General features: G+C 50.5%; 209 protein-coding genes, 4 tRNA genes, 1 other RNA gene and 2 pseudogenes (2 of these 216 cut by a window edge). 129 read left to right on the top strand and 87 right to left on the bottom strand.

Annotation, left to right across the window (positions count from 1 at the left end; translation table 11 throughout):
* The 4 genes from DES37_RS02200 to DES37_RS02185 form a co-directional block, all read right to left on the bottom strand.
* Nucleotides 1-590, bottom strand: the 5' portion of a protein-coding gene (locus DES37_RS02200; protein WP_110024670.1) for a hypothetical protein. It extends 100 nt beyond the left edge of the window; 590 of the gene's 690 nt are visible here — the first part of the coding sequence; it begins with the start codon at nt 588-590; the stop codon falls past the left edge of the window.
* A 202-nt stretch (nt 591-792) separates the two neighbouring features.
* On the bottom strand, nt 793-1,962 hold the full coding sequence (locus DES37_RS02195) for a phosphorylase family protein (protein WP_110024669.1): 1,170 nt from the start codon (nt 1,960-1,962) through the stop codon (nt 793-795).
* Nucleotides 1,962-2,411, bottom strand: coding sequence for a DNA-binding transcriptional response regulator (locus DES37_RS02190; protein WP_110024668.1), 450 nt, complete (start codon nt 2,409-2,411; stop codon nt 1,962-1,964). Before DES37_RS02190 ends, DES37_RS02195 begins: the two co-directional genes overlap by 1 nt.
* Nucleotides 2,395-5,367 carry a hypothetical protein gene (locus DES37_RS02185; protein ID WP_110024667.1) on the bottom strand — a complete coding sequence of 991 codons (2,973 nt, stop codon included), beginning with the start codon at nt 5,365-5,367 and terminating at the stop codon, nt 2,395-2,397. The genes DES37_RS02190 and DES37_RS02185 overlap by 17 nt, the downstream gene beginning before the upstream one ends.
* Nucleotides 5,368-5,820: 453 nt before the next feature.
* Between DES37_RS02185 and DES37_RS02180 the strand changes: the two genes are divergently transcribed.
* Together DES37_RS02180 and DES37_RS02175 are read left to right on the top strand one after the other, a co-directional pair.
* Nucleotides 5,821-6,732 carry a helix-turn-helix transcriptional regulator gene (locus tag DES37_RS02180; RefSeq protein WP_110024666.1) on the top strand — a complete coding sequence of 304 codons (912 nt, stop codon included), beginning with the start codon at nt 5,821-5,823 and terminating at the stop codon, nt 6,730-6,732.
* Nucleotides 6,725-7,159, top strand: coding sequence for a hypothetical protein (locus tag DES37_RS02175; protein WP_110024665.1), 435 nt, complete (start codon nt 6,725-6,727; stop codon nt 7,157-7,159). Before DES37_RS02180 ends, DES37_RS02175 begins: the two co-directional genes overlap by 8 nt.
* Before the next feature lie 63 nt (nt 7,160-7,222).
* Here the strand turns inward: DES37_RS02175 and DES37_RS02170 are convergent, their stop codons facing one another.
* From DES37_RS02170 to DES37_RS02115, 11 genes and pseudogenes are all read right to left on the bottom strand, one after another.
* Entirely contained in the window at nt 7,223-7,615 is a 393-nt protein-coding gene (locus DES37_RS02170; RefSeq protein WP_110024664.1) for a hypothetical protein, read from the bottom strand.
* Between the two features lie 64 nt (nt 7,616-7,679).
* Nucleotides 7,680-8,006 (bottom strand): hypothetical protein, encoded by a 327-nt coding sequence (locus tag DES37_RS02165; RefSeq protein WP_032718569.1) that lies wholly within the window; start codon nt 8,004-8,006, stop codon nt 7,680-7,682.
* Between the two features lie 95 nt (nt 8,007-8,101).
* A complete protein-coding gene (locus DES37_RS26020; protein WP_275376167.1) occupies nt 8,102-8,320 on the bottom strand; it encodes a DeoR family transcriptional regulator in 219 nt (72 codons plus the stop codon).
* Nucleotides 8,320-8,811, bottom strand: a complete 492-nt coding sequence (locus DES37_RS02155; RefSeq protein WP_245929940.1) for a lecithin retinol acyltransferase family protein — start codon at nt 8,809-8,811, stop codon at nt 8,320-8,322. Before DES37_RS02155 ends, DES37_RS26020 begins: the two co-directional genes overlap by 1 nt.
* A gap of 9 nt (nt 8,812-8,820) precedes the next feature.
* Nucleotides 8,821-9,255: a DUF2787 family protein gene (locus tag DES37_RS02150; protein ID WP_245929938.1), complete on the bottom strand. Its 435-nt coding sequence runs from the start codon at nt 9,253-9,255 to the stop codon at nt 8,821-8,823.
* 92 nt (nt 9,256-9,347) lie between these two features.
* Nucleotides 9,348-9,668, bottom strand: coding sequence for a hypothetical protein (locus DES37_RS02145; protein ID WP_245929936.1), 321 nt, complete (start codon nt 9,666-9,668; stop codon nt 9,348-9,350).
* Between the two features lie 76 nt (nt 9,669-9,744).
* A pseudogene (locus tag DES37_RS25825) lies at nt 9,745-10,041 on the bottom strand (integrase core domain-containing protein); the annotation flags it as partial.
* A gap of 16 nt (nt 10,042-10,057) precedes the next feature.
* On the bottom strand, nt 10,058-11,140 hold the full coding sequence (locus DES37_RS02135) for an IS110 family RNA-guided transposase (protein WP_020803817.1): 1,083 nt from the start codon (nt 11,138-11,140) through the stop codon (nt 10,058-10,060).
* Between the two features lie 280 nt (nt 11,141-11,420).
* Nucleotides 11,421-11,954, bottom strand: a complete 534-nt coding sequence (locus tag DES37_RS02125) for an IS3 family transposase (RefSeq protein WP_245929956.1) — start codon at nt 11,952-11,954, stop codon at nt 11,421-11,423.
* A gap of 20 nt (nt 11,955-11,974) precedes the next feature.
* A complete protein-coding gene (locus tag DES37_RS02120) occupies nt 11,975-12,286 on the bottom strand; it encodes a transposase (RefSeq protein WP_110024660.1) in 312 nt (103 codons plus the stop codon).
* 723 nt (nt 12,287-13,009) lie between these two features.
* Complete coding sequence (locus DES37_RS02115; protein ID WP_110024659.1) at nt 13,010-14,473, bottom strand: hypothetical protein; 1,464 nt, start codon at nt 14,471-14,473, stop codon at nt 13,010-13,012.
* A gap of 130 nt (nt 14,474-14,603) precedes the next feature.
* Here DES37_RS02115 and DES37_RS02110 point away from each other — a divergent pair, with 130 nt between their 5' ends.
* Nucleotides 14,604-14,921, top strand: a complete 318-nt coding sequence (locus DES37_RS02110) for a hypothetical protein (protein WP_110024658.1) — start codon at nt 14,604-14,606, stop codon at nt 14,919-14,921.
* Nucleotides 14,922-15,305: 384 nt separating this feature from the next.
* Here the strand turns inward: DES37_RS02110 and DES37_RS02105 are convergent.
* A tRNA-Phe gene (locus tag DES37_RS02105) sits at nt 15,306-15,381 on the bottom strand.
* Between the two features lie 465 nt (nt 15,382-15,846).
* Here DES37_RS02105 and DES37_RS02100 point away from each other — a divergent pair.
* Nucleotides 15,847-17,994: an ornithine decarboxylase gene (locus DES37_RS02100; protein WP_110024657.1), complete on the top strand. Its 2,148-nt coding sequence runs from the start codon at nt 15,847-15,849 to the stop codon at nt 17,992-17,994.
* A gap of 188 nt (nt 17,995-18,182) precedes the next feature.
* Here the strand turns inward: DES37_RS02100 and mltC are convergent, their stop codons facing one another.
* Genes mltC through mutY form a run of 3 tightly spaced genes read right to left on the bottom strand, consistent with a single transcriptional unit; the run spans nt 18,183 to nt 20,658 of the window.
* On the bottom strand, nt 18,183-19,265 hold the full coding sequence (gene mltC / locus DES37_RS02095) for a membrane-bound lytic murein transglycosylase MltC (RefSeq protein ID WP_036102878.1): 1,083 nt from the start codon (nt 19,263-19,265) through the stop codon (nt 18,183-18,185).
* A gap of 38 nt (nt 19,266-19,303) precedes the next feature.
* Nucleotides 19,304-19,579, bottom strand: coding sequence for an oxidative damage protection protein (locus tag DES37_RS02090; RefSeq protein WP_036102877.1), 276 nt, complete (start codon nt 19,577-19,579; stop codon nt 19,304-19,306).
* 26 nt (nt 19,580-19,605) lie between these two features.
* Nucleotides 19,606-20,658, bottom strand: coding sequence for an A/G-specific adenine glycosylase (gene mutY / locus DES37_RS02085; RefSeq protein ID WP_170123713.1), 1,053 nt, complete (start codon nt 20,656-20,658; stop codon nt 19,606-19,608).
* Nucleotides 20,659-20,812: 154 nt separating this feature from the next.
* On the opposite strand from mutY, the gene trmB reads away from it, so the two are divergent.
* From trmB to DES37_RS02070, 3 genes are read left to right on the top strand one after another with little or no spacing between them, the layout of a single operon-like run.
* Nucleotides 20,813-21,532: a tRNA (guanosine(46)-N7)-methyltransferase TrmB gene (gene trmB / locus DES37_RS02080; RefSeq protein WP_110024655.1), complete on the top strand. Its 720-nt coding sequence runs from the start codon at nt 20,813-20,815 to the stop codon at nt 21,530-21,532.
* Nucleotides 21,532-21,858, top strand: coding sequence for a YggL family protein (locus tag DES37_RS02075; RefSeq protein WP_110024654.1), 327 nt, complete (start codon nt 21,532-21,534; stop codon nt 21,856-21,858). Before trmB ends, DES37_RS02075 begins: the two co-directional genes overlap by 1 nt.
* Nucleotides 21,859-21,917: 59 nt before the next feature.
* Entirely contained in the window at nt 21,918-22,640 is a 723-nt protein-coding gene (locus tag DES37_RS02070; RefSeq protein WP_110024653.1) for a DUF2884 family protein, read from the top strand.
* 200 nt (nt 22,641-22,840) lie between these two features.
* Here the strand turns inward: DES37_RS02070 and hemW are convergent, their stop codons facing one another.
* Genes hemW through DES37_RS02045 form a run of 5 tightly spaced genes read right to left on the bottom strand, consistent with a single transcriptional unit; the run spans nt 22,841 to nt 26,152 of the window.
* A complete protein-coding gene (hemW, locus tag DES37_RS02065) occupies nt 22,841-23,980 on the bottom strand; it encodes a radical SAM family heme chaperone HemW (protein ID WP_110024652.1) in 1,140 nt (379 codons plus the stop codon).
* Nucleotides 23,973-24,566 carry an XTP/dITP diphosphatase gene (locus tag DES37_RS02060; RefSeq protein WP_110024651.1) on the bottom strand — a complete coding sequence of 198 codons (594 nt, stop codon included), beginning with the start codon at nt 24,564-24,566 and terminating at the stop codon, nt 23,973-23,975. The genes hemW and DES37_RS02060 overlap by 8 nt, the downstream gene beginning before the upstream one ends.
* A gap of 15 nt (nt 24,567-24,581) precedes the next feature.
* Nucleotides 24,582-24,872, bottom strand: a complete 291-nt coding sequence (gene yggU / locus DES37_RS02055; protein WP_036102868.1) for a DUF167 family protein YggU — start codon at nt 24,870-24,872, stop codon at nt 24,582-24,584.
* On the bottom strand, nt 24,869-25,423 hold the full coding sequence (locus tag DES37_RS02050; RefSeq protein ID WP_036102866.1) for a YggT family protein: 555 nt from the start codon (nt 25,421-25,423) through the stop codon (nt 24,869-24,871). The genes yggU and DES37_RS02050 overlap by 4 nt, the downstream gene beginning before the upstream one ends.
* Nucleotides 25,424-25,438: 15 nt before the next feature.
* Nucleotides 25,439-26,152 (bottom strand): YggS family pyridoxal phosphate-dependent enzyme, encoded by a 714-nt coding sequence (locus DES37_RS02045; protein WP_036102864.1) that lies wholly within the window; start codon nt 26,150-26,152, stop codon nt 25,439-25,441.
* Nucleotides 26,153-26,172: 20 nt separating this feature from the next.
* Between DES37_RS02045 and DES37_RS02040 the strand changes: the two genes are divergently transcribed.
* Nucleotides 26,173-27,150 (top strand): type IV pilus twitching motility protein PilT, encoded by a 978-nt coding sequence (locus DES37_RS02040; RefSeq protein WP_110024650.1) that lies wholly within the window; start codon nt 26,173-26,175, stop codon nt 27,148-27,150.
* 347 nt (nt 27,151-27,497) lie between these two features.
* On the opposite strand, the gene DES37_RS02035 is transcribed toward DES37_RS02040, so the two are convergent.
* The 9 genes from DES37_RS02035 to metK all read right to left on the bottom strand — a co-directional run bounded on the left by DES37_RS02035 (nt 27,498) and on the right by metK (nt 35,641).
* A complete protein-coding gene (locus DES37_RS02035) occupies nt 27,498-27,710 on the bottom strand; it encodes a YdgH/BhsA/McbA-like domain containing protein (protein WP_036102860.1) in 213 nt (70 codons plus the stop codon).
* 403 nt (nt 27,711-28,113) lie between these two features.
* The gene (ruvX, locus tag DES37_RS02030) at nt 28,114-28,533 is read right to left on the bottom strand and encodes a Holliday junction resolvase RuvX (protein ID WP_110024649.1); all 420 of its coding nucleotides are present in this window, start codon (nt 28,531-28,533) and stop codon (nt 28,114-28,116) included.
* Entirely contained in the window at nt 28,533-29,096 is a 564-nt protein-coding gene (locus DES37_RS02025; protein WP_036102913.1) for a YqgE/AlgH family protein, read from the bottom strand. Before DES37_RS02025 ends, ruvX begins: the two co-directional genes overlap by 1 nt.
* Before the next feature lie 112 nt (nt 29,097-29,208).
* A complete protein-coding gene (gene gshB / locus DES37_RS02020) occupies nt 29,209-30,156 on the bottom strand; it encodes a glutathione synthase (RefSeq protein WP_110024648.1) in 948 nt (315 codons plus the stop codon).
* An 11-nt stretch (nt 30,157-30,167) separates the two neighbouring features.
* Nucleotides 30,168-30,899 carry a 16S rRNA (uracil(1498)-N(3))-methyltransferase gene (gene rsmE, locus DES37_RS02015; protein ID WP_110024647.1) on the bottom strand — a complete coding sequence of 244 codons (732 nt, stop codon included), beginning with the start codon at nt 30,897-30,899 and terminating at the stop codon, nt 30,168-30,170.
* Between the two features lie 146 nt (nt 30,900-31,045).
* Nucleotides 31,046-31,756 carry a deoxyribonuclease I gene (gene endA, locus DES37_RS02010; RefSeq protein ID WP_110024646.1) on the bottom strand — a complete coding sequence of 237 codons (711 nt, stop codon included), beginning with the start codon at nt 31,754-31,756 and terminating at the stop codon, nt 31,046-31,048.
* Between the two features lie 96 nt (nt 31,757-31,852).
* On the bottom strand, nt 31,853-32,362 hold the full coding sequence (locus tag DES37_RS02005) for a SprT family zinc-dependent metalloprotease (protein ID WP_110024645.1): 510 nt from the start codon (nt 32,360-32,362) through the stop codon (nt 31,853-31,855).
* Nucleotides 32,363-32,445: 83 nt separating this feature from the next.
* Nucleotides 32,446-33,837 (bottom strand): sugar porter family MFS transporter, encoded by a 1,392-nt coding sequence (locus DES37_RS02000; protein ID WP_110024644.1) that lies wholly within the window; start codon nt 33,835-33,837, stop codon nt 32,446-32,448.
* A 652-nt stretch (nt 33,838-34,489) separates the two neighbouring features.
* Nucleotides 34,490-35,641, bottom strand: coding sequence for a methionine adenosyltransferase (metK, locus tag DES37_RS01995; protein ID WP_036102912.1), 1,152 nt, complete (start codon nt 35,639-35,641; stop codon nt 34,490-34,492).
* A gap of 457 nt (nt 35,642-36,098) precedes the next feature.
* On the opposite strand from metK, the gene DES37_RS26140 reads away from it, so the two are divergent.
* The 10 genes from DES37_RS26140 to DES37_RS01945 all read left to right on the top strand — a co-directional run bounded on the left by DES37_RS26140 (nt 36,099) and on the right by DES37_RS01945 (nt 47,356).
* Nucleotides 36,099-36,260 (top strand): hypothetical protein, encoded by a 162-nt coding sequence (locus tag DES37_RS26140; RefSeq protein ID WP_425451674.1) that lies wholly within the window; start codon nt 36,099-36,101, stop codon nt 36,258-36,260.
* Nucleotides 36,200-36,493 carry an acid stress response protein YqgB gene (gene yqgB, locus DES37_RS26135; RefSeq protein ID WP_369792545.1) on the top strand — a complete coding sequence of 98 codons (294 nt, stop codon included), beginning with the start codon at nt 36,200-36,202 and terminating at the stop codon, nt 36,491-36,493. The genes DES37_RS26140 and yqgB overlap by 61 nt, the downstream gene beginning before the upstream one ends.
* On the top strand, nt 36,486-38,462 hold the full coding sequence (gene speA / locus DES37_RS01980) for a biosynthetic arginine decarboxylase (RefSeq protein WP_036102843.1): 1,977 nt from the start codon (nt 36,486-36,488) through the stop codon (nt 38,460-38,462). The genes yqgB and speA overlap by 8 nt, the downstream gene beginning before the upstream one ends.
* Before the next feature lie 434 nt (nt 38,463-38,896).
* Nucleotides 38,897-40,888, top strand: coding sequence for a transketolase (tkt, locus tag DES37_RS01975; RefSeq protein ID WP_110024643.1), 1,992 nt, complete (start codon nt 38,897-38,899; stop codon nt 40,886-40,888).
* Nucleotides 40,889-41,245: 357 nt separating this feature from the next.
* On the top strand, nt 41,246-42,274 hold the full coding sequence (gene epd / locus DES37_RS01970; protein ID WP_036102839.1) for an erythrose-4-phosphate dehydrogenase: 1,029 nt from the start codon (nt 41,246-41,248) through the stop codon (nt 42,272-42,274).
* 42 nt (nt 42,275-42,316) lie between these two features.
* Nucleotides 42,317-43,480, top strand: coding sequence for a phosphoglycerate kinase (gene pgk / locus DES37_RS01965; RefSeq protein ID WP_036102837.1), 1,164 nt, complete (start codon nt 42,317-42,319; stop codon nt 43,478-43,480).
* A gap of 97 nt (nt 43,481-43,577) precedes the next feature.
* Nucleotides 43,578-44,654 (top strand): class II fructose-bisphosphate aldolase, encoded by a 1,077-nt coding sequence (gene fbaA, locus DES37_RS01960; RefSeq protein ID WP_036102835.1) that lies wholly within the window; start codon nt 43,578-43,580, stop codon nt 44,652-44,654.
* A 178-nt stretch (nt 44,655-44,832) separates the two neighbouring features.
* Nucleotides 44,833-45,684, top strand: coding sequence for a small-conductance mechanosensitive channel MscS (gene mscS / locus DES37_RS01955; protein WP_036102833.1), 852 nt, complete (start codon nt 44,833-44,835; stop codon nt 45,682-45,684).
* A gap of 199 nt (nt 45,685-45,883) precedes the next feature.
* Nucleotides 45,884-46,516: an arginine exporter ArgO gene (argO, locus tag DES37_RS01950; protein ID WP_036102831.1), complete on the top strand. Its 633-nt coding sequence runs from the start codon at nt 45,884-45,886 to the stop codon at nt 46,514-46,516.
* 114 nt (nt 46,517-46,630) lie between these two features.
* On the top strand, nt 46,631-47,356 hold the full coding sequence (locus DES37_RS01945; RefSeq protein WP_036102829.1) for an oxidative stress defense protein: 726 nt from the start codon (nt 46,631-46,633) through the stop codon (nt 47,354-47,356).
* Nucleotides 47,357-47,426: 70 nt separating this feature from the next.
* Here the strand turns inward: DES37_RS01945 and DES37_RS01940 are convergent, their stop codons facing one another.
* A complete protein-coding gene (locus DES37_RS01940; protein ID WP_036102826.1) occupies nt 47,427-47,879 on the bottom strand; it encodes a hypothetical protein in 453 nt (150 codons plus the stop codon).
* A 150-nt stretch (nt 47,880-48,029) separates the two neighbouring features.
* The gene (gene argP, locus DES37_RS01935) at nt 48,030-48,923 is read right to left on the bottom strand and encodes a DNA-binding transcriptional regulator ArgP (protein ID WP_036102824.1); all 894 of its coding nucleotides are present in this window, start codon (nt 48,921-48,923) and stop codon (nt 48,030-48,032) included.
* A 198-nt stretch (nt 48,924-49,121) separates the two neighbouring features.
* Between argP and rpiA the strand changes: the two genes are divergently transcribed.
* Both rpiA and serA read left to right on the top strand, forming a co-directional pair.
* On the top strand, nt 49,122-49,781 hold the full coding sequence (gene rpiA, locus DES37_RS01930) for a ribose-5-phosphate isomerase RpiA (protein ID WP_064601209.1): 660 nt from the start codon (nt 49,122-49,124) through the stop codon (nt 49,779-49,781).
* 281 nt (nt 49,782-50,062) lie between these two features.
* Nucleotides 50,063-51,301: a phosphoglycerate dehydrogenase gene (serA, locus tag DES37_RS01925; RefSeq protein WP_036102911.1), complete on the top strand. Its 1,239-nt coding sequence runs from the start codon at nt 50,063-50,065 to the stop codon at nt 51,299-51,301.
* A gap of 61 nt (nt 51,302-51,362) precedes the next feature.
* On the opposite strand, the gene DES37_RS01920 is transcribed toward serA, so the two are convergent.
* The 3 genes from DES37_RS01920 to zapA all read right to left on the bottom strand — a co-directional run bounded on the left by DES37_RS01920 (nt 51,363) and on the right by zapA (nt 52,541).
* Nucleotides 51,363-51,959, bottom strand: a complete 597-nt coding sequence (locus tag DES37_RS01920; protein ID WP_110024642.1) for a 5-formyltetrahydrofolate cyclo-ligase — start codon at nt 51,957-51,959, stop codon at nt 51,363-51,365.
* Between the two features lie 27 nt (nt 51,960-51,986).
* Nucleotides 51,987-52,170, bottom strand: a non-coding RNA gene (gene ssrS, locus DES37_RS01915) — 6S RNA.
* Nucleotides 52,171-52,211: 41 nt separating this feature from the next.
* Nucleotides 52,212-52,541 carry a cell division protein ZapA gene (gene zapA / locus DES37_RS01910; RefSeq protein WP_036102818.1) on the bottom strand — a complete coding sequence of 110 codons (330 nt, stop codon included), beginning with the start codon at nt 52,539-52,541 and terminating at the stop codon, nt 52,212-52,214.
* A 165-nt stretch (nt 52,542-52,706) separates the two neighbouring features.
* Between zapA and DES37_RS01900 the strand changes: the two genes are divergently transcribed.
* The 8 genes from DES37_RS01900 (at nt 52,707) to DES37_RS01865 (ending at nt 62,707) form a co-directional block, all read left to right on the top strand.
* Nucleotides 52,707-53,288 (top strand): YecA/YgfB family protein, encoded by a 582-nt coding sequence (locus DES37_RS01900; RefSeq protein ID WP_146211485.1) that lies wholly within the window; start codon nt 52,707-52,709, stop codon nt 53,286-53,288.
* A 32-nt stretch (nt 53,289-53,320) separates the two neighbouring features.
* Nucleotides 53,321-54,634 (top strand): Xaa-Pro aminopeptidase, encoded by a 1,314-nt coding sequence (pepP, locus tag DES37_RS01895; RefSeq protein WP_110024641.1) that lies wholly within the window; start codon nt 53,321-53,323, stop codon nt 54,632-54,634.
* Nucleotides 54,631-55,809, top strand: coding sequence for a 2-octaprenyl-6-methoxyphenyl hydroxylase (gene ubiH / locus DES37_RS01890; RefSeq protein WP_110024640.1), 1,179 nt, complete (start codon nt 54,631-54,633; stop codon nt 55,807-55,809). Before pepP ends, ubiH begins: the two co-directional genes overlap by 4 nt.
* An 8-nt stretch (nt 55,810-55,817) precedes the next feature.
* Nucleotides 55,818-57,026: an FAD-dependent 2-octaprenylphenol hydroxylase gene (gene ubiI / locus DES37_RS01885; protein WP_110024639.1), complete on the top strand. Its 1,209-nt coding sequence runs from the start codon at nt 55,818-55,820 to the stop codon at nt 57,024-57,026.
* Between the two features lie 405 nt (nt 57,027-57,431).
* Nucleotides 57,432-58,529 (top strand): glycine cleavage system aminomethyltransferase GcvT, encoded by a 1,098-nt coding sequence (gene gcvT / locus DES37_RS01880; RefSeq protein WP_110024638.1) that lies wholly within the window; start codon nt 57,432-57,434, stop codon nt 58,527-58,529.
* Between the two features lie 20 nt (nt 58,530-58,549).
* The gene (gene gcvH, locus DES37_RS01875) at nt 58,550-58,939 is read left to right on the top strand and encodes a glycine cleavage system protein GcvH (RefSeq protein ID WP_036102807.1); all 390 of its coding nucleotides are present in this window, start codon (nt 58,550-58,552) and stop codon (nt 58,937-58,939) included.
* Between the two features lie 74 nt (nt 58,940-59,013).
* On the top strand, nt 59,014-61,890 hold the full coding sequence (gcvP, locus tag DES37_RS01870; RefSeq protein WP_110024637.1) for an aminomethyl-transferring glycine dehydrogenase: 2,877 nt from the start codon (nt 59,014-59,016) through the stop codon (nt 61,888-61,890).
* Nucleotides 61,891-61,963: 73 nt separating this feature from the next.
* Nucleotides 61,964-62,707, top strand: a complete 744-nt coding sequence (locus tag DES37_RS01865; RefSeq protein ID WP_110024636.1) for an SDR family oxidoreductase — start codon at nt 61,964-61,966, stop codon at nt 62,705-62,707.
* 109 nt (nt 62,708-62,816) lie between these two features.
* Here DES37_RS01865 and DES37_RS01860 read toward each other — a convergent pair whose 3' ends face one another.
* The 3 genes from DES37_RS01860 to DES37_RS01850 all read right to left on the bottom strand — a co-directional run bounded on the left by DES37_RS01860 (nt 62,817) and on the right by DES37_RS01850 (nt 65,802).
* Entirely contained in the window at nt 62,817-64,250 is a 1,434-nt protein-coding gene (locus DES37_RS01860) for a 6-phospho-beta-glucosidase (RefSeq protein ID WP_110024635.1), read from the bottom strand.
* A gap of 181 nt (nt 64,251-64,431) precedes the next feature.
* Nucleotides 64,432-65,166, bottom strand: coding sequence for a MurR/RpiR family transcriptional regulator (locus DES37_RS01855; RefSeq protein WP_036102799.1), 735 nt, complete (start codon nt 65,164-65,166; stop codon nt 64,432-64,434).
* Nucleotides 65,167-65,199: 33 nt separating this feature from the next.
* Nucleotides 65,200-65,802, bottom strand: coding sequence for an HD domain-containing protein (locus tag DES37_RS01850; RefSeq protein ID WP_036102797.1), 603 nt, complete (start codon nt 65,800-65,802; stop codon nt 65,200-65,202).
* Between the two features lie 174 nt (nt 65,803-65,976).
* On the opposite strand from DES37_RS01850, the gene trhA reads away from it, so the two are divergent.
* Nucleotides 65,977-66,630, top strand: coding sequence for a PAQR family membrane homeostasis protein TrhA (gene trhA, locus DES37_RS01845; RefSeq protein ID WP_110024634.1), 654 nt, complete (start codon nt 65,977-65,979; stop codon nt 66,628-66,630).
* Nucleotides 66,631-66,742: 112 nt separating this feature from the next.
* On the opposite strand, the gene ygfZ is transcribed toward trhA, so the two are convergent.
* Nucleotides 66,743-67,732 carry a tRNA-modifying protein YgfZ gene (gene ygfZ / locus DES37_RS01840; protein WP_110024633.1) on the bottom strand — a complete coding sequence of 330 codons (990 nt, stop codon included), beginning with the start codon at nt 67,730-67,732 and terminating at the stop codon, nt 66,743-66,745.
* Between the two features lie 242 nt (nt 67,733-67,974).
* On the opposite strand from ygfZ, the gene sdhE reads away from it, so the two are divergent.
* Together sdhE and DES37_RS01830 are read left to right on the top strand one after the other, a co-directional pair.
* Nucleotides 67,975-68,241, top strand: a complete 267-nt coding sequence (sdhE, locus tag DES37_RS01835; protein ID WP_036102791.1) for an FAD assembly factor SdhE — start codon at nt 67,975-67,977, stop codon at nt 68,239-68,241.
* Nucleotides 68,222-68,629 (top strand): protein YgfX, encoded by a 408-nt coding sequence (locus DES37_RS01830; protein WP_036102789.1) that lies wholly within the window; start codon nt 68,222-68,224, stop codon nt 68,627-68,629. The genes sdhE and DES37_RS01830 overlap by 20 nt, the downstream gene beginning before the upstream one ends.
* A 16-nt stretch (nt 68,630-68,645) precedes the next feature.
* Here DES37_RS01830 and fldB read toward each other — a convergent pair whose 3' ends face one another.
* Complete coding sequence (gene fldB / locus DES37_RS01825) at nt 68,646-69,167, bottom strand: flavodoxin FldB (protein WP_036102910.1); 522 nt, start codon at nt 69,165-69,167, stop codon at nt 68,646-68,648.
* Between the two features lie 98 nt (nt 69,168-69,265).
* Between fldB and xerD the strand changes: the two genes are divergently transcribed.
* From xerD to DES37_RS01790, 7 genes are all read left to right on the top strand, one after another.
* Entirely contained in the window at nt 69,266-70,162 is an 897-nt protein-coding gene (xerD, locus tag DES37_RS01820; RefSeq protein ID WP_036102786.1) for a site-specific tyrosine recombinase XerD, read from the top strand.
* A gap of 23 nt (nt 70,163-70,185) precedes the next feature.
* Complete coding sequence (gene dsbC, locus DES37_RS01815) at nt 70,186-70,884, top strand: bifunctional protein-disulfide isomerase/oxidoreductase DsbC (RefSeq protein ID WP_036102785.1); 699 nt, start codon at nt 70,186-70,188, stop codon at nt 70,882-70,884.
* Between the two features lie 27 nt (nt 70,885-70,911).
* A complete protein-coding gene (gene recJ, locus DES37_RS01810) occupies nt 70,912-72,642 on the top strand; it encodes a single-stranded-DNA-specific exonuclease RecJ (protein WP_110024632.1) in 1,731 nt (576 codons plus the stop codon).
* 160 nt (nt 72,643-72,802) lie between these two features.
* Nucleotides 72,803-73,901, top strand: a protein-coding gene (gene prfB / locus DES37_RS01805; RefSeq protein WP_110024631.1) for a peptide chain release factor 2 whose coding sequence is annotated in 2 segments (ribosomal slippage) — nt 72,803-72,877 and nt 72,879-73,901 — 1,098 coding nt in all. Because the reading frame shifts where the segments join, the coding sequence is not laid out codon by codon here.
* Between the two features lie 9 nt (nt 73,902-73,910).
* Complete coding sequence (lysS, locus tag DES37_RS01800) at nt 73,911-75,422, top strand: lysine--tRNA ligase (protein ID WP_036102781.1); 1,512 nt, start codon at nt 73,911-73,913, stop codon at nt 75,420-75,422.
* A gap of 108 nt (nt 75,423-75,530) precedes the next feature.
* The gene (actS, locus tag DES37_RS01795; RefSeq protein ID WP_110024630.1) at nt 75,531-76,295 is read left to right on the top strand and encodes an amidase activator ActS; all 765 of its coding nucleotides are present in this window, start codon (nt 75,531-75,533) and stop codon (nt 76,293-76,295) included.
* Nucleotides 76,296-76,385: 90 nt separating this feature from the next.
* Nucleotides 76,386-76,459: transfer RNA gene (locus DES37_RS01790), tRNA-Gly, on the top strand.
* Nucleotides 76,460-76,509: 50 nt separating this feature from the next.
* Here the strand turns inward: DES37_RS01790 and DES37_RS01785 are convergent.
* Entirely contained in the window at nt 76,510-77,322 is an 813-nt protein-coding gene (locus DES37_RS01785) for a GNAT family N-acetyltransferase (RefSeq protein ID WP_170123712.1), read from the bottom strand.
* A gap of 153 nt (nt 77,323-77,475) precedes the next feature.
* Nucleotides 77,476-77,868: a hypothetical protein gene (locus DES37_RS01780; protein ID WP_110024628.1), complete on the bottom strand. Its 393-nt coding sequence runs from the start codon at nt 77,866-77,868 to the stop codon at nt 77,476-77,478.
* 99 nt (nt 77,869-77,967) lie between these two features.
* On the opposite strand from DES37_RS01780, the gene DES37_RS01775 reads away from it, so the two are divergent.
* From DES37_RS01775 to DES37_RS01765, 3 genes are all read left to right on the top strand, one after another.
* Nucleotides 77,968-78,705 (top strand): helix-turn-helix domain-containing protein, encoded by a 738-nt coding sequence (locus tag DES37_RS01775; RefSeq protein ID WP_110024627.1) that lies wholly within the window; start codon nt 77,968-77,970, stop codon nt 78,703-78,705.
* A gap of 178 nt (nt 78,706-78,883) precedes the next feature.
* A complete protein-coding gene (locus DES37_RS01770; RefSeq protein ID WP_036102766.1) occupies nt 78,884-79,753 on the top strand; it encodes an aldo/keto reductase in 870 nt (289 codons plus the stop codon).
* A 741-nt stretch (nt 79,754-80,494) separates the two neighbouring features.
* The gene (locus DES37_RS01765; RefSeq protein ID WP_146211484.1) at nt 80,495-81,109 is read left to right on the top strand and encodes a hemagglutinin; all 615 of its coding nucleotides are present in this window, start codon (nt 80,495-80,497) and stop codon (nt 81,107-81,109) included.
* Between the two features lie 89 nt (nt 81,110-81,198).
* On the opposite strand, the gene DES37_RS01760 is transcribed toward DES37_RS01765, so the two are convergent.
* A complete protein-coding gene (locus tag DES37_RS01760) occupies nt 81,199-82,371 on the bottom strand; it encodes an NAD(P)-dependent alcohol dehydrogenase (protein ID WP_036102762.1) in 1,173 nt (390 codons plus the stop codon).
* Between the two features lie 210 nt (nt 82,372-82,581).
* Here DES37_RS01760 and DES37_RS01755 point away from each other — a divergent pair, with 210 nt between their 5' ends.
* Nucleotides 82,582-83,565 carry an AraC family transcriptional regulator gene (locus DES37_RS01755; protein WP_245929934.1) on the top strand — a complete coding sequence of 328 codons (984 nt, stop codon included), beginning with the start codon at nt 82,582-82,584 and terminating at the stop codon, nt 83,563-83,565.
* Nucleotides 83,566-83,620: 55 nt separating this feature from the next.
* Here the strand turns inward: DES37_RS01755 and DES37_RS01750 are convergent, their stop codons facing one another.
* The 4 genes from DES37_RS01750 to poxB form a co-directional block, all read right to left on the bottom strand.
* Nucleotides 83,621-84,520 (bottom strand): LysR family transcriptional regulator, encoded by a 900-nt coding sequence (locus tag DES37_RS01750; protein ID WP_110024625.1) that lies wholly within the window; start codon nt 84,518-84,520, stop codon nt 83,621-83,623.
* 136 nt (nt 84,521-84,656) lie between these two features.
* Nucleotides 84,657-85,829, bottom strand: coding sequence for a MalY/PatB family protein (locus DES37_RS01745; protein WP_110024624.1), 1,173 nt, complete (start codon nt 85,827-85,829; stop codon nt 84,657-84,659).
* A 2-nt stretch (nt 85,830-85,831) separates the two neighbouring features.
* Complete coding sequence (locus DES37_RS01740) at nt 85,832-86,689, bottom strand: DUF3737 family protein (protein ID WP_211320527.1); 858 nt, start codon at nt 86,687-86,689, stop codon at nt 85,832-85,834.
* Nucleotides 86,690-87,090: 401 nt separating this feature from the next.
* The gene (gene poxB / locus DES37_RS01735; RefSeq protein WP_110024623.1) at nt 87,091-88,815 is read right to left on the bottom strand and encodes a ubiquinone-dependent pyruvate dehydrogenase; all 1,725 of its coding nucleotides are present in this window, start codon (nt 88,813-88,815) and stop codon (nt 87,091-87,093) included.
* 561 nt (nt 88,816-89,376) lie between these two features.
* Between poxB and DES37_RS01730 the strand changes: the two genes are divergently transcribed.
* From DES37_RS01730 to entH, 12 genes are all read left to right on the top strand, one after another.
* Nucleotides 89,377-90,768 carry an NAD-dependent succinate-semialdehyde dehydrogenase gene (locus DES37_RS01730; protein ID WP_110024622.1) on the top strand — a complete coding sequence of 464 codons (1,392 nt, stop codon included), beginning with the start codon at nt 89,377-89,379 and terminating at the stop codon, nt 90,766-90,768.
* Between the two features lie 137 nt (nt 90,769-90,905).
* On the top strand, nt 90,906-92,033 hold the full coding sequence (locus tag DES37_RS01725) for a ribosomal protein uL16 3-hydroxylase (RefSeq protein ID WP_110024621.1): 1,128 nt from the start codon (nt 90,906-90,908) through the stop codon (nt 92,031-92,033).
* Between the two features lie 305 nt (nt 92,034-92,338).
* Nucleotides 92,339-92,548, top strand: a complete 210-nt coding sequence (locus tag DES37_RS01720) for a YdgH/BhsA/McbA family protein (RefSeq protein WP_036102751.1) — start codon at nt 92,339-92,341, stop codon at nt 92,546-92,548.
* A gap of 302 nt (nt 92,549-92,850) precedes the next feature.
* Nucleotides 92,851-94,062, top strand: coding sequence for an enterochelin esterase (gene fes, locus DES37_RS01715; RefSeq protein ID WP_110024620.1), 1,212 nt, complete (start codon nt 92,851-92,853; stop codon nt 94,060-94,062).
* A gap of 30 nt (nt 94,063-94,092) precedes the next feature.
* Nucleotides 94,093-94,314: an MbtH family protein gene (locus tag DES37_RS01710; RefSeq protein ID WP_036102747.1), complete on the top strand. Its 222-nt coding sequence runs from the start codon at nt 94,093-94,095 to the stop codon at nt 94,312-94,314.
* Complete coding sequence (locus DES37_RS01705) at nt 94,311-98,201, top strand: enterobactin synthase subunit F (RefSeq protein WP_110024619.1); 3,891 nt, start codon at nt 94,311-94,313, stop codon at nt 98,199-98,201. The genes DES37_RS01710 and DES37_RS01705 overlap by 4 nt, the downstream gene beginning before the upstream one ends.
* Complete coding sequence (gene entS / locus DES37_RS01700) at nt 98,198-99,460, top strand: enterobactin transporter EntS (protein WP_110024618.1); 1,263 nt, start codon at nt 98,198-98,200, stop codon at nt 99,458-99,460. Before DES37_RS01705 ends, entS begins: the two co-directional genes overlap by 4 nt.
* Before the next feature lie 330 nt (nt 99,461-99,790).
* Complete coding sequence (locus DES37_RS01695; RefSeq protein ID WP_110024617.1) at nt 99,791-100,930, top strand: isochorismate synthase; 1,140 nt, start codon at nt 99,791-99,793, stop codon at nt 100,928-100,930.
* Between the two features lie 17 nt (nt 100,931-100,947).
* Nucleotides 100,948-102,558, top strand: a complete 1,611-nt coding sequence (locus tag DES37_RS01690) for a (2,3-dihydroxybenzoyl)adenylate synthase (protein WP_110024616.1) — start codon at nt 100,948-100,950, stop codon at nt 102,556-102,558.
* Between the two features lie 11 nt (nt 102,559-102,569).
* Nucleotides 102,570-103,424 (top strand): isochorismatase family protein, encoded by an 855-nt coding sequence (locus tag DES37_RS01685; protein WP_110024615.1) that lies wholly within the window; start codon nt 102,570-102,572, stop codon nt 103,422-103,424.
* Nucleotides 103,421-104,173, top strand: coding sequence for a 2,3-dihydro-2,3-dihydroxybenzoate dehydrogenase EntA (gene entA / locus DES37_RS01680; protein WP_110024614.1), 753 nt, complete (start codon nt 103,421-103,423; stop codon nt 104,171-104,173). Before DES37_RS01685 ends, entA begins: the two co-directional genes overlap by 4 nt.
* Before the next feature lie 3 nt (nt 104,174-104,176).
* Nucleotides 104,177-104,587, top strand: coding sequence for a proofreading thioesterase EntH (gene entH, locus DES37_RS01675; RefSeq protein ID WP_036102733.1), 411 nt, complete (start codon nt 104,177-104,179; stop codon nt 104,585-104,587).
* 179 nt (nt 104,588-104,766) lie between these two features.
* Here entH and yncE read toward each other — a convergent pair whose 3' ends face one another.
* A complete protein-coding gene (yncE, locus tag DES37_RS01670; protein WP_110024613.1) occupies nt 104,767-105,852 on the bottom strand; it encodes a 7-bladed beta-propeller protein YncE in 1,086 nt (361 codons plus the stop codon).
* Nucleotides 105,853-106,038: 186 nt separating this feature from the next.
* Nucleotides 106,039-106,974, bottom strand: coding sequence for a LysR family transcriptional regulator (locus DES37_RS01665; RefSeq protein ID WP_110024612.1), 936 nt, complete (start codon nt 106,972-106,974; stop codon nt 106,039-106,041).
* A gap of 151 nt (nt 106,975-107,125) precedes the next feature.
* On the opposite strand from DES37_RS01665, the gene DES37_RS01660 reads away from it, so the two are divergent.
* The 4 genes from DES37_RS01660 (at nt 107,126) to DES37_RS01645 (ending at nt 114,386) form a co-directional block, all read left to right on the top strand.
* Nucleotides 107,126-108,127 (top strand): zinc-binding alcohol dehydrogenase family protein, encoded by a 1,002-nt coding sequence (locus DES37_RS01660; protein ID WP_110024611.1) that lies wholly within the window; start codon nt 107,126-107,128, stop codon nt 108,125-108,127.
* Between the two features lie 641 nt (nt 108,128-108,768).
* Nucleotides 108,769-109,890, top strand: a complete 1,122-nt coding sequence (locus tag DES37_RS01655) for an efflux RND transporter periplasmic adaptor subunit (RefSeq protein ID WP_110024610.1) — start codon at nt 108,769-108,771, stop codon at nt 109,888-109,890.
* The gene (locus DES37_RS01650; RefSeq protein WP_110024609.1) at nt 109,890-112,997 is read left to right on the top strand and encodes an efflux RND transporter permease subunit; all 3,108 of its coding nucleotides are present in this window, start codon (nt 109,890-109,892) and stop codon (nt 112,995-112,997) included. The genes DES37_RS01655 and DES37_RS01650 overlap by 1 nt, the downstream gene beginning before the upstream one ends.
* A 3-nt stretch (nt 112,998-113,000) precedes the next feature.
* Nucleotides 113,001-114,386, top strand: coding sequence for an efflux transporter outer membrane subunit (locus DES37_RS01645; RefSeq protein WP_036102720.1), 1,386 nt, complete (start codon nt 113,001-113,003; stop codon nt 114,384-114,386).
* Between the two features lie 80 nt (nt 114,387-114,466).
* On the opposite strand, the gene DES37_RS01640 is transcribed toward DES37_RS01645, so the two are convergent.
* Nucleotides 114,467-114,949 carry a pyridoxamine 5'-phosphate oxidase family protein gene (locus DES37_RS01640; protein WP_110024747.1) on the bottom strand — a complete coding sequence of 161 codons (483 nt, stop codon included), beginning with the start codon at nt 114,947-114,949 and terminating at the stop codon, nt 114,467-114,469.
* A gap of 285 nt (nt 114,950-115,234) precedes the next feature.
* Here DES37_RS01640 and DES37_RS01630 point away from each other — a divergent pair, with 285 nt between their 5' ends.
* Nucleotides 115,235-116,410 carry an acetyl-CoA C-acetyltransferase gene (locus tag DES37_RS01630; protein ID WP_110024608.1) on the top strand — a complete coding sequence of 392 codons (1,176 nt, stop codon included), beginning with the start codon at nt 115,235-115,237 and terminating at the stop codon, nt 116,408-116,410.
* A gap of 648 nt (nt 116,411-117,058) precedes the next feature.
* Nucleotides 117,059-117,742 (top strand): oligogalacturonate-specific porin KdgM family protein, encoded by a 684-nt coding sequence (locus DES37_RS01625; RefSeq protein WP_036102714.1) that lies wholly within the window; start codon nt 117,059-117,061, stop codon nt 117,740-117,742.
* Nucleotides 117,743-118,315: 573 nt separating this feature from the next.
* Here DES37_RS01625 and DES37_RS01620 read toward each other — a convergent pair.
* Nucleotides 118,316-119,491 carry an oligogalacturonate lyase family protein gene (locus DES37_RS01620; RefSeq protein ID WP_110024607.1) on the bottom strand — a complete coding sequence of 392 codons (1,176 nt, stop codon included), beginning with the start codon at nt 119,489-119,491 and terminating at the stop codon, nt 118,316-118,318.
* A 541-nt stretch (nt 119,492-120,032) separates the two neighbouring features.
* Here DES37_RS01620 and kduD point away from each other — a divergent pair.
* Nucleotides 120,033-120,794 carry a 2-dehydro-3-deoxy-D-gluconate 5-dehydrogenase KduD gene (gene kduD / locus DES37_RS01615; RefSeq protein ID WP_036102710.1) on the top strand — a complete coding sequence of 254 codons (762 nt, stop codon included), beginning with the start codon at nt 120,033-120,035 and terminating at the stop codon, nt 120,792-120,794.
* Between the two features lie 100 nt (nt 120,795-120,894).
* On the opposite strand, the gene DES37_RS01610 is transcribed toward kduD, so the two are convergent.
* The 5 genes from DES37_RS01610 to DES37_RS01590 all read right to left on the bottom strand — a co-directional run bounded on the left by DES37_RS01610 (nt 120,895) and on the right by DES37_RS01590 (nt 126,397).
* Nucleotides 120,895-122,025: an oligogalacturonate lyase family protein gene (locus tag DES37_RS01610; protein WP_110024606.1), complete on the bottom strand. Its 1,131-nt coding sequence runs from the start codon at nt 122,023-122,025 to the stop codon at nt 120,895-120,897.
* A gap of 136 nt (nt 122,026-122,161) precedes the next feature.
* A complete protein-coding gene (locus DES37_RS01605) occupies nt 122,162-123,448 on the bottom strand; it encodes an ABC transporter substrate-binding protein (protein ID WP_036102705.1) in 1,287 nt (428 codons plus the stop codon).
* A 14-nt stretch (nt 123,449-123,462) separates the two neighbouring features.
* On the bottom strand, nt 123,463-124,590 hold the full coding sequence (locus tag DES37_RS01600; RefSeq protein WP_036102703.1) for an ABC transporter ATP-binding protein: 1,128 nt from the start codon (nt 124,588-124,590) through the stop codon (nt 123,463-123,465).
* Nucleotides 124,591-124,602: 12 nt separating this feature from the next.
* Nucleotides 124,603-125,514 carry a carbohydrate ABC transporter permease gene (locus DES37_RS01595; RefSeq protein ID WP_036102700.1) on the bottom strand — a complete coding sequence of 304 codons (912 nt, stop codon included), beginning with the start codon at nt 125,512-125,514 and terminating at the stop codon, nt 124,603-124,605.
* On the bottom strand, nt 125,507-126,397 hold the full coding sequence (locus DES37_RS01590) for a carbohydrate ABC transporter permease (protein WP_036102900.1): 891 nt from the start codon (nt 126,395-126,397) through the stop codon (nt 125,507-125,509). The genes DES37_RS01595 and DES37_RS01590 overlap by 8 nt, the downstream gene beginning before the upstream one ends.
* Nucleotides 126,398-126,908: 511 nt before the next feature.
* On the opposite strand from DES37_RS01590, the gene wzz(fepE) reads away from it, so the two are divergent.
* The gene (gene wzz(fepE) / locus DES37_RS01585; protein ID WP_110024605.1) at nt 126,909-128,069 is read left to right on the top strand and encodes an LPS O-antigen length regulator Wzz(fepE); all 1,161 of its coding nucleotides are present in this window, start codon (nt 126,909-126,911) and stop codon (nt 128,067-128,069) included.
* 52 nt (nt 128,070-128,121) lie between these two features.
* Here the strand turns inward: wzz(fepE) and DES37_RS01580 are convergent, their stop codons facing one another.
* Nucleotides 128,122-128,445, bottom strand: a complete 324-nt coding sequence (locus DES37_RS01580; RefSeq protein ID WP_036102698.1) for a cupin domain-containing protein — start codon at nt 128,443-128,445, stop codon at nt 128,122-128,124.
* A 150-nt stretch (nt 128,446-128,595) separates the two neighbouring features.
* Between DES37_RS01580 and DES37_RS01575 the strand changes: the two genes are divergently transcribed.
* The gene (locus tag DES37_RS01575; RefSeq protein ID WP_110024604.1) at nt 128,596-129,300 is read left to right on the top strand and encodes an amino acid racemase; all 705 of its coding nucleotides are present in this window, start codon (nt 128,596-128,598) and stop codon (nt 129,298-129,300) included.
* Here the strand turns inward: DES37_RS01575 and DES37_RS01570 are convergent.
* A complete protein-coding gene (locus DES37_RS01570; RefSeq protein WP_110024603.1) occupies nt 129,275-130,213 on the bottom strand; it encodes a LysR family transcriptional regulator in 939 nt (312 codons plus the stop codon). The two genes, DES37_RS01575 and DES37_RS01570, sit on opposite strands and share 26 nt — an antisense overlap.
* A 122-nt stretch (nt 130,214-130,335) precedes the next feature.
* Between DES37_RS01570 and lysA the strand changes: the two genes are divergently transcribed.
* Nucleotides 130,336-131,598, top strand: coding sequence for a diaminopimelate decarboxylase (gene lysA / locus DES37_RS01565; RefSeq protein ID WP_110024602.1), 1,263 nt, complete (start codon nt 130,336-130,338; stop codon nt 131,596-131,598).
* Nucleotides 131,599-131,622: 24 nt separating this feature from the next.
* Here lysA and DES37_RS01560 read toward each other — a convergent pair whose 3' ends face one another.
* On the bottom strand, nt 131,623-131,946 hold the full coding sequence (locus tag DES37_RS01560) for a PTS lactose/cellobiose transporter subunit IIA (RefSeq protein ID WP_110024601.1): 324 nt from the start codon (nt 131,944-131,946) through the stop codon (nt 131,623-131,625).
* Between the two features lie 179 nt (nt 131,947-132,125).
* On the opposite strand from DES37_RS01560, the gene DES37_RS01555 reads away from it, so the two are divergent.
* The 5 genes from DES37_RS01555 to DES37_RS01535 all read left to right on the top strand — a co-directional run bounded on the left by DES37_RS01555 (nt 132,126) and on the right by DES37_RS01535 (nt 136,519).
* Nucleotides 132,126-133,457, top strand: a complete 1,332-nt coding sequence (locus tag DES37_RS01555) for a PTS sugar transporter subunit IIC (protein WP_036102687.1) — start codon at nt 132,126-132,128, stop codon at nt 133,455-133,457.
* An 8-nt stretch (nt 133,458-133,465) separates the two neighbouring features.
* Nucleotides 133,466-134,893, top strand: a complete 1,428-nt coding sequence (locus DES37_RS01550) for a glycoside hydrolase family 1 protein (RefSeq protein WP_110024746.1) — start codon at nt 133,466-133,468, stop codon at nt 134,891-134,893.
* 9 nt (nt 134,894-134,902) lie between these two features.
* On the top strand, nt 134,903-135,220 hold the full coding sequence (locus DES37_RS01545; RefSeq protein WP_036102681.1) for a PTS sugar transporter subunit IIB: 318 nt from the start codon (nt 134,903-134,905) through the stop codon (nt 135,218-135,220).
* A gap of 79 nt (nt 135,221-135,299) precedes the next feature.
* Nucleotides 135,300-136,073, top strand: coding sequence for an FCD domain-containing protein (locus DES37_RS01540; protein WP_036102897.1), 774 nt, complete (start codon nt 135,300-135,302; stop codon nt 136,071-136,073).
* Entirely contained in the window at nt 136,070-136,519 is a 450-nt protein-coding gene (locus tag DES37_RS01535) for a GNAT family N-acetyltransferase (protein WP_110024600.1), read from the top strand. Before DES37_RS01540 ends, DES37_RS01535 begins: the two co-directional genes overlap by 4 nt.
* Here DES37_RS01535 and galR read toward each other — a convergent pair.
* Nucleotides 136,507-137,523 carry an HTH-type transcriptional regulator GalR gene (gene galR / locus DES37_RS01530; protein WP_110024599.1) on the bottom strand — a complete coding sequence of 339 codons (1,017 nt, stop codon included), beginning with the start codon at nt 137,521-137,523 and terminating at the stop codon, nt 136,507-136,509. The two genes, DES37_RS01535 and galR, sit on opposite strands and share 13 nt — an antisense overlap.
* A gap of 626 nt (nt 137,524-138,149) precedes the next feature.
* Between galR and aas the strand changes: the two genes are divergently transcribed.
* Together aas and lplT are read left to right on the top strand one after the other, a co-directional pair.
* A complete protein-coding gene (gene aas, locus DES37_RS01520) occupies nt 138,150-140,309 on the top strand; it encodes a bifunctional acyl-ACP--phospholipid O-acyltransferase/long-chain-fatty-acid--ACP ligase (RefSeq protein ID WP_110024597.1) in 2,160 nt (719 codons plus the stop codon).
* Nucleotides 140,302-141,525: a lysophospholipid transporter LplT gene (gene lplT, locus DES37_RS01515; RefSeq protein WP_170123711.1), complete on the top strand. Its 1,224-nt coding sequence runs from the start codon at nt 140,302-140,304 to the stop codon at nt 141,523-141,525. The genes aas and lplT overlap by 8 nt, the downstream gene beginning before the upstream one ends.
* Nucleotides 141,526-141,567: 42 nt before the next feature.
* Here lplT and DES37_RS01510 read toward each other — a convergent pair whose 3' ends face one another.
* The 5 genes from DES37_RS01510 to DES37_RS26095 all read right to left on the bottom strand — a co-directional run bounded on the left by DES37_RS01510 (nt 141,568) and on the right by DES37_RS26095 (nt 144,988).
* Complete coding sequence (locus tag DES37_RS01510; protein WP_110024596.1) at nt 141,568-142,608, bottom strand: NADP(H)-dependent aldo-keto reductase; 1,041 nt, start codon at nt 142,606-142,608, stop codon at nt 141,568-141,570.
* A 238-nt stretch (nt 142,609-142,846) separates the two neighbouring features.
* A complete protein-coding gene (locus DES37_RS01505; RefSeq protein ID WP_036102670.1) occupies nt 142,847-143,065 on the bottom strand; it encodes a YgdI/YgdR family lipoprotein in 219 nt (72 codons plus the stop codon).
* Nucleotides 143,066-143,185: 120 nt separating this feature from the next.
* Nucleotides 143,186-143,899 carry a TerC family protein gene (locus DES37_RS01500; protein ID WP_036102668.1) on the bottom strand — a complete coding sequence of 238 codons (714 nt, stop codon included), beginning with the start codon at nt 143,897-143,899 and terminating at the stop codon, nt 143,186-143,188.
* Nucleotides 143,900-144,056: 157 nt separating this feature from the next.
* Nucleotides 144,057-144,743, bottom strand: a complete 687-nt coding sequence (gene mutH / locus DES37_RS01495; protein WP_110024595.1) for a DNA mismatch repair endonuclease MutH — start codon at nt 144,741-144,743, stop codon at nt 144,057-144,059.
* 113 nt (nt 144,744-144,856) lie between these two features.
* The gene (locus DES37_RS26095; RefSeq protein WP_342768386.1) at nt 144,857-144,988 is read right to left on the bottom strand and encodes a hypothetical protein; all 132 of its coding nucleotides are present in this window, start codon (nt 144,986-144,988) and stop codon (nt 144,857-144,859) included.
* 442 nt (nt 144,989-145,430) lie between these two features.
* On the opposite strand from DES37_RS26095, the gene rppH reads away from it, so the two are divergent.
* The 12 genes from rppH to recD all read left to right on the top strand — a co-directional run bounded on the left by rppH (nt 145,431) and on the right by recD (nt 163,849).
* The gene (gene rppH / locus DES37_RS01490) at nt 145,431-145,967 is read left to right on the top strand and encodes an RNA pyrophosphohydrolase (RefSeq protein ID WP_036102664.1); all 537 of its coding nucleotides are present in this window, start codon (nt 145,431-145,433) and stop codon (nt 145,965-145,967) included.
* Nucleotides 145,968-145,979: 12 nt separating this feature from the next.
* A complete protein-coding gene (gene ptsP, locus DES37_RS01485; protein ID WP_110024594.1) occupies nt 145,980-148,226 on the top strand; it encodes a phosphoenolpyruvate--protein phosphotransferase in 2,247 nt (748 codons plus the stop codon).
* A gap of 151 nt (nt 148,227-148,377) precedes the next feature.
* Complete coding sequence (gene lgt, locus DES37_RS01480) at nt 148,378-149,253, top strand: prolipoprotein diacylglyceryl transferase (RefSeq protein ID WP_110024744.1); 876 nt, start codon at nt 148,378-148,380, stop codon at nt 149,251-149,253.
* 6 nt (nt 149,254-149,259) lie between these two features.
* Nucleotides 149,260-150,054 carry a thymidylate synthase gene (gene thyA / locus DES37_RS01475; protein ID WP_110024593.1) on the top strand — a complete coding sequence of 265 codons (795 nt, stop codon included), beginning with the start codon at nt 149,260-149,262 and terminating at the stop codon, nt 150,052-150,054.
* Between the two features lie 249 nt (nt 150,055-150,303).
* Entirely contained in the window at nt 150,304-150,777 is a 474-nt protein-coding gene (locus tag DES37_RS01470; RefSeq protein ID WP_036102653.1) for a prepilin peptidase-dependent protein, read from the top strand.
* On the top strand, nt 150,768-151,325 hold the full coding sequence (locus DES37_RS01465; protein WP_170123710.1) for a prepilin peptidase-dependent protein: 558 nt from the start codon (nt 150,768-150,770) through the stop codon (nt 151,323-151,325). The genes DES37_RS01470 and DES37_RS01465 overlap by 10 nt, the downstream gene beginning before the upstream one ends.
* On the top strand, nt 151,322-151,759 hold the full coding sequence (locus DES37_RS01460) for a DUF2509 family protein (protein ID WP_110024591.1): 438 nt from the start codon (nt 151,322-151,324) through the stop codon (nt 151,757-151,759). The genes DES37_RS01465 and DES37_RS01460 overlap by 4 nt, the downstream gene beginning before the upstream one ends.
* Nucleotides 151,744-152,070 carry a prepilin-type N-terminal cleavage/methylation domain-containing protein gene (locus tag DES37_RS01455; protein WP_110024590.1) on the top strand — a complete coding sequence of 109 codons (327 nt, stop codon included), beginning with the start codon at nt 151,744-151,746 and terminating at the stop codon, nt 152,068-152,070. Before DES37_RS01460 ends, DES37_RS01455 begins: the two co-directional genes overlap by 16 nt.
* 12 nt (nt 152,071-152,082) lie before the next feature.
* Complete coding sequence (gene recC / locus DES37_RS01450; protein ID WP_110024589.1) at nt 152,083-155,460, top strand: exodeoxyribonuclease V subunit gamma; 3,378 nt, start codon at nt 152,083-152,085, stop codon at nt 155,458-155,460.
* Between the two features lie 102 nt (nt 155,461-155,562).
* Complete coding sequence (ptrA, locus tag DES37_RS01445) at nt 155,563-158,451, top strand: pitrilysin (RefSeq protein ID WP_110024588.1); 2,889 nt, start codon at nt 155,563-155,565, stop codon at nt 158,449-158,451.
* Nucleotides 158,451-162,005, top strand: a complete 3,555-nt coding sequence (gene recB / locus DES37_RS01440; RefSeq protein ID WP_110024587.1) for an exodeoxyribonuclease V subunit beta — start codon at nt 158,451-158,453, stop codon at nt 162,003-162,005. The genes ptrA and recB overlap by 1 nt, the downstream gene beginning before the upstream one ends.
* Nucleotides 162,002-163,849: an exodeoxyribonuclease V subunit alpha gene (gene recD / locus DES37_RS01435; RefSeq protein ID WP_110024586.1), complete on the top strand. Its 1,848-nt coding sequence runs from the start codon at nt 162,002-162,004 to the stop codon at nt 163,847-163,849. Before recB ends, recD begins: the two co-directional genes overlap by 4 nt.
* Before the next feature lie 62 nt (nt 163,850-163,911).
* Here the strand turns inward: recD and argA are convergent, their stop codons facing one another.
* Nucleotides 163,912-165,243 (bottom strand): amino-acid N-acetyltransferase, encoded by a 1,332-nt coding sequence (gene argA, locus DES37_RS01430; protein WP_036102636.1) that lies wholly within the window; start codon nt 165,241-165,243, stop codon nt 163,912-163,914.
* 247 nt (nt 165,244-165,490) lie between these two features.
* Between argA and amiC the strand changes: the two genes are divergently transcribed.
* Nucleotides 165,491-166,744 (top strand): N-acetylmuramoyl-L-alanine amidase AmiC, encoded by a 1,254-nt coding sequence (amiC, locus tag DES37_RS01425; protein ID WP_110024585.1) that lies wholly within the window; start codon nt 165,491-165,493, stop codon nt 166,742-166,744.
* Nucleotides 166,745-166,941: 197 nt separating this feature from the next.
* Here amiC and DES37_RS01420 read toward each other — a convergent pair.
* Together DES37_RS01420 and DES37_RS01415 are read right to left on the bottom strand one after the other, a co-directional pair.
* Nucleotides 166,942-167,018, bottom strand: a tRNA-Met gene (locus tag DES37_RS01420).
* A 61-nt stretch (nt 167,019-167,079) separates the two neighbouring features.
* Nucleotides 167,080-167,156, bottom strand: a tRNA-Met gene (locus DES37_RS01415).
* Nucleotides 167,157-167,362: 206 nt separating this feature from the next.
* Here DES37_RS01415 and mltA point away from each other — a divergent pair.
* Nucleotides 167,363-168,457 (top strand): murein transglycosylase A, encoded by a 1,095-nt coding sequence (mltA, locus tag DES37_RS01410; RefSeq protein ID WP_110024743.1) that lies wholly within the window; start codon nt 167,363-167,365, stop codon nt 168,455-168,457.
* A gap of 62 nt (nt 168,458-168,519) precedes the next feature.
* Entirely contained in the window at nt 168,520-169,332 is an 813-nt protein-coding gene (gene tcdA / locus DES37_RS01405) for a tRNA cyclic N6-threonylcarbamoyladenosine(37) synthase TcdA (protein WP_036102627.1), read from the top strand.
* Here the strand turns inward: tcdA and csdE are convergent.
* Both csdE and csdA read right to left on the bottom strand, forming a co-directional pair.
* A complete protein-coding gene (gene csdE / locus DES37_RS01400) occupies nt 169,323-169,763 on the bottom strand; it encodes a cysteine desulfurase sulfur acceptor subunit CsdE (protein ID WP_110024584.1) in 441 nt (146 codons plus the stop codon). The genes tcdA and csdE overlap by 10 nt on opposite strands.
* Before the next feature lie 5 nt (nt 169,764-169,768).
* Nucleotides 169,769-170,974, bottom strand: a complete 1,206-nt coding sequence (csdA, locus tag DES37_RS01395; protein ID WP_110024583.1) for a cysteine desulfurase CsdA — start codon at nt 170,972-170,974, stop codon at nt 169,769-169,771.
* 190 nt (nt 170,975-171,164) lie between these two features.
* Here csdA and DES37_RS01390 point away from each other — a divergent pair, with 190 nt between their 5' ends.
* From DES37_RS01390 to rlmM, 4 genes are all read left to right on the top strand, one after another.
* Nucleotides 171,165-171,392 carry a YgdI/YgdR family lipoprotein gene (locus tag DES37_RS01390; protein ID WP_036102621.1) on the top strand — a complete coding sequence of 76 codons (228 nt, stop codon included), beginning with the start codon at nt 171,165-171,167 and terminating at the stop codon, nt 171,390-171,392.
* Between the two features lie 352 nt (nt 171,393-171,744).
* Nucleotides 171,745-172,662 (top strand): glycine cleavage system transcriptional regulator GcvA, encoded by a 918-nt coding sequence (gene gcvA / locus DES37_RS01385; RefSeq protein ID WP_036102614.1) that lies wholly within the window; start codon nt 171,745-171,747, stop codon nt 172,660-172,662.
* Between the two features lie 39 nt (nt 172,663-172,701).
* Complete coding sequence (locus tag DES37_RS01380) at nt 172,702-173,097, top strand: DUF423 domain-containing protein (protein ID WP_064601079.1); 396 nt, start codon at nt 172,702-172,704, stop codon at nt 173,095-173,097.
* Nucleotides 173,090-174,190, top strand: a complete 1,101-nt coding sequence (gene rlmM, locus DES37_RS01375; RefSeq protein ID WP_036102607.1) for a 23S rRNA (cytidine(2498)-2'-O)-methyltransferase RlmM — start codon at nt 173,090-173,092, stop codon at nt 174,188-174,190. Before DES37_RS01380 ends, rlmM begins: the two co-directional genes overlap by 8 nt.
* A gap of 40 nt (nt 174,191-174,230) precedes the next feature.
* Here rlmM and xni read toward each other — a convergent pair whose 3' ends face one another.
* From xni to queF, 3 genes are all read right to left on the bottom strand, one after another.
* Nucleotides 174,231-174,989 (bottom strand): flap endonuclease Xni, encoded by a 759-nt coding sequence (gene xni, locus DES37_RS01370; protein ID WP_110024742.1) that lies wholly within the window; start codon nt 174,987-174,989, stop codon nt 174,231-174,233.
* A gap of 161 nt (nt 174,990-175,150) precedes the next feature.
* Nucleotides 175,151-176,515, bottom strand: coding sequence for a nucleotide 5'-monophosphate nucleosidase PpnN (gene ppnN / locus DES37_RS01365; protein WP_036102604.1), 1,365 nt, complete (start codon nt 176,513-176,515; stop codon nt 175,151-175,153).
* A gap of 171 nt (nt 176,516-176,686) precedes the next feature.
* Nucleotides 176,687-177,535, bottom strand: coding sequence for an NADPH-dependent 7-cyano-7-deazaguanine reductase QueF (gene queF / locus DES37_RS01360; protein WP_110024582.1), 849 nt, complete (start codon nt 177,533-177,535; stop codon nt 176,687-176,689).
* A gap of 176 nt (nt 177,536-177,711) precedes the next feature.
* On the opposite strand from queF, the gene syd reads away from it, so the two are divergent.
* From syd to DES37_RS01320, 8 genes are all read left to right on the top strand, one after another.
* On the top strand, nt 177,712-178,260 hold the full coding sequence (gene syd / locus DES37_RS01355) for a SecY-interacting protein (protein ID WP_110024581.1): 549 nt from the start codon (nt 177,712-177,714) through the stop codon (nt 178,258-178,260).
* Nucleotides 178,261-178,903: 643 nt separating this feature from the next.
* The gene (locus DES37_RS01350; protein ID WP_036102594.1) at nt 178,904-179,233 is read left to right on the top strand and encodes a YqcC family protein; all 330 of its coding nucleotides are present in this window, start codon (nt 178,904-178,906) and stop codon (nt 179,231-179,233) included.
* Nucleotides 179,230-180,027 carry a tRNA pseudouridine(65) synthase TruC gene (gene truC / locus DES37_RS01345; RefSeq protein ID WP_110024580.1) on the top strand — a complete coding sequence of 266 codons (798 nt, stop codon included), beginning with the start codon at nt 179,230-179,232 and terminating at the stop codon, nt 180,025-180,027. The genes DES37_RS01350 and truC overlap by 4 nt, the downstream gene beginning before the upstream one ends.
* Nucleotides 180,028-180,031: 4 nt before the next feature.
* Entirely contained in the window at nt 180,032-180,475 is a 444-nt protein-coding gene (locus DES37_RS01340) for a flavodoxin (protein ID WP_036102887.1), read from the top strand.
* Nucleotides 180,476-180,866: 391 nt separating this feature from the next.
* Nucleotides 180,867-182,243 (top strand): MFS transporter, encoded by a 1,377-nt coding sequence (locus tag DES37_RS01335; RefSeq protein WP_110024579.1) that lies wholly within the window; start codon nt 180,867-180,869, stop codon nt 182,241-182,243.
* Nucleotides 182,227-183,588 carry an enolase C-terminal domain-like protein gene (locus DES37_RS01330; RefSeq protein WP_110024578.1) on the top strand — a complete coding sequence of 454 codons (1,362 nt, stop codon included), beginning with the start codon at nt 182,227-182,229 and terminating at the stop codon, nt 183,586-183,588. The genes DES37_RS01335 and DES37_RS01330 overlap by 17 nt, the downstream gene beginning before the upstream one ends.
* Nucleotides 183,588-184,928, top strand: a complete 1,341-nt coding sequence (gene gudD / locus DES37_RS01325) for a glucarate dehydratase (protein WP_110024577.1) — start codon at nt 183,588-183,590, stop codon at nt 184,926-184,928. Before DES37_RS01330 ends, gudD begins: the two co-directional genes overlap by 1 nt.
* A gap of 102 nt (nt 184,929-185,030) precedes the next feature.
* Nucleotides 185,031-186,176 (top strand): glycerate kinase, encoded by a 1,146-nt coding sequence (locus DES37_RS01320; RefSeq protein ID WP_110024576.1) that lies wholly within the window; start codon nt 185,031-185,033, stop codon nt 186,174-186,176.
* 54 nt (nt 186,177-186,230) lie between these two features.
* On the opposite strand, the gene barA is transcribed toward DES37_RS01320, so the two are convergent.
* On the bottom strand, nt 186,231-188,996 hold the full coding sequence (gene barA, locus DES37_RS01315) for a two-component sensor histidine kinase BarA (protein WP_110024575.1): 2,766 nt from the start codon (nt 188,994-188,996) through the stop codon (nt 186,231-186,233).
* 54 nt (nt 188,997-189,050) lie between these two features.
* On the opposite strand from barA, the gene rlmD reads away from it, so the two are divergent.
* The 6 genes from rlmD (at nt 189,051) to queE (ending at nt 197,737) form a co-directional block, all read left to right on the top strand.
* Entirely contained in the window at nt 189,051-190,355 is a 1,305-nt protein-coding gene (gene rlmD, locus DES37_RS01310; protein ID WP_110024574.1) for a 23S rRNA (uracil(1939)-C(5))-methyltransferase RlmD, read from the top strand.
* A gap of 44 nt (nt 190,356-190,399) precedes the next feature.
* A complete protein-coding gene (gene relA / locus DES37_RS01305; RefSeq protein ID WP_110024573.1) occupies nt 190,400-192,634 on the top strand; it encodes a GTP diphosphokinase in 2,235 nt (744 codons plus the stop codon).
* 141 nt (nt 192,635-192,775) lie between these two features.
* A complete protein-coding gene (mazG, locus tag DES37_RS01300) occupies nt 192,776-193,567 on the top strand; it encodes a nucleoside triphosphate pyrophosphohydrolase (protein ID WP_110024572.1) in 792 nt (263 codons plus the stop codon).
* A 226-nt stretch (nt 193,568-193,793) separates the two neighbouring features.
* Nucleotides 193,794-195,431: a glutamine hydrolyzing CTP synthase gene (gene pyrG / locus DES37_RS01295; protein ID WP_036102562.1), complete on the top strand. Its 1,638-nt coding sequence runs from the start codon at nt 193,794-193,796 to the stop codon at nt 195,429-195,431.
* A gap of 190 nt (nt 195,432-195,621) precedes the next feature.
* Nucleotides 195,622-196,920, top strand: coding sequence for a phosphopyruvate hydratase (gene eno / locus DES37_RS01290; RefSeq protein WP_036102559.1), 1,299 nt, complete (start codon nt 195,622-195,624; stop codon nt 196,918-196,920).
* Between the two features lie 145 nt (nt 196,921-197,065).
* Nucleotides 197,066-197,737 carry a 7-carboxy-7-deazaguanine synthase QueE gene (gene queE, locus DES37_RS01285; protein ID WP_110024571.1) on the top strand — a complete coding sequence of 224 codons (672 nt, stop codon included), beginning with the start codon at nt 197,066-197,068 and terminating at the stop codon, nt 197,735-197,737.
* 41 nt (nt 197,738-197,778) lie between these two features.
* Here queE and queD read toward each other — a convergent pair whose 3' ends face one another.
* Nucleotides 197,779-198,144 (bottom strand): 6-carboxytetrahydropterin synthase QueD, encoded by a 366-nt coding sequence (gene queD, locus DES37_RS01280; protein WP_110024570.1) that lies wholly within the window; start codon nt 198,142-198,144, stop codon nt 197,779-197,781.
* 518 nt (nt 198,145-198,662) lie between these two features.
* On the opposite strand from queD, the gene cysJ reads away from it, so the two are divergent.
* The 5 genes from cysJ to DES37_RS01255 all read left to right on the top strand — a co-directional run bounded on the left by cysJ (nt 198,663) and on the right by DES37_RS01255 (nt 204,779).
* On the top strand, nt 198,663-200,471 hold the full coding sequence (gene cysJ, locus DES37_RS01275) for an NADPH-dependent assimilatory sulfite reductase flavoprotein subunit (RefSeq protein WP_110024569.1): 1,809 nt from the start codon (nt 198,663-198,665) through the stop codon (nt 200,469-200,471).
* Nucleotides 200,471-202,183, top strand: a complete 1,713-nt coding sequence (cysI, locus tag DES37_RS01270; RefSeq protein ID WP_110024568.1) for an assimilatory sulfite reductase (NADPH) hemoprotein subunit — start codon at nt 200,471-200,473, stop codon at nt 202,181-202,183. Before cysJ ends, cysI begins: the two co-directional genes overlap by 1 nt.
* Nucleotides 202,184-202,196: 13 nt before the next feature.
* Nucleotides 202,197-202,931, top strand: coding sequence for a phosphoadenosine phosphosulfate reductase (cysH, locus tag DES37_RS01265; RefSeq protein ID WP_036102549.1), 735 nt, complete (start codon nt 202,197-202,199; stop codon nt 202,929-202,931).
* A gap of 263 nt (nt 202,932-203,194) precedes the next feature.
* The gene (locus DES37_RS01260; RefSeq protein ID WP_245929932.1) at nt 203,195-203,974 is read left to right on the top strand and encodes an SDR family NAD(P)-dependent oxidoreductase; all 780 of its coding nucleotides are present in this window, start codon (nt 203,195-203,197) and stop codon (nt 203,972-203,974) included.
* 109 nt (nt 203,975-204,083) lie between these two features.
* On the top strand, nt 204,084-204,779 hold the full coding sequence (locus tag DES37_RS01255) for a FadR/GntR family transcriptional regulator (RefSeq protein ID WP_036102544.1): 696 nt from the start codon (nt 204,084-204,086) through the stop codon (nt 204,777-204,779).
* 53 nt (nt 204,780-204,832) lie between these two features.
* On the opposite strand, the gene DES37_RS01250 is transcribed toward DES37_RS01255, so the two are convergent.
* Together DES37_RS01250 and DES37_RS01245 are read right to left on the bottom strand one after the other, a co-directional pair.
* Nucleotides 204,833-206,938 (bottom strand): heparinase II/III domain-containing protein, encoded by a 2,106-nt coding sequence (locus tag DES37_RS01250; RefSeq protein WP_110024566.1) that lies wholly within the window; start codon nt 206,936-206,938, stop codon nt 204,833-204,835.
* Nucleotides 206,939-207,047: 109 nt separating this feature from the next.
* On the bottom strand, nt 207,048-208,115 hold the full coding sequence (locus tag DES37_RS01245; RefSeq protein WP_110024565.1) for an aminopeptidase: 1,068 nt from the start codon (nt 208,113-208,115) through the stop codon (nt 207,048-207,050).
* 442 nt (nt 208,116-208,557) lie between these two features.
* Here DES37_RS01245 and cysD point away from each other — a divergent pair, with 442 nt between their 5' ends.
* From cysD to DES37_RS01195, 10 genes are all read left to right on the top strand, one after another.
* The gene (gene cysD, locus DES37_RS01240; protein ID WP_036102540.1) at nt 208,558-209,466 is read left to right on the top strand and encodes a sulfate adenylyltransferase subunit CysD; all 909 of its coding nucleotides are present in this window, start codon (nt 208,558-208,560) and stop codon (nt 209,464-209,466) included.
* 9 nt (nt 209,467-209,475) lie between these two features.
* Nucleotides 209,476-210,900: a sulfate adenylyltransferase subunit CysN gene (gene cysN, locus DES37_RS01235; protein ID WP_110024564.1), complete on the top strand. Its 1,425-nt coding sequence runs from the start codon at nt 209,476-209,478 to the stop codon at nt 210,898-210,900.
* Nucleotides 210,900-211,505 carry an adenylyl-sulfate kinase gene (cysC, locus tag DES37_RS01230; RefSeq protein ID WP_036102534.1) on the top strand — a complete coding sequence of 202 codons (606 nt, stop codon included), beginning with the start codon at nt 210,900-210,902 and terminating at the stop codon, nt 211,503-211,505. Before cysN ends, cysC begins: the two co-directional genes overlap by 1 nt.
* Before the next feature lie 57 nt (nt 211,506-211,562).
* Nucleotides 211,563-211,895, top strand: a complete 333-nt coding sequence (locus DES37_RS01225) for a DUF3561 family protein (protein WP_110024563.1) — start codon at nt 211,563-211,565, stop codon at nt 211,893-211,895.
* Between the two features lie 164 nt (nt 211,896-212,059).
* Entirely contained in the window at nt 212,060-212,374 is a 315-nt protein-coding gene (gene ftsB, locus DES37_RS01220) for a cell division protein FtsB (RefSeq protein WP_036102529.1), read from the top strand.
* A gap of 20 nt (nt 212,375-212,394) precedes the next feature.
* Nucleotides 212,395-213,105 carry a 2-C-methyl-D-erythritol 4-phosphate cytidylyltransferase gene (gene ispD / locus DES37_RS01215; RefSeq protein ID WP_036102526.1) on the top strand — a complete coding sequence of 237 codons (711 nt, stop codon included), beginning with the start codon at nt 212,395-212,397 and terminating at the stop codon, nt 213,103-213,105.
* The gene (gene ispF, locus DES37_RS01210) at nt 213,105-213,584 is read left to right on the top strand and encodes a 2-C-methyl-D-erythritol 2,4-cyclodiphosphate synthase (protein ID WP_110024562.1); all 480 of its coding nucleotides are present in this window, start codon (nt 213,105-213,107) and stop codon (nt 213,582-213,584) included. The genes ispD and ispF overlap by 1 nt, the downstream gene beginning before the upstream one ends.
* Before the next feature lie 8 nt (nt 213,585-213,592).
* Nucleotides 213,593-214,633: a tRNA pseudouridine(13) synthase TruD gene (gene truD, locus DES37_RS01205; protein WP_110024741.1), complete on the top strand. Its 1,041-nt coding sequence runs from the start codon at nt 213,593-213,595 to the stop codon at nt 214,631-214,633.
* A complete protein-coding gene (gene surE / locus DES37_RS01200; RefSeq protein ID WP_110024561.1) occupies nt 214,614-215,375 on the top strand; it encodes a 5'/3'-nucleotidase SurE in 762 nt (253 codons plus the stop codon). The genes truD and surE overlap by 20 nt, the downstream gene beginning before the upstream one ends.
* Complete coding sequence (locus DES37_RS01195; protein ID WP_036102516.1) at nt 215,369-215,995, top strand: protein-L-isoaspartate(D-aspartate) O-methyltransferase; 627 nt, start codon at nt 215,369-215,371, stop codon at nt 215,993-215,995. The genes surE and DES37_RS01195 overlap by 7 nt, the downstream gene beginning before the upstream one ends.
* 71 nt (nt 215,996-216,066) lie before the next feature.
* On the opposite strand, the gene DES37_RS25820 is transcribed toward DES37_RS01195, so the two are convergent.
* Entirely contained in the window at nt 216,067-216,261 is a 195-nt protein-coding gene (locus DES37_RS25820; protein ID WP_369792544.1) for a hypothetical protein, read from the bottom strand.
* Here DES37_RS25820 and nlpD point away from each other — a divergent pair.
* Together nlpD and rpoS are read left to right on the top strand one after the other, a co-directional pair.
* Nucleotides 216,170-217,243 carry a murein hydrolase activator NlpD gene (gene nlpD, locus DES37_RS01190; RefSeq protein WP_245929953.1) on the top strand — a complete coding sequence of 358 codons (1,074 nt, stop codon included), beginning with the start codon at nt 216,170-216,172 and terminating at the stop codon, nt 217,241-217,243. The genes DES37_RS25820 and nlpD overlap by 92 nt on opposite strands.
* A 62-nt stretch (nt 217,244-217,305) precedes the next feature.
* Nucleotides 217,306-218,298, top strand: a complete 993-nt coding sequence (gene rpoS / locus DES37_RS01185) for an RNA polymerase sigma factor RpoS (RefSeq protein ID WP_036102511.1) — start codon at nt 217,306-217,308, stop codon at nt 218,296-218,298.
* A 42-nt stretch (nt 218,299-218,340) separates the two neighbouring features.
* Here the strand turns inward: rpoS and DES37_RS01180 are convergent, their stop codons facing one another.
* Entirely contained in the window at nt 218,341-218,766 is a 426-nt protein-coding gene (locus tag DES37_RS01180) for a MarR family winged helix-turn-helix transcriptional regulator (protein WP_110024740.1), read from the bottom strand.
* A 196-nt stretch (nt 218,767-218,962) separates the two neighbouring features.
* Here DES37_RS01180 and DES37_RS01175 point away from each other — a divergent pair, with 196 nt between their 5' ends.
* The 3 genes from DES37_RS01175 to DES37_RS01165 are packed head-to-tail and all read left to right on the top strand — an operon-like array spanning nt 218,963 to nt 221,241.
* Nucleotides 218,963-219,544, top strand: coding sequence for a non-oxidative hydroxyarylic acid decarboxylases subunit B (locus DES37_RS01175; RefSeq protein WP_110024559.1), 582 nt, complete (start codon nt 218,963-218,965; stop codon nt 219,542-219,544).
* A gap of 21 nt (nt 219,545-219,565) precedes the next feature.
* Nucleotides 219,566-220,993, top strand: a complete 1,428-nt coding sequence (locus DES37_RS01170) for a non-oxidative hydroxyarylic acid decarboxylases subunit C (RefSeq protein WP_110024558.1) — start codon at nt 219,566-219,568, stop codon at nt 220,991-220,993.
* Nucleotides 220,994-221,004: 11 nt separating this feature from the next.
* The gene (locus DES37_RS01165; protein WP_036102500.1) at nt 221,005-221,241 is read left to right on the top strand and encodes a non-oxidative hydroxyarylic acid decarboxylases subunit D; all 237 of its coding nucleotides are present in this window, start codon (nt 221,005-221,007) and stop codon (nt 221,239-221,241) included.
* Nucleotides 221,242-221,459: 218 nt separating this feature from the next.
* Here the strand turns inward: DES37_RS01165 and mutS are convergent, their stop codons facing one another.
* Nucleotides 221,460-224,021 carry a DNA mismatch repair protein MutS gene (mutS, locus tag DES37_RS01160; protein WP_110024557.1) on the bottom strand — a complete coding sequence of 854 codons (2,562 nt, stop codon included), beginning with the start codon at nt 224,019-224,021 and terminating at the stop codon, nt 221,460-221,462.
* A gap of 811 nt (nt 224,022-224,832) precedes the next feature.
* Here mutS and DES37_RS01150 point away from each other — a divergent pair.
* Genes DES37_RS01150 through DES37_RS01135 form a run of 4 tightly spaced genes read left to right on the top strand, consistent with a single transcriptional unit; the run spans nt 224,833 to nt 227,915 of the window.
* Complete coding sequence (locus tag DES37_RS01150; protein ID WP_110024555.1) at nt 224,833-225,663, top strand: ABC transporter substrate-binding protein; 831 nt, start codon at nt 224,833-224,835, stop codon at nt 225,661-225,663.
* Nucleotide 225,664: 1 nt separating this feature from the next.
* Nucleotides 225,665-226,483 carry an amino acid ABC transporter ATP-binding protein gene (locus tag DES37_RS01145; RefSeq protein WP_110024554.1) on the top strand — a complete coding sequence of 273 codons (819 nt, stop codon included), beginning with the start codon at nt 225,665-225,667 and terminating at the stop codon, nt 226,481-226,483.
* Nucleotides 226,483-227,229, top strand: a complete 747-nt coding sequence (locus DES37_RS01140) for an amino acid ABC transporter permease (protein WP_110024553.1) — start codon at nt 226,483-226,485, stop codon at nt 227,227-227,229. The genes DES37_RS01145 and DES37_RS01140 overlap by 1 nt, the downstream gene beginning before the upstream one ends.
* Complete coding sequence (locus DES37_RS01135; protein WP_110024552.1) at nt 227,226-227,915, top strand: amino acid ABC transporter permease; 690 nt, start codon at nt 227,226-227,228, stop codon at nt 227,913-227,915. Before DES37_RS01140 ends, DES37_RS01135 begins: the two co-directional genes overlap by 4 nt.
* A gap of 78 nt (nt 227,916-227,993) precedes the next feature.
* Here DES37_RS01135 and DES37_RS25815 read toward each other — a convergent pair.
* Nucleotides 227,994-228,165, bottom strand: a pseudogene (locus DES37_RS25815) (Fic family protein); the annotation flags it as partial.
* A 20-nt stretch (nt 228,166-228,185) separates the two neighbouring features.
* Nucleotides 228,186-228,452, bottom strand: coding sequence for a DksA/TraR family C4-type zinc finger protein (locus tag DES37_RS01125; protein ID WP_110024551.1), 267 nt, complete (start codon nt 228,450-228,452; stop codon nt 228,186-228,188).
* A 448-nt stretch (nt 228,453-228,900) separates the two neighbouring features.
* Here DES37_RS01125 and DES37_RS01115 point away from each other — a divergent pair, with 448 nt between their 5' ends.
* Nucleotides 228,901-229,449, top strand: coding sequence for an NAD(P)H-dependent oxidoreductase (locus tag DES37_RS01115; RefSeq protein ID WP_211320526.1), 549 nt, complete (start codon nt 228,901-228,903; stop codon nt 229,447-229,449).
* A 60-nt stretch (nt 229,450-229,509) separates the two neighbouring features.
* On the opposite strand, the gene DES37_RS01110 is transcribed toward DES37_RS01115, so the two are convergent.
* Both DES37_RS01110 and DES37_RS01105 read right to left on the bottom strand, forming a co-directional pair.
* A complete protein-coding gene (locus DES37_RS01110) occupies nt 229,510-230,247 on the bottom strand; it encodes a 3'-5' exonuclease (RefSeq protein WP_110024549.1) in 738 nt (245 codons plus the stop codon).
* Between the two features lie 31 nt (nt 230,248-230,278).
* Nucleotides 230,279-230,686, bottom strand: the 3' end of a protein-coding gene (locus DES37_RS01105) for a DUF294 nucleotidyltransferase-like domain-containing protein (RefSeq protein WP_110024548.1). The gene runs 1,476 nt beyond the window's last position; only the last 408 of its 1,884 coding nucleotides appear in the window; its start codon lies beyond the right edge, outside the window — the gene reads right to left on this strand; it ends in the stop codon at nt 230,279-230,281.

Below are 230,686 nucleotides of genomic sequence, written 5' to 3'. Positions count from 1 at the left end.
AACTCATCAAAATCATCCAAGTCAGTAAATTGAACTAACGAGCGATTTGCCAGATCATACATAATTGCTCTGAAATGGCTTCGCTCAAATGTTGTGGAAAAATGTTGCTCGGTAGTTATTAGTACCTCCTCAAGACTATGATGCTTAGCATATGTTTCAGCATGCTCATTTATAAATGATAGGATATTAATATGTGAAACAGTCAACTCGTCTATATATCGGAGGTACTGAAAAATAATTTCTTCTGAAGGTAAACGTAACGACACTGTCGAGATCAGAGCATTTCGTAGAGCTTCAGTTTTTTCCTGCTGATGATTTAAGATAGCAATGTGTGTTGACTGATAAAGGAATGAGATAAAGCTCTCATTAGCTGCTAACGTTTCAGGAAGTATTTTTTGACTCTCTCTTATCTCCTCTACAACTTTGGCTATAGTTCTTGCCCATTTATCTTTACGGGCTTCGAAAGGGTCAATTAATCCTGTAAGTTCAGTTGCTACTGAACCTACGAACGGTATCGAACCTAACGCTCCTTTAATTAGAGCCATTGTTACTTCAAGTTTTTTATCATTCGGGGGAGCTAGATCTGACATGTTATACCTTTACGCCAATATCGGATTAAAAATTATATCAATATTGATTTCTAAGAAGTTGAAATTACTCATTCTCAGCATTGCATATATTTTGCTTGTTTTAAAATTAATTAAAAATCCTATAAAATAGAGTTGAGAGATATTTGGGGTGCTAGAGTTATTGGAAGATATACAAGGTGTTGATGTTTTCTTTGCTCAAGATTTAGCTATGATTTTTCAGTTTTTTAAGTTGCTCCTTAAGCATTAAGGTAATGTATCTTGCAGAAATAATACACCCGTCTTCCTGATAATCGTCATTCTTATCAACGCCACCCAAGTCAACAACTGCCTTAGCACCAAAAACCAAAGGGCTGCTCAACGATTGAGCCGCAGATTCATAAAGTGAATACATCTCCATTTCCAATCCTGCCATTTTTCTGTGCTGCATACCAATTTTTTTCATCATTTCACTATCGGCTATAACTGCCGAACCAGAAGAGAGTGGCGCAATTCTTATTTTCATGCTTTTTAATGCTGAGTTGTATAAGTTGTTTCTGAGGTGATTTATTGTTTCTAGATCCTCGCTAGATTGTTCAAGGTCTACTTGAAGACTTCGGGATAATTCTGCATAATAAGGCTCTTGCTCAAAGTTTCCATCTTTCCATTTTCCGGTTTGATACTCCCAACAAGTTTTCCCAACTATGATATCAAGAAAGTTCGATTCTCCTTGGACACCTGCACATATACCGCTCATTGCAACTATCTTTGGCTGAAAAAGTTCAATGGCTTTGGAGGAAATGATGGCCATATTCACAAGCCCCATTCCTCGGGGAGTAATGATGAACCCCCTTGAACCATCAATTTCTACTTCCTGACAGTTCATCCCATAAATATTTTTTTTATTTCCTAACGTGCAATTCGTTTCTTGGTATGCACCGCGTTCACTACTTAATGCACAAAATATTAGAAAGTCACAGCGAACCTTTTGAGATGCTCTGTTTATTTTTTGTTTTAGTGCCAGTTTCCAATTAAGGTCTTCTGCATAATGAACGACAGTTATACCTGATAGATTAAATAATTGAATGTCTTCAATTTCACTTATGACAAATTGAGTTAATGCGATTGCTTCAGTTTGGTAGTTCTTGCTGATTGAAAACTCTTGAATTAACTCTGATGAGCAATCTCGTTCGTTAGTCGAAGAACTGTTTTCTGGAAGAAACATATCAAATATAACTAGATCATAAAGTGTGGTGCAAATGTATCTCTTTGCCTGAGCTAAGTCTGATGCTATTGATATAGAAGGGGTAATTGAACGTTCGCTCAGTTCTTCTGTGATAGTTTCCTTTATAGATTGTAACTTTTGGTGGTTGTCTTCAATAATAAGTATATTCATCAATTCCTCAGGAATTCAGTTGTTACATTAATCCATTTTGCATTCTTTTTGCTTTCGTAATAACAGGCTTGTATATTTTTGAAGCCGTACATCTCTTTTAAAGTTTCCGCAGATTCATCAATAGGATAAGGCTCACCTTCAATTTCAATTTCTGGATATTGAGTTAAAATTAGAATGGGAATGTGCATTATTTTTTTCATCTTCAATTCAAACAAAACTTCAATGCCACCTGTCGGCATTGGCACTGGAGTTCCCTGCCCAGGTAGCGCCTTATGGCTAGGTAATGACATATCTAGTACAATTTTTAGAGGAGTATTATGCACGAGATACCGGACAACATCTTTTACATTATCAACAATGGTACGTCCATCAATATCATATTCTAACGCAACACATATATCGCTTATTTGCGATGATTTGTGTGCATCATCTTCAACTATCAATATCATCGTATATACCTCTATGGTCAAGATGAAAGTCAAATTCGAAACATAGCAAAAGCTCTTTTTCATTAGAGTAGAAATTGAAATTACTTATGCTTCCTTCCTTCTCAAGCCTTTTTAGTTTTTTCATTCCACTATTTCCTTCAATGATGTGAGCGTCATCTATGAAATTAGAATCCTTATCTGCTGATTCTATAAATAGTCTTATTTGTGATTCGGATTTCAAGATATCCTGAAGACATCCTAACTCTGTCGAAAGAGATAGTCTTATTGTATTACGTGCCGAAGAAGGTAAAACATTAAAGTGAATGGTGCCATCCAGCTTTCCATGCTTAGCAGCGTTATGAATTAGTACATAAAGTGCATCATATAAGATGTAATAAGTGCCGCCATCAATAGTAAATGTTTTTTCACCTATATCTATAGTAGGTTCAAAACCAATCATTCTCTCTTTAACTTCTGAAATTACAGCATTGAATAGTAAATAGATATCAGCACTTGGGGAAGCATAGCTAGGTTTGTTGAACCAAGAAGCCATTAGTCCGAATTTTTGACCTGTCAATGAGTTCACTTCTTGTGTGAATTTGGAAAATGTTCTTTTTAAATAAGGGCTTTGATTTTTAGGTGTATAAGAAAAAACACCATGTGAAGATTTTTTTTGACTTAATAGTCTTTTAGTCTTAGCAAGATCTTGCTCAACTAAACGCCAACAATAATCAATAATTAGATTAGGTAGTCTGATCACGCCAGTTCGTTTAGGATAAAGAGATAAAATATCAAAAACAAGTTGATTTGCAATTACTGTTTTAGCAGGAGTGTCTATTTCGGTGGTGATCAAACCTGCTGGTTTTCTCTTGCTTTTTATCTGAAGGTGATTTTTTACTAAATCTTCAATCATATATTCGTATTGGAGAAGCCATTCATCAAGCCTCCGTTTGAAGTCCTTGTCCTCGAATATACTATGATATTCTTGCTCGTTAGGAAGCTTTTGAATCTCTGTAATAGCTGTTCCTTTAAATGTTCCATGCCTTATTCTACGCCCAAGATATGATGCTATGCCGAATACCTTGTTTTCACAGAATTCTTTATAACATGCCAACAAGGATTCAATTAGTTCTTCTCCGTTACTGACTGAGCTGCCTTTGCTGGTCCAATCAAGTTTGAATGATGAGTCATTACTAATCATAAGATTATCTAAAATCATGGTTAACTTACTGACCATGTTATCTTCGAACCATTGCTGAAAATTCAATGGGTCAACATAAATTCTGGAGTCATCAATAGTACCTTTTTCTTTATTAATCTGTATATCTATCCTCAGCGTCTTAGCTCTATCTTTAAATCGTTCATCTTTTGTAATTTCACCATACCAAAATAGCATGTCGGCACGCAAATTGAGTGCATCAATTGGTTTGTCTGTTAAATGGAATAATGTACTAAGGAATGTTTCGTTTGAGATGGTTATTATATGTTCAGTAACTGCAGGTGAAACTTGGTGAAGATATTTTAACAATTCTAAAAGGTTACTATTGAATTCACTAATACAAAAATCTTGAATCGTAGCTCTTAACTGATGTTCTGTGTATTGACTTTTCCTATTTATAGTTATTAAGCATTGAGCTACAATCTTTAAAAGATAATCCTTAGCATCATCAGCAATTCTTTCTAAAAAATCAGGAGGGCATATTTCTCCGATATCACGTGTGTAGGACATAAGTTTTACAAATAAATACTGTTCATGCTGGTCGAGATATCCTTCTTTTTTAGTTAGAAGGTATATTAATGCCGATGAGTTCTCTAACATGCTACATGTGTTATTATTGTATTTATGCCAGTTTATTTCAACATCGACCATTTTCTCACAGCGTAATTGGTTTAGATTTTTTAAATTCTCAAAGTAGCGGTTTATTAATGGCCTTGAAAATTGATTTATTCTTTTGTTTGAAACATAGGGGGTGTAGTAGCTTCCATGTATTAGTAGGTAATTTAACGCCTTTTCTTGTTCAATGAAAAGAAAGCACTCTCTTAGATAATAGTGGCTTGTGTCTTCATCAACTTCATCGTAGATAAGATTAGGATCGAATTCTATTGAGCAAAATTCTTGATGGATTAGTGTTAAATCCGAATTTATTAGATGGGGGGGGATGAAAGGTAATTTAAATTTTGATATATTTTGATAATATAGGAAAGCATCAAATAATGAAAATGAGTAATAGGCATTTAATGTTTTTAGGAAAACATCATAATTGTTTGGTATTGGGTTGATGAATGATTTTGCAATCAGGCCTTTTTCAAAATCAGTTGACAACTCATTTATACGTTTGCAAATAGCTAAATGTGATGTACGTAAGTTACTTAATTGTGAGACTGCTTCAGAGATAAAGTTATTGTTCGAAATTTTTATGGACTGCTTCAATTTGTCAATTTTGTTAAGTAACTCTTTATCTTCTAAGGAGAATAACTGATATCTATTGGTTATGAATGATATTACCCTTAATAAATATATAGAAACACCCTTGTTTTTAACGAGGTCATCGCATGCCTCTAATGCTTTGAGAAATTCGTTTTTACTTAGATGACTCGATATACTATATGCACATTCTGTTAAAAGGCAAAGTTCATTTGTATAATTGCCTATTTCTTTAAGGATTTCGGAGAGCGTGTATTCATGTGGTTGCTTTATGCCTTTTGGACAAAAATCATTAAATAGTTGCCCAACATCAGTTTTTTCAAAAAAAGTGTGTGTACGTACATATAAAAGTGAGTTTTTATAATCTGTGCGTGTGCAATTTAATTTTATTTTTTCAAGTGCGGTTTTTGTACTTTTATAACTATCTGAATCAATTCCTCTGAGTAAATTCCTCGCTTTTTTTGTTTTTATATTATGAATTTGTATACTGTTTGGAGACGTCTTTTGTGAAGTAAAGAATCTTATAGGATTTAAATCAAATTCGTTTGACATCTCATTGTCCTTAATTGGTGAGAAGGAATTAATATTTGATTTCACAAATGTATAAGCGATGAGGCTGGAATCGTTAAAGTTCAAAATTAATTATTCGATAACCAAGTACTATAAGCGCTAAACACGCTACCGCCCTCAGAACGTTTGTTCTGCATGCTGGATAAATGCTTTTGTTTGATGCTAATGATTTCTTCATTAAAATCAAGGGAATTGAGGGAATAATTTTTTTGCCTCTCACAAAGTTGGGTTGGGTTTACAATCGTGGTCGACAATTTAGTGGGCATGGATGTAGACAGGTTATGATCAATAAGAATTGCAACTGAAATTATTGTTGCATGTTATTGATTTTAATGGACTAAAATATGCATGTATTCATCAATATGCATGGACTTAACCTGTCCCTTCTCCTTCTGATAATCCCATTCCTTGCTTTTCAGCAACCGGGATGCCGGAATGGACCGACACGACAAACTTGGGTACCGACTTGGCCTGATACTGACACGCCTCAATAATGGGGAGTCACTGACCGTCAGGGGCCTTGCTGACGAATTTAACGTCTGCGAAAAAACTATACGGCGTGATCTGACTGAGCGCCTTGCTTACCAGAACCTGCTCCGACAGGGTAAACACTATCGGTTGCCTAAAGGGATTCTTGGACAGCGCAACAATACGGATTTGCGTCGTTTTACCCGCATTCTTGGCATTGAAGGACTATTTCCGCGCTGGGAAGACCGCCTGCTGAACGTATTGCTGGGTGATACAGAAAACAATCCCTTCCTGATTAAGCAACGCCCTTACGAGAATTGTGGTGCCTTCATGTCCACCCTTAATGCTATTTCCGGGGCGATTCAGGCATCCCGGAAGATTGCGTTTACATATAAGGACAAGACGTTTTCGGCCACTGAACCTTATCGTGTCGTGAATGACAGAGGGCTCTGGTATCTAGCCGCCCGGCACGAAGGATCGTTGAAGAGTTTTGCAGTTTCCACGATGACCCATGTGCAGGTCAGTAATATGCGATTCAACCCCGATCCGGTTGTGAGTCAGCAGGTGGAACATGCGGAAAGCATCTGGTATGGCGATAAACTGACCGAAGTGCTGATTTCTGTTTCTGTCCGTGCGGCGTCTTACTTCACCCGGCGCAATCTTTATCCCGGTCAGGAAATTATCCATACAACGCCAGCGGGTGATTTGCTCATTATTTCGCGTGTGGCGCACCCACGGCAGATTATTCCGCTTATCAAATACTGGTTGCCTGAGGTGGAAGTTATTAAGCCTGCGTCCATCCGCAATCAGATTATTGACGACATGCGCAGTGCGCTCACCCGATATGATGAAATGAATGGAGAAACATCAGATGAATAACGAAACGACTTTATACGACGATAATGACGCGGAAAACGCTTTTGAAGCGCTCGCAGTGGATTTACTCAGTGGGTTACTGGGGGTGCATGATAATGCGCAAAATGCCGAGCTGAAAGACTGGCTGGACAGTCCTTTCCCCGTTCAGCCAGAGGTTTTACTCAAACATGCCGAATTTATCTGTGAGCGATTTCAGGCGGGGGACGACAGCCACCTGCTGATGCACGGCATTGATGAACAACTGGCGGCAATGACGCTTTCCCGTAAGGAACGTTTCAGCCCTATGAATAAAGGAATGGTGGGATATTCTGCTCCTCGTGACCTGGAGAAAGTGAATGCGCTGCTGAAGGTCATTATCACCTGGTATGAGTGCGAAATCGTCCGGCTGAAGATGAAGTATGGCGAGATTACGCCACCAGGGAAAAAATAAACCGCACCAGTAAGTCAGTGAGAAGGGAGAGCACAACGCTCTCCCTTCTGTTATGTATTCACGTCACAATTTTACGATGCCACTTTTTAGCGCCAGTCGGACACACTTGTTGGCCTCCTGCATAATGACATCGTGCGGATACATATTCATTGCACGATACCCGTCTGATTTCGCCATCTTTCCTTCCATGCCTGCATTATCCAGAATGGCTTTCCATGCATCACGTATTTTCTTTGAGTCCTTTTCGCCCACACCGCCGGAGAGCGTGCCAAACAGCTCCTTGTTGTTGTCGCCAATATTTTTGTATTCCTTTGCATCCGGGTCCAGCAGCATGGCCATTTGTGTTGACTGACGGGTGGCTTCATAGCAACGGCCTGCTGTTTCCAGTGAGATTTGAGCGGCGGATGCTGAAGCAGATGCTGCCAGAATGCATGTGGTGAGAATGATGTTTTTCATTAATTTAACCTGTGAAAAATGAAGAGGTTTGAATTCAGCTATTGATAGCGCTAGCGTTAATGGGCTATTCATCGCCTTTGCGGTTGGCGGAGGAGCTGTAATAGCTGACGCATTTATCGGCGAAAGCTGCCTTCTGGTAAGCCCGGGGAAGCTCATTTTCCAGAGCATCAGAGTTTTCATTAATGGATTCCTGATCAACGCCGTGGCGGGCCAGCTCGTTGTGCAGCCAGCTTTTGGTAAAGGCGATGTCACTTCCACTGGACTTCATAAGCCCTTCATTGCCGTCCAGTGCCAGATAACAGCTCACCCGGTTTTCAACCTGAACCAGTCCGGCATGAGCGCTGACAAGCGGGATGAGCGAAATAAACAGTGCAGTAAAAATCTTGTTCATGATGTTTTTTTCCTTAAATAACAGGCCATGCGGGATACCGCAGAATGAGCATATCGGGTGGGTGGGACAGGTTATGACCACAGGGGAAAGAATTTTCAGTGATGGATGAAGGCGCGTCGAAGTGGTGCAGAGAGTCGCCAGCATCCGGGTGAGGCGGGCTCCATGATGCAGCCCATACGGGCAAGGTCACGGCGGGCCGTGCGGGGTGAAATTCCGAATAGCTGTGTCAGCACACGAACTGACAACGTCTTTCCCTGACAGAGCAAAATGACGCAGTGGCAGAGGCGTTCAGCAAGTTTTTCAGCGCGGGCCATCAGTCCTCCCATACGCGCCAGGTATTCCCGCGTTGCAGTCGTTTAAGCTGGCGATGCAGGACCACGGCATTATCCGGTCTTCCGGTCAGGCACTCCGCAGTGAAGCTGTGGCAGTTTTCCTTCAGCAGGTGATACTGACGTCTGGAGCCCAGCGCCCGTAATGCCCGACCGGCTGCGGCGATATTTCCCACGGGCAACCGTCCCTGACAATCGGTATAGACCGACATGGCAGGATTCAGACCATTTAGTCTGGCCATAAATCCTTTGCGGTCGCTGCAAAGCACCTCACCATCACCGGACAAATGCACAATACGGTTATTGCCGGTGTAGATACCGCTGTGGGTGACATAGCCGCCTGCCAGTTCGCACCAGACGATACCGCCTCTTGCCGGTTCGTCCACCGTGTCACGAATAACATTATCGGTGAAGCTTTCCGCCAGACTGAACAGAGGCCGGTATATCACCAGCCTGGAAATAAGCGTGAACAGCATAAAACTTCCTCAGCAGTCCGGGGAAACGGTGACGGTGAAGACATCCATCGCGCAGTACGCCACAAAATTATCCCGCCAGAGCGCCCAGAACTCGCTCAGCTCATGGTTTAGCGACAACTCTCCGATTAGGCAGTGCCAGGCATAGCGTTGAGACCAGCTGATATCGAACTCCTTTGCCAGTTCGGGCCAGGCGCGGCCCTGCCAGCTAAAGTCGGTGAGGTAATCGAGCTGCCATATTTCAGGTTGCTCGCTGCGGATAAGGCGAATTTCTACCGGGTGCCAGCCACCGTTTTCGGCGCTGTACTCCGGGTCACGAAAGTTCAGCACGACGCCCTGACATGTGTTAGGCAGTGCCGCGAGGTGAGTGGTTATCAGTGCGATAAACTCGCCACTCAGGGGAAGGTCAAGCGTGGGCTGATGCAGTATGGATGAACAAGGGGTCACAGATAAGCTCCTTATAGCAATATAAATTGGGTTGTCTTCGGCAGTGCAAACGTCATGAGGGGGGGGGGTAAGGGCAAGGGGGATAAAGGGGGTCAGGCAGAAGGGGAAATTGTCAGCAGTTTTTCCAGTCGCTTTTCCCAGTCGGGGTAACAGCGATGGCTGAACGCTCCGCCGGAACCCTCTTCGGTGAGACAGATATCAGCACAGCGAAGAATGGCGGCGAGGAAACCCGCATTATTGCGGCTGGCGCTGGTAAACAACGGGCGCAGAGCCATGGAGGTGAAATCACCGGCTTCATGGGCTTTCAGAACGCCAGATATAGCACTCAGGGCAATCCATTCCCGGGAGAACAGACCACCACTGTCGTTGGCGGTAATGCGCAACCCCCGTTCCCCGTCCAGATTTTCAGTCATCTCCCAGTGCAGCAGGCCAGTGGAATGCGGATTAATTTTCTCGGCCTCACCAGTAAGAACACAGAGGTTGTAGTGGTCAACTATTTCCGGACAGTTTGTTGAGCCGTTTTTCCATATAATCAGGTGTAAAGCCTGCATTATGGCTATGCGGTCGTTGTTGATTGTAATAACTCATCAGGTAGTAACTGATATCTCGCTGAGCTTCATCTAAATCACTGTAACCTCGTTTTGGCATCCATTCGCTTTTATAACTGCGAAATAGTCGTTCCATCGGTGCATTATCCCAGCAATTCCCCCGGCGGCTCATACTTTGATTAAAGCGTTTACGCCACATCTGTTGTTGATAGGCCAGACTGCTGTACTGGCAACCCTGGATGCCCTTCTAAGTGTCAAGTCGTTATTTGAGTGCTGTTAATCTGCCGATTTTGATTGCGAAGCAGTGTGAAGACCTCGCGTGCGATATAACGTTTCAGGCAGCGCAGCGCTTCCATTTTTGAGTGCCCTTCCGCGACTCTTTTCGCGACATACTCCTGCGTTTTCGTATCTGTACGTAACCGGCCTATAGCGATGATATGCAGGGCGCTATTTGCTGCGCGATCTCCACCACGGTTCAGTCTGTGGCGATTTGTTTTTCCTGATGAGACGGGAACGGGACTGACTCCGCATAAGGCCGCGAAGCCAGGCTCAGACTGCAGCCGTTGAGGGTTATCACCCGCAGTGATCAGCAGCTGAGAAGCGGATTCATAGCCGATAGCGTTACGCTTGATCAGCTCAGGTGCCAGCTCATCAACGATTGACGCGATCATGATATCTAGGTCTGCTATTTCATCGTGAAGTTCAAGATATCGTCGAGCCAGCGATTTCAGGGCAATACGATAAGCATCCTGAACATTACGATACGCCGTCACATCCGGCCGCCATGCGGCCAGGGTTCGAATCAGCTGCATCCGGGTCAGATTACGTAATTGATCACGTAGTTCATCCGGAGATGAAACGATATTCATCTGGATCATTTGCAGCGCAATACGACGTGCTGCAACGGCTGTTTTTCGGCAGACTTTCAGAACGCGGAGTGCTTCAATCATCCCGCTTCGTGTTTTAGGTGTGACAGTGCGTATCAATGAGAAAGCTGCGTGGGCGGCACTTTCAGCATCAATTGTGTCACTTTTTCCACGCCTGCGGCGTTCCATTTTATCCGGAGCAGTCACTTCCAGCACGGTGATGCCGGCATTTTGCAGGTGGCGTAGCAAGCCAGCGCCGTAAGAACCGGTACATTCAACTCCGATGCGTGCAACCGTTCCAAAAGATGCCATCCATGTCAGCATCTGCCGATATCCCTGCCGGGTTGTCGCGAAAAAATCACTGCCTAAAACGCGATTGTTTTCATCAACTACTGCAGCAACGTGTAGGTCCTTATGCGTATCAACGCCGCCCACGACAAACGGTGGGCGAACTGATTTAGTCTTCGCCATAGCCTAATCCTTTCTGGAACTTATCGTCATTTCTCCTGACGATAACCCGGACAGGACAGTAAGGAGACAAGACGTCAGGCCCTTCTTGAGTCACGCGCATCGGTGAGGAGAAGCCTCGCATGAAGTACTTTCCGTCAACCGACGGGTCCAGGGAAAGACACATTTCTGGTCGATCAGAGTGTGAGTCAGGTAGCCGGAAAGTCTTCACTGCATCAGTGATCTCACCGCGCGAACAAAACAGCAAGCATGATGATGAGAACTGACACAGACATTCTTACTGTCAGTGAAACATCACGCCTTTTGGTTGCCCACGCAGGTGGTAAGCCATCTCTAACGCTTTGATTGCTAATGCACTGTCTGGAGAGCGTGATATCGCCCAACCAATAACTTTTCTTGCATATAAATCGATAACGACAGCCAGGTAAACCCATTGAGAATCCGCCCAGATATAGGTGATATCACCACACCACACTTGATTAGGGCCAGCAACGTCGAACTGACGTTGCAGTTTATTTTCTACCGTTGAATGAACCTTTCCATTTGTTTTATATCTGTGTCCACCGGGTTGTTTACTAACGAGCTTTGCTTCTTTCATCAGGGCCGCCACTTTGTAACGGCCCATATTAATTCCCTGCATTGCCAGTTGGGTGACCAACGTTCGTTGACCTGCTGAGCCATTACTTTTGTTGAACAGCCGTGTCACGACAGACCGCTGCTGCAGGCGCTCTGCATCGATGAGGTCTTTCTTTTGTTCCCGTTCGTAATAAGTTGATGGCGCTATATCAAACAGACGACAGAGCGCACGGACTGGCAGGTACGATTTGAAGCGAGTAATCAGCGCTTGTGCCTGAGTTCGTCCGTCATCAAGAGCGCTGTAGCCTTTTTTAGAATGTCTTTCTCCAGTTCAAGACGGTCGATACGTTTACGCAGTTCCTGAATTTCCCGTTGCTCTGGCGTTAGTGCTTGAGCACCTTCGGGTACGAAGCCTTGCTGCTCTTGCCTGAACTGCTTAATCCAGCGGCGTAATGCAGTCGGCCCAATGCCTAACGCATCGCATGCCTGAGTGACGGTGTAGTTCTTATCCAGCACAAGGCTAACGGCTTCAAGTTTGAACTCCGGGGTAAATCGAGAACGGTCGTGATACATGGGCACCTCTGTTAATGGCGCTACTATAGCAACGCCTTTAATTAGTGTCCGGTTTTATTAGACCACTACACCCCGTTTCCCCGTAAAAAATGTGCTATGGTGACTGTTAATGAAAGTGACTGATAGGCGATTGACATAGAGTGATGACTGATAAGTAATAATTCATATTAATAATATATAAATGAAATCGCTTATTACTCCGATAATTATATTGGTTAGTGTGTGTTAGTTATATTAATCCCTAGGTCAAACATTAAACTTGTGGAGTTTTCACGCTTATCTGCTACCATAATATAAGCCATGGAAGATGAATGGCTAATCTGTTGAAAATATTATATGAAAAGATACGCTGTCAGCGTGATATTTTTATCGTTTAAACTATAGCATTTATTCGAGGTGAAATTGTTATTACTTTATAAATATATATTGATAACCGAAGGTAACCTTTTCTGTACACCCTGTGAAAATGAAGCGGGAAAACGGGAGGGGGCGAGCAAAGTGTTGGTATATAAGGAAAGCGTGATTCTCTGTGGAGGGAAAACTACGGGGTAGTTGCGGGAAAGGCTCCGTATTGATTTTTTTGGTTTACGATTATTCATACCGTGAACAGCGTTAATATGTTGAAAATCGTTCGCCAAAAAGTTAAGGCAATAAATACCATATAGCAGCATCCAACCGTACTTCCAGATAGTGTTATGCAATAGCTTATATCTTCAACGGTCATCAACTCCGCGGTGGTAATTTATGCATACCATACTCAAAAACTATTGTGACGTTTTCAATGTTATCCATATTCCCTTGAAGAATGTTCATCACTTTTATTTTCCGCTCGATCTCATCGATGTCAGCGTGAATTTGGCCAAGGTTGTTATTTCTAACATAGTTAAGTACTCTTTTAATTGATTGATTTTCTTTCATATTTTTGATGAAGCTAGTGTGTGTCCCTTGAGAATAACATTCAGCATATTGGGTTCGGTAGTGAGCATACTTAGTATAGATTTCAGGGATATTGGCGCAATCCAATGCGGGAGACTCTAAGATCTCATCTATTGTTTGCGGGTTCTGCTCAGCCATTTGTCGGATCGCAGCCGGAAGGGATGTATCTTTTTTACCGCTTTTAGAGCCTACACTTTCGAATGTTAAACCGTTTAAAGCATCAGCCGCCAATGCATTGGCGTACAAATTGATGAGCTGATCGACATCTTTTTGTGGTATAGAGTTATGTTTATCTAAGTACCAGTACTGTCCTTTCTTGGTCATTGCGGTTTGTAATTTAAATTTCAGACATTGACCCGCTACTAACCTATAATGATTTGCATTTGCTAATCCTTGATTTGCTCGCTCCTCCAACTGGGTAAAAGAGTCATTATTGAACGGTCCTGTTATTTTATCAACCAATAAACTTTGTAAAGCTTGGGTGTGTGTGATAGCCCCAATTTGGTTGTATTTTAGGATTTTGAGACCGGGGCTGTCGATGTCTTCGCTACGTCGATCTAACATTTCAGCAAACATGCCGTCCGAGTATTTCACCATTTTATCAATCAGAAGATCAAGATTTTTGACCACTTTGCGAATGGCTTCAGGTTGATGATAAAGAATGTTGGTGTACAGTTCCGCGAGATATCCACCGTATTCTTCGCTGAATGCAAAGTCTTTACGCGGGTAGAATACTCTCAAATCGGTAGACCATGCATCATTGACCAATGCCAATTGTCGAATGAAGGTGGGGCTTGCTTTATGTAGGTGAGCTAGGAGGTAAAGGCATTTGAGCATATCTTCGTGATGTGGCTTATCGGCATCTGCTTCTTTGCCTTGCTTTAAATAGGTTTTACGCCAATCTTTACCCCGACTGACAACCTTAGTTGTACCCAAAATGGTATTTAAGTGCGTTTTGAGCGCAGAATCACTGAAGTTCTTCCAAAAGTCATGGTGAGTTTTCTCATCATTCAGCGGCCATAGTTCTTTTCGAAGCCCTTTGAGACTCAGTTTTCCCACTTTATCAGCGGTTTTAAGATGATCATAATCTGATAGGGACGCGAAAAATGACTGAGGTTTAGAATGCAATAAGACCTCATATGGTAGGAGATAGATTTCCCCGTTGCTCACCGGTCTATAGTTACCGCAATGTCTGCGACGTAACTCATCTTTGTTCGTAACACACAGCTTTTCTTTGTTCGTTGAGTCCATGAATTTCTCGCTTATTAATTTTTTCTGCTTTTTGGCTCGCAGGTTTGTTCTAGTATCGATACCAGAGCAACGAGCCAGGTCTTGCTAGTTGCTAGAAACAACAAAACTATCTGACAAAGAGGTAAGCAATATGGTTAACATTGTACAGCGTAACTTGCAGCGAAGCTTGGCTAAAACTATCTCAGAAATCGAACAAGAGACAGGGATACCACAAGACCAGTTAGTAGATATTCTTAACGAAGAGTATGGGTATGTATCCCCAGATGACTCAGAGTCAATTGCTAACTTAAACAAGCAAATTGAGTTAGACAAAGCCGCCGATCGTCATGCCAAGGAAAAGAAGGTAAAGGTCAGTAAAAGAGCCGTGGTTAAAACCATCTACGACCGTGAAACGGGTAAATTAGCTAGAGATTTCAAAGAGGATAATGCAGGTAAAGAGCCTAGCTAGCAGGCTTGATATGCAGTGAGCCATTGAATCTGGTCATGCGGTATCGCTGATTTCCTTGGTAATTAGCGAGTACGTCAGCATTGCTTGGTATTAGGGGCATGTCAAAAAGGATTGATGTACTGTTTCTTCAGACCGGACAAAGACCGGATGTCACTTGTGGTTATGGAACCAGTCGAAGGTTGTACATGGTGGGTATAGCGTTTGTTGGCAATTTGAAGCCTAACAGACAACAGCACCGTGACCGGAAGGGCTGGGAGTAGCTAAAGGGAAATGCTTAGGCTGGATGGAAGAGGCCGAGTGATGGTAACTGTGGCTAAGACGACCAGATATCTACCGGAAGCCCGGAAAGCAAAAACCCAGCCATAGGCTGGGTTCTTTAAATAGTGGTGCCCGGACTCGGAATCGAACCAAGGACACGGGGATTTTCAATCCCCTGCTCTACCGACTGAGCTATCCGGGCAACGGGGCGCATTAAACCGTAAAGGCCTGCTGTCGTCAAATCATTTGTTGTGCCCGGTGGTGTGTTTGCCTGATTTGTGTGCATTCTGTTACAGGCAACCGCTTGCACCCCCGCCAGAAAGGTGCCAGAATTGCGCGGATTTTTTCCACGACTACCCTTAACGAGGTCGCTGCAATGTTCGGATTCTCATCGACATTTCTGGCACATCACAGCCATTGCTTAATGGCGTGTTCTCGTTATGTCCGCTATTTATCTATTCAAGTAACTCAAACTTTCACCATGCGGTGAGGGCAGTGCAGGCTCACACCGGAGCATCAGTAAACTCAGGCAGGCCCTGGTTTTACTGATGTCTGGTGGTCGCAGCTGGTTATCAGTTCAGGCCCCTTATCATTTTCGCCGGGAGAATACTCCCTTTTGTTGTGCCTCTGGCACTCACTCATCCTTGACCCCTGGGGATTTGTGCTTATGAAAGCGTTGAAAATTGCCGCAAGCCATGATGTTGTCGCCTGTTTGTCCACGCACCGCGAAGTCGTGACATTGGATAACACTGATTTCACTGATGTGGCCGTTGTGGTGGTTTCGGTTGCCGACAGCCGTAGCGGTATTCTGACTTTGCTTAAACGTACCGGGTTTAATTTACCGGTGTTCCTTTTCAGCCCTGAGCAGGTTGCTCCGCTTCCGGGTACTGAAGGTGTGATTACGGGAAAAGCACAAGATTTTCTTGAGCTCGAAACGGCAGCATGCCGCTATGAAGAAAATCTGTTACCCCCGTTTTTCGACACGCTGAGCCAGTATGTTGAAATGGGCAACAGCACCTTTGCCTGCCCGGGGCATCAGCATGGTGCGTTTTTCCGTAAGCACCCGGCAGGGCGCCAGTTTTATGATTTCTTCGGCGAAAACGTTTTTCGTGCGGATATGTGCAATGCCGATGTCAAACTGGGTGACCTGCTTATCCATGAAGGCTCGGCGAAAGATGCGCAGAAATTCGCAGCCAAAGTGTTCCACGCAGATAAAACCTACTTTGTTCTGAATGGAACGTCTGCAGCAAATAAAGTGGTGACAAATGCGCTGCTGACCCGGGGAGATCTGGTGCTGTTTGACCGCAATAACCACAAATCCAACCACCATGGTGCGTTAATTCAGGCTGGGGCGACCCCGGTTTACCTGGAAGCAGCACGTAACCCTTTTGGGTTTATTGGCGGGGTGGATGCTCACTGCTTTAACGAAGCGTACTTGCGTGAATCCATTCGCGAAGTGGCCCCAGAACGCGCAGACTTGCCGCGCCCATTCCGCCTGGCGATTATCCAGCTAGGTACTTACGATGGCACGGTATATAACGCCCGCCATGTAGTAGACACCATCGGCCACCTGTGTGATTACATTCTGTTTGACTCAGCCTGGGTTGGCTATGAGCAGTTCCTGCCGATGATGGCAGATTGCTCGCCATTGCGACTGGAGCTCAAACCGGAAGACCCGGGTATTTTTGTCACGCAGTCTGTCCACAAGCAACAGGCCGGGTTTTCTCAAACCTCGCAAATCCATAAAAAAGACGATCATATCCGTGGTCAGTCGCGTTTTTGCCCGCATAAACGCCTGAACAATGCTTTCATGTTGCATGCATCAACCAGCCCGTTTTACCCGCTGTTTGCGGCACTGGATGTGAATGCCAAAATTCATGAAGGGGAAAGTGGCCGGCGCTTATGGGCTGAATGTGTGGATATGGGGATTGAAGCGCGCAAACAGATCCTTGCGCAGTGCAAAATGATCCGCCCGTTTATTCCGCCAGAAATCGATGGCCGCCAGTGGCAGGATTACCCCACGGACACCATAGCCCATGACCGGCGTTTCTTCAGCTTTGAGCCAGGAGCAAACTGGCACGGCTTTGAAGGGTATGCCAAAGATGAATACCTGGTGGACCCGTGCAAATTATTGCTGACCACGCCAGGAATTAATGCAGCAACAGGGAAATACAGTGAGTTCGGTGTTCCTGCTGCGATTCTGGCGCACTACCTGCGTGAAAATGGCATCGTACCGGAAAAATCAGATCTCAACTCGATCCTGTTCTTGTTAACGCCTGCCGAAAGCCCGGAGAAGCTGGCTCAACTTGTGGCTATGCTTGCTCAGTTTGAACACCATATTGAAGACAATACGCCGCTGGCAGATGTGTTACCTACCATCTACCAGAAATACCCGGTACGCTACAAAGGCTATACACTGCGCCAACTTTGCCAGGAAATGCACGATCTTTATGTCAGTTTTGACGTGAAAGATCTGCAAAAAGCGATGTTCCGTAAAGACTGCTTCCCTGAAGTGGTGATGAACCCACAGGATGCCAACAGTGCATTTATTCGTGGTGACGTAGAACTGGTGCGCCTGAGTGAAGCCCAGGGGCGGGTCGCTGCCGAAGGCGCATTACCGTACCCGCCTGGTGTGCTGTGTGTTGTACCTGGTGAAATCTGGGGGGGTGCTGCATTGCGTTACTTCCTGGCGCTGGAAGAGGGTGTCAACCTGCTGCCAGGTTTTTCGCCAGAACTCCAGGGGGTTTACAGCGAGACAGACCCGGATGGCATTAAGCGCCTGTATGGCTATGTGGTGAATAATAATCCGGCCTGATGACAAACCTCATGTCCGCACAGAACAAGAGGGTGCCACCCAATAAAAAACCAGGAAAATCAATTTATTGATTTTCGACTGCTAACTAAAAAGAAGGAAAACCACGCTTTTTCCTTCTTTTTCATCAATCGAAGGGAAAAGCATGCTTTTCCCTTTTTTTGTATTGTTGCCCGGTGAGCGTTTAAAACCTAATGCACCCGGCGGTAGCCTTTTTGCGCGGTATTCACTTTATATAAATACCTGCGTGACTCCGATGACGGGTGGCGGGTGGTTAGTGTTTCATAAACATCGTCCGGCGACAGGCTGTTGATAATCGACACCGCCTGGTCTTTGTCACTGGAGAATACACGCAGTACGCTACCAGCACCGCCGTTATACGCGGTAATAACGGCATAACGCCGCGACGTTGGGTTATCAATGCCTGCAAGGTAAACATTGTTCAGCATCGCCAGGTAGGCTGTACCGGTATCAATATTGTTGCTCGGGTCGAAAAGATAGTTTCTGCTGGGAATACCGCTGCGCCCCTGGGAGCGGAACACATCTTTGCCTGCACTGTGTTGCACCACCTGCATTAACCCCAGCGCATCGGCATTACTTACCGCATAAGGGTTAAAACTGGATTCTGTTTGCATGATTGCCAGAATCAGAGACTCATCCACACCGTATTTGTGAGATGCGCTGCGTACCATGCCAAGGTACTTATGCGCACGCTTATCCAGATGGTTTGCCACCAGGTTAATGGTTACGCTGTAGATAATATGCAGCCCGTTGCTGCGGCTTTGCAGGCGGGTTTGCAGCAGGTAGTCCGCAAACTCTTCCGCACGCCATTTCCAGCGAATGGGCTGGCCACGGTTATCCACTACCTGCCCATATAAGAAAGGTTGTTTGGAAAGCGTTACGTCATCGCTGTCGGAGTAGAGATCAATAGAGCCTGGGTCATCGCCCATCAGCAGCGTCGAGACAATCGCCTGGCGCAAGTGAGCAGCCGGGTCTGTACCGGAGATGGTTTCTACGGTAATCGTCCCGTCATCAAAGTTGATGTGGCTACGGGTCTGATACTGGTCCGTATACTTAACATAGTCTTTCGGCCCGGCGATCAGTACCTCGTTATAACCCCACAGGTTCTCAATATTATTGGCAAACTGCCCCATTAAAATATCGAAACCGTTGGTGTCTTTTACCCACTCTTCGTGATAAGCCGAATCCTTTTTACTGGAGCAGGACACCAAAAGTGGTGCAACAAGAACCAGCGCAATAAGTCTCTTCTTCATTGATGTGTGCAGTTTTATCCATTGAAGGGCACGAGCCCTTATTGTTTTTCTTCGGGTGTAAAACCTTCAATGTGTACGTCTTTACCTTCAAACAGAAAGTTCACCATTTCCTGTTCCAGTAATTTGCGGTGTTCCTGGTTCATCATGTTGAGTTTCTTTTCATTGATCAACATGGTCTGTTTGGTTTGCCACAGCGCCCAGGCTTCTTTGGATATTTCATTATAAATACGTTTACCCAGTTCGCCTGGGTACAACTGGAAATCCTGGCCTTCAGCATCGCGCTGCAGGTAAGTACAAAAAATCGTTCTGCTCATGTCTCATCCTCATTATTTGGTGGGCCTTAAGCAACTGACCCGGCACGCAATTGCTGCAACAGGCGCTCTACCGGCGCCGCTAAACCCACAGCAGGTGGCTGCGGTAAGTTATACCAGAGACCGGTATCTTCCTCCATGCGAAGAGGCCATGTTTCTGCCCGGACTAATACTGGCACAATATCCAAATGGAAATGGCTGAATGTATGGCGAAAAGCCGTAAGTTGCTGGCAATTATCTGCTGAAATATCTCTTGCTTCCAGCCACTGATGCAACGCGTTTTGCGTTTCAAATTGTGGGAAGCAATAAAGCCCACCCCACAAACCAACTGGTGGGCGCTGGCTGAGGTAAACTTCGTCACCATGTTGTACCAGCGCAAACCAGCCAGTGCGCTCCGGCAGTGTTTGCTTTGGTTTTTTCCCCGGAAAGCTGGACCAGTTGCCTGCCTGTTTCGCAAGGCAACCCTGGCTGAGAGGGCAAATCTCACATTTGGGCCGTGAACGGGTGCAAACCATAGCCCCCAGATCCATCATGGCCTGGTTGAACTGGCTGACGCCATGCTCTGGTGTAACTTGCTCACTCAGGCGCCATAAGCGCTTTTCGACTTCTTTTTTGCCCGGCCAGCCTTCTACTGCGTAACACCGTGCCAGAACCCGTTTTACATTGCCATCCAGAATGGGGTAATGCTGGCCGCAGGCAAGAGAAAGCACAGCACCCGCGGTAGAGCGCCCAACACCCGGCAGGGCGGCAACGTCTTCGAAACGTTCAGGAAATTTACCGCCATGCTGTTGCACAACGGTTTGTGCTGCTTTATGCAGGTTGCGGGCGCGGGCATAATAGCCAAGGCCAGTCCATAAGTGCAGGACTTCATCCAGTGGAGCAGCCGCCAGGTCGCGGATATCCGGGTACTTTTCCATAAAACGCTGGAAATAGGGGATAACCGTTGCCACCTGGGTTTGTTGTAACATCACCTCAGACAGCCACACTTTATAAGGCGTTTTTGCCAGCTGCCAGGGCAAGGTTTTTCGGCCATACTTTTCATACCAGTCGAGCACCTGGCGAGAGAATTGAAGCGCTTGTATCATTTACGCACAGTATCCGACTCAGTCAATTTAGGTGTCAGATTCCAGCACAGCACGGGCCTGCTGTAAACAGCTGGTGTCCGGCGCTTGCATCGGCGGAGTAACTTTGGATAATGCCCGTTTCCTGAACATTAACTCAAGCAGAGTTTCCACCATGATAAACGACGTGATTTCACCGGAATTTGATGAGAATGGTCGCGCATTACGCCGCATTCGTAGTTTTGTCCGCCGCCAGGGCCGCCTGACTAAAGGGCAACAACATGCGCTGGACCACTACTGGCCGGTGATGGGCGTTGAATTTGATGGTCAGCCCATCGATTTTGCTGCGCTGTTTGGGCGGGAAGCGCCTGTTACTCTGGAAATTGGGTTCGGGATGGGCGCATCGCTGGTGGCAATGGCCGCGGCCAATCCACACCAGAATTTTCTGGGAATTGAGGTTCATGCACCGGGTGTGGGGGCGTGCCTGAGTGCTGCCCATGAAGCCGGGCTGACTAACCTGCGTGTAATGTGCCATGATGCCATTGAAGTACTGGATATGATGATCCCGGAAAACAGCCTGTCCATGGTGCAACTGTTCTTCCCGGATCCCTGGCATAAAGCGCGCCATAATAAACGCCGAATTGTTCAGGTGCCGTTTGCCGAAAAGGTGAAAGGGAAACTAAAATTGGGCGGTGTTTTCCATATGGCGACAGACTGGGAACCTTATGCAGAACATATGCTCGAAGTAATGTCATCGGTGGACGGTTATCAAAACTTGTCGGAGAGTGGCGATTATGTACCTCGCCCTCAATCCCGTCCGGTCACCAAATTTGAACAACGCGGCCAGCGTCTCGGCCACGGTGTATGGGACTTAATGTTCGAGAGGATCAAATAATGGCAATAAACCGCAGCCGTCGTTTACGCAAAAAAATGCATATCGACGAGTTTCAGGAAGTGGGGTTTTCGGTGGCATGGCGTTTCCCGGAAGGTACTCCGGAAGAACAAATTGATAAAACCGTTGATGACTTAATTAATGAAGTAATTGAGCCAAATGGCCTGGCCTTTGATGGTAGTGGTTACCTTGCCTGGGAAGGGCTGATTTGCATGCAGCAAATTGGCAAATGTACCGAAGAGCATCAGGCGCTGGTAAAAAACTGGCTCGAAGCACGCCAGTTGTCAGAAATTCGCACCAGCGACTTGTTCGACGTCTGGTGGGATTAAGTGCAGGATGTTCAACGGGTCGGTTGCTACCGGCCCGTTTTTTCTTTATGGAGTAGCAAATGCAGAAGTTATCCCTTGCGCTGGCTGCGTTACTGGCTGTCAGCACGGCGGCGAAAGCTGATTACCAGTGCAGTGTCAGCCCCAAAGATGATGTGGTTATCAACCCTCAACAAGTGCAGGTGGTTGGGCAACATGGCGACCTGGTTATTTCACCTCAGGGCGCAGTTCAGTTTAATGGTAAAGCGCAATCGCTTTCTGCCAGCCAGCAACAACAGGCTGTAAATTACCAACAGGCACTGCGTAACGACCTGCCGTGGATTGATAACGGTGCCAGATCACGGGTTGAGAAAGGCCGCGCGGCACTGGACAAAATCATCACCGAACAGGTGGGGGAAAGCAGTAGCATGCACGGGCGGCTGGAAAAGCTTGATGCACAGTTAAAAGCGCAGATGAACCGCATTATCGAACACCGTAGTGATGGCCTGGCTTTTCACTACAAAGCTATTGACCAGGTCAGGGCAGATGGCCAGCAACTGGTTAACCAGGCCATGGGTGGCATTCTGCAGGACAGTATCAATGAGATGGGAGCGAAAGCGCTCACTGGTGGGAACAGCAAAGGTGGTTTACAAGGGATACTGGGTAACCTTGGCGGGATGCAAAATGCCATTCAGCAAGAGTGGAATAACCAGCAGGCTGATTTCAAACAGTTTGGCAAAGATGTTTGCTCCCGGGTGATTTCCCTGGAAGACCAGCGCAAGGCACTGGTGAAAGGCCTGAAGTAAGTCAGTTACGAAAAAGAATACCAGGCTCGAGTCTGATGACAAACCTCATGTTCGCACAGAACGAGAGGATGTCACCCAATAAAAAGCCAGGGAAATCAATTCATTGATTTTCGGCTGCTAACTAAAAAGAAGGGAAAACCACGCTTTTCCCTTCTTTTTCATCAATCTGAGGCTCCCCTTTTATTGCCGGGGAGCCTGTTTCAGTCATCCACCAAAAACAGCCCCAGTAGCGAGTTCAGAAACAGTTTCCCGTGCTGAGTAATTTGCCACTCTGATGCCGTTTCGGTGAGGTAGCCCTGGGCAATGGCTTCATCCAGTTGCGGGCGGACCACTGTTTCGCCAAGGCCGGTTAGTTGCAGGAAATCGTTCCGGGGAACGGGTTCTAACAGCCGGAAGCGGTTCATAAAGAATTCAAATGGCTTATCTGCCACTGCCACTTCATGCTCTCTGTCGAGGTATTTTCCGGCCATATAACCGCGTGGGTGGCGAGTTTTTGCCCGGCGAACAATCCGGTTATCCGGCCAGGTGATTTTGCCGTGTGCACCGCAACCAATTCCCAGGTAGTCACCAAAGCGCCAGTAGTTGAGATTATGCTGGCACTGGTAGCCTGGTTTGGCATAAGCGGATGTTTCGTATTGCTGGTAACCCGCCGCACTCAGCAGTTTATCGCCCTGCTCGAAAATGTCCCATAAGGTATCGTCGTCGGGCAGCACTGGTGGGCGTGAGCCGAATAGCGTATTGGGTTCGATAGTAAGCTGGTACCAGGACAAATGTGGCGGGTTCAGTGCTATCGCCTGGCGCAAATCGCCCAGCGCTTCCTCCAGCGACTGGTCAGGCAGCCCGTGCATCAAATCCAGGTTAAAACTCCGCAAGCCAAGCGAGGAGGCCAGTTGCGCGGCGCTTTTTGCTTCATCCGGGCCATGAATACGCCCCAGACGTTGTAGCTTTTCCTGGCTGAAGCTTTGGACACCAATGGAAATGCGGTTAACACCGGCTGCCTGGTAAGCGGCAAAACGGCCGGCCTCAACGGTACCCGGGTTAGCTTCCATGGTGATTTCTGCACCGGTTGCCAGCGGTAAACGTTCGCGTACGCCATCGAGCAGCTTTTGCATCGCTTCGCCAGAAAGCAGGCTTGGTGTTCCACCGCCAATAAATATTGTGCTGACAGCCCGGCCCTGTGCGGCAGGCAGTTCGTTGTCTAAATCTCTCAGCAGGTGGCTGACATATTCATCATGAGGCACATCGCCTTTCAGTGCATGAGAGTTAAAGTCGCAGTAAGGGCATTTCTGCACACACCAGGGAATATGGATGTACAAACTCAGTGGCGGCAAATCAGCCATTGCGCATTGCTTCCAGTAGTAATGCCAGTGCCTGGCCACGGTGTGAAATAGCGCGTTTCTCTTCTTTAGTTAATTCCGCAGCAGTTTTGCCTTCAGAAGCAACGTAGAAAATGGGGTCATAACCAAACCCACCCTGGCCTGCCGGGACGCGGGTGATTTCCCCTTCCCATGAGCCATGGCACACCAGTGGTGTGGGGTCATCAGCATGGCGCATGTACACCAGTACACAGTGAAAACGTGCTTTACGCAGGTTATCTGGCACGGAGTTCATAGTGTGCAATAACTTTTCCAGATTCTGCTGGTCTGTTGCCTCTTCGCCCGCATAGCGTGCGGAATAAATACCCGGAGCACCGCCCAGTGCATCTACTGCCAGGCCTGAATCATCGGCAATGGCTGGCAGCTCGGTGATACGCGCCGCATGGCGGGCTTTGAGAATGGCATTCTCAATAAAGGTGCCACCGGTTTCTTCAGCTGAATCAACGCCCAACTCGGTTTGCGCGACAATATCCAGACCGAAATTTTCCAGCAAGTCAGCCAGTTCGCGAACTTTTCCCGCATTACCGGTCGCCAGTACGACTTTTTGCATAACGAATACCACAGATTAATTAAGACAGGCCGCAACAACCGGCGGAATGGTTTTTGGTGAACTGATTAGCACTGATTTATGACGGCCAAGTTCACCTTTGGTAAGTGACACCTGGCTTTTGGCAACCCGGAATTGTTTTGCCAGAAATTTAACCAGGTGAGCGTTGGCCTGGCCGTCAACCGGCGGCGCGGTGATAGCGATTTTTAACTCATCGCCATGCAGGCCAACAATGGCATCCCGGCTGGCTTTGGGCTGAATAAACAGGTTCAGCGCCAGCCCGGATTCAGTCTGGGTTACTGCACTCAAAGCTGGTACCACAGCCCCGGGAACAGATCCATACCCAGGTAATTGAGCAGATACAGAATAATAATTACGCCCATAGCGGAAAAGTCGATACCGCCCATCGCCGGGATAAAGCGGCGAATGGGTGCCATCAATGGTTCAGTGAGCTGCATCAGTACAAACTCCATCGGGCTACGCCCCTGGCTTACCCAGCTCATAATGGAGCGCACAATGATGACCCAGAATACCAGTGAGCCGGCACTTTTAAGTAACGACAGCAGGCCAACCAACAAGTTAACCGGGCCAATCGCCAGCACTCCTGCCTGAATCAGTAGCAGAAGTGGGAATTTAAGCGTGGTAAGAATAAACGCGACCAGCAAAGAAGCGGTATCCACCGGGCCAATTGACGGAATGATCCGGCGCAACGGGCCAATGATGGGTTGGGTAATCTTCACAATAAATTGTGAAAGCGGGTTATAAAAATCACAACGTGACCACTGCATCCAGATACGGAGCAGTAATACCATCACATACAATTCAATGATGGTTTTGGCCAGGAAAGTCAACGTCAGCATGGCATTCCTCTGTAGTTATTGTCCCTGGTGCGCGGAGTAATCCCGTGCGCCAAAAATAGCTGTACCAATTCGAACCATGGTGGAACCTGCGGCAATGGCTGCTTCCATATCATCCGTCATGCCCAGCGAAAGTGTATCAATGCCAGAATAGCGGCTTTGTAGCGCGTTAAATGCTACAGCCATTTGTTGGCAGACAGCAAATTGCCTGGCGTAATCCTGTTCTGGCGCAGGAATCGCCATCAGCCCGCGTAAGCGTAACCCCGGTAAACTGCTTACCAGGTCTGCAAGGGCGTCTACTTCAGCTAATGCGATACCCGATTTACTGGTTTCATCGCTGATATTAACCTGAATCAGCACATTCAATGGCGCTAATTCGCCTGGGCGCTGTTCACTGAGCCGCGTGGCGATTTTTTGCCGGTCAATGGTATGGCACCAGTCAAAGTTTTCGGCAACCAGGCGGCTTTTATTGGACTGTAAAGGGCCAATAAAGTGCCAGGTCAGGCCGGTAACCCCTTGCTCACGAAACAGGGCAATTTTATCGGCACCTTCCTGAACATAGTTTTCACCAAACTCCCGTTGCCCGGCGGCAATGGCTTGTGCGATATCACTCGCAGGTTTGGTTTTACTGACTGCAAGAAGGGAAACTTCTTTTGGAGCACGGCCGCAACGTTCTGCAGCCGCTGAGATTCTCTGCTGAACCTGCGCTAAGTTGTGGGCAATGTCGTTCATGAGTTTCAGGATAAGCCAAAATGGAAGAAATCGTGGCCCTTAGTGTAAAGCATAATGTCTCTGATCTACACCTGTGTAGCAGTGGGCATTTTTACTGGCGTAAAGATGGCGTAATGGAACCAGCCCCATGTGCTTTGCCCAATATATCCGCATTGCTGGATTTGTGGCTAACACCAGAACAGCACAGCCAGTTTAAACACCATGGCCAACTTGATTTCGCCGTGGAACTGGCAAATGGCCAGCGGTTAAGGGCTAATGCTTTCCTTCAGGTGGCAGGGGTGTCACTGGCGTTGCGTATTTTACCGCAGGTATGCCCTGAGTTAACCGCATTACAGGTTCCAGAAGCATTAATGGCATTGTTACAGGAGCAGTCAGGGCTGGTATTGGTGTGTGGCGCTACGGGCAGCGGTAAGTCCACTACACTGGCGGCCATGGTTGGTGAGCTGAACCGGCAAACGCAGGCACATATTATTACCCTTGAAGACCCGGTTGAGTTCGTTCACAAACCTCCTCAGGGTGTAATCCAGCAGCGTGAAGTCGGCCTGCACTGTGCTTCTTTTGCGGCCGGGCTGAAGGGCGCTTTACGCCAGGATCCGGATGTTATTTTGCTGGGTGAACTACGAGACAGCGAAACGATACGCCTCGCCCTGACAGCGGCTGAAACAGGGCACCTGGTACTGGCAACACTGCATACTCGTGGGGCTGCACAAGCTGTAGAACGGCTGGTGGATGTCTTCCCGGCGGAAGAGAAAAGTATGGTCCGCACTCAACTTGCTGGCAGCCTTAAAGGTGTTGTGGCTCAACAACTGGCTGTGCGTAAAGGTGGTGGGCGGGTGGCTTTGTTTGAGCTTTTAGTTGTTACGCCAGCCGTTTCCAGCCTGGTTCGTGAAGGGAAAACACACCAGTTACCTGGTGTATTACAAACAGGCAAGCAGGCTGGCATGCAAACTTTCGAACAAAGCCGCGCCGAACGTGATGCGGCGGGCATGCTTGCATAAGTGCTTTGGGTTGTCTTTTGGTGTGGAACTGCACAAACGGCGCGGTACAAAAGCCTGCATGCAGTGCTGGCCAGAAGGTGCCACTGCTGGGCTATTGCTAAGCAGTGGGTGAGTAATCAATGGATGGGCAAAGAATATAATATTCCATTGATTGCAATAGTAAGTTTGCCTGGTTTTTTGAGTTGAGTTGCCGTGCGAGTGGTTATTAAGAAGAGTGATATAGCACAAGCGACGCTATTTACAGCATTGTGGATATAATTGAGCCCAGTGCAGTGACTAGGCTCAATTTGGCTGTTCAGTACCGGGAGCAGGGGGATAAAAACGCCCCGGTACCAGAACAATTACTCTTATTTGTTCAGTTCAGCAGTCATGTGAACCTGGTTGCCAGAGTATGCTTCAGTGATTTGGTAAGAAGCTGCACCAGCTTGTTTAGCCTGAGCTGCTATCTGTGCTTCTGCACCATCCAGAGTGCTGGCGGTAGCAGTAACGGTTTGTGCAAAGCTTGCAAAAGAAACCAGAGAGAGAGCAGCAGCAGCGAACAGAGTTTTAGCAGATTTCATGGTCTTTTCCTTATTTAATTCAATTTGTTATCGTTAAAGGCGAGTGCCTTTGATGTGGGTTATAATAACGCTTGAAATTATATCTTAGGTAACAAAAAGTGCGATATGGATCACGTTATGCGGCGGAGCTGGCTGGAGATATGGCTTTTGGAAAGGGCGTTTTTTTAGTTAACTTATTGAAATTCTAATATGTTACATACTGGGTAATATCAGGTGTTAATCACTGGCTGGTTACTTATTTTTGGCACAAAAAGCTAAATTGTATTCATCTGGTAGTTCAGGTAGTGTGTGGGTTTATGCAGAAGGGCTGTGCCGGGCAAAAGGTGTTACATAACAAGGGAGACTGTGGGTTGGCTGGTTCAGAAACAAGGGAGGCTGGCTGCAGAGCACAGCCAGTAATGTGTCAAAAGTGTTGCTCAAACCAGCTTTCCAGAATAACAACAGCGGAAGCTGAGTCGACGCTGCCTTTATCCAGTGCTTTGAAACCACCTTGCTGAAATAAACCCGCACGGGCTTCAACTGTGCTCAGGCGTTCATCATGAAGTTCTACAGTAATGCCAAACCGGCCATGCAGGCGGTTAGCGAATTTCTTCGCCCTGGTTGTCAGGGGTTGCTCCGTGCCATCCATATTCAGCGGCAAACCAACAACTAAAAAATCAGGTTGCCACTCTTTGAGAATACGACCAATCTGATCCCAGTCTGGCACGCCATCTTTTGCTTTCAGCGCAGATAAAGGGCGGGCAGTTCCGGTAATTTTCTGCCCAATGGCAACACCAATACTACGGGTACCAAAGTCAAAAGCTAAAATTGTTCCTGTCGCCATTATGCGTGCCCTGCTTCATTAGGCAAATTGTGGATATCAATGCCAATCAGGCGCGCAGCTTCCCGCCAGCGCTCACCAATCAGGGTGTGGAACAGAATCTGATTATTAGCTGGCGCTGTAAGCCATGCATTATCCAGGATCTCTTGTTCCAGTTGGCCCTTATCCCAGGAAGAATAACCCAGCGCAACCAGAACATCTGGTGGTTGGTTTGGCGTGCCTAATGTTTCCAGAACATCTTTGGACGTTGTAATGATGGTGTTCTCAGCGATACGGATACTGGAGCTGAACATCTCTGGTGGAGTATGCAAAATAAAGCCCCGGTCTTCCGCGAGCGGCCCACCGACAAATACCGGTTTATCCAGGCGAATCGCCGGGTCACGTGGCTCTGGTGTAATCTTTAATTTCTCAAGCACGTCGGCAACTTTCAGGTTATCAAGAGGCTTATTAATAATAATCCCCATTGCGCCTTCATCGTTGTGCTCGCAGATATACACGACAGAACGCCTGAACAGCGGATCCTGTAACCCTGGCATGGCAATAAGAAAGTGATGCTGTAAATTCATTGTCAGAGGTCTGTTCCCGGTTGAGTCTTTGGCAGTTGGTAAGCCTGCCTGATAAGGAATGTGTTCTACCGGCATTCCCGAGAGGCTGGCGGGATCCTTCCCGCCATGGTCGCTATTTTGCCAGACGCTTCTCAATAGCGTCCATTAGCATTCCCGTAATTGATACCGGGAACTGTGCTTCAATTTCACGCACACAGGTTGGGCTGGTGACGTTAATTTCAGTGAGCTTATCACCGATAATATCGAGCCCAACAAATATCAGGCCTTTTTCTTTTAACGCCGGCGCAATACGGCGGGCAATGGCCCAGTCACTTTCAGTTAACGGGCGAGGCTCACCACGGCCGCCAGCTGCCAGGTTACCACGGGTTTCCCCATTTGGTGGGATGCGTGCCAGGCAGTAAGGCACCGGTTCACCGTCTACCACCAGTACGCGTTTATCACCATCTTTAATCTCTGGCAGGTAATTTTGTGCCATGCAATAGCGGTTGCCCAGTTCCGTCAGCGTTTCGGTAATAACGGATAAGTTAGGGTCGCCCGCTTTCACACGGAAAATCGATGTCCCGCCCATGCCGTCCAGTGGTTTCAGAATAATATCGCCGTGTTTTTCCCAAAACGCTTTTAGTTGTGCCTTATTACGGGTGACCAGTGTATCTGGCGTTAAATCGGCAAACCATGCGGTAAAAAGTTTCTCATTGCAGTCACGCAGACTCTGGGGTTTGTTAACAATCAATGTACCCTGTTCTTCAGCCCGTTCCAGAATATAGGTAGCATAGATAAACTCAGTATCAAACGGTGGGTCTTTACGCATTAAAATGACATCAAGGTCTGACAGCGGAATATCCTGTTCGCTGTCGAAGTTGTACCATTTCTCGTAGTTATACTCGACGCTGAGGGTACGCGTGCGTGCGCGGGCTTCACCATTCGTCAGGTATAAATCTGCCATTTCCATATAATGTAACTGGTAACCACGTTTTTGTGCTTCCAGTAGCATCGCAAAACTGGTGTCTTTTTTCAGGTTAATTGACGCGATGGGATCCATCACGATGCCGAGCTTGATCATTCTTGTCTCCTTTAGCCCAAATCACCAAAACGCACCTGCAGTGCGGTGATTGCAGTAAGGGCAGTGGTTTCTGTACGCAGCACACGCGGTCCTAACAGAATATCAGTAAACTGATAACGCGCAGTCATGGCAATCTCTTCTGCCGATAATCCCCCTTCAGGGCCAATAAGCAACCGCACCCGTTCAACTGGCAGTGGGAGCGTATTGATACTGGCGCTGGCGCGTGGGTGAAGGTTGAGCTTAAGGGCATCATCCTGTTCCTGGCACCAGGTTTCCAGGTTCATTACAGGGCGTATTTCAGGGATCTGGTTGCGCCCACACTGTTCACAGGCGCCAATCGCAATTTTTTGCCATTGCTGCAGTTTTTTATTCAGGCGTTCTGCATCCAGTTTCACTCCACAACGTTCTGAGAACAGGGGGGTAATAACATTGACGCCCAGCTCAATGGATTTCTGGATAGTAAATTCCATTTTTTCGCCACGAGACATCACCTGGCCCAGATGTAAAAACAGTGGGGACTCACGGTTATCTGTGTCACTACCCAGCAACCTGACCTGAACCTGTTTTTTATCTGCCTGAACGATTTCTGCAGAAAAAACCTGGTTGGAGCCATCAAATAACTCCAGCGCCTGCCCGGCAGACATGCGCAGAACACGGCCAACATGCCCTGCCGCGTCATCACTTAACGCAATAGTCTGGCCAACAACAAGTGGCGCAGGGTGATAAATGCGAGGAATACGCATCGTTTATATCATCCATAAAAAGGTGTGATGGTGGTTATAACAAATTCTTCGCTAAGAGCAGAGTGCAGAAGTTGCCGTCATTATTGTGCCTCCGCTAATGGAGGCACCGGCGCATCACAGAGTTAATTATTGCTGGGTAGTGTAGGTTAGCCTTTTCGCGCCATGCAAGCCCGCTGTACATAAGGGTTATGATTTCCCTGTATTTTGGCTATGCGTTCATCGCGGGTGCATTCCCACTGAGTTACCGGGTACGTTTTATCCCAGGCTTCAAATAGCTGAGTTTGTTGGCGTGAGAGCGGCAACTGGTACTGATCGCGCATATAAAAATATGTTCGGGCAATGGCCCCCCGGGCGCGAGCGGGCGGTTCTGCGCGCTTGCTGGAAAAATCGACTTTCATTGCACACTGACCATACTGGCTTTCACCGCCATTCCACTGGCTGTACATAAAGTTACCGCGATCGGCGTTGACTTCACCCACTGCTGGTTCCAGGTTGTGCATATCGCTTTCAATTTTGCGGTACCCCGGATCTTTGGCACAGTTTTTACGCCCACCTTCTTGCCAGCACTGGCGCAGGTGCCCGAACTGCCATGCGGGCATGACATGTTCCCACTCAATACGGTTGGCCCGAACTTGATTTTTTCTGACGTGGTAACCGCATGAATTCAGGTCCGGAATGCCTTTTTTCCCTTCCCAGGTGATTTTACAACCACAATAAAAACTGCCGGGAGCATCGGCATTCACCTTTACGCCAGCCGTCTTTGCTTGAGAAAAACTGTGAATACCTGTGGCTTGTGCGCCGGCACTTAACAAAAAGGCCAGCATGGAGATAGTGGTAGAAGATATTTTGCGGGACATATCGAAATTCTCTGTCAAAGTATGCCCGCACCCTAACTGATCATTTATCCAGTTTCAATCAGTTGGATTCTAAAGTTTCCAGTTAACTGGCTGTGGTTACAAGGGAGATGTGCCCGGTTTCAGTATTTCACCGCAATGAATACAGCGGTATTCCGCCTGCTTGCGTAATACCCGGTTATGGCGGCGTACCGTCAACTGATGTTGCTGGCAACGGCAATAATAAGGGAAGGTATTGGAACGCACGGCGCTGAGTTCGAATTGGTGAGTACGCTGAGCCGGAACGCCCAGCACAGTTTCCATCATCCATTTCCACTCTTTGCCATGGGGAGCAACCCGGCCAAAATGCTTCCAGACCAGCAAATGAGCCAGCTCGTGTGGCACAACCTGTTCGGTAAATGCTTGCTGGTTTTCCAACAATAATAATGGGTTAAGCCGGATTTCATAGGATTCTAACCAGGCGGTACCTGCCGATGTTCCGCGTTGTTGCCAGGAGACTTTGGGCTCAGGGTACTGTGTATTCAGGTAGTGATTGGCCCGTACCAGGTTAGTGCGCAGGCTGCGCATTATAGCTTGTTGTATTGCAATGGGGATGCGGCGTGTATTCATAAGCTGGCAGCATAGAGCCTGAAATTGCTGACTGCAAGTATGTGTCGGGGGGCACTGCCGCCCCCCGAATTTTGCCAAATACTTTATTGGGCGCCAATTTCACGCAACGGACGGCCTTTCATCAGGTTACGTTCGATGTGTTCAAGGGAAACATGTTTGGTTTCTGGTACCAGAATTAGCGTCAGAATGATGAAGAACACATTCAGCCCGGCATAAACCCAGAAGGTATTTGCATTCCCCAGACTATTGAGCATTGTCAGGAAGGTTGCGCCGACAATCATATTGGCAATCCAGTTGGTAGCCGTTGAGCAGGTTATGCCGAAATCACGCCCTTTCAGTGGCTGAATTTCAGAACACAGCACCCAGATCAACGGGCCGGCACTCATCGCAAAACCCACAATAAACATCAGTAGCATAGCCACAGCGAAGTATTGTGCATTGCTGGAGTGAATACCTACATGCAGCATAGTGCCGAGAATGCCCATACCAACTGCCATCACAAGAAACCCAAGGATCAGCGTTGGTTTACGCCCCCAACGGTCAACCAGGCCAATTGCAATAAAGGTTGCCAGTACGTTGGTGAGGCCGACGATAACCGTTCCCCACATTTGCTCTGTGGTGTTGGCAAAACCAGCTATTTCAAAAATTTTTGGCGCGTAATACATGATGACGTTCATCCCGGTGAATTGCTGCATTACTTGTAGCAGTACACCAAGGAACACAGCCCGACGGAAATTGCTGTTTTCACGGAACAGTGACCAGCCACTTTGTTTCACCTTCAGGCTGTCACGGATTTCTTCCAGCTCACGTTTGGCTTCTTCACTTGAGTCACGCAGGTACATCAGCACACGTTCAGCATCATGAAAGCGGCGTTTGGCTGCAAACCAGCGTGGGCTGTCTGGTAAAAAGAACACGCCAATTAACAGCAAGGCAGCCGGAATAGTGATAACGCCAAGCATCCAGCGCCATTCACCACTGTAGCTGAAGGCAGTATCTGATAAATAGGCCCCAAGAATGCCGATAGTTATCATTAATTGATACATGGAGATCATACTGCCGCGAATCTTTTCTGGCGCAATTTCAGAAAGGTACAGCGGTGCAGTGTAGGAAGCTATACCCACTGCCAGACCCAGTAACACGCGGGAAATAATCAGAATTTCGGCATTCGGTGCCAGAGCGGAGCACAGTGACCCGGCCACGAACAGTATCGCGCCAATCATCAGGCTGTATTTACGCCCCAGCCGGAAAGAGAGCCAACCGCTCCCTACCGCGCCAACTGCAGCGCCGAACATCATGGAACTCACCACCCATTCTTGTTGGTGTGATGTGATTTGAAACTCATGGGCAATAAAGGGAAGTGCTCCGGCAATAACACCGATATCCAGACCAAACAGCAATCCTGCCAGTGCGGCCAGAAAGCAGACAAAAAATGTCATTGCCTTGTTAGAAAGCCCCGTCTTTTTAGTGTCAGGCATGATGCCCTCCAGTTGGGTTACTAATTATTCAAATGTTAATGGTAGGTTGTGTTCAGGTAAGAAAGTGTGACCCTTATCACGATGATGTAATCGGTTACACTATTCATGTTTTATGATTGTAAAATTTTACGATTTAAATCATTGTGTTATTAACTATCTCATTTTCTTTGATGCTGGTTTATTAGACGAGTCTGATAGTTTATGTAACAAAAATATCAAATTTATGTTTTTTTAAGTGGATTCTGAAAAAGTATATTGCAATATGAAGTGTAATCGTTTCCATTGTCACACGTAGAGGCAAACAAATTGGCAGTAAACAACTGTTTGGGGCGGCACAGGATGATTTAGCGTTATGTAAAATGTGCTGGTTGCAGGCGTCAGAGAAGAGTGTGCGGTCTTACAAAGAGAAAAGTTAGCCAGTAAACAATTGCGAAGAGTCATAAAAAGGGCCAGTGAATACTGGCCCTGAGTTTGATGACGAACCTCATGTCTGCACAGAACGAGAGGATGTCATCCAATAAAAAACCAGGAAAATCAATTTATTGATTTTCGGCTGCTAACTTAAAAGAAGGAAAAACCACGCTTTTTCCTTCTTTTTCATCAATTTGAGGACCAGTGAATACTGGCCCTCAAAGATGCCTGAAGCTGATTATTACAGCCCGGCAGCCGCGCGCAGGTCGGCAGCTTTGTCGGTTTTTTCCCACGGGAAGTGGTCACGGCCAAAGTGACCATAAGCCGCTGTCTCACGGTAGATCGGATGTAACAGATCCAGCATTTTGATAAGGCCATATGGGCGCAGGTCAAAATGTTCGCGAACCAGTGCTGTCAGTAACTCTGGTGCCACTTTTTCGGTGCCAAAGGTTTCTACCATGATGGACGTTGGTTCTGCCACACCGATGGCATAGGACACCTGGATTTCACAGCGATCTGCCAGACCCGCAGCAACGATGTTTTTCGCTACATAACGAGCCGCATAAGCAGCAGAACGGTCCACCTTGGACGGGTCTTTACCGGAGAATGCCCCACCACCATGGCGAGCCATACCGCCGTAGGTATCAACGATAATTTTCCGCCCGGTCAGGCCGCAATCGCCCATTGGGCCACCAATAACAAAACGGCCAGTTGGGTTAATAAAGAACTTGGTGGAAGCACTCAGCCATTCTGCTGGCAGAACAGGCTTGATGATTTCTTCCATTACGGCTTCTTGCAGATCTTTCTGCGTAACTGATTCTGAATGCTGAGTAGACAACACAACTGCATCAATGCCGACAATTTTACCGTCATCATACTGGAAGGTTACCTGGCTTTTCGCATCAGGACGTAACCAGGGCAGTGTGCCATTTTTACGCACTTCAGACTGGCGCTGAACCAGGCGATGAGCATAAGTGATTGGTGCCGGCATCAGCACATCGGTTTCATTGGTGGCATAACCAAACATCAGGCCCTGGTCGCCAGCACCCTGTTCCAGCGGGTCTGCACGGTCAACACCCTGGTTGATATCCGGAGACTGTTTGCCGATGGCGCTCAGAACGGCGCAAGAGTTTGCGTCAAAGCCCATGTCGGAATGAATATAACCAATATCACGCACGGTATTACGGGTAATTTCTTCAATATCAACCCAGGCGCTGGTGGTGATTTCACCACCTACCAGAACCATGCCCGTTTTTACGTAAGTCTCACAGGCAACACGTGCTTTAGGATCCTGTTCCAGAATCGCGTCGAGAACGGCGTCTGAAATCTGGTCTGCGATTTTATCGGGATGCCCTTCGGATACTGACTCGGACGTAAAAAGGTGTTTTGCCATATTATCTTCACCCTGGAGTAAATCGATTATCAGGGACTGCTGATAACCCACATCCTTTATAAGGACTATGCTGACAAACGTCATTTGGGGTGGTAATCAACACCAGCAGTCTTAGTGTTAATCAGTATAGATGGATTAACTTCTGGACGGCTATTCTAGGTTATACCTTAAGCAGATTTCCAGTGGTTTTTTGATCGGGTTCACGATGCTGCTGTTTTGTTACAAAACAGCGGAGGAAAGCACAGGCCAGATAGCGCATTTTTGTTTTGCTTTTTGGTGGTGATGTGGGTATAAAACGGCGCGCGCGGCTTATATCGTCAGGTAATCGGTTTTGCACTGTGTTACTCACTTCCAGCCGGGTTGAGCAAATTCTCAGTAGCGTGGCTTTCGTCTTTGTGACCAGGCCGCGGGCTTTACTTATCGCATGCAGTTGTATGCGTGGAGGTGATAACAAGCAATGACAATGAACCGCCATTTTCAACAAATTCCGTTGTTACGTCGCTCCTCAGGTGTATATACGCACCTCTCCACCTGCTTCTCACTTTTGTTTTCCAGCCGATGTCATACCCATTTCGGCACGTCTCAGGATTCTCGAGCTGGTTTTCGCCACCTGAACTGAGCAAGGGCTCTTCTGGTTTTCCAGAAGGATTTTTCCAGGTTTCGCCGGACTGTCATGTGGCGTTCGGAATCGTGTCTTACAATGTTATGAAAATGAAACCGGTCACGCGGTTAGCGAAGCTTTATGTTCTGCTAACTCCGGGTGTTGCTTATGGGTTGTTATCTCAGGTATGCCCTGCGATAGTAGTCAACTGTTTTACTTTTTCGACAAAAATTGAGGTTCGCAATGTCTGACGACATTTCTTTTGTTCCGGGTTCGTCAGCAGGCGAACAGGGTGTACTCCGTTCCATGCAGGAGGTTGCAATGAACTCCCAGGAAGCCAGCAAAATGCTGCGTACATACAATATTGCCTGGTGGGGCAATAACTATTATGACGTCAACGAACTGGGGCACATTAGTGTTTGCCCGGATCCGGACGTACCGCAAGCTCGGGTTGATCTGGCAAAACTGGTGAAGGAGCGTGAAGCTCAGGGGCAGCGTCTTCCTGCTCTGTTTTGTTTCCCACAAATTCTCCAGCACCGCCTGCGTTCTATTAATGGGGCATTCAAACGCGCCCGTGAATCATACGGCTATAATGGTGACTATTTCCTGGTTTACCCTATCAAGGTCAACCAGCATCGCCGCGTGATTGAGTCACTGATTCACTCTGGTGAACCGCTGGGGCTGGAAGCAGGTTCCAAGGCCGAGTTGATGGCGGTACTGGCTCACGCCGGTATGACCCGCTCAGTGATTGTGTGTAATGGTTACAAAGACCGTGAATACATTCGCCTGGCGATGATCGGTGAAAAGATGGGCCACAAAGTCTATCTGGTCATCGAAAAAATGACGGAAATTAATATCGTTCTGGAAGAAGCTGCTCGCCTGAATGTTGTGCCACGCCTGGGGGTTCGTGCTCGCCTGGCTTCACAAGGGTCTGGCAAATGGCAGTCTTCCGGTGGCGAAAAATCGAAATTTGGCCTTGCAGCAACCCAGGTATTGCAACTGGTTGAAATGTTGCGTGAGGCTAACCGCCTTGACAGCCTGCAACTGCTGCACTTCCACCTGGGTTCGCAGATGGCGAACATCCGCGATATCGCAACTGGTGTTCGTGAGTCTGCGCGTTTCTATGTTGAACTGCATAAACTGGGTGTGAATATTCAGTGCTTTGATGTTGGTGGCGGCCTGGGCGTGGACTATGAAGGGACACGTTCTCAGTCTGACTGCTCGGTGAACTATGGCCTGAACGAATACGCCAATAACATTATTTGGGCCATTGGCGATGCTTGTGAAGAGCATGGTTTGCCACACCCGACGGTTATCACCGAATCTGGCCGCGCAGTGACTGCGCACCACACGGTTCTGGTTTCCAATATTATTGGGGTAGAGCGCAACGAGTTTTCCAACCCAACCCCCCCGGCTGAAGATGCCTCCCGTGCATTGCAAAGCATGTGGGAAACTTGGGAAGAAATGCATGAGCCTGGCAACCGCCGCTCCTTGCGTGAATGGCTGCACGACAGCCAGATGGATTTGCATGATATCCATGTTGGTTACTCATCTGGAACATTCAATCTTCAGGAACGCGCCTGGGCTGAACAACTCTATTTGAGTATGTGCCATGAGGTGCAAAAACAGTTGGATCCGCAAAACCGTGCTCACCGGCCAATTATTGATGAACTGCAGGAACGTATGGCGGATAAACTGTACGTCAACTTCTCGCTGTTCCAGTCCATGCCGGACGCCTGGGGGATAGACCAGTTGTTCCCGGTTTTGCCACTTGAAGGGCTGAACCATGCGCCAGAACGCCGTGCTGTGTTGCTGGATATCACCTGTGACTCAGATGGTGCTATAGACCATTATGTGGATGGCGACGGTATCGCGACGACCATGCCAATGCCGGAATATGATCCTGAAAACCCACCGTTACTCGGCTTCTTTATGGTGGGGGCATACCAGGAAATTTTGGGCAACATGCATAACCTGTTTGGTGATACTGAAGCCGTGGATGTGTTTGTCTTCCCTGATGGCACCGTGGAAGTAGAGCTGTCTGACGAGGGTGATACCGTTGCTGACATGCTGCAATATGTGCAACTGGACCCTAATACACTGCTGACACATTTCCGCGATCAGGTTAAGCAGACTGGCCTGGACTCTGTATTGCAACAGCAATTTATGGAAGAGTTTGAAGCTGGTCTTTACGGCTATACCTACCTCGAAGACGAATAACCCATTATTCGTTTGCTAAAAAACGGCTCGCGGGTTACCTGCGCGCCGTTTTTTTATTGCCTGTTTACCAGCAGAACAGTAAGCAAAAAGTCTTAAAATCCGCTTCCAGGGCGCATAAGTATAAATCCTCAGGCACAGCCTGTGCGATACTCAACTACAGAACCTGAGGGCTGTTTCGCAGATTTATCTGTGGACAAAAGGATGTTCCATGTACATGACAGGCTGCTTAGGTTAAATTGATGGACAACTTTTTGGAGCCCTAACGGCCAGAGATATGTGCCCACTTATTTTGGTGAATCAATAGCCTGAAATTAACACAACCTGAATACAGTTTACTGTAATGGGATGTTTTTGCTTTGGGTTATACGCCATTGGGGCGCAGGCTTGAAACCGTTATTAAGGCCTGGTCTTCAACTATCCGATCTGGAGTCAAAATGTCTTCTCGTAAAGAGCTTGCCAACGCCATTCGTGCGCTCAGCATGGACGCAGTACAAAAAGCCAAATCCGGTCACCCCGGTGCCCCTATGGGGATGGCTGACATTGCTGAGGTCCTGTGGCGTGATTACCTGAATCATAACCCGAAGAACCCGCACTGGGCTGACCGTGACCGCTTTGTCCTGTCTAACGGCCATGGCTCCATGCTGCTTTACAGCCTGCTGCACCTCTCCGGCTACGACCTGCCAATTGAAGAACTGAAAAACTTCCGCCAGCTGCACTCCAAAACCCCGGGCCACCCGGAAGTGGGTTACACCGCTGGTGTGGAAACCACCACTGGCCCGCTGGGGCAGGGGATTGCCAACGCAGTGGGTATGGCGATTGCTGAGAAAACCATGGCCGCGCAGTTTAACCGTCCGGGCCATGAAATCGTTGACCACCACACCTATGCCTTTATGGGCGATGGCTGCATGATGGAAGGGATTTCTCACGAAGTGTGCTCCCTGGCCGGTACCCTGAAACTGGGTAAACTGGTGGCGTTCTACGATGACAACGGCATTTCCATCGACGGTCATGTGGAAGGCTGGTTCACGGATGACACCGCCAAACGCTTTGAAGCTTACGGCTGGCATGTGGTACGCGGTGTTGACGGCCATGATGCTGACTCCATCAAACGCGCCATCGACGAAGCGCGCAGTGTCACAGACAAACCGTCCCTGCTGATGTGCAAAACCATCATCGGTTTCGGTTCGCCAAACAAGGCCGGTACCCATGATTCCCACGGCGCACCGCTGGGTGATGCCGAAGTGGCCGCCACCCGTGAACAGCTTGGCTGGAAATACGAACCTTTTGTTATCCCGCAGGATATCTATGGCCAGTGGGATGCCTCTGAAGCAGGTAAAGCAAAAGAATCCGCATGGGATGAAAAATTTGCAGCCTACAGCAAAGCTTTCCCGCAGGAAGCGGCTGAATTCACCCGCCGTATGAGCGGTGAAATGCCGGCAGACTTTGCCGCAAACTCCCAGGCCTTTATTGAAAAACTGCAGGCCAGCCCGGCTAAAATTGCCAGCCGTAAAGCGTCGCAGAATGCCATTGAAGCCTTTGGCCCGTGGTTACCGGAATTCCTCGGTGGTTCTGCTGACCTGGCTCCGAGCAACCTGACCATCTGGTCCGGCTCCAAATCCATTAACGAAGACACCGCCGGTAACTACATTCACTATGGTGTGCGTGAATTCGGGATGACGGCGATTGCCAACGGTATCGCGTTGCACGGTGGTTTCCTGCCGTACACCTCCACCTTCCTGATGTTTGTGGAATATGCCCGTAACGCAGTGCGTATGGCAGCGCTGATGAAACAGCGCCAGGTGATGGTGTATACCCACGACTCAATTGGTCTGGGCGAAGATGGCCCGACTCACCAGCCTGTGGAGCAACTGGCTTCCCTGCGTGTGACGCCGAACATGAGTACATGGCGCCCGTGCGACCAGGTGGAAAGTGCCATTGCCTGGAAAGCGGCCGTTGAACGCCATGACGGCCCGACCGCGTTGATTCTGTCCCGCCAGAACCTGGCCCAACAGGAGCGCAGTGCCCAACAACTCGCTGATGCAGCGCGTGGTGGCTATGTGCTGAAAGACTGTGAAGGCCAGCCGCAGGTGATTTTCATTGCCACCGGTTCTGAAGTGGAACTGGCGGTTGCCGCGTGGGAACAACTGTCTGGCGAAGGTGTGAAAGCGCGTGTGGTTTCCATGCCGTCAACCGACGTGTTTGAGAAACAGGATGCTGCTTACCGTGAAGCGGTGCTGCCAAAAGCGGTTGCTGCCCGTGTGGCAATTGAAGCAGGCATTGCTGACTACTGGTACAAATACACCGGCCTGAACGGTGCCATTGTGGGCATGACTACGTTCGGTGAATCTGCGCCAGCAGAGTTGCTGTTTAAAGAGTTCGGTTTCACTGTAGAAAACGTAGTGAAACAGGCGAAATCTTTACTGTAATCGTCCCACCAACGTCTGTTTATATAGCCGGGCAATTTGCCCGGCTTTTTTACGCCCATGATATCACCTCAGGCAGTAAATTATTCCATTATTCCTGGCGGTTATTCTTGCACGGATTATCTTCTGGCCAGTGAAAGAGCGAAAAGTGTGACGCAGGTCAGAAGAATGAGTGATAACACAGAGGGAATATTCCCTTTATTCCTTATTTCTAATATGCTGGCTGAAGCGTTTCAGTAGTTTGAAATGTTCGACATTTAACCAAACAGTCGTGATTTATGGCTGGCGAGGATTCCCCTGAGGCGGTGGCTGCATTACCCTGTTTGCCACAACATTGCACAGAATCCTGGCAGGAGAGATATGACCGTACGCATCGCGATAAATGGCTTTGGTCGCATTGGGCGGAACGTGGTTCGGGCGCTTTACGAATCCGGTCGCCGTGCGGAAATCACCGTTGTGGCAATCAACGAGCTGGCTGATGCCGCTGGTATGGCGCATTTGCTTAAATACGATACCAGCCATGGCCGTTTTGCCTGGGAAGTTCGCCATGACCGCGAACAACTCTTCATTGGTGATGACACTATTCGCATTTTGCATCAACGGGATATTGCCTCACTGCCCTGGCGGGCGCTGGATGTGGACATCGTGCTGGATTGCACTGGGGTCTATGGTAGCCGTGAAGATGGTCTGGCTCACATTGAGGCTGGAGCCAAAAAAGTGCTGTTTTCGCACCCCGGCGGTAATACGCTGGATGCCACCGTGGTTTACGGTGTCAATCATGACCAACTCCGCCCGACAGACCGCATTGTTTCCAACGCATCCTGCACGACTAACTGTATTATTCCCGTTATTAAGTTGCTTGATGAAGCCTGGGAAATTGAATCAGGGACGGTCACAACCATTCACTCTGCGATGCATGACCAGCAGGTGATCGATGCTTACCACCCGGACTTGCGCCGCACCCGGGCAGCCAGCCAGTCAATTATTCCGGTCGATACCCGGCTGGCTGCAGGCATCACCCGTATTTTTCCGAAATTTTGTGACCGCTTTGAAGCTATTGCTGTACGCGTTCCGGTCATTAACGTGACTGCGATTGATTTGAGCGTCACTGTGTCACATAAAGTTACTGCGCAAGAGGTTAACCTGTTGCTGCAAAAAGCGGCACAGGGGGCATTTCATGGTATAGTTGACTATACGGAATTACCGTTAGTCTCGACCGATTTTAACCACGATCCACATAGCGCTATTGTGGATGGCACCCAAACCCGGGTAAGTGGTGGGCACCTGATCAAAACATTGGTCTGGTGTGATAATGAGTGGGGCTTCGCCAACCGAATGCTGGATACCACGTTGGCGATGTCTGCAACACAGATATCAGGTAAGGCGTAATTTGCGCCTGCAAAACTTTTAGAATCAACGAGAGGATTCACCATGTCTGTAATTAAGATGTCCGATCTGGATCTGGCTGGTAAACGTGTTCTTATCCGTGCGGATCTGAACGTACCGGTTAAAGAAGGGAAAGTGACTTCTGATGCGCGTATCCGTGCATCTCTGCCGACCATTGAAATCGCCCTGAAACAAGGTGCGAAAGTGATGGTGACTTCCCATCTGGGTCGTCCGACTGAAGGCGAGTACAATGAAGAATTCTCTCTGCTGCCAGTTGTGAATTACCTGAAAGACAAACTCTCTGCGCCAGTTCGTTTAGCAAAAGACTACCTGGATGGCGTTGAAGTGGCTGCTGGTGAACTGGTTGTTCTGGAAAACGTTCGTTTTAACAAAGGCGAGAAGAAAGACGACGAAGCGCTGTCCAAAAAATACGCGGCACTGTGTGATGTTTTCGTAATGGACGCTTTCGGTACCGCTCACCGTGCCCAGGCATCAACTCACGGTGTTGGCAAGTTTGCTGAAATCGCTTGTGCAGGCCCGCTGCTGGCAGCTGAACTGGACGCGCTGGGTAAAGCACTGAAAGAGCCGGCTCGCCCGATGGTTGCTATCGTTGGTGGTTCTAAAGTTTCCACTAAACTGACTGTTCTTGACTCCCTGTCTAAAATCGCTGACCAGTTGATCGTTGGTGGCGGTATCGCTAACACCTTCGTTGCTGCTCAAGGCAATAAAGTTGGAAAATCACTGTATGAGCCAGACCTGGTTGAAGAAGCAAAACGCCTGCTGACTATCTGCGACATCCCGGTTCCGACCGATGTTCGCGTAGCAACCGAGTTCTCTGAAACGGCTCCGGCTACACTGAAGTCTGTAACTGAAGTGAAAGACGAAGAGCAAATCCTGGATATGGGTGATGTTTCCGCTGAGAAACTGGCTGAAATCCTGAAAAACGCTAAAACTATTCTGTGGAATGGCCCGGTTGGCGTGTTCGAGTTCCCGAACTTCCGTAAAGGCACCGAAATTGTTGCTAAAGCCATTGCTGAAAGTGATGCGTTCTCTATCGCTGGCGGCGGCGACACTCTGGCGGCAATTGATCTGTTCGGTATCTCAGACAAAATCTCTTACATCTCCACCGGTGGTGGCGCTTTCCTTGAATTCGTAGAAGGTAAAGTTCTGCCAGCTGTTGCTATGCTCGAAGAGCGTGCTAAGAAGTAATGCATTCGGGCAGGGGTTCCTGCCCGTCGTTTTCTGTGTGTCTGGTTAACCAGGTACGCACCCCTTTTCCAAGGCCGAAGATACAGGACAACGTAATATGTCTAAAATTTTTGATTTCGTGAAACCTGGCGTTATCACTGGTGATGATGTTCAGAAAGTTTTCCAGGTAGCAAAAGAAAATAACTTTGCTTTACCGGCAGTTAACTGCGTCGGTACTGATTCTATTAACGCTGTTCTGGAAACGGCTGCCAAAGTTAAAGCACCGGTAATCGTGCAGTTCTCTAACGGCGGTGCGGCATTTATCGCTGGTAAAGGCTACAAAGGCGAAGGCCAGCAGGCTGCTATTCTGGGTGCTATCTCTGGTGCGCTTCACGTTCATCATATGGCCGAACATTATGGTGTTCCGGTTATTCTGCACACTGACCACTGCGCCAAAAAACTGCTGCCGTGGATTGATGGCCTGCTGGATGCTGGTGAAAAACATTTTGCAGCTACCGGTAAACCGCTGTTCTCTTCTCACATGATCGACCTGTCTGAAGAGTCTCTGGAAGAAAACATCGAGCTCTGCTCTAAATACCTGGCGCGTATGTCCAAAATGGACATGACTCTGGAAATCGAACTGGGTTGTACTGGTGGTGAAGAAGATGGTGTGGATAACAGCCACATGGACGCTTCCGCACTGTACACTCAGCCAGAAGACGTTGATTATGCATACACCAAACTGAATGCAATCAGCCCGCGTTTCACCATCGCTGCTTCCTTCGGTAACGTACACGGTGTTTACAAACCAGGTAACGTTAAGCTGACCCCGACTATTCTGCGCGATTCCCAGGAATATGTGTGCAAGAAACACAACCTGCCGCACAACAGCCTGAACTTCGTATTCCACGGCGGTTCTGGTTCAACTGCCCAGGAAATCAAAGACTCCGTAAGCTACGGTGTTATTAAAATGAACATCGATACCGACACCCAATGGGCAACCTGGGAAGGTATTCTGAACTACTACAAAGAAAACGAAGCTTATCTGCAAGGCCAGTTGGGTAACCCGAAAGGCGAAGACCAGCCGAACAAAAAATACTATGACCCGCGTGTCTGGCTGCGTGCCGGCCAGCAGTCAATGGTAGCTCGTCTGGAGCAGGCGTTCACTGAACTGAACGCGATTGACGTTCTGTAATTAGTTCGCTGCTGTTTCAACTAAAAACCCGCCTCTGAGGCGGGTTTTTTTACGCCTTTTTCTGGGTTTAAAGCATAAAAATGTGAGCTGTCTGGCATAAGGCAGGCTTTTTGTTTACCCTTTAGAAACATCTTTGAGGTGTAAATTTGCTTTTGACTAACGGAGACAAGGAACCCAGATGGAAGACATACATGTTGTGGACAGCATAAATGATGCAGGCACCTGGTTGATGCGCAATCAGGCTTTGCTGGTTGATTACGCCGTTAATATTGTCTCGGCCGTAGTCATTATTATTATTGGCTTTGTGGTAGCCCGGTTAATTTCGAATGCGCTCAACCGTGTTATGCAGGCCCGTAAAATTGATGCCACCGTGGCAGATTTTCTGTCTGCGCTGGTTCGCTATGGCATTATCGCGTTTACTCTGATTGCTGCATTAGGCAGGATTGGGGTGCAGACCGCATCTGTGATTGCCGTATTAGGTGCTGCCGGTTTAGCTGTTGGCCTCGCGTTGCAGGGGTCGTTGTCTAACCTTGCTGCCGGTGTGTTGCTGGTGACATTCCGCCCGTTCCGTAGTGGTGAATATGTGGATCTGGGTGGTGCCGCAGGTACTGTACTGAATGTCCAGATCTTCTCTACTACACTGCGCAGCGTGGATGGCAAAATTGTTGTTGTGCCGAATGGTAAAATTATTGCCGGGAATATTATTAACTTCTCACGTGAGCCTGCGCGGCGTAATGAGTTTATTATTGGCGTGTCCTATGATGCGGATATTGACCAGGTGAAAAAGATCATTTCCGATATTCTGATGGCGGATGATCGCATCATAAAAGAGAAAGGTATTACCGTGCGCCTCAATGAGTTAGGGGCTTCTTCTCTGAATTTTGTCGTGCGGGCCTGGAGTAACAGCGGAGACCTTATTGAAGTGTACTGGGATACACTGGAAAAAATTAAGAAGGCTCTGGATGCTAATGATATTGGCATTCCTTACCCGCAAATGGACGTGCATATGATTCGCGAGCAAGAAAAATAACCTTTTGCTCTCAGGCCATTGTGATGCCTGGGGAAGATGGTTTTTTCTGCATAGTTTCACACACTAATGGCCAGCTTACCCTGGCCATTATTATGTCTGCTATTATTAGATATTCTTATTAATAATTAAAAATATCAATTTCCCCTAATAAAACAAACTACGTAGACTGCGCGCCATTCCCAAAATAAAAGGATGAACTATGTTTAGCTGGTATCTGCAAGGGCTGGCGTTGGGCGCAGCAATGATTTTACCCCTTGGGCCACAGAATGCGTTTGTAATGAATCAGGGGATTCGTCGTCAGTATCACCTGATGATTGCGGCGCTGTGTTCCTTAAGTGATTTAGTGCTGATTTGCGCCGGGATCTTTGGTGGCAGCGCACTGTTGATGCAGTCGCCCTGGCTTCTGGCACTGGTAACCTGGGGGGGCGTGGCGTTTTTGTTGTGGTATGGATGGGGCGCATTCAAAACAGTATTCAGCCGCGATATTACGCTGGATGAAGCACAAATAGCGGGCCAGGGGCGCTGGCGTATTATTACGACGATGCTGGCGGTGACATGGCTCAACCCCCATGTGTATCTGGACACTTTCGTGGTGTTAGGTAGCCTGGGTGGGCAGCTGGCCACCGAGCCGAAACGGTGGTTTGCGTTGGGGACTGTCAGCGCCTCGTTTTTGTGGTTTTTCGGCCTTGCGCTGCTCGCGGCCTGGTTTGCACCACGCCTGCGTACTCAACATGCGCAACGGGTTATCAATTTTGTGGTCGGCAGCGTGATGTGGTTTATTGCGTTAAGACTTGCACAGGAAGGTGTTCACCATCTTCAGGGGTTGTTTTGATAACCGGCTGGCGTAATTATCCTATGGACATCTGGTGATTAATCGTTACTCTTGCTCGCAGGATGTAACGAGAAGTACTTCCTGTCAGGTTAAAAATTGCATGGAGGATAAGAAATGAAGTTTAACGTGTTGTTACTGGCAAGTGTTTTAGGATTGGCCTCTTTTTCTGGTGTCGCTAATGAGTTACCAAACGGCCCTCATATTGTCACATCAGGGAGTGCCAGTGTAGACGCAGTGCCAGATATCGCGACGTTATCTATCGAGGTGAGTGTTACGGCGAAGGATGCAGCCAGCGCGAAACAACAGGCTGATGAGCGTGTTGCGCGTTACTTTTCTTTCCTGCAGGAAAAGGGTGTCGATAAAAAAGATATTGATGCGGCAAACTTACGTACTCAGCCAGAATACGAATATCTGAAAGAAGGCAAGCGCGAACTTAAAGGCTACCGTGCTGTGCGCAACGTGGTTGTTACGGTGCGCAAACTTGATGGTCTCAGCGGGTTGCTTGATGGCGCACTCAAAGCCGGGTTAAATGAAATTCGCTCCGTTTCTCTGGGCGTCTCCAGCCCGGATGCCTATAAAGAACAGGCACGTAAGGCAGCAATCAGCGACGCTATCGCACAGGCAAATTCGCTTGCGCAAGGCTTCCACGCCAAACTGGGCCCGGTATACAGTGTGCGTTATCACGTTGCCAATTATCAGCCATCACCTATGGTGCGTATGATGAAAGCAGACGCTGCTCCTGTTTCAGCCGAAGATACCTACGACCAGCAAACGATTCAGTTTAGTGATCAGGTTGATGTGGTATTCGAAATGAGCCCACAGGCTGCTTCTGCTCAGTGACAGCTGTTCACGGCGGGCACAAGTAAAAAAGGCTTCCACCAGGAAGCCTTTTTCATGAATACGAGTTGGATTAGTACCAAACAGGCTGCCGGCGAGGGAATAAATTTGCCGCGCCAGTGATAACCAGCGCAATAATCGCCGCAGCAACAACATAACCATACACTGAGAAATCACTCAGCGGAACATGGCTTAACCTGTTCGTATTGAGTGGTTCGAAAAAGGTACTCTTCACTTGCAGCAGGGCCATCAGTACCAGCAGGTTACTGGCCGCCAGCCCTAATGTACAAACCAGCGCCTTCAGTAATGACGACATAGCAAAGACGCGCTGCAGAATCACCGTACCGAGAGTCCCGGAAATAGCGAAAACAAGGGTATGCCACATTTGGCATTCTGCCGTCGCTGCCACGCTGGAAATAAACAGTGTCTGGCCGTGAAAGTACATCACCGCGGCCGGAAGATAGAGGCTGTAACCCAATAACCCAAACAGCCCGAGAGAAAAAATCGTGATAAATAACGTTTTCATGCCAGTCTGCAATACCCGCCTGTGCGAATTAACCGCCGCATTGTCTAACATTCCCACGCCGACGGATAATAACCAGTTTTATCTATTTGTTATTAAATCTTACAGAGAACGCTCATTTGGGTTCGGAAAATAAACAGGCAAAAAAGACCGCTATTCCTGGCGTAATACTTTGTGCCCAAACGCCAGCAGTGCATCTGTCACTTTGCGCATCATACGGCTTTCAGGTGCAAATCTGTGCCAGTAAAGCATACGGCGCTGAAACAGCCCTGGCGTTAAATCAATAAGCTCACCACTGTTTAACTCTTTTTCAATTTGCAGGTGTGGAATCATACAGCAGGTTGTTCCCTGGCGTGCAAGCTGAACAAATGCTTCTGATGAGTTCACGATATGGCAGGGCACGCTGCCAGGGGAAAGATCGAAATTCTGCTGCAAAAACGCCTGATGCATATCGTCAAGGTGGTCGAATGCCACGGCAGGAGCCTTAAGCAAAGACGTACGGTTGACGCCATTGGGAAAATAGCGGTCTGCAAAAGCTTTGGAACCAACAAACAGGTAGTCCAGTGCCCCGAGCTTGTCGACCAGGCAACTGGGCAGCGCCTGAGCCTGTATACTCACGGCTCCAACCACTTCACCACGGCGTAAACGTTCCTGAGTGCGGGTTTCGTCTTCCACTTGCAGGTTCAGGCGAATCGGTGAATCAGCCAGTACCGGCGCAAGTGCCGGGAGCAGCCAGGTTGCCAGACTGTCGGCGTTCACCGCCAGTGACAAGAGCAGTGGCGTTGACCCAGTTTGTTCATCGCCCAGCCACTCTTCCTCAAGTAATTCAACCTGGCGCAGCAAAGCCAAAAGTTTCTGCCCTTGTTCAGTAGGGCGAGGTGGTACTGTTCTTACCAGCAGGGGCTGACCGAACAAATTTTCCAACTGTTTGATTCGTTGAGACACCGCAGACTGGGTGATACAAAGCTTCTGTGCTGCACGTTCAAACCCGCGTTCGCGGATAACTGCGTCCAGCGCCTGTAGTGTTTTGTAGTCCGGGCGTTTCATTATTTCGGTATGCTCCTGTTTTTTTGGCTTCTGGCACTATGACATAAAACCAGACATGATCCAGTGAAAATCCTTACGTATGGCACGCTGGTTGCCTTTAGTACGGCGTATTTTGGCCTTAAACACGGTATTTTTATTGGCACTGTTCTATAATGCGTCCCCGGTTTTTTCATCTTTTCTATCACAGGCAAAAACACCATGACGCAGGATGAACTGAAAAAAGCAGTGGGATGGGCGGCTTTACAGTATGTGCAACCCGGAACTATCGTTGGTGTCGGCACAGGGTCTACCGCCGCACATTTTATTGATGCACTGGGCACCGTTAAGCACCAAATCGAAGGCGCGGTATCCAGTTCCGACGCTTCTACTGCCAAACTCAAAGCGCTGGGCATTCCCGTGTTTGACCTTAACAATGTTGATGCGCTTGGTATTTATGTTGATGGCGCAGATGAGATTAACGGGCAGATGCAAATGATTAAAGGTGGTGGTGCTGCCTTAACCCGGGAAAAAATCATTGCTTCTGTAGCAGATAAATTTATCTGTATTGCTGATGCTTCCAAACAGGTTGATATTTTGGGTAATTTCCCACTGCCAGTTGAGGTTATCCCTATGGCCCGCAGTTGCGTCGCGCGCAGCCTGGTCAAGTTAGGTGGGCGCCCGGAGTATCGCCAGGGTGTTCTGACCGATAACGGTAACGTGATTCTGGATGTCTACGGTTTATCCATCATTGATCCGGTTGCCACTGAAAACGCCATTAATGCAATTCCCGGCGTGGTGACCGTTGGGTTGTTCGCCAACCGTGGCGCAGATATAGCGCTTATTGGAACGGCTGATGGCGTTAAAACTATTGTGAAATGATCTGGCTGGGGGGCTTGCCTGCCCTCCAGAAACTGTCGTTCTGAAAAATTTTAAGAAATTTTAAATTTAGTGATAATGTTCACATTTCATTCCTGTTGTGGTTTTTATTCCTGCTTTTTGTAATTTTTTTGGTGTTACTCCCCGGCTTTCCTTCTTACATGCGTTTTGTTCAGCATAAGTGACAAAACATCGTTATTGCCGGAGGCGTAATTTTTGATATGTTGACAGAAGGCTGGCTTATTTCACGCAGCGTATTCTTTCAGATAACACAGGGTCGGGAAATGGCAAAAGTATCACTGGAGAAAGACAAGATTAAGTTCCTGCTGGTGGAAGGTGTGCATCAAAAAGCAATCGATAACCTTCGCGCTGCAGGCTACAACAACATTGAATATCATAAAGGCGCACTGGACACTGAATCGCTCAAAGAGTCCATCCGTGATGCTCATTTTATCGGTTTACGATCCCGTACCCATCTGACTGAAGACGTTTTTGCCGCAGCTGAAAAACTGGTTGCGGTAGGGTGTTTCTGTATCGGCACCAATCAGGTTGACCTGGATGCTGCAGGTAAGCGTGGTATTCCGGTATTTAATGCACCTTTCTCAAATACCCGCTCTGTTGCTGAACTGGTTATTGGTGAGCTGCTGCTGCTGCTGCGTGGGGTACCCGCCGCGAACGCCAAAGCACACCGTGGTGTCTGGCATAAACAGGCAGTGGGTAGCTTTGAAGCTCGCGGTAAAAAACTGGGGATTATTGGTTACGGCCATATCGGTACTCAGTTAGGGATTCTGGCAGAATCGCTGGGCATGCACGTTTATTTCTATGATATTGAAAGCAAACTGCCGCTGGGCAATGCCACTCAGGTTCAGCATTTATCAGATTTACTGAATATGAGTGATGTGGTCAGCCTGCATGTGCCGGAAAATGCATCCACCAAAAACATGATGGGTGCCGAACAGATAGCCATGATGAAGCCGGGCTCACTGTTAATTAACGCATCCCGCGGCACGGTGGTTGACATTGAAGCATTGTGTGACTCGCTGGCAAGCCAGCACCTGGCTGGTGCCGCTATCGACGTCTACCCAACTGAACCGGCAACGAACAGTGATCCTTTCACTTCACCGTTGTGTGAGTTTGATAACGTGCTGCTGACACCGCATATTGGTGGCTCAACACAGGAAGCGCAGGAAAATATTGGTATCGAAGTTGCTGGCAAACTGGTGAAATATTCTGATAACGGTTCAACACTTTCTGCGGTGAATTTCCCGGAAGTGTCCCTGCCTCAGCATACCAGCAGCACCAGCCGTTTGCTGCATATCCACGAGAACCGCCCAGGCATTCTGACCGCAATCAACCATATTTTTGCCGACCAGGGAATCAACATTGCAGCGCAGTACCTGCAAACTTCTCCGCATATGGGGTATGTGGTTATTGATATCAACGCGGCAGAAGATGTCGCTGACGCAGCTCTGCAAAGCATGAAAGCTATTCCAGGGACAGTTCGTGCCCGCCTGCTTTACTAATTAATACATTGCTGCATTGAGCCTTCCTTCGGGAAGGCTTTTTTATGCGCCGGGCAGTGAGTTACCAGACCCAGAGTTTTGACGGTGTCACAATGGTGGGTAAAGGAATATCCCAGCGCTCGGTGGGAAGTACCTCCACTTGCTGGCAGTCATGGGCGTAGCCTACCGGGATAAAACCATGTTCGCGCCAGTTTTGTAGTGTCCGGTCATAAAACCCACCACCCATACCCAGGCGCTGGCCAGTGCTGTCGAACGCAACCAGAGGTGTTACCAGAATATCCAGGTGCTGCAAGGGCAGAATCTGGCGCACATCAAGGCGCGGCTCGGGAATTTTCAGGCGGTTGACTACCAGCTCAGTATCCGGCTCATAACGTACCATAATAAGCCCGCCGGTGCTGAACGGGTGCAGAACCGGAAGGTAGACCGAGCGGTTCATTGCCCACAGGCGTTCAATTAGTGGACGGGTGTCGAGCTCGCCGTCTACAGAGAGGAATAACCCAATATGCTGTGCGCTCGCTGCGGGGTTCCAGGCCAGAAAACGTTCAGCCGCTTCATGAGCGGAAGATTTTTGCTGATGAGAAGTTAAAGCCCGCCGAACCTGGCGAATATGCTGACGAATATGTTGCCGGGAAGCTGATACATCCGGTGAGTGCTGCATAGATAATGAGCTGATGAAAAGAAAGAGGGAATCTCCGAGATGCCGCCGCAGGCTGTAACCCTTGAACCCGTGGTTCAAGGTGAATGTGTCGTCACGACCTTAAGGCTTCCCGGACGGACCGGGCATGCTCACCGGTCGTGGAGCGTCACATTCTGTTTGTTTGAAATATCGGCTCAGGGGACTGGCCCGCTTGCGAACATCTCAGAGAAATTTTTAATTCACGGTTACTGTATCACAGCCAACCCTGAATTGTTATTCAAACTTCGTTTCCGGCCTTTCAGTTATGCGACCTTGTTCAAGTAATGCCTGTTCAATGGTCTGCTGTAACATCCGGATTCGTTGCTCCATACTGGCAGCATAGTCACGGGTTTTCGCTTTTTCTTGTGACAGCTCATAACAGATGTTGAGTGCCGCAATGAAAACCAGTTGCTCTGTATTGGTGACTCTAGTGCGAACTTTCAGATCTTGCAACCGTTGATTTAACTCATCAGCGGCCAGATTCAGCGCATCACGTTGTTCAGGCGGACAATTCACGCGCAGTGAACGACCAAAAATTTGAATGTCGACTGGTTCTGCAGACATGACACCTTCCTGCTGTTTACTCGCCTGCCTTATCGCAGCCCTGGGGCGGCGAAGGGGCGCTACTATAGCTACCCTTATATGAAGATACAAGCCCTTTTCTGGTATCTCCCGGGGCCGAAGTGGTAGCATAACACGAACTTAGCTTCCCAACGACGAAGAATGCGCATGTCTATACAAAATGAGATGCCTGGCTATGCCAGCATAAACCAGTTACTCAACCAACAAAATGTTGGTTTAACGCCGTCGGAAATGCACGGATTGATTAGCGGGATCTTGTGTGGCGGGAACAATGACAGTTCCTGGCAACCGCTTGTCCACGATTTGACTAACGAAGGCCTGGCGTTCAGCCAGAACCTCGCTGACAGCCTGCGTCAGATGCACAGTGCCACCAGTGATGCGCTGGAAGATGAAGGCTTTCAGTTCCAACTGTTCATGCCTGAAGGTGAAGATGTGTCGGTGTTTGACCGTGCAGATGCCCTTTCTGGCTGGGTGAATCACTTCCTGCTGGGGCTGGGAGTGACTCAGCCACGCCTGGATAAAGTGAAAGGTGACCTTGGCGAGGCGATTGCCGATCTGCGTAATATTGCCCAACTGGGTTACGACGAAGACGAAGATATTGAAGAACTGGAAATGTCTTTGGAAGAAATTGTTGAGTATGTGCGTGTTGCTGCATTGCTGTGCTATGAAACATTCAACCGCCAGCAACCAACAGCACCAGAAGTACAACAAAAACCCACGCTGCATTAAGCAAGCCGGGTTCAGTAACGGAAGGAGGGGTGATGATTCAACAGGAATTTCTTCGCCGCCGTCAGGCAATGCTGGCAAAAATGGCGCCAGCCAGTGCGGCACTGTTTTTTGCGGCCCCCGAAGCGCCGCGTAGTGCAGACAGTGAGTATCCCTACCGGCAAAATAGTGATTTTTGGTACTTCACGGGTTTTAACGAGCCTGAAGCATTGCTGGTCTTAATCAAGAGCGATGACACGCACAATCACAGTGTGTTGTTTAACCGTGTGCGGGATAAAACGGCAGAAATCTGGTTTGGCCGCCGGCTGGGTCAGGAAGCTGCGCCGGAAAAACTGGGAGTGGACAGAGCCCTGGCTTTTGATGAAGTGGGTGACAACCTCGCTCAACTGCTTAACGGGCTCGACTGTGTTTACCACGCCCAGGGTCTCTATGACTATGCAGACAGTATTGTTTTTGGCGCGCTGGATAAACTACGTAAAGGCAGCCGGGCGAACCTGAAAGCCCCTTCCACACTGACTGACTGGCGCCCCTGGGTGCATGATATGCGCCTGTTTAAATCACCCGAGGAAATCGCGGTATTACGCCGTGCTGGGGAGATAACCGCATTGGGGCACACCCGGGCGATGGTGCAGTGCCGCCCGGGTATGTATGAATACCAACTGGAAGGTGAAATCCTTCACGAATTCAACCACCATGGTGCACGTTACCCCTCTTACAACACGATTGTTGGTGGCGGTGAGAACGGTTGTATTCTGCATTACACCGAAAATGAGAGCCTGTTACGTGCTGGCGACCTGGTATTAATTGATGCCGGGTGTGAACTGGAAGGGTATGCCGGGGATATTACCCGTACTTTCCCCGTTAACGGGCGCTTCACTCCGGCTCAGCGGGCGGTGTATGACATCGTGCTGGAATCGCTTGAAACGGCTCTTTCTTTATATGGCCCGGGCACAACTATGCAGGAAGTGACAGAAGCTGTTGTGCGCGTAATGGTCACAGGCCTGGTTCGCCTGGATATTTTACAGGGTGATATCGATGCCCTGATAACCCAGAATGCACACCGGCAATTTTTCATGCATGGTCTGAGCCACTGGCTGGGGCTTGATGTCCATGATGTCGGAGAATATGGGCCGGATCGCTCGCGTCCGCTGGAACCTGGCATGGTGCTGACGGTTGAACCCGGTTTGTATATAGCGCCAGATGCAGACGTACCGGAAATCTACCGGGGCATTGGTATTCGTATCGAAGATGACATTGTGATTACTGCCACCGGGAACGAAAACCTGACTGCCAGTGTGGTGAAATCGGCGGACGACATCGAAGCGCTGATGGCGGCATCACACTCATGAGTATTGTGATCGCAGGGGGCGGAATGATCGGCGCAACTCTGGCGCTGGCTATCTCCACCCTGACTCAGGGCAAGTTGCCTGTTCATCTGATAGAGGCCCGTTCCCCGGATGCCAGTCAGCACCCGGGGTTTGATGCCCGGGCTATTGCCCTGGCAAAAGGGACTTCAACACAGTTAGCAAAACTTGGGGTGTGGCAGGCATTGCAAGATTGCGCAACGCCACTGACACAAGTTCAGGTTAGCGACCGTGGTCATGCCGGTTTTGTGACACTGCAGGCTGAAGATTATGGCATTACTGAACTGGGCCATGTTATAGAGCTGCATGATGCCGGGGTTCGCCTGTTTCGGTTATTGCGCAACGCTCCGGGTGTGACGCTGCATTGCCCGGCACGGGTTGAGTCGGTAACCCGCAGTACTGACAGCGTTACAGTGGCGCTGGATAACCAAACAACAGTCGTGGGCAAAGCACTGGTTGCTGCGGATGGCACACTGTCTGCTGTTGGTAAAGCTTGTGGCCTTGCCTGGCAGCAGGATGACTACCAACAAGTCGCTGTTATCGCGAACGTAACCACCGCATGTTCACCAGATGGCCGGGCTTTTGAGCGCTTCACTGCCAATGGGCCACTGGCGATGCTGCCGATGTCTGGTGGCCGCAGTTCACTGGTCTGGTGCCACCCATTGTCACAACAAACGGAGGTGATGAGCTGGAGTGATGAGCAGTTTTGCGCACAACTTCAGCGCGCCTTTGGCTGGCGTCTTGGCCGCATTTGCCATGCCGGTGAGCGCAGCGCATACCCACTTCGCTTAACTACGGCAGTGGCCGCAACTTCACACCGCGTTGTTGCTGTGGGTAATGCCGCACAAACAATGCATCCCATTGCCGGGCAGGGTTTTAATCTGGGCATGCGCGATGTGATGTCGCTGGCTGAAGAATTTGCCAGTGCGTTTAATCAGCATCAGGACCCGGGCTCATGTGTGGTGCTGGCACGCTATAATGCGCGCCGTTCACCTGACAGGGCGGCGACAATTGGCGTCACTGACGGCCTGGTTCACTTGTTTGCCAACCAATGGGGGCCGCTGGTTGTTGGGCGCAACATAGGTTTAATGGCGATGGATATCCTGGCGCCAGTGCGTGAGGCGCTGGCAAAACGCACCCTGGGCTGGGTGATTCGGTAAGGAGCATTATGGTTCAGAGTGTGGATGTCGCCATTATTGGCGGTGGGATGGTTGGGCTGGCCGTAGCCTGCGGTTTGCAAGGCAGTGGGCTGCGGGTTGCTGTGGTGGAAAATCAGCCATGCCAGCCAGTTGATGCGTCTGCGCCTCCAGCGCTGCGTGTTTCGGCAATCAATGCTGCCAGCGAGAAATTACTGCGCCGTCTGGGAGCCTGGGAGCGAATGGCACCACAGCGCACCAGTGAATGGCACGGCATGGAAGTGTGGGAAAAAGACAGTTTTGGGCACATAGCCTTTGATGACCGCACTGCGGGTGAGCATGCGCTGGGTTATATCATCGAGAATAGCGTAATAAACCAGGCGTTGTGGCAACAGGCTGAGCACTCGGCAGATGTATCGCTTTATGCCCCGGCTGAAGTGAATTCAGTTGCCTGGGGTGAAAATGAGGCATTTATTACACTCAAAGATGGCGAGATGCTCACTGCCCGGCTGGTTGTCGGAGCTGATGGCGCACGCTCCTGGTTGCGTAACCAGGCGAATATCCCGCTCACCTTTTGGGATTACCGGCACCATGCCCTGGTTGCCACTATTCGTACTCAGGAGCCGCATAAGTCTGTTGCTCGCCAGGTATTTCATGGCGATGGCATTCTGGCTTTTCTGCCGCTTAACGATCCTCATTTGTGTTCTATTGTTTGGTCGTTGCCGCCCGATAAAGCCCGTGAAATGCAGGATGCGGCCCCTGAACTGTTCAACCGCGAGCTGAGCATTGCATTTGATCTGCGCCTGGGGCGCTGTGAGCTGAGCAGTGACCGCCAGTGTTTCCCTCTTACCGGGCGTTATGCGCGGCAGTTTGCTGCTCACCGGCTGGCTTTGGTAGGCGATGCAGCACACACGATTCACCCACTTGCAGGCCAGGGTGTGAACCTGGGCTTCATGGATGCTGCTGAACTGGTAGGGGAATTACGGCGCTTGCACCAGCAGGGAAAAGATATTGGCCAGTACCTGTACCTGAAACGCTATGAAAGGCAGCGTAAATACAATGCCGCACTGATGCTGGCTGGCATGCAATCCTTCCGTGAATTGTTCGCAGGAACCAACCCGGCACTGAAACTGGTACGTGATGTTGGTCTGAAACTCGCCGACACTTTACCCGGTGTTAAACCCCGCATTATTCGCCAGGCCATGGGGCTTGATAATTTACCCCAATGGTTGCGTGACTGATCATCTGCGCCGTGTTTACGGTTTGTAAATCGGCGCACCTTTCATTTGAAATATTCTAATTTCACTGCTTTTTTCAGATTAGTTTTATTTATCCGAATTTTTTCCTGAATTTCGCGTTTCCCTGAGTATTTGGAGATTAATATCATTAAAATCGGAAACGGGTACGCAAAAGCTGGAGAAAATTTTATGTTTTTGTGGTTAATCCAGTTTAATTAACTGGTGGTCGTGTTGTTAAAAACACTCATAAGATAAAGTGATGACTCATTTTACCTTATGGTTAAGCGTGCTTTTCAGTGGTAAGTTCAGGCAAAAGATAACGTTTGCGTCGGGGCGCATCAGGGCATTGTTTTCCCCTGGCCAGACGTAAATGTTCCGCAATTGCGGGCTATTACTGAAGAGGACAACATGACTCAGCAAACTCCGTTGTTTGAGCAGCATAAGCAGTGCGGCGCGCGCATGGTGGATTTCCATGGCTGGATGATGCCACTGCATTATGGCTCGCAAATTGATGAACACCACGCCGTGCGCACGGATGCCGGGATGTTTGATGTGTCGCATATGACAATTGTCGATCTTCATGGCGAACGTACCCGTGAATTCTTGCGTTATTTACTGGCGAATGATGTCGCGAAGCTGACCCAGCCAGGCAAAGCACTGTATACCGGGATGCTTAACGCCTCAGCGGGTGTCATCGACGATCTGATTGTCTATTTTCTCTCCGACTCCTGGTTCCGCCTGGTCGTCAACTCTGCAACGCGTGAAAAAGATCTCGCCTGGATCCATCAACAGGCAGCCTCTTACAGCATTGATATCAGCGTACGCGATGACTTGTCACTGATTGCCGTACAGGGCCCGAATGCACAGCAGAAAGCGGCAACTTTGTTTACTGCACAACAGCAACAGGCTGTTGCAGGCATGAAACCTTTCTTCGGCGTTCAGTCCGGGGATTTTTTCATTGCAACAACCGGTTATACCGGTGAAGCAGGGTATGAGATTGCACTGCCGGCAGAGCAGGCCGCAGATTTTTGGGAACAACTGGTTAAGGCCGGGGTAAAACCTTGTGGTCTGGGAGCCAGGGATACCCTGCGCCTTGAAGCCGGAATGAATTTATATGGCCAGGAAATGGATGAAAGCGTGTCTCCCCTGGCTGCAAATATGGGCTGGACTATTGCCTGGCAACCTGAAGACCGTGACTTTATCGGGCGCGATGCTCTGGAAGCTCAACGCCAACATGGTACCGAGCAGCTGGTGGGCCTGGTGATGACAGAAAAAGGTGTACTGCGTGGTGGTTTGCCTGTTCGTTTCACCGACACCGAAGGCACTGCTCGCGAAGGTGTTATCACCAGCGGCTCTTTTTCTCCGACCTTAGGCTACAGTATTGCACTGGCACGTGTGCCGGCGGGTATTGGCAGCACAGCGGTTGTTCAGATCCGTAACCGGGAAATGCCGGTGCATGTTACTAAACCGATTTTTGTTCGCGCCGGTAAACCGGTGGCTCAGTAAACTTTTATCAGGAGAGAATTATGAGCAATGTGCCTAATGAGCTGAAATACACTAAAGAGCATGAGTGGCTGCGTAAAGAAGAGGATGGTACTTACACCGTAGGTATTACCGAACACGCGCAAGAGCTGCTGGGCGATATGGTGTTTGTTGATCTGCCGGAAGTGGGTGCCACTGTTGGCGCAGGTGATGACTGCGCCGTTGCTGAATCTGTTAAAGCTGCTTCAGACATCTATGCACCAGTAAGCGGTGAAATTGTTGCTGTTAACGAAGAGCTGAATGACAGCCCGGAGCAGGTCAACAGCGAGCCTTATGGCAATGGCTGGATTTTCAAAATTAAAGCCAGCGATGCCTCTGAGATTGATGCGCTGCTGGATGCAGAAGCCTATGAGGCTCTGCTGGAAGACGAGTAAAACCCGGGGGCTGGTAACCTGCCAGCCCTGTAGCTATCTACTTATCGTAAGTTTCGTTTCAGGAAATACCGCCCATGACCCAGACCTTAAGCCAACTGGAAAACAATGAAGCGTTTATCGGTCGCCATATTGGCCCGTCGCCTGATCAACAGCAGGCCATGCTCGCTGCAGTTGGTGCCGATTCACTGGATGCGCTGACCGGGCAGATTGTGCCCAAAGATATTCAACTGGCACAACCACCTTATATTGGTGAAGCAGCTACCGAAGCGCAGGCGCTGGCTGAATTAAAAGCAATTGCCAGCCGCAACAAGCGTTTCCGTTCGTTTATCGGTATGGGGTATACGGCGGTTCATACTCCACCTGTTATTTTGCGTAACATGCTGGAAAACCCGGGCTGGTATACGGCTTATACTCCGTATCAGCCAGAAGTTTCTCAAGGGCGCCTGGAAGCGTTGCTGAATTTCCAGCAAGTAACTCTCGACCTCACCGGTATGGACATGGCGTCTGCTTCTTTGCTGGATGAAGCGACTGCGGCAGCAGAAGCTATGGCAATGGCGAAACGCGTCAGTAAGCTCAAGAATGCTAACCGCTTTTTTGTCGCCAGTGATGTCCATCCGCAAACACTGGATGTCGTCCGTACTCGCGCAGAAACCTTTGGTTTTGAGGTTGTGGTGGATGACGCAGATAAAGTGCTGGAATTGCCCGGCATCTTTGGTGTGTTACTGCAGCAGGTGGGTACCACTGGAGAAGTGCATAATTACGGCGACTTAATCGCGCAACTGAACCAGCGTAATATCGTGGTGAGCGTTGCGGCGGATATTATGGCGCTGGTCATGCTGACGGCACCAGGTAAACAAGGCGCTGATATTGTCTTCGGTTCCGCGCAACGCTTTGGGGTACCGATGGGCTATGGCGGCCCGCACGCCGCTTTCTTTGCTGCACGCGACGCACATAAACGTGCGATGCCTGGGCGGCTTATTGGCGTATCCCGTGATGCCGCCGGTAACATTGCATTGCGTATGGCAATGCAAACTCGCGAACAACATATTCGCCGTGAAAAGGCGAATTCCAATATTTGTACTTCTCAGGTTTTACTGGCCAATATCGCCAGCCTGTATGCGGTATGGCACGGCCCGGTTGGCCTGAAACGCATTGCCGGGCGGATTCATCGTTTTACCGATATTCTGGCTTGCGGCCTGAAGCAAAAAGGGCTTTCACTGCGTCACCAGCACTGGTTTGACACGCTGTGCGTGGAAGTGAGCGACAAAGCCAGTGTTCTGGCGCGTGCTCAGGCACAGGGTATCAACCTGCGTAGTGATATTCATAATGCAGTGGGCATTACTCTGGATGAAACCACTACCCGGGAAGATGTCCTCAGCTTGTTTAGCGTGCTGGTGGGCGACGACCATGGTCTGGATATCGCCCAACTGGATAAAGAAACCGCACTGGACAGCCGCTCAGTACCGGCAGAAATGCTGCGTGATGATGCTATTTTGACGCATCCGGTTTTCAACCGTTATCACAGTGAAACTGAGATGATGCGCTATATGCACAGCCTGGAGCGTAAAGACCTGGCTCTGAATCAGGCCATGATCCCGCTGGGCTCCTGCACCATGAAGCTCAATGCTGCGGCTGAAATGATCCCCATTACCTGGCCTGAGTTTGCTGAACTGCACCCGTTCTGCCCGGTTGATCAGGCTGAAGGTTATCATTACATGATTAACCAACTGTCTGAGTGGCTGGTGAAACTGACCGGGTATGATGCATTGTGTATGCAGCCTAACTCGGGTGCTCAGGGGGAATATGCCGGTCTGCTGGCGATTCGCCGTTACCACGAAAGCCGCAACCAGGGGCAGCGCGATATCTGTCTTATCCCCAGTTCAGCCCACGGTACCAACCCGGCATCTGCGCAAATGGCGGGTATGCAGGTCGTTGTGGTTGCCTGTGATAAGCAAGGCAATATCGACCTCGATGATTTGCGTGCCAAAGCAGAGGCAGCAGGTGACAAACTCTCCTGCATCATGGTGACATACCCGTCCACCCATGGTGTGTATGAAGAAACTATCCGCTCCGTGTGTGACATCGTCCACCAGGCTGGTGGCCAGGTTTACCTGGATGGCGCGAATATGAATGCCCAGGTTGGCATTACATCACCCGGTTTTATCGGCTCGGATGTATCGCATCTCAACCTGCACAAAACCTTCTGTATTCCTCACGGCGGTGGCGGCCCGGGCATGGGGCCGATTGGTGTTAAATCACACCTGGCTCCGTTTGTTCCAGGCCACAGCGTGGTGCAAATTGAAGAAATGCTGACCCAGCAGGGCGCGGTGTCTGCCGCACCGTTTGGCAGTGCTTCCATTCTGCCTATTAGCTGGATGTACATCCGCATGATGGGTTCACAAGGCTTGAAACAGGCAAGCCAGACGGCAATTCTGAATGCCAACTATATTGCCACACGCCTTAAAGATGCCTACCCGGTGTTGTATACCGGCCAGGATGGCCGCGTGGCTCACGAATGTATTCTGGATATCCGCCCGCTTAAAGAGCAAACCGGTATTAGTGAACTGGATATTGCGAAACGCCTGATTGATTATGGGTTCCATGCTCCAACCATGTCTTTCCCGGTGGCCGGTACTCTGATGGTGGAACCAACGGAGTCGGAAAGCAAAGTTGAACTGGATCGCTTTATTGATGCCATGCTGGCTATCCGTGGTGAAATTGCCAAAGTTGGTGCGGGTGAATGGGCTTTGGGTGATAACCCACTGGTGAATGCACCTCATACACAGCAAGAACTGGCTCAGGCTGACTGGCCGCACAGCTACACTCGTGAACTTGCTGCGTTCCCGGCAGGCTACGGCAATAAATACTGGCCAGCCGTTAAACGCCTGGATGATGTGTACGGTGACCGCAACCTGTTCTGCTCCTGTGTTCCGATGAGTGAATACGACTAGTCAAATTTTGTTTTTTGTTAATTTTATGTTAAGGGTGCTTCGGCACCCTTTTTATTTTGGAGTAAAGCAAAGGATGAAAATAGCACTGGTGACAGGCGCCAGCCGTGGAATCGGGCGGGCAACGGCACAATTATTAGCGCAAAGCGGCTATTCTGTGGTGGTTCACTACCGCGAAAACCAGCAAGCGGCAGATGAAGTGGTTACCGATATTGTTCAGCATGGTGGGCAGGCATGGGCGTATCCGGCTGATATGTCACAGGAAACGGACATCGTAAATTTATTTGACTGGATTGATACGTTGCCGGGCTCACTACATGCACTGGTCAATAATGCTGGTGTGTTATTTCCTCAGTCGGGTATTGAAGGGCTGGATGCTGAGCGAATCAACGCAGTATTACATACCAATGTTACCGGTCCTTTTATTTGCTGCCGGGAAGCGGTAAAACGCATGAGCCAGCACCCAGGTAACCCGGGAGGCGCTATTGTGAATGTTTCTTCTGCGGCGGCCCGTCTTGGGTCACCTGGCGAATATGTTGATTACGCCGCGTCAAAAGGCGCGCTGGATACATTGACCCGGGGGTTATCGCTGGAAGTGGCTGCTCTGGGGATCCGCGTGAATGGTGTCCGGCCTGGGTTTATTTATACCGGGATGCATGCCAGTGGTGGTGAACCCGGTCGGGTAGACAGAATTAAGTCCCGTTTGCCCATGCAACGCGGGGGAGAACCCCATGAAGTGGCTCAGGCAATTGTCTGGTTACTCAGTGACAATGCGTCTTACGTGACAGGCTCATTTATTGATTTGGCTGGTGGGCTGTAAAAATGACTGTAACCCTGCCGCAAGGTGACCTGCACGCAGGTTGGTATCAGCCTGTAAAAGAAAAAGCCCCGCAGTAATGCGGGGCCTGAGAAACCGGCTGGTTTGGTTATCAGAGTTCTTCACCATTGCTGGCAATCACGCCCTGATACCACCAGAAGCTTTTCTTCCGTGAACGTGACATATCACCTGTGCCATCATCGTGTTTATTCACATAAATAAACCCGTAGCGCTTGCTGTATTGCCCGGTAGTGAAAGAGACGCAGTCAATGCAGCCCCATGGCGTATAGCCCATCAGATCCACACCATCATAAGTGACAGCTTTCACCATTTGCTCGACATGTGCGCGCAGGTACTCAATACGGTAGTCATCATTGATACTGCCATCGTCTTCAACTTTGTCGTACGCGCCAAAGCCATTTTCGACAATGAACAGCGGTTTCTGATAGCGTTCATACAGTTCACACAGTGCATAACGCAGGCCTGTCGGGTCAATCTGCCAGCCCCAGTCAGACGCTTTAACATGTGGGTTCGGTACGCTGCCTTCAAAACCGGAAATGGCATCGCCACTACCACCTTCTGCTTTTACCGCATTGGTCATGTAATAGCTGAAGCCCAGGTAATCACAGCACCCTTCACGCAGAATTTGCTCGTCACCTTCTTCCATGTGGATGGTAAAGCCGCGACGTTCCCATTCGTTGAGTACATAAGCCGGGTAGTAACCGCGTAATTGCACATCGGTAAAGACATAACGTTCACGCATGGATTCCTGCGCATACATCACGTCATCCGGGTTACAGGTAAACGGATACAACGGCACCATGGCAAGCATGCAGCCAATTTTCATTTCCGGATTAATTTGGTGGCCGGCTTTAACCGCCATTGCGCTGGCAACAAACTGGTGATGCAGCACCTGGTACATGGTTTCTTCAGGGTTATCATGGTCGGTATACACCACGCCAGAGCAGCAATAACCAAATAACGGCGCGCGCCAGTTACGCTGGTTATTGATTTCGTTGAACGTCATCCAGTATTTCACTTTGGATTTATAACGCTCAAACACCACTTCTGCGAAGCGAACGAAGAAATCGACAACTTTACGGTTAGCCCAGCCGCCGTATTCCTGCACCAGGTGTAAAGGCATTTCAAAATGCGACAGAGTTATGACCGGCTCAATATTGTATTTGAGCATTTCATCAAACATCTCGTCGTAAAATTTCAGGCCTTCTTCATTTGGCTGGGTTTCGTCCCCTTTGGGGAAGATGCGGGTCCAGGCAATGGATGTCCGGAAGCATTTGAAGCCCATTTCAGCAAACAGCTTAATGTCTTCTTTGTAGTGACCATAGAAGTCGACAGCTTCATGGTTAGGGTAGTATTTGCCTGCTTCTGGTTGCTGGGTAATCACGCGTGGCACACCGTGAGCACCACCGGTCAGCACATCACAAATGCTGGGGCCTTTTCCGCCTTTATCCCAGCCGCCTTCAACCTGGTGTGCTGCAACAGCACCACCCCACAAAAAATCCTTTGGCAGTGTGAGTTTTTTCATAACGTCCTCTGAGTGTGCACGCGATATCCTGGTTTTACCGCCCGGAAATTGGGCGTAAAACAGAACGGATATTCAGCAGTTAAAAGTCATGCTTCAGAGTCTGGCAAAAGCAGATGCAAATGTCACGATATAACAAAATCAGTGGGTTGTGACTAGTTACATGCAAAAAACAGGGCGTTTTTTAGGCCAGCTTTCGGGCGAGTTTCCGGCCTAATGTTTCCAGAATATAGACGACAGGTAACTGGCTGGTAATATCGTGATTGCCAGAAATGCGCATTTGGGGAATATGCCAGGAGATATTGAAATCCGCCATGCGGGCCAGTGACGAGTTGTCGTTGCTGGTGATTGACATAACTTTGCAGTGATGCAGGCTGAACTGGCTGGCAAACCGCAAAATTTCTGGCGTTTCCCCGGAAACGGAAAGCACAATTGCCAGCGCGTTTTTCGCCATATCGTTGTTGACCGGGAAATATGGGTCATCAATATGGTTACTGAATTTTCCCATGTTGGAAAAAAAACGTGCGCCGTATTTCGCCATCGAGCCGGATGTGCTGGCCCCCACAAATATAATACGCTCTGAATGGCAGATAATATCCACGGCCTGGTTCAGCAACGTATCAAACTCCGGGTTATTCACACTGTTAAAGAAACTGATGATTTCACCAGTGCCAAAATTGGCGGGCAGTGGTTCAGCCTGGGATAAATAGAGCTTGAAGCGCACACGAAACTCAGAATAACCATCACAACCCAGCTTGCGGCAGAAACGTAAGACCGTGGTTGTTGAAACTCCGGCGGCTTCTGCCAGTTCCCGGATAGTCATGTACATCACGGCATCATGATTCTTGATGGCGTAGTTGTAGACCAGCAATTCCAGGTTGTTCAGCCCGGCGATTGCCGCATGGTTAAATAAGGTCACAGCGGGTATCCTGAGTCATCAAGCCAATGGTTGTTAGCGTAACCAGCCTTTTTCGTGAGCGGCATATAACTGTGTTTTGACATGTTCCCATAAGTCCGGCCAGACATCGCCAACACAGGTATTACGGTTGAGAACTTGCTCAAGCCTGACCTGGTTCTCCTGCCAACTCTGCCCTTCATTATGCAGGTTTTGCAGCACCGGTAACACTCTGTCCAGCGCGCCAGCAAATTGGGCGTCGGGCGTGGTGCCCGCTTCATATTCCTGCCAGAGTGCCAAAAACTGGCTGTTTTGCGGGGCAGGCAGCAGGCCAAACAAACGCTCTGCTGCCTGAGCTTCCTGGCTGGCAATGGCGGCGCGGGCTTCCAGGTCGTACACCAGTACATCACCGGTATCTATTTCGACAACATCATGCAGCAGTGCCATTTTTATTACCCGGTCAATATCCACCTTGCTGCCTGCGAAAGGTGCCATGCTCATTGCGGCTACAGCAAAATGCCAGCTGTGCTCAGCGCTGTTTTCTGCACGCCCTCCGCCTAACAGCCGGGTGCGGCGTTCAACCCGCTTGAGTTTGTCAATTTCCATAAGAAAATTAATGATATCGGTAAATTTACCAAAGCCAGGAGTACTACCGGTCATCGTTCTTATCCTGCTGTTATGCGCCTGCGCAAATTGTAAAACAAATTCCGCTTACCTGCGATCAACCTGGAAATACCTGTACACATATTAAATTTCAGTGAACATGTGTTCACTGAAATCATTCTCAGTTAGGCTATACGTGCGGTGACCTTATTATTTCCAGGAGTTGATCTTATGGCCCGGACAAAACGTTTTGCGCAGGGATATTCTCTGGCAGAGGAGATTGCCAACAGTATCAGCCATGGGATAGGTCTGGTGTTTGGCATCGTTGGGCTGGTGTTATTGCTGATTCAGGCCGTGGATACCCGGGCGGATGCGACAGCCATAACCAGTTACAGCCTGTATGGCGGCAGTATGATATTGCTGTTCCTGGCGTCCACGCTGTACCACGCCATTCCGCATGCGCGAATTAAGCCGCTACTGAAAAAATTTGACCACTGTGCCATCTACCTGTTGATTGCCGGTACTTACACACCATTTTTGCTGGTCGGGCTGCGCTCGCCACTGGCGCATACCTTAATGGTGATTATCTGGAGCCTGGCATTAGCGGGGATCCTGTTTAAGCTCACCATTGCTCACCGGTTTAAAGTACTGTCGCTGGTAACTTACCTTGCTATGGGTTGGCTTTCATTATTGGTGGTGTACCAACTGGCAATGCGTATTGCCCCGGGTGGGGTGACTTTACTGGCAGCGGGTGGGGTAGTTTATTCCCTGGGGGTGATTTTTTATGTCTGTCGCCGTATCCCGTTTAACCACGCTATTTGGCACGGCTTTGTGCTGGGGGGGAGCGTGTGCCATTTCCTGGCGATTTACTTTTATGTTGGGTAAATGTGGGGTAAAGCTGGCAGGAGGATACCAGGGTAAGGTTAAGGCGCATATCTGTTGAAGTACGCCAGGCAGAACGCGTTTGCCCCTTGCCTGGCGCCAGTACGTGGTGGAATCAGGCTTCTTCTTCAAGTGAATAAGGCAGTGGCTCAAGACTGAGTTCGCTGCCTTCGTCGCCCAAAACACGGAATACGGTGCCAGGCTCGATATCGTTATTCATTACGGCCTGAACCAGGGTTCGGCCATCTTCCAGTGATACTGCGGCCAGAACACGCCCGGTACGCCGCCAGTTGTCACCCATTTTCATTTCCAGTGCATCTGCCGCGGCAGGAATATGCCCGGCTTTACCAGATAACAGCCACATTGCGCGCTTATTGGCGCCACGGAATTTTGCCCGTGCCACCATCTCCTGCCCGGTGTAACAGCCTTTTTTAAAGCTGATTCCCCCCAGAGCCTGTAAGTTTGCAGCCTGTGGAATAAATTCATTGGTGTTGGCCAAATCAATAACGGGGTAGCCAGCTTCGATATCCAGAGCCAGCCATTGTTGGCTGTTGTTACGCTGGGCTTCACCTTTTAGTTTATCGGCCACTACCTGAGCCTGAGAGGCGTCAGTTACCAGTAAAAAGCGCTCGGCAGGCAAAGGCAGCCACAGAATCGTGGTATTGCCATCCTGTACGACTGGCTGGCTGGCATCTGGCAAGGTGGTATAAACAGAGGCCAGAGCGGCACGGGCCTGAAAACCGGCCAGACCGAGCAGCACTGCGTTATCATCTGGTGCGATGGTGACTTTGGAAAAAACAGCGTATTTTTTCAGTTCACTCAACTGTGTTTCACACACACTGCGGCGCAGTAACCAGGAGAAACCCTGTTCATTGGGAAATAACCGCAGATTGCTCCACATTTTCCCTTTGGCATCGCAATGTGCTGTCAGCACATGTTCATGTTCCGTTAGCTGAGCAAGATCTGCAGTAAGTTGCCCCTGAAGATATGTTTTACTGTCAGGGCCGCTGATGGTGGCAACGGCCCAGTCGTCCAGTGTCATTAATGTCAAAGGAAGGCGGGCTGCGTTAACCGCCTGGCGAGGCGCAAACGGATTGAAAGACATAGTATTAGTCCCGTTTAAATGAGTGCGATATGCCAACTATGGTAAAAGAGACGCAAGCCATTGCAAGGGCTTTCACCATACCTTTTGTGCCTTTGCGTGCAGGGCTGCAGGCTAATGTAATAGCCTGCAACATTAAGAGTAAAGTTAGAAGGATCAAGGAAAATCGCATATTCCGGTGAAGAGTGGCGATAAAACAAGGTAAACTAGCCAGGTACCCGCTTGTGGATTACAGGAAAGAATGTATGGATATCAATAATAAAGCTCGTATTCATTGGGCATGCCGCCGCGGTATGCGCGAGTTAGACATTTCCATCATGCCTTTTTTCGAGCATGAATATGACACGTTGAGTGACAGCGAGAAACAAGCGTTTGTCAGGTTACTCACCTGCGATGACCCGGATCTCTTTAACTGGCTGATGAACCACGGTTCGCCAGAAGACCCGGAACTGGCCCAAATGGTTGCACTGATTCAGTCACGGAATATGGCTCGTGGTCCTGTGGCACTCTGACCTGCGGGTTTCCTGGCAAACGCAATGGCTTTCACTGCTGCTGCACGGTTTAGTCGCTGCGGCAGTGCTGTTTTTGCCCTGGCCACTGGCCTGGACTCCTGTATGGCTGTTGCTGGTTTCGCTGGTGGTGTTCGACTGCGTAAGAAGCCAGCGGCGTATAAATGCCCGCCATGGTGAATTGCAACTGTTAACCGAAAACCGGGTTAAATGGCAAGAAGCTGAGTGGGCTCTGGCAGGCCAGCCCTGGATGTTGAAGTATGGCGTTTTGCTGTGTTTGCGCCGCCTCCCGGGAGGGCGCAAACACCATTTATGGCTGGCAGCAGACAGCATGGACCAAAAAGCATGGCGTGATTTGCGCCGCTTACTGAACCAACACGGCAGTACATAAGTATTGCCGGGGCTGGTCAGCCGAATGCCTGTGCCATTTCACCAAGAATTTGTTCACACCAGTTTTCCAGCCGTTCGTCACTCAGGTCATACTGGCTGGTCTCATCCAGAGCCAAACCAACAAACAGCTTGCCATCTGCCGTGACGGGTTTCTGGCTGGTAAAGGTATAGCCTTCTGTTGGCCAGTAACCAATAAAGTGAACGCCCAGAGGTTGTAGTTTGCCGTGCAGCATGCCCAGTGCGTCAAGGAACCACTCGCTGTAACCTTCCTGGTCACCCATGCCGTACAGTGCGACAATTTTTCCCTTGAGGTTAAGGTCGCCCAGTTTGTCCCATATGGCTTCCCAGTCTTCCTGGATCTCACCAAAATCCCAGGTCGGTATCCCCATAATCAGCACATCATAGCTTTCCATTAATGTGGGGGAGTCATCTTTCAGGTTGTGCAGCTCCACCAGATCCGGGCCAATGATGTCGCGAATTTTTTCCGCAGCCATTTCGGTGTAGCAGGTGCTGGAGCCATAAAAAAGGCCGATTTTCATCATGTTAACCATTCATTTCTTATACCAACAGGCATAGTGTACCAGATCCCCCGCAGGTTAAGGCATAATGCGCATATCTGGACAAATACGAGGCGAAAATGGACGACAATCTTGCACTGATTGAGCAGTTCCTCGATACGCTGTGGCTTGAGCGCAACCTGGCGGAAAATACGCTCAGTGCGTACCGGCGCGATTTACACATGGCGGTGGAGTGGCTCCACCACCGGCAACAAACCGTGTTATCCGCAACGGGTGACGATTTGCAGGCATTGCTGGCAGAACGGGTTGAAGGCGGATACAAAGCGACCAGTTCCGCACGCTTATTGAGCGCTCTGCGGCGTTTTTTCCAGTATTTGTACAACGAAAAACTGCGTACTGATGACCCATGCGCCAGGCTGGCATCGCCAAAACTCCCTCAACGCTTACCCAAAGACCTGAGCGAAATCCAGGTTGAGCACCTGCTGCAGGCACCGGTGGTGGATATTCCCCTGGAGTTGCGCGATAAAGCCATGCTGGAGGTGCTCTATGCCACCGGGTTGCGTGTGTCGGAATTGGTGGGCCTGAGTATGAGTGATGTCAGCCTGCGCCAGGGGGTGGTACGCGTGATTGGTAAAGGCGATAAAGAGCGCCTGGTGCCACTGGGTGAAGAAGCGGTTTACTGGCTGGAACAATACCTGACATACAGCCGTCCATGGTTACTCAATGGTGTGGCGTCTGATGTGCTTTTCCCCAGCCAGCGGGCAAGGCAGATGACACGCCAGACTTTCTGGCATCGTATTAAACATTACGCTACGCTGGCGGGAATCGACAGTGAGAAGCTGTCACCTCACGTGTTGCGCCACGCTTTTGCCACGCATCTGTTAAACCATGGTGCGGACTTGCGTGTGGTGCAAATGCTGCTGGGGCATAGCTCGCTTTCTACAACGCAAATTTATACACATGTGGCCACGGAACGACTGCGCCAACTTCATCAACAGCACCACCCTCGCGCGTGAGTGCCGAAGCAAAAGGATGTTTTATGAAAAAAGGGTTTGTATTGCTTTCTTTAATGGCAGGGATGTTGCCAGGCCTTGTGCACGCCGATGACGACGCCATCAAAACTTCGCTGGGGAAACTGGGTGTAAGCCAGATGACCATCAAGCCTTCACCTGTACCGGGGATGAAAACAGTGCTGACACCGGCAGGCGTGTTGTATGTCACTGAAGATGGCAAACATGTGATTCAGGGGCCTTTGTATGATGTCAGTGGCGCGCGCCCGGTTAACGTGACTAACGCGCTGTTAGTCAGTTCACTGGAAGCCCTGAAAGGCGAAATGATTGAATACAAAGCCGCTCAGGAAAAACATGTGATTACCGTGTTTACGGACATCACCTGTGGCTATTGCCACAAACTGCATGAGCAGATGCAGGACTATAACAGCCTGGGCATCACTGTGCGTTACCTGGCTTTCCCTCGCCAGGGCCTGCAAAGTGAAACGGCGGTTGCCATGAAAAATATCTGGTGTGCCAAAGACCCTAAAAAAGCCTTCGATAACGCTATGGCTGGTACACAAGCGCCTGCGGCGAATTGCAAGGTTGATATCGCAAAACACTACAACCTGGGGCTGCAGTTTGGTATCCAGGGCACACCGGCCGTGGTGTTGCAAAATGGCAGCGTGATCCCAGGCTACCAGGGGCCTGAAGAAATGAAAAACTTCCTGGATCAACATGACAGTTAAAGTTCAGCAAAGCGTGGTCAGTTTCGGGTGAAAAAACAGTTGCAACTTCGCCGCCGGGTCGTTGATGACCAGGCGGTACTTCCAGAGTCTCTCCCGCCGTTATTACGGCGCATTTATGCCAGCCGTGGGGTACATGGTGAAGAGGATTTAGCGCGCAGTGTCAAAGGGTTGCTTCCCTGGCAGCAACTGAGCGGTATGGACGGCGCGGTGGCTTTTTTATACCTGGCTCTGGTGAACCAGCAGCGCATTGTGGTCGTCGGCGATTTTGATGCCGATGGCGCAACCAGCACAGCATTGAGTGTGCTGGCGTTAAAGCAGTTTGGCGCCAATGTGGATTACCTGGTTCCTAACCGTTTTGAAGATGGCTATGGTCTGAGCCCGGAAGTTGTGGTTCAGGCACACCAGCGTGGTGCTCAGGTTATCATGACTGTTGATAACGGTGTTTCGTCACATGCGGGTGTGGACAAGGCTCATGAGCTTGGGATCCCGGTGCTGGTTACCGATCACCACCTGCCTGGTGAAACATTGCCCGCAGCAGATGCCATGGTTAATCCCAACTTACACGGGTGCGATTTCCCCTCCAAATCACTGGCAGGTGTGGGGGTGGCGTTCTATTTAATGATGGCGCTGCGCAGCCATTTGCGCGCTGTTGGCTGGTTCACTGAAACGGGCAGGGCAGAACCTAACCTTGCGGAGTTTCTGGACCTGGTGGCACTGGGTACAGTGGCAGATGTCGTGGCGCTGGATACCAATAACCGGATACTGGTCTGGCAGGGGTTAAGCCGTATTCGCGCCGGGCGTTGCCGCCCCGGGATCCGTGCACTACTTGAAGTGGCTAACCGCGATGCATCACGCCTGGTGGCGATGGATTTGGGGTTTGCCATTGGCCCGCGCCTGAATGCCGCAGGGCGGCTGGATGATATGTCTGTCGGCGTGGCGCTGTTAATGTGCAATAACCCCGGCGAAGCACGTATGTTAGCCAGTGAGCTGGATGCACTGAACCAGACGCGCAAAGAGATAGAACAGGGCATGCAGCAGGAAGCGCTGGTGTTGTGCGACAAACTGGAGCGCAGCGGTGAAACGTTGCCTTCCGGGCTGGCAATGTACCACCCGGAGTGGCATCAGGGCGTGGTGGGTATACTGGCCTCGCGCATGAAAGAGCGTTTCCATCGCCCGGTAATTGCTTTCGCACCTGCTGGTGACGGCAGCCTGAAAGGTTCCGGGCGCTCTGTTCAGGGTTTCCATATGCGTGATGCGCTGGAACGCCTTGATACGCGTTTCCCCGGGCTGATGCTGAAGTTTGGCGGTCATGCCATGGCTGCCGGGCTGTCTTTAGAAGAAGCGCAGTTTGAAACATTCCGCGAACATTTTGCCGCGCTGGTGGATGAATGGCTGGATCCCGCTATGCTGCAAGGTGAAATTTGGTCGGATGGCCTGCTGGAACCTCAGGAAATGACGTTGAACGTCGCTGAAATGCTGCGTGACGCTGGTCCCTGGGGGCAGATGTTCCCGGAACCCCAGTTTGACGGGCGTTTTCGCTTGTTGCAGCAACGGCTGGTGGGCGAACGCCATTTGAAAGTGATGCTGGAGCCTGTTGGTGGCGGTCCGTTACTGGATGGCATTGCTTTTAATGTGGATACACAATGCTGGCCCGATATGGGCGTAAAAGAAGTCGAACTGGCTTATCGGCTGGATATCAATGAGTTTCGTGGTAACCGCAACTTACAGTTAATTATCGAAAACCTCTGGCCGGTGTAATTACCCAAAATATTCCCGCCAGTTATCCGCCAGAGCGCCCCAGGTGAAATAACCGCCTGGGGCGTAAATTTTTAAGGTATAAAATGTTCAGTAAATCCGGTAGACTTCCCGGTCTGTAACCGCATATGTCTTCTCTTAATTCAACGTAAGATTCGCAACCATGTTTGAAATTAACCCGGTAAAAAACCGCATCCAGGACCTCACCGAGCGCACTGACGTTCTTAGGGGGTATCTTTGACTATGATGCGAAGAAAGAGCGTCTTGAAGAAGTAAACGCCGAGCTGGAACAGCCCGATGTGTGGAACGAACCTGAACGCGCACAGGCGCTGGGTAAAGAACGTTCCTCACTGGAAGCCATTGTTGGCACACTGGACCAAATGCAGCAAGGCCTGGACGATGTCAATGGCCTGTTAGAGCTGGCGGTAGAAGCTGACGACGAAGAAACGTTTAATGAAACGATCGTCGAGCTGGATCAACTGGACGCGAAACTGGGTCAGCTTGAGTTCCGCCGTATGTTCTCTGGCGAATACGACAGCGCAGATTGCTATATCGATATTCAGGCCGGTTCTGGTGGTACTGAAGCGCAGGACTGGGCAAGTATGCTGCTGCGTATGTATCTGCGTTGGGCGGAAGACAAAGGTTTTAAAACCGAAATTATTGAAGAGTCTGAAGGTGAAGTTGCCGGCCTGAAATCCGCCACTGTGAAAGTGATGGGTGATTATGCCTATGGCTGGCTGCGCACTGAAACCGGCGTTCACCGCCTGGTGCGTAAGAGCCCGTTCGACTCAGGTGGCCGTCGCCATACGTCATTCAGTTCCGCATTTGTTTACCCGGAAGTCGATGACGACATTGATATTGAAATTAACCCGGCTGATTTACGTATTGACGTATATCGTGCATCCGGAGCAGGTGGCCAGCACGTAAACCGGACTGAATCTGCGGTTCGTATTACGCACGTTCCTACCGGGCTGGTTACTCAGTGCCAGAATGACCGTTCTCAGCATAAGAACAAAGATCAGGCAATGAAGCAGTTGAAGGCGAAGCTGTATGAGCTGGAAATGCAGAAGAAAAATGCTGAGAAACAGGCAGTAGAAGAAACCAAGTCTGATATTGGTTGGGGCAGCCAGATTCGTTCTTATGTACTGGATGATTCCCGTATCAAAGATTTGCGTACTGGCGTGGAAACACGTAACACGCAAGCGGTACTGGACGGCAGTCTGGATAAATTCATCGAAGCAAGTTTGAAAGCAGGGTTATGAGGAACCAACATGTCTGAACAACAATCACAGGGCACTGAAGTCGATCTTAATAATGAAATGAAAAACCGCCGTGAAAAGCTGTCTGCACTGCGTAAGCAGGGCGTGGCTTTCCCGAACGACTTCCGACGTGATAACACTGCTGACAAACTGCACGCTGAATTTGATGGCAAAGAAAATGAAGAACTGGAAGCGCTGGGCATTGAAGTCAGCGTAGCCGGGCGCATGATGACCCGCCGTATTATGGGGAAAGCCTCTTTCGTTACGTTGCAGGACATGGGCGGCCGTATTCAGCTGTATGTTTCCCGTGACGACTTAGCCGAAGGCATTTATAACGAACAGTTTAAAAAATGGGACCTGGGCGATATCCTCGGCGCTCGCGGTAAACTGTTCAAAACCAAAACCGGTGAATTGACCATCCATTGCACCGAGATGCGTCTGCTGACCAAAGCACTGCGCCCGTTGCCAGATAAATTCCACGGTCTTTCTGACCAGGAAATGCGTTATCGCCAGCGTTATCTCGACCTGATCGCCAACGAAGAATCCCGTCATACTTTCCAGGTACGCTCACGTATTCTGGCTGGTATCCGTAAATTCATGGTAGGCCGCGGGTTTATGGAAGTAGAAACGCCGATGATGCAGGTGATTCCGGGTGGGGCTTCTGCGCGCCCGTTCGTGACACACCACAATGCGCTGGATATCGATATGTATCTGCGTATTGCTCCTGAGCTGTACCTGAAACGTTTGGTCGTGGGTGGTTTTGAACGGGTGTTCGAAATCAACCGTAACTTCCGTAACGAAGGTATCTCTGTGCGCCATAACCCTGAGTTCACCATGATGGAACTCTATATGGCGTATGCAGACTATAAAGACCTGATTGAACTGACCGAATCCCTGTTCCGCACAATGGCGCAGGAAGTTCTGGGCCAGACTCAGGTGCCTTATGGTGATGAAACCTTTGATTTCGGCAAACCTTTTGAAAAACTCACCATGCGTGAAGCTATCAAAAAATATCGCCCGGAAACCGATATGGCGGATCTGGACGATATGGCGAAAGCTGTGGCAATTGCTGAGTCTGTCGGTGTTAAAGTTGAGAAAAGCTGGGGGCTGGGCCGCGTAGTGACCGAGATCTTCGAAGAAGTGGCAGAAAGCCATTTGATCCAGCCTACATTTATTACTGAATACCCGGCAGAAGTGTCTCCACTGGCACGTCGTAATGATCAAAACCCGGAAATTACCGACCGTTTTGAATTCTTTATCGGCGGCCGTGAGATTGGTAATGGTTTCTCCGAGTTGAATGATGCTGAAGATCAGGCTGATCGTTTTGCTCAGCAGGTTGCTGCGAAAGACGCCGGTGATGACGAAGCTATGTTCTACGATGAAGACTATGTCACTGCACTGGAACACGGTCTGCCACCAACTGCAGGTTTGGGTATCGGGATTGACCGTATGGTTATGCTGTTCACCAACAGCCATACCATTCGTGACGTTATCCTGTTCCCGGCTATGCGTCCGGTGAAATAATCCGCTAACGCTCCCCATTTGGGGAGCGTTTTCTCGCTATCGTTCGGCCTGGTTTACCGTCTTGCCATCAGCACCGGAAGCTATCTGAATAGATCCAGAGGAGAGTGCGTGAGTTCGGGAATAACTTTTTCACACTGGCTTCGGCCAATTATCTGTCTGTTTTTAGCCCTGTCTCTGGCCGCCTGTTCCGGGAGTGCATCCCGCAACAATACGCCAATTTCTGGTTCAACTTACACCGTCCAGCGTGGTGATACGCTGTATCGCATCGCACTGCGTTCTGGTAACTCAGTGGGTACGCTGGCACGCCTTAATGGCATTTCATCGCCTTATACCATCCAGGTTGGGCAACGTTTGCGCCTGAGCGGCTCTTCGCCTGGTAAAACAGTGACGCCGAAGGCATCAACCAAAACCACCACAACTGCACGTAACAGCAGCGCGTCGCAACCGGCAAAACTGGCCCCTGCCAACTGGCCTTCCCCCGGCAGTAAGTGCTGGCGCTGGCCGACACAGGGGAAAGTGGTTGATGGCTGGTCCAGTAAAGATGGCGGCAATAAAGGCATTGATATTGCAGGTACTCGTGGGCAACCAATCTATGCGGCGGCTGCCGGGCGTGTGGTCTATGCTGGCGACCAGTTGCGGGGTTACGGCAACCTGATTCTGATTAAGCACGATGAAAACTACATTACTGCTTATGGTCATAATCAGAGCATGCTGGTTACCAATGGCCAGCAGGTGAAGGCCGGGCAGAAGATAGCCACTATGGGCAGCACAGGTACCAACTCAGTAAAACTGCATTTCCAGATCCGCTACAAAGCGACAGCACTGGATCCACTGCGTTACTTGCCCCCTCAAGGGAAATCACCGTCCTGCTAAGCAGGGCGGTTGCTTAAAATGACAGCACTCAGTTCGTACGGCTCTTGTTAATCAATTTCAAATGTCTATAATGCGTTACGCACTTCCAGTGCGGGTGTAGTTCAATGGTAGAACGAGAGCTTCCCAAGCTCTATACGAGGGTTCGATTCCCTTCACCCGCTCCATGATTTCCCATATTCATTTTTATGCTTAAAAAATGCAGAGATTAGCCTCATCATAAGGTTAATACCATTTCGTACTGCTTGATGGGGAGTTCAAAAAAGCCTGCCTGTAAGTACATTCTTTGTAGCTCTCCGGGGATTGCAACGGGAGTGGTAATTCCTGGGTATGCAACAGATATATCGCGTAAAAAGTTGGTAGCAAAACCCTGACGCCTGTACTCTGGGGTAATGAAAATATAGCGTAATTGTTCAGTGCCAGATAAAGTGTCCAGCACAGCCCATCCTTTATTTACATAATTAAGGATTTTACACGGGATAGTATGAAAAGATAATGGGGAGATCAGCCACTGTACTTCAAGGGGCGACTGCCTGCAGATATCCTTCACCAGCTCATCGTATGAACCAGAGATAAATTCCACTTCGCTCTTTTTATTATTACTTTGTGATTTAAATCCTACTAAATCACGGGTGATATTAAACCCAAGTGAGTTATATAGCTCTACGCCGACATGATTTTCCTGAATGACTTCTAAATGGATCTCTTGTATGTTCTTTTCTTTCAGTTTTTGAAAGGAATAATTTAATAGTTTTTTAGCTAAGCCTTTGCCACGATACTCCGGTGCGAGTGCAAAAGCAGCAAGGCGCGCTTTGTTACTTCGCAGGCAGATAATAGTGATTGCAACAATGTTCTCCCCATCTTTCCAGACACAGGAATCATTGAAGCTTATTCCTTCAGATATAAAACGAGAGATAAAATATTCCGGGGTGGTTTTTATAGGAATGACATAGCGCTCAAAACAGGCATTCATTATTTCACTAAGTTCAATGGCAGAGTAACTAATTATTGATTGCGAATTTATTGTCATATGCATTCCTGTTTTATTGGACGTCATTTACCCAGTCAGAGCCTGAACAACATAACTATTGCCGGAGGGAACGGCAATGGTTATGTATGAATGCGTAGCATTGCCAGTACGGGCAGAGCAAAAAACATTAATTTATTGAAATGATTTAACTCTTCAGCGCACACTCCCCAGATATGTATCTTCCGCCTGGCCTTCAATGAGCCGGGTGAGCTCCTGGCAGCCAATAATTAGCCCGTGATCCACAGTGAAGCTGGCAAACACTTCGGTCAGCACATGCCCGCCATTTTTTTTGGATACGTCGACCAGGTGGTGAGTCAGTACCTTGTCCTCTTGTTGCGCGATAGCCAGAATGTTGAGTTCCATCGCCGTGGTGAGTTGCCTCAGTTGTGACAGATGTGCGACAAACTGAGTGTAATCAAGCTCAATACCGTTCACCCTCTGGTGGTAGTTCGGGGCAAAAAAAGTCTCTAATATTTTCTCGTTATATTCGGGGCTGGTAATTACTGCTTCCAGTGCTCCGCTTATCAGTGGGATATGGTTATCCACAGGTGTTACCTCGTGTGATTTACTGTCACCGGAGGATATGCCTTATCTGTTCAGCCAGGGTAACCCTGAGGTGACAATCAATAACGCGAATCGGCCAACATGATAAAAAGCACAGAGCCCCTGAACCATACAGCTAAACACCATACCCCGAGCCACCGTCATTCAACCAGGCAACTGTATTGGGTTACCCGGGGCATTATCATGATTGAGGCTGAACACACGCACTGGGCGGTAACGCCAGGGGTTATAGGGTGGATCCCTGCAGAAATACCACACAGTGCCTGGATGCCTGTTGATGCCCGTGGAGAGATTCTGCACTGTAGCCCCACAGGAACTTTACTACTTCCTTTGTTGCCCTGTATTCGCACCGCTTCCCCTTTTTTGCAGTTGTTATTACAGAAGGTCAGTGAGCGAGTTCCGGCTGGCGTTCATTCACCATACTTAATGCACCTGGAACAGGTTTTGGTGGACGAAATCGAACAGGCCACACCCGCGTTGTCGCAACTCTCTCTTCCTGCAGATGCACGGGCAAAACAGGTTGCGCAGTTTGTATTAGCGGGCACCGGGGATGTGTTATCTCAGTCAGTCATGGCTAAACAGGCTGGGTTAAGTGTGCGGACATTAAGCCGGCTTTTTATGCAGCAGACAGGGTTAACATTCAGTCAGTGGAAGCAAAAGGCGCGGGTATTGCGCTCGTTGGAATTTTTACAGAGTGGTACGCCAGTTTCTCAGGCTGCTTTATTGGTGGGCTATGAGAATGTGAGCGCATTTATTGTGGTTTTCAGGCGGTTTATGGGTATGACCCCGGGGCAGTTTCAGGTTCTGGCGCGTTGCTAAGATTGTTGTTTCTGGCTCCTGGCGGCCTTATTCCTTGTGCAAGCTTTCCCGCTTTGCCCGCAAACAGCGAGTGTCTGATTAATGAGTTCTGCTCACAAGTCATATCTTATTTTGCATATTAATTACATGGATACTTTTATTCTAGAATGATGCCTTGAGATGGCAGAGGAGCTCAACCGTGGAATATTCAGTATTAAGCAACAACCTTAAAATGCCGATGGCAGGTTTTGGTGTGTTTAAGGTAACCGATAAAGAAGAATGTAAACAGTCCGTGTTGAGTGCAATTCGGGCAGGTTATCGCCTTATCGATACCGCAGCCGTTTACGGCAATGAAGATGCTGTTGGTGATGCTGTTCGTGAAGCTATCGCAGAAGGTCTGTGTACCCGCGAGGAATTATTTATCACATCCAAACTGTGGGTGCAGGATATGGCTGACTACGATATGGCGAAAGCCGGTATCGGAGCATCGCTGGAAAAATCGGGGTTAGAATATTTTGACCTCTACTTACTGCATCAGGCAATGGGGGATTACTTCAGTGCGTGGCGCGCTCTGGAAGATGCATATGACACCGGGAAACTGAAAGCAATTGGGGTGTCCAATTTCTATGCGCACGTATTAGCAAATTTCTGCGAAACTGTCAGAATCAAACCCATGGTAAACCAGGTCGAATTGCATCCTTACTTTGCACAACCGGATGCACTTGAAACCATGAAATACTACAACGTTCAGCCTGAAGCCTGGGCTCCGTTAGCGGGGGGGCGGCATAACCCTTATGAAAATGAAATGCTGCAAAGCATTGCCAGCACCCATAACAAAACCATTGCTCAGGTTATTTTGCGCTGGAATCTGCAACGTGGTGTAACGGTTATCCCTAAATCCACGCGCCAGGAACGTATTGAAGAGAACTTTGCTGTCTGGGATTTCTCACTTACGGATGGCGAAATGGCTCAAATCAGTTCGCTGGATGAAGGCTACGTTGGCGAAGCAGTAAAACACTTTAATCCTGAATTCGTTCGTGGCTGCCTTGGTGTGAAAATCCACGACTGACCACCGGGTTCGTCAATACCCGGGCCACTTTCCAGCACAATAAGTGGTGCGGGTATTGCGTTGATTTATTCTGAGTACCAGCAGGTTTTTTGGCCTGGTCTGGGTGATGCCAGACCCGGTTTCGTAGCTGTATTATCTCCAGGGAAAACAGCCCCCGCCTGTCGGCTTTTTACTTTAGACATTTCCTTTAGTTGCACACAAATCATGCCTGGTTTGTGTTTGTCTGGCGTTAAATACTGTTTAAGCTCAGGTAAAACCGTAAATCAGTATCTTTCTTTATCGCTATTCCTGCGATTAGCTGGTGATTAATTTTGGTTAAATCATACAGCCAGACTGTTTTTTCAGCCTGGAAAGAAGGAAATCATAACAAGTACCTGTGAGTGGCAAGGAACCGGCTATCGCTATCAGGTTATAAATACTGCCATAACGTATTTATTATTATTGGGTTTATTTTTGTTGGGTTTGTTGTCCTTTGTTCAATGAAACAGAAGCTGTAACTGGCTATTTCACCTCAGGGTGATTTGCCTTAAGGCTGTGCAATGCATTCCTGCAACGCACATGTGCTAATCCAGTCCGCCAGGCTGTTTCACTTGCGGTTTTGTACCCGGCTTAATGCAAACAATCCTCCCGCACACTGGTTCGTGTTGGTTGCCTGCATTGGCAGGTGCAATATTACATGCCTGAAAGGACTTGCTTCTGGCACTCCTCCGTTCATTCATGAACATATCTGGAGATTTGACAATGGTCTCATCACTATCGGGGTATACGACTTATCCCTTGTCGTATGTTCCTTCAGTCAGTAGTACCAGTAGTGTCCTGGCAACAACTGATGTGTCTGAAGTGCAAAAGGCTACCACGCGCCATTCCGGGAGCGGTGGCATTTACAGCGCACTGGCTAATGCGCTTTCTGAGTCTGGTATTACACTCAGTAGCGCAGATACCACAGCAACAGATACGGATACGTCCAGTACTGCATCAACGGCAGATACTGAACAGGCTGTCGGGCAGTTTATCCAGGTTTTGATGGCTGCCATGCACAGTATGTCCGCACCTGCGGCACAATCAACAGACACAGATGCGCCGCCACCACCGCCAACTGTGGTGGCAGATTCGTCATCAGAAAACCCGATGCAGACCGACCTGAATGCGCTGATTAGCGAGCTGGCTTCTTCTTCCAGTTCAACAACCAGTTCATCATCAGGCACTGAAATCAGTGACCTGCAAAGTGCTTTCAGCTCTATGCTCGCCAGTCTGGGGCAAAGTAGTAGCAATGCCACGCTCAGTTCTGTTTTGCAGAGTTTTGCGTCCACATTGTCGGCGAATCAGGGCAGTAACATGGTTGATGAAGTTGCCTGATATCTGGTTATGAATTAACGGGTTAGTAAAACTATGCCAGAAAGGCACTTCGGTGCCTTTCTTTTCCTGATTAGTCGTTTTTGCGGAACTTATAGTGTTGCCGCATCAATTACATAGCGATAACGTGCTTTTTTATTCACGACGTTTTCCCATGCTTCATTGATTTGTTCTGCTTTAATAATCTGGATCTGCGGCAGAACTTTGTTGTCAGCGCAGTAATCAACGACTTCCTGCGTTTCTTTCATGCCGCCAATCAGCGAGGCATTAAAGTTCACCCGGCTTGCGGCCAGATTCAGCGCATTAAGCGACAACTGGAAACCTACCGGCATACCAACCTGAGTAAAGGTGCCATAAGGTTTAACAACAGAAACATAGGTTGCGACATCATATTGATAAGGGATAGTGGAAATCAGATAGTCCAGTTTGCCCTGATACGGGGCCATTTTGCTGGGGTCATCAACCACAATGGCTTCTTTCGCACCAAAAGCCAGAATATCTTTAACTTTGGAAGGTGAGGTAGTAAAGGCATACACTTCGGCACCTTTGGATACAGCAATTTTTATAGCCATATGACCAAGGCCGCCAATGCCTGCAACACCGACTTTCATGCCTTTAGTTATTTTCGCCTGCATCAGTGGAGAATAAGTGGTAATGCCTGCGCACAGCAACGGAGCTGCTTCCTCAAAACTGATGTTGTCCGGAATATGTACTGCGAAGTGGTCACGCACCACAAGATTTGTCGAATACCCACCCTGAGAAATACCGGTTGGTGAATCTTTTTCCGGGTAACCGTAGGTGAAAATTGTCGCCGGGCTGTATTGTTCGACATTTTCCAAAGTGGCGAGTTTATTACGTGGCAGCGTGCTGTTAACCATGCATCCCACACCCGCCCGGTCTCCCACTTTAAAGCGGGTCACGTTTTTACCTACCGCGGTAACAATACCGACAATTTCGTGTCCAGGAACCTGAGGGTATTTTTGTACACCCCAGTGGCCTTTCATTTGGTGGATATCTGAATGGCAGATACTGGCATACTTAGTTTCGATAAGAATATCGTTGTCGCCTGGTGTGCGGCGTTCAAAGGTCCATGGTGCGAGCTTGCCTGAGGTATCAAAAGCGGCATAACCGCGCGATTTAGTGGTAGCTTCTTTTCCATCTGCAGCCAGTACTCCCAGAGGGCTGCTCATAAGCATACCTGCACCGACCACCGCGCCAGAGCGTACGACAAACTCTCTGCGGCTCAGTTCATTATCTTCACTCATCGTTGTACTCCTTTTAAAATCGATGATCATTGATGTCGAAATTTGGGTGGTTATTGACGGGAGATAGTGGAATATCCTGGCACTACCAAATAAGTTGTTGATATACAGAACCGGCAAATTTCTTGCCTGATCCTCCATCTGGCAGATCTTTTAATCGACAGCGGTCGTAAAGGAATATATTGCTTACCACAGCCAGAATAAGGAGAGACCATGCAAGATAATGCGATGCCAGATAACAGTGAAACAGCCACATTCGAGAGGATAAGAGCCCAAATAGCAGAAAGTGTTGCGCATCGTGTTGGTGGTAATAAAGATTATCCGAGTGTGATTAACGGCCTTAGCTTGTTTCACCGAGACAGGCCTGCGCCCCCCGCGCTTTGCCTGGTTGAAACCAGTATTGTGGTGGCAGTGCAGGGTGAAAAACAGATTCTGGTTGCGGGTGAAGCCTACCCTTATAACACCAGCCGCTTTTTGATTACTTCGCTGGATATTCCTGCTTATTCTCAGGTGCTGGAAGCCAGCCCGGAAAAACCCTGCCTCGGGTTTGCGTTTCGGCTTGATTTACGCATTATGGCTGAGTTGATGGCTCAGGATAGCGTGTTATTCCCCTCTGGGCAGGCCCGAGGGCCAGACTCTGGTATTGGGTTAGGCATGCTAACAACAGCGATACTGGAGCCTTTCAAACGGTTAATTGATTTGTTGGATGAACCCGAATCTGTTGCTGTTTTGGCACCACTTATTGAACGGGAAATCCATTATCGGTTGCTGCGCAGTGACCAGGGGGCACGGCTTGGGCAGATAGCTTCTGTCGGCAGCCAGGGGCATCGGGTTTCCCGTGCCATCACCTGGTTGAAAGAGCACTATGCTCAACCTTTGCGTGTTGATGAGCTGGCATCCTGTGTGCAAATGAGCCCGTCCAGCCTGTATCAGCATTTTCGCCAGTTCACAGCCATGAGCCCTTTACAGTACCAAAAATGGTTAAGGCTGACTGAAGCCCGCCGCCTGATGTTCAGTGAAGGAATGAAAGCAGCCAGTGCGGCTTTCCAGGTGGGTTATGAAAGCCCGTCGCACTTCAGCCGTGAATATAATCAGCTTTTTGGTTTATCGCCAAAGCGGGATATTGAAGGGTTGAGAAAGCAGTTTGGTGGCCAGGGGGCTGAAATATTGCCTGCCGCAGAGGCCCGGCGGCAGTAACAAGTTTTTAGGTAATCCCTACTCTGGTTTCTACAGCAAGAGCAATGTCGCTTGTTTAAGGGTGTTTATAATGCCGTAAAGCATCAACAACTATTTGAAATGCTTTTGAAAGGTTGCGGTTCTCTGGGTAGTAAATATAGTAGCCATCCCAGTATGGGCACCAGTCCTCAAGCACACTGATTAATTCGCCTCTGGCAATATGTTGTTCTGCAATATCTCTTGGTACATGGGCGAGCCCATAGCCATTCAATGCTGCCTGAAGATTTTGGTAGATACGGCTGAATACCAACTGGCCGCTCACCTTTACATTAATGCTTTTGCCTTCCTTTTCAAACTCCCAGACATACAGGTTTCCATGAGTAGGAAACCGCAGGTTGATACAGTTATGGTCAATAAGATCATTGGGATGAGTGGGATGAGGGTTACGGGAAAAATAGCCAGGTGAACCGACAACAGCAAAACGGACATCCGGGCCAATACGCACGGAGATCATGCCGTTAGTAATTTGCTCACCAAGGCGTGTGCCTGCGTCAAAGCGGCCAGAGACAATATCGGTCAATGCATAATCATCTATCAACTCAAGGTTGATGTCAGGGTATTCTTTCAGGAGCGGTTCCAGTTTCGGCCAGATAACCGAACCTATTGCATAATCAGACGTTGAAATACGCACAGTGCCTGATGCTTTGCTATTGAGATCTTTTAGCGACTGCAACCTGTCCTGAATGCCATCAATATATGGCCCCAGGTCTTCAAACATGGTTTGCCCAATATCTGTCAGTGCAATACTGCGTGTGGTTCGCGTCAGTAATTTCATCCCCAGGCGCGATTCCAGAGTGCGCATACTGTGGCTTAATGCTGATTGCGATACGCCCAGAATAGCCGCAGCACGCGTAAAGCTTTTCTCCCGGGCTACAGCAATAAATGCCATGAGATCATTAAGATTTTCTCGTGCCACCAGTACCTCTCAATATTATCCGTGAGTGCAATTGCTACACTGTCTGCCAAAACTAATTACACAGACAGTGTATCTGCTTTCTCTGCCAGGTGCAGGCAACCATGGAAATCATGCGGCAACGAAAAAATTCAGTCTGTTATTTAACCCACCCACCAGTGAAAGCATGCTTTATTTTGTTGAGCCCGGTTATCATGCGTTCTCTTGGACAGGCAATGTTCAGCCGTATAAAATGCTCACCTTCTTCACCATAAAGCGTCCCTTCATTCACCCAGAGCTTTTCATGCAATTTGAGGTGCCTGGTAATATCAGTTGCAGAATGCGCGATGGCTGAACAGTCCACCCATACCAGATAGGTTCCTTCCAGGCGTGTTACCGGGAATGCCGGTAAATGTTCCTCAAAAAAGGCCTTCAGATACTGGTAATTCCCGTGCAGGTAATTATTCAGGTCGTCTAACCATGCTTCGCCATTGTTATATGCGGCAATCAGGGCTTCAACGGCAAATGGGTTAATTTCACATACCTCATGGATATTCAGAGCCTTATCAATTTTTTGGCGCATAGCATCATTTGCTGTATGAATGGCTGCAACTTGTAAACCGGCCAGGTTAAAGGCTTTGCTCGGTGACATACAGGTGATGGCGTTTTGCATAAACTCCGGGTTGATGGAGGCAAAAGGTGTATATCGGAAGCCTGGTTGCACTAAATCACAATGTATTTCATCGGCTACAACGATAACGTTGTGGCGTAAGCAAATTTCGCCTATTCGTGTTAATTCATCGGGTTGCCAAACCCGGCCAGCCGGATTGTGCGGGTTACATAGCAGTAGTAATTTGGCTTGCGGATCAGATGCTTTTTGTTCCAGGTCAGCAAAATCTATAACGTAAGTATCATCCTGGCGGCGAAGCGCATTGGTGACTATTTCGCAGCCCTGGTTACGAATAGAAGAGAAAAAACAGTTATATACAGGTGTCTGGACAATGACTTTATCACCGGGCTGCGTGAGTGCCCGAACAATGGCAGATAAAGCAGGTACTACGCCTGTGGTGTAAAGTAAATGCCCGGGGTTGATGGTAAAGCTGTGCCGCCGGTTAAACCAACTGGCAATGGCCGCATAAAAACGGGAAGGAACCCGCACATAACCGAAGATCCCCTGGCGGGCACGATTTTCCAGGGCCGTAATAACAGCAGGTGCGGTGATGAAGTCCATATCTGCCACCCACATTGGCAGCATATCGTCATCGGGCGCACAATCCCATTTGGTACAATCAGTGCCCCGGCGCTGTGTCATCTGATCAAAGTTGTGGTTCATAATCAGACACCGGCATGAGTGGCGGTTACAATCTCACAGGCTCCAGGATTGATACAGTTTTCATCAATAATGGTTTCCTGAATATGGTTTGCTCTGATATAGCCACCACGCGGGTTTTTCACACTGATGATTTCACTTTGGATGTCTGCCTGTAATGTGCTGTATTCAAAGCAAAGATTGGTATCCGTCATGGTGCAGTTTTCCATCACCAGGTCGGTGGCATAGCACAGTGGCTGCTCGCCGGAGATTTTACAGTTAACCAGGCGCAGGTTTTTCGAATGCCACCCCAGGTATTCGCCATTCAGTACGGAATCATAAACAGTCACATTTTCGGTATTCCAGAATGCATCTTTTGAATCAAGATGGGCATTACGAATCACAACATTATGGGCATCCTGAAACGCGTAGTTGCCTTGCAGACGGAAACCATCAATATTGATGTCTGAGCCATTCATAAACAGGTAGTCACCACCATGAATCTCTACATTATGAAATTCAGCATGGTGGCAATTCCAGCAGCATTCCGCAGCACTGAGCAACTGAGTATTTTCCAGGTAAAAATGAGTGACTTCACGAAACATTTTTGGGGCATCAACAACACAGTTAATCATGCGCAAGTTCTGTGAATACCAGATAGCGGCACGGGCATAAACCGTGAAGCGGCAATTTTCAATCTGCGTATTGTTATTGTGCCAGAAGGGGTATTTCCCCATAAACTCACAGTTACTGGCTTTAATATTCAGGCATTGTTTCAGGGCCGACTCGCCCGGGTAGAATTTTACGTTCTGCACCAACAGATCTTCAGATGCAAAAAGAGGGCGTTCTCCCTCAAAGAAAGTGTTTTCGATTGTTTTCATCATATTATTTCCGCTACAGATGTTGGCTTCGTTGTTACCGAAGCACTGATTCAGAGTGTTTAGTCAGTGCCAGCCCAGAAAGGTAAGGCGATTGGTCTACGCGGAGGTGAGCGAATTTTCCCGGTAAAATCACAATTAATTTGGTGTGTTACGGGTAGTTTTCTGGCGACTGGTGCACATCATGTGCAGAAAATAATAAGTCAGGCGGCTTTTAAAAATAAACAGTCGAAAACAACAATCAGATATGAGCATTCTTCATTAATTAATCACTCATGGGTAAGGCAACATAGTTGCCCGGAAAAGAACAGTGCAGTTGTGATTTTTTGCGGGTAAATAAATTGCCAGAGCGGGGAAATAGCGAACAAAAGCCATGCCGCAGCATGGCTTTTAAGTAAGGCAAGGGGTTATCTGCGCCAGTTGGTTTTGCTCAGCTCAATGATTTCATCCCCACGGCCATTGAGCAGCGCTTTCATCATGTACAGGCTGAAGCCTTTCGCCTGTTCCATTTTAATTTGTGGCGGCATCGCCAGTTCCTGTTTGGCGGTATCCACTTCCAAAACCACCGGGCCCGGGTGTGCCAGGGTCTCTTTCAGCGCGCCTGGCAGGTCCTCTGGCTTACCGACATGAATACCTTTTACACCGCAGGCCTCAGCAATGGCGGCAAAGCTCGGGTTTTCCAGGTTTGTGTCGTCAGAAAGATAACCACCGGCTTTCATTTCCATGGCGACAAAGCCCAAAGAACGGTTATTGAACACTACAATTTTTACCGGGAGTTTCAACTGGTTAAGGGACAACAGATCACCCATTAGCATGGAGAAGCCCCCATCGCCACACAGTGCGACGACCTGGCGCTTTCTGTCGACAGATTGTGCCCCCATTGCCTGTGACAATGCATTAGCCATAGAACCGTGGTTGAATGACCCAATCAACCGGCGTTTACCATTCATTTTCAGGTAACGTGCTGCCCATAATGTCGGAGTACCCACGTCACAAGTAAATACCGCATCATCAGCCGCTTCTTCACTTACCAGGCGAGCTAAATACTGCGGGTGAATCAGGTTATAAGACGTTTTCCCATTAGCCAGCTCATCCAGCCCTTTACGTGCTTCGGTGTAATTTGCCACACACTGCTCCAGGTGCGCAGAGCTGTGGTTACTGTTAACCATTGGTAGCAGAGACTTCAGTGTGGACTTGATGTCACCCAATACACCGAGGTCTATCTGGGTATGGCGGCCCAAAGACGCCGGGTTATTATCGATTTGCAGTATGCTGGCATTTTCTGGGTAGAACGCACGATATGGGAAACTGGTGCCCAGCAGTAAAACTGTATCGGCCTGGCGCATGGCGTGGTAGCCAGATGAAAAACCGATTAAGCCTGTCATCCCCACATCATAAGGGTTGTCATATTCGATATATTCTTTGCCACGCATGGCATGAACAATCGGAGCCTGTAATTTTTCAGCCAGAGCAACAACTTCCTCATGGGATTCAGCACAACCAGCACCACACATTAAGGTGATTTTTGCACTGTTGTTAAGTTTTTCGGCCAGTTCAGCAAGATCTGACTGCTGAGGCTGGTAATAGGCAGGTTTAGGCACATTCCATTTCGGCTCAACCCCTTCAGGAACTGCTTTTAATGCAATATCGCCCGGCAAGACCAATACGCTGACATCACGGTGAAGAATGGCCTGGCGCATAGCCGTTTCCAGCAAATAAGGCATTTGTTCCGGGTTGGAAACTAATTCGCAATAAACACTGCATTCTTTAAAGAGTTCTTGCGGATGAGTTTCCTGAAAATAATTTGTGCCAATTTCTGCGGAAGGAATATGTGCGGCAATAGCCAGTACCGGAACACGGTTACGGTGGCAATCAAATAGACCGTTGATTAAGTGCATATTACCCGGGCCACAAGAACCAGCACATACAGACAATTCGCCTGTGATATGGGCTTCAGCACCTGCGGCAAATGCCGCTGTTTCTTCGTGGCGGGTACCCAGCCACTCAATTGTACCTAATTTTCTCAGGCTGTCGCTGATGCCATTTAATGAATCGCCAGTAACGCCCCAAATACGTTTAACACCCGCTTTATCAAGTGTTTCGGTAATAAAGTTTGCAATACTTTTCGACATAAAAAACTCCCTAAAAAGAGAACGGCAATAACACAAGGTAAATAAAATGTTATCAACTTGAGACTATTATCAACCCATTTTGGTTCCGGGTTCAAGGTTGTTGTGTTATTTGTATTACAAATATTTTATTATATTAATATAAATTTATATTTTATTTTGTAATATGTGAATTTATATTTTATCTATATAAAACATATTGTTGCTGTTTTTGTGTTGATGGAAGGTAGATAAAAAGTGCGCTTTCCCAGGCTGGTTGTGAACTTGGGGCTAAAAATAAAATCAGATGCTAAAGGCAAGAAATAATAAACAAGGGAAACGAATTTGTTGAATATTCAATAATTCTGATTAACACCAACAAAACTACTGTCTTTCTCTTGTGATACACGCTGGTTACTATTTTTACATTATGTGTGGTACCCCCGGTAACGTGCAGTTATCTGTGCCAGACTGATGCAGGACAATTTAACTTTTAGCCCTGGCAGGCATGCGGGGCGGGAAAAGCTCGATGAGATAAAAAAGGGTGCCACATTATGTGGATTATTATTTATAAGGAGAATTTCCATGGCATATGCAACAACGAACCCCTGGACAGGGGAAGTTATTAAGACATTTCCCGACGCAACAGATGCTGAAGTCACCGGCGCTATTGCCAGAGCGCACAATACATTCACTACATGGCGTAATGTTTCATTTTCACAGCGTGGCGAAATCTTACAAAACGCAGCCAACTTGCTGCGTGAGCAGAAAGATGAATTTGCACGCTTACTGACACTGGAAATGGGCAAACTGTATAGTGAAGCGCTGGCTGAAGTAGAGCTGTCCGCCCAGATTTTTGAATATTACGTTAAAAATGCGGAAAAACTACTGGCCCCGGAAATCTTACCAGTAGCTAACCCCCAGGAAGCCACAGCGAAAATTGTTCATGAACCGTTAGGTGTCCTGCTGGCGATCGAACCCTGGAATTTCCCGTACTACCAGATTGCCCGTATCATTGCTCCGCAACTTTCAGCCGGGAATACCATCCTTCTGAAACATGCCTCCAATGTACCGCAAAGTGCCGCTCGTTTTGAAAAACTCATGCATGATGCAGGCCTGCCTGATGGTGGGTTTATCAACCTGTATGCCGCCCGTCACCATATTGAGCAAATCCTGAATGACCCGCGTGTGCAGGGTGTGGCGCTCACCGGTTCTGAAGGTGCCGGGGCAACAGTGGCTGCACAGGCTGCGAAGGCACTGAAAAAATCCACCCTTGAATTAGGTGGGGCTGATGCCTTTATTGTGCTGGCAGATGCCGACCTGGACAAAACAGCAAAATGGGCCGTATTTGGCCGCCACTGGAATGGCGGGCAGGTCTGTGTTTCCTCCAAACGGATGATTATTGTTGATGACGTCTATGATGCGTTCCTTGAACGCTATACTGCAGGCGTGGCGGCGCTGAAGGCTGGTGATCCTCTGGACCCGGCGACTACGCTGGCACCGCTTTCCTCGCAACAGGCGGCAGATGAAGTCAAAGAGAAAATCCAACTGGCGATTTCCCATGGTGCACAGGCTCTGGAAGTTGGGCCAAAAGTACCAGGTCAGGGGGCGTTTGTTCAGCCCACAATTCTCACTGAGGTAACACCCGATAATCCGGCTTATTACATGGAGTTTTTTGGCCCGGTATCTATGATACTGCGTGCCAAAGATGATGACGATGCAGTGCGTATCGCCAATGATTCGCCGTTTGGCCTTGGTGGTTCTATTTTCACTCGTGACACTGCTCGTGGTGCTGAACTGGCTACCAAAGTATCCACCGGGATGGTTTACATTAATCACCCAACTCGCGTGAAAGCAGACCTGCCATTTGGTGGCGTACGTCGCTCTGGTTATGGCCGTGAATTAACCGGGCTGGGTATCAAAGAGTTTGTTAACCACAAATTGATTTCTGTTGTAGATATTGACACGGAATTTTAAACCAGTGACAGGAAGCCTTTGAGTTTGGGCTTCCTGTCATTCCCCTTCTTTCGCTCGCAGGTTTGACCCACAACAAAGAGCCCCACAACCCCACTTCTTTATAATCAGCCCCCATTTCCCTTGCGCGGTACACATGAATGGCTTACCAACTCAATATTAACTGGCCGGAGTTTCTGGAAACTTACTGGCAGAAAAAACCGGTTATCTTAAAAAATGCTTTGCCAGATTTTGTCGATCCTATTACACCAGATGAGCTGGCCGGCCTCGCGATGGAAGCTGAAGTCGACAGCCGTATTGTGAGCCTGCAGAATGGGGAATGGCAGGCGTGGAACGGGCCGTTTGAACAGTTTGACCACCTGGGGGAAACGGGCTGGTCTTTACTGGCACAGGCGGTAAACCACTGGCATGCGCCTGCGGCTGAATTAGTACGCCCGTTTCGGGTATTACCGGACTGGCGGCTTGATGATTTGATGATCTCATTCTCGGTACCGGGTGGGGGCGTAGGCCCGCATATCGATCAGTATGATGTCTTTATCATTCAGGGCATGGGCAGCCGCCGCTGGCGGGTAGGGGATAAACTGCCACTGAAGCAGTTCTGCCCGCATCCGGCTTTGCTGCATGTTGAGCCATTTGAGCCAATCATTGATGAAGACCTGGCACCAGGCGATATTCTTTACATCCCACCCGGATTCCCCCATGACGGCTTTACCCATGAGACAGCATTAAATTACTCCGTTGGTTTTCGTGGCCCTAATGGGCGCGATCTGATCAGCAGTTTTGCGGATTATGCGCTGGAAAACGATCTGGGTGGTGAGCATTACAGTGATCCGGATCTGACATGCCGTGAGCACCCCGGGAAAGTAGAAAATTATGAACTGGATCGGGTGCGCAATATGATGCTTGATCTGATCAACCAGCCCGAAGACTTTGCGCAATGGTTTGGCCGTTTTGCCACTACGCCACGCCATGAGCTGGATATTGCTCCGCCAGAACCTGCTTACCAGGCTGATGAAGTGGTTAATGCCCTGCGTTCTGGTGAGGTTTTGACCCGGCTCAGTGGGTTGCGGGTTCTGCATATTGGCGAACATTTCTTTGTTCACAGTGAAGCGCTGAACACCAGTGATGATAAGGCTGCAGACGCACTGTGCCGTTATACCTCTATTGGTGAGCAGGAACTGGGCAACGGGCTGGATAACCCGGCGTTTGTAGCTGAACTGACTGCTCTGGTAAACCAGGGGTACTGGTTCTTCGGCGAAGAAGAATAATCTTCATCAACCAGTGAGCAGGGCACGTACCTTGCTCACTGCTGAAAGCTCATCAGGCCGTTACCCCAGCGGCACCTTCTGTTTTACTCTGGTTAACATCGTTTAATAAACTGATTTTAAATCATATTCCTTCATTGCTTCTTTCTTGTGTACCTAATAATTTTTATTAATCTGTGCGAAAGAAAATTATAAGCGCACTTTTAGTTACTATAAATATAATTTCAGTGGTTACTATATACACATCGACGATAAGACATCGTTCAACAAAATCACTTGTGTTAATTAATGAATGAAGGAATATGACCATGAAAAATATTAAAACCATCGCTGCTGCCGCTGCTCTTACTCTGGTTTCATTTGCAAGCTTTGCACAATCTGTCAGTGTGACTGCGGATACGCTGGACAGCGCTGAAGCAAAAATTGCTGCAAAAGCACAGCAGGAAGGTGCTTCTTACCATATTACTGAAGCAAATATGAACAACAGAGTTCATATGACTGCAGAACTGACCAAATAATGGCCTGCAACTGACAGTACAGCCAGAAAAACCTTTGCTACGGTTTTTCTGGTTTAATCTCCACAGTTTACTTCCCTCACTGAAAACCTTGCTGCTCCCATTAGTTCCAAAATCTCTTCAACCAGTGATTCCCCCGGTAAGTTAATTCCTATTAAAAACATGGGCTTTTTAAGTATTCTGCTTTTTCTGAATGGTATTTATGAGAATCAGAATATCATTGAAAATGAAAATTATTATCAATACTATAATGCGCGATTTCTGTTACAGTTAAAAAACCATTTTAACGATGAGGTTATTGTGCAATGGAACTGGCCTGTGGGAGCCATGCGTGGTGGCAACATAAACAAAGCCCGGAGTGGGTGGCTGAAGGCACAGATAAGTACCGGGTGACGTTCTGGTGGCGTGATCCCGACGGTGATGAATCCACTTCGCCTGTTCGGCGGGTATGGCTCTACATTACCGGGGTTACAGACCACCACCAGCGTGCTGTTCCCCAGTCTCTGCAACGTATTCCGGGCACCGACGCCTGGTCATGGACTACCTCATTAAGTTCACACTGGCGTGGCAGCTATTGCCTTATTCCCTCGTTTGGTGAGAACGACTTCAGTGAAGCCGTAATGCAGGGTGATATGAGCGATAAAATGGCACTGCGTGAAGGCTGGCGCCGGTTGTTGCCCCAGGCGATTGCAGACCCACTAAACCCGGTAAGCTGGCGAGGGGGGCGTGGTCACCCGGTTTCAGGTCTGGAACTCCCGGATGCGCCAGAGCAACCGGGGTGGAAAAACACGCAAGTGTCTTATACAGAACCACAGTGTGTTAACTGGCACAGCGAACATTTGCACAATACCCGCCGGGTTTGGGTTTACACCACCGGTGAGGCTTCAAACCCTGCCCAACGGCCACTGGCAATACTGCTGGATGGCGAGTTTTGGGCGCAGAGCATGCCGGTCTGGCCTGTTCTGCAATCACTGACTTTGGCCGGGCAACTGCCCGCAGCAGTATATGTACTGGTTGATGCTATCGATACTGCTCATCGCAGCCGGGAATTGCCCTGCAATCAGGATTTCTGGCTGGCGGTGCAAAACGAATTATTACCCCGTATTGCTCATATGGAGCCCTTTCATCCCGGGCCACAAAATACCGTGGTTGCCGGGCAAAGTTTTGGTGGCCTGGCATCTTTATATGCCGCATTACACTGGCCTGAGCGCTTCGGCTGTGCGCTCAGCCTTTCTGGTTCCTATTGGTGGCCCAACCGTGGGGAAACTGTGGATGGCGAGCTTATCCGCCAGGTTAAAAGTGGCCAGCTCCCGGCAGGCCGCCCACGAATCATTCTTGAGGCGGGCTTGCGTGAACCCCTTATCTTTCGGGCCAACCAGGCTATGTATGCACAACTACAACACACACAGCACAACGTTTTGTGGCGTCAGTTTGACGGCGGACATGACGCGTTTTGCTGGCGCGGTGGGCTAACCAGCGGGTTAAAAACTCTCTGGGCGCCACTGTTGGGCCAGTAAAGCGTGTTTTTCATGGCAGAGGAGCCTGGTATGGAATTCAGCAACCCCTTCGATAACCCGCAAGGGTTATTTTTGATTTTGTGTAATCCCCGGCAGCAATACTGTTTGTGGCCGCAGCAGTGTGCGTTGCCTGTGGGATGGCACGTTGCCTGTGACGCACAGCCCCAGGCTGATTGTGATGCCTGGCTGAAAGCACAATGGCAGTCCCTCCATCCCCATCACCAGGTGAGTTGTGAAGGAGAGGGTGTATGAATTTACCTCTAGTAGCGGCGCAGCCTGGCATCTGGATGGCAGAAAAACTTTCGGCACTGCAAAGTGAATGGAGTGTGGCGCATTATGTGGAGCTGGAAGGTGAACTGGATGCGGCATTGTTGGCCCGTGCAATTGAACACGGGTTAGCACAAGCAGATACCCTTCACCTGCGTTTTCATGAAACAGAGGGTGAAGTCAGGCAATCAGTGGATGATTCCCTGGTTTTTCCTGCTCCCGGGCTGACTGATTTGCGCCATGAAGCCGGGCCTCATAACGCGGCAATCGCGTTAATGCAGCAGGATTTAAACCAGAATCTGCGGGTGGACAGCAATAATCCATTGGTTTACCACCATATTTATCGCGTGGGCGACAACCGCTGGTACTGGTATCAGCGCTACCACCATTTGCTGGTGGATGGCTTCAGTTTTGTTGCTATTACTCAGCATATTACCGCCATTTACCGTGCATTACTGCACGGGGAATCTCTGCCTCCTTCGCCATTTACACCGTTTGCAGATGTAGTGGAAGAGTACCAGCGATACCAGCACAGCGATGCACGGGGGCGTGATAACGCGTTTTGGGCGCAGGAAGCACAGCAGCTACCGCCTGCGGTCTCGTTGTCTGAGGTGCCATTACAGGGGAATGCATCCGGCCATGAGATAGTAAAACTGGTTCAGCAGGCTGATGCACAGGTATTTAACCAACTGATGCGGGCAGTACCAGGTTGTCGCCGGGAAGACATTGTTCTGGCGCTGGTTGCGCTGTGGCTTGGGCGGTTATCCGGGCGGCGCGATTATACCGCCGGGTTTATTTTTATGCGGCGTATGGGCTCGGCCGCGTTGAGTTCGACCGGGCCGGTGCTGAATGTGTTGCCACTGGCGGTCACGATTGACCCTAACCAAACACTGGCTGACCTGGCGCAATCGCTGGCGGGTAAGTTAAAGAAAATGCGCCGCCACCAGCGCTACGACACTGAACAGATCCTGCGGGATACCGGGCGCGTAGTCAGCCACGAACCACTGTATGGCCCGGTATTTAACGTAAAAGTCTTTGATTACCAGGTTGATATGGACGGCCTGCGTGGCAAAACTCATATCCTGGCTACCGGCCCGGTTAATGATTTGGAACTGGTGCTGTTACCGGGTGAAGAAGGTGGTGCGTTCGGCATTGAATTACTGGCTAATGCCCGCCGCTACCATGCTGACAGCCTCTCCCGCCATATGCAACGCCTGCCATTGTTACTCAGGCAGTTTGCTGCCAACCCGGATTTGCGCTGTGGCGACAGCCAGGTGCTGCTCGAAGAAGAACAAGCCCTGCTGGTCCGTATTAACCAGACTGAAACACCCGTTCCGCTCACCACATTAAGTGAACTGCTGGCACGCCAGGCAAGCCAAACGCCCGATGCGCCAGCGTTGGTTGATGCCCGTATCAGCCTGAGTTACCGGGAGATGCGTGAACAGGTGGTTGCCCTGGCGCATCTGTTACGCCAGCATGGTGTGCGGCCTGGAGATTGCGTTGCCGTCGCCTTACCGCGCTCCGTCTTCCTGACTCTTGCTCTGCATGCCATTGTGGAAGCCGGAGCCGCCTGGCTCCCGCTGGATACGGGCTACCCGGACGAACGCCTGCATATGATGCTGGAAGATGCCCGCCCGGCGGTACTGATCACCACGCCCCAACAACAAGAACGTTTCCGGCATAGTGGTGTGCCAGCGTTTATTTGTTATGACGGGCTCCTGCCTGCTCAGGGGGCAACGCCGCTGGCACTCTCGCGCCCGGAACATACGGCGTACATTATTTTTACTTCGGGTTCTACCGGCAGGCCGAAAGGCGTTATGGTGGGGCAAACGGCAATTGTTAACCGCCTTCTCTGGATGCAGGACCATTATGTCCTGACGGCGGATGACGTTGTCGCACAGAAAACACCCTGCAGTTTCGATGTCTCGGTGTGGGAGTTTTTCTGGCCGTTTATTGCCGGGGCAAAACTGGTTATGGCTGAGCCAGATGCCCACCGTGACCCGGAAATGATGCTGCAGTTTTTCCGCCATTATAGGGTGACAACCACCCACTTTGTGCCTTCCATGCTGGCGGCATTTGTTGCCACGCTGTCCGCTAAAGAGCATTGCCAGGATTGTGATTCATTACGCCAGGTCTTTTGCAGTGGAGAGGCGCTTCCCACGGGGTTATGCCGCGAATGGGAACAACTGACTGGTGTGGCGCTTCATAACCTGTACGGGCCAACAGAAGCCGCAGTGGATGTCTCCTGGTACCCGGCTTATGGCGAGACACTGGCCGCAGTGACCACCCCCAGTGTGCCAATTGGTTTCCCTGTGTGGAATACCGGGTTGCGAGTCCTGGATGACATGATGCAACCGGTTCCTGTTGGCGTTGCCGGAGACCTGTACCTTACAGGGGTTCAACTGGCTCAGGGGTATATGCACCGACCTGATTTGACCGCCAGCCGGTTTATTGCCGACCCGTTTGTACCCGGTGAACGAATGTACCGCACGGGGGATGTGGCGCGCTGGCTGGGCAATGGTGCAGTCGAATACCTGGGCCGCAGCGACTTCCAGTTGAAAATCCGTGGGCAGCGTATTGAGCTGGGTGAAATAGACGCAGTATTACAGAGCCTGCCGGGTGTTGCCCAGGCGGTTTCCCATGCCTGTGTTTTCAACCAGGCCGCAGATGTGGGGGGCGATGCCCGCCAGTTAGTGGGGTACCTGGTGGCGGAAGAGGGCTGCGTGCCAAATGAAGCCGTGTTACTGGAGCAGGTACGCCAGCAACTGCCACCGCACCTGGTGCCGGTTGTCCTGATTACGCTTGATGCGTTGCCATTGAGCGCTAACGGCAAACTGGATCGTAAAGCACTGCCGCTCCCACAACTGCACCAGTCATCTCATGGGCGATCGCTTTTGCCCGGCACTGAAAGCCTGGTTGCTGGCGCATTTGCACAATTGCTGGGGTGTGAAATCAACGATGCCAGCGCCGATTTCTTTGCCCTTGGCGGGCACTCCCTGCTGGCGATGCGCCTTGCAGCCATACTGAGCCGCCAACTGGGGCAAATGGTACGGCCCGGGCAAATCATGGCAGCCTCCACGGTTGAAAAACTCAGTGAAGCGCTTGGACAGGGCAACTCAGTTGCATCTCAGCCCGCTGGTTTTGAGCCGTTACTGACTTTGCGGGAAGGTAACGGGCCTGCGCTGTTTTGCTTCCATCCGGCTTCTGGTTTTGCCTGGCAGTTCAGCGTGTTATCCCGCTACCTGGCGCCATGCTGGTCTGTGATTGGTGTTCAGGCAGCAGGCCCGGAAGGGCCAATGCAGTCGGCAACAACCCTTGAAGAACTGTGTGAGCACCACCTTGCTGTACTGACTGCGCGTCAGCCTCACGGGCCTTATTACCTGCTTGGTTATTCGTTAGGGGGAACCCTCGCGCATGCTCTGGCATCCCGGTTGGAAGCGCGGGGCGAAACCGTGGCTTTCCTGGGGTTGCTCGACACCTGGCCACCAGAGACACAAAACTGGTCAGGTAAAGACCACCAGCAACTCGACCCGGAAGTGCTTGAGAAAATCGCCCATGAACGTGAAGCCTTTATCGCGGCGCAGCAGGGGCAGAACGCGGGGGACGAATTGTTCAGCGCTATTGAAGCCAACTACGCCGACGCCGTCCGCTTACTGGCAACAGCGCGAAGCCAGCGTTTTAACGGGCATGCCACTCTGTTTGTAGCAGACCAGACACTCGCCAGCGGGCTTGAGCCGCACAGCGCCTGGGCACCCTGGACCGGGTCATTATCGGTATATCACCAGCCATGCGCTCATGCTGAGATTATTGCGCCGGATGCCTTTGTCACTATTGGCCCGCAAATCAGTCAATTGTTGGGAGAGCCTTCATGAATAAGCAGTCTTCACGGTGGCTTAATCTCAGCCTGCTGAAAACACACCCGGCTTTTCGCGCGGTGTTCTTTGCCCGGTTTATCTCCATCCTCTCGCTTGGGTTATTAGGGGTGGCGGTGCCGGTACAAATCCAGGCTCTTACCCAGTCAACCTGGATGGTAGGCCTGGCGGTGACACTGACCGGCGGGGCGATGTTTATTGGCCTGATGACAGGCGGCGTACTGGCTGACCGCTACGAGCGCAAGCAGCTGATTCTTTTTGCGAGAGCCACCTGTGGTGTCGGGTTTATTGGTTTGTGCATCAATGCGTTATTGCCTGCGCCATCGCTGGCGGTGATTTATCTGCTGGGTATCTGGGACGGTTTCTTTGCTTCGCTGGGCGTTACGGCCCTGCTGGCGGCAACGCCGGCTCTGGTGGGCCGTGAAAACCTGATGCAGGCCGGGGCGATAACCATGCTGACGGTTCGCCTTGGGTCGGTGATTTCCCCCATGCTGGGTGGCCTGTTACTGGCGAGTGGCGGTGTGGAATGGAACTATGGTCTGGCTGCTCTGGGTACCTTTATTACCCTGTTGCCTTTGCTGTTCCTGCCTCGTTTACCCCCTCCGCCTCAGCCACGGGAAAACCCACTCAAATCCCTGTTCGGTGCCGGGCATTACCTGGTGAAAAACCCGTTAATTGGTGGCATCGCATTGTTAGGTGGGTTGGTGACAATGGCGAGTGCCGTGAGGGTACTGTACCCCTCGCTGGCGGAAGGCTGGCAGATGTCTGCCTCCCATATTGGCCTGTTGTATGCGGCTATACCACTTGGCGCTGCGGTAGGGGCGCTAACCAGTGGTAACCTGGCGCACCACCCGCGCCCCGGTTTATTGATGCTCCTGACTACGCTGGGGGCGTTTATTGCCATTGCCTTGTTCGGGCTTATGCCAGCCTGGTTGCCTGGTGTTGTGTGCCTGGTGGGGTTTGGCTGGCTCAGCGCCATCAGTGCACTGCTCCAGTACACCTTGTTACAAACCCAGACTCCGGAACAGATGCTGGGCCGGATAAATGGTTTATGGACGGCGCAAAACGTTACTGGCGATGCTATTGGCGCGGCGGTGCTGGGTGGGCTGGGGGCCGTTGTTTCGCCAGCGCACTCTGCCAGTGTCAGCGGTGTTGTGCTGTGCATTATTGGCGTAATCCTGCTACTCGCCCTGGGGCAACTGCGCCGTTTTCGCCAGGAGGCGGTCTCTTCTGCCTCCGGTACGCCGGGGCAGGCATAAATTCTGCGTGAGGAAAGTCTGAAAACGGGTTGTCACTGGCAGCCCTCTATCAGTTTACCGGATATAGCCTGGCGATTAATGGGCTGATTTTACGGGAAACACGTTGGCCGAAAATAGCGCGAGCCCACTGTTCATGCGGTTTGTGTGGTTGACATCCCGTGCAGTTGCTTTTAGGGTAGCAGACTTAAATACGCAAATGATAATTGTTATTAAAGTGTTTATCATTTTCGTTAAAGACCAAAGATAATTCTGGTACAACGCAAAATCACAGCAGCCAGAACTATTGAGGATAAGTGACTCTGATGTTTTTGAAGGGTGGGGATTCAGTCTATGACTGCAACACTGAGATCCGATAGCTTCTTTTTTATGTCGCCATTTCGCAGCCTGGTGACACAGGGGTGTTTTTCCCGAATTACCACGCCGCTGGCCGGTGGCGAGGATGCAGGCAGCCCGTTTCAACAGGCGTTAACTGCTGCGTTTGGCAAGGCACATGAGGCCGGGTTAACCAGGCCTGTTGTGGTTGGGGCGATACCTTTTGATACGCGTAAGCCTTGTGCGTTATTCGTCCCGGAAACCTGGTCGGAATTCTCACGTGAAGCCTGGCTAAACCAGGTGAATACGCCTGAAAAAAATCCCCTGGCTGTGGTGCACCGTAAAGCAATCCCTGAACAGGATACGTTTGAAGCGATGGTTGCCCGGGCGGCAGCATTAACCGATACCCCACAGGTGGATAAAATTGTTTTATCGCGGCTGATTGATATTACCGCGCAATCCCCCCTGGACAGCACTGTGCTGCTTCAGCAGCTTATTGCGCAAAACCCGGGCAGTTTCAACTTCCATGTGCCACTGGCTGACGGGCGTGTTTTGCTGGGGGCCAGCCCGGAACTGCTGGTACGCAAAGATGGCGAAGCTTTTGCTTCCTTACCCCTTGCCGGTTCAGCGCATCGCCACAGTGATGCCGGTCTGGATGAAGACGCCGGGCAGCAACTGCTGGCTTCGCAAAAAGACCAGTATGAACATGCACTGGTGGTACAGGCCATGAAAAGCGTACTTGCGCCGCACTGCCAGCAACTGGAAATTCCTGCCACGCCACAACTGATTTCTACTCCTACATTGTGGCACCTGGCATCCCCGATAAAGGGTGTGACCAACCCAGGCGACAACGTGTTGTCACTGGCAAGCCGCCTGCACCCGACGCCAGCACTGAGCGGTTTCCCTCATGAGATTGCCACAACGCTGATACGTGAACTGGAGCCCTTTGACCGCGAACTGTTTGGCGGCATTGTTGGCTGGTGTGATGAGCAGGGCAACGGCGAATGGGCCGTAACCATCCGGTGTGCCGCGTTGAATGGCAGCCAGGTGCGCTTGTTTGCCGGCGCGGGAATTGTACCGGCATCGTCACCTGAGAAAGAGTGGCAAGAGACCGGCGTTAAGCTCACCACCATGCTGAATGTGTTCGGGCTGAATTAATTAACAAGGACATACCAATGGCAATTCCTTTCACTCCATGGCCAGATGAATTCGCCCGGCGTTACCGGGAAAAAGGTTACTGGCTGGACCGCCCTCTGACAGACATTATTGAAAATCAACGTGAAAACCCGTCTGTTGCACTGGTTGATGGCACACGGTCGTTCAGTTACCCGCAACTCAACCAGCTCGCCTGCAACCTGGCAGCCAGCCTGTTAGCCCGTGGCGTTAAACCGGGCGACACCGCACTGGTACATCTGGGCAATAATGCTGAGTTTTTTATTACCTTCTTCGCGTTGCTGAAAATTGGCGTAGTCCCGGTTAATGCGTTGTTCAGCCACCAGCGTAATGAAGTGGATGCTTACGCAGTACAAATTTCGCCAACATTGTTGATTGCCGACCAGCAGCACAGCCTGTACCAGAATGCCGAAGCTGTGGATCATTTTGTTACCCGGCACGCTTCCATTCGCACAGTTTTACTGTTGGGAGCGCAGGGCTCACAGAGCCTGACTGCAGCGATTGAACAACCGGCTGGTGGTACTGAACTGGTTCCTGGTCCGGCAGACCAGGTGGCGTTTTTCCAGTTATCTGGCGGCAGTACCGGCACGCCAAAACTTATTCCCCGCACGCACAACGATTATTACTACAGCATTCGCCGCAGTAACGAAGTGTGTGGGTTCAGTGCACAAACCCGTTACCTGTGCGCGCTGCCTGCAGCCCATAACTATTCCATGAGTTCGCCGGGAACTCTGGGTGTCTTCCTTGCTGGTGGATGTGTGGTACTGGCTGGTGACCCGGATGCCACTTTGTGCTTCCCCTTAATTGAACAGCACCAAATCAATGTCACGGCCCTGGTACCACCGGCAGTCAGCTTGTGGTTACAGGCTATTAGTGAGTGGGGCAATAACCAGCAACTTGCATCACTACAGTTACTACAAGTGGGGGGCGCACGCCTGTCTCCAGCGCTTGCTGCACGAATTCCGGCAGAAATAGGGTGCCAGTTACAGCAGGTGTTTGGCATGGCTGAAGGGCTGGTGAACTACACCCGGCTGGATGACACACCAGAGCGCATTATCAACACCCAGGGCAAACCCATGTGCCCCGATGACGAAGTCTGGGTGGCAGATGAAAACGGTAACCCGCTGCCAGCAGGCCAGGTGGGGCGTTTGATGACCCGTGGCCCTTATACCTTCCGCGGGTATTTCAACAGCCCGGAACACAATGCCAGTGCTTTCGACCCGAACGGTTTTTACTGCTCAGGCGACCTGATTGCTATTGATGACGCAGGCTACATCACTGTTCAGGGGCGCGAGAAAGACCAGATAAACCGTGGCGGCGAAAAAATCGCGGCAGAAGAAATAGAAAACTTACTGCAACGCCATGAGGCGGTAATTCATGCCGGGCTGGTTAGTATTGACGACCCTTTAATGGGAGAGAAGAGCTGCGCTTACCTGGTGACCTCTGCGCCGCTACGCGCTGTGGATATACGGCGTTTTCTGCGTGGCCTTGGCGTGGCGGATTACAAACTACCTGACCGGGTAGTGTGTGTGGATGCCTTGCCGCTGACGGCTGTGGGCAAAGTAGATAAAAAAGCGCTTCGCCGCTGGATGGCTGAGCGCGACGCAACCTGAGGAGTAGTGAAATGGCGATTCCAAAATTAACGGCTTATGCATTGCCTGAAGCCAGCGAGTTACCGGTCAGCAAAGTCAACTGGGAAGCAGATCCTGCCCGCGCAGCACTGCTGATTCACGATATGCAGGAATACTTCGTGGGGTTCTGGGGGGAAAATAACTCCATGATCAACCAGGTGGTGAATAATATTGCTGCTCTTCGCCAGTACTGCAAGCAGCAGGGGATCCCGGTTTATTACACCGCGCAGCCAAAAGACCAGCCTGCTGAAGACCGGGCCTTACTGAATGATATGTGGGGGCCCGGGCTGACCAAATCGCCAGAACAACAGGCAGTGGTGGCCGCACTTACCCCAGATGCAGATGACACCGTATTAGTGAAGTGGCGCTACAGTGCGTTTCACCGCTCACCGCTGGAACAGTTGCTCAAAGAAAGTGGCCGCGACCAACTGATTATTACTGGCGTGTATGCCCATATTGGCTGCATGACGACGGCTACTGATGCCTTTATGCGTGATATTCAGCCGTTTATGGTGGCCGATGCCCTGGCGGATTTCAGCCGCGAAAAACACCTGATGGCACTCAACTATGTGGCAGGTTGCGCAGGGCAGGTGGTAATGACCCAGGATGTGGTGCCATTACCTGCCAGTAAAGGGCACCTGCGAGAGGTTATTCGCCCACTGATTGATGAAGAAGATGAACCCATGGATGATGAAAACCTGGTGGATTTCGGCCTGGATTCCGTGCGGATGATGGCGCTGGCCGCACGCTGGCGCAAAGTTCACCATGATATCGACTTCGTGATGCTGGCGAAGAACCCCACCATTGATGCCTGGTGGGCGCTGTTATCCCGCGAGGTTCGGGTATGAACCCTGGGTTTAAGGATAAAACCGTGTGGGTGACTGGCGCGGGCAAAGGTATTGGCTACGCGACGGCGCAGGCATTTGCTGCCGCAGGTGCGAATGTCACCGGGTTCGACCTTGCATTCCCGCTGAATAACTATGCCTTTTCAACAGTGATGATGGATGTGGCGGATGACCAGCAGGTAAGTGAAGTCTGCCGGGGGCAACTGGCATCAATCCAGCGGCTGGATGTGCTGGTGAATGCTGCCGGAATTCTGACTATGGGGGCAACCGATGAACTCACCCCGGAAGCCTGGCATCGCACCTTTGCGGTTAACGTGGGCGGCGCATTCAACCTGTTCCGCCACACTATGGCACAGTTTCGCCACCAGAAAGGCGGGGCTGTCGTGACCGTTGCCTCGGATGCTGCGCATACACCGCGTATTGGTATGAGTGCCTATGGCGCTTCTAAAGCGGCGCTGAAAAGCCTGGCGCAAACCGTGGGGCTGGAGTTGGCCCCATTTGGTGTGCGCTGTAACCTGGTCTCACCCGGTTCAACGGATACCGATATGCAGCGCACATTATGGCTGAGCGATGATGCCGAACAGCAACGTATTCGAGGCTTCGCTGAGCAATTCAAGTTGGGGATACCTCTGGGGAAAATCGCCCGGCCTGAGGAGATCGCCAACACCGTGCTGTTTCTTGCCTCTGAACTCGCCAGCCACATCACATTGCAGGATATTGTGGTGGATGGCGGCTCAACCCTGGGGGCATAGCCTGTGTGGAAGCGGCAACTGTCTCTTGAAGCACTGAATGCTACCAGTGCAGATACTCTGGTGGCGCAACTGGGTATTGTTTATACCGAATTAGGCGAAGATTACCTTGAGGCGGAAATGCCGGTAGACAGCCGGACATTTCAGCCTTTCGGTTTGCTGCATGGTGGGGCATCCGCGGCTTTGGCTGAAACGCTGGGGTCAATGGCCTGTTTTTTGACTACCCGGGAAGGGCAATGTGCGGTGGGTACTGAATTAAATGCCACTCACCACCGCCCGGTGTCTCAGGGCAAGGTTCGTGGGCGCTGTACTGCACTGCACCTGGGGCGGCAAAGCCAAAGTTGGGAAATTGTGGTGTTTGATGAACAAGGGCGGCGTTGTTGTACCTGCCGCCTGAGTACAGCGGTACTGGGTTAGTCTTTATTTCATACCGTTAATTTGAACGGCTTATACGCAACTGTGTGAGCCGTTTCCCTTCCATATTTACCAAAGCATGCCTGAACCGGCGGGTCTCTATCCGGTGCCTTTGGGCGCAACATCCAAATTCGGGAAATATGAAATGCAGGCAACACCCGCCCGGGTATTGCCTGTGTGAATTAATTCAGCGCGATGCGCACGATGTCATCGGGTGCAGTTGCTGGTTTGGTGCGGCTTGCTTCCTGCTTAACGGTGACATACAGAGTATTACCGTCTGGTGAAACAGCCAGGCTGTTTGGGTGAACCGGTAACTTAATGGTTTTGGTCACTGCCAGGGTTTTGCCATCGATGATGCTGACTGAACCGTCTGTGCGGTGTGTGGCATAAATTTCGTCACGCTTCGCGTTAAACAGTACGGCAACAGACGTTGGTGTGGCGATATGGTTAACCACTTTATTGGTTTTCAGATCCACCACAAATAAGCCAGGTTCTTTGCCATCAGAAATAAAGGCGCGCTGGCCCTGGGTATCCAGGCTGATATTCAGCAGCATATGGTCTTTGCCATCATCAACAATTTTATGGCGTTCCAGAACTTTGTTGTTGGTGGTGTCGATAATAATCAACTCGCCATCTGCGTTGGTGGTGTACAGGCGGTTAGTCTGGCTGTCCAGCGCCAGCCCGGTATTCAGTTTACCCAGGTGAGTAATGGTGTGTTTCAGTGTGAGGTTTTTGCCATCCACTACCCAAATCACACTGTCGGCCCGGCCAATACCACCAACGTAAATGGTGTTGGTTGCTTCATTGACTGCCAGTTCACGTGGTGCGGGTGGGCGGTTTTTTTCTTCGCCCGGTTTTTTATCCTGTGCGGCGGCCTGGGGAACCAGGGCCAGAGTACCGGCAACTTTACCTGAAGAGGCATCGACAGCCATCAAAGCACTGGTAAAAGTGTCGCCGAAATACAGGGTATTGGTTTTGCCGTTCAGCGCCGCACCAAAAGCTTTGTTCGGTGTATCAATAATATGGGTTGTATCAAGTGTGCTGGCATTTAGCTGATAAACCGCGCCGCCAGGTTCACTGCGCTGTTTGGTTGTTGCTGCATATACCGCATTGTTATTTGGGTTATAAACAATTTCGTACTCCCCAAAACCAACAGGTTTGCGCAACACAGTGTCTGCGGCCAGAGTAGAAAATGCCATGCCGCTAAGCATGACAGCCAGCGCCAGGTGAGAGAAATGCCGTTTAAAACGTGTGTTTTGCAGAACCATGATTACAACCTTTTTGAGATGAATTATTATTTGTTTATGTTAATGATAATCGTTCTGATTATCATGTAACCATGTTACAGAGTCAAACAGTTATCAGTACAAAATCGGGGCTGGATTATTGGCGGTTGTGCCGTTGGGTTTAATCCCGCAGGCACGCTTAACTCTGCGTTTTTGTGGCAGGAAGTGTCAGGGGTGTTCACCAAAGCGGGTGTAATGAGCCAGTGCCCCGGTAATCGCCGCCAGGTGTTGTTTCAGGTTACTGTGCAGGGTGCGGATTGCCGGTGAGAACTGTTTACGATGCGGGCAAATCAAGTTTAACGGCGCGGCTTCTCCTGCCTGCTCCGGCAGAACAACTTCGAGCCTGTTGTTCTCAACATCGCGGCAAACATCCAGCCATGATTTGTACACGATGCCCATTCCTTCAATTGCCCAGCGCCGGGCTACATCGGCATCATCACAAAGCAACCTGGCTGCCACTGGCAGGTCTTGCATTGTTCCGTTTACCGGAAATGACCACTTATCCACAAACGTGTTGTTGAGCGTAAATGCCAGACATGGATGCTTGAGGATATCGTCCAGTGATTCAGGCCTGCCATGTTCATTGAGGTATGCAGGTGACGCAACCAGCACCCGGCGATTTCCCGGGGCGAGCGGCAGAGCAACATAATCACGGTTGCTCAGTACGCCATAGCGAATGGCGATATCCACCGGGTCGCGGAAAATATCACTGACGTGGTCGGATAAAAATAAGCGCAGGCTGATACGCGGGTGGCTCCGGCAAAAATCAGTAATAACCGGAAGTAACACATTGCGCCCTACATCGGAGGGCATCGCTATTTTTAATTCTCCCTGGAAATCCTGCTCGCTGGTACGCAGGCTTTCAGCGCCAGCCTGCATTGCGCTGAGCATCTCCCGCGCAAAGGGCAAGTATTTTTCACCTTCAGCGGTCAGGCGCAGGCTGCGGGTGGAGCGGGCAAACAGGCGTGTATCCAAATCCCTTTCCAGGCGGCGAATGGCCGCGCTGACCTGGGCTGGCAGCAGGCTGGCTTCGCGAGCGGCGGCGGAAAAACTGCCAAGCAGCGCTGAACGAATAAACAAATGAACATCTTCAAGGCGAATCATAGGCAGAGTCTCACAGCGAATTCTATTTACACTCCTGGAGTGAAAGTGTTGCTCATTTTAGCTAATTTTTCTGGTTATCTGCCAGGCGTAGACTGCGTTAACCAACTTTATGAGTTATTAATTGCCCTTTGCCACTAACAGGAGGCAGGTTGTGAAAGCGATTGTTTATAGCCAGCACGGTTTACCGATTACCGATGAACAGGCGTTATATGAAACGGAACTCCCCATGCCAGTGCCTGGCCCCCATGATCTGCGGGTAAAAATCCAGGCGATTGCTGTCAACCCGGTAGATATGAAAGTCCGCCAAAGTGCTGCTGTGGCTGAGACGCGTATTCTTGGCTGGGATGCAGTTGGTATCGTTGATGCAGTGGGTGAAGCCGTTACACTGTTTAAACCGGGTGATGAAGTGTATTACGCAGGTGACATTACCCGCCCGGGGGCTTATGCCGAATATGGTCTGGTGGATGAATTTATTGCCGGGCACAAACCGGCGTCGCTGAGTGTGGCGGATGCCGCGGCATTACCTTTAACCTCACTAACTGCATGGGAACTGTTATTTGACCGGCTGAATGCCGCGAAAGATGAACAGGCCGCGTTGTTGATCATTGGTGCCGCCGGTGGCGTGGGCACCATGCTGACCCAACTGGCAAGAAAGCTGACCAACCTGACGGTGATTGGCTCGGCTTCCCGCCCGGAAACAGCGGAGTGGGTAAAAAGTTTTGGCGCACACCATGTTATTGACCACAGCCGACCACTGCGTGAAGGCTTACAGGAAGCCGGGATCGAGTCTGTGCGCTATGTAGCAAGCCTTACCCACACAGAGCAGCATTTTGCTGATATCGTGGATGTGCTGGCGCCACAGGGGCGTTTCGGGGTGATTGATGATCCGGCCATTCTTGATGTTATGCCATTAAAAAAGAAAGCAATTTCTTTGCACTGGGAACTGATGTTCACACGTTCCATGTTTGCCACCCCGGACCGTATTCGCCAGCATGAAATCCTCGACCATGTCAGCCATCTTATTGATGCCGGAACACTGAAAACAACGGTGGGCGAACACTACGGGATGATTAATGCGGCAAACTTGCGCCGGGCGCATGCCACGCTGGAAAGTGGCCGGGCAAAAGGCAAAATTGTACTGTCTGGTTTTTGATCACTACCAACAGTCTTCACTCGTTTTACCTGTCTTTTCACTTACCCGGTTGTTTGCCGGGTAAGGCTTGTTGACCATTGCTGATACGTATATCGTACTTCACTCTCCATGGGCTGAAATGTCTCTTTTCGTTTTTTAACATTCGCAATCACTGCAATATGGCAGAAAGTATGAAGTTAAATGCGAGATATTCTGGAGTCTTTGTCAGGAAATAGTGCCGGAACGTGACATTTTATGAATTGGCACAAATAGCTACAAAATGAGAATGAAAATTCTCATAATTAGCAACGCCGTGAAAATAAGTGAGATGAGAATAGTCTCAGTGATGACGTTATTGCCTGCAATCCCTGTATAAAAAATGGGTAATGACTTTTTGAGTAGCCATTTTCTTGAGTTACGGGGAGTTTTTGCCTGACTGATGGTATGCGGTTTCACTACAAAGGCGCACTAAAAGTAATGGCTATTTTATAACAGCGGGGTAAACCCCCAGGCTGAATAATATTTCTTCCCTTAATGGGATTTTCTCTGTTGGCTTTGTGCCAACCAGGGGGGGCGAAAGCCGGTTTAATGATTTGATTTATCTGATTTTCAATAGGGTTCCTTTTTGCTGTTTGCGCCTTTGGGTGTGAGTTAGAGGAATTATGAAAATTCGTGGTATTTACCTTTTATCCGTATGTTTATTGTTCGGATGTGATAACAAGGATAACGCCAGTCAACCCTCAGCAGTAACTGAAGTGGGGGTGGTTACTTTACAACAACAGCCTTACACCCTGAGAAGCGAACTGACCGGGCGTACTACCGCGACGCTCAGTGCTGAAGTGCGCCCTCAGGTTGGCGGCATTATTGAAAAAAGGTTGTTTACTGAAGGCCAGGACGTCAAAGCAGGGCAGGCCTTGTACCAGATAGACCCGTCCAGCTATCGCGCGGCTTATGATGAAGCAGTCGCTGCGCAAAAAACGGCGCAGGCGCAAATGGTGGGCGATTGCCAAAAAGCCAGCCGTTATTCCCAACTGGTAAAAGTTGACGGGGTATCAAAGCAGGATGCAGATGATGCCGTGGCAACCTGTGGGGTGGATAAGGCTACGCTTGAAGAGAAAAAAGCAGCGGCAGAAGCCGCGCGTATTGATCTGAACTGGACAACCGTCACCGCGCCAATCAGCGGGCGAATCGGTATTTCGTCAGTTACACCTGGCGCACTGGTCAGTGCTTCTCAGGATACCGCGCTGACCACGATTTATAGTCTTGATAAAATGTATGTTGACCTGACGCGCTCCAGTGCGGATTTGCTGCGCCTGCGCAAAGAGGCTCTGGCGCAAAACAGCAATACGCTGGAGGTGACTCTCACTCTGGAAGATGGCAGCACTTATCCGCTGAAAGGGCGCCTTGAACTCACCGAAGTGGCTGTGGATACCTCTACAGGCTCCGTCACGCTGCGTGCTGTCTTCCCTAATCCCCAGCATATTTTGCTCCCCGGTATGTTTGTGCGCGCAAGTATTGACGAAGGCGTTGTTGAGAATGCCATTCTCGCTCCACAAAAAGGGATTGGCCGTGATCCGAAAGGTGAAGCCACTGCCTATGTTGTCGATGCCAATAACAAAGTGGAATTACGCACGCTCAAAACTGGCGAAGCTGATGGTACGAACTGGGTAGTGCTGAGTGGCCTGAAATCTGGTGACCGGATTGTCGTGGAAGGCAGTGATAAAGTGACATCGGGCCAAACCGTCAAGCCAGTTGAAGTGAAACTGAGCGGAGAGGCGAACTGATGTTTTCACGTTTCTTTGTTAATCGCCCGGTATTTGCCTGGGTGATAGCCATCTTAATTATGATGGCTGGCGCCATTGCCATTCGGACATTACCCGTCGCGCAATACCCGGATGTAGCGCCTCCTTCCGTACAAATTAAAGCGACCTATACCGGAGCATCTGCCGATACACTGGAAAACAGTGTTACCAAAGTTATTGAGCAGCAACTGACCGGGTTGGATAACCTGCTCTATTTTTCATCCACCAGTAGTTCCGATGGTAGTGTGAAAATTACTGTGACCTTTGCTCAGGGAACCAACCCGGATACAGCACAGGTACAGGTACAAAATAAAGTACAACAGGCTGAGTCGCGCCTGCCAACGGAAGTCCAGGAACAAGGGATAACCGTCACCAAGACCCAAAGTGACTTCCTGATGATTGCCGCGATTTATGATAAAACCGATAAAGCCAGTAGCTCTGATGTTTCGGACTGGCTGGTCAGTAACCTTCAAGACCCGCTGTCCCGCCTGAATGGGGTGGGGAGTGTGCAGGTGTTCGGTGCCGAATATGCCATGCGCATTTGGCTGGATCCGGCCAAACTGGCTTCTTACGCATTAATGCCGTCTGATGTCGAAACGGCCATTGAAGCGCAGAACGTCCAGGTTACTGCCGGGAAAATAGGGAGCATGCCTTCCGCAGACAGCCAGCAATTTACCGCGACTGTGCGTGCCCAGTCTCGCCTGCAAACACCCGAGCAGTTCCGCAATATTATCGTGAAAAGCGAGTCAGATGGCTCGGTGGTGCGAATAAAAGATATTGCCCGGGTGGAAATGGGCAGTGAAGATTACACCGCCCAGGGGCGGCTGAATGGCCACCCGGCCGCCGGTATGGCGGTTATGCTGGCACCTGGCGCGAATGCGCTGAATACCGCTGCGCTGGTGAAGGCCAAAATTCAGGAATACCAGCGCAATATGCCGGAAGGCTACGCGGTGGCATACCCGAAAGACAGTACTGAGTTTATTCGCCTGTCCATTCATGATGTGGTGGAAACTCTGTTTGAAGCCATCATCCTGGTGGTTGCCGTTATGTACCTGTTTTTGCAAAACTTCCGCGCAACGCTGATTCCGGCGATTGCTGTGCCTGTTGTTTTGCTGGGTACCTTCGGTGTTCTTTCGGTGTTTGGTTACTCCATTAACACCCTGACACTATTTGGGATGGTGCTAGCCATTGGCCTGCTGGTGGATGATGCCATTGTCGTGGTGGAAAACGTTGAGCGCATAATGCGCGAGGAGGGGCTTTCCGCGAAGGCGGCAACAGAAAAATCCATGGGCGAAATTTCTGGTGCGCTGGTGGCGATTGCCCTGGTGTTATCTGCTGTCTTTCTGCCTATGGCGTTCTTTGGTGGTGCCACTGGGGTTATTTACCGCCAGTTCTCAGTCACCATTATTTCTGCGATGGCGTTGTCTGTGGTAGTGGCGTTGACGCTGACCCCGGCGCTGTGCGGGAGTGTCCTGCAACACAGCCGCCCACATACCAAAGGCTTCTTTGCCGGATTTAACCGTTTTTACCAGTCTACTGAAGGCAAATATCGCCACCGCGTACTGGGTGTGTTGCGTAAACCCGTGCGTCTGATAGTGGTTTACGGTGTGCTGGCTGGTGTTATGGCACTGCTGATGCTGAGGCTGCCCGGTGGATTTATTCCGCTGGAAGACCAGGGGGATGTCATGGTGCAGTACACCCTGCCTGCGGGCGCCAGTGCTCATCGTACCGATGAAGTTAACAAAGCGGTAACCAACTGGTTCCTGAACCAGGAAAAGGCCAATACCGATGTCATCTTTACCATTACCGGCTTCAGTTTTGCAGGTAGCGGCGAAAACACCGGGATGGCGTTTGTTGCCCTGAAAAACTGGGATCAGCGCAAGGGGGCTGCGAATACCGCACAAAATATTGCGTTGCGTGCCATGGGGGGATTGTCCAGCCTGCGTGATGCGCATGTTTTTGCGATGACGCCGCCTTCTGTGTCTGGTATGGGGCATAGCAGTGGCTTTACTTTTGAGCTGATGGCATCCGGCAGTACCGACCGTACTGAACTGGCAAAACTGCGTGACACACTGATTAGTGAAGCGAATAAGAGCCCGGAACTGTCATCCGTGCGTGCCAACGAATTACCGGAAATGCCTCAGTTGCAGGTGGATATTGATAACAACAAAGCGGTGGCCCTGGGGCTGACGCTCAGTGATGTGACAGATACGTTATCCAGCGCCTGGGGGGGGACCTACGTAAACGACTTTATTGATCGCGGGCGTGTCAAAGAAGTGTTTATTGAAGGGGATAAACAGTTCCGTTCTAAACCGTCTGACCTGAACAAATGGTATGTGCGCAACAGCAGTGACACCATGACGCCATTTTCAGCCTTCGCCACCACTCACTGGACTTACGGGCCTGAATCCCTGGTGCGTTATAACGGTAATGCTGCGTATGAAATCCAGGGGGATAACAGCACGGGTTATAGCTCAGGTGCCGCGATGGATAAAATGGCACAGTTGGCGAATAACCTGCCGAAAGGGTCGACCTGGGCATGGAGTGGGCTGTCATTACAGCAACAGATGGCAAGTGGCCAGGCAACCAGTTTGTATGCCATTTCGATTCTGGTGGTGTTCCTGTGCCTGGCGGCATTGTACGAAAGCTGGTCTGTGCCTTTCTCTGTCATTCTGGTCATCCCGCTCGGGGTGCTTGGCGCAACCCTTGCAGCCACGCTGCGTGGTCTGGATAACGATGTGTACTTCCAGGTGGGGCTGTTAACCACTATTGGGCTGTCATCGAAAAACGCCATTTTGATAGTGGAGTTTGCTGAAGCCGGGGTGAAACGAGGTATGTCATTGAGCGCCGCAGCTATTCAGGCCGCCCGCACCCGTTTACGCCCCATCATTATGACGTCACTTGCCTTTATTGCCGGGGTATTCCCACTGGCGATAGCGACTGGTGCCGGGGCGAACAGCCGTATAGCAATCGGGACCGGTATTATTGGCGGAACACTGACCGCAACGTTACTGGCGATTTTCTTTGTGCCGTTGTTCTTTGTGTTGGTGAAATACCTGTTTGCCAGCCGCCGTTCCGTTCAGGAGTAACCCATGTTACCGCGAATTACAGTTATCGCTTTATCATTGTTGTTAACCGGGTGTATTTCACTGGACCCGAAATATGAACGCCCGGCATCTGCAGTGCCGGGCACCTGGCCTGGTGCCAGCCAGCACGGTGCGGCACCGGTGGTGTTGAAAGACTGGCAGCATATTGTGAATGACCAGCGTTTGAAACAAGTGGTACAACGCGCCCTTGCCAGCAACCGTGATTTACAAAAAGCCATTACCGACATCGACGCTGCCCGGGCGCTGTATATTGAACAGCGTGCGTCACTTTTCCCCTCACTGGACGCAGGGCTTGATGTGACCCGCAGCCGGACGACGACCAATGGTGTTTCCACCAGTGCCAGTGCAGAAGGAACGGTGTCGAGCTTTGAACTGGATTTATTCGGTTATAACCAGAGCCTGAGCCGGGCGGAAAAAGAAACCTGGCTTGCCAGTAAATACACCGCGGAAGATACCCGGCTGACCTTAATCTCTGAAACCACGACCGCCTGGGTTACGCTGGCAGCAGATAAAGATAATCTGGCGCTGGCGCAAAGCACGATGGACAGCGCAGCAAAATCACTGGCAATCACCCGTAAACAGCATGATGTTGGCACGGCTGCAGCAACCGATGTCTCGGAAGCGATGGAAGTGTGGCAGGAAGCCCGTGCCAGCGTCGCCAGTTACAAAACACTGGTGATGCAGGATAAAAATGCGCTGGATTTGTTGGTTGGTGAACCGGTGCCGGACACATTATTGCCTGACGAACTGAGTAAGCTGGCTAATAACAGTATTGAACTGGTGCCTGCCGGGGTCTCTTCCGATGTCCTGTTACGCCGCCCGGATGTGCAGGAAGCTGAACATAACCTGTTGAGTGCCAATGCTGATATCGGTGCCGCCAGGGCCAACTTCTTCCCCACCATTTCGCTGACATCCAGTGCCGGTGTGGGGAGTGACAGTCTGTCCGGGTTGTTCAACCATGGGCTGAAAGTGTGGAGTTTTGCGCCATCAATTAGCCTGCCCATTTTCACCGGAGGCAGCAACCTGGCACAATTGCACTACGCTCAGGCCGAGAAAAAAGGCCTGGTGGCGACTTACCAGAAAACGATTCAGAGTGCGTTCAAAGATGTGGCGGATGCACTGGCGCGCCGTGAAACGCTGGGTGAACAAATGGATGCCCAACGTGGTTATGTGGCTGCAGCGCAGAAAACGCTGGATCTGGCGCAAAAAAGTTACCAAATCGGTAGCGGTGATTACCTCACCGTGCTGACGGCGCAACGGACATTATGGTCCGCTCAGGAATCATTAATTGCGCTTGAACAAACCGACTTCGAAAACCGTATTACGCTGTGGGAATCTCTGGGCGGCGGGTTGAGTAATAGCACGCACTAAGTGCTGATCTCGCTATCTTCAGTACAACACCACCCGGTAGTTTCGACCGGGTGGTGGCCATTCAGCTTATTACAGATACATTACTTTCCATAGAGCAACCGGTTTACACTGTAGGACTCCAGCGTCTGGCGGATATGCTCTGCTTCATTACGTTCGGGGAAGGTGAAGTAACTGGGCGCAAGAACACGGGAAACGGACTCAATCGTCACAACGATAAGATTTTGCACCCTGAACTCACCTTTAATGCGAGCCAGAACATCGTGGCCAATTGCGGCAAAGTTGGGGGATCCTGTCGGTATTATCTGAGCACTTCCGGTAATTTTGAAACCTCGCTGGCGAAACACATCAATAAAACTCAGGCACACCTTGCTCTGCTGGCGGATATTTTCGACAGAACGGGCTGAGGCGATATCGGCAATGATAATCTGTTGGTTGCCATCCCAGGAAAACATCTCTTTAGGCGAGACATTGGGCGCACCACTGGCATCAACCGTTGCCAGCCAGCACAGTACCGCATTTGTCAGATCCTTACGAAAAGCCTGGATGTCCGTGATTTGCGTCATGATGTCCTCCTGAATCTGGCCGGTTTGGGTGTCTTTCCTCATAAAATCATCGGCCTGAATATCACCAGAAAAAGCGAACTGCTTCATAAAACAGATGCGGTGGTTTAGCCATTACGGTTTTCTTTGACCAGAGATAAGATTTTGAGTTGCCACATAGCAGTGAAGGGGTCAGCGAACCGGTATGTTTGTAACCGTGATGTTGTTCACTTTTTGCATAGATTTTAAAAATAACCTCCAGTTGTTGCTTTACCATACAACAGGATCTTATTTAGGGAGTGTTCAGCTATGCGGGATGTGGTGATTACTGGTGCGGTTCGTACCCCCATTGGCAGTTTCCAGGGCGCCTTATCTCACCTTTCTGCCGTCGAACTGGGCAGCCTGGTTGTCAAGGCATTGCTGGCACGCAGTGGCGTTTCTGCCGGATTAGTGGATGAAGTGATTATGGGGCAGGTACTCACCGCCGGAGCCGGGCAAAATCCTGCCCGGCAAACAGCTCTGAAAAGTGGCCTGCCTTGCACTGTTTCCGCGATTACTATCAATGATGTCTGTGGCTCTGGCCTGAAAGCATTACACCTGGCAACCCAGGCTATTCAGTGCGGTGAAGCAGATGTGGTAATAGCAGGGGGCCAGGAGAATATGAGCCGGGCACCGCACCTGCTTGTGGAAGGACCAAATTCTGGTGGCCTGGGTAATGGCCAGGTAGTGGAGAGCCTGGTGCATGACGGGTTGTGGGATGCTTTTAATGATTATCATATTGGTGTTACAGCAGAAAACCTGGCGCGTGAGTTTGGTATCAGCCGCCAGGAGCAGGATAACTGGGCTTTGGCTTCGCATCAAAAAGCGCTCTCGGCTATTCATGGCGGGCGTTTTCGCGATGAAATCGTTCCTGTTACTGCTGCACCAGGCAGCGTAACGCCATGGGTTGAAAGCGATGAGCAACCGCTGAGGCAGTCCAGTGCTGAACTGTTGGCCGCACTTTCCCCCGCTTTTGATGTGCGTGGCAGCGTGACGGCGGGGAATGCTTCATCGATTAATGACGGGGCCGCCGCTGTGATGATGATGAGTGCGGAATGTGCTTATCAGTTAGGTGTTCCTGTCTTGGCACGGATCAAAGCATTTGCCAGTGTGGGGGTTGATCCGGCATTTATGGGTATCGCGCCTGTTCATGCTACCCGGCGCTGCCTGGAGCGGGCTGGCTGGGCTCTTGAAGAACTTGATCTTATCGAAGCCAACGAAGCGTTTGCTGCACAAATGATCTCGGTCAGCCGCCACCTGGAGTGGGATACCCGCAAGGTGAATGTCAATGGTGGGGCTTTGGCACTTGGCCACCCGATTGGCGCGTCTGGCTGCCGGATTCTGGTTTCTCTACTGCATGAAATGAAAAAACGCGAAGCGCGTAAGGGGCTGGCTACCTTGTGTATTGGCGGGGGGCAGGGCGTAGCGCTTGCGGTAGAACGTTAAGACTCTGGTGGCCGTTGCCAGCAGCTATTTTGCAAGCGTAATGCGCTGATAACCTCTGTTTTCTCCTTCACTGGCGTGTTTACAGCAATTTCACTGCCTGCATTACGCTACGCTTCATAATTCACACTGTTTTCATACTTCATACCTTTATTTTTCCTGCCTCATGCCTGGAGTGAAGGCCCGAACGCTTTCATTATTACCATCTTTTTGACAAAAAACTGGTTTTTGTTGGCACATCATGTGCGGTGAATATGCTACGTCACGCTATTTCATTACCTGTATCTGCCAGATTAGCCAAATATTAGCTCTGAACCCTGCCCTGTATTGATTTTCTTTTTATCTTCCCGGTCTTATATGAAAATCTAAGAATTAGTCTGCTAAGTATTTTGAGCTGTACTAAAAAAATGCGATAACGATCCTGATTTTTTAATTGAAATATCGTTTCAAATGTGATTTCAGGACATTTTGTTGTGATTCATAAAGGCTTTTTGTTTGTTTTTTGAGTGGGAATTATGACTCGTGTCACGAATGGCGGAATAGTTCATTTTACTGGTTATTAATTCTGACGTGGATCACTAAAATAAGGTTAATTTAAAAATAAAATCTCATTCCATAAAAATGAAACAGATTTTCAATAGGGGATATAACATGTTAAAAAAAGCTCTGGGTTTGGCAGTGTTATGTGGGGCGAGCTTTGCTGCTTCTGCTGTTACTGTAGATTTGCGTCATGAATATCGTGATGATGGCCGTAATGCGGACCGTGTTGCTGTTTCTCACCGCTTTGCGAATGGTTTTGGTTTTACTGTTGAAGCTAAATGGAAATCAGGTGGCACTCACCAGGACCAGCCTTTTACCGATATCATTGCTAATGGCCATGAAGAGCAAATTAGCTGGCGCTGGCGTCCAAATAAAAACTTTGCGCTGACACCAGGTATGAACCTTGACAGTAATGACAGTAAATCAACCTATAAACCTTTCCTGCACGCACAATATAGCTTTGATAGTGGTGTGTATGTTGCTGCACGTTATCGCTTTGAATATACACGTTATCCAGATAATGCCGATAAAGATGATGATAAGGTAAACCGTGGCGATGTCTGGGTGGGTTATGTTCTGGGTGACTGGCGTGCCGAGCTGAACTATCTGTATGCACGCAGTGAGCATAATATTCGCTCTAATAACAATAAATACTCTGAAGAATACAACCTGAAAGTCGCTTACAAACTGGACAAAAACTGGGCGCCATATGCTGAGTTGGGTAATATTTCCGGTAGCTCAAAAACGGATGAACGCCAGACTCGCTACCGCGTAGGGGTTGCATATTCCTTCTGATTACAGGCAGCAGGTAATAAATTATCTGCTGCTATATTCTCTTTTTGAAATGCATAATGCACCATGAAATACAGGTGGTGCTATTATGCATGAAATAAACACTTTCTTTGTTGGAAATGCCAGGTTGCGTTATTACCCTTTTTCCTGATAGGTACGCATTTTAAATCTATTGACTGTCATGCCGGTATTACTAATAAACTTGTAATGCAGACTGAGGATACAGAGCATCTGACTTTACTTTCTTGACGCCACATTGTAATGCCGGGTATTCAGGTAAGCATTCCGCAGGGAGTGCTTTTTTTTGTTGTTTATTTAATGAAAACCTTTAAATGCATAAATATTTAGCTGATGTTTTTGCTGAGTATGGCTGTGAGTTTGTATGAGTATTTGTCTGTCTGTTTTCTTATGCTGCTTCTGACTTCTGACTTCTGACTTCTGACTTCTGCCCGTTCAACTGGTGGTGGATTGAATCCAACTTACCGCGGCTTGTGGGCTGCTAACATAAAAAAGCCCCCATAAATATGGGGGCAAGGCCAGTACAGATTTCAGAACACAACAGTTACGCAAACATTATTACGCAGGCAAATACTCGCGTTGTTGCGGGAGTTTCGCGATATACAGTGCAGGTTTGCCATCTTTATCTGAACTGAACAGCACGGCTTTGTCGTCTGGGGTAAAAGACGGGTGAGGGTGCGTGACCTGGCGGCTGTTTTCGAAGGTGTCCCAGGATGTATCATGGCGAGCAACCCGGAAGCAGGCCTTTTTCGCTACATCGAATACATATAAATAGGGATCGTTTTCAATGGTGTAGCCGCTGGTATCTTTTACATCAACTGGTGTACCTGAGCCATCACCCACCATCAGGGTGCCATCAAAGTTACTCATCAGGTGAGAACATGCTGGCATCTGCATCAGTGCAACATTGGCTCCTGTATCCGGGTTGTAGCTGAAAATGGTACGGCCCTGTTTGCCTTTCAGGTATGAAACATAAACCAGAGCAGACCCATTCGGCACCCAAAATTCATGTGTGCAGCTTTCGCCTGGCGCATGTTCTTTTACTTTACGCACATTGCTGCCGTCTTCATTAACCATCCACATGCGGGCATCAACCAGGTCATGAGGGCCTTCATGGCAGAATGCCACGGTTTTATCATTAAACGGGCGATAAATAGGGTGGCCCAGCCAGATCTTCTCTTCATGAATGACTGCGCTTTCGCCAGTCGCTAAATCAACGCGCAGCAGGCGGCAGTGTGGACCTTTATGGAAGAAGTCATGGAAAATTTTCCAGTCATTCAATGGTACCCAGTCACTTTTCGCGATTTCGATACCGACGAGTTTAGTACAGTCACTATTGGCCACCCAGGTACCATACCCAACCCACTCTTCCGGCACGCGGTAAACTTCACGCTCAGCCAGTGTGTCCAGGTTGACCTGCAACAGGGTCCGTTCATTTTTAACGTAATAGAGGAACTGATCATCAGGTGACAGGAACCCCCCAAAGGTGTTGTCGCCTGTGCCTTCGGTTAACTGGGTAGCGACTGCTTTGCCAATATCCAGTAAATAGTAGTTCCAGTTACCGTCAAAAGCGCCAGCAAAGAGCAAGCGGTTGCCATCGTTGGTGAAACATTTCTGGTAAAAATAGTTGCGGTGGCAAGTGACTTCAGGTGGTGTTAACCGGGTAATTTCTGCACCGGTATCAGGGTCCGTATACACCTCGTACTGAAGTTTAATCTGCATGCCCTTAGCCATAATTAACTCCTCAAAATTCCAGTTTTATACCCTTCAGCCATCAGGTTACCTGTTACATCAGCTTCTTGCTGTAGCCCGAAAATCTGCGGGTATACCCATAAAGTGGTTAAGTTCAAAAACAAGTTGGTAATTTATCAAAACATCGTTTCATTTTATGTGATTGCTGGCGCAAATTACCAGTGAAATAGCAGAATTGTTGTTACCGGTTATGGCTTCCTGGCCTTCTGTTGTGTGTTTATTTTCCCCTGGAACCCCAGGCGCTGAGCCTAACCGTGATCAGAATATCAAAAATGAAAATAACATGCTTAAAAACTGAAACAACGTTTCAATAAGAATTGAAATGGTATTTCAAGCCGTCTAAGATGAGCGTACAAACTAAACGGTGTTAAGGGAATACGGGTTTTCAGCTTTATCAGATAGCCGTTACCGCATGCGCCTGAAACGAACCGTTTAAGGTAATGCACTGTTTAACTGAACTATTCATATTTGCTGTCGCGTGATACGCCCGTTCGCAACATGCGCTCTAAAAGGAAACTTACTTATGATTCTGAATTCATTCTCCTTAGAAGGTAAAGTCGCCCTGGTTACCGGGTGTGACACTGGGCTTGGTCAGGGCATGGCGATTGGTCTGGCAGAAGCTGGCTGCGATATCGTTGGTATCAATATTGTTGAACCAACTGAAACTATCGCGCGTGTGGCTGCTCTGGGGCGTCGTTTCCTGAGTTTGACTGCCGACCTGCGCCAGATTGAAGGTATCCCGGCTTTACTGGAGCGTGCGGTTGCTGAATTTGGCCATATCGATATTCTGGTCAACAATGCAGGCCTGATTCGCCGCCAGGACGCTATTGAATTTAGCGAAAAAGACTGGGATGACGTGATGAACCTGAACATCAAAACTGTCTTCTTTATGTCTCAGGCAGTTGCGAAACAATTTATTGCGCAGGGTAAAGGCGGCAAGATTATCAACATCGCTTCCATGCTCTCTTTCCAGGGCGGGATCCGCGTGCCGTCTTACACTGCATCAAAAAGCGGTGTAATGGGTATCACTCGCCTGATGGCGAACGAATGGGCCAAACACAATATCAACGTGAATGCCATCGCACCGGGTTATATGGCAACTAACAATACCCAGCAACTGCGTAGCGATGAACAGCGTAGTGCTGAAATCCTCGACCGTATCCCTGCCGGGCGTTGGGGCCTGCCAAGTGACCTGATGGGGCCGGTAGTATTCCTGGCATCAGATGCGTCAGATTACATCAACGGTTATACCGTTGCTGTTGACGGTGGCTGGCTGGCTCGTTAATTCGTATCCCACCTCTAAAAAACCTCTGCCCGGGAAGCCGTGCAGAGGTTTTTTATTAGCTATGAACCACCTCCATAAGGAGGCGGTAAGGTTAACGGTACTATACATGTGCCAGCCACAGCGCTGGCATTCCTTCAGCATCTGAAGTAAATAAAACCCACTGGTTATCCGGTGAAAACGAGGGATGTGGGTGAGTGACCTGGCGGTTGCCTTCCAGTACCTTCCATGACGAATCATGGCGGCAAATAGCTTTCTGGCTGCCCTTATGCAGATCGAACACCCAGATAAAAGGATCGTTGAGCTCTGGAGCACCAGTCTTATGCGGTGAACCGTCTCCCACAACCCAGCGCCCGTCATGGCTGCTCATTAAATGGGAGCAGGGGGGAATTGTTCTCAGCCTGCGGTTTTCGAGGGTTTCCGGGTCTGCGCTGCATAAATAGCGGTGGGCATCATCTTCATGGTGCGTGACATAATAGAGCGCACTTCCATCGGGCACCCAAAACTCATGAGTCATACTCTCACCGGGTTGCGGCTGGCACACCTTGCGCATCCTTTTCCCTTGTGGGTCCGTCAGCCACATACGTGCATTGACCAGGTCGCGTGGCCCTTCATGGCAAAATGCGATGGTCTGGTCGTCATCCGGGCGCCAGATTGGGTGACCAAGCCAGTTTTTTTCCTGCAATACCACATGGTGCTCACCAGTATGTAAATCGACCCGAATTAACCGGCATTCCGGGCGGGTGTACCAGAAGTCGCGGAATTTTTGCCAGTCAGTCAATGGACGCCAGTCAGACTTGCGGATCTCAATACCCACAAGCTGGCTACAGTCGCTATTGGCAACCCAGGTACCATAACCAACCCACTCGGAGTCAACCTCGTAGACACACTGTTCTTCCCAGGTTTCAAGACAGACTTTACGCAGTTCGCGTTTATTTTTGACATACCACAGGTGGCGGTCATCATGGGATAAAAAACCGCCAAAAGTATTGTCGCCATTGCCTTCAGTCAGTTGGGTGGCAATTTCGCGATTGAGATCCAGTAGATAGTAGTTCCAGTGGCCTTCGAATGCGCCGCCAAAGATAATTTTTTGCCCATCCCGGGTAAAACATTTTTGGTAAAAATAATTGCGATGACAAATAACATGAGGGGGCGTTAAGCGTACAACCTCGTGGCCTGTTTCACGGTCAATGTGGCTGCGAAACGAAAGATGAACTTTTCTTCCTTTAGCCATGATATCTCCTTACAAATAAAAAAATACCCTGCCCCATGTGAGGCAGGGTAATTCGGTGTTCAGTTATCCTGACTCCCGCCCGGTAACAGGCAGTAGTGAGTGGATAACCATTGGCAAACACCAACCAGGCATGTGATTAACGCATGGCGCGACGCAAAATGCGGTCCGACTGGCGCTCAAAATCCGCTGCTGCTTCTGCAACTGTTTTTTGCCCATAATCGATGTACTGCAGAGTGGTGCCAAACTGCGCCACAATCTGCGGGTCATCAAAGTAAGGCGAGACAGAAAGTTTGGTTGGCAGTGATTGAGCCAGTTTCAGCCCTGCAACAGCCGGATCGGTGTCTTTGATTGAACCGTCTGCTGTGAGGATCTCTACTGCTGCATGGCTTAGCGGAACACCGCGTTCCAGCCCCAGTGCTTCCACACCTTCTTTGCTGTTCAGCAGGAAGTTAATCAGCATGGCTGATTCTTTTGGATGCTTACTGGATTTACCAATTGAGAACATTTGTGCGGGTTTAAAGAACAGGCCTGCATCAGTTGCACCTTCGAGCATAGGGTAGCTACCCAGTTCCAGTTTGGCCGGTGGCTGAAGGTTGTCGGAATATTTATTGATAGTGGAGTTCCACATATAGGTGCCACCCCATTCACCCTGGATCCATGGGCGCATTTCGTACATGTTGCTCTTGCCAAAAGAGGCATAGTACTTGGTGTCTGGCATTACATGGCTATCGATAAGCTTCTTATACATGCCAAAAAACTCTACCCACTGTTCTTTGGTGTAAGCGAATTTCTTGGTTTTCTCATCAATGGCAGCAATATTGTATTTTTGCACCATATAAGAGTTAAGCAGTGCCAGAACATCCTGGTGTTCCAGTACTACCGGGTAATATTGTTTACCCAGTTTGGTTTCAAATGTTTTCCCGGCAGCCATCAGCTCATCCCAGGTTTTCGGGAAAGCGATACCCGCTTTTTGCCAGGTCTGGTCATTAAAATAGAAAACGCGTGCTGTCACCGATGTCGGGATCCCGTTGAGCTTGCCGTTAACGGTGGTGGATTGCAGTTCTTTTGCAGAGAACTGGGTCAGATCCAGTACATCTTTCTGTTGGTTGAGGTCATAAAAACCAGTGCCATCTTTAGAGAAAATAGGCAGCCAGTTCCAGTTTGTTTGCATGACATCGGGCTCGGTGCGCCCGGCAATCTGAGTGGTCAGCCTGGATAAATGGCCGTCCCAGCCAGTGTATTCCGCTTTAACATTGATATCCGGGTGTAGTTTATGAAACTCGTCGAGTGCCTTAAGCGTTGCCTGATGGCGGCTGTTACCGCCCCACCAGGACATACGTAAATTCACCTGCTCAGCAAAAGCCTGGCCGGTGGTTATTGCCAGTGTGGTCGTAATCAGGGCACCCAATAACATTTTTTTCATTATCATGACTCCTGTCAGAGAGAGAGGTTTTGTTCTGTTTTTGCGTCAAAGATATGGCATTTATTCATATCGAATTTGAAATACACCTGGCGATGCAGCCCTTTTTCAATAATCGGTTTAGCTTCATCGGAAGGGATACGGGCAGTGAGTTCGAAGTCACCCACCTTCAGGTAGACGAAGAATTCATGCCCCATGTTTTCTACGCGCACCATTTGGCCGGTTGTGTGGCTGCCAGCAAAGGGTTCATCGGCAATGGAGACAAATTCAGGGCGGATACCGAAGAACACATCCTGGTTTTTATGGTCGGCAAGTTTCTTTTGCTGTGTGTCGTTGAGCTCAAGTAAGTCTTCGCCGACACGAATATGCAGCCGGTCATTCTGCACCAGCAGTTTTGATGGTTTGATATTCATTTCTGGCGCACCAATAAAGCCAGCAACAAACATGTTTTTCGGGTAGTGGTACAGGTTATCTGGTGTATCTACCTGCATGATGTGGCCGAGCTTCATGACACAAATACGGTCACCCATGGTCATCGCTTCTGTCTGGTCGTGTGTTACGTAGACCGTGGTCGCAGGTTTACCGCTTTTCTTCAGTTGCTTATGCAAGTCAGAAATACGGATACGCATGGAGGCGCGTAACTTGGCGTCAAGGTTGGACAGTGGTTCGTCAAACAAGAAAACATCGGGTTTTTTCACGATGGCACGGCCAACGGCAACGCGCTGAGCCTGGCCGCCAGATAACTGGCGTGGCAACCGGTCAAGAAGGTCTTCAAGCTCAAGAATTTTGGCCGCTTCGTCGACGTGCGCATTAATCTGTTCTTTTGGCAACTTGCTTAACTTCAGGCCAAACGCCAGGTTTTCACGCACCGTCATATGTGGGTAGAGCGCGTAGTTCTGGAACACCATCGCGATTCCGCGCGATTTAGGTGCCAGGTTATTCACCACTTTTTCACCAATGCGAATTTCACCGCCACTGATGGTTTCCAGCCCCGCAAGCATGCGCAAGGTTGTCGATTTAGCACAACCTGACGGGCCGACGATGACCATGAATTCTCCGTCTGCGATTTTCAGGTCGATACCATGTACCGCTTTGAAGCCGTTGGAGTAGACTTTTTCGAGTTTATTAAAAATAACTTCAGCCATGATATTCCCTCGTTAACCTTTAATTCCGCTACTGGTAACGCCCTGAACGAAGTAGCGTTGAGCCAGGAAGAAAACAATAATTGACGGCAGAATGGAGATACTCGCCATTGCCAAAATTTCATTCCACGGTGCGCCTTCGGTGACATCGATAGACATTTTCAGCGCCAGTGCAATGGGGTATTTATCCACGCTGTAGACATAAATCAGCGGGCCGATAAAGTCGTTCATTGACCACATAAACTGGAACAGCGCGACGGAGATAATGGCGGGTTTAAGAATCGGCACCACCACGTACCACAGCACCTGGAAGGAGTTACAGCCATCAATCTGGGCCGCTTCTTCCATATCGCGCGGGACACCACGCAGGAACTGAATCAGCATGAAGACAAAGAACCCCTGAGTTGCGAATGCCAGTGGCAAATACAGTGGCAAATAGCTATTCAGCATGCCCATTTCACGGAACATCAGGTACTGCGGGATCAGCAGAACAGTGCTTGGCAGCAACATGGTGGCAATCAATGTGGCGAACCAGAATTTCTTCCAGGGGATCTCGAAACGGGCAAAGCCGTAGGCAACCACAGTAGAAGAGATAATAGTCAGTAATACTTTGGGAATCACATACTTAAAGGTATTGAGCATGTAATGACCAAAGGTGTATTCCGTACCGGTTTTCCAGCCATTGATAAACCCGTCGGATGTCGGATTTGAAGGCCATAAACCCAGCGTGGTAAAGATTTCATGGTTCGGTTTAAAGGAGGCCGAAAACATCCAGGCCAGTGGATAAAGCATTAATAAACCGACAAACAGCAGAATCACATAACGGATCCACGCGTTTATTTTTTCCCGTCGCAGAGTACGCTGAACTTCCCGTTCAGCATTAGAGAGTTTTTGCGACGACATCGGGCTATGCTGTATATCAGCCATTTTTGCCTCCCTTATCGGCAGAGTAGAACACCCAGTATTTTGAAGACTTGAATGCGATAGATGCGAATAGCGCGACGACCAGGAACAATACCCAGGCCAGTGCGGCGCCATAGCCCATGTCGAAGTATTTAAACGCGGTATCGTAGATATAGAGTGAGAATAAGTAGGTGTAATAAGTTGGCCCACCGCCAGTAATAACGTAAGGGCCGGTAAACTCCTGGAATGCCTGTGTGGTCTGCATAATGAAGTTAAAGAAAATAACTGGCGTAATCAGTGGCACCGTCACTTTCATAAACATCTGCCATTTAGACGCACCGTCAATCATGGCTGCTTCATACTGAGATTGCGGAACATTTTGTAGTGCAGCCAGGAAAATAACCATCGCTGAACCAAACTGCCACACGCGCAACAAGGTAACTGACATCAGCGCCAGTGAAGGCTCGCCCAGCCAGTTGATGGCATCCATACCAAAAAAGCCGATAAAGCTATTGAGCAGGCCGTCAATCGCAAACAGTGCGCGCCACAAAACCGCAATGGCAACAGAACTGCCCAGAATGGACGGTATATAGTAAGCCGTACGGAAAAATCCAATTCCGCGTAATTTAAAATTAAGAACAAACGCAATACCCAGTGCGAAGGCTAATTTTAACGGAATAGTAATAAATACATAGGCAAAGGTGACACCCATTGATTTCCAGAAGAGTCCGTCTTCCAAAAACATGTAACGATAATTCTCAATACCGTTAAATGTGGGCGGGTTCATTAAATCATAATCGGTAAAGCTTAAAAAAAACGATGAAACAAATGGGAAGGCCGTAAAGACTATCAGCCCTATAATATAGGGCGATATCCAGGCCAGACCCAGAAGCTTGTTTTCATTCATAATATACCTACCTGGCAAACAATTAGAGAAACGGCTGCTTACTGCTGCACAGCGCACCTGTGGTGTGCTGTAGCGGTGAGTGCTGGCATGGGCCAGCACTGTGCAAAACAATTTCAATTCTTTGTCCTGTAACAGGAAAGACAGTGCATACAGGTTTAAATGAACCGCTATTTCATGTTTGTAAAACAGCGTTTTATTTTATTCTATTGTTATTTTATTCGCCGTCATTCGCTGTTTAATGGAAATGTGATCAAAGTCGAAACGATGTTTTGAAAATTTGATGTGACAGAGGTTTTTGCCTGTACGGGCAGGGAGCAGAGGAAGGTGTCAGGTTCTACCATTTTTAGTAGTGGAAGGGGAATTTTCCTATTTTCAGCCTGGTGAGTGCGGTAAAGTGTTAACGGTCAGAAATCTGACAGAATAATTTTGTTAAAATTTTGTTTTGTATAACATTATAAATCGGTCTTGCAGGATGCATGTACACCAGTAGCAAAGACCTTAGAGGGATACGATGACAGTGCAAAGTGCTTTGAAAAATCAGGGGGAAACTGATTTTTTTAATGGGAATGAATCACTCGCTTTATCACGTCCAGAGAATGAAATCGACTTAATTGCTTTGCTTTCCTTACTTGGACAGGTTAAAAAACAGTTAATTATGTTCACACTTCTGTGTGCACTCATTGGGGTGGCGATAACTTTTCTGTTGCCCCAGAAATGGACCAGCGAGGCAGTTGTCACACCAGCCGAAAGTTTTCAGCTTGAAGCTCTGAGGAGCCAGTTAATCCCCCTCAACGTGTTGGGCGTTGAGCGCCATGTTGACCCGCAAAAGTTGTTCAAATCCTTTTTGAAAAAGTTTGACTCCCAGACGCTGAAAGCGAGTTACTTGTCCCAGTCACCGTTTATTTTGTCTCAATTAGATGGGGCGAAATATACTGCTGATGACTTACACCGCGCGGTGGTTCAGGTCTCTGGCAAGATAACCGCTGCATCTGATGTAGATGCAAAGCACCCTGAAAACAGCCCTTATGAATCCTGGACGCTGAAGTTTACCGCACCCGATGCGCAGGATGCACAACAGGTGCTCACCGGGTATATCGAATACGTGATGAAGCAGGTGGTGGCGGAGGAAGTAAAAACCATTCAGGACGACCTGGCGCTTAATGTTCGCTACAAACAACGCCAACTGAACCTGGAACGCACGCGGCTGGAAAATGCACACAATGTTGCGATTCAGCGCCTGAATTATTCCCTGGCTGTCGCAAATGCCGCAGGTATCAAAGAACCGGTCTATAGCAGTGGCCAGGTAGTGAATGATGACCCGGATTTCAGCATCGCTCTGGGGTCTCATGGCCTGGCGGAAAAACTCAATATAGAGAAGTCGATTCATGATGTTGCAGAACTTAATGCTGATTTGCTTAATCAGCAACATGTCCTTGAACAACTGGAAGCGGTAAAAATTAAGGAGATTGATTTTTCTCCTTTCCGCTATCAGATGTCGCCTTCTTTACCCATCAAGAAAGATGGTATTTCAAGGCTCTTTGTGGCGGTGATTGCGGCTTTATTTGGGGCGTGTGCTTTCTGTATGTGGACGTTTGGTAAACAAGCGGTGCAACAACAAAAGGCGCGTATAATGGGTTGGAACCCGGACCCGGTGAAAGAATCCGGTATTTAATCTGCCTGTGCACAGGCCTGGCGGTATTCCGTCGCCCGGCCTGGCGAACCGCTTACTTCAGAAAATCTTGCCGCATTGGCGTAAAGGTATCCAACAATTTACCGGCTTTCAGGCATACACAGCCATGCATGATATTAGGCTGTTTGTAGAGCGTATCACCAGCGGTAACCACATGGGTTTCATCACCAATGGTGAATTCAAACTCGCCAGCCAGAACATAGGTTAATTGTTCGTGGGGGTGATTATGCATTGGGCCGACAGCGCCTGTTTCAAAATGCACTTCAACTGCCATCATATTGCCATCATGCGCCAGAATACGGCGGGAAACACCTGCGCCCAGATCTTCAAGTTCGGTTTCTTTGATAAACGTAAACATGTGTGGATTCCATGATAGTGAAACATTGTTTCAATTATTTTATAGCACTCAGCTGAGAAAAGAAACGATGACCCAGGGATTTGGAAGTGGGATCACGTTTTATTACTTATCTGAACAGGGTAGTCTGTGAGTATTTACAGGAGGTGAAGGATGAAAACACTGGGCCTGATTGGCGGTATGAGCTGGGAGTCCACTCTGCCTTATTATCAGTTACTTAATGAAGGTATTAAAGCGCGACTGGGTGGTCTGCACTCCGCCAAAATTGTATTACATAGCGTTGATTTTTATGAAATTGAGGCTTGCCAGGCTTCAGGGCAGTGGGCAAAAACCGGGGAAATACTTGCCTGTGCAGCGCAGGGCCTGCAGGCGGCTGGTGCGCAGGGCATTGTATTGTGTACCAATACCATGCACCGGGTTGCAGACCAAATTGAAGCGGCCTGCTCGTTGCCATTTTTACACATTGCCGATGCTACAGGGCGCAACATTGCTCAGGCCGGAATTCAACGCCTGGGGTTGTTGGGTACCCGCTATACCATGGAGCAGGATTTCCTGACAGGCCGCCTGGCACAAAACTTTGGCCTGGAGTGCCTGGTACCGCCCGCAGAACAACGCCAGAATATCAACCGGATAATCTTTGATGAACTGTGTATGGGCCAAATCACTCCAGAGGCGAAAACCGCTTTTCTGGACGCTATCGAAGGCCTGATTGCCCGCGGGGCGCAAGGGATTATTCTCGGCTGTACGGAAATTGGTTTATTGATCAAGCAGGAAGATGTTCCCCTGCCTGTCTTTGATACCACTGCGATTCATGTTGAAGATGCCCTGGCGTTTATGCTGGCGGATTGCCCTGCTTAAGTAAGGATGCAAGTGGCTGCGTGACAGTGGTTATGGCCTGGGACATATGCGCACTGAAGGCATCAACCAGGGCGGAAGCAGGGCGGTGCAGTGGGCGAATCAGGCTCACTGTGAACGGGACGTCCACACTAAAAGGCCGGACGATGATATCGCGCCCGGCATAATCCAGAGCGGTAAAAGGATTCACGACCGAAACCCCCACGCCCGCTTTCACCATGGCACAAATTGACGCCGCACTGTGGGTTTCCACCACCATGCGGCGTTTAACTTTATGCTCCTGAAATAATGCATCCAGCAAGTGGCGATAGCTGTCCTGGCGAGACAAACTAATAAAGTTTTCACCACTAAAATCAGATGGCTCCAGGCAAGGTTTGTTTCCCAGTGGGTGGCCGGCGGGTAGTACACATACTTCATTGAGTGTTGCCAGCGTCTGGCGTGATGTACCTGCCGGTGTGCTGGTGGTTTCTGTTAAGCCCAGGTCATGGCGCTGGGCAGACAGCCACTCTTCCAGCACGGGAGATTCCTGGGGAACAATGGTCACGCTTAATTCTGGGTAACGCGCCAGAAAAGGTTGAATTAAAGCGGGTAGCAGTGACTGGGAAAAAACCGGCAAACACACCAGCGACAGTTCTCCCTGGCGAAATTCACGCAAACTCTCGGCTGCATCAATAATACGGTCAAGCCCATACCAGGAGCGCTGAACTTCTTCAAACAGCCGCAGGCCCTGCGCTGTGGGGTGCAACCGCCCACGAACCCGGGTAAATAATTGCAGGCCAGCAATTTTTTCAAAACGCGCCAGTTCACGGCTTACCGTAGGCTGAGACGTGTTCAGGAGCCCGGCAGCTTCTGTCAGGTTGCCGGTTGTCATTACTGCATGGAAGATCTCTATCTGGCGTAAATTGATTGCTGGCATATTATTCCCCTCCGAAATCCATATCATTTTTGCATGGAGTTAACAAAAAGCGATATTTTTTATTTTTTTCTGAGTGTGGCGTAATGGCGTTATCGCCTTTTACCGAGCCGGGAGAATCCGTTATGCCACGTCCGCTGAACACCACCGAAACTGCGTTAAATACCACTCATTTATTACCACTGGTGGAAAAGTTCGGGTGCCCGGTATGGGCTTACGATGCTGACGTTATCACTCGGCAGATTGCGCAACTCGCCCAGTTTGATGTAATTCGCTTTGCCCAAAAGGCCTGTTCAAACACCCATATTCTTCGCCTGATGCGTGAACATGGGGTTCGGGTAGATGCCGTTTCTCTGGGGGAAATTGAGCGTGCGCTGATTGCAGGTTTTGACCCACTTACACATAGTGATGATATGGTCTTTACGGCAGACGTGATTGATGAGGCAACGCTTGAGCGGGTGCGCGAACTGCACATTCCTGTTAATGCCGGTTCGGTGGATATGCTGGAACAGGTCGGCCAGAGTTCTCCTGGTCACCGTGTCTGGCTGCGTATTAACCCGGGGTTTGGTCATGGGCACAGCCAGAAAACCAACACCGGTGGGGAAAACAGCAAGCACGGTATTTGGTATGCAGATTTACCAGAAGCATTGCGCGTGATTCAGCGTTATCAACTGAAACTGGTGGGGCTGCATATGCATATTGGATCGGGTGTTGACTACGGCCATCTGGAACAAGTGTGCGACGCCATGGTCAACCAGGTGGTGCAGTTCGGTCAGGATCTTGAAGCCATTTCAGCTGGTGGCGGTTTGTCTGTTCCCTATCATTACGATGAAGAAGCGATTAACACTGCGCATTATTTTGGCCTGTGGAATGCAGCACGCGAGAAAATTGCTGCACATTTAGGGCATCCGGTAAAACTGGAAATTGAACCTGGCCGTTTTCTGGTGGCTGAAGCGGGTGTGCTGGTTACCCAGGTACGCGGCGTGAAAGATATGGGCAGCCGCCATTTTGTGCTGGTGGACGCCGGTTTTAATGACCTGATGCGCCCGGCCATGTACGGCAGTTATCACCATATCTCTGTGTTGCCCGGAGCGGGGCGCAGTGTTGATATGGCCTCCACCCGGGATACCGTTGTCGCAGGCCCGTTGTGTGAATCTGGCGATGTCTTTACCCAACTGGAAGGTGGCATGGTCGAGCCACGCCAGTTACCTGAAGTGCATGTGGGTGACTACCTGGTACTGCATGATACCGGGGCATATGGCGCTTCTATGTCATCTAATTACAACAGCCGCCCATTACTGCCGGAAGTGTTATTCGAGCAGGGCGTCCCGCGCCTGATTCGCCGACGCCAGACCATTGATGAATTGCTGCAACTTGAGCAATGTTAATACAGCAGGAACAGGCAAGGCTGGTTAGCCTTGCTTCGTATGCCAAATCTCTTCACGCAGGAGAATAACTTCTTCTGCCAGATCCCTGCATAGCATGGCTGTCATCAGATGATCCTGGGCATGAACCAGGATCAACGGCACGGCAATTTTCCCACTACCTTCATCTTCGCTGATTAACGCGGTTTGTACTTTGTGCGCTTCTCTGGCTGCAGCATCCGCGTCAGCCAGTGCTTTGCGTGCTTCGTCCCATTGTTTCTCACGGGCCAGTTGCATCGCCTGCATGGCACATGAACGCGCTTCTCCTGCATGAACCAGTAACCCCATTACGCAATTTTCAAAGTCGAACATAATTCACCTTATTTGGTATGCCAAAATTCACAAAATACATCTTACTGGAATACCAAATTTGTCTTGTGAGAATTTCGTCACAGTTTATTAACCTCTCTGATACTACTTTTTGGTATGCCAAATAGAGGTTGCTGTACCCACGTTGACATAACAATAATTGCGATATGAGGTATTAACTCATGGCCTTACAGGAAAAGCTTATCGACTCCCTTGGGAGTTTTGCCACCCGATTCAATAGCTACCGCTATATCATGGCAATCAAAGCTGCATTCATTACACTGATGCCAGTGATTATAGTCGGTGCATTCTCTGTGCTTATCTCGAATATGGTGCTGGATTCCAAAAATGGATTAGCCAGTTTTGAGATGTTCTCTTTCCTTTCAACCCTGAAACCGATTACCAGTGCACTGAATTACGCCACATTAAACTTCCTCAATATCGGTGCGGTGTTTTTAATCGGTATTGAATTGGGGCGGATTAATGGCATGAAAACCCTGTTCCCGGGGTTGCTGGCGGTTATCTGTTTTATCTGTGTCACACCAACCACTGTGGAAATGATGGTGGATGGTCAGTTACATATGGTGAAAGATGTGCTGGCCCGGCAGTTTTCTGATACCCGCAGCTTGTTTCTTGGCATGTTTATCGCCATTTTTTCGGTGGAAATCTATACCTGGCTGGAAAACCGCGACCGCCTGAAAATTAAGATGCCTGACACCGTACCGCCCAATGTGTCTGCCTCTTTTTCTGCGCTTATCCCGGCAATTATCACAACATCACTGATTGCCACCCTGGGTTTTATCTTCCATCAGCTCACCGGTATGTATTTATATGATGCAGTATACCAGGTGGTACAGCAGCCGTTGGAGCGGGTAGTACAAAGCTTACCGGGAATACTGTTATTGATGTTTGTTGCCCAGTTATTTTGGGTGATAGGCATTCATGGTAACCAGATGATCAAGCCCATTCGCGAGCCACTTTTGCTTGGGGCGATTACCGTCAATATGTCGGCATTTGAGCAGGGCAAAGAAGTGCCGAATATTATTACCATGCCATTTTGGGATGTTTACATGAGTATTGGTGGCTCAGGCCTGACAATTGGCTTGTTGCTTGCGGTAATGATTGCCACCCGGCGCAAAGAGATGAAGGAAATAGCCAAGCTCTCTATTGGGCCTGGTGTGTTCAATATTAATGAGCCCGTCATATTTGGTATGCCGATTATGCTCAACCCCATTCTCGCTGTGCCTTTCATTATTACACCGCTGGTCACAGGAACGATTGGCTATTTTGCCACGGTAACAGGGTTTGCTGGCAAAGCCGTCGTTATGGTGCCCTGGACAACGCCACCGTTGATCAATGCCTGGCTTTCAACAGCAGGTTCTATGGGCGCAGTGGTAACTCAACTGGTGTGCATCCTGGTTTCGGTACTGATCTATTTACCCTTTGTAAAAATCGCTTCGTACCGTGCAGAGCAGGCACAACGCCAGCAAAGTGCTACACCCACTAATGCATGAGGGAAATCATGGCATCAATAACGAAAACTATTCCTGATGATTTTATTTTAGGCGCTGCCGCTTCAGCCTGGCAGACGGAAGGTTGGCAGGGCAAGCAGCCCGGGCAGGATTCATGGATGGACGCATGGTACAAACGCGAACGCCATGTATGGCATAACGGCTATGGTCCTGCTGTCGCCACGAACTTCTATCAACGGTACAAAGAAGATGTCGCCCTGATGAAACAGGCCGGGTTGACACATTTTCGGACCTCAATTAACTGGTCCCGTTTTTTCACCGATTACCGTAATGCTGTGGTCGATGAAGACTATGCGACATACATTGATAATGTGCTTGATGAACTGATTCTTGCAGGTATTGAGCCCATGATCTGCCTGGAACATTATGAGCTGCCGGCTGAGTTATTTGACAACGCCGGAGGCTGGGCGTCCAGCGAGGTTGTTGAGCTGTTTGTGCGTTACGCCGGGAAAGTATTTGAACGTTTCCATGCAAAGGTACGCCGTTGGTATACGTTTAATGAACCGGTTGTGGTGCAAACCCGGGTATATCTGGATGCTCTGCGCTGGCCTCATGAGCAAAATACGGGCACCTGGATGCAATGGAATCACCACAAGAACCTTGCAACAGCGAAAGTTATCCAGTTATTCAGGGAAAAAGGGTATCCGGGTACGATTGGCTGCATCCTGAATCCAGAAGTCACCTATCCGCGTTCCAGTGCGGCTCATGATCAAAAAGCTGCACAGATGTATGATTTGTTCTACAACCGGGTGTTTCTTGACCCAATGGTGCATGGTTGCTATCCCGAATTGCTGCTGGATACACTCGCCCGCCATGAAGTTGCCTGGCATTACAGCGAAAACGATCTTGCTGTGATGCGGGATAACTGCGTTGATGAACTGGGTATCAATCTGTATTACCCCCATCGGGTTCAGGCGCCTTCTCATGCCTGGAACCCGGAAACGCCCTTTCACCCTGCCTGCTATTACGAGCCTTTTGCACTGCCCGGACGGCGAATGAATACATCCCGGGGTTGGGAAATCTACCCACAAATCATTTATGACATGGCTATGCGCCTGAAAACGGACTACCGCAACATACCGTGGTTCATCGCAGAAAATGGTATGGGCATCGAAAATGAAGGGCGTTTTCGTAACAGCGATGGTGTAATTGAAGATGACTACCGCATTGAATTCTATAGCGAACATCTCTTTCAGGCATTGCGTGCCCGTGAAGCTGGCGCAAATTGCCTTGGCTATATGGTGTGGGCATTTACTGACAATGTTTCGCCAATGAACGCATTCAAAAACCGCTATGGGCTGGTGGAAATCGACCTTGAAAATAACCGTGATCGCCGCCTGAAAAAATCAGCGCACTGGTTTCGCCAGATTCGCGATTCAAGGGTGTTGGCTTTGTCACTTGATGACGAATGGAAATAGGGGATAACCATGAAACGTATTGTACTGTGTTGTTCTGCCGGGATGTCCACTTCACTGGTCGTGACCAAAATGCGTAAGGAAGCCGAGCAGCGTGGTATGACAGTTGAAATTTACGCAATTGCGGAACAGGGCCTGCGTGATGAACTGGAAAGCTTTGGTGCTGATATTCAGGCGGTGCTGCTGGGGCCGCAAGTGCGGTTTAAATTGGCTGAAAACAAAAAGTTGACGGATGCACACCAGATCCCGATAGCCGTTATCGATCCTGTGGCCTATGGCACGCTTAACGGTGCGAAAGTTCTCGATCAGGCAATGAGTTTGGTAAGCTAGCATAAATTTCCGCCGGGAACAGGCGTGTGGCGTTTTTCCCGGCGGCTTTATGCTGATTGTAATGCTCGCAGGTGACATCGTGGAAAAGATGGCCGTTCCGCCAGAAAAAAAACAGTATCAGGAGATAGGCGACGATCTCAGGAATCATATTATTCAGGGGCTGCATCCTGTGGGATCCCGTTTGCCCACTGAGCGCATGATTGCTGAAAAATATGGGGTCAGTCGCACTATCGTCAGGGAAGCGCTGCTTATGCTTGAACTGCAGGGTGTGGTGGATATTCGCCAGGGATCCGGTGTGTATGTGATGCGTATTCCGGCGGAAAATGAAGAGGAAGAAGAGCGCTTTTTTAATAGTGAAATTGGCCCGTTTGAAATGCTGCAGGCCAGGCAGTTACTCGAGAGCAATATTGCTGCCTTTGCGGCGAAAATGGCTACGAAAGCCGATATCGATAACCTCAAACGCATCCTGGAGCAAGAGCAGCGTGCTATTGCGCTGAATGATACCAGCCAGGATAACAATAAGGTTTTTCACCTGGTGCTGGCGGGGTCTTCACAAAACCAGATGCTACTGGAGACAGTGGAAAGTATCTGGCGCCATATGGATGCCAGCCCGTTATGGCAGCACATGCGCGGGCATATTGAAACGCGTGCTTACCGGCTTAAATGGATGGGAGATCACCAGACCATTTTGGCCGCACTCCGCCGCCGTGATGTGATGGGCGCATGGCAGGCAATGTGGCAGCATTTAGAAAATCTCAAACACAGTATGCTGGAGTTTTCTGATGCAGACGCACCAGATTTCGATGGTTACCTGTTTGAATCTGTTCCCATTTTCCAGGGGAAACTGCAATGATAATCCAGCCTCTGTACCAGGCTGCGCATTTTGCACCACAGGTTACCCGCTGGCTCACCGAAGCTTTCGGTGGGGCAGATTATGCTGGTTTTTATGCCAGCATAGTGCAGCACAGCCAGCAGCCTGGCGCTTTGCCCGTTACTTTTGTTGCCAGTGAACAGGGGCAACTTTGTGGGACGGTAGGGTTATGGCGGTGTGATTTGATAAGCCGCCAGGATTTATGGCCCTGGCTGGCAGCCCTGTATGTCGATACCTCATGGCGTGGGCAAGGGCTGGGGGAGTCGTTACAGCACCATGTAATGCAGTACGCCCGCAAACAAGGGTTTAGTGACCTGTATCTGTATTCGGCCTGTAAAGAGTACTACGAGCGCTTTGGCTGGCACTACATTGGTGACGGGCTGGATGCGCCAGACAAACCCGTCCATCTCTACCATCAGTCGTTATGAGGGTCCGCAGGCGCCGTGACTGAATGGCGGCGTACCAAAGTCGGGCTGAACATATGCGTAATTTCCGGAATAGGCCTGTTTTCCGCTAGGGCAAGCGCTAACTCTGCGGCCTGTGTCGCCATGGTGACGATAGGGTAACGCACTGTGGTTAATTGCGGGCGCATGTACCTGGAAATGAGAATGTCATCAAAGCCAATCAGTGAAATTTCCCGTGGCACTTCGATGCCATTATCGCTTAAAACCCCCATCGCACCTGCTGCCATTGAGTCGTTATAACAGGCAACGGCAGTAAAATTGCGCCCTCTGCCCAGCAACTCGGTCATTGCCTGCTCGCCGCCACTTTCATCTGGCTCGGCAAAAGCCACCAGCCTGTCCTGGGTGGGGATATCATGAGCTTTCAGGGCATCGTAATAACCTTGCAGGCGGTCAGTGGCATCAGATATCTGGTGGTTGGAGCACAAGTAACCAATCTCTGTATGCCCTTGCTGAATCAGGTGCCGGGTGGCAATAAATGCACCATAGCGGTCGTCCAGTGCCACACAGCGTTTTTCATAACCAGGTAGCGTACGGTTGATTAACACCATTCCGGGGATTTGCCGCATCAATGGAACCAGTTCATTGTCCGGGATCATCTTGGCGTGAACCACCAGTGCGGCACAGCGGTGGCGTATCAGTTGCTCAATGGCCTGGTGCTCTTTTTTCTCAATATGGTAACCATTGCCTATCAGCAAGAAATTGCCCGTGTGGTAAGCCACTTGTTCTACTGCTTTTACCATCGCCCCAAAAAAAGGATCAGAAACATCACCAACGACCAGACCAATCGTTTCAGTATTTTGTTGTGCCAGCGCCCGTGCATTTGCATTGGGGTGGTAGTTCAGTTCCTGCATAGCACTCGTCACCGCCAGGCGTGATGCCTCGCTGGCCTTTGGGGAGTCATTGATGACGCGCGAAACAGTGGCGACAGAAACACCTGCCAGCCGGGCCACATCCTTTATTGTCGCCATAGCAGACCTTATTTTAGGGGAAACGATTACACTTTCTTTAGTGTTGCGGAAAAACCCCGTCACATCAAGTAAATGCCTGCTGCTCTGCCAGGCCATCTCACAAAAAAAAGCAAAATAGTGTAATCGGTTTATGTGGGATGAATGGAAAGCGTGTCAGGGCAAATTTTTGCTTACACTTTGCGAAAGCCTGTTGCGATTCCCGGGTGGCGGTGTAAAGGAGCCTGCTGATACATTGATTGTCCCAGAGGTATTGATAGGTGATGTCAGCCAATTTCAGCTGAACACATGAATTACACCAACCTGCGCGGATGCGCAGGTTTTTTTTGCCTTTTTTCAGGGTTGTAACATAAACCGGGAAAGGACATACCTGGTTGCAATTCGCCCAATTTACTTGCTTTTTAGAGGTGGTGTATTACCTGTCTACCGGTCAGGATAAGAGTCCCAGAGGTATTGATAGGTGATGTCAGCCAATTTCAGCTGAACTCAAGCATTACACCAGCCTGCGCGGATGCGCAGGTTTTTTTTACTCTGCAGATATTCAGTCGCTCCCGTCTGGCAAGTCGTGTACTCTCTTTCCCTGTATTCATTTCTGACTGTACAGGTTTCCGACTACAAAGGGAGTTGATATGCTTTTTGGTCTTTTTCGCGCAGTATTCAGAATAATGTTTCGCGTCACTGTCAGTGGGGATAAAACGGCACTGTCCAGTGAGCGGGTGCTGATTACGCCGAATCATGTCTCTTTTCTCGATGGCGTATTGCTGGCGTTGTTCCTTCCCGTCAGGCCCGTTTTTGCGGTTTATACCTCCATCAGTAACCAATGGTTTATGCGCTGGTTGCGCCCCATTATTGATTTTGTCCCGCTGGACCCGACAAAACCGATGTCGATAAAGCACCTGGTTCGCCTGGTGGAGCAGGGCAGGCCGGTAGTGATATTCCCGGAGGGGCGTATCAGTACAACGGGTTCACTGATGAAAATCTATGATGGTGCCGGGTTTGTTGCTGCCAAAACACAGGCGACTGTTGTACCGTTGCGTATTGATGGTGCTGAACTGACATTTTTCAGCCGCCTGAAAGGGGTGGTCAAACGCCGCCTGTTTCCACGAATTACGCTGCACATCCTTCCCCCGACCTCATTGCCTATGCCACAGGCCCCTAAAGCGCGTGACCGCCGCCGCATGGCCGGGGAAATGCTACATCAAATCATGATGGAAGCGCGTATGGCTGTTCGCCCACGCGAAACGTTGTTTGAAGCGCTGTTGTCAGCACAGCACCGCTATGGTTCCCGCAAAAACTGCATTGAAGATATCAATTTCACTCCAGACACCTACCGGAAGTTACTGACCAAGATCCTCTTCGTTGGCCGGGTACTCGAAAAATACAGCCAGAAAGGCGAGCGAATTGGCCTGATGTTGCCTAATGCCGGTATTTCGGCCGCAGTTATTTTCGGGGCTGTTTCCCGGGGGCGAATTCCGGCCATGATGAATTACACGGCCGGGGTTAAAGGGCTGACCAGCGCGATTACTGCCGCAGAGATTAAAACGGTATTCACGTCCAGGCAGTTTCTTGATAAAGGCAAACTATGGCACCTGCCGGAGCAACTGACTCAGGTTAAATGGGTATTCCTGGAGGATTTAAAAGCCGATATCACACTCAGTGATAAAGTCTGGATCTTCGCACATCTTCTGGTGCCTCGCTGTGCTCAGGTCGCTCAACAACCTGAAGACGAAGCTCTGGTTTTGTTTACTTCCGGTTCTGAAGGCCACCCGAAAGGCGTGGTACACAGCCACAAAAGCTTGCTGGCAAACGTTGAGCAAATTCGCACTATTGCCGATTTTACCGCGCATGATCGCTTTATGTCGGCGCTACCCCTGTTCCATTCATTCGGGTTAACCGTTGGGTTATTAACCCCTTTGCTGACAGGTGCCGAGGTTTTTCTCTACCCGAGCCCGTTACATTACCGGGTTGTCCCTGAACTGGTGTATGACCGTAACTGCACGGTGCTATTCGGTACTCCTACATTCCTCGCCAATTATGGGCGTTTCGCTAACCCTTACGATTTCTTCAAAGTTCGCTATGTCGTGGCTGGGGCCGAAAAACTCCAGGAAACAACCCGCGCATTATGGCAGGAGAAATTTGGGTTACGTGTGCTGGAAGGTTATGGCGTGACGGAATGTGCTCCCGTGGTATCAATCAATGTCCCTATGGCCGCAAAAAGTGGCACTGTGGGGCGTATTCTTCCGGGAATGGATGCACGCTTGTTGGCCGTACCAGGTATCAGTGAAGGCGGGCGGTTACAGCTCAAAGGGCCTAATATCATGAAAGGTTACCTGCGGGTAGAGAAACCGGGCTTTCTGGAAACGCCTTGTGCAGAAAACCAGCATGGCGAGTCTGAAGAGGGCTGGTACGACACTGGCGATATTGTTGCGTTTGATAACCAGGGGTTCTGCGTTATTCAGGGGCGCGCAAAGCGTTTTGCCAAGATTGCCGGGGAAATGGTTTCACTGGAGGCCGTCGAGCAACTGGCGCTGGGAGTTTCCCCGGAAAAATTACATGCCACGGTTATCCGCCATGATGCCAGTAAAGGTGAAGCGCTGGTGCTGTATACCACAGACAGCGAACTGACTCGCGAACGTTTGTTACGCCAGGCGCGTGAGCAGGGCATGCCAGAACTGGCGGTTCCCCGTGATATTCGCTTCCTTAAACAATTGCCGTTGCTGGGCAGTGGCAAGCCTGATTTTGTTACCCTGACCAGTATGGTTGCTGAAGGAGAAAACGTTAATGGCTAAGGCGCCAGAGGTGCAGCAGGGGTTGTATTCGCGTGGCATGATGGCGGTGATGGTGGCGCAGTTTCTGTCTGCGTTTGGTGATAATGCATTGCTGTTTGCCACGCTGGCAGTACTGAAACAGCAATTCTACCCGGACTGGAGCCAGCCTGTACTGCAAATGGTATTTGTTGGCGCCTATATTTTGTTTGCTCCTTTTGTGGGGCAGTTTGCGGACAGCCTTGCCAAAGGGCGAGTAATGATGATTGCCAACGCCCTGAAATTGTTTGGCGCAGCGGTGATTTGTGCCGGGTTTAACCCGTTTGTCGGCTATACCCTGGTTGGTATTGGCGCGGCGGCATACTCGCCAGCAAAATATGGCATTTTGGGCGAGCTGACTACCGGTGACCGTTTAGTTAAAGCTAATGGTTTGATGGAGTCCTCAACTATTGCCGCCATTCTTATGGGCTCAGTGGCCGGGGGAGTACTGGCCGACTGGCACATACTGGCGGCACTGGCAGTGTGTGTACTGGTTTATGGCGGTGCTGTTGCAGCAAACTTTTTGATTCCCCGCCTGCAACCTGCTCGTACCGGGTTATCCTGGCATCCGGGAAAAATGGTGGCGCACTTTTCTTTGGCCTGCCGCACACTCTGGCATATGGGAGAGACCCGTTTTTCACTGGTGGGTACCAGCATGTTCTGGGGGGCAGGGGTGACTCTGCGTTTCTTATTGGTGCTGTGGGTGCCTGTTGCGCTGGGGCTGACGGACAACGCTACGCCAACCTATCTTAACGCGATGGTAGCGATTGGCATTGTGGCCGGTGCAGGAGCTGCCGCGCGCCTGGTAACGCTTAAAACGGTTGCCCGGTGCATGCCTGCCGGGGTACTGATTGGTGTTGGTGTGGCCTTTTTCGCCGTACAACACAGCCTGTTGCCTGCTTATGTCCTGTTAATGGTGATTGGTATGCTGGGCGGCTTTTTTGTTGTGCCACTGAATGCTTTGTTACAGGACAGAGGTAAACATACTGTGGGAGCCGGCAATGCTATTGCAGTCCAAAACCTGGGTGAAAACATCGCCATGTTGCTGATGCTTGGCCTCTACTCACTGGCGGTGAAAGTGGGTGTGCCGGTGATTGGCATTGGTGTTGGGTTTGGTGTGTTGTTTGCTGTGGCTATCAGTGGCCTGTGGGTGTGGAAACGCGGCCAGGATAAAAAAGCCCGCCAGCGCACAGCGCCTTAACGGGCCAGGGAACGTTGCCTGTGAAAACAGGCAACGCAGTGGTTATGGTGCCGGGTAGGTATAGCGCTTGTGTACCGCTTCCAGCTCTGCCAAGATATCTTCAGACAGTGTCAGGTTATAGCTGCCAATATTTGTTGCTAACTGTTCAATACTGGTTGCCCCCAGCAAGGTGCTGGCAACAAACGCCTGCTGGCGAACAAATGCCAGCGCCATTTGTGCCGGGTCCAGATTATGGCGTTTTGCCACGTCGACATAAGCGGCTACTGCCTGTTCTGCCTGTTCACTACTGTAACGGGTAAAACGGCTGAATAATGTGTTTCTGGCACCCGCCGGGCGGGCTCCATTAAGGTATTTACCTGTCAGCGTACCAAACGCGAGGCACGAATACGCCAGCAACTCTACACCTTCATACTGGCTCACCTCTGCCAGGCCTACCTCGAAACTGCGGTTAAGCAAACTGTACGGGTTCTGAATGGTCACAATACGCGGCAGGTCGTGTTTTTCTGCCAGATTGAGATAGCGCATCACGCCCCAGGCGGTTTCGTTGGAAACACCGATATAACGAATCTTCCCGGCGCGTTGCAATTCCGTTAAGGCTTCCAGCGTTTCCAGCAACGTCACCGCAGGCTTGTTTTCAGTCCAGGTATAACCCAGCTTACCGAAACAGTTGGTGGCACGTTGCGGCCAGTGTACCTGGTACAGATCAAGGTAGTCGGTTTGCAGACGTTTCAGGCTGGCATCCAGCGCTGCACGGATATTTTTGCGGTCAAGGCACTGGTCTGGCCGGATTCCACTGTCACTATTGCGTGAAGGGCCACTCACTTTTGAAGCTATAACCAGTTTTTCCCGGTTACCACGTTTATGTAACCAGTTGCCCACGTAGGTTTCGGTCAGCCCCTGAGTTTCCGGGCGGGGGGGAACGGGGTACATTTCTGCGACATCTATCAGGTTAATGCCCTGGTTTACGGCGTAGTCGAGCTGAAGATGGGCCTCAGCTTCGCTGTTTTGCTCACCAAATGTCATTGTCCCAAGGCCCAGGGCGCTGACTTCAAGTGAGCTGTGGGGAATACGGTGATAATGCATAGCCGGTTTCCTTCTTTTTGTTGTTTACAACGAGTCGCTTCCCGACAACAGTTTCCTGCCATTCAATTGTACAGGCGGGTTGGCGTGCAGACTGCGAGGCCTCATGGGGCCAGATTTATCGCGACGTATTCTGCAAGCCCACCACAATTTAATTGCTGGGGGCTATCAAAATGGCAGAGCGGGCGGCAAAGGGGAAGTAAAAAATTACAGGCTGGCACAGAGCCAGCCGGGTTGAGGTTTAGCGTTTGATAATTTGTGAAACTTCGTTGCGGTTGATTTGTAACTTATTCCCTTTCTGGTCTTCATAGCTGATCATGCCAGTGTCGTTATCAACCTGAGGCTTACCATCAGTAAGGATCATTCGGCCATCTTTGGTTGCCATAACGTAATCGCTGCTACAACCAGAAACAGTAAAAACCAGACCCACGGCGGAAATGGCTACAGCCCATTTATTCATCATTATTTTCCTCTCAGGGTTGCGAAGTTATACTAGTAATAGCGAATTGGGCGGAATTCAGGAAGCAGTATATTCTGAAAAAATGTAAATAAGTGCGCGTTGGTCACGCGCACAGTAAAATTAATGCGAGTTTTTTTTATTTCGTAACAAATTCAGGCTTTCTACGGCAATGGAGAAGAACATTGCGAAATAAATGTAGCCCTTAGGTATATGGATGCCAACGCTTTCCAAAATGAGGGTGAAACCCACCAGGATCAAAAAAGAAAGTGCCAGCATTTTTACTGAAGGATGGCGGCTGACGAACTCACCAATCGGCCTGGCCGCGAACATCATAATACCGACGGCAATCACTACGGCCGCCATCATTATGAACAGGTGGTCAGACAAACCTACCGCGGTAATCACAGAATCCAGACTGAAGATAATATCGAGCAGCATGATTTGAACAATGGCACCGAAAAAAGAGTGCACATTGGTACGTAAATTCTCTTCATCACCTTCTATTGTTTCATGAATTTCTTTACTGGCTTTCCAGATAAGGAATAGCCCGCCAGCCATCAGAATTAAATCACGCAATGAAATTGCATGGCCCGCTAGTGAGAAAAGTGGATTCGTTAAGCGCGTTACCCAGGCAATTGAGGCCAGTAACAGTAAACGCATTACCATCGCACCCATCAAACCGAGACGGCGAGCTTTGTTTTGTTGTGCTTTGGGAAGTTTGGCAACCACCAGAGAGAGAAAAATAATATTATCGATACCCAGAACAATTTCCAGCAGCGTCAGTGTTCCCAGCGCCAGCCATGCATTGGGGTCGGTTATCCACGCAAATAACATCAAAAAACCCTGAAATAAAAGAAAGGGAATATTATATACCCAAACCTGAATGAGTTGCAGGGCTGCCCGCTACAAGGGCTCCGGGTGCGTTGTTTCTGGGGGGGGCGGCTGGCGATATTTCTGGCCGGCAGGTCTGACGAATGCTGGCTGTTGTGAACTACAACATGAAGTGGCGCGCGAGAATTGCGCCTGTGAAATTCTTCTTTAAATAGAAGCCGCGGGGTAGTGTCATTATAGGCTGCCCGTTTTCCCCAATGGCTTCGGTCAGTGCTTTGCTGTTAGCGGCTTTGGGGCGAATTTGCAGTACTTCGCCGTGGCGTGCGGTTATGCGCTCAACCTGGCCCAGAACAATCATATCCATCAACTCTTCCCAGTCACGGCGTAACTGGTCATCTTCTTCTTCAGAAGGCGACCACAATAATGGCGTGCCGACGCGGCGTTCACCTGGTGGAATACTGCGCTCACCTTCAACAGGAACCCACAACACGCGGTGCAGTTTATGGCGCACGTGGCTGGTTTCCCAAACCACACCTGTATTACCGGTGAGTGGGGCAACACACACAAATGTGGTTTCCAGTGGTCGCCCCTGAGCATCTATTGGAATGGTTTTCAGCTCAATCCCCAGGTTGGCAAAATCCTGTTCAGGCTTACTCCCGGCGCTGGCGCCTAACCAGCGTTCGAGCAAAACCCCGGTCCAGCCTTTGTCACGCTTCAAATTTGGTGGGGTGCTCATTCCGGCCAGTGTTGCCAGTTCGCCTAATGCCATACCCGCCAATTGTTGCGCCTGGTTAACCAGTTCCAGTTCGCTTGAAGGGGGGTGAGGCAGAGGACGAAGGACAGACATAACAATATTCACCTGAGTGATTAAAAATTGAACGCGTAAGTGCAGGGTTATCCACTCAGTTTACCGTTGTGCTAAAAGAAATTACAGTTTTATGATTTTTAAGCTATTTTTAATTATTCATCCACAGGATTATTTAGCGCTCTGAAGGTTTTCCAATTCTGGTCACTGGGAATAAACAGGATCTTACACCGGGTTATCCACAGAAAAATGGGATAACCGGGAAAAGTGGCAACTACTGGTTTGATTTACAGCCTTGACTTGCGAATAAAATCCAATTTTCAGACAAATTGTGCCTAAGATACTGGCATAATCTGTGGATAAAATCGACGCTGGTTGATCTTTCATCAGTAAGCCGATCCTTAATGTGATGAATATCACCTTTCAGAGCTCGGTTGTGGTGATTTCTTTTTTAATATAATGATATTTATGAAGTTAATTTCTCGCTTAATGCGAGGGCTACGCAGTCTGTCACTAGTTTTCCCTGAGTAATACGGTACTTCTTCACAATGATATCCACAGAAAAAGTGAATAAAACCGCTGTTATTGCTGTGTGGGTGTTTATAACTGTGGCGTGTTCTGTGAGTTATTCAATTGTTATTCGTTTGTACTTGCCCACATACAGTGGTTTACCGCCATACAGGAGTATGAAACAATCAAACGCATCCAGGTTTATTTTGAGGTAGTCCAGTGATCGATGATGATGGCTACCGCCCGAATGTAGGTATTGTGATCTGTAATCGCCAGGGACAGGTAATGTGGGCCAGACGTTTTGGTCAGCACTCCTGGCAATTCCCTCAGGGAGGTATAAACCCCGGTGAGTCGCCTGAGCAGGCGATGTACCGTGAGCTTTTTGAAGAAGTCGGATTACAGCGTAAAGATGTCCGGATTCTTGCCTCGACCCGAAACTGGTTACGTTACAAATTACCGAAACGTTTGGTGCGTTGGGATACAAAACCCGTCTGTATAGGCCAGAAACAGAAGTGGTTTCTTTTACAGTTGATGAGCAATGATACTGATATCAATATGCAAACCAGCAGTACGCCAGAGTTTGATGGCTGGCGCTGGGTAAGTTACTGGTATCCGGTTCGCCAGGTTGTTTCCTTCAAACGGGATGTCTACCGGCGCGTAATGAAAGAGTTCGCCAGCGTTGTTATGGCATTGCAGGATATCGCGCCGCAACGTAATACGGCTGCTAATGCTAACTATCGGCGTAAAAGAGGTTAATACAGGCGATATATGTTAACGCGGTTGCGAGAAATAGTAGAGAAGGTCGCCAGTGCGCCTCGTTTAAACGAGGCGCTGGATATTCTGGTTACTGACATCTGTCAGGCGATGCACACTGAGGTTTGCTCGGTATATCTGGCAGACCAGGACAGGCGTTGTTACTACTTAATGGCAACCCGCGGGCTGAAAAAACCACGTGGGCGTACCATCACACTGGCGTACGACGAAGGCCTGGTTGGTCTGGTTGGGCGCCTTGCAGAGCCTATTAACCTGGCTGATGCACAAAAACACCCCAGCTTTAAGTATATTCCCGCCGTTAAAGAAGAGCGCTTCAAAGCCTTTCTGGGTGTACCTATTATCCAGCGCCGGCAACTGCTGGGCGTACTGGTGGTACAGCAAAGAGAACTTCGCCAGTTTGATGAAAGTGAAGAGTCTTTTTTAGTTACCCTGGCCACGCAAATGGCCGCCATTCTGTCGCAATCTCAACTGACCTCTTTATTTGGCCAATACCGCCAAACCCGCATTCGTGCGCTGGCGGCATCGCCAGGGGTGGCCATAGGACCCGGGTGGATGGATACCACATCGCCACTGATTGAGCAGGTCTCAGAAGCTTCAGCACTGGATAAAAGCCTTGAGCGTGAGCGGCTGACGGGAGCACTGGAAGAGGCTGCTAATGAATTTCGTCGCTACAGCAAGCGCTTTTCTGCTGGTGCGCAAAAAGAAACGGCTGCAATTTTTGACCTTTATTCGCACCTGCTGAGCGACGCCCGCCTGCGCCGTGAGTTATTCGATGAAGTTGACGGTGGGTCGGTTGCTGAGTGGGCTGTTAAAAAAATCATTGAGAAATTTGCCGCCCAGTTTGCTGAGCTCACTGATGGTTATCTGAAAGAGCGCGCCGGGGATTTACGCACACTTGGCCAGCGCATTCTTTTCCATCTCGATGATACGATTCAGAGCCCGGATACCTGGCCTGAGCGCTTTGTTCTGGTGGCGGATGAGCTGTCTGCGGCAACCCTGGCAGAGTTACCCACAGACAGGCTGGTGGGGGTTGTCGTGCGGGATGGTGCCGCCAACTCACACGCCGCAATTATGGTTCGCGCTCTGGGTATTCCCACGGTTATGGGGGCGGACATGCAACCCGGCTTGTTGCATAACCGAACCCTGGTGGTCGATGGTTACCGTGGTGAAGTGCTGGTCGACCCGGAAGCGGTACTGGAGCAAGAATATCAGCGGCTGATAACCGAAGAGCTTGAGCTGAGTAAACTGGCTGAAGGTGAAGTTGAGCAACCCGCGCAACTGAAAAGCGGCGAACGTATCCAGGTGATGCTCAATGCCGGCCTTAGCCCACAGCATGAAGATAAGCTGGGCGACCGAATTGACGGGATTGGGTTATACCGCACCGAAATCCCGTTCATGTTACAGGCTGGTTTTCCTTCAGAAGATGAGCAGGTGGCGCAGTACCAGGGTATGTTGCAAATGTTTAACGGTAAGCCTGTTACTTTGCGAACACTGGATGTCGGGGCTGATAAACAACTGCCTTATATGCCTATCAGTGAAGAGAACCCATGCCTTGGCTGGCGCGGGATCCGTATCACGCTGGATCAACCTGAGATCTTTCTGGTACAGATGCGCGCAATGTTGCGGGCTAACGTAGCCAGCGAAAACCTGAGCATTTTGCTGCCAATGATAACCAGCCTCGATGAAATCGACGAAGCCAGGCGTCTGATTGAGCGGGCTGGGCGTGAAGTAGAAGAAATGCTGGGGTACGACATTCCCCGTCCGCGTATTGGTATTATGGTGGAAGTGCCTTCTATGGTGTTCCTGCTGCCGGACCTGACCGGGCGGGTTGATTTTATCTCTGTAGGTACCAACGACCTGACTCAGTATTTACTGGCGGTTGACCGGAACAATACGCGTGTGGCAAGCCTGTATGACAGTTTGCATCCGGCTGTATTGCGCGCGCTGAAAATGATTGCCGAACAAGCAGAACAGGTTGGCCTGGATTTATGCGTATGTGGCGAAATGGCCGGTGACCCGATGTGTGTTGCGCTTCTGGTTGGCCTGGGGTACCACCATTTATCAATGAATGGCCGTTCGGTGCCCCGTATTAAATATCTGTTACGTCATATTGAAATCGCAGAGGCGCAGGAGCTGGCAAAACGCGCACTGGAATTGCAAATGACCACGGAAATTCGCCATCAGGTGGCAGCATTTATGGAACGCCGTTCTATGGGCGGGCTGATTCGCGGTGGCCGTTAGGCGGTTTTAACTGCTGAATAGTTCTTTACAACTCATAACCCGCTGGCTGTCGCCTTTATGATATTATGCGCGCTTTCTGGCGCGTATGCTCCGTGTGCGCATGACCAACTGTCTGCTTTTTGGCAGAAAAATAAGCGTTTATATGGTGACTATGAACACTGGCTATCTGCATTTCCCTGACTTCGACCCGGTCATTTTCTCTCTCGGCCCTGTCTCCCTCCACTGGTATGGTGTTATGTACCTGGTCGGGTTCGTTTTTGCTATGTGGCTGGCAACGCGGCGGGCCAACCGCCCGGGAAGCGGCTGGACAAAAAATGAAGTGGAAAACTTACTGTATGCGGGTTTTCTCGGTGTCTTTTTAGGTGGCCGTATTGGTTATGTTCTGTTTTATAATCTGCCATCGTTTCTTAATAACCCGCTGTATTTATTCAAAGTGTGGGATGGCGGTATGTCGTTCCATGGCGGGTTGATCGGCGTGATCTGCGTGATGCTTTGGTTTGCCCGTCGCACGAAACGCACTTTTTTCCAGGTATCTGATTTTATTGCACCATTAATTCCGTTTGGCCTGGGTGCCGGGCGTCTGGGTAACTTTATCAATGGTGAGTTGTGGGGGCGTGTTGACCCGAATTTCCGTTTTGCCATGTTGTTTCCTGGCTCCCGTAGTGAAGATATCGCGCTGTTACCTGCTCACCCGCAATGGCAGGCCCTGTTTGATAAATACGGCATGTTGCCCCGCCACCCATCTCAACTGTATGAACTGTTCCTCGAAGGGATCGTACTGTTTATTATTCTGAATGTGTTTATTCGTAAACCTCGCCCTGCTGGGGCTGTATCCGGGTTATTCCTGATAGGCTATGGCGCGTTTCGTATTATTGTCGAATTCTTCCGCCAGCCTGATGCGCAGTTTACTGGCGCCTGGGTTCAGTACATCAGCATGGGGCAAATTCTCTCCATCCCAATGATCCTGGCTGGCGTGGCGATGATGGTCTGGGCATATCGCCGTAAAAGCCAGCCGCAGTTATCGTGAGAAAACATGAAACAGTATCTTGATTTGATGAAAAAAGTGCTGGATGAAGGCACGTTTAAGAATGACCGTACTGGTACCGGTACGCGTTCAATCTTTGGTCACCAAATGCGTTTTAATCTGCAGGAAGGTTTCCCGCTGGTGACGACAAAACGCTGCCATTTGCGCTCAATCATCCATGAACTGTTGTGGTTCCTGAAAGGGGATACCAACATCGCTTATCTGCGTGAAAACAATGTCTCAATTTGGGATGAATGGGCTGATGAAAACGGTGACCTGGGGCCTGTATATGGCAAACAATGGCGCGCGTGGCCCACACCGGACGGTGAGCACATTGACCAGATTACCCGGGTTATTGAACAGCTAAAAAGCGACCCTGATTCACGCCGGATTATCGTTTCCGCATGGAATGTGTCTGAACTGGACAAAATGGCACTGGCACCTTGCCATGCGTTCTTCCAGTTCTATGTTGCTGATGGCAAGCTGTCCTGCCAGTTGTACCAGCGCTCTTGCGATGTGTTCCTTGGCCTGCCGTTCAATATTGCCAGCTATGCTCTGCTGGTGCATATGGTGGCGCAACAGTGTGATTTGATCCCCGGTGACTTTGTCTGGACTGGCGGCGATACTCACCTGTATATGAATCATCTTGAACAGGCAAATCTGCAACTGACCCGTGAACCTCGTCCGCTACCTAAGCTGGTTATCAAGCGTAAACCTGCGTCGGTATTTGACTACCAGTTTGATGACTTCGAAATCGAAGGCTACGACCCGCACCCGGCAATTAAAGCACCAGTGGCTATCTAAGTGCGGCTCGTCTAACAGCTCACAGCAAACAAGAGCTCTTGTTTGCCAGTAACCCAGGCCTGCATCCTGCGATGCGGGCTTTTTTGTGCCTGTCATCTGTTACGTTAACGGTATGAACGGCATACTTTTTCGGTACCGCTCGCAATGCCGTGTAACGTTTACATTCCTTGTTAAGTTTTTGTCGGCCGGCCTTCCTGAACCGTTATATCTGTCTTCACTTCTTCTGCAGCGCTCTGGCACATTGCCGCCATGAAAAAACGAAACAGTGCGGGTTTTACACTTTTGGAAATGTTGGTTGTTATGGTGATTGTCGCGGGGTTGTCTGCCGGTGGGCATACCCAGTGGATGCGCTGGCAACAGCAACAGCGTTTGGTGCAAAGCATCAATCTGTTACGCGCATTTTTAATGGCATGGCGCGATGATGCCAACTGGAACAATCAGGACGTGCGTTTGTATATCCATCATGAAAATAGCTTGTGGTGTATCAGTACAACTGAACATATTCATGGCGGGTGTGCCTCATCACCCCGTCAGGTTTATACCCCGGTAACACCTGAAATTCAGTTGGTGAGCATGACTGACGGGCTGGGGTTTTACGGTGCCCGTAACACTGCCCGCACTGGCCGTATAACTGTGCGCAGCCCGGCAGGTGAAGGGCAGCTTATTGTCTCCGCGTGGGGGAGAATTCGCGTATGTTTGCCTGGAGACACATCATGCGAATAGCCAGGCAGCGTGGTTTCACTCTTATGGAACTGATGATTGCCCTCGCCATTAGCGCAGTTTTATTGCCTTCTGTGCTGAAGATCCTGCCCTTTCTCACTCTTCAGGTAAGCCGGGAAACACAGCGTATGCAACTGGATGATGAGCTCTGGCAACTGGCATTTACGGTGGGTAAGCATATTCAACGGGCTGGTTACTGTAATGGTGAATGTGCAGGTTCGCCCGTATACCTGCAACCGGGGTGTCTGGTTGTACAGTGGGACAGCGACAGCTCGGGTAAATGGCCTGTTTTACCTGCCGCGCAACCCGCTCAATTTGGGTTTCGCATTCAGGGCGAAAGCCTGCAAACCAGCCGGGGTTCCCTGGATTGCCAGCAAGGTACCTGGGAGCGTATTACTGACCCGGAATGGGTGGCCGTGACTCATTTTACTGTCGCATCATCAACACAGGACCCGGCAGTTTTTGAAGTCTCGCTGGCAGGGTACTTACGCCGTTACCCTCAGGTTAGCCTGTCTGTGCTGCACAGTGTGGTGGGGTATAATCTGCCATGAAAAAGCAAGGTGGCGCATCATCGCTGGTGGTTGTCCTCATGCTGTTTTTATTAGGGCTGTTAGTCCTGGCCGGGCAGGCACAGCAGTATGAAATGCGTTTTCGCCGTATCCACCAGGAGCGAACGGCCCTGGCACAATGGAATATGGCGTTTACGTTGCTGGCATGGGGAACTCAGCAACAATGGTCTCCGGCAACTGACTGGCTTTGCCAGGCACCGGCAAATAGTTCAGGGCGTGCCTGTATGCGCCAGATTTCTCAAAACCGTGTATTACTGGCGGCAAGTCCGGAAACGCCCGCAGAGGAACATAATGCAAAGCCGCATCTGGTCTTATGGCGCTGGGGAACACTAACAGACACCGGTATTACCTGGCTGCCACGGGGGTGGATCGATTTTTGTCCATTATCTGAGAGTAAAGCATGCGCATTGCCGTAGTGTGTAACCAGCAAGGCTTCAGCCTGGTCGAAACCCTGGCTGCCGTAGTTATGTCCGCATTGATGTTGGCGGCACTGGTGGCATTGCAGCATGCATTGTCGCAGGGTATACAGGCGCAGCGCGAATTCTTAATGGTCGGGCGTTTTGCCTGCCAGCAAGTTAATGTAGTTGCCCCTGACTTACCTGAAGGCTGGCTTTTAAGTCGTTCACGGCGGGAAGAGGGAGCATGTTTTACCCTTCAGGTTCAGTTGGTAAGCCCGGGAGGCAGACAGGGCGAGCTATCTCGTTTACATTGTCCATTGGCACGGTAGTCAGGAGTTTTTATGTTAAGGGTCTATCACTCAAATCGCCTGGATGTTCTGGAAGAGATCATGGCGTTTATTATTGAGCAACAACCATTACCCGATCCCTTTGCTGAAGAAGTGGTATTGGTGCAAAGCACCGGGATGGCGCAATGGTTGCAAATGACTCTGGCGCAGAAATTCGGTATTGCCGCTAACATGTCATTCCCATTACCGGCACGTTTTATCTGGGAAATGTTTGTTACGGTTCTGCCGGGCATTCCGCAGGAGAGTGCCTTCAGCAAACCGGGAATGACCTGGAAACTCATGTCACTGTTACCAGCCATGATAACTGAGCCTGAATTTGAGGCCCTGCGCCATTACCTTGACGATGATATCGACCAGCGTAAGTGTTTCCAACTTGCTTCTCGGGTAGCAGACCTTTACGACCAGTACCTGGTGTATCGGCCTGAATGGCTGACGGCCTGGGAGGCCGGGCAGTTACTCGGTGAATTAGGCGATGCCCAGGTGTGGCAGGCACCGTTATGGCGGGCGCTGGTTGCACATACTGCTGAACTGGGCCAGCCTGGCTGGCACCGCGCCGGGTTATACACCCGGTTTATCCGTACCCTTGAAACCAGTGACCGGCCCCCGGCAGGCTTGCCTTCGCGTGTCTTTATTTGTGGGATTTCCGCTCTGCCCCCCGTTTATCTGCAGGCGCTGGAAGCATTGGGGCGGCATATTGACGTCCACTTATTGTTTACTAACCCGTGCCGTTATTACTGGGGAGATATTAAAGACCAGGCCTGGCTTGCCCGTTTAGTTACCCGCCCACGCAAACGGCACCAGTCAGATGAATCACGCCCCTTGTTCAGAGATGAAACCGCGCTGGGTTCACTGTTTGATGATAACGGCGAACAGGAACTTCCTAACGCTTTACTGGCTTCATGGGGCAAACTGGGCCGCGATTACACTTGGTTGTTGGCAGACCTTGAACATATTAATGACCTGGATGTGTTCGTTGATGGCGAGCGCGACACACTGTTGCATCGTCTGCAGGATGACGTGTTAACCCTCAGCAATACCACGGAAGAAGGGTTGAGCCTTGAACGCTTTGAGCACAGCACCTGCAAACAAAGCCTGGCACCGGGTGACACCAGTCTGACTTTCCATCTGTGCCACAGCCCACAGCGGGAAGTTGAAGTGTTGCACGACTATTTGCTGGCATTGCTGGCGAACCAGCCTGAACTCTCAGCACGCGACATCATCGTGATGGTTGCGGATATAGACAGTTACAGCCCCTATATTCAGGCAGTATTTGGCAGTGCGCAGGGGGAACGTTATGTTCCGTTCGCTATTTCCGACCGCCGGGCCAGCCAGGCTCACCCCGCAATGCAGGCTTTCCTCGCACTACTGGCACTGCCAGTCAGCCGTTTTACTTCTGAAGATGTACTGGCATTACTTGAAGTGCCGGCAGTGGCGGCCAGGTTTGGTATTGATGAAGACGGGTTAGGGTATTTACGCCAGTGGGTGAATGAATCGGGTATTCGTTGGGGGCTGGACGACGATAATGTCCATGACCTTGGACTGCCAGTAACCGGGCAACATACCTGGCAATTCGGCCTGACGCGTATGTTACTGGGCTATGCGATGGACAGTGCTGAAGGTGAGTGGCGGGATATCCTGCCGTATGATGAATCCAGTGGCCTGGTTGCGGAACTTGCCGGCCAACTGGCAACATTGTTGTCGCGCCTGAAAACCTGGCGTGACACGCTCAATACCTCCCGTACTCCACTGGCGTGGTCACCTGTTTGCCATGAACTACTGGCGGATTTTTTTGCACCAGACCCGGATGCAGAGGCCGCGCTGGCATTGGTTGAAAAGCAGTGGCAGTCCATCATAGACCAGGCGCTGGAGGCCCAGTATCAGCAGCCTGTGCCACTCAGTTTATTATGTGATGAACTGACTGGCCGTTTGGACCAGGAGCGTATCAGCCAACGTTTTCTTGCCGGGCCAGTTAATTTTTGCACGCTGATGCCTATGCGTTCTATTCCTTTTAAAGTTGTGTGCCTGCTTGGCATGAATGACGGTGTTTACCCCAGAACACTCTCACCTCTGGGGTTCGATCTCATGAGCGAGAAACCACGCAGGGGGGATCGCAGCCGGCGTGATGACGACCGGTATTTGTTCCTGGAAGCACTTATTTCTGCCAGGGAAAAGCTCTATATCAGTTATGTAGGCCGCTCGGTGCAGGACAACACCCCACGTTACCCATCAGTTCTGGTAGAGGAACTGATTGACTATGTCGCCCAAAGCCACTATTTGCCTGGCGATGAACAACAGGATATTGACACCAGCGCACGTCATGTACGCGAGCATTTATTGCAGGTTTACCCACGAACACCTTTCGATGCCGGCAATTTTATCCCTGGTGCCACACAACAGAGTTTTGCTCACGAATGGCTGCCTGCGGCCTCTGGCGTAGGGCAACCCCAGCCGCATTTTATTCGCCAGCCGTTACCAGAGTTGCCTACTGATGAGTTGGCGCTTGAGGCGTTACAACGCTTCTGGCGCCATCCGGTGAGGGCGTTTTTCCAGATGCGGTTGAGGATTAGTAGTCATTTGGATGAAACAGAAATTCCTGATACTGAGCCCTTTGAACTCGATAGCCTTGATCGTTTCCAGGTCAATCAGCAATTGCTCAATACACTGGTAAACGGAGAGGATCCCACCCGGTTATATCGCCGGTTCCGGGCCGCCGGGGCTTTGCCTTACGGGCCTTTTGGTGAGATTTTTTGGGCACAGCAACAAGACGAAATGCAGGAAATTGCCAGCCAGGTGTTGTCACAGCGCACATCTGATACAGCGCAGGAAGTGAATATCTCTTTAGCGGGTGTTAAGTTGACCGGGTGGTTACAGCATGTCCAGCCTGATGGGCTGTTACGCTGGCGGCCATCGGTACTCAGTGTTGCACATGGTATGCAACTTTGGATTGAACACCTTGTCTATTGTGTTGGCGGTGGAACGGGAGCCAGCCGTTTATATGGGCGTAATGACTCTGGTTGGCTGTTCCCTCCATTGGAAAAGGATCTTGCTGAAAAGTACCTTGCTCAACTTATTGAAGGGTATCAGGAAGGGTTGTCTCAGCCACTGGTTTTACTGCCGCACAGTGGTGGTGCATGGATAAAAGCCTGTTACGATGCCGAAAATAGTGCCATTTTATGGGATGAAGATACGCAAAAAAATGCCCGACGTAAGCTGACCCAGGTATGGGAAGGGAACCAAATGGTGGCTGGTGAAGGGGCTGATATGTGGTTACAACGCTTGTGGCGTACCCTTGAACCAGAGTATTACCAGGCAATACTGCGTGAAGCAGAGCGTTTTTTGTTACCCCTGTTCAGGTACAACCAGTCGAAATGAGATAAAAGAACAGTCTGCAGCACCTCAAAAGGTGGAGGCGGGCATCGGCACTGAACAGTACCAGATGATGAATAGCAAAGTTGTTAAAGGTGAGGTTTGTGAATGCCTAAGAGCAGTACCTGGTTTTATGCGCTGTTTGTTTACGTTGTGCTCTTTTGGGCCCCTTTAAGCCAGGCCGGTACCGGCTGGCAACCCATCCAGCAGACTATCCATAAAAGTGCGAGCGACCCCCGTCTGTATCAGGCAATACAGCTTGATAACCACATGACGGTACTATTAGTCTCCGACCCACAGGCAGTTAAATCGCTGTCTGCACTTGTTGTTCCGGTGGGCTCTTTGCAGGACCCGGATAACCACCTGGGGTTGGCTCACTACCTTGAACACATGACCCTGATGGGGTCCAAAAAATATCCGCAGCCGGATTGCCTTGCCGAATACCTCAAACTGCATGGTGGCAGCCATAATGCCAGCACCGCCCCTTACCGCACAGCGTTCTACCTGGAAGTGGAAAATGATGCGCTGGCTGGAGCGGTTGACCGCCTGGCAGATGCCATCGCCCAGCCGTTATTGGCACCGGAATATGCAGAACGTGAGCGCAATGCAGTTAATGCTGAACTGACCCTTGCCCGGGAGCGTGATGGCATGCGCATGGCGCAGGTCAGTGCTGAAACCATTAATCCGGCACACCCTGCGGCACGTTTTTCTGGTGGGAACCTGGAAACACTGCGTGATAAACCCGGCAGTAAATTGCTGGATGCACTGCACCATTTTCACGATGAGTACTACTCAGCAAATATCATGAAAGCGGTTATTTACAGTAACAAACCGCTGGCAGACTTAGCTGAACTGGCAGTGCAAACCTACGGGCGAGTTCCCGACAGGCATATTCAGCGCCCAGAGGTAACTGAACCTGTTGTCACGGATGCACAGACCGGCATAGTTATTCACTATGTGCCGGCGTTACCACGCAAAGTGGTGCGGGTGGAATTCCGCATTGCCAATAATAGCGATAAATTTCGCAGTAAAACGGATGAGCTTATTGGCTACCTGATTAGCAGCCGCAGTAAAAACACGTTGTCTGACTGGCTGCAAACTCAGGGCCTGGCAGACAGCATCCGTGCTGATTCTGATCCGGTTGTTGCCGGTAATAGTGGCGTTTTCGCCATTTCCGTTTCTCTGACCGATAAAGGCCTTGCTCACCGCGATGAAGTTGTGGCTGCTGTTTTCCGTTATATCAACACCCTGAAATCACAAGGCATCAGTAAGCAATATTTCGACGAAATGGCGCATGTCCTTGATTTGGACTTCCGCTTTCCTTCTATTACCCGCGATATGGATTATGTGCAGTGGTTAGCCGATACCATGATTCGTGTGCCCGTCAGCCATGTTTTGGATGCCGGTAATATTGCAGATCAATACGACCCGCAGGCGATCGCTTCCCGCCTGGATGAGATGACCCCTCAACATGCCCGTATTTGGTATGTCAGCCCGGATGAACCTCATAACAAGCAGGCATACTTTGTACAGGCACCGTATCAGGTCGATAAAATTAGTGCGGAAAAATTTTCTGAATGGGATAAGTTTGGGCAGTCGCTCTCGTTCACTTTACCGGAGCTCAATCCCTATATTCCTGATGATTTTTCATTGATTAAGCAGGATAAAAAGTGGACCAAACCTGAGCTGATTGTCAATGACCCCGGGTTGCGTGTGGTGTATCAACCCAGCCGCTATTTTGCCAGCGAGCCAAAAGCCAGTGTGACATTAGTACTGCGCAACCCGCATGCCATGGATACGGTAAAAAATCAGGTCATGTTTGCACTTAATGACTATATGGCAGGCCTGGCCCTGGACCAGTTGAGCCAGCAGGCTGCGGTAGGTGGTATCCATTTTTCTACCAATGCCAATAGCGGGCTGATGGTCAGCGCGAATGGGTACACCCAGCGGCTGGCGCCACTTTATCTTGATTTGTTGAAAGGGTATTTCAGTTACCAGCCAACGCAGGGCCAGCTTGAACAGGCCAAATCCTGGTATAAGCAAATGCTGGCATCGGCGGAGAAAGGCAAAGCCTATGAACTGGCGATTATGCCAGTACAAATGATGTCACAGGTGCCGTATTTCGAGCGGCAGGCGCGGCGGGAACTTTTACCTTCCATTACCGTGCAGGATATCCTGGATTATCGTGAGCAGTTGAAAACTGGCAGCCGCCCTGAGTTTTTGGTGGTAGGCAACCTCACCCCTGATGCAGCACATAACCTGGCATTGCAGGTTCAACAGTCGCTGGGAACAAAAGGCACGGAATGGACCCGTAACCGGTCTGTGGTGGTTAACCAGCCGCGGCGAATTGTGTTTGAAAAAACCATATCCGGCAGTGATTCAGCTCTGGCGGCCGTGTTTGTACCTTCCGGGTTTGATGAAAACACCAGTTCGGCATACAGCGAAGTGTTGGGCCAGATTATTCAGCCCTGGTTCTACAACCAGCTTCGCACCCAGGAGCAACTGGGTTATGCCGTGTTTGCATTCCCGATGAGTGTGGGCCGCCAGTGGGGGTTAGGTTTCCTGTTGCAAAGTAATACCCGGCAACCCGCTCAACTGTGGCAACGCTATAACGCATTCTTTGCCGGGACAGAGAAACGGCTGCGTGAAATGCCTGAACCTGAGTTTGCTCAGGTGCAGCAGGCGGTCATTAGCCAGATACAGCAGGCACCTCAGACTCTTGGCGACGAAGTGGCGAAAGTCAGCATGGATTTCGACCGGGCAAATATGGCGTTTGATAGTGATGATGCGGTTATCCGCGCTGTGCGCAGTTTAACACCGGCCAAAGTTGCGGATTTCTTCCGGCAGGCAGTTATCGAACACGATGGTATGGCGGTTATTTCCGAGGTAAGTGGCACTCAACAAGGGAAGGCCGATTTTGCCGCACCTGAGGGCTGGAAACCGTGGGGCAGTGTTGAAGCATTGCAAAAGACATTGCCACAGTCGGGGGCTGAGTGATGCCGGAGCATCATAATAAGCCAACTGCCCTTGACCCACTGCGTTTACCCCTGGCAGGGGCACGCTTAATTGAGGCGTCAGCCGGTACCGGAAAAACTTATACCATCGCTGCCCTCTATTTGCGCCTGTTGCTGGGCCTGGGGGGGGAAGCTGCTTTTGTGCGGCCACTACCGGCGGAATCTATTCTGGTGGTGACATTTACCGAAGCGGCCACGGAAGAGTTACGTGGGCGTATACGCAGCAACATTCATGAGCTGCGTATCGCCTGTGTCCGGCAAAGCAGCAGCAACCCGTTGTACCAGCAATTGCTCGCTGAAATCAGTGACACAAAACAGGCAGCACGAATATTACTCCTTGCTGAACGGCAGATGGATGAAGCCGCCATTTTCACCATCCATGGTTTTTGCCAGCGAATGCTGAGCCTGAATGCATTCGAATCAGGTATGCCGTTTGAACAACAACTGATTGAAGATGAAACAGAATTACGCCAGCGAGCCTGTGCTGACTTTTGGCGGCGCTATTGTTACCCGCTGAATAAGCCAGTTGCTCAGGCTGTCAGTGAGATGTGGCCGGGGCCTCAGGCTCTGTTGCGTGAAATTGGGCGTTACCTGTCTGGCGACGCACCGGTGCTGAAGCAACCTGTAAATGAAGATGAAACCCTCCAGACCCGCCACGATGCGATCATTAATGCCATTGATACTCTGAAAGCTCAGTGGCAAAGTTCTTCTGGCGATCTTCCGGATATCATTGAAAATTCCGCCATCGACAGGCGCAAATATAACCGTAAAAACCAGGGTATCTGGTTTGATGCTGTTGAGGCCTGGGCGGCAAGCCCAACAGAAAATTACACTTACCCGGATGCACTGGTTCGCTTCTCCCAGTCATTTCTTTATGAGCGTACTAAAGCAGAAGGTAATCCGCCTGAGCATGCGCTATTTTCCGCCATTGATGTTTTTCTTTCTCAGCCACTGACCATTCGCGATTTGGTTATTGCCCGGGCACTGGTGGACATTCGTTACACCATCACGCAGGAAAAACGTTACCGGGGTGAACTGGGGTTTGACGATATGCTAAGCCGCCTTGACCAGGCCCTGGCACAGCCGGAAGGTGACAATCTGGCGGCGGCTATCCGTGGGCGCTTCCCGGTTGCCATGATTGATGAGTTTCAGGATACAGACCCACAGCAATACCGTATTTTCCGCCATATCTGGCTGGTGCAGGCTGAAACAGCACTGTTACTGATTGGCGACCCGAAACAGGCCATCTACGCGTTTCGTGGCGCGGATATTTTTACCTACATGAAAGCTCGCGGGGAAGTTAGTGCTCACTATACGCTTGAGACTAACTGGCGCTCATCTCCGGCGATGGTTAATAGTGTGAATCAGCTGTTCAGCCACCTCGAAAATCCGTTCATGTTTGAGGAGATCCCTTTTCTGCCCGTTAACGCGGCACCGCGCAACCAGGGAGTGCGTTTTGTACTCAATGGGGAGCCTCAGCCTGCGATGTCCGTTTGGTTAATGCCCGGCGAAGGTTGTGGTGTGGTGGAGTACCAGCAAACCATGGCACGCCAGTGCGCCTGCCAGATTCGTGACTGGCTTGTGGCTGGTGTGGCCGGTAACGCGGTGCTGGAGCGTGAGGACAAAACGCGCCCGGTCACCGCAGCAGATATAACGGTGCTGGTGCGCAGCCGTCAGGAAGCAGCATTAATACGAGAAGCTCTGAGTTTATTGGGGATTCAGTCGGTTTACCTCTCTAACCGCGACAGCGTTTTCAGTACCCAGGAGGCGCAGGATATTTTGCGTGTCCTGCAGGCCGTGCTTAACCCGGAAAACGAAGCAGCCATGCGCAGTGCGCTGGCAACCAGCCTGTTGGGGCTGGATGCAACAACCCTTGAGCAGTTATCTCAGAATGAAACGGCCTGGGACAATCTGGTTGATGAGTTTGTTGGTTACCGCCAACGCTGGTTAAAGCGTGGGGTGATGCCCATGTTGCGCTCTCTGCTGGCTTACAGGCACCTGGCGGAAAATATTCTCGCAAGCCTGGATGGTGAACGCCGCCTGACCGATATTATGCATGTCAGTGAGTTATTGCAGGAAGCGGCGGCTACGGCCGACAGCGAGCATGCGCTGGTGCGCTGGCTATCACAACGTATTGCTGAACCGGATGACAACGCAAGCAGCCAGCAACTTCGTCTGGAAAGTGACAGGCACCTCGTTCAGATAGTGACAATTCATAAGTCAAAAGGGCTCGAGTACTCGCTGGTGTGGTTGCCATTTATTGCCAATTATCGCGCTCAGGCCGAAGGGTTATATCACGACCGCCAGACATTCGACGCTGTACTGGATTTACACAAAGAAAAAACCAGCCTTGAGCTGGCAGAAGCTGAACGGCTGGCCGAAGATTTGCGCCTGCTCTACGTTGCTGTCACTCGGGCGATATGGCACTGCAGCCTGGGGGTTGGCCCCCTGTTTCGTGGTAACCGGGCCAAAAAAGGCGCATCAGATTTCCACCTGAGTGCGCCCGGAAGGCTGATTCAGCAGGCACAACCTTGTGACGCCGGGGAGCTCAGGCAGTCCCTGGAGCAGCTATGTCGGGGCGATATCGCCTTAAAGGATATCGACCTTAGCGATGAATCCCCGTGGTCACCCCTGGTATTGCCAACCGAGAATCTGGCTGCCCGGGAAGTAACAAGAACATTCACCGATTTCTGGCGCGTCACCAGCTATTCAGGGCTACAGCAGCATGGTTCATCGGCCGGGCAGGCTTTGCTACCCCGGCTGGATATTGACGCCATAGGGGCAGTCTCTTCCCCTGGTGAGCAAGCACTTACCATCCATACGTTCCCGCGTGGAGCAGTACCTGGTACTTTTCTTCACAGCCTGTTTGAACAACTGGACTTCACCCAGCCAGTAGATGCCGAATGGCTGGAGCAGCAATTACTCTCCGCAGGGTATGGCGCTGAGTGGCTGCCTGTTTTATTACCCTGGCTTGAGGCTTTGCTTTGCGCTCCACTGGCTGAAGGTGGCTTAAGCCTGAATGTGTTATCTGCGCAAGATAAACGGGTTGAAATGGAGTTCTACTTGCCTGTAGATACGCTTTTGGCTCCAGGTGAACTTGATGCGTTGATTCGCCAGCATGACCCTCTGTCGGCACGTTCTCCTGCTCTGGATTTTCAGCAGGTGCGCGGTATGCTGAAGGGCTTCATTGACCTGACATTCCGCTGGCAGGGCCGCTACTATTTGCTGGATTACAAATCCAACTGGTTAGGCAGTACCAGCGAGGCATATACCCCTGATGCCATGGCCCAGGCGATGTGTGAACATCGCTATGATCTCCAGTACCAGTTGTACACGCTGGCCCTGCACCGGTACCTGCGCCATCGGGTGCCTGATTACGAATATCAGCGCCATTTTGGTGGGGTTATTTACCTCTTTCTGCGTGGTGTGGAGCCCGGTTTGCCAGGTAATGGCATTTTTACCACCAGGCCAGATGAACAACTGGTATCCGCAATGGATGCACTGTTTGCCGGGCGGGATATGGAGGCAGTGAAATGACAGCACCCTTGCTGGCGTTATTAGAGCAGGCAGCTGCTGAGGGGCACTTTCGCTATCTCGATGTCCAGTTTGCTCAAATGGTTGCTGCTGGTGACCCGGCAGTTATGCTGGCTGCCGCCATTCTGAGCCGTGATACCGGCGAAGGGCATGTTTGCGTACCACTCGAACGCCTGAGCCCGGAACGGAGCTTTTCCGGGCCTGCGGTCAGTTTAATTGGTGAACCGCTATTTGCCGGTGTTGGCCAGGTTGAAGACTGGCAGGAAAAACTGTTGCGCAGTGATGCAGTCAGTAATGAAGACGATGCCACTCCTATAAAACTGTCTGCAGGGCGTTTATACCTCGACCGCCTGTGGCGTAATGAGCAGCGTGTGGCGCAGTTTTTCCGTGATACTAATCAGCCTCTGGTCGTTGATGAGGCTCTTCTTGCCGGCGTGCTGAATACTTTATTCCCCGGAAGCCAGAACGGGCCAGACTGGCAAAAGGTGGCGGCGGCAGTTGCCCTTACCCGGCGCATAGCAGTGATATCCGGTGGGCCTGGAACGGGTAAAACAACCACAGTGGCAAAGCTACTGGCAGCCCTGGTGCAACTTTCCGGGCCATCCCTGCCGCGCATTCGGCTGGCTGCGCCAACAGGTAAAGCGGCGGCGCGTCTTACCGAATCTTTGGGGGCTGCGTTACAGCGGTTGAATATGGATGCATCGTTGAAGGCGGCATTGCCCGATGAAGCCAGTACATTGCACCGTTTATTGGGGGCCGTACCGGGGAGCCAGGCGGTCCGTTATCACCAGGGTAACCCACTGCACCTCGATGTGCTGGTAGTTGATGAAGCATCCATGGTCGATTTGCCTATGATGTCGCGGTTACTGGCAGCTTTACCGGCACATGCGCGGGTTATTTTTCTGGGTGACCGCGACCAGCTCGCTTCAGTTGAGGCGGGTGCCGTTCTCGGGGATATTTGCCATTTTGTTGGTGAGGGTTTCAGCCCGCAACGTGCCGCTGAGCTGTCCCGCCTGTGCCAGTGCACGGTTCCGGCAGGGCAGGCCGCCGGGGTGGATACCTTGCGTGATGCCATTTGCCTGTTGCAGGAAAGCTACCGTTTTGGGAAAGATTCTGGTATTGGCTTTCTTGCCCGCGCGGTGAATGGTAACCAGGTTGCGGCTGTAAAGGCTGCATTTGACGGGCGGTTTAATGATATCGGGCTATTCCCGATGGCGACGACGGATGATTACGCCAGTATGCTGGAACAGATTGTCACTGCTCATCAGCCATTTCTTTCATCCCTGAAACAAGGCAGTGAGCCACAGAGTATTTTGCAGGCATTTGCAACCAGCCAGGTTCTGTGTGCGTTACGGGAAGGGCCGTTTGGTGTTACGGGCCTGAATAACCGAATCGAACAGGCGTTTTTTAGCAAAAATCTGCTCCAGCGCCCGGCCCGGGAATTGCGCTGGTATCATGGCCGCCCGGTTATGATCAATCGTAATGACAGTGGTCTTGGGCTATTTAATGGTGACATTGGTATTACGCTGAACACACCGCTGGGTTTACGGGTATGGTTTTCTATGCCTGATGGCTCGCTTAAGTCTGTACTACCCGGGCGTTTACCACCTCATGAAACCGCCTGGGCCATGACGGTGCATAAATCACAAGGGTCGGAGTTTGACCATGCCGCACTTATCTTGCCGCCAGGCTGGAACCCGGTAATTTCACGTGAACTGGTCTATACCGCGGTTACCCGGGCAAAAAAACAACTTTCTGTATTTGCCGATATGCCGGTTTTGCTACAGGCAGTGAAAAACCGCACAACAAGGCGCAGTGGTTTGCCGGAGGCCTTTCAGGCTGGTTAGTGCGGGAAACAGGAACAGTACCGGTGGCAGGCTCGCCACCGGTAAGCAATGCGACAAACTACTCAGGTAAGGTCAGCCATCAGCACTTTAGAGCGCCGCTGGTAGTTGTACATTTTCTTTTTGCTTTCGGGCAATGAGTCGATATCAACAGGCGTAAACCCGCGCTCCTGGAACCAGTGAATACTGCGGGTTGTCAGAACAAACAGTTTATCCAGCCCAATTTGTTTTGCCTGGCTGGCAATCCGTTCCAGCAGTATTTCTCCCCGGGCAGAACTGCGGTAGTCAGGGTGCACGGCGACACAGGCCATTTCGCCAATTTTCTCTTCCGGGAAAGGGTAGAGCGCGGCGCAGGCTATTGTCAGGTTATCTCGCTGAATAATGGTGAATTTATCAATTTCCATTTCCAATTGCTCACGAGAACGGCGAACCAGAATGCCTTGTTGTTCCAGCGGGTGAATCAGCTCAAGGATCCCACCAATATCGTTGATAGTTGCGCGGCGAATTTGTTCCGCACTTTCCATCACAATCTGGGTACCGATACCATCGCGGGAGAACAGTTCCTGCAGCAATGCGCCATCTTCCTGGTAGCTTATCAGGTGGCTGCGGCGTACCCCGCTGCGGCAGGCTTTTACTGCCCCGCGCAGGAAACGTACAGTACCTGAATAATAATCACCTTCTGCTTCGAGCGCATCTACGCGCTGCTGTGCTTCATTCGGGAAGAGTTCAGAAATAATATTCCCGTCTTCGTCTGTCACACCTTGCGATGAGCAAAAGCCAATCATTTTTTCTGCTTTCAGTTTGATTGCCAGTTGCGTAGCGATTTCTTCTGATGTCAGGTTAAAGCTTTCACCAGTAACAGAGACAGCAACCGGGCCCATCAAAACAATTGCACCGCTATCCAACTGGCGGTGAATGGCTTCTTCATCAATTCGGCGAATACGTCCGCTGTGGCAGTAATCAATGCCATCGTCCACACCCAGGGGCTGAGCGATGATAAAGTTACCGCTGACCACATTAATATGTGCGCCCTGCAGTGGTGTATTATTCAGGCTCATCGACAGGCGAGCGGTGATATCCAGTTGCAACAGGCCTGCTGCCTGTTTCACCAGCTCCAGTGTTTTACTGTCTGTCACACGGGTATTTTTATGATAAACCGGTTCGTGATGGTGCTCGGCAAGGTTTGCATCAATTTGTGGGCGCGCACCGTAAACGACAACCAGGCGGATACCAAGGCTGTGCAGTAAACCAATATCATTGACAATACTGGAGAAATTCTCATGCTCAATGGCTTCACCGCCCAGCATGATGACAAAGGTTTTCCCTCTGTGTGCGTTAATATAGGGGACAGAATGGCGGAATCCCTGCACCAACTCGATTCTACGCTCCTTTACCACGGCAACACCCTCAATGCATGATTATTCGAAATAAGTGTATTTTTATTCTTTTATGGGCCTGGGTGCAAGTCCAAATTTAACCCTGTAAAATAGCGGGTCTTTGGAGTAAGGCCTGATTTGTTGAGGTTTGTTTACCCTTTTATTGATGACAGGTGCACAACCTTTCGTTAAAGTTTCGATTTAATATTTACCGTTGTGGCACATTTCCGGCCTGGCAACGCAGCGTTTTAAAATGCTCAGGAGAAGCATGTCAGATTCTCATTCATTGTTTAGCCGTCGAAATTTACTTAAAGGTGCTGGCGCGATGTGGCTTCTTAGCGTCAGCCCGTTGAGTTTTGCTGCCGCAAGCCACGTTATCGCGATTCGCGTCTGGCCCGCATCAAGTTATACGCGTGTGACAGTTGAATCCAGTCACCAGCTTAAATATAAGCAGTTTGCGTTGAGCAACCCATCCCGCCTTGTTCTGGATATAGAAGGTGTGCAGTTAAACTCGGTTCTGAAAGGGCTGGGTAATCTTATCAACGCTAATGATCCTTATATCCGTTCCGCCCGTGTCGGCCAGTTTGATCCCCATACTGTGCGCCTGGTGTTTGAACTCAAGCAAAATGTCACCCCTCATTTATTCGCGCTGGCACCTGTTGCTGAATTTAAAGAACGCCTGGTTATGGATCTATACCCGGTTAATGCCTCCAGTGAGCAGGATCCGTTGCTGGCATTGCTGGAAGATTACAACAATGGCGATTTAGATAAAAAAATGCCTGCGCAACCACAGGGGCCACAACCGGGTAAAGCCGGTCGTGATCGTCCAATTGTTATCATGATAGATCCCGGGCACGGTGGCGAAGATCCGGGGGCTATTGGCAAATATAAAACACGCGAAAAAGATGTGGTGTTGAAAATCGCGCGCCGTTTGCGGTCACTGATTGATAAGCAGGCCAACATGAAGGCCTACATGACACGCAATGAAGATGTCTTTATTCCGCTGAAAGTCAGGGTGGCGAAAGCCCAGAAACAACGGGCCGATTTGTTTGTCTCGATACATGCGGATGCATTTACCAGCCGTGAGGCCCGCGGTTCTTCCGTATTTGCATTATCAACGAAAGGGGCGACGAGTACCGCCGCGAAATACCTGGCGCAGACGCAAAACGCCGCCGACTTAATTGGTGGTGTCAGTAAAAGTGGCGACCGTTATCTGGACCACACTATGTTCGATATGGTGCAGTCACTGACTATCACTGACAGCCTGAAGTTTGGCAAAGAAGTGCTCAATAAATTAGAACGAGTGAACCGGCTGCATAAAAACCGGGTAGATCAGGCCGGGTTTGCCGTCCTTAAAGCACCTGAGATCCCTTCTATACTGGTGGAAACCGCATTTATCAGTAATGTGGAAGAAGAGCGTAAGCTCAAAACCGCCAGGTTCCAGCAGGAAGTGGCTGAGTCTATTTTCTCCGGAATACAGGCTTATTTCGCAGACAGCTCCAAACTGGCACGTCGCAGCTAATACCCGGGTATATCACCAGCAGAGAAGAGCGCGTCGGGGTGTTCTTCTCTGTTGTTGTCAGTAAAAAATAGCGGGTTGCTGCTTGTGAAAAAGGCTGCCGGGGATTTTTCAGGTTGGGGGCGTTGCAGGTAGTGAGGCGTAGTCAGATTTTTTCTGGCGCCAGAAACAAAAAAACACCCATCAGGGTGTTAATTTATTGGTTGCGGGGGCCGGATTTGAACCGACGACCTTCGGGTTATGAGCCCGACGAGCTACCAGGCTGCTCCACCCCGCGTCCGTCTTTCTTCTTCACTTTTTCATTTTGTAAACAGCATATAACGCTTAATCTACAAAATTGGTTGCGGGGGCCGGATTTGAACCGACGACCTTCGGGTTATGAGCCCGACGAGCTACCAGGCTGCTCCACCCCGCGTCTGTGGAAGCGCACTATACACTCATCATGTTGTGATGCAACCTTTTTTTAAATCAACATGCTGATTCGTGCCAGTTGTGGTGAAATATTCAGCTATATGCCGGGTTTTTGCGCATATTACAGGTTGGCGCGAGCCTGCTGATTTTATTCAGGCCCGGGGTTTGTTATCTTCGCGAAGCGAACGCAGTTATAACGAAGGGAAAATCATGAAATCTCATTGGGGGAAGGTGTTAATTGCAGGCTGTCTGGCGACCATGCTGGCTGCCTGTTCCTCAAAACCGACGGATCGTGGTCAGCAATATAAAGACGGTGAACTCACTCAGCCTTTTTCACTGGTAAACCAGCCTGATGCCATAGGCGCACCAATCAATGCTGGTGATTTTGCAAAGCAGGTGGGGCTTATTCAGGGGGCATCGCCCCGGTTGTACGGTTCTCAGAGTGCAGTCTATGATGCGGTAGAGCGCTGGTTACGCTCGGGTGGCGATACCCGCACACTACGCCAGTTCGGTATTGACGCCTGGCAAATGCAGGGTGTGGATAATTACGGCAACGTGCAGTTCACCGGTTATTACACACCGGTTATTCAGGCTCGCCATACTCGCCAGGGCGCTTTCCAGTATCCGATTTACCGTATGCCACCAAAACGCGGCCGGTTACCTTCTCGTGCCCAGATATACTCGGGTGCACTGAGCGATAACTATGTGCTCGCCTGGAGCAACTCCCTGATGGACAATTTCATTATGGATGTCCAGGGTAGCGGTTATGTTGACTTCGGTGATGGAGAGCCGCTGACATTCTTTGGGTATGCTGGTAAAAATGGCCATGCCTACGTGAGTATCGGTAAGGTACTCATCGACCGGGGTGAAGTGAAGCGCGAAGATATGTCTATGCAGGCTATTCGTGAATGGGGTCAGCAACACAGTGAAGCAGAAGTGCGTGAACTGCTTGAGCAGAACCCTTCCTTTGTTTTCTTTAAACCAGAAAAACTGGCTCCGGTAAAAGGTGCCAGTGCGGTGCCGCTGGTTGGCAGAGCATCCGTGGCTTCTGACCGCTCGATTGTACCGGCAGGCAGCACGATTCTGGCTGAAGTCCCTGTTCTGGATGACAACGGCAAATTCGCAGGCCAGTATGAATTGCGAGTTATGGTTGCTCTTGATGTTGGCGGAGCAATTAAAGGCCAGCATTTCGATATTTATCAGGGGATTGGCGATGCTGCCGGACATCGTGCGGGCTGGTTTAACCATTATGGCCGCGTTTGGGTGCTGAAAACAGCGCCAGGAATCGGTATATTTAGTGGCTGACTCTCTTCCTTGCGGGCTGGATTATCCAGCCCGTTTTATTTGTAGAATATCTGAGGTTTTTCATGGCTGTCGTACTGACGGATGCCTGGCTGCAACGCTTTGGCGGTACTGCAAGGCTTTATGGGCGTGAGGCTCTGCAGTGTTTTGCTGATGCACATATTTGCGTTGTCGGCATTGGTGGCGTGGGTTCATGGGTTGCAGAAGCGCTGGCGCGTACAGGCGTGGGTGCTATTACGCTGATTGACATGGATGATGTTTGTGTCACCAACACAAACCGGCAGATACATGCATTGCAGGGGAATGTCGGGCTGGCGAAAGCGGAAGTTATGGCGCAACGTATCGCCGCAATCAACCCGGAATGCCAGGTGACAGTTGTGGATGACTTTGTTACTCAGGATAACGTGGCACAACTGCTGGATAAAGGCTTCAGTTACGTGATTGATGCCATCGACAGTGTGCGCCCTAAAGCTGCGCTGATAGCCTGGTGCCGGCGCAACAAAGTACCTCTGGTTACAACGGGAGGTGCGGGTGGACAAATCGATCCTACCCAGATTCAGGTGGCAGATCTGGCGAAAACTATCCAGGATCCTCTGGCTGCCAAAGTTCGTGAACGCCTGAAAAGTGATTTCGGCGTAGTGAAAAACAGCAAAGGAAAGCTTGGTGTGGACTGCGTTTTCTCCACCGAAGCCCTGGTTTACCCGCAAATGGATGGCTCCGTTTGCGCCGCGAAAAGTACCGCAGAAGGGCCAAAACGCATGGACTGTGCTTCCGGGTTTGGTGCGGCAACAATGGTTACCGCAACTTTTGGCTTTGTCGCCGTATCTCATGCATTGAAAAAGATGCTGGCTAAAGCTGCCCGCCTGGCTCAGGGCTGAGCGTGCGCCGCTTCTTTTACTGCCGCTTCCAGAGCATTCAGCCCCTGGTTGCGGCTGGCACTTAATTGCGCCTTGAGCCCTAAGGTGTCAAATAGCGCCAGTGGGCTGCTATTTTGCAGTTGATCACGGGTTTTCCCTTCAATGCCCGTTAACAATATCGCCAGCAGGCCGCGCACTATTCGCCCTTCGCTGTCGCCGAAGAAGTGCAACTGCCCATTTTCGGCCTGCTCCCACCCAAGCCATAAACGGTTTTCGCAACCACTGATTTCGTGTGCCCGTTCCCGTTCATCACTGGGTAGTGGCGGGAGCTTTTTACCCAGCAAAATTAACTGGCGGTACTTTTCCTCCCAGGCGGTGAGCTGCGCAAATTCATGTTGCAAGGATTCTGGCGTTATCTGGGTTCCGAAAGGGTGTTGTCCGGTTAAAGGCATATGGCTTAGTCCAACAAAATTGACAGCGCCTGGTCAAACGCTGCAACCAGGGCGGCAACATCGTCTGGCGTATTATAAGGCGCAAATGAAACCCGTAGTGTACCTGACACGCCCAGAGCAGCAAGCAGGGGTTGTGCGCAGTGCTGACCAGAGCGTAAAGCGATACCGGCGCTACTAATCAGCGTTGCTAAGTCGCTGTGGTGCAGGCCATCAACCGTGAAAGCAAACAGGCTGGCATGGGGTGCCCGAAACAGCCGGACACCGGGCCTTTGTGCTAACTGGTGTGCTGCGCTGTCGGCTAGCTGGCCCGACCAGGCTTCTGCCTGAGCAGTATCAACCTGCTCCAGCCATTGCAGTGCCGCATTCAGGCCTGCGACACCCGCCATATTGGGTGTGCCAGCCTCGAAACGCCACGGGGCTGGTTGCGTGGTAAAGCCATCAAAGGAAACATCAGTAATCATTTTCCCGCCACCCAGCAACGGCGACATATCTGCCAGCAGTTCCGCTTTCCCGTACAGTACGCCAATACCTGTCGGGCCATAGAGTTTGTGGGCAGAGAATGCATAAAAATCACAACCCAGTGCGGTGAGGTCTGGTGGGTTGTGCACAATACCTTGCGCGCCATCGACAACAACAAATGCACCGGCCTGGTGAGCCAGTGTTATCGCCCGGGCAAGGTCAGGCTGGGCTCCAGTCACATTAGACATTTGGCCAACAGCCAAAATTTTGCAGCGAGAGGTCATTAAGCCGGGTAATTGCTGAATATCTGGCAGACCTTCACTATTCACCGGCCATTTCACCACCCTGGCACCAGTCTGTTCAGCCACCATAAGCCAGGGCACCAGGTTTGCATGGTGCTCTGCTTCACTGACGATAATTTCATCTCCGGCCTGCAGGCGAGAGCGGGCAAACCCCTGGGCTACCAGATTGATGGCTTCTGTCGTGCCCCGGGTCCAGATAATCGTGTTTGGGTCCGGGGCATTCAGATATTGAGCGACCAGAGTACGGGTATTTTCGTATTGCTCCGTCAGTTGCTGTGCCTGTACCGACTGGCTACGGTGAACGTTGCCTCCGCTGCTTTTGTAGAATGCTGTAGTCGCATCAATGACTGCGCCAGGTTTCAGGGCAGTTGCAGCGCTATCGAGATAAATCGGGCCATCATTCAGTGCAGGGAATTGGGCGCGAAACTGGCTGGGATTAAATGATTTCATGCTTTTCCTCATTTCATGGCGTAGATCGTGGCGTATTTTGAAGCGTTCTACAAGCCATGACAGGGATTCAGATTCCTCCAGGAATGAAAATGGTCGTCGGGGAGTTTGTTATGCTGAATAGTGTTAGCAATTTTATTTTCAATAGTGCAGCTGCGTTATAAAGCAGCATCTCATACTGAAGGAGGCGAGAATGACAAAGGTTTATGCAATGCTGTGTGCGGGGATGATGACACTGGCACTTTCAGCCTGCTCCGGAACCAACTATGTGATGCACACCAATGATGGCAGAACGATTGTCACTCAGGGTAAACCTTCAACCGATGATGAAACTGGCATGATTAAATATGAAGATGCCAGTGGGGCTCAACAACAGATAAACCGTTCAGATGTAAAAGAAATGACAGCGCTGGATAACTGATATTTGCTGATCTTAACGCAAAAAAAAGCACCGCAAATTGCGGTGCTATACAAATCACTATGGACAGACAGGGTAAATGTACAGGAAGTGAAAAAGGCAGCCTTTGCCGCCGGGGTCTGAATAGCAGACCAATGCAAACACAACAACACAACATCACAACCGTAAGCCAAAAGCCCCTCTAAAACCTTCATTTCAGAATAGCTTTTCGTTCCGGCTCAGGAAGTGACGCCACTATAGGTATTTGCTGGTGCAACCTCAACGGACAATTTATAATGGCTCAGATAAAAAAAACTAATAGGTTAAACTCTGTTTCCTGTTTGTTATTATTGGTTAACATAAAAGCCAGGCAAAGATGTCAAAGCGACTTCCACCTCTCAACGCATTACGTGTATTCGATGCTGCAGCGCGCCAGTTGAGTTTTACGAAAGCGGCTGAAGAATTATTCGTTACTCAGGCGGCGGTCAGCCACCAGATAAAGTCCCTGGAAGATTTTCTGGGGCTTAAATTATTCCGGCGGCGTAACCGTTCCCTTCTGCTTACAGAAGAAGGGCAAAGCTATTTTCTCGATATCAAAGAAATATTCTCCCAGTTAACTGAGGCAACGCGCAAACTACAGGCGCGCAGTGCGAAAGGGGCATTAACAGTCAGTTTACTGCCAAGTTTTGCGATACAGTGGCTGGTACCGCGTTTATCAAGCTTTAACGCTGATTACCCGGGCATTGATGTACGTATTCAGGCGGTGGACAGGCAGGAAGATAAGCTGGCGGATGATGTCGATGTGGCTATTTTTTATGGCCGGGGAAACTGGCCGGGGCTGCGTGTTGAAAAGCTTTATGCTGAGTATTTGCTTCCTGTTTGTTCGCCGTTGTTGTTAACCGGAGATAAACCGTTAAAATCCCCTGAGGATTTAATTCAGCATACGCTTTTGCATGATGCGTCGCGCCGTGACTGGCAGGCCTACACCCGGCAACTGGGGCTGGCGCATATTAATGTGCAACAAGGACCGATATTTAGCCACAGCTCGATGGTGTTGCAGGCTGCTATCCATGGGCAAGGGATTGCGTTAGCCAATAATGTTATGGCGCAATCTGAGATTGAAGCAGGCCGCCTGGTCTGTCCTTTCAATGATGTGCTGGTGAGTAAAAACGCGTTCTATCTGGTTTGTCATGACAGCCAGGCAGAGCTGGGAAAAATCGCAGCCTTCCGGCAGTGGATCCTTGCGAAAGCGGCCAGTGAACAAGAAAAATTCCGTTTTCGTTATGATCATTAATCTGTGCTGCCAGGGCAGGGCACAATTTAAGGTAATATCATGACCAGCCGTTTTATGCTGATTTTTGCCGCGGTGAGCGGTTTTGTTTATGTCGCCTTTGGCGCATTCGGCGCACATGTTCTCAGTAAGTCTATTGGGGTTGCTGAACTGGGATGGATACATACCGGGCTCCAGTATCAGGCATTCCATACGCTGGCAATTTTAGGGCTGGCGGTGGCAATGCAACGCCGGATCAGTATCTGGTTTTACTGGAGTAGTGTTTTTCTGGCATTAGGGACAGTTTTGTTCAGCGGCAGTTTGTACTGCCTGGCTTTGTCCCAACTCCGTTTGTGGGCGTTTGTCACCCCCGTTGGTGGCGTGAGTTTTTTAGCCGGTTGGGTATTGATGCTGATTGGCGCAATTCGATTGAAACGCAAAGGTGTAACGCATGAATAAGGTAGTACTTTACTGCCGGCAGGGTTTTGAAAAAGAGTGTGCCGCAGAAATAACTGATAAAGCGGCGCAATTAGAAGTGTACGGTTTTGCCCGGGTAAAAGAGCATTCTGCCTGGGTTTTATTTGAATGCTACCAGGATGGCGATGCAGAAAAACTGATAAAAAACCTGCCATTTATGTCGCTGATTTTTGCCCGGCAAATGTTTATCACCGGCGAATTGCTTAAAGATTTACCGCCCGAGGACCGTATCACACCGGTTGTTGCCGCACTTACCGGCCAGGTTGATAAAGGCGGCGATTTGCGTGTCGAGGTTGCCGATACCAACGAAAGTAAAGAGTTGATGAAGTTCTGCCGTAAATTTACGGTACCGTTGCGTGGTGCGTTGCGTTCTGCCGGGGTGTTATCAAAAGTTGAAAACAACCGCCGCCCGGTGGTTCATGTCTTTTTTATCGCCCCGGGTTGTTGCTATGTGGGTTATTCCCTGAGCACCAATAATTCGCCATTTTATATGGGGATACCCCGCCTTAAGTTCCCCTCCGACGCACCAAGCCGCTCGACCCTTAAGCTGGAAGAAGCTTTTCATGTGTTTATTCCTGAAGATGAATGGGATGAACGCCTGGCGAACGGTATGTATGCCGTGGACCTGGGAGCCTGCCCGGGTGGTTGGACATACCAACTGGTGAAACGCAACATGTGGGTTTCCTCCGTTGATAACGGGCCTATGGCACAAAGCCTGATGGATACCGGGCAGGTGACCTGGTTACGGGAAGATGGTTTCCGTTTCCGCCCTAATCGCAACAACATTTCATGGATGGTGTGCGATATGGTGGAAAAGCCCGCCAAAGTAACGGCACTGATGGTGCAGTGGCTGGTAAATGGCTGGTGTCGGGAGACCATTTTTAACCTCAAGCTGCCAATGAAAAAGCGCTATGAAGAGGTGTCACAAAACCTGGCGTCTATTCGTAATGCACTGGATGAACAGGGAATTAATGCCACAATCCAGGCGCGGCAGTTGTACCATGACCGGGAGGAAGTCACCGTGCATGTGCGCCGCTGGTGGGCGGCTGTAGGTGGGCGGCGAGACGAGCGTTAAGCGTGCCTGTGGTTACTGGTTTACCGGCCAGTAACCAGGGCTATGGTTTATTAAGGCGAAGTTGCTGCAGGTTGCCGGATAACACCATCCCGGTTTCCAGCGTAACCAGCTTTCTGCTAAGCAGGGCATTGTCATATTGCCCTGCGAGCTTCTTCTTCCACTTTTCTGGAACGTCATCCAGGTGTTGCCAGAGGTTTTCCAGAGTCTGGTACTGGCTGATTAACTGGCTGGCCGTTTTGGGGCCAATGCCTGGCACCCCTGGGATTTTACTGCTGCTAACCCCCGTCAGGCCCCAGTAATGGGGTAATGCTTCCGGGGTTACACCAAACTCTTCTGCAATAAATGGGGTATCCAGCCAGCGTTTTTGGAAATAGTCACGAATCCGAATAGTGGGCGACAGGAGCTGGCAGTAGCCTTTATCAGTGGAAACTATGGTGGCTAACTGCCCGGCGGCAGCAACTTTTGCAGCCAGCGTTGCTGCCAGGTCATCTGCTTCGCAGTTTTCCAGTGACCAGCAGGCAACGCCCTGTTCAGTGAAGGCCTTGCGAATCAGTGGCATCTCATTTTGTAAATCTTCCGGTACTGCTGAGCGGCCTGCTTTATATGACGGAAACAGGCGATAGCGCCAGCCGAGGTGCCGGTTCTCGTCATCGAATACCGCAACAGCATGAGTGGGGCTGGAGTGGTTGAGTAACTGCCTGAGCGCATGTATGCAGGTATCCCGGCAAGGGGAACCGGATACAGCATGAATGCGGCGGATAAGATTCAGTGCGTCAATTATCAGTAAGTGTGATGACATAGCAGTATTTTTCAGCAAGTTACTATAAATAAACCCTACCATTTTATGGCTTTGGCTACCAGGCTGGGGGAAAACAATGCGCGGCAGTTTCCAAATTTAACCGCAATAAAAAAGGGCAGTGAAGACTGCCCTGTATGAATGGTTACGCATTAACCTGGTTATCAACTACAAATTTCGTAGCAGGGAATGTAGGTCGACCCGGGGAGCTTCATACGATGCTGGGCTACAAAGCCCTGTAGTAAGTCATCCATCCGTTTCATTATCTGGCTGTCACCATGGATTTTATACGGGCCATAGGTTTCAATCGCTTTGATGCCCACCTCTTTCACGTTACCCGCCACAATTCCTGAGAAAGCCCGGCGCAGGTCCGCGGCCAGTTTTTCTGCTGGCTGTTCCGTATGCAGGTTAAGGTTTGCCATATTCTCATGGGTGGGTTCGAAGGGAAGTTGCAGGTCTGGTGCAATACGTAATGACCAGTTAAAGCTGTAAGCATCTCCGCTTTCACGGCGATTCTCTTTCACCAGAGGCATCGCTTTTTTCATTTGGCGCGCCACTTCAGCCGCATCATCAACAATGATGGTGTAATGTTTGCGGGCTTCTTCACCCAGCGTGTTAACAATAAATTCATCCAGCACCCGGAAGTAATCCGCACTGCCTTTCGGCCCGGTGAGAATCAACGGCAGCACCTGGTTCTGGTTTTCCGGATTCATCAGAATGCCGAGCAGGTATAACAGTTCTTCTGCAGTACCGACGCCTCCCGGGAAAATGATGATGCCATGGGCAATACGCACAAATGCTTCAAGGCGTTTTTCAATATCCGGCATGATTATCAGTTCATTAACCAGCGGGTTTGGTGGCTCAGCGGCAATAATTGAAGGCTCAGTCATACCAATGAACCGGCCATCTTTGTAGCGTTGCTGAGCGTGCCCAACCGCCGCACCTTTCATTGGGGCTTCCATTGCACCAGGCCCGCAGCCAGTACAGATATTCAATTCCCGCAAGCCGAGCTGGTTACCTACGCTGCGGCCATACAGATATTCAGTTTCATTAATTGAATGACCACCCCAGCAAACAACCAGGTTCGGGGCTTCACCAACATGCAATGCCCGGGCATTGCGCAAAATCGAAAACACCAGGTTAGTGATATGTGCCGAGGCTTCCAGATCCAGGTGCTGTACACGGCTGGCAAGATTAATTTGCCCGTTAACGAACAGAATATCGCGCAATACGGCAAACAAGTTGGCCTGCAGTGAGCGAATGATATGCCCATCGACAAAGGCATCTTCAGGCGGGTTAATCAGCTCAAGTTTAACGCCACGTTCCCGGCGTAGTACGTTGATGTCGAAATTCTGAAAGCGGGATAACAGCTCTTTGCTGCTGTCTGTCTGGCTACCGGAGTTCAGAACGGCAAGTGAACAGTTACGAAACAGTTGATAAAGATCGCTACTGGCCGTGCGCTTAAGCATGTCGACTTCCAGTTGCGACAACAAATCCATTGAACCAAGTGGGCTGATATGTGTAATCAAGTAGACTCCTTATGGGGCTAAAGGCACAGCTCCCTTTGATTACAATAGCCCTGGCTTGTGTGTTTTAACAACCCACCCGAGTGCAACAGTTTGCATTATTGTGTTGATTCGCGTGTTGGTTCGCATAGCGGAAAGTGATTCAAAGCATTGCTCTTCCATGAGCAACAAAGGCTATTGGCGGGGCAGGCGGCCTGTAGCAGGGGTGAAGGCATAATTGCTGCGCCACGGGTTGATATCCAGACCACCACGGCGTGTATAGCGGGCATAAACACTCAGTGCTTTAGGTTGGCAATAACGCTGAATATCATTGAATATGCGTTCAACACACTGTTCATGGAACTCATTATGATGGCGAAAAGAGACCAGGTAACGCAGCAGTTTTTCGCGATCAATGCGCCTGCCCTGATAGGCGATTTGTACTGACCCCCAGTCCGGCTGGTGAGTAATCAGGCAGTTTGATTTCAGTAAATGGCTGATTAGTGTTTCTTCGATGACCGGGCCTGTGCTTGCGGCACCTTCGAGTAATGTGTCATCAAACTGATAATCATCAATAGTGATATCCTGGTTATCGATACACTCACCGTTAAAAGCGGCGATAGGTTGCCCTTCCAGATCACCAACGCTATACAGTGTGACGGCAACCTGGCCCTTTGCACACTGGCTCAGGTCACGAATCAGTGTCTGGCGCACGTCGTCCCAGCTTTCAAAATGGGTCTGGTTGAAACTGTTGAGGTACAGTTTAAAGCTCTTCGATTCAATCAGGTTAACGCTGCGCGCTTCCAGTTCAACATGCCCTACAGCAACCTGAGGCAGCCCTTTACTGTTAAGCCAGGAGAGTTCGTACAATGTCCAAATGTCGCAACCGTGAAACGGCAGGCTGTCAGCATGCAGCCCCAGTGGGTCGCGGTTCAGGCTGCGGGGTACGGGTTGCAATAAATTAGCGTCGTAGCGATCCCGGTAATCCGTGGTTTTACCCAGTGTAAGGCCACTGAGTGCCTTGTGGTTATCGTAAACAGTCATACTTTACCTTTAAACAGGATGCCGAGAAGGTGGTGTTTATTTTGTTCGTGTAAATTTTGCGGCCGGAAGTTAGCAAGCTACGCTACCATCCTGTATGGTGTCCGCTTTGGTCGTCAACGGTATCTGGCTACTTCTCGCCAGGCCGCCGGTTTGCAGTGACTTCTTCGGAGAAAAGAGTGGATAACGCTGTCCAGAATGCTTTGCAGGATTTTACCACACGATACAGTCAGGCGTGGGAACAACTGTGTGGAACCCACCCGGCGAGTGATGAACTGTTCGGCGTGGCATCACCCTGTATTACGCAAACTAAAGAGGATGTGGTGTACTGGCAACCTCAGCCTTTTAGCCTGTCTGAGGACTTGGGCGCTGTGGAGCGAGCCATGGGGATCACCTTGCAGCCAGCAGTTCATCAGTTTTACACCACGCAATTTGCTGGCGATATGCTGGCAACGTTTGGGGGATTACAGCTCACACTACTGCAAGTATGGAGTGAAGAAGACTTCACCCGCGTGCAGGAGAATGTGATTGGTCACCTGGTCACCCAACGGCGTTTAAAACTGTCCCCAACGGTTTTTATTGGCACAGTGGAAAGTGAGTCTCAGGTGGTTGCTGTGTGTAACCTGAGTGGTGAAGTGGTGCTCGAAACACTGGGGCGGAAGGTACGCCAGGTTCTCGCTCCCTCACTTGTACAGTTCCTTCAGAACGCCAGTCCGCGGACTTTGTAGTCCTTTTGGCTTACAACTTTGTGAGATATCTCTTACAAAGTTGTAGGAAAACTGCCAGAGAAAATGCATTACCTTTTAGATGGTTGTTTTTAAAAAGCTTTTATTATCATTCTGTTAAAGATGAGCTATACATTGGCAGATGAAACTTTACGTAGGGTTTATCTGACGCCATCTTGTAACTGCCTGCTGAATCAGCGATTCTAATGCCATCGACAGGGAGTTGATAATGAAGCAGATATCAGGATGATGTCTCTTCAAACAGGACACACCAGAAGGTGCAACAGGGAAGGCTTCAGGATGAAGCAAAGAGGATAGCGCAAGGTTGCGCAAAAGGACACCTCCAGGATGGAGAATGAGAGCCCGACAGGAGTCAGGTGGGTCAGGATGACTTAAGGACAGATGCGTCGGGGGGCGCTTGTAGCATCGGGAAGACGCGTGCAGGAAGCACTAACACGGATTGTTAATCAGGAAAAGTTGTCAAGGATGAGCAGGGAGCACAATGAGTAGCCGGATAGCTGCTAAACGAACCGGGAGCACTGTTTAACAGTGCTCCCTTTTTTTATTATTGTTTCCCACCCGCTATTTTTCTCATTACAGCCAGCAATGGTATGCTTGCGCCTGTTGATTTTGCCCGGAGAAACCCATGAACCACCACCAGGCGGTGCGCCGCCATCTGCACATGCTTGAACAGCAGTTGCGTGATTGTGGGCAGTGGCAGGCCGAACCGCCTCATGCCAGTGCTTTCGAAAGTTCACAGCCATTCTTTCTTGATACCTTACAACCTTATGAATGGTTGCAATGGGTGCTTATTCCCCGGATGCATGCGTTACTGGATGGCCCACATGCATTACCCGAGAACTTCGCCGTCGCGCCTTATTATGAACAGGCGCTTGCCCCAGGTCATACTGGCCGGGAATCCGTACTGGCGGTGCTGGTAGAACTGGACGCCTTATTTTCAGGTGATAAATCGTGACACTGGAAATTCTCTATCAGGATGACTGGCTGGTTGCAGTCAATAAACCCTCAGGCTGGTTAGTGCACCGTAGTTGGCTGGACCGGGACGAAAAAGTCGTGGTCATGCAGACTGTGCGTGATCAAATCGGCCAGCATGTCTTTACCGTGCATCGACTGGACAGGCCAACATCGGGCGTATTGCTGCTTGGGCTGAGTAGCGAAGCAGGGCGCAGGCTTTCCCGGAAATTTGAACAGCATGAAATTCAAAAACGTTACCATGCGGTTACTCGGGGCTGGCTGGAAGGCGCTGACGTACTGGATTACCCGTTGGTGGAAGAGCTGGATAAAATCGCGGATAAGTTTTCCCGGCAAGATAAAGTGGCCCAGCCAGCCGTAACACAATACCGTGGCCTGGCAACAGTGGAAATGCCGGTGGCTATTGGCCGCTATGACACCGCGCGTTACAGCCTGGTGGAACTGTTACCCCAGACCGGGCGTAAACACCAGTTACGCCGCCATATGGTGCATTTGCGCCACCCCATTATTGGCGATACAAAACATGGCGATTTACGTCAGAACCGTGGCGCCGCCGAGCATTTTGGGTGTAACCGCCTTATGCTACATGCAAGCCAACTGGCGCTGACACACCCTTTTACCGGCGAACCCCTGGTGATAAATGCCGGGCTGGATGAAAGCTGGATGCAGGCATTGTCACATTTTGGCTGGCAAGGGATCCTGAAAGAGAATGAAAGGGTTGAGTTTGTCTCTGGTGGCAGCCAGGATGGGTGTGATTGCGAAACAACAAGAGGTTAACAGGATGGCAGAAGTCGGTATTTTTGTTGGCACCGTGTATGGAAACGCGCTGTTAGTTGCCGAAGAAGCAGAGGCGTTACTAACGCAGCAGGGGCATCATGTCACCATTTTTGAAGACCCTGAAATCGCTGACTGGGCGCGTTACCAGGGCCATTATTCCCTGGTCATTACTTCCACCACCGGCCAGGGAGATTTGCCCGATAACATTCGCGCTCTCTTTCACGCTATTAAGGATGCCGGGTATTTCCCGCAACACCGTTATGGTCTGGTAGCCCTTGGCGACAGTGGCTATGAACACTTTTGCGGTGGTGGTAAGCAGTTTGATGCTCTGCTTCAGGAAGTGGCCGCGCAGCGGGTTGGTGATGTGTTGCTGGTGGATGCAGCAGAAAACCCGGAACCTGAGCAAGTGACCAATGCCTGGGTTGAGCGGTGGGGTAAATTGATTTAATCACCTGATGTTACTGCAATTTCCCTTTCTTTAGTGTGTCTTTCCTCTGCGGCATGGCTGTCAAGTGATGCCGCTCACGTCTCAAAACAATTCACTGCCAAACTCGCTATCTTTGGTAGCTAATCAGGCAATTCGTGAAGAAGTACGCAGCACTTTGGTCTGATGCTTAAATTTCTTATTCCTCGTTTCCTTAATCTTGTGCGGTTGCACGGTGAGCGGTGCATTGCGCGTTTTTATACTGCTTAAGCCAGTACATATTCCGCAGACGTAAAAGCCCTCAGGGCGCCAGATAACAAATAACGCTGCGGCCTTTATTCATCATTCTGAAGTACCCTACAGGTTCTGTTGTTCAGAATGGGAGTCGCTCAACGTAGAGATTCAGGAGCACAACATGAACACAGTCAGCCAGATGGCGGATAACGCACAAAAGCGCACCAACGCCCGATACTGGATTGTGGTGATGCTGTTTATCGTCACCTCATTCAACTATGGTGACCGCGCAACGCTGTCTATTGCCGGTTCTGCTATGGCGAAAGACATTGGTCTTGACCCCGTTGGTATGGGGTACATCTTCTCGGCCTTCTCATGGGCCTATGTGATTGGGCAAATCCCGGGCGGTTGGTTACTCGACCGTTTTGGCTCCAAACGGGTTTATTTCTGGTCTATTTTCACCTGGTCATTGTTTACCTTATTGCAAGGGTTCGTCGATATATTCAGTGGGTTTGGCATTGTCGCTGCGCTGTTTATGTTGCGGTTTCTGGTCGGCCTGGCCGAAGCGCCTTCTTTTCCTGGTAACAGCCGAATTGTTGCCGCCTGGTTTCCCGCACAGGAAAGGGGAACGGCAGTATCTATATTCAACTCAGCACAGTACTTCGCTACCGTTATTTTCGCGCCCATTATGGGCTGGCTGACCCATGCTGTGGGTTGGTCTCATGTGTTCTTCTTTATGGGCGGGCTTGGGATCCTCATCAGCTTCCTGTGGCTCAAAATGATCCACGAACCAAATGACCACCCCGGGGTAAATAAAAAAGAGCTGGAATATATCGAGCAAGGTGGGGCCCTGATCAATATGGATCAGAAAGGGGGTAAGCACCAGGTGCCGATGTCTGAAAAATGGGCTCAAATCAAGCAATTACTGTCATCACGCATGCTGATGGGGGTTTATCTCGGCCAGTATTGCATTAATGCCCTGACTTATTTCTTTATTACCTGGTTCCCGGTTTACCTGGTTCAGGCGCGTGGAATGTCAATCCTTAAAGCCGGGGTTATCGCGTCTGTACCTGCTGTTTGTGGATTCGTTGGCGGCGTGCTGGGGGGAATTATCTCCGACTGGCTGATGCGTCGCACCGGTTCCCTCAATATTGCCCGTAAAGTGCCTATTGTATGCGGCATGTTGTTGTCCATGACCATGGTGCTGTGCAATTACGTTGATGCAGAGTGGATGGTGGTTGGCTTTATGGCGATGGCTTTCTTCGGCAAAGGACTTGGGGCATTAGGCTGGGCGGTGATGGCCGATACCGCGCCAAAAGAGATCAGTGGCCTGAGCGGTGGGCTGTTCAACATGTTTGGTAACCTCTCCGGCATTGTGACGCCGATTGCCATTGGTTACATCATCGGGATGACGGGGTCTTTCCACGGAGCGCTGATTTATGTCGGTATTCATGCTCTGGTTGCGGTGCTGAGCTTCCTGGTCATTGTTGGTGATATCAAGCGTATTGAGCTCAAACCCGTTAAAGGACAGGAGGAGAAACATGCACACACAATCTAGCCCGGTTATCACGGAGATGAAGGTTATCCCCGTGGCAGGTTACGACAGTATGCTGCTCAATATTGGTGGTGCACATAACGCCTGTTTCACACGCAACATCGTCGTGCTTACTGATAACGCCGGACATACCGGTGTTGGAGAAGCTCCTGGCGGCGACGTCATTTATCGCACGTTGAATGACGCTATTCCCCAGGTTGTCGGGCAGGAAGTTGCCCGCCTTAACCGCCTGGTGCAACAGGTGCACAAAGGTAATCAGTCTGCGGATTTTGACACCTTTGGTAAAGGCGCATGGACCTTTGAGTTACGGGTTAATGCTGTCGCTGCTCTGGAAGCCGCTTGCCTGGATTTACTGGGGCAGGTTCTCAATGTTCCGGTATGTGAGCTGTTAGGGCCTGGCCGCCAGCGCGATGCCGTGACGGTTCTGGGGTATCTGTTTTATATCGGAGACCGGCAGAAAACGGATTTGCCCTATCTGGCAAGCAGCCCCGGTTCCCACGACTGGTACCGCCTGCGCCACCAGGAAACGCTCAATTCAGAGGCCATTGTACGCCAGGCTCAGGCTGCGCAAGACCGCTATGGCTTTAAAGATTTCAAACTGAAAGGTGGCGTGTTGTCTGGTGAACAGGAACTTGATGCCGCCGTGCAGCTCAAGAAGCAATTCCCCGATGCCCGCATCACTGTAGACCCGAATGGGGCCTGGTTACTGGATGAAGCCATCACATTGTGCAAAGGCATGAAAGATGTGCTCACGTACGCCGAAGATCCTTGTGGCGCTGAACAGGGTTTTTCTGGCCGCGAAGTGATGGCTGAATTCCGGCGCGCCACCGGGTTGCCTGTGGCAACCAACATGATTGCCACCAACTGGCGTGAAATGGGGCATTCGGTCATGCTGAACGCGGTGGATATCCCGCTGGCAGACCCACACTTCTGGACGCTCAGTGGCGCCATTCGTGTGGCGCAACTGTGTGATGACTGGGGGCTTACCTGGGGTTGCCATTCAAATAACCATTTTGACATTTCACTGGCGATGTTCAGCCATGTTGGCGCGGCAGCCCCCGGGCGGCCCACCGCGCTGGATACTCACTGGATTTGGCAGGAAGGTAACCAGCGGCTGACGAAAAAACCACTGGAAATTGTTAATGGGAAAATCACTGTGCCGGATACCCCCGGGCTGGGTGTGGAACTGGACTGGGAACAGGTTCAGGCAGCTCATGAACTGTATAAAACATTGCCAGCAGGCGCACGGAATGATGCCAGTGCAATGCAGTATTTGGTGCCAGGCTGGACATTTGACCGTAAACGCCCTGCTTTTGGTCGTGATTATATGAACACAAGGACAAGCTAATGAGTAACGTAACTTCTACTCCTGTCGTAACCAGCATGCAGGTTATTCCCGTTGCAGGCCACGACAGCATGCTGATGAATCTGAGTGGCGCTCACGCCCCTTTCTTCACCCGCAATATCGTCATTATTAAAGATAACGCCGGCCATACCGGTGTGGGCGAAATTCCCGGCGGCGAAAAAATCCGTAAAACGCTGGAAGATGCCGCTGAGCTGGTTAAGGGAAAAGCACTGGGCGAATATAAAAATGTGCTTAGCCTGGTTCGCCAAACATTTGCAGACCGCGATGCTGGTGGCCGCGGGTTACAAACGTTTGATTTACGTACCACGATTCATGTTGTGACCGGCATCGAAGCGGCACTGCTGGATCTGCTGGGCCAACACCTGGGTGTTAACGTTGCAACATTGCTGGGCGATGGGCAACAACGTAGTGAAGTTGAAATGCTGGGCTACCTGTTTTTCGTTGGTGACCGTACACAGACACCTCTGCCTTACCAAAACCAGGCAGATGAAAAATGCGACTGGTATCGCTTGCGCCATGATAAAGCCATGACTCCAGACAGCGTGGTGCGCCTGGCTGAAGCTGCTTATGAAAAGTACGGCTTTAATGATTTTAAACTGAAAGGCGGTGTACTTGCTGGCGAAGAAGAAGCCGAAGCGGTTACTGCACTGGCAAAACGTTTCCCCAAAGCGCGGGTTACCCTGGATCCGAATGGTGCCTGGTCTCTGAATGAAGCGATTGCGTTGGGCAAACAACTTAAAGGTGTGCTGGCATACGCAGAAGATCCTTGCGGTGCGGAACAAGGTTTCTCAGGCCGTGAAGTGATGGCTGAGTTCCGCCGTGCTACCGGTCTGCCCACCGCAACCAACATGATTGCTACAGACTGGCGGCAGATGGGCCATACTTTATCGCTCCAGTCTGTGGATATCCCGCTGGCGGACCCGCATTTTTGGACAATGCAGGGTTCAGTGCGTGTTGCTCAAATGTGCCATGATTTTGGGCTGACATGGGGATCGCATTCCAATAACCATTTTGATGTTTCTTTGGCTATGTTTACCCATGTGGCAGCTGCGGCACCGGGGAATGTGACCGCTATTGATACCCACTGGATCTGGCAGGAAGGCAACCAGCGTCTGACTCGCGAACCACTGCAAATTAAAGGCGGTATGGTTCAGGTGCCGGCCAAACCAGGTCTGGGAGTTGAGCTGGATATGGACCAGGTCATGAAAGCCCATGAGCTGTATCAAAAACATGGACTTGGCGCACGTGATGATGCCATGGCTATGCAGTATCTTATCCCCGACTGGACGTTTGATAACAAGCGCCCGTGCATGGTGCGTTAACCGGTATTTTAACCATCATGTAGCCAGGCTTGTGCCATTACAGGCCTGGCATTGCCAGTCAACACGTAACCAAGAAATCACCGTTAAGCAGAGGGATGGCATATGAAAATAGTGATTGCACCTGATTCATTTAAAGAGAGCCTGAGTGCGCAAGAGGTTGCCGGGCATATCCGGTCAGGTTTTCAGGAAATCTACCCTGAAGCGAAGTATGTGTGCGTACCGGTCGCCGACGGCGGAGAAGGAACCGTTGATGCGATGGTGGCGGCAACACAGGGGAGCATCATTGAAGTCAGTGTGTCAGGCCCTCTGGGTGAACTTTGTGACAGTTTTTATGGTATTTCCGGCGATGGCAATGTGGCGTTTATTGAAATGGCGGCAGCCAGTGGCCTTGAGCTACTGCCAGCCGGGCAGCGTAACCCATTGCTGACAACATCCTGGGGGACCGGGGAGTTGATTCGCCATGCCCTTGAGAAGGGCGTGAAGCACATCATTATTGGCCTGGGCGGTAGTGCAACCAACGATGGTGGTGCAGGAATGATTCAGGCTTTGGGTGCCCGTTTACTGGACAGCCAGGGCCAGCTGCTTCCCGCCGGGGGAGCGGCATTACAGAAACTGGACCGGATTGATATCAGCGGCCTGGACCCGCGGCTGGCAAAATGCCAGATTGACGCGGCATGCGATGTAACCAACCCACTGACCGGCCCGCAGGGCGCTTCTGCGGTGTTTGGCCCACAAAAAGGGGCTTGTGCTGAAATGGTCGGGCAACTGGACAAGGCACTCGAGCACTATGCTGGCATCATCGCGAAAACGCTGGATAAAGATGTTCTGAATCTGCCGGGTGCGGGTGCAGCCGGTGGGATGGGGGCGGCGTTGTATGCTTTTTGCCAGGCGCGCTTACGCCCGGGAATCGAGATAGTAACAGAAGCATTGTCGCTGGCAGATATCATCAAGGATGCTGACCTGGTCATTACCGGAGAAGGGCGTATCGACAGCCAGAGTATTCACGGCAAAGTGCCGGTGGGTGTTGCCAGTATTGCGGAACGGTTTAATAAGCCCGTTATCGGGATTGGCGGTAGCCTTTCCAGTGATGTCTCTGTTGTTTACCAGCATGGTCTGAATGCTGTATTCAGTGTACTGAGCCGCGTGTGCACCCTGGAAGAGGCTCTGAATGATGCAGGCGAAAACCTGGAACATACGGCACGTAATATTGCGGCTATTCTCAAGGTGGGCCAAAAACTCGCGCAGTAACCGCTTTTGTTGATGCTGCTTTCTGCCCGTTGGTTGCAACGGGCAGTGACTGTGTTATCCAAGGATTTTTTTCGCGGCTTTGGCGACATTATCCATTTCATCCAGTAATTCGAGTAATTCCGGCTCAAGGTCACTGGCTGGCGTCTCGTTCCGCAGTGCCTGCTCTATCAGGAAACAGAGGTTTTTCAGCCGGGGCACACCACTATACCCACAGCTACCATGCAGTTTGTGAATGTTGTCCAGCAAGTCTCCAGGTGCTTCCCCTACCAGTTGCTCTTCTACGGTATTGCGTACTTCTGGTAAGAAATCTATCAACATCTGTAGCATGTCTCGTGCCAGATCCACCTTATTTGCTGCCTGGCGTATTGCCAGTTGCCAGTCCAGAGAGACGTCATTGGCTGGTAATGGGATATCCTGTTGCTGGAATGCCGTAGTAGCGGGCAACATGCCATGAGACGATGAGTGGTAACGCAATAACAGGCTGCGTAATTTGTCTTCTTCAATCGGTTTTGCCAGGTAGTCATTCATACCGGCACGCAGCATTTTCTCTTTCTGCCCGGCAATGGCGTGAGCGGTAACCGCCACCACTGGCGTTTTGTGCAAATGAGGCATCTGGCGAATTAACTCACAGGCATGAATGCCATCCATATCCGGCATCTGGATATCCATCAGAATAATATCGTAATGACCACTGCGGGCTTTCTCCACAGCCTGGCGGCCACTGTTGCACAGCACTACTTGCTGCACTAAATCTTCCAGTAATACGCCAATCAGTTTCAGGTTAGCCGGATTGTCATCGACAGCCATCACCGTTATTGGCAGCGGGCTGTATGGGTGAATATCATCGTGGCGCTCAGGGTGGTTACCACAGCATTCAGCCAGCAGTGGCAGCAGGCGAGTTGGTGTAATAGGTTTCAGAATACAGGCGGCGGCACCGCCTTTTTTCAGGCCTTCCGCATCAATTTGCGCATAACAGGGCAGAGCGATAATCAGGCTGGTACAGCGTTGTAACGCCCGGGCAAACAAGTCCTGTTCCATTGATAATGGTTCGTGGGAGGTCACTGACACACCCATGATCAGCACATCGATTCTCTCTGCTTTTAAATCATCCAGTTTGGCACGCCATGAGACTTGTGCCGGTGTGGATTCCAGCCACTCCAGCGTGCTTTGCGCTGCAGTATGGTTAGGCTCAATATAGGCGATATGCTTGCCTGCCAGAAACTCGGTGATATGCATATCTCTGATGGCATTGGGGTTCAGGTCAATATTAATCGTGAACCAGAAGGTTGAACCCTGGCCCGGCTGGCTGTGGAACGAGATATCGCCACCCATCGAATTAACCAGCTTCTGCGTGATAACCAGACCCAGGCCAGTGCCACCATGGCGGCGAGAAATGCTGGCATCTGCCTGGCGGAAGGCCTGGAATAACCGTGACTGGTCGCGTTCCGGAATACCAATCCCTGTGTCATGAATGCGAATTTCGATTTGTGCTTTTTGGTTGGCGTGTGAACGGCACTCCACCACAATATCAATGTTGCCCTGTTCCGTGAATTTAATAGCGTTCCCCACCAGATTGGTGATGATTTGCTGCAGGCGTAGCGGGTCGCCAATGACACTATCCGGCACATCATTTTTTATACTGAGTGTCAGTTCCAGGCCTTTGTCATGGGCGGAATGAGCCAACAGAGTAACCACATCATCCATCGTGTTATGGAGCAAAAAGGGGATACTTTCCAGAATCAGTTTGCCCGCTTCCAGTTTGGAAAAATCCAGAACGTCATTGATGATTGCCAGCAAGTTATTAGCTGAGCGCTCAATGGTTTGCAGGTGATCACGTTGTGTGTCGTTCAGTTCCGTTTTGAGTGTCAGCCGGGTAAAGCCAATAACACCATTAAGTGGTGTACGCAATTCATGGGACATATTTGCCAGGAACTCGGATTTGATACGGGCGGCTTCCTGAGCGCGTTTTTTGGCGAGATCCAGTTCGACGTTCTGGATTTCCATCTGCTCCAGGGTTTCTCGTAAATCCGATGTCGCCTGGTCAACGTTATGCTGCATTTCTTCGTGGTACGCCGTTATCGACATGGCCATGGCGTTGATACCATTTTTCAGCATATCAAGTTCGCCAAGCATAAAACCTTCGACGCGCGTATCGAGTTGCCCACGGCGTATCTGGTCTACCGTATTGACCATATTGCGAATCGGGCGGGTGACATCTTTCATTAAGCGCCAGGCAAACCCAAGTGCGATAGCCACACAGAGAATAAGCATGAGTGATGCCATGAAAATTTCTTTGTACTGCTGTAAGCGTACTGAGCGCAAATCCAACTCAAGAGCAACATAACCCAATGTATTATGTGGTTGTTTCGCTCCTGCAACCGGGGATTCATCCGGTTGGTAGTCTTCAGAAATGATGGGAGTACGGAGTATCAGGCTGTTGCTGTCCTGCTGTGTGATAGTGAGCTTCCGGGGAACCGGCTGGCCTGGGGCCAGGCGTAAATTATCCGGCGAAAGATGGTAATTAGATGTAACAAACAGGTTGTTCTTGTCATCATACACCGCGATGGCGCGTACAATATCAGAATGGCGGCGATGCAACACACTGACTAACTGGCGTATCGATTCACGGTTATCCAGATCCATGCCGTATTCACTGGAGACAGCCAGTGGTTCAATGATACTGGCTCCGGCATCTTCCAGTTGGCGTTGTAAATCGGTATAGCGATGTACAACGAAAAAGATACTCAACAACAAACCGATCAACACCGTGGGTGCCAGGATCAGTACCATCATTCGGGCTCTGAGGCTGTAGTTGGTCATGACGTTCCAGTATGGGACAATATGTCGCAGTAATTATTAAGTAAAAACGAGCACATGGCGCAATTCTACTCTGCAAAAAGACGCGTGGCGACGCGTCAATCACTCACCGTTACTATTGACGACCTGGACACCTTTGGGCAAGGCGTGGCACGCCACAACGGTAAAGCATTATTTATTCCTGGCGCACTGCCGGGTGAGCGTGTTGATGTCACCATTACCGAAGATAAGCGCCAGTATTCCAAAGGAAAACTGTTACGCAGGCTGAATGACAGCCCGGAACGGGTCTCACCCGTCTGCCCCCATTTTGGCGTATGTGGCGGCTGCCAACAACAACATGCTTCAGTTACCCTGCAGCAGCAAAGTAAATCCCGCTCTCTGGCCCGCATGTTAAAACGCCCTGTAGATGATGTCATTACAGGTACACCCTGGGCATACCGACGCCGTGCACGGCTTAGTCTGAATTTTATTCCCAAAACGCAGTCTTTACAGATGGGCTTTCGCAAAAGTGCCAGTAATGACCTGGTAACCATACAGCAATGCCCGGTTTTGGTGCGTCGCCTTGAAGCATTATTAAAACCACTGCAGGCTTGTTTACAACAATTGCAGGGGGCTCGCTATCTTGGCCATGTGGAGCTGGTGGATGCTGAAAATGGCCCGGTCATGGTGCTGCGCCACACCCGCCCGTTAAATTCGCAAGACCAGGAAAAACTGGAACAATTTTCGCATTTACACGAGGTGACGCTATTTCTGGCACCGGAAAGTGACGTATTAACAAGAATCAGCGGTGATACACCATGGTATCTGTCGGACGGTCTACGCTTAAGCTTTAGCCCGCGAGATTTTATCCAGGTGAATGACCAGGTTAATCAGCAAATGGTGGCTCGGGCTTGCGAGTGGCTGGCTGTTACACCACAGGACCGGGTTTTGGACCTGTTTTGTGGCATGGGGAATTTTACCCTGCCGCTGGCAAAACGCGCGGCGCAGGTTGTTGGGGTGGAAGGGGTTCCTGCTTTGGTAGAAAAGGCGCAACAAAATGCCCTTGATAATGGTTGTCTGAACGCCATGTTCTACCATGAGAACCTGGAATTGGATGTTACCCGGCAACCCTGGGCCAGGCAGGGTTTTACCAAAGTATTACTCGACCCGGCCCGGGCGGGTGCTGCGGTGGTCATACCCCAGGTTATCCGGCTCGCGCCAGAAAAGGTTGTTTATGTATCCTGTAACCCGGCGACTCTGGCGCGTGACAGCGAGGTATTACAGGCCGCGGGTTACCCGATTACACGGCTGGTAATGTTGGACATGTTCCCGCACACTGGTCACCTGGAATCGATGGTGTTGTTCGAAAAATCAAAAGATTGAAACTGGCTCCCATCTGCCAGAATGAGTCCCGAAAGGAGAGGACAATGGTTGCGGTAAGAAGTGCACATATCAATAACGTTGGCGAGTTTGCCCCTGAAACATGGATAAAAAGTCTGGGTATAGCGAGCCAGCAGTCGTGCGCCCGCTTAGCGGATACCGTGCGCTATTGCCAGCAGCAAATTGAAGGCCATGACGACGCCAACCTGATTCTGTGGCGTGGTGTGGAAATGGTCGAAATCCTCACCATGTTGAGTATGGATACCGACACGCTGTGCTCCGCACTGCTCTTCCCGCTGGCAGATAACCAGGTGGTCAGCGAAAGCGACATCCAGGAAGCCATGGGCAAATCGGTTGCCTCGCTGATTCATGGTGTGCGTGACATGGATGCCATTCGCCAGTTGAAAGCCACCCATACAGACGCAGTCTCTTCAGAACAGGTTGATAATGTCCGCCGTATGCTGCTGGCAATGGTGGATGATTTCCGCTGCGTGGTCATCAAACTGGCTGAACGTATCGTACATTTGCGCGAAGTGAAAGATGCGCCGGAAGATGAACGCGTACTGGCGGCAAAAGAATGTACCAATATTTATGCCCCGCTGGCGAACCGCCTGGGGATCGGGCAACTGAAATGGGAACTGGAAGATTATTGCTTCCGCTACCTGCACCCCGATGAGTACAAACGGATTGCTAAATTGCTGCACGAGCGGCGGCTTGACCGCGAACACTACATTGAAGAGTTCGTTGGGCAACTGCGTGAATCCATCAAAGAAGAAGGTGTGAAGGCTGAGGTTTACGGCCGACCAAAACATATTTACAGCATTTGGCGCAAGATGCAGAAAAAGCATCTGGCGTTTGATGAGTTGTTTGATGTGCGAGCAGTGCGCATCGTGGCTGAACGTTTGCAGGATTGCTACGCGGCATTGGGGATTGTGCATACCCATTATCGCCACTTGCCCGATGAGTTCGATGACTATGTCGCGAACCCTAAACCCAATGGCTACCAGTCAATTCATACGGTGGTTCTGGGGCCGGGAGGGAAAACGGTAGAGATCCAGATTCGTACCAAACAGATGCACGAAGATGCAGAACTGGGCGTTGCCGCGCACTGGAAGTACAAAGAAGGTACTGCATCGGCCAGTGGCCGTTCAGGCCATGAAGACCGCATTGCCTGGCTGCGTAAACTGATAGCCTGGCAAGAAGAGATGGCAGATACCGGTGAAATGCTGGATGAAGTGCGCAGCCAGGTATTCGATGACAGGGTCTACGTCTTTACCCCGAAAGGTGATGTCGTTGACCTGCCAGCCGGGTCTACACCGCTCGATTTTGCCTACCACATCCACAGTGATGTGGGCCACCGCTGCATTGGCGCGAAAATAGGTGGGCGTATTGTCCCGTTCACCTACCAATTGCAGATGGGCGACCAGATTGACATCATCACGCAGAAACAGCCTAACCCAAGCCGCGACTGGTTAAACCCCAACCTGGGGTATGTGGCAACCAGCCGTGCCAGGGCCAAGATTCACGCCTGGTTCCGTAAGCAGGATCGGGATAAAAATATCCTTGCCGGGCGCCAGATCCTTGATGATGAACTGGCGCATTTAGGTATCAGCCTGAAAGATGCCGAAAAACACCTGTTGCCGCGTTACAACTTCAATGAAGTGGAGGAATTACTGGCAGCAATTGGCGGCGGCGATATTCGCCTGAACCAAATGGTGAATTTCCTGCAATCGCAGTTTAATAAGCCCAGTGCGGAAGAGCAGGATGCACAGGCACTAAAACAGCTCCAGCAAAAAAACTACGCTCCGCAAGGCCAAAGCCGCAAAGACAATGGCCGGGTTGTAGTGGAAGGTGTGGGTAACCTGATGCACCATATCGCCCGTTGCTGCCAACCAATTCCGGGGGACGATATCACTGGTTATATCACCCAGGGGCGCGGTATTTCTATTCACCGTGCAGACTGCGAGCAACTGGCGGAGTTACAGGCCAATGCGCCGGAGCGCGTGGTTGATGCGGTGTGGGGTGAAAGCTATTCCAGTGGTTACTCGCTGGTGGTGCGGGTAACGGCAAATGACCGCAGTGGTCTTTTGCGTGATATCACCACCATTCTGGCTAACGAAAAAGTTAACGTGCTGGGTGTTGCCAGCCGTAGCGATGTGAAGCAGCAACTGGCAACCATTGATATGGATATCGAAATCTACAACCAGCAGGTGTTGGGGCGCGTGTTGAGCAAGCTTAACCAACTGCCGGATGTGATTGACGCACGCCGTTTGCACGGTTAACTCACACGGCTTCAATGTATACCTCTCACCCGTTGATACACTCCCGGCAGGGTTCTCTGCCCGGGAGTGTTATTTTGCACATGCCAGTCGGTAGTCATCCCTCATGGTTTGTTTTCTCGCTGTAATCTTTAAGGAACCGAAATGACCGAAATAGAACGCCTGTTGGGCATTATGCGGCGCTTGCGTGACCCGCAAAGTGGTTGTCCGTGGGATAAAGAGCAAACGTTCTCCAGTATCGCTCCCTATACTCTGGAAGAAACTTACGAAGTGCTGGATGCGATTGCACGGGAAGATTTTGACGATTTGCGTGGCGAACTGGGGGATTTATTATTTCAGGTCGTGTTTTACGCACAAATGGCGCAGGAGGCAGGGCATTTCGATTTTGCCAGTGTGTGCGCCGCAATCAGCGACAAGCTGGAACGCCGCCACCCGCATATTTTCGGTGATGCCACACTGAATGACAGTGAAGCAGTGCTCGCCAATTGGGAAAAAACGAAACGCGAAGAGCGTGCAGAAAAAGAACAATTTTCAGTGCTGGATGATATCCCGCATTCACTGCCAGCGCTGATGCGGGCACATAAAATACAAAAACGCTGCTCAGCAGTCGGGTTCGACTGGACAACGCTTGGCCCGGTTCTGGAAAAAGTGCATGAGGAAATTGATGAAGTTATGCATGAAGCCAGCCAGGCGGTGGTGGATGAAGATAAACTGGAAGAAGAAGTGGGCGATTTGTTGTTTGCCACAGTCAATTTATCGCGCCATTTAGGGAAAAAAGCCGAAACAGCACTCCAAAAAGCGAACCTGAAATTTGAACGCCGTTTTCGCCAGGTTGAGGCGATTATCCGCCAGCAGGGGCTGACACTCGAACAGGCCACTCTGGTACAGATGGAGCGCGCGTGGCAGCAAGTTAAGTGCCAGGAAATTGATATTTAAATGGTTTTTACGATCAAGCGCGAGTTAGCTGAAAAATTAAATAACAAGCGCTTGATTTACGTCAAAAACATTTATGGCTGACAAGCTATTTTCTTCGCTCGTACTACGTTCGGTGTCCGGCCAGAGAGTGAAGAATGAAAGTTTGTGAGCGATGCGCTGTTCAGGTATACTACTTTCCCGTCCTGGTTATTCCATCGTCTTTTAAACCTAACTTCTCAGGTTCAGCATGACAACGAACTATATTTTTGTGACCGGCGGGGTTGTTTCCTCTCTGGGTAAAGGCATTGCCGCAGCCTCCCTTGCCGCTATTCTCGAAGCCCGCGGGCTCAATGTATCCATGATGAAACTGGATCCGTACATCAACGTCGATCCGGGTACTATGAGTCCAATCCAGCATGGGGAAGTGTTCGTTACTGAAGACGGCGCTGAGACCGATCTGGACCTGGGCCACTACGAACGCTTCATCCGTACCAAGATGACCCGTCGTAACAACTTCACTACCGGGCGTATCTACTCCGATGTTCTGCGTAAAGAACGTCGTGGTGATTACCTTGGGGCGACAGTTCAGGTTATTCCACATATCACCAACGCTATCAAAGAGCGCATCATTGAAGGTGGCGAAGGCCACGATGTTGTTCTGGTTGAAATCGGCGGTACCGTTGGCGATATCGAATCTTTACCATTCCTGGAAGCAATTCGCCAGATGGCAGCCGAAGTCGGTCGTGAACGTACTCTGTACATGCACCTGACTCTGGTTCCATACCTGGGTGCTTCTGGTGAAGTGAAAACCAAACCGACACAGCATTCTGTTAAAGAGCTGCTGTCTATTGGGATCCAGCCAGATATCCTGATTTGCCGTTCAGACCGTGCGGTTCCGGCTAACGAACGTGCGAAAATTGCTTTGTTCTGTAACGTCCCGGAAAAAGCTGTTATTTCTCTGAAAGACGTCGATTCTATCTATAAAATTCCGGGCCTGTTGAAATCACAGGGGCTGGACGATTATATTTGTAAACGATTCAGCTTAACCTGCCCGGAAGCCAACCTCTCCGAGTGGGAACAAGTTTTATACGAAGAAGCAAACCCGGCAGGCGAAGTGACCATCGGTATGGTGGGCAAATACATCGAGCTGCCAGATGCATATAAATCGGTGATTGAAGCACTGAAACACGGTGGTCTGAAAAACCGTTTAACCGTGAACATCAAGCTTATCGATTCACAGGATATAGAAACGCGTGGCACCGAGCTGCTTAAAGGCCTCGATGCAATTCTTATCCCTGGTGGCTTTGGCTACCGTGGTGTGGAAGGTAAAATCGCCACTGCGCGTTATGCCCGTGAGAACAAAATCCCTTACCTGGGTATCTGCCTGGGAATGCAGGTCGCGCTGATTGAGTTTGCACGCGATGTGGTAGGGATGAAGGATGCTAACTCAACTGAATTTGTGCCAGACTGTAAGTATCCGGTGGTTGCACTGATTACTGAATGGCGTGACGAAGACGGTAACGTTGAAGTCCGCACTGAGAAAAGTGATCTTGGTGGTACGATGCGTTTAGGTGGTCAGCAATGCCAACTGAGCGACGACAGCCTGGTGCGTAAAATGTATGGCGCGCCGGTGATTGTTGAACGTCATCGTCATCGCTATGAAGTCAACAACATGTTGTTGAAACAAATTGAAGCCGCAGGGCTGCGTATTGCGGGTCGTTCCGGTGATGACCAACTGGTTGAAATTATTGAAGTGGCTGACCATCCGTGGTTTGTTGCCTGCCAGTTCCACCCGGAATTCACTTCCACGCCGCGCGATGGGCATCCACTGTTTGCAGGCTTTGTGAAAGCCGCCGGTGAATACCAGAAACGGCAAGAGAAGTAATATTAGTACGGCAACGCGGCGGGGTCGGTAAGTGCCTGCCACGCTGGTATTGTAGCCCGCGAACGTATCCGGGGGCCTGGTGGTTGTACCAGGTTGCCTGGAAACGTTAGCGGGCTAAAACAGTTGTAATGGGCTACACTGGCGCGTTGTTGTCTGGAGTTTTAGTTTAACTTGTACTGAGGAAAACCTAATGTCCAAAATCGTTAAAGTCATCGGTCGTGAAATCATCGACTCTCGTGGTAACCCGACTGTTGAAGCCGAAGTTCACCTGGAAGGCGGTTTCGTAGGTATGGCTGCAGCCCCGTCAGGTGCTTCCACTGGTTCCCGCGAAGCGCTGGAACTGCGCGATGGCGACAAATCCCGTTTCATGGGTAAAGGCGTAACCAAAGCTGTTGCTGCGGTAAACGGCCCGATTGCTCAGGCTGTTCTGGGTAAAGACGCTAAAGATCAAGCTGCTATCGACCAGATCATGATCGATCTGGATGGTACTGAAAACAAATCTAACTTCGGTGCTAACGCAATCCTGGCTGTGTCTCTGGCTAACGCCAAAGCTGCCGCTGCTGCTAAAGGCATGCCGCTGTACGAACACATCTCTGAACTGAACGGCACTCCGGGTAAATACTCCATGCCGCTGCCAATGATGAACATCATCAACGGTGGTGAACACGCTGATAACAACGTGGACATCCAGGAATTCATGATTCAGCCTGTTGGCGCTAAAACTGTTAAAGAAGCGATCCGTATCGGTTCTGAAGTTTTCCACAACCTGGCTAAGGTTCTGAAATCTAAAGGCATGAGCACTGCTGTTGGTGACGAAGGTGGCTATGCGCCTAACCTGGGTTCTAACGCAGAAGCACTGGCTGTTATCGCTGAAGCTGTTAAAGCTGCTGGCTATGAGCTGGGCAAAGACGTTACTCTGGCTATGGACTGTGCTGCTTCTGAATTCTACAAAGACGGCAAATATGTTCTGGCTGGCGAAGGTAACAAAGCGTTCACTTCTGAAGAGTTCACTCACTTCCTGGAAGACCTGACCAAACAGTACCCGATCGTATCTATCGAAGACGGTCTGGACGAATCTGACTGGGACGGTTTTGCATACCAGACTAAAGCTCTGGGCAACAAAATCCAGCTGGTTGGTGACGATCTGTTCGTAACCAACACCAAAATCCTGAAAGAAGGTATCGAAAAAGGTATCGCTAACTCCATCCTGATCAAATTCAACCAGATCGGTTCTCTGACTGAAACTCTGGCTGCTATCAAGATGGCGAAAGATGCTGGCTACACTGCCGTTATCTCTCACCGTTCTGGCGAAACTGAAGATGCAACCATCGCTGACCTGGCGGTAGGTACTGCAGCAGGCCAGATCAAAACGGGTTCTATGAGCCGTTCTGACCGTGTTGCTAAATACAACCAGCTGATTCGTATCGAAGAAGCTCTGGGTGACCGCGCACCGTTCAACGGTCTGAAAGAAGTGAAAGGCCAGGCTTAATCGTCTGCTCTCTTACTGAAAAAACCCGCTTCGGCGGGTTTTTTTGTGCCTGATATTTTCGGTTCTGTGGCACGGTTTCATTACCGACATGATCTGCCCGCCAGGATCTGCGATAATAACGGTTTATTCCTTTACCGAGTTGACTATGCAGTACCCGATTAATGAGATTTTCCAGACCTTGCAGGGCGAGGGTTACTTTACTGGCGTGCCAGCCATTTTTATTCGCTTACAGGGTTGCCCGGTGGGTTGCGCCTGGTGTGATACTAAACACACCTGGGATAAGCTCGCGGAACGGGAAGTCTCGCTGTTTTCGGTCATGGCGAAAACGAAAGAGAGTGATAAGTGGGCTGCGTCAACACCAGAAGAGTTGCTTGCTGTTGTCAACCGTCAGGGTTACACCGCGCGCCATGTGGTGATTACCGGTGGTGAGCCTTGTATTCACGATTTAACGCCACTTACGCAGTTGCTCGAACAACACGGTTACCAGTGCCAGATTGAAACCAGTGGTACGCATGAGGTGCTGGCAACGGCAAACACCTGGGTTACCGTTTCACCCAAAGTGAATATGCGCGGTGGTTATGATGTGCTGGGGCAGGCACTGGTGCGGGCCGATGAAATCAAACACCCGGTAGGCCGGGTGCGAGATATCGAAGCACTGGATGCCCTGCTTGCAACGCTCACTGATGAGAAACCGCGCATTATCGCGCTTCAGCCCATCAGCCAGAAAGAAGACGCCACTCGTTTATGTATTGAAACCTGTATTGAGCGTAACTGGCGGTTATCCATGCAGACGCACAAATATCTGAACATAGCCTGAGGCGGGGCGTGTGCCCCGCTTTTGGGGCACGCGAGAGGGAATCAGGCTTCGCCGCGGTAAACACAACCTGCGGTACAAGTCTCTTGAACCATTACAGCGCTCAACAAGGGTAACTGAGGCTTGAGTTGATCCCATACCCACTTCGCCAGCACTTCACTGGTGGGGTTTTCAAGCCCGGGGATATCGTTGAGATAATGGTGATCAAGGCGCTCCCAGGTCGGCTTAAATACGGCTTTGAGTTCGGCAAAATCAATAATCCAGCCGGTGTAAGGGTCAACTTCGCCGGTCACTTCCAGGCGCACCATAAAGGAATGCCCGTGCAGGCGGCCGCATTTGTGGCCTTCCGGAACATGGGGAAGGCGGTGCGCCGCTTCAAATGTAAAATCTTTAAATAAGCTGGTAGCCATAGGGAGTCCTGGTAAAGCAAAAAAACCGCCGCATAGTACATTAAATGGCTGTTTTACGCACTAACAATACTTGTCTTTACACCTGCTTTGTATGCCTGCGATTTCCAGACGCTGGCGCGCCTTGCCAGTAAATTATTTCTCCCCGAACACCTGCTCCCTGGTTTTGCCTGGTATGCCAGGGCGCTTTATCTTATTTTAATAAATAAAATCAATGTATTAATCTACCGGTTTTACCGTTATTCATTACCTTAAAAAGTGATTAGTCAATTTGGTTATTTATTATTTCTATCACTTATTTAATTGTTATTATGCCCGCCGTTACCCTTATCGACATTGTCTTTATCAATAATGTCATTAATCCGCCCCGGCTCTGCGCGGGTGCATACCTTCGGCAGCTTCACGCTGTGGCACCACGCGGAAAATATGGCGACGGCTTTGAGCCAGTCAGCCTGAGTGATTTGGGGTTATTGACTGTTTATTTAAAACAGCCTCATTGTGCTACTGGAACATAACGACGCATGACAAAACAGGTCCCACCGACAGCGATGCTTCCGCTTAGTCCGGAGCAACTGGCCCGCCTGCAGGCGGCAACGACTGATTTCACCCCAACTCAGCTGGCCTGGTTATCTGGCTACTTCTGGGGCCAGGTTAACCAGACTGGCGCAGCGGGCGCAGTGGCAGCCGCACCGGCGGCGGCAGAAGCGCCTTCTGTGACGGTACTCAGCGCTTCCCAAACCGGGAATGCCCGCCGTATTGCAGAGCAACTGCGTGACGACCTGTTGGCAGAAAATATCAATGTGAAACTGGTCAGTGCGGGCGACTACAAATTCAAACAAATCGCTCAGGAAAAACTCTTACTGGTTGTCACCTCCACTCAGGGTGAGGGCGAACCGCCGGAAGAAGCGGTTGCGCTGCATAAATACTTGTTCTCCAAAAAAGCGCCTAAATTGCCGGAAACGGCCTTTGCGGTGTTGGGCCTTGGCGATACCTCTTATGAGTTCTTTTGCAAGTCCGGAAAAGATTTCGACAGCAAACTGGCCGAGTTGGGTGCAGAGCGCCTGCTTGCACGGGTTGATGCCGATGTTGAATACCAGCCTGCTGCAGAGGCCTGGCGTAAAGAAGTGGTCGCACTGCTGAAAGACCGTGTGCCTGCGTCGAGCGCAACCCCTACAGCTGTACTTGCCAGTGGTGCTGTCAATGAGGTTTACACCAGCCCTTACACTAAAGAAAACCCACTCAGTGCTGCGCTGTCGGTGAACCAAAAAATTACTGGCCGCAATTCAGATAAAGACGTGCGCCACCTGGAAATTGACCTTGGGGAATCTGGCCTGCGTTATCAACCCGGTGATGCACTGGGTGTGTGGTATCAGAATGACCCGGCACTGGTCAAAGAGTTGGTGGAGTTGCTGTGGCTTAAAGGCGATGAGCCGGTCACCGTGGGTGATAAAACCCTGCCTCTGGCCGAAGCTCTGCAGTGGCATTTTGAACTGACTGTCAATACTGCGGCAATTGTTGAGAAATATGCCACCTTAACCCGTAACGACGCTCTGCTGGATAAAGTGGGCGATAAAGCCAGCCTGCAGGCATATGCCGCCAGTACGCCTATTGTGGATATGGTGCGCTTTGCTCCGGCACAGCTTGATGCACAGGCACTGGTAAGCTTACTGCGCCCGCTAACGCCTCGTCTGTACTCTATCGCTTCTTCTCAGGCAGAAGTGGAAAACGAAGTGCATATTACTGTCGGTGTTGTGCGTTATGACATCGAAGGCCGCGAACGTACTGGCGGTGCATCTGGTTTCCTGGCAGACCGCCTTGAAGAAGACGGTGAAGTGCGGGTGTTTATCGAACATAACGATAATTTCCGTCTGCCAGAAGACAGCCAGGCGCCGGTCATTATGATTGGTCCGGGCACGGGGATTGCGCCTTTCCGCGCGTTTATGCAGCAACGTGCTGCGGACGGGGCAGAAGGGAAAAACTGGTTGTTCTTTGGCAACCCGCATTTTACTGAAGATTTCCTGTACCAGGTTGAATGGCAGGCGCTGGTGAAAGAAGGCGTCCTGAATCAGGTAGACCTGGCCTGGTCACGCGACCAGGACCATAAAATTTACGTACAAGATAAACTGCGTGAACAGGGCGCAGAACTGTGGCGCTGGATTAACGAAGGCGCACACATTTATGTCTGTGGCGATGCATCCCGTATGGCGAAGGATGTTGAACAGGCTTTACTGGACGTGATTGCCACTTATGGTGATATGGACACCGAAGCGGCAGACGAATATTTAAGTGAGCTGCGCCTGGCGCGCCGTTATCAGCGAGATGTCTACTAATGAGTGAAAAACATCCTGGACCCCTGGTGGTTGAAGGCAAACTGGCCGATGCAGAACGCCTGAAACTTGACAGCAACTTCCTGCGCGGAACTATTGCTGAAGATTTGAATGATGGCCTGACGGGCGGTTTCCATGGCGACAACTTCCTGCTGATTCGCTTTCACGGCATGTATCAGCAGGATGACCGCGATATCCGTGCTGAGCGTGCTGAACAGAAACTGGAACCACGCCATGCCATGATGCTGCGCTGCCGCCTGCCGGGTGGTGTGATGTCGCCGCAACAGTGGCTGGCAATTGAAGAGTTTGCTGGTGAAGAAACCCTGTATGGCAGTGTTCGCCTCACCAACCGCCAGACATTTCAGTTCCATGGCATCCTGAAAAAAGATCTGAAATCTGCCCACCAGTTATTACATAAAGTTGGCCTGGATTCCCTGGCGACGGCTAACGATGTTAACCGTAATGTGTTGTGTACTTCCAACCCGGTGGAATCGCGCCTGCATGAGCAGGCTTACGCATGGGCGAAGAAAATTTCAGAACACCTGCTGCCGCGCACTCGTGCTTATGCAGAGATCTGGCTGGATCAGGAAAAAGTTGCCACCACAGATGAAGAGCCGATTCTGGGTGCCACTTATCTGCCTCGTAAATTTAAAACCACTGTGGTTGTGCCGCCGCAAAACGATGTCGATCTTCACGCCAACGACATGAACTTTGTCGCCATTGCAGAAAACGGCGAGCTGGTTGGCTTTAACCTGCTGGTGGGTGGTGGCTTGTCTATCGACCACGGTAACAAGAAAACCTACGCGCGCACCGCAAGTGAATTTGGTTTTATTCCGCTGGAACACACTCTGGCGGTGGCAGAAGCCGTGGTTACCACGCAGCGTGACTGGGGTAACCGTACAGACCGTAAAAATGCGAAAACCAAGTACACCCTGGAACGTGTGGGTGTCGATGTATTTAAAGCCGAAGTTGAGCGCCGTGCCGGTATCACATTCGCCCCGATTCGCCCGTATGAATTTACTGGCCGTGGCGACCGTATTGGCTGGGTGAAAGGCATTGACGACAAATGGCACCTGACTCTGTTTATCGAAAATGGTCGCATCCTGGATTATCCTGGTCGCCCACTGAAAACAGGGCTGCGTGAAATTGCCCGTATTCATAAAGGTGACTTCCGCCTGACTGCCAACCAGAACCTGATTGTTGCAGGTGTGCCGGAAAGTGAAAAAGCAGCGATTGAGAAACTGGCGCGTGACCATGGCCTGATGAACAGCGTAACCCCTCAGCGTGAAAACGCGATGGCGTGCGTATCGTTCCCAACCTGCCCACTGGCAATGGCCGAAGCAGAACGCTTCCTGCCGGGCTTTGTGGACCAGGTAGATAACATTATGGCGAAACATGGCATGAGCGATGAGCATATCGTACTGCGTGTAACCGGGTGCCCGAATGGCTGTGGCCGCGCGCTGCTTGCCGAAGTGGGGTTAATTGGTAAAGCACCTGGCCGTTATAACCTGTACATTGGCGGTAACCGTAACGGCACACGTATTCCACGCATGTACCGCGAAAATATCACTGATGCAGAAATCGTCAGCATCATGGATACCCTGGTTGGCCAGTGGGCGGAACAGCGTGAATCTGATGAAGGGTTTGGTGACTTTGCGGTGCGCACCGGTATTGTGCGCCCGGTACTGGACCCGGCCCGGGATTTCTGGGAATAACCTGGAGGCAAATATGGCTACGTTTGACAGAGAAGCATTGAATGCGCTGCCCAAAGCTGAGCGCGTAATGGAGCTGGCTGAAACTAATAATCAACTGGAAAAGCTGACCGCTGAGCAGCGCGTTACCTGGGCGCTGGAAAACCTGAGTGGTGAGTTTGTGCTCTCTTCCAGCTTTGGTATTCAGGCGGCGATGTGTCTGCATCTGGTCACGCAGCAATATCCGGATATCCCGGTTATCCTCACCGATACTGGCTATTTGTTCCCGGAAACCTACCAGTTTATTGATGAGCTGACAGATAAGCTCAAGCTTAACCTGAAAGTGTACCGGGCGGAACAAAGCCCGGCCTGGCAGGAAGCGCGTTACGGTAAATTGTGGGAGCAGGGTGTTGAAGGCATTGAGAAATACAATACTCTCAACAAAGTTGAACCCATGAACCGTGCGCTCAAAGAGCTGAATGCAGGTACCTGGTTTGCCGGGTTGCGCCGTGAGCAGTCTGGCAGCCGTGCCGCTTTGCCGGTGCTGGCTATCCAGCGTGAAGTGTTTAAGATCCTGCCGATAATCGACTGGGATAACCGCCAGGTTTACCAGTACCTGACTGCGCATGGTCTGAAATATCACCCATTGTGGGACCAGGGTTACCTCTCTGTAGGTGATACCCATACCACCCGCAAATGGGAGCCGGGCATGGCAGAAGAAGAAACGCGTTTCTTCGGCCTGAAACGGGAATGTGGCCTGCACGAAGGTTAATCTCTGTAAACCGTTCTGGGGAATTACCCCGGAGCGGTTTTCTCTCTGCTTCAACTTCAATACTCCGCCGACAGCCTGTCCTGCTTTCTTCCTGCGCTCACTTATTCTTCTGGGTTGTTAACTGTTTACTCTTTTGTGCCTCAGCTTTTAATTAGTCATACTAATAAGTGGATGGATGTCACAAATTTGCAGTGAATATGGTTTTATTATCGCAATTCATCGTATGCGCCGTTATAAATAGTATGACTAATTAAAAGGAGAGAATGATGTTTAACGATTTACATGGAAAACGGGTTCTGATTACTGGCAGCACTGCCGGTGTGGGTCTGGCGGCTGCTCAGGCGTTTGCCCGAAGCGGTGCGCAGGTAGGGATTAATGGCCGCCGCCCGCCAGAGGAAATGGCTGAGGTGGTTGCAGCATTGCGGGGACTGGGTGGCGATGCCGCTTATTTTCAGGCGGATTTATGTGACTCTGCCGCCTGCGAAAAACTGGTTGCAGATTTTACGGCACATTTCGGTGGGCTGGATGTGTTAGTCAATAATGCAGGTGGTTTAGGGGGCCGCGCCGGTCTGGAAGCCATTGACGATGCATTCTATGACCATGTAATGGATCTTAATGCCCGCTCTGCATTGATGATGACCAAATACGCTCTGCCATTTTTGCGTGCCAGCGCCAAAGCCTGCGGTAAAACAGCGGCGGTTATCAGTACCGGCTCGATTGCCGGGCGCGAAGGCGGCGGTATCGGCGCAGGTATTTATGCAGCATCCAAGGCCTGGCTGCACGATATACACCGCAACTGGGTCAAAGAATTTACCAAAGACGGTATTCGCTTCAACATTGTATCTCCCGGTACTATTGATACGGCCTTCCATGAAGATAAGCCTCAGGAACTGCGGGATAAAATTGCCGGTTCTATCCCCATGGGGCGCTTTGGCCGCAGCGAGGAAGTCGCACCCAGTTTCCTGTTCCTGGCATCACATGCCTGCAGCGGGTATATCACCGGGCAGATCCTTGATGTGAATGGTGGGCAAATAGCACCATAACGACAAAATGGCTTGCCGGGAAAGGCGCTGAGCACTTACCCGGCAACTGCCCATTTTGCCAGCCCCTGTGCTACACTGCGCCCCTTCCTGAATCAGGTATAAGAGTCAGATGCAATTTACCGCCATAAGCACGACACAACGCGGCCTTGACGGGCTGATCGCACGAGATATCGCCCGCCGGATCCTGTCTGGCGAATTACCTCCCGGTACGATTTTACCCAGTGAAGTTGAGCTGGGCGAACAACTGGGTGTCAGCCGCACTGCGCTGCGGGAAGCGTTAAAACAACTCACTTCAAAGGGCCTGATTGAATCGCGCCCCAAAACCGGGACACGGGTACGTCCCAGAACCAGCTGGAATATTCTTGATGCACAACTACTGGACTGGATGTCGGGTATGGAAGGCACACTGGAAATGTACCACCAGTTCCTGGATTTCCGCCGGGTGATTGAACCCCATGCCACCAGGCTTGCTGCGGAAAATGCCACTACTGAACAGCGTATTGAGTTGTCCCGTGTTTATGATGAACTCTGCCAGCGTGCCCGTGATTTTACCCCGGAAGAGTGGGTGGAAGTGGACACGCGTTTTCACAGCCTGATTTTCCAGGCATCCGGTAACTGTTTTTATCTGCCGTTCGGAAACTTGCTGACTACGGTATTTAAATGGTTTATCAGCCATTCTTCCCGGGATGGTGGCATGTGCCTTGCTGAACATCACCAGATTTATAAAGCGATTATGATGGCAGATGGCGAAGCCGCGTATCAGGCTTCACTCGCGCTGATGAATGCGAAAAAGCACCGCCTGTAACGGGAAGTGAACCGGTGCCCGGGGGGGGGGGCCGGAACCGGTTCACCAGGTTTTCAGCCTGCCAGCAGTTGGGCATCAAACCCGCCGGAGCCTGGCCGGTTGTCTACCGTCACCAGGGCAGAACTGCCGTCAGTAAAGGTTACCTGCAACTGGGTACGACGGGCGCTGTCTTCACAGATATCAACCCGGCAGACTTTCCCCCGGGCATCCACCGAATATTCGCTCGCTTCATCAAACTCACCGTGGCTTTCCAGCACTGTGGCAAACAGTGTATTGCTGGCATGGGTGCGCCAAATCCAGCACGGCTCTGAACGCAGGTTATTATCCGGGTCACTGGCACCTGTCCGGGCGACTATCAGCTCGCCACCCGCTGGCATGGCCGTGGTGGCGGTGTAGTAGGTGCCGCCATCCAGCCAGCTAACCTGGCTATGTTCCCCGGCAGGAATTACTCCTCTGGCGCAGTCCCACAAATGCTGGTAGCCGTGTTCGTTACCCAGTGGTGCCAGTTGTGGCTTACTTTGCAGAGTAATGTTGCTGGCAATACGCTGCCCGTTAAGATGCAGGCAGTAATCATACTGGTGTGGTGTCGGGCTTTGCAGGCGAAACAGGTCTACCAGCACCGGGCGGGGGCAGGCGGGCAGGGTGAGTAGCAACACCGTGCGCTGTTGGGTTACATCCGGCCAGTAGTGCCGGGCAATGGCGCTCATGCCCGAACCGAGCGCATGGTTATCCTGGTAGAAGTGGGTCTCCCCGTGGTCGCCTGTTGCCAGTGTTTTCTTGCCCTTGTGCTGGCAGCCACCGTCAACCGTCACGGTATTGTGGGCCACAGTTTGTTTGCAATAGCTGCTGTTTTCCGGAATATACCGCCCGCCAAACTTAGGTTCGACATTCACCCAGCGCCCGAAACCATAATCCTGCAGCACTTCCTTGCCCCGGTTAAACAGGCTCAGGTGCAGGCCGTCAAAATGCCCGTGGTTCAGGGCACTGTGCATGCCGGGAATGTCGCCATGTCCACCCCACCACAACATAGCCATGGTCTGGTCGCCTTGAGAGCACGCCTTGCGTAACACACCCACGCCGCCTTTATCCCCCTGTGGGCCATCCCGCCATATGCCGCCAGGCCAGGTGGGGTATGGCCCGGTTGGTTGTTCACGGTCCAGCAACAGGGCACCAGCACAAGGCCAGAGTTTACCCTGCCAGGCGGCAAGTGCCGCTAACCTGGCATCTGGCCCATAATGCTGGCGGCACAGGCTTACCGCTAACACTGCGCCTTCATCTTTCAGGCTCATGGTTTTGGATGCGTCATTGAGTGCGGGGAGCGTGCCATTCGGGAAGGCCAGGGCAAACAGGGCATAGCAGGCAGCTTTAATGCGCTCCCCGGCAAATTGCCAAATATTCAGCTCAGGCTGAAAACGGGAAATCGCCTGAGCAAACATCAGCAGTGGCCGTAAAGCAAAACGCTGGTAGTACAGCCCTTCAACGTAAAACCCGTCGCAGGAAAAAAGCTGGCTGATTTGTGCCAGAAACCCGCCGCTCTGGCTGTCGCCCTTAAGGCCATAGAGCGCGGCATCCACCAGTGACTGATCATTCAGGGCATACCCACAGATCCCTACGGCAGCAACCGACCAGATGCCATGGTTATGAACAATATCAAATGTGGCCGCGTGGGTTTCCATGGCCTCGGTTGCCATCAGCCGTAACAAATTGTTTTCGATGTGTTCCCGGGTTGGTGCCGCAGTGCTTTCGCGCACACAAGACCAGGCATGTGCGGCATAGAGCAAAAACATATCTTCGTTCAGCGTTTGGTGAAACAGCCGCCCTGGGGGATTGGTATCTTTACTGGTGGCATTACCAAGGTGGGGATAAATATCGGCGTAGCCCGACAGCACCGCAATGATTTTATCGCGCCACACCGGGTCCTGGGTGAATTGCCATAACCAGCCTGCCAGGTGCAGCATCTGGTAATGGGTTTTGTGCTGAAGATGCTCAGGGCCACCGCCTTCGCCATGGCCGGGGATAACCACGGGTGCCGCCAGCCAGGCCGCTGCCTGCGCCTGGTATTGGCGCAACGTTTTCCCCAGCAGCGAGTCTAGTGCGAGCGCATCCCTGCATTTGGCTATGTCATGCGAATCAATAAATAATGCGCGTTCACAGGTCATAAAACGATTCCTTTTGTTTAATAGTATGACTATTAAAAAAGGCTTATGACCTGTTTGTCTATTTTAATTACCAGTTTTGCGCCATTTTTTCAGTTATTCGCAGCCCTTCTCACACTTTTACCTTTTTATTAGTATTACTAATGTGCGGGTTTGCCAGATCTTCTACCAGTGGCAGCATCACTTTCATCACTGCTCGTGTGCGCTTTTCAACCTGGCCGGGTAGCCAGTGGTCCAGGTACTGTTGGTTATCCCGGGTAATATCGTGGCGGCTGGTTCCCGCCGGGAATGCTTTGCTCCGGGGGCGTTGCTGTTTCCCGTCGTGCTGGCCGAGCGACCAGTCCGTTGCTTCAACGGCCAGTACAGGAATACCTGCTTTATCAAAGACACTGGCATCATGCGCCGGTCCGGTGCCTTCAGGCCATGCGGAAGAAAGGCCGGGGCTGGTTAATGCACGAATACCAAGCTGGCGGGCCAGGCTAAGTGCCCGGTCACGGGTGAGTTTACGCACGGCAACCGGCGTGTTCTTCCCACTGTTGAAGTAGATATGTTCACCCACAATCAGGTTACTGAGATTAATCACTAACAGCGTGTTGCGCTTTTCTTTGGCGCTCATGCGTGACAGGTAATCTTCTGCCCCCGAATGGCTGGTGTATTCACCACTGGTGGCGATAAAGCGCAGCGTATAGCGGGTCTTTACATGCTGTAAACGTTGAGCCAGCTCCAGCATTACACCCAGTCCGGAAGCATTATCATCCATTCCCTGCAAGGTGAGCCCACCCAGGTTATTGTCGCTGTCACTGTCGCTGTGTGGGGCATAGGTGTCCAGGTGCGCCATAATAATTATCTGCTCGGGCTGTTCGCCTTCCCGGGCGGCAATCACCGTACTGCCCGTGACATTTTGCCAGGTCTTATTCCCTTCTTTGCTGGTGTAGGTATAACGGCTATGGAACTGGCGAACATTGCTCTCGTAGCCCCATTGCTGAAATTGTTGTTGCAGGTACTCCGCCGAAAGCATTTCAGCCGGGGAGCCGGTCATACGGCCAGGGAAAACGGTAGCGAGGTGGCGGGCTTGCAAACTGGCGGTTTCACCCAGAGCAGGCTCTTTGGCGAAGACGGCAAACGAGCAGCATACGCCCAGGGCGATAACTATCGCTGAATGGCGCAATGCGGAAAGCATAATGGTTCCTTTATCCTGTTCAATTTAACTTACATACAATTGGCGAAGATAGTATGGAACTGTTGGTGACAGGTGACAATTTCATTTGTGCTGAAAAGCGCTGAAACCTTTTTTTGAGCACTTTTTGTTGTGATTTCGTGGCGGCGTTATTCCATTGTGGAACTACTCATTCCAATTCGTCATTTCATTCATTTTTAGCAGACCCCTATAGTCCTTCTATCACCCGGCTGTATTGGCGTTTGACGTTTGCGGAATCTTCCTGCCCCTGGTGGCTGGTGCACCCAGGCCCACCATCACGTTCTGACCCTGTATACAGCTTAGCGGTATAAAACTCGCGCTCCCGGAAACACAGCCTGTCGGGCGCATTTTTGCATTCACCTGGCAACACAATACAGACGAAAGCCCCTGTACTTTCGCCTTGAATCTGTCTTAAGGAAGGGTTATGGACCAAAAACGACTTACCCATTTGCGGTTACTGGAAGCGGAAAGCATCCATATTATCCGTGAAGTGGCTGCTGAATTCGCCAATCCGGTCATGCTGTATTCTATCGGTAAGGATTCATCGGTGATGCTGCACCTGGCTCGTAAGGCGTTCTTCCCGGGAACCCTGCCGTTTCCTCTGCTGCATGTTGATACTGGCTGGAAATTCCGCGAAATGTATGAGTTCCGCGATCGCACAGCAAAAGAATATGGTTTTGAATTGCTGGTGCACCGTAACCCGGAAGGCCTGGCAATGGGCATCAACCCCTTTGTTCACGGTAGTGCCAAACATACCGATATCATGAAAACCGAAGGTCTGAAGCAGGCACTGAATAAATACGGTTTTGACGCCGCTTTTGGTGGCGCACGCCGCGACGAAGAAAAGTCCCGCGCTAAAGAGCGTATCTACTCTTTCCGTGACCGTTTCCACCGTTGGGACCCGAAAAACCAGCGCCCGGAATTGTGGCATAACTACAATGGCCAGGTTAACAAAGGTGAAAGCATTCGTGTGTTCCCATTGTCTAACTGGACTGAGCTGGATATCTGGCAGTATATCTACCTGGAAAATATTGAAATTGTTCCGCTCTACCTGGCGGCAGAACGCCCGGTACTGGAGCGTGACGGCATGTTGATGATGATTGACGATGACCGGATTGATTTGCAGCCGGGTGAAGTTATCAAACAGCGGATGGTGCGGTTCCGTACTCTCGGATGCTGGCCTCTGACAGGCGCGGTTGACTCAACGGCTGCCACACTGCCTGAAATTATCGAAGAAATGCTGGTGTCCACCACCAGTGAACGGCAGGGGCGTGTAATTGACCGCGACCAGGCGGGCTCTATGGAGCTCAAAAAACGTCAGGGTTATTTCTAAGGAGTCATGATGAATACTACGATTGCCCGCCAGATTGCAGACCAGGGCGGTGTTGAAGCTTACCTGCAGGCCCAGCAACACAAAAGCCTGCTGCGTTTCTTAACCTGCGGCAGTGTTGATGATGGCAAAAGCACTCTGATTGGCCGCTTGCTGCACGACACTCGTCAGATTTATGAAGACCAGTTGTCTTCCTTGCATAACGACAGCAAACGCCATGGCACTCAGGGCGAAAAACTGGATCTCGCACTGCTGGTGGATGGTTTACAGGCTGAGCGTGAGCAGGGCATCACCATTGATGTGGCTTACCGTTATTTCTCGACGGAAAAACGTAAGTTTATTATTGCCGACACCCCGGGGCACGAGCAGTACACCCGCAATATGGCGACTGGCGCATCGACATGTGACCTGGCGATTTTGCTGATAGACGCCCGTAAAGGTGTGCTGGACCAGACGCGTCGCCACAGTTTTATTTCCACTTTGCTGGGGATTCGCCACCTGATTGTCGCCGTCAACAAAATGGATTTGATGGAATACAGCGAAGCAACTTTTGAGTCCATCCGCCAGTCTTACCTGGATTTTGCAGCACAGTTACCGGGTGAACTGGATATTCGCTTTGTACCGCTGTCTGCGCTGGAAGGCGACAACGTGGCATCACAAAGCAGCAAAATGCCATGGTACACGGGCCCTACTTTGCTCGAAGTACTGGAAACAGTCGAAATTAAACGTGTTGTGGACAGCCAGCCAATGCGCTTCCCGGTACAGTATGTGAACCGCCCGAATCTGGATTTCCGTGGCTATGCAGGCACCCTGGCATCAGGCACGCTGCGCCCTGGCACCCGTGTCAAAGTGTTACCTTCGGGTGTTGAGTCTACCGTCAGCCGTATTGTGACCTTTGATGGCGACCTGGATGAAGCCATTGCCGGTGAAGCGATTACTCTGGTGCTGGAAGATGAAATTGACATCAGCCGTGGCGATTTACTGGTGGAAGCCGATACCGTGCTGCCTTCGGTACAGCGTGCCAGCCTTAATGTAGTGTGGATGGCGGAACAGCCACTGGAAGTGGGTAACAGCTACGATGTGAAAATCGCTGGCAAGAAAACCCGTGCGCGTATCGACAAAATTGATTACCAGGTGGATATCAATAACCTCAGCCATCGCGAAGTTGCCAGCCTGCCGCTGAATGGCATTGGTCTGGTTGAAGTCACCTTTGATGAGCCACTGGTGCTGGACAGCTACCAGCAAAACCCGGTAACTGGCGGGATGATATTTATTGATCGCCTGAGCAATGTCACTGTGGGCGCCGGGCTGGTGGTGGAAACCCTGGGCCAGCAGGCTGTGCCATCCGAATACAGTGCCTTTGAACTGGAACTGAATGCTTTGGTTCGCCGCCATTTCCCTCACTGGGGCGCGCGTGATTTGTTGGGAGGCAAGTAATGGCCGACCATGACGAAAACGTCGTCTGGCACAGCCACGTTGTTACGCGTGAGCAACGGGAACAACACCACGGCCACCGTGGTGTTGTGCTGTGGTTTACAGGCCTGTCTGGCTCGGGCAAATCCACAGTTGCAGGCGCACTGGAAGTGGCACTGAGCAAGCTCGGCGTCAGTACCTATTTGCTGGATGGTGACAATGTGCGCCATGGCTTGTGCAGCGACTTAGGGTTTAGCGATGCAGACCGCAAAGAAAACATCCGCAGAGTGGGTGAAGTTGCCCGGCTGATGGTAGACGCCGGTTTGGTTGTGCTGACGGCATTTATATCCCCACATCGCAGCGAACGGGCGATGGTGCGCGAGCGCCTGGGGGAAGGGCGGTTTATTGAAGTATTTGTTGATACCCCGCTTGAGGTGTGTGAAACCCGCGACCCGAAAGGGTTATATAAAAAAGCGCGTGCGGGGGAACTGCGTAATTTCACCGGAATTGATGCAGTATATGAGCCACCTGAAACCCCGGAAATCCACCTCGACGGTCAACAATTGGTAACAAATTTGACAGCCCAATTATTAGATCTGTTGCGCAGGGAAGATATTATCAAATCCTGAGACCATGCCGGATAAAACCCGCTGGGGTATCCGGCAAGGCATAAGACAGGATAGGTTATGCGCAACACGACTCAATTAATTGTTTCCCGGGCAGATACGGTTCCTCCGCCTGCCAGCAATACGGAAAGTACCTGGTCACTTCCCGGTGGTATCATCGGTTTTGTGGCCTGGTTACTGGCGCTCGCCGTTCCTTTTTTGCTTTATGGCTCTAACACGCTGTTTTTCTTCCTGTATACCTGGCCCTTCTTTTTGGCTCTGATGCCTGTCGCCATTGTAGTCGGTATTGCGGTTCACTCACTGCTGAATGGCCGGCTTTGGCTCAGTTGCCCAATCACCTGCCTTGTTGTTATGGTTATGTTCGGCTGTTTATTTATGTGGCTGCTGGGCTAATCTGAGAGAGTGTGTAATGAGGAATGGCGCATCCCGGGTGGTTTTGTGGTAAATTCTGCCGCCTGCGTCGGCAATAACTCGTATTCCCTGCTCTACAGGCTGGACACACGGTGGTGTCTGTCGGCAAGTTGTGGGATGATGTTTGCCGTTTTTCAGGGGGCGGAATGGGTAAACTAACGCTGCTATTATTGGCTTTGCTGGTCTGGCTACAGTATTCACTGTGGTTCGGAAAAAATGGTGTGCACGATTATTCGCGTGTAAAAAGCGATGTCGAGGTGCAACAGGCCACTAATGCCAAACTGAAATCAAGAAACGACCAGTTGTTTGCTGAAATAGACGATTTAAACGGCGGGCAGGAAGCGATTGAAGAGCGTGCCCGCAACGAGCTGAGCATGATTAAACCCGGCGAAACATTTTACCGCCTGGTTCCGGATGCGTCTAAACGTAACGGGAACATGTCACGACCAAATAATCAATAACCACTCAGGTTCTACTACACATGGCAGTTTCCTTCCCGGATGTCATTGCCGTGGTGCCGGCTGCGGGTATCGGCAGCCGGATGCAGGCAGAATGTCCCAAACAATACCTTCGTATCGGCCACAAGACGATTCTGGAGCACGCTGTTGACTGCGTGTTACAGCACCCCTGGGTCTCAAAAGCCATTATCGCTATCAGCCCCGCAGACCAGTGGTTTAAACATTTGCCCCTTGCCAGCCACCCGCAAATCGAAGTGGTTTGTGGCGGCGGCCAGCGAGCTGATTCAGTGCTGGCAGGGTTGAATGCCGCCGGGAATGCTGGCTGGGCACTGGTGCATGACGCCGCGCGCCCTTGTCTTCACCCCGATGATCTTAACCGCTTACTGGCTCTGACACAGACCAGCCAGGTAGGTGGTATTCTGGCGGCTCCGGTGCGCGATACCATGAAACGCGCAGAACCCGGGCAGCAGGTCATTGCACATACTGTTGAGCGCCAGGCGCTCTGGCATGCGCTCACACCCCAACTTTTCCCTCTTGAGCTGTTACGCAATAGTCTGCAGCGCGCCCTGCGAGAAGGGGCGGCTATCACTGACGAAGCCTCTGCGCTGGAATATTGCGGTTACCATCCTGAACTGGTGGATGGCCGGGCTGATAACATCAAAGTTACCCGCCCGGAAGACCTCAGCCTGGCAGCTTTTTATCTATCTCGCTTAACCCCTACGGAGAATACCTGATGCGGATTGGACACGGCTTTGACGTGCACGCGTTCGGCGGCGAAGGCCCAATTATTATTGGCGGCGTTCGCATTCCCTATGAAAAAGGTTTACTGGCGCATTCCGACGGCGACGTGGCATTACACGCGCTGACGGATGCCCTGCTTGGTGCGGCTGCACTGGGTGATATCGGCAAATTATTCCCCGACACCGACCCGGCATTTAAAGGTGCAGACAGCCGCGCACTGTTGCGTGAAGCCTGGCGGCGTATTCAGGCCAAAGGCTTTGCTTTAGGTAATGTGGATATCACTTTGATAGCGCAGGCCCCCAAAATGGCTCCCCATATTCCACAAATGCGGGTGTTTATTGCGGAAGACCTGGAGTGCCACATGGATGACGTTAACGTGAAAGCCACCACCACAGAAAAACTGGGTTTTACTGGCCGTGGTGAAGGCATTGCCTGTGAAGCGGTGGCATTGTTAATCAGGGCAGAAAAATGAGTGAGATAATGGCTCCACTGTGCTGGCGTTATGGTGAACCTGCGGGCAGCGGTACGTTAAAAGCCAGCCCGGAAGACTTCGTGGTTATTGAAGACCTGGGGTTTGCGCCAGATGGCGACGGCGAACACCTGTTATTGCGTATTCGCAAAGAGGGCTGCAATACGCGCTTTGTTGCGGATGCACTGGCTAAATTCCTCAAAGTACATGGGCGTGAAGTGAGTTTTGCCGGGCAAAAGGATAAGCATGCTGTTGCAGAGCAGTGGTTCTGCGTCCGTCTGCCAGGCAAAACGATGCCGGATTTGCGCGCCTTTGAGCTGGAAGGGTGTACGGTGCTCGAAGCCAGCCGCCACCGCCGTAAACTGCGCACCGGTTATCTCAAAGGTAATCACTTCCGGGTAGTATTGCGAAATGTTACTAATCGTGAGGATGTCGAAACACGCCTGCAGGCCATTCAGCAAACCGGTGTGCCTAATTACTTCGGCACTCAGCGTTTTGGCATTAATGGCAGCAACCTGGAAATGGCACGCCGCTGGTTCAGCCAGCAAACTCCACCCCGTGACCGAAATAAACGCAGTTTTGCCTTGTCAGCAGCCCGCAGTGCGTTATTTAATCAGGTAGCCAGCGAACGTCTGAAAAAACCAGAATTTAATCAGGTTGTTGAAGGAGACGCGCTACAATTAGCGGGGAGCGGAAGCTGGTTTGTGGCTACGGCGGAAGAGTTACCAGCTTTACAGCAGCGGGTGAATGATGGCGACTTGTGGATTACCGCCACCTTGCCTGGCCGTGGGGACTGGGGCACGCAGGGGAGTGCGCTGGCGGCGGAACAGGCTGCAATTGCCTGTGAGCCGGATTTACAGGCGCTGTTAGTTCAGGAGCGTGTTGATGCCGCCCGCCGTGCTATTTTACTGTTTCCTAAAGAATTACACTGGGACTGGTGGGATGAGGTCACTGTCGCCCTGACTTTCTGGCTCCCTGCCGGAAGTTTTGCCACCAGTGTTGTAAGGGAACTGATTAACCAACCTGATGACTATGCGCATATTGCTGAGTAATGACGATGGCGTTCACGCGCCGGGGATCCAGACACTGGCTAAAGCACTACGGGAATTTGCCACTGTTCAGGTTGTTGCTCCTGACCGCAACCGGAGTGGGGCGTCCAACTCTCTCACTCTGGAAACCCCACTCCGGGCGCTGAATTTACCTGGTGGTGACATTGCTGTACAAATGGGCACACCAACTGACTGTGTTTATCTGGGGGTGAATGCGCTGATGCGCCCACGCCCGGATATCGTGGTTTCCGGCATTAACGCGGGGCCGAACCTGGGCGATGATGTCATTTATTCGGGGACGGTTGCGGCTGCTATGGAAGGGCGCCATTTAGGGTTCCCGGCACTGGCTGTTTCGCTCAATGGGCTGACTCATTACGAAACGGCAGCAAAAGTCACCTGCGCGATTCTGCGCGCGTTGACACAAGAACCGCTGCGCACCAGCCGGATCCTGAATATTAATGTGCCTGACTTACCCATTGAACAGATAAAAGGTATACGTATTACCCGTTGTGGTAGCCGCCATCCGGCAGACCAGGTCATTGCTCAGCAAGACCCGCGTGGTAACCCGGTTTACTGGATTGGGCCGCCGGGAGAAAAATGCGATGCCGGGCCGGATACTGATTTCGCGGCTGTGGATGCAGGCTACGTTTCTGTCACGCCGTTACAGGTGGATTTAACGGCTTACAACGCGCATGATGTTGTTTCCGGGTGGTTATCCCGGGCAGGAGTGGAGAACCAATGGTAAGCAATCGCGTACAAACTCTTCTTAAGCAGTTGCGTATGCAGGGTATCAGCGATGAGCATGTGCTCGACGCTATAGCCAGTGTACCCAGGGAGAAATTTGTCGATGAAGCGTTTGAACACAAAGCCTGGGAGAACGTTGCTTTACCTATTGGTTCCGGTCAGACTATTTCGCAACCTTATATGGTTGCCCGCATGACAGAGTTGCTGGAGCTGTCGCCAGAGTCCCGCGTGCTGGAAGTGGGAACAGGCTCCGGGTATCAAACAGCTATTCTGGCGCATCTGGTGCAGCATGTTTGTTCCGTTGAGCGCATTAAAAGCTTACAGTGGCATGCCAGGCGTCGCCTGAAACAACTTGATTTACATAATGTTTCAACACGACATGGCGATGGCTGGCAGGGTTGGCGTGCACGAGCACCTTTTGATGCCATCATCGTGACCGCCGCGCCACCAGAAATACCTGTTGCGTTGCTTTCCCAGTTAGATGAAGGTGGCGTACTGGTTTTGCCGGTAGGCGATGAACAACAACTGCTTAAGCGGGTTCGTCGCCGGGGTGCAGATTTTGTTATCGAAACAATAGAAGCAGTACGCTTTGTACCGCTGGTAAAAGGCGAACTGTCCTGAATCCAGATTTTTCCCCGTATTTTTTGCGCGGGGCGGGCGTATTGTAAGGCAGGCCGAAGTGTGGATGACCTCTACGGCTCTGATTTGACTGTTTTCTTATTTCTTGGGGGATAAATGAGCGCGGGAAGCCCACATTTCACCTTACGCCGTGTTGCGGCGCTTTCACTGGTAAGCCTGTGGCTTGCCGGTTGTTCCAGTAACCATAACAGCCAGGCTCCGATCAGTTCCGTTAATGGCGGTGGTTCGTCATCTGCGGCCAGTACCAATAGCGGGATGTTAATTACACCAAACACATCTGCGCCGGTTCAGAGACCGCAAATACAACCTGTACACCCGGTACAAACAACCCAGACGCAAACCGTTGCAGTACAGCAACCACCATCACAGCCTGTGCGCACAGTGAATGGCAAAATTGTTTATGAACGCCATTATGATTCTATTCCTAAAGGCAGTTATTCCGGGCAGACCTATACCGTTAAACGCGGCGATACGCTGTTCTATATTGCCTGGCTGACCGGTAACGATTTCCGGGATCTGGCCCAGCGTAATAATATTTCGGCACCCTACGGTTTGAATGTCGGGCAAACGCTGCAAGTGGGCAATGGTTCAGGCGCGCCAATCACCGGCGGCAATGCGATTACGACCGCCGATGCAAGCGCTCAGGGGCTGGTAACTAAACCTGCACAAAATTCAGGCGCAGTGGTTGCAACGCAACCAACAATTACGTATTCTGAAACTTCAGGTGAACAAAGTGCTAACAAGATGTTGCCTGGTAACCGCCCGTCAGCTGGCGCAGTAGCAGCCACGACGACGACTACCGCACCGGTTGTTAGCACGCCCGAGCCGACTGTCAGCAGTACGTCAAGCAGTTCGCCGATTTCATCATGGCGCTGGCCGACTGATGGCAAGATTATCGAAAACTTTTCTGCTGCCGATGGCGGTAATAAAGGTATTGATATTGCAGGTTCGCGTGGCCAGGCTATCTTTGCAACCGCCCCTGGGCGAGTTGTCTATGCCGGTAACGCACTGCGCGGCTACGGGAATCTTATCATTATAAAACATAACGATGATTACCTGAGTGCCTACGCTCATAACGATACTATGCTGGTTCGGGAGCAACAAGAAGTCAAAGCGGGGCAGAAAATAGCTACTATGGGTAGCACCGGAACCAGTTCTACACGTTTGCATTTTGAAATTCGTTACAAGGGGAAATCCGTCAACCCGCTGCGTTATTTACCGCAGCGATAAACCGGCAAAGTACGTTGTAACAGGTGCTTTGCCCAGGGATCACGGGTAGGAGGCACCTTAAGATGAGTCAGAATACGCTGAAGGTTCATGAAGTAAGTGAAGATGCGGAATTTGATGAGAATGGAGCAGAGTCCTTTGACGAAAAGGCCTTTGTGGAAGAGGAACCCGGTGATACAGAGCTGGCAGAGGAAGAGTTGCTGTCGCAAGGTGCCACTCAACGTGTGCTCGATGCAACGCAACTCTATCTTGGTGAGATTGGTTACTCACCACTGCTGACTGCTGAAGAAGAAGTACACTTCGCACGCCGGGCATTGCGTGGTGATGTGGCTTCACGCCGTCGGATGATCGAAAGTAACCTTCGTCTGGTGGTGAAAATAGCGCGGCGTTATGGTAACCGTGGTCTGGCATTGCTGGATCTCATTGAGGAAGGAAACCTCGGCCTGATCCGCGCTGTTGAGAAATTCGATCCGGAAAGAGGGTTCCGTTTCTCAACCTATGCAACCTGGTGGATCCGTCAAACTATCGAGCGTGCGATCATGAATCAAACGCGTACGATCCGTTTGCCAATCCATATTGTTAAAGAGCTGAACGTCTATTTGCGCACAGCCCGTGAACTTTCTCACAAGCTGGATCATGAGCCCAGCGCAGAAGAAATAGCGGAACAACTGGATAAACCGGTAGATGACGTCAGCCGTATGTTGCGGCTCAACGAACGCATCACCTCAGTGGATACCCCATTGGGTGGTGATTCGGAAAAAGCGTTGCTTGATATCCTGGCCGATGAAAAAGACAACGGCCCGGAAGACACCACACAAGATGATGATATGAAACACAGCATCGTGAAGTGGTTGTTTGAGCTCAATGCGAAGCAACGTGAAGTGCTGGCACGCCGTTTTGGTTTGCTGGGCTATGAAGCCGCCACACTGGAAGATGTTGGCCATGAAATTGGTTTGACACGCGAACGTGTTCGCCAGATTCAGGTTGAAGGCCTGCGTCGCCTCAGAGAGATCCTGCAAACACAGGGTTTGAATATTGAGGCACTGTTCCAGGAATAATACCTTTTCCGCCGAACAAGCCAGTCGTATGACTGGCTTTTTTTATGCCTGGGTGTTGCCGTCCGGCTCCAGCATTTTTTCAATCATTGCGTTAAATGCCTGCTGCTCTTGCGGGCTTAACCGGGTTAAAAACGCCTGGTCCACCGTCGTTGCCCTGGACTGGCTGAGGGTGAGTAGTGCCTGCCCGTCGGGTGTCAGTGAAACAAACCGCCGCCGTTTATCTGCCGGGTCGCAGGCCCGGCTGACCCAGCCTTTTTTCTCCATCCTGCTCAGCATTTCCGCCAGTGTCGCCTTGGTACACACTGCCGCTTCAGTCAGGCGCACCTGTTCAATGCCCGGGTGCTCGGCGACCGCACGTAACACCGAATACTGCGGCTTGGTCAGTTCGGGAAAAGTGTGTTGCCACTTTGCAGTATGCTGCTGAAATAAAAGGCGTAAAAGGTGAAACGTTTCCTGGTGTAAATGCATCCTGAACCCATTTGGCATGAAGGTAAAAGCATCAGCCAGTATCATACCTTGTAATTCTTGCCAGCTCATCGCTTTCCTGGTTATTAGCAAAGCGTGCTGTTTTAACGCGCGGCAGTGACTTTTCCTTGCGTAAATTCCACTCGATCCTTAATGTTATTTATAATGTTCGTGTACGAACAAATTAACCGGAGGATGTGTGAGACTCATTGTTGGAATGACTGGCGCGACAGGCGCTCCGTTGGGAGTAGCGCTGCTACAGGCACTACATAAACTGCCGGAGGTGGAAACACACCTGGTCATGTCTAAGTGGGCCAAAACAACTATTGAACTGGAAACCCCTTACCAGGTGGCTGAAATACAGTCACTGGCTGATGTGGTTCACAGCCCGGCTAATCAGGGAGCAACCATCTCGTCGGGGTCTTTTAAAACCGATGGCATGGTTATTATTCCCTGCAGCATGAAAACCCTGGCGGGGATCCGCGCGGGTTACGCAGAAGGTCTGGTTGGGCGCGCGGCTGATGTCATCATCAAAGAAGGGCGCAAACTGGTGCTGGTCCCACGTGAAACCCCATTAAGCCCAATTCACCTGGAAAACATGCTGGCGTTATCCCGACTTGGCGTTGCCATGGTGCCGCCTATGCCCGCGTACTACAACCACCCCGAAACCATTGACGATGTAACCCACCATGTGGTGGCCCGGGTACTGGATCAGTTTGGCCTGGAATCCCCTTTTGCACGCCGCTGGGAAGGATTGAGCGACGGAAAAAAACAGTCTTAATTTCATTAACAGGAGACGCATATGGCGTTTGATGATTTGCGCAGCTTTTTACGTGCGCTGGATGAACAAGGGCAGTTACTGAAAATTGAAGAGCAGGTGATGCCGGAACCGGACATTGCTGCGGCAGCTAACGCAACAGGGCGTATTGGTGAAGGTGCCCCGGCACTGTGGTTTGATAACATAGCCGGCTTTACGGATGCCCGGGTAGTTATGAATACTATTGGCTCCTGGCAGAACCATGCTATTTCCATTGGTATGCCGCCAAACACCCCGCTCAAACAACAGGTGGATGAATTTATTCGCCGCTGGGACACATTCCCGGTAGCACCTGAACGCCGTGATAACCCGCCCTGGGCTGAAAACAGCGTAGACGGAGAAGACATCAATCTGTTTGATATTCTGCCTTTATTTCGCCTGAATGACGGTGATGGCGGGTTCTATCTGGATAAAGCCTGTGTTGTCTCGCGCGACCCACAGGACCCGGAACACTTCGGCAAACAAAACGTCGGTATTTACCGAATGGAAGTGAAAGGCAAGCGTAAGCTGGGCCTGCAACCGGTACCAATGCATGATATTGCTCTGCATTTACATAAAGCCGAAGAGCGTGGTGAAGACCTGCCCATTGCTATTACTCTGGGTAACGACCCGGTGATTACCCTGATGGGCGCAACGCCACTTAAATATGACCAGTCTGAATATGAAATGGCTGGCGCATTGCGTGAGTCGCCATACCCAATCGCCACTGCACCACTGACAGGTTTTGATGTGCCCTGGGGTTCAGAAGTGATTCTGGAAGGTGTAATTGAAGGGCGCAAACGGGAAATCGAAGGTCCGTTTGGTGAGTTTACCGGCCACTATTCCGGTGGGCGCAACATGACTGTCGTGCGCATCGATAAAGTGTCTTACCGCAGCAAACCGATTTTTGAATCCCTCTACCTGGGGATGCCATGGACCGAAATTGACTACCTGATTGGCCCGGCAACCTGCGTGCCGCTGTACCAGCAACTGAAAGCGGAATTCCCGGAAGTGCAGGCGGTTAACGCCATGTACACCCATGGTTTGCTTGCCATTATTTCCACCAAAAAACGCTATGGCGGGTTTGCCAGAGCGGTTGGTTTGCGGGCAATGACAACCCCACATGGGCTGGGTTACGTAAAAATGGTGATTATGGTGGACGAAGACGTTGATCCGTTCGATCTGCCACAGGTGATGTGGGCGCTTTCATCCAAAGTGAATGCCGCAGGCGATCTGGTGCAATTGCCAAATATGTCGGTACTGGAACTGGACCCGGGCTCAAGCCCTGCCGGGATCACCGACAAGCTTATCATTGATGCCACCACACCCGTTGCGCCGGATAACCGCGGTCACTACAGCCAGCCGGTGAAAGACTTACCTGAAACGGCACTGTGGGTTGAAAAACTGACAGCCATGCTGGCTAACCGGAAATAAGGAGAAGAGCTATGATTTGCCCACGTTGTGCTGATGAACATATTGAAGTGCTGGCAACATCGCCGGTAGCCGGTGTCTGGACAGTTCACCAGTGCCAGCATTGCCTGTACACCTGGCGGGATACAGAACCGCTGCGCCGCACCAGCCGGGAACATTACCCTGAAGCGTTTATGATGACCCAGGCCGATATAGATAATGCGCCGCAGGTACCCACCATTCCGCCTTTGTTGCCGGAAGACCAGCGTTAATTACCTGGCCTGAGCTGTAATGTAAAACGCCCCAAATGGGGCGTTTGAGTCTGATGACAAACCTCATGTCCGCACAGAATGAGAGGATGTCACCCAATAAAAAACCAGGAAAATCAATTTATTGATTTTCGGCTGCTAACTAAAAAGAAGGAAAAACCACGCTTTTTCCTTCTTTTTCATCAATTTGAAACGCCCCAAATGGGGCGTTTTTAACCGCGTTAAACCAGTGACTTCAGCCGGTAGATCCACTCCAGCGCCTGGCGTGGAGTCAGGCTGTCCGGGTCGAGATTTTCCAGCGCTTCAACTGCCGGGCTGGGTTCTTCTGAGGCAACCAGCAAAGACATCTGCGTGCCGTCGACCTGGCTCGCTGCAGCATTGCCCGACAAGCTTTCCAGTTCACGCAGCTTCTGGCGTGCGCGTTTAATCACATCTTTCGGTACGCCAGCAAGTGCCGCAACCGCCAGCCCGTAGCTCTTGCTCGCCGCACCATCCTGCACGCTGTGCATAAATGCGATGGTATCACCGTGTTCCAGTGCATCGAGGTGCACGTTGGCAACCCCCTCCATTTTTTCTGGCAGCGTTGTCAGCTCAAAATAGTGGGTGGCGAACAGTGTCAGCGCTTTAATGCGGTTGGCAAGGTTTTCGGCACAGGCCCAGGCCAGAGAAAGGCCATCGTAAGTTGAAGTACCCCGGCCAATTTCATCCATCAATACCAGACTTTGCGCAGTGGCGTTATGCAAAATATTGGCGGTTTCCGTCATCTCAACCATAAAAGTAGAACGCCCGGAAGCCAGGTCATCCGCCGCACCAACACGCGTGAAAATACGGTCGACCGGGCCAATTTCTGCGCTTTCTGCTGGCACAAAGCTGCCAATATAAGCCATCAGCACAATCAGAGCGGCCTGGCGCATATAGGTACTTTTACCGCCCATGTTCGGGCCAGTAATAATCAGCATACGCCGTTGCGGCGACAGGTTTAGCGGGTTGGCAATAAACGGGTCACTTAATACTTGTTCCACCACCGGGTGGCGGCCACCCTGTATTGCAATCCCGGGGTTATCGGTAAGTGTCGGGCAGACATAGTTATAACGCAGGGCGCGTTCCGCGAGGTTTGCCAGCACATCCAGTTCCGCCAACGCTGCGGCACTGTTTTGCAACGCTTCAAGGTGCGGCAGCAGCTTGTCGAACAGTTCATCATAGAGCTGTTTTTCCAGTGCCAGTGCTTTCCCTTTAGAGGTGAGGACTTTGTCTTCGTACTCTTTCAGTTCAGGAATAATATAGCGCTCGGCGTTTTTCAGGGTCTGGCGGCGCACATAGTTAATTGGCACCATATGGCTCTGCCCACGGCTTACCTGAATATAGTAGCCATGCACTGCATTAAACCCGATTTTCAGGGTATCGATACCCAGCTTTTCCCGCTCGCGGATTTCCAGTTTGTCGAGGTAATCCGTTGCACCATCTGCCAGTGCGCGCCATTCATCCAGCTCTTCATGGTAACCCGGTGCAATCACGCCACCGTCACGCACCAGCACTGGCGGGCTTTCGATAATGGCGTGCTCCAGTAATTCGCGCAGCTCGCTAAATTCGCCACTGGTTTCACACAGGCTCTGAACGGCAGGCGCGTCTACTTCCGCCAGCACATCGCGCAGTAGTGGCAGTTGCTGGAAAGCATGGCGCATTCTTGCCAGGTCGCGCGGGCGGGCAGTGCGCAGTGCCAGGCGGGCGAGAATACGCTCCAGGTCACCCACCTGGCGCAAAATGGGCTGCAGCTCACTGGTTAAATCCTGTAATGCGCTGATAGCCTGTTGGCGGCGGCTCAGCACGCCGGTATCGCGTACCGGCATATGCAGCCAGCGTTTCAGCATGCGGCTGCCCATTGGTGTAACGGTGCCATCCAGCACAGCGGCTACCGTGTTGTCGGTCCCACCTGCCAGGTTGAGGGTGATTTCCAGGTTACGGCGCGTGGCGGCATCCATGATAATGCCATCCTGTTGGCGCTCCATGGTGATACCACGGATATGGGGCAGAGCAGTGCGCTGGGTGTCTTTCACATACTGCAACAGGCACCCTGCGGCACACAGGCCACGGTGTGCCTGTTCCACACCAAAGCCAGTTAAATCGCGGGTGCCAAATTGCAGGTTCAGTTGCTGGCGAGCGGTATCAATTTCAAATTCCCATAATGGGCGGCGGCGCAACCCCCGGCGGTGTTCAACCAGGCGCATATCGGCAAAATCTTCGGCATAGAGTAATTCTGCCGGATTGGTGCGCTGCAGTTCAGCCGCCATATCTTCGGCATCTTCCGGTTCAGAAAGGCGAAACCGGCCGGAGCTGATATCCAGCGTGGCGTAGCCAAAACCTTTGCTGTCCTGCCAGATAGCCGCCAGCAGGTTATCCTGCCGCTCTTGCAGTAAGGCTTCATCACTGATGGTTCCTGGCGTGACGATACGCACCACTTTGCGCTCCACCGGGCCTTTGGTGGTTGCCGGGTCGCCAATTTGTTCACAAATAGCGACGGATTCCCCAAGGTTCACCAGCTTTGCCAGGTAGTTTTCGACCGCATGATGCGGCACTCCCGCCATGGGGATTGGTTCCCCCGCGGAAGCACCTCGCTTGGTCAGGGAAATATCCAGTAACTGGGAAGCCCGTTTTGCGTCGTCGTAAAACAACTCGTAAAAATCGCCCATCCGGTAAAACAGTAAGATCTCCGGATGCTGTGCCTTCAGGCGCAGGTACTGCTGCATCATTGGGGTGTGGGCGTCGAAATTCTCTAGTGTACTCATCAGTTTATGATGTCCATTTTCTTAAATTTTAATGAGTTAGTGATGTTTGTTGTTCTCATTGTGTTTCACTTTGTCTCATTGGATCTCATGAAATCCTGGGTATAAATGAAGGTTAAATAGTAGCTTGCCAAGCTATAAGCCTGGTTAAATATGGCTACATACAGCACAACCTGCATTTCGTTTTATAAATGCGTAGGGAGCATGATAACGGAGTCTTTATGGCAGGAAAACAAGAGGCAAAGCCACTTTCGTTTAAAGCGGTAGAAATGATGAAGTCTGGCGACAAAGATAAGGCTGATGTAGGTGAAAATCGGTAACCTCCCGCAGACTTCTCTCGCCGCTGCACGTCTTAAACTTCACGAATTAAAGCTCCTCTGTCAGGAAGGCCGGTACCCTGCGACTGAACTCAAAAAAGATAAGCTCCAGCGTGCGATTGAAGCTGAACAGGCTAAGACCCCTGAATTGACCGTACAGGGATTAGTTGAACTGTATCTTACCGAGCGTATTTGCCACGGAACGACCAGGGTTGTCAGGAGATTCGTGATCTGATCCGTCTCTGCACAGGCGAGGTAAAATATCGCTCACTTCTTCCGGGCCTGGTCAGAGCCAGTTTTTTGGGCCCACGGGAATCAACCGGCCGCCACACCGAATCCCTTTCCCCATCATTAACACCCATAAGGCTTTCTTTTAACCTGCTGTTCACTAATAAGTTTTTTGCATATGTAAATCATATATAAGCATTTCCTGAAGCGATGGATTTATGGGAGCGTAGTACAACAAAGCAAGAAAAACAGGGAACTCAGAGGAAACTATGGCACAGGTCTTACACACACAGAAGAAAGTGATTCTTACGCTGGCATTGCTGGCATTTGGTGGTCTTTCGGCATCAGTCGCCCATGCAGACCAGCTCGCAGATATCAAAAAAGCCGGTGTCGTGAAAGTCGCCACCTTTGATGCCAACCCGCCGTTTGGCTCCGTAGATCCCAAAACCCATGACCTGGTAGGGTACGATATCGACTTCGCAAAAGCCCTGGCAAAATCCCTGGGCGTCAAACTGGAACTGGTTGCCACTAACCCGGCAAACCGTATCCCGCTGCTGCAATCCGGCAAGGCCGACCTGATTGTGGCAGACATTACCATCACACCGGAACGCGCACAGGTTGTGGATTTCTCCACCCCGTACTTTGTTACCGGTCAGCAATTTCTGGTCCCGGCTAAAGGGGCAGACAAACTGGATGGTTACAGCCATTCACGCATTGGCGCAGTAAAGGGCACTACCGGCGAACAGGCCCTGCATCAGCGCTTCCCGGCGGCGCGAGTGCTCTCTTATGACGATATCCCGTTGGCCCTGACCGCGCTGCGTAGCGGCAATGTACAGGCCATCACCCAGGACAGCACCATCCTTGCTGGTCTGCTGGCTGGTGCGCCGGATAAAGCAAACTTCAAAATTTTGCCGGATCTGCTCAGTAAAGAAGAGATTGGCGTGGGCGTGAAGAAAGGCGAACCCGCCCTGCTGAAAGCGGTGAATGATGAACTGGTGAATCTGGAGAAAACCGGTGAAGCCAGCCGCATTTACGACACCTGGTTCGGCCCTTCGACTAAAACGCCTCAGCCACGGTCTTTTAAAATAGAAGCGAAATAATATGTTGTTTGGCCTTGTTACTCATTCCGCGGCATCTGCCGCGGATTTTTCACATCTGACGCAGGCAAGCGTCGAATTTCGTGGTGCGGTAAAACAGTATGGTGAGCATCGGGTACTTAACGGTATCAATCTCACCATAAACGCGGGTGAAGTGGTCGCAATCCTCGGTCCATCCGGATCAGGAAAATCCACCTTGATTCGCCTGATTAACCAACTTGAACCCCTCACGGATGGCGACATTCTGATAGACAACCGTCCGACCCGCGGCCTGAAAGGGCGCGTACTGCGTGAACTGCGCAGCCGGGTAGGGTTTGTGTTCCAGCAGTTTAATCTCTATGCCCACCTGACCGCGCTGCAAAACATAACTCTGGCACTGGAATATGTCCATGGCTGGAAAACAGACGCCGCGAAAGTGCGGGCGCTGGAACTGCTCGAACAGGTTGGTCTGAGCGATAAAGCTGATCACCAGCCAGCCCAGCTCTCCGGCGGTCAGCAGCAGCGTGTGGCCATTGCACGAGCCCTGGCATCTTCTCCGCAAATCATTCTGTTTGATGAACCCACTTCTGCGCTGGACCCGGAAATGATTGGTGAAGTGCTCTCGGTAATGAAATCTCTGGCCCACAGCGGCATCACCATGATTGTGGTGACTCATGAAATGCAGTTTGCCCGTGAAATTGCTGATCGGGTGGTCTTTATTGACGGGGGCGATGTGCTGGAAATAGCCGCACCGGCAGATTTCTTCTCTCGCCCACAACACCCCCGTGCACAACGCTTCCTGCAAAAAGTGCTCGATCCGTTACACCAGGAGCTGGCTGACTGATGGTGCATTTTGACTGGCAGGGGGTGCTCGCCGGGCAACCCCTGCAATGGATTATCTCGGGTTTTTTGACCACATTCTGGGTCACGCTGGCAGGGAGTATTCTGGCCAGTGTGTTAACCGTGCTCTTCCTGGCATTACGACTGGCGGGCAATGCGCCTGGCCGGGCCATCACCGCCGGCTGGGTGTCGGTCTTTCGTAATACGCCGCTGCTGGTACAGTTACTGTTCTGGTACTTCGTGGCATGGAACCTGTTGCCGATGGCGGCGCGTGATTTTGTCAATGCGGACCACATATGGTCTATTCTGCCGGGCAATGTCTGGTGGATGACGCCGGAATTTCTCTGTTCCGCCTGGGGCCTGGGGGTATTCACCTCCGCGTTTCTGATTGAAGAGATCGAAGCCGGGTTACGAGCCGTGCCTGCCGGGCAGCGGGAAGCGGCGCTCTCTCAAGGGTTCTCTGATCAGGCGCTGTTCCGTTATGTGCTGCTACCCCAGGGGCTGGCTAACGCCTGGCAGCCTGTTGTGGGGCAATACCTGAACCTGATGAAACTGTCCTCCCTGGCAAGCGGCATTGGCTTTGCTGAATTGACCTACCAGGTACGGCAAATTGAAAGCTATAACGCCCATGCACTGGAGGCCTTTGCCGCAGGCACGGTGCTCTATCTGGTGTTTGGTGTCGTCCTCGGGTTATTGCTGGGCCGGCTGGGGCCTGGCCCGCGTCGCACACAGACAAGGAGCGCGTCATGATAGCCAGTATCACGGTGATTACCGATAACCTGGACTATCTGCTCTGGGGGCGAATGGCTCAGGGCGAGCCTGGTGGGGTATTGCTGACATTACTGATGGCCCTGGGCGCCGGAATACTGGCACTACCCGGCGGTGTGCTACTGGCCTGTCTGGCCTGGCGCTGGCCGGGGATAGTGCGTAAGGTGCTGTTTTTCTGGGCAGAGGTGATTCGCGGCATACCACTGATTTTTGTTATCTTCTGGCTGTGGTATTTACTGCCGATGATTACCGGGGCTGATTTACCTGGCGCGGCAACCGTAACCCTGGCGCTGGCCTGGTTTACCTCAGCCTCAGTGATGCATTCGACCCTGGCCGGTTTACAGGCATTGCCCGCCGGGCAAAGTGAAGCGGCAAAAACGCAGGGGTTTGGTGACTGGCAGGCCATATGGCTGATTTTGTTGCCCCAGGTGATGCGCAATGTACTGCCATCGCTGGTCGGCATTTTTATCGGCTTACTGAAAGACACCTCGCTGGCGTTTATCGTCAATGTACCGGAACTGACCACCGTCGCCGGGCAGGTCAATAACCGGGTACAAATCTACCCGACCGCCATTTTTATCTTCACCGGCGTGGTCTATTACCTGTTGTGCTACGGTCTTGGCGTGCTGGCTAAGCGCTGGCAGCGGCGTTATGCACTGGCAACCTGATAACAACGCCCTGAAAAACCGCCGGTGACCCCGGCGGGGAACACATCCACATTCTCAACACCAAACCTGAAAACAAACCTGAACGGCCATCACGTCGGCTAATAGCCGTGACAAGCGCCCGTTTCCCTCTCTGAATTGATGGGGGAGTTAACTCTACATGGGGGATGGCGATAGCGGTGATGAGTTGTTCTTTGTCCATGCGGCTACATGGTGTGTAATGAGCAAGATACTTCGTGTCGAATTCTTTCAGCGTGTAATACCAACTAACCACTAACGCAGCTGGCTATCTTTTGAACCCCTGCGGTTATAACCGGAAACCGCGCCGTGTTGCGTATCCACTGCCTGCTGGCAACTGATACATAACCGAACACCGGGTACCGCCTTGCGCCGGGCCTCTGGAACAGGTTCGCCACACTCTGCACAAAACTCCAGGCTTTCCCCTGACGGGAGTGAACTGCGCGCTCTGGCAACTGCATCATCAACAGTGCTGTCAATTTGTGCCTGAACGGCACCATCACCTGCCCAACCTACCGCCATCATCGCCTCCGGAGGAAATCCTTCTTGTACAGAGTATGGCTCGGGTTTGTATCCGGCTCAATAGGTGTATTGGTTGAAAAGTGCGCTATTTCCCGCTAAGCGAAAAGAACGCAGCTGTGGCCTTTCACTACTTGCTGTTGGGAAAGCCCGTCCAGGATTTATATCTGGTTGGTAATATGCTCGCGTAACCATTTATGCGCAGGATCCCGGTGAACCCGTTCAGGCCAAAGCATAAGCATCTCGAAGCCCGGCACCTCAGAAGGCAAGGGAATTACCTGAAGCGCAATGTTTTCCCGCACCAGCCTTCAGGGCACCATTGCCACCATATCGGTATTGGTCAACACCGCACAAAGGAAAAGAAAATGGGGAACCGGCAGTGACACTTTGCGGGTAATCCCTTGTTCCATCAAAAAGGTATCTGTTATACCGCGAAACCCACCGCCATCTGGTGAATATCGCTGTTGAGGTATTAACGGAGCAGGGGCACCATATCGAACAATCCGACCTCTACGGCATGGGGTGGAAGGCAGTGTTTGATAACCATGATTTTCCTGAGCGTGTTAACCCGGCGCGCTTGTCATTTATTGAAGAGTCCGGGCACGCTTTTCACAATGGTAGCCAGACACCTGATGTCAGCGCAGAGCAACAAAAAGTCCTGGCGGCGGATGCCGTGATCATGTTGTTTCCCCTCTGGTGGTTTGGCATGCCGGCAATAATGAAATGCTCGATAGAGCGCGTCTGGGCTTACGGCCTGGCATATGGCTACCAGGGGAAAAGTAATACCCATCGCTACGGAGAGGGCGCTTTTGCAGGCAAACGCGCACTGTTGGCAGTCAGTGTTGGTGGGCCAGAACAGGCTTACTCCCCACGCGGAATTAATGGCCCTTTAGAGCAACTTCTGTTCCCTGTCACACACGGCACACTGTTCTACACCGGCATGGAAGTATTACCCACGTTTGCAGTGTATGGCATGGCGACACACATTGCTGGCAGGTAACCTCGGCGAAAACGCCAGTGTGCCGCAAAAGTTGTGGCGGCACTGGAACCCGCTTGCCTGTTAACACCACAATGTGCCGATTGCTGTTTCTGGCGTGAAGTGATGAGCAACTTGCGCCTGAAATAACTCGGCACAGGCCTGGGCATCAGTCAGCGCATTATGTGCAGGATAATGGGGAAGGTGGTAGCGCTCCCGGCACTCAGGCAGGCGTACTGATATTTTGGGTTTTCGGCGAAATAATTTTTTCATCAGGCTGGTGGAATCAGGCGCGCTTAGCTGTAAGGCCTCAAGGTATAGCGTATCAATGCAGGGAAAAATGATGCCTTCGCCAATACGCCGTTTAAGAGCAATATCGAGAAAGTTTTGCTCAATACTGCGATGGTGTACCACCATCACTTTGCCAGCCATCAGCGCGAGTAATTGCTGAATCACTTCGTTCAGGTCTGGCGCACTGATAATTTTGGAGTGGGTAATACCATGAATGACAACCGATTCTTTGCGTAAATCCGCGCGGGGGTTGAGTATCCAGTGCTGGCTTTCCTGGAGCCGGATTCGCGACAGGCTCATGGGGATCAGACCAATACTGACAATGTCATCGTGCTGGGTATTCAGCCCGGTCGTTTCAAAATCCATCGCCAGAAAGGGCACGTCACATAAAGGCGTTTCGGGGGAAACAATACCAGACTTGTAATACTCGCGTAGTGCGAAATGGCGTGTCTGGAGGGCCAAAGTTTCCATCGCGCAGGGCCAGTCTGGCGGCGTTATCTTATGCTGCCTGACTGGGGGATGGTCGCTCATTTGCTCTTTGCTAAGATAGAACACAGAAACCTCAAACTTTTCTTCCGGGTTGGTAGCGATACTTGAGATACTTCTGTGCGTTGCTCAGGATCTGAAACGCATCTTTAAGATTTTTTCTTTCAAAATCAGATAAATTCAACGGCTCAATTTTATTGTCCGGATTCTGGCCTGCTTCCACATCCTGCGCCTGGTGGCGAATACGTACCATCGAAATGAACTCCAGCGAGTCACGCAGATCCTGCCCCCGGCCGTTAGGCAGAATATCAGCAGCAATAACATCATTCAGGCGATCGAAAGAGTTATGCGCCATTGAGCCAACGGACAGCGCATGAACCCGGACAAGATCAGACAAAGGTGCCGTTCCTCGCCGTTTCATATCAATAGACTGAGTATGCTGCCCGGAAGGTTCCATCACAAAGTTTTTAAAAAATCCCAGCGG

The organism is Mangrovibacter plantisponsor, from assembly GCF_003182475.1.
In the GTDB taxonomy this organism is placed as follows: domain Bacteria; phylum Pseudomonadota; class Gammaproteobacteria; order Enterobacterales; family Enterobacteriaceae; genus Mangrovibacter; species Mangrovibacter plantisponsor.
The sequence above is the reverse complement of the archived record's forward strand: the minus strand, read 5'-3'. Positions and strand labels throughout refer to the sequence as shown.

Coding starts and splice junctions, on each gene's coding strand:
- DES37_RS02195 (WP_110024669.1), bottom strand. CDS start 1,962: ATGAATATACTTATTATTGAAGACAACCACCAAAAGTTACAATCTATA.
- DES37_RS02190 (WP_110024668.1), bottom strand. CDS start 2,411: ATGATATTGATAGTTGAAGATGATGCACACAAATCATCGCAAATAAGC.
- DES37_RS02185 (WP_110024667.1), bottom strand. CDS start 5,367: ATGTCAAACGAATTTGATTTAAATCCTATAAGATTCTTTACTTCACAA.
- DES37_RS02180 (WP_110024666.1), top strand. CDS start 5,821: ATGGACCGACACGACAAACTTGGGTACCGACTTGGCCTGATACTGACA.
- DES37_RS02175 (WP_110024665.1), top strand. CDS start 6,725: ATGAATAACGAAACGACTTTATACGACGATAATGACGCGGAAAACGCT.
- DES37_RS02170 (WP_110024664.1), bottom strand. CDS start 7,615: ATGAAAAACATCATTCTCACCACATGCATTCTGGCAGCATCTGCTTCA.
- DES37_RS02165 (WP_032718569.1), bottom strand. CDS start 8,006: ATGAACAAGATTTTTACTGCACTGTTTATTTCGCTCATCCCGCTTGTC.
- DES37_RS26020 (WP_275376167.1), bottom strand. CDS start 8,320: ATGGCCCGCGCTGAAAAACTTGCTGAACGCCTCTGCCACTGCGTCATT.
- DES37_RS02155 (WP_245929940.1), bottom strand. CDS start 8,811: ATGCTGTTCACGCTTATTTCCAGGCTGGTGATATACCGGCCTCTGTTC.
- DES37_RS02145 (WP_245929936.1), bottom strand. CDS start 9,668: ATGACTGAAAATCTGGACGGGGAACGGGGGTTGCGCATTACCGCCAAC.
- DES37_RS02135 (WP_020803817.1), bottom strand. CDS start 11,140: ATGGCGAAGACTAAATCAGTTCGCCCACCGTTTGTCGTGGGCGGCGTT.
- DES37_RS02120 (WP_110024660.1), bottom strand. CDS start 12,286: ATGTATCACGACCGTTCTCGATTTACCCCGGAGTTCAAACTTGAAGCC.
- DES37_RS02115 (WP_110024659.1), bottom strand. CDS start 14,473: ATGGACTCAACGAACAAAGAAAAGCTGTGTGTTACGAACAAAGATGAG.
- DES37_RS02110 (WP_110024658.1), top strand. CDS start 14,604: ATGGTTAACATTGTACAGCGTAACTTGCAGCGAAGCTTGGCTAAAACT.
- DES37_RS02100 (WP_110024657.1), top strand. CDS start 15,847: ATGAAAGCGTTGAAAATTGCCGCAAGCCATGATGTTGTCGCCTGTTTG.
- mltC (WP_036102878.1), bottom strand. CDS start 19,265: ATGAAGAAGAGACTTATTGCGCTGGTTCTTGTTGCACCACTTTTGGTG.
- DES37_RS02090 (WP_036102877.1), bottom strand. CDS start 19,579: ATGAGCAGAACGATTTTTTGTACTTACCTGCAGCGCGATGCTGAAGGC.
- trmB (WP_110024655.1), top strand. CDS start 20,813: ATGATAAACGACGTGATTTCACCGGAATTTGATGAGAATGGTCGCGCA.
- DES37_RS02075 (WP_110024654.1), top strand. CDS start 21,532: ATGGCAATAAACCGCAGCCGTCGTTTACGCAAAAAAATGCATATCGAC.
- DES37_RS02070 (WP_110024653.1), top strand. CDS start 21,918: ATGCAGAAGTTATCCCTTGCGCTGGCTGCGTTACTGGCTGTCAGCACG.
- hemW (WP_110024652.1), bottom strand. CDS start 23,980: ATGGCTGATTTGCCGCCACTGAGTTTGTACATCCATATTCCCTGGTGT.
- DES37_RS02060 (WP_110024651.1), bottom strand. CDS start 24,566: ATGCAAAAAGTCGTACTGGCGACCGGTAATGCGGGAAAAGTTCGCGAA.
- DES37_RS02050 (WP_036102866.1), bottom strand. CDS start 25,423: ATGCTGACGTTGACTTTCCTGGCCAAAACCATCATTGAATTGTATGTG.
- DES37_RS02045 (WP_036102864.1), bottom strand. CDS start 26,152: ATGAACGACATTGCCCACAACTTAGCGCAGGTTCAGCAGAGAATCTCA.
- DES37_RS02040 (WP_110024650.1), top strand. CDS start 26,173: ATGGAAGAAATCGTGGCCCTTAGTGTAAAGCATAATGTCTCTGATCTA.
- DES37_RS02035 (WP_036102860.1), bottom strand. CDS start 27,710: ATGAAATCTGCTAAAACTCTGTTCGCTGCTGCTGCTCTCTCTCTGGTT.
- ruvX (WP_110024649.1), bottom strand. CDS start 28,533: ATGGCGACAGGAACAATTTTAGCTTTTGACTTTGGTACCCGTAGTATT.
- DES37_RS02025 (WP_036102913.1), bottom strand. CDS start 29,096: ATGAATTTACAGCATCACTTTCTTATTGCCATGCCAGGGTTACAGGAT.
- gshB (WP_110024648.1), bottom strand. CDS start 30,156: ATGATCAAGCTCGGCATCGTGATGGATCCCATCGCGTCAATTAACCTG.
- rsmE (WP_110024647.1), bottom strand. CDS start 30,899: ATGCGTATTCCTCGCATTTATCACCCTGCGCCACTTGTTGTTGGCCAG.
- endA (WP_110024646.1), bottom strand. CDS start 31,756: ATGTCCCGCAAAATATCTTCTACCACTATCTCCATGCTGGCCTTTTTG.
- DES37_RS02005 (WP_110024645.1), bottom strand. CDS start 32,362: ATGAATACACGCCGCATCCCCATTGCAATACAACAAGCTATAATGCGC.
- DES37_RS02000 (WP_110024644.1), bottom strand. CDS start 33,837: ATGCCTGACACTAAAAAGACGGGGCTTTCTAACAAGGCAATGACATTT.
- metK (WP_036102912.1), bottom strand. CDS start 35,641: ATGGCAAAACACCTTTTTACGTCCGAGTCAGTATCCGAAGGGCATCCC.
- DES37_RS26140 (WP_425451674.1), top strand. CDS start 36,099: ATGACAATGAACCGCCATTTTCAACAAATTCCGTTGTTACGTCGCTCC.
- yqgB (WP_369792545.1), top strand. CDS start 36,200: ATGTCATACCCATTTCGGCACGTCTCAGGATTCTCGAGCTGGTTTTCG.
- speA (WP_036102843.1), top strand. CDS start 36,486: ATGTCTGACGACATTTCTTTTGTTCCGGGTTCGTCAGCAGGCGAACAG.
- tkt (WP_110024643.1), top strand. CDS start 38,897: ATGTCTTCTCGTAAAGAGCTTGCCAACGCCATTCGTGCGCTCAGCATG.
- epd (WP_036102839.1), top strand. CDS start 41,246: ATGACCGTACGCATCGCGATAAATGGCTTTGGTCGCATTGGGCGGAAC.
- pgk (WP_036102837.1), top strand. CDS start 42,317: ATGTCTGTAATTAAGATGTCCGATCTGGATCTGGCTGGTAAACGTGTT.
- fbaA (WP_036102835.1), top strand. CDS start 43,578: ATGTCTAAAATTTTTGATTTCGTGAAACCTGGCGTTATCACTGGTGAT.
- mscS (WP_036102833.1), top strand. CDS start 44,833: ATGGAAGACATACATGTTGTGGACAGCATAAATGATGCAGGCACCTGG.
- argO (WP_036102831.1), top strand. CDS start 45,884: ATGTTTAGCTGGTATCTGCAAGGGCTGGCGTTGGGCGCAGCAATGATT.
- DES37_RS01945 (WP_036102829.1), top strand. CDS start 46,631: ATGAAGTTTAACGTGTTGTTACTGGCAAGTGTTTTAGGATTGGCCTCT.
- DES37_RS01940 (WP_036102826.1), bottom strand. CDS start 47,879: ATGAAAACGTTATTTATCACGATTTTTTCTCTCGGGCTGTTTGGGTTA.
- argP (WP_036102824.1), bottom strand. CDS start 48,923: ATGAAACGCCCGGACTACAAAACACTACAGGCGCTGGACGCAGTTATC.
- rpiA (WP_064601209.1), top strand. CDS start 49,122: ATGACGCAGGATGAACTGAAAAAAGCAGTGGGATGGGCGGCTTTACAG.
- serA (WP_036102911.1), top strand. CDS start 50,063: ATGGCAAAAGTATCACTGGAGAAAGACAAGATTAAGTTCCTGCTGGTG.
- DES37_RS01920 (WP_110024642.1), bottom strand. CDS start 51,959: ATGCAGCACTCACCGGATGTATCAGCTTCCCGGCAACATATTCGTCAG.
- zapA (WP_036102818.1), bottom strand. CDS start 52,541: ATGTCTGCAGAACCAGTCGACATTCAAATTTTTGGTCGTTCACTGCGC.
- DES37_RS01900 (WP_146211485.1), top strand. CDS start 52,707: ATGTCTATACAAAATGAGATGCCTGGCTATGCCAGCATAAACCAGTTA.
- pepP (WP_110024641.1), top strand. CDS start 53,321: ATGATTCAACAGGAATTTCTTCGCCGCCGTCAGGCAATGCTGGCAAAA.
- ubiH (WP_110024640.1), top strand. CDS start 54,631: ATGAGTATTGTGATCGCAGGGGGCGGAATGATCGGCGCAACTCTGGCG.
- ubiI (WP_110024639.1), top strand. CDS start 55,818: ATGGTTCAGAGTGTGGATGTCGCCATTATTGGCGGTGGGATGGTTGGG.
- gcvT (WP_110024638.1), top strand. CDS start 57,432: ATGACTCAGCAAACTCCGTTGTTTGAGCAGCATAAGCAGTGCGGCGCG.
- gcvH (WP_036102807.1), top strand. CDS start 58,550: ATGAGCAATGTGCCTAATGAGCTGAAATACACTAAAGAGCATGAGTGG.
- gcvP (WP_110024637.1), top strand. CDS start 59,014: ATGACCCAGACCTTAAGCCAACTGGAAAACAATGAAGCGTTTATCGGT.
- DES37_RS01865 (WP_110024636.1), top strand. CDS start 61,964: ATGAAAATAGCACTGGTGACAGGCGCCAGCCGTGGAATCGGGCGGGCA.
- DES37_RS01860 (WP_110024635.1), bottom strand. CDS start 64,250: ATGAAAAAACTCACACTGCCAAAGGATTTTTTGTGGGGTGGTGCTGTT.
- DES37_RS01850 (WP_036102797.1), bottom strand. CDS start 65,802: ATGACCGGTAGTACTCCTGGCTTTGGTAAATTTACCGATATCATTAAT.
- trhA (WP_110024634.1), top strand. CDS start 65,977: ATGGCCCGGACAAAACGTTTTGCGCAGGGATATTCTCTGGCAGAGGAG.
- ygfZ (WP_110024633.1), bottom strand. CDS start 67,732: ATGTCTTTCAATCCGTTTGCGCCTCGCCAGGCGGTTAACGCAGCCCGC.
- sdhE (WP_036102791.1), top strand. CDS start 67,975: ATGGATATCAATAATAAAGCTCGTATTCATTGGGCATGCCGCCGCGGT.
- fldB (WP_036102910.1), bottom strand. CDS start 69,167: ATGAAAATCGGCCTTTTTTATGGCTCCAGCACCTGCTACACCGAAATG.
- xerD (WP_036102786.1), top strand. CDS start 69,266: ATGGACGACAATCTTGCACTGATTGAGCAGTTCCTCGATACGCTGTGG.
- dsbC (WP_036102785.1), top strand. CDS start 70,186: ATGAAAAAAGGGTTTGTATTGCTTTCTTTAATGGCAGGGATGTTGCCA.
- lysS (WP_036102781.1), top strand. CDS start 73,911: ATGTCTGAACAACAATCACAGGGCACTGAAGTCGATCTTAATAATGAA.
- DES37_RS01785 (WP_170123712.1), bottom strand. CDS start 77,322: ATGACAATAAATTCGCAATCAATAATTAGTTACTCTGCCATTGAACTT.
- DES37_RS01775 (WP_110024627.1), top strand. CDS start 77,968: ATGATAAAAAGCACAGAGCCCCTGAACCATACAGCTAAACACCATACC.
- DES37_RS01765 (WP_146211484.1), top strand. CDS start 80,495: ATGGTCTCATCACTATCGGGGTATACGACTTATCCCTTGTCGTATGTT.
- DES37_RS01760 (WP_036102762.1), bottom strand. CDS start 82,371: ATGAGTGAAGATAATGAACTGAGCCGCAGAGAGTTTGTCGTACGCTCT.
- DES37_RS01755 (WP_245929934.1), top strand. CDS start 82,582: ATGCAAGATAATGCGATGCCAGATAACAGTGAAACAGCCACATTCGAG.
- DES37_RS01745 (WP_110024624.1), bottom strand. CDS start 85,829: ATGAACCACAACTTTGATCAGATGACACAGCGCCGGGGCACTGATTGT.
- DES37_RS01740 (WP_211320527.1), bottom strand. CDS start 86,689: ATGATGAAAACAATCGAAAACACTTTCTTTGAGGGAGAACGCCCTCTT.
- poxB (WP_110024623.1), bottom strand. CDS start 88,815: ATGTCGAAAAGTATTGCAAACTTTATTACCGAAACACTTGATAAAGCG.
- DES37_RS01730 (WP_110024622.1), top strand. CDS start 89,377: ATGGCATATGCAACAACGAACCCCTGGACAGGGGAAGTTATTAAGACA.
- DES37_RS01725 (WP_110024621.1), top strand. CDS start 90,906: ATGGCTTACCAACTCAATATTAACTGGCCGGAGTTTCTGGAAACTTAC.
- DES37_RS01720 (WP_036102751.1), top strand. CDS start 92,339: ATGAAAAATATTAAAACCATCGCTGCTGCCGCTGCTCTTACTCTGGTT.
- fes (WP_110024620.1), top strand. CDS start 92,851: ATGGAACTGGCCTGTGGGAGCCATGCGTGGTGGCAACATAAACAAAGC.
- DES37_RS01710 (WP_036102747.1), top strand. CDS start 94,093: ATGGAATTCAGCAACCCCTTCGATAACCCGCAAGGGTTATTTTTGATT.
- DES37_RS01705 (WP_110024619.1), top strand. CDS start 94,311: ATGAATTTACCTCTAGTAGCGGCGCAGCCTGGCATCTGGATGGCAGAA.
- entS (WP_110024618.1), top strand. CDS start 98,198: ATGAATAAGCAGTCTTCACGGTGGCTTAATCTCAGCCTGCTGAAAACA.
- DES37_RS01695 (WP_110024617.1), top strand. CDS start 99,791: ATGACTGCAACACTGAGATCCGATAGCTTCTTTTTTATGTCGCCATTT.
- DES37_RS01690 (WP_110024616.1), top strand. CDS start 100,948: ATGGCAATTCCTTTCACTCCATGGCCAGATGAATTCGCCCGGCGTTAC.
- DES37_RS01685 (WP_110024615.1), top strand. CDS start 102,570: ATGGCGATTCCAAAATTAACGGCTTATGCATTGCCTGAAGCCAGCGAG.
- entA (WP_110024614.1), top strand. CDS start 103,421: ATGAACCCTGGGTTTAAGGATAAAACCGTGTGGGTGACTGGCGCGGGC.
- yncE (WP_110024613.1), bottom strand. CDS start 105,852: ATGGTTCTGCAAAACACACGTTTTAAACGGCATTTCTCTCACCTGGCG.
- DES37_RS01665 (WP_110024612.1), bottom strand. CDS start 106,974: ATGATTCGCCTTGAAGATGTTCATTTGTTTATTCGTTCAGCGCTGCTT.
- DES37_RS01655 (WP_110024610.1), top strand. CDS start 108,769: ATGAAAATTCGTGGTATTTACCTTTTATCCGTATGTTTATTGTTCGGA.
- DES37_RS01650 (WP_110024609.1), top strand. CDS start 109,890: ATGTTTTCACGTTTCTTTGTTAATCGCCCGGTATTTGCCTGGGTGATA.
- DES37_RS01645 (WP_036102720.1), top strand. CDS start 113,001: ATGTTACCGCGAATTACAGTTATCGCTTTATCATTGTTGTTAACCGGG.
- DES37_RS01640 (WP_110024747.1), bottom strand. CDS start 114,949: ATGACGCAAATCACGGACATCCAGGCTTTTCGTAAGGATCTGACAAAT.
- DES37_RS01630 (WP_110024608.1), top strand. CDS start 115,235: ATGCGGGATGTGGTGATTACTGGTGCGGTTCGTACCCCCATTGGCAGT.
- DES37_RS01625 (WP_036102714.1), top strand. CDS start 117,059: ATGTTAAAAAAAGCTCTGGGTTTGGCAGTGTTATGTGGGGCGAGCTTT.
- DES37_RS01620 (WP_110024607.1), bottom strand. CDS start 119,491: ATGGCTAAGGGCATGCAGATTAAACTTCAGTACGAGGTGTATACGGAC.
- kduD (WP_036102710.1), top strand. CDS start 120,033: ATGATTCTGAATTCATTCTCCTTAGAAGGTAAAGTCGCCCTGGTTACC.
- DES37_RS01610 (WP_110024606.1), bottom strand. CDS start 122,025: ATGGCTAAAGGAAGAAAAGTTCATCTTTCGTTTCGCAGCCACATTGAC.
- DES37_RS01605 (WP_036102705.1), bottom strand. CDS start 123,448: ATGAAAAAAATGTTATTGGGTGCCCTGATTACGACCACACTGGCAATA.
- DES37_RS01600 (WP_036102703.1), bottom strand. CDS start 124,590: ATGGCTGAAGTTATTTTTAATAAACTCGAAAAAGTCTACTCCAACGGC.
- DES37_RS01595 (WP_036102700.1), bottom strand. CDS start 125,514: ATGGCTGATATACAGCATAGCCCGATGTCGTCGCAAAAACTCTCTAAT.
- DES37_RS01590 (WP_036102900.1), bottom strand. CDS start 126,397: ATGAATGAAAACAAGCTTCTGGGTCTGGCCTGGATATCGCCCTATATT.
- DES37_RS01580 (WP_036102698.1), bottom strand. CDS start 128,445: ATGTTTACGTTTATCAAAGAAACCGAACTTGAAGATCTGGGCGCAGGT.
- DES37_RS01575 (WP_110024604.1), top strand. CDS start 128,596: ATGAAAACACTGGGCCTGATTGGCGGTATGAGCTGGGAGTCCACTCTG.
- DES37_RS01570 (WP_110024603.1), bottom strand. CDS start 130,213: ATGCCAGCAATCAATTTACGCCAGATAGAGATCTTCCATGCAGTAATG.
- lysA (WP_110024602.1), top strand. CDS start 130,336: ATGCCACGTCCGCTGAACACCACCGAAACTGCGTTAAATACCACTCAT.
- DES37_RS01560 (WP_110024601.1), bottom strand. CDS start 131,946: ATGTTCGACTTTGAAAATTGCGTAATGGGGTTACTGGTTCATGCAGGA.
- DES37_RS01555 (WP_036102687.1), top strand. CDS start 132,126: ATGGCCTTACAGGAAAAGCTTATCGACTCCCTTGGGAGTTTTGCCACC.
- DES37_RS01550 (WP_110024746.1), top strand. CDS start 133,466: ATGGCATCAATAACGAAAACTATTCCTGATGATTTTATTTTAGGCGCT.
- DES37_RS01545 (WP_036102681.1), top strand. CDS start 134,903: ATGAAACGTATTGTACTGTGTTGTTCTGCCGGGATGTCCACTTCACTG.
- DES37_RS01535 (WP_110024600.1), top strand. CDS start 136,070: ATGATAATCCAGCCTCTGTACCAGGCTGCGCATTTTGCACCACAGGTT.
- galR (WP_110024599.1), bottom strand. CDS start 137,523: ATGGCGACAATAAAGGATGTGGCCCGGCTGGCAGGTGTTTCTGTCGCC.
- aas (WP_110024597.1), top strand. CDS start 138,150: ATGCTTTTTGGTCTTTTTCGCGCAGTATTCAGAATAATGTTTCGCGTC.
- lplT (WP_170123711.1), top strand. CDS start 140,302: ATGGCTAAGGCGCCAGAGGTGCAGCAGGGGTTGTATTCGCGTGGCATG.
- DES37_RS01510 (WP_110024596.1), bottom strand. CDS start 142,608: ATGCATTATCACCGTATTCCCCACAGCTCACTTGAAGTCAGCGCCCTG.
- DES37_RS01505 (WP_036102670.1), bottom strand. CDS start 143,065: ATGAATAAATGGGCTGTAGCCATTTCCGCCGTGGGTCTGGTTTTTACT.
- DES37_RS01500 (WP_036102668.1), bottom strand. CDS start 143,899: ATGTTATTTGCGTGGATAACCGACCCCAATGCATGGCTGGCGCTGGGA.
- mutH (WP_110024595.1), bottom strand. CDS start 144,743: ATGTCTGTCCTTCGTCCTCTGCCTCACCCCCCTTCAAGCGAACTGGAA.
- ptsP (WP_110024594.1), top strand. CDS start 145,980: ATGTTAACGCGGTTGCGAGAAATAGTAGAGAAGGTCGCCAGTGCGCCT.
- lgt (WP_110024744.1), top strand. CDS start 148,378: ATGAACACTGGCTATCTGCATTTCCCTGACTTCGACCCGGTCATTTTC.
- thyA (WP_110024593.1), top strand. CDS start 149,260: ATGAAACAGTATCTTGATTTGATGAAAAAAGTGCTGGATGAAGGCACG.
- DES37_RS01470 (WP_036102653.1), top strand. CDS start 150,304: ATGAAAAAACGAAACAGTGCGGGTTTTACACTTTTGGAAATGTTGGTT.
- DES37_RS01465 (WP_170123710.1), top strand. CDS start 150,768: ATGCGAATAGCCAGGCAGCGTGGTTTCACTCTTATGGAACTGATGATT.
- DES37_RS01460 (WP_110024591.1), top strand. CDS start 151,322: ATGAAAAAGCAAGGTGGCGCATCATCGCTGGTGGTTGTCCTCATGCTG.
- DES37_RS01455 (WP_110024590.1), top strand. CDS start 151,744: ATGCGCATTGCCGTAGTGTGTAACCAGCAAGGCTTCAGCCTGGTCGAA.
- recC (WP_110024589.1), top strand. CDS start 152,083: ATGTTAAGGGTCTATCACTCAAATCGCCTGGATGTTCTGGAAGAGATC.
- ptrA (WP_110024588.1), top strand. CDS start 155,563: ATGCCTAAGAGCAGTACCTGGTTTTATGCGCTGTTTGTTTACGTTGTG.
- recB (WP_110024587.1), top strand. CDS start 158,451: ATGCCGGAGCATCATAATAAGCCAACTGCCCTTGACCCACTGCGTTTA.
- recD (WP_110024586.1), top strand. CDS start 162,002: ATGACAGCACCCTTGCTGGCGTTATTAGAGCAGGCAGCTGCTGAGGGG.
- amiC (WP_110024585.1), top strand. CDS start 165,491: ATGTCAGATTCTCATTCATTGTTTAGCCGTCGAAATTTACTTAAAGGT.
- mltA (WP_110024743.1), top strand. CDS start 167,363: ATGAAATCTCATTGGGGGAAGGTGTTAATTGCAGGCTGTCTGGCGACC.
- tcdA (WP_036102627.1), top strand. CDS start 168,520: ATGGCTGTCGTACTGACGGATGCCTGGCTGCAACGCTTTGGCGGTACT.
- csdE (WP_110024584.1), bottom strand. CDS start 169,763: ATGCCTTTAACCGGACAACACCCTTTCGGAACCCAGATAACGCCAGAA.
- csdA (WP_110024583.1), bottom strand. CDS start 170,974: ATGAAATCATTTAATCCCAGCCAGTTTCGCGCCCAATTCCCTGCACTG.
- DES37_RS01390 (WP_036102621.1), top strand. CDS start 171,165: ATGACAAAGGTTTATGCAATGCTGTGTGCGGGGATGATGACACTGGCA.
- gcvA (WP_036102614.1), top strand. CDS start 171,745: ATGTCAAAGCGACTTCCACCTCTCAACGCATTACGTGTATTCGATGCT.
- DES37_RS01380 (WP_064601079.1), top strand. CDS start 172,702: ATGACCAGCCGTTTTATGCTGATTTTTGCCGCGGTGAGCGGTTTTGTT.
- rlmM (WP_036102607.1), top strand. CDS start 173,090: ATGAATAAGGTAGTACTTTACTGCCGGCAGGGTTTTGAAAAAGAGTGT.
- xni (WP_110024742.1), bottom strand. CDS start 174,989: ATGTCATCACACTTACTGATAATTGACGCACTGAATCTTATCCGCCGC.
- queF (WP_110024582.1), bottom strand. CDS start 177,535: ATGACTGTTTACGATAACCACAAGGCACTCAGTGGCCTTACACTGGGT.
- DES37_RS01350 (WP_036102594.1), top strand. CDS start 178,904: ATGAACCACCACCAGGCGGTGCGCCGCCATCTGCACATGCTTGAACAG.
- DES37_RS01340 (WP_036102887.1), top strand. CDS start 180,032: ATGGCAGAAGTCGGTATTTTTGTTGGCACCGTGTATGGAAACGCGCTG.
- DES37_RS01335 (WP_110024579.1), top strand. CDS start 180,867: ATGAACACAGTCAGCCAGATGGCGGATAACGCACAAAAGCGCACCAAC.
- DES37_RS01330 (WP_110024578.1), top strand. CDS start 182,227: ATGCACACACAATCTAGCCCGGTTATCACGGAGATGAAGGTTATCCCC.
- gudD (WP_110024577.1), top strand. CDS start 183,588: ATGAGTAACGTAACTTCTACTCCTGTCGTAACCAGCATGCAGGTTATT.
- DES37_RS01320 (WP_110024576.1), top strand. CDS start 185,031: ATGAAAATAGTGATTGCACCTGATTCATTTAAAGAGAGCCTGAGTGCG.
- barA (WP_110024575.1), bottom strand. CDS start 188,996: ATGACCAACTACAGCCTCAGAGCCCGAATGATGGTACTGATCCTGGCA.
- rlmD (WP_110024574.1), top strand. CDS start 189,051: ATGGCGCAATTCTACTCTGCAAAAAGACGCGTGGCGACGCGTCAATCA.
- relA (WP_110024573.1), top strand. CDS start 190,400: ATGGTTGCGGTAAGAAGTGCACATATCAATAACGTTGGCGAGTTTGCC.
- mazG (WP_110024572.1), top strand. CDS start 192,776: ATGACCGAAATAGAACGCCTGTTGGGCATTATGCGGCGCTTGCGTGAC.
- pyrG (WP_036102562.1), top strand. CDS start 193,794: ATGACAACGAACTATATTTTTGTGACCGGCGGGGTTGTTTCCTCTCTG.
- eno (WP_036102559.1), top strand. CDS start 195,622: ATGTCCAAAATCGTTAAAGTCATCGGTCGTGAAATCATCGACTCTCGT.
- queE (WP_110024571.1), top strand. CDS start 197,066: ATGCAGTACCCGATTAATGAGATTTTCCAGACCTTGCAGGGCGAGGGT.
- queD (WP_110024570.1), bottom strand. CDS start 198,144: ATGGCTACCAGCTTATTTAAAGATTTTACATTTGAAGCGGCGCACCGC.
- cysJ (WP_110024569.1), top strand. CDS start 198,663: ATGACAAAACAGGTCCCACCGACAGCGATGCTTCCGCTTAGTCCGGAG.
- cysI (WP_110024568.1), top strand. CDS start 200,471: ATGAGTGAAAAACATCCTGGACCCCTGGTGGTTGAAGGCAAACTGGCC.
- cysH (WP_036102549.1), top strand. CDS start 202,197: ATGGCTACGTTTGACAGAGAAGCATTGAATGCGCTGCCCAAAGCTGAG.
- DES37_RS01260 (WP_245929932.1), top strand. CDS start 203,195: ATGATGTTTAACGATTTACATGGAAAACGGGTTCTGATTACTGGCAGC.
- DES37_RS01255 (WP_036102544.1), top strand. CDS start 204,084: ATGCAATTTACCGCCATAAGCACGACACAACGCGGCCTTGACGGGCTG.
- DES37_RS01250 (WP_110024566.1), bottom strand. CDS start 206,938: ATGACCTGTGAACGCGCATTATTTATTGATTCGCATGACATAGCCAAA.
- DES37_RS01245 (WP_110024565.1), bottom strand. CDS start 208,115: ATGCTTTCCGCATTGCGCCATTCAGCGATAGTTATCGCCCTGGGCGTA.
- cysD (WP_036102540.1), top strand. CDS start 208,558: ATGGACCAAAAACGACTTACCCATTTGCGGTTACTGGAAGCGGAAAGC.
- cysN (WP_110024564.1), top strand. CDS start 209,476: ATGAATACTACGATTGCCCGCCAGATTGCAGACCAGGGCGGTGTTGAA.
- cysC (WP_036102534.1), top strand. CDS start 210,900: ATGGCCGACCATGACGAAAACGTCGTCTGGCACAGCCACGTTGTTACG.
- DES37_RS01225 (WP_110024563.1), top strand. CDS start 211,563: ATGCGCAACACGACTCAATTAATTGTTTCCCGGGCAGATACGGTTCCT.
- ftsB (WP_036102529.1), top strand. CDS start 212,060: ATGGGTAAACTAACGCTGCTATTATTGGCTTTGCTGGTCTGGCTACAG.
- ispD (WP_036102526.1), top strand. CDS start 212,395: ATGGCAGTTTCCTTCCCGGATGTCATTGCCGTGGTGCCGGCTGCGGGT.
- ispF (WP_110024562.1), top strand. CDS start 213,105: ATGCGGATTGGACACGGCTTTGACGTGCACGCGTTCGGCGGCGAAGGC.
- truD (WP_110024741.1), top strand. CDS start 213,593: ATGGCTCCACTGTGCTGGCGTTATGGTGAACCTGCGGGCAGCGGTACG.
- surE (WP_110024561.1), top strand. CDS start 214,614: ATGCGCATATTGCTGAGTAATGACGATGGCGTTCACGCGCCGGGGATC.
- DES37_RS01195 (WP_036102516.1), top strand. CDS start 215,369: ATGGTAAGCAATCGCGTACAAACTCTTCTTAAGCAGTTGCGTATGCAG.
- rpoS (WP_036102511.1), top strand. CDS start 217,306: ATGAGTCAGAATACGCTGAAGGTTCATGAAGTAAGTGAAGATGCGGAA.
- DES37_RS01180 (WP_110024740.1), bottom strand. CDS start 218,766: ATGCATTTACACCAGGAAACGTTTCACCTTTTACGCCTTTTATTTCAG.
- DES37_RS01170 (WP_110024558.1), top strand. CDS start 219,566: ATGGCGTTTGATGATTTGCGCAGCTTTTTACGTGCGCTGGATGAACAA.
- DES37_RS01165 (WP_036102500.1), top strand. CDS start 221,005: ATGATTTGCCCACGTTGTGCTGATGAACATATTGAAGTGCTGGCAACA.
- mutS (WP_110024557.1), bottom strand. CDS start 224,021: ATGAGTACACTAGAGAATTTCGACGCCCACACCCCAATGATGCAGCAG.
- DES37_RS01150 (WP_110024555.1), top strand. CDS start 224,833: ATGGCACAGGTCTTACACACACAGAAGAAAGTGATTCTTACGCTGGCA.
- DES37_RS01145 (WP_110024554.1), top strand. CDS start 225,665: ATGTTGTTTGGCCTTGTTACTCATTCCGCGGCATCTGCCGCGGATTTT.
- DES37_RS01140 (WP_110024553.1), top strand. CDS start 226,483: ATGGTGCATTTTGACTGGCAGGGGGTGCTCGCCGGGCAACCCCTGCAA.
- DES37_RS01135 (WP_110024552.1), top strand. CDS start 227,226: ATGATAGCCAGTATCACGGTGATTACCGATAACCTGGACTATCTGCTC.
- DES37_RS01125 (WP_110024551.1), bottom strand. CDS start 228,452: ATGGCGGTAGGTTGGGCAGGTGATGGTGCCGTTCAGGCACAAATTGAC.
- DES37_RS01110 (WP_110024549.1), bottom strand. CDS start 230,247: ATGAGCGACCATCCCCCAGTCAGGCAGCATAAGATAACGCCGCCAGAC.